This is a genomic window from Pantoea sp. DY-15 (genome assembly GCF_019795935.1).
GTDB lineage: Bacteria > Pseudomonadota > Gammaproteobacteria > Enterobacterales > Enterobacteriaceae > Pantoea > Pantoea leporis.
This window is the reverse complement of the sequence record NZ_JAIMIF010000004.1, coordinates 1-230,686: the sequence shown is the minus strand read 5'-3', so window position 1 is coordinate 230,686 and position 230,686 is coordinate 1. Positions and strand designations below refer to the sequence as shown.

Genomic DNA, 230,686 nt, shown 5'->3' with positions numbered 1-230,686 from the left:
CTGTATGATCCTGCCTGCATTGGGCCTCAATGATGGTAAAGCGATTTACCGCACAATTGGTTTACATCATTCAATAAACTATAAACTGGAACTTTCCGTTTAAGGTTTCCAAAACGTTTTGGATAAGCCGTCAGAAAACCTTACTTTATTCATCAATATCAGCATGTTAATCTAACTTAACTTCAATTTTTTGTCAGAATCATATTTTCCATGCTCGTGTCAGGCTTTTCCTGCTAACGACTGAAGCAAAACCAGGCAAAAAGCAGAACAATTGGTCAAAAAAGGTGCAATATGGCAAAGAAATTAATTCCTTGCTTGACTGTGTCAGCAAATTAATGTTTTCTGTATTTAATCGCTGCTCAACATCACACAATTTAATGAATCTTGTCGCAAGCATTGGCGAATTTGTTAAGGTGATTTGGAAGCGTTAACCAATACCGAACTGCTGCTTTCTTATTCGATTTCTAATAATAGCAGCAGTGCCCATTTCCCTGGTGTTGGCGCAGTATTCGCGCACCCCAGTTTCGACTGGGGTCATTTTTTTCTAACGTCCTGTAATTTTTCCCGCTCCGCTACCCATTCACGTAACACGTTCACGTCTTTCAGCCACTCTTGTTTTAACTCATCGACCCACTCTTGCACGTTGTCCCACCACGCTGGCAATTCCGGCGACTGAATCTGCTTCGCCAACTGCTGTATATGCAGTAAGCCAACCGAACCTGCCGCACCTTTGATCTTGTGCCCTTCTTCAGCAATGCCTTTTTGATCGCGCGCCATCATGTTGGAATCCAGCACCTCGAGGTAGCCCGGCATCATCTGCTCAAACATGGTCAGGCTTTGGGTAATCAAACCAGGGCCAACCAGTTCAATGTATTGCTCCAGCATCGCCACATCTAGCAGCGTGCGCGACTGCGCGTCTGATGATTCGGTGGCGATCTCTTCCAGCTCCGGCTGATAATCCCAGAACTTCTTGATCACCGCCGTAAGCGCTGGCACAGCAAGCGGTTTGCTCAACACATCATCCATGCCGGCATCGAGATACTCTTTTTTGTCTTTCAGCACATTGGCGGTCAATGCCACCAGCGGCGGCAGCGCCACATCTGCGTAACGCTGATGGATGGCACGTGACACGTCGAGGCCCGTCATATCCGGAAGCTGAATATCGAGCAGCACCAGATCGAACTCCTGCGGATCAAACATCGCCAGCGCATCCGTACCGGTCATCGCGACTTCGACGCTGCAACCCAGCTTCTCCAGTACCGAGCGCGCAACGATGACGTTGAGTTCAATATCTTCCACCAGCAACACATGCAGCGCCGGCAACGGCATACTGTCATCCAGATTGTCGTCTTCCACTTCCTCAGCGACGCGTGGCGCGTTGATCTCCACGGTGAAGCAGGAACCCTGCCCCGCGACGCTACTCACGCTGATATCGCCGCCCATCGCCTGGGCTAAACGACGCGAGACCGCTAAACCGATGCCGGTGCCCGTTGCCGGCTTGCCGCCGTGCTGATCTTTCACCTGGTAATACATGGCGAAGATCTTATCCTGCTCTTCCTGCGGAATGCCCATTCCGGAATCCTGCACTTCAAAGTGCAGCGTTTCATCCTGACGATAGGCAACGCGCACCACAATCTCGCCCTGCTGAGTAAATTTCACGGCATTGCCGATCAGGTTCCACAGAATCTGACGCAGACGCGTGCCATCCGCCGAAATTTTATGGGGCAGCGGCAGCTCCGGCGCCATGACAAATTTCAGCCCTTTTGGCTGCGCCAGCAGACCGGAGAGGTTTTCCAGATCGGCGAGGAAACCGGTGAAATCCAGCGGCTGATTATCCAGCTGCACTTTGCGGCGTTCGATTTTGTCCACTTCAATTACATCATTGAAGATGTTGCCCAGCGTGATGGCCGACACGTGGATGGTTTTGAGGTACTTCAGCTGCTCCTGATTGAGATCGGTATCCAGCAGGATGCGGCTCAGCCCGACGATGCCATTCAGCGGCGTACGCAGCTCATGGCTGATAGTCGAAATAAAGGTAGTCTTCTCACGGCTGGCGTTCTCCAGCGCGTCCTGATAGCGCTTACGCTCGGTAATGTCGCGGCCAAAGCCCATCAGGCCACTGCGTTTTCCGACACGGTCGTAATAGGGCACTTTACGGATTTCGAAACAGGCTTTGCGCCCGTCGGGATATTGCAGCCACTGTTCGTAGGTTAGCGACACATTGTGGCGGAACACCTTCTCATCGGTTTCCAGCACTTTGGTGGCGGCTTCATCATCGTAGATATCGCGTGGTGTCAGGCCAATCAGCTGCTTTTCACTCATGCCGGTTAGCAGTTCCATGGCGCGATTACAGCCGGAGAACTGCTTATCAATGTTGCGGTAGAACACCAAATCCGGTGACGCATCAAGGAAGGAGCGCAGGAAGGAGGATTGCTGTTCCAGCTCAATTTGCGCCTGCTCGCGTCGTGCCATCTCTTCGCGCAGCTTATCCATCACCTGCTCGCGCGCTTGCTCGGCTTTAATACGGTCGTTAATTTCCTGATTAAGCTGGGTGATGGTCTCTTTCATCTGCTGGTTCAGCTCGAGATCGCGCGTACGCATCTCTTCCAGCTTATCCACCAGTTTCGACAGGCGCTGGCGCGACTCTTCCAGCTGATCGACCACCACTGAGAGGAAATAGACGGCCCAGGGCGTAATCAACAGACCGAAGAAGATGGAGCGGACGACGTCGATGCTCTCCACATGCCCACGCAATACCATGGTGACGGCCATCTGTACCACCATCGCCAGCACCACCAGCGCTGAGGCTAACAGCAGCGAAAAGCGTACCAGGCCGAGTTTGACCATCAAATCAACGTAGTACTGCGCTAAAAGACGAATCTGTTTCATTACGAGCTCCCTGAACGAAATCTGGCTCATGATAGCGTAATTATCGCTGCGCTGCCCCGCTTCACCCGGCCATATCGCGCAGGTTATGCCCTGTAATGGTGCATCGCAGCGTGATTTCGCCGACGTTCCCTTCTATATGCGCAAAGCGCTTGACTAATTCTGCCAACTGAATAATCTGGAGGGCCGCACTTTTGCGGACCTTTCCTCAACATCCGGTGCTAATCAGCACCCTGGCAGCCATTCATCCTGATGGTTGCACCTCCTTATTGCATACCCATTCATCTTAAATGACTTTCTACGCACGCTTTGCGTGATTAATTTTACTAATGGCAGCGCCATTTTGATTCAAATATGACGCCATAAGAAAAACAGATACATGCTGTGTATCAACTGCCCCTAACAGCATTAAATGCTGTTATAACCCTTTCTGCCAGCATTGTTTGGATATTAGAGGGCTGGGTCACAGTGAGACGGCTCACACTTCCTGGGGGAATGCGCAGCGGGATATTGACATAAATTTACGCAATAAATTCTTATTAATCATTTAATTAAGTGACAAGAAAGCCTATTACCCGCATCAAAGCTGGCTATTTGACCTGAGTTCGCTTTCCCGATAAGTTGGAATTCCACTGGAAGCTTTCCTGGTGGGCCTGTGTCTCGGCATATCTATGCAGCAAGAAGCCTCCCTCTGGATGCAAGCTATCTCCCGAAAGAGACCGGAATAAAAAGAGCAGCTCATTAAGGACGTGACAACAGTGTCTTGAGAGCCCTTGCTCGGTGCTGCGACGCCTGCTCTTTACTGAGCGGCACAAGAATTGATACCGCCGCGCTGGCTTACATTGTCACGCTGCGGTACACGAAATAATGCAGGTAATGTCAAAAGAAGTTTAAGGAGACTCTCAATGTCCACGCAAAAACCGAATCCCTATGGTTTGTATGACCCATCAGCTGGCAGTGACAGCTGTGGTGTAGGTTTCATTACCCGTAAGGACGGCGAGCAGACTCATGAGATTCTGCGGATGGCCCATAGCGCGCTGTGCACGGTTCCGCATCGTGGCGGCATGTCTGCCGAAGGCGTGGGCGATGGCGCGGGTGTGAACGTCGATCTCTCCCTGAACTTCTTCCGCAAGGTCACCGGTCTGGCGCTGGAAGCCGGACGTTTTGGCGTCGGTAACTTCTTTGTGCCAAAAGACGCAGAGCTGCGTGCAAACGCTGAGCGTCTGGTTGAAGAAACGCTGGCGGCGCATAACTTCCCGGTATTAGTGAAACGCGATATGCCGCTGGACGGCAGCGTGACGCGCCCGGCCGCCCTGCAATTCCAGCTGCCGATTGTGCAGTGGATTTTTGCCGCGCCGCAGGAAGTGACTGAACAACTCGAATTCGAGCGCCAGATTTATCGCGCGCTGCTGGATATCGAAGCGCGCGCCTTTACCGAAAGCGAATTCGGCGGCCTCTATCCGCTGTCGCTCTCTTCGCGCACGCAGGTATTTAAAGCGCGTCTGAACTCCAACGAAGTGATTCCTTACTTCAAAGATTTGACCGATGCCGATCATCAGGTGCGCGGGCTGTTCTTCCACACCCGTTTCTCGACCAACACCGATCCGCATACCACCATGGCGCAGCCATTCCGCTTAATGGCGCACAACGGCGAGCTGAACACCGATCGTAAAAACCGCATTGCCGAAGCGGCACTGATGCTGGCGCGCGGTAAAAAAATCGTGCGTCCAAAAGGTCAGTCCGACAGTTCGCGTCTCGACCAGAGCATCCATAGCCGTTTGATGGAAGATAACCTCGACCTGATCAACGCCGTAGTTTCGATGATGCCGCCAGCGTGGGAGAACGATACCTCGCTCTCGAACGAAGTGCGCGCCATGCTCGAGTACTTCTCTTTATATGAAGAGAAGAACGATGGCCCAGCTGCGCTGATCTTCGGTAACGGTGAAGTTATCGGCGCGCGACTTGACCGCCTCGGTCTGCGTCCGCTGCGTTCCGTTGAAACCGCGGAGTACATCGGAGCGATGTCTGAAGCGGGCCAGATCGCCTTCCCACCGGAAAGCGTGCTGCGTCGTGGCCGTATCGAAGCGGGCGGCATGCTCTATTACGATCACAAAGAGAAACGCTCTTACACCACGGTTGAAGCGCTGGAAAAACTGGCCGCTGAAAAAGATTATCTGTCACTGCTGAGCAAAGCGCGTATCGATCTCGCCGACCTGCCAGAAATTCAGGCAGAGCAGCTCGGCTCGCCGCTGCGTTATCGTGGTGACCTCAAAACCTATCAACGTTTTGTCGCCTACTACTACAACCAGGAAAGCTTCAAATTTATGATGGATCCGATGCTGCAAACCGGCGCTGAGAAGATCTCAGCCATGGGGTATGGCAACGCCATCAACGGCCTGTCTGACCATGAAGGCGGCATGGCGCACTACTTCTCACAACGATTTGCCCAGGTTACCAACCCGCCGCTCGACTCCATTCGTGAAGCGGACGGCATGACGCTGCGTGTTGCGCTGGGTGCGAAGCCGCATCTCGGCCGCAGCAAAGGTCAGCAAATCATTGTTCCGACGCCAATCCTGACGCACCTCGACATGCTGCGCCTGCGCGAGCAAACCGTCGCTCCTTATGCGCGTTTCGAGATGCTGTATGAGCCGGTGGTCGGCAAAGATATCGTCAGCCGTGCGGCCAACGCCAACGCGCTGGAAAAAGCCATTGATGACTTAGCCCAGCAGGTTGTCGATTTCGCACGCCAGCAAGGCGGCATCGCGGTGATCACCGATCGTCATATCTCTTCAACTCACGCAGCGATCCCGATGCTGCTGATGGTGTCGGCGATCAACCAACGTCTGGTGCAGGAAGGTCTGCGTCTGGATGTTTCGCTGGTGGTCGAAAGTGGCCAAAGCATCTCTTCACACCATATCGCGGCGACGCTGGGCTTCGGTGCTTCTGCCGTTTACCCACTCGGCGTGCAGATGCGTGCGGAAGAGAAATTCGGTGAAGGCGAAGAAGGAAATAAAGCCTTTAAACGCTATGCCAAAGCAGCCGAAAAAGCGCTGATGAAAACCATGGGTAAAGTCGGCCTGTGTACCGTTGAGAGCTACAGCTGCGGCGAGTTCTTCGAGCCGAACTTCCTGAATACCGACGATCCGGTATTGAAAAAGTATTTCCCGAATATCAAAACGCCGGTCGGCGGCGCGGGCTTCCCGGCGATCGCCCAGATGGCGGTAGACTGGCATCAAAGCGCATTAAAAATTCAGGGCGAAGCGGAAGTGCCGTTGCTCGGCCTGTTCAAAGAGCGTGCTGAAGGCGCGGGCCACTCATACGGCACCATCGCGGTGCGTACCTTCATTGATATGACGGAACAACCCATTCGCTTTGCTAACAAAGAGCGCGAAGAGGACAACTTTATTCGTTTGATGACGCTGGCCAAACTGGATAACGCGTTCAACATCAAAGCCGAAGCCTTTACAGACAGCAGCTTTGAGCGCATCCCAAATGATGTGATCGACAGCTTTGCCATCACGCCAGATTATCGTCAGTTCTCCAGCCTGATGCATGCCGAACGTAAACGCCGTCCTGCGGCGCTACGTGACATCCTCGCGCTGCCGTGCGATCTGACCCACGTGGACAGTGAAGCCGAATTCGGCCGTAAACTGGGCCGCTACTCGCTGGTGAACAACGGTTTCGCTACGCGTGGCCTGAAATGTGAGGCAGTGAACGGCAGCCTGAACCAGTTCGAGCTGCGTCTGATCGATGCCATTGCTGGCCTGAAACCGGAAAGCGAGCGCCTGGAAGCGCTGGCACGGGCACTGAAAACCCGTTTCACCGACGATATCGAAAACAGCAACGTGGCGGATGGCGTGTTGCACATCACCGCTTACGGCAAAGCGGCCGATTATCTGTCGCTAATCTTCACTGCGCTGCCATCGCTGCCGCTGGAAGAGATTCAGCCAGCCCACGAAATCACGCGTACCTTTGCTTCCGGTGCGATGAGCCACGGAGCATTGGTTGCGCCGGCGCACGAAGCTGTCGCGCACGGTACCAACATGGTTGGCGGCATGAGTAACTGTGGTGAAGGTGGCGAGCACTATTCACGTCACGGCACCATCCGCGCGTCACGTATCAAACAGTTGGCATCCGGGCGTTTCGGCGTGTGGGCCGCTTATCTTGCTGATCCAATGCTGGAAGAGCTGGAAATCAAAATCGGTCAGGGCGCGAAGCCTGGTGAAGGCGGCCAGCTGCCGGCACCAAAAGTGACCGTTGAGATTGCCGCAGCGCGTGGCGGTACGCCGGGCGTTGAGCTGGTTTCACCGCCGCCGCACCACGACACTTACTCCATCGAGGATTTGGCTCAGCTGATCCACGACTGTAAAGCCGCGCGCGTGCGCGTCATCGTCAAACTGGTTTCCTCTGAAGGTATCGGCACCATCGCCGTTGGCGTGGCGAAAGCTGGCGCAGATGTCATCAACGTCGCGGGTAACACCGGCGGCACCGGCGCAGCGTCCGTTACCAGCCTGAAATATACCGGCCGCGTGGCGGAAATCGGCATCGCTGAAGTGCATCAGGCGCTGTGTGCCAACGGCCTGCGCGACAAAGTGCAGCTGCGCTGCTCCGGCGCGCAGCAAACCGGCAGCGATGTGATCAAATCTGCCCTGCTCGGCGGCGATAGCTTCGAGTTCGGCACCACCGCGCTGATGATGCTGAAATGCGTGATGGCGAAAAACTGTAACGTCAAATGCCCGGCCGGTTTAACCACTAACGCCGAAGCCTTTGATGGTGATCCGCGTCAGCTGGCGCAGTACTTCATCAACGTGGCGCAGGAAGTGCGTGAGTTCCTTGCCCGCCTCGGTCTGCGGTCTCTGCGTGAAGCGCGTGGCCGTTCGGATCTGCTGCACTTGATGGATCACCCGCTGGAAGTCGGCAAACTGGATCTGCGTGCGATGTTGACCGTGGTGCCAGAGCAGAAAATTGCCAAGCCGGTGTATCTGGAAAAAGACTTTGAGCTGGATGATGGCTGGGTCAGCGAGCTGAAAACGCAGCTGGTTGGCGCGGCAAGCCGTGAAATCGCGCTGGGCGCGGGCATCACGCTGAACAACCGTAACAAAAGCGTCGGTGGTCAGCTGGCGATCGATATCGAACGCATGCTGAACCATGGACTCTCGACAGAGCAGCTGGCTGCATTGCCAGCGGTGCTGAAAGACGATCGCGGTCGTCACTATCTGGCGCCAGCCACCGTGCTGATTAACACCAGCGGTTCTGCCGGCCAGTCGTTCGGCGCGTTCTGCAACGACGGCATGCAGATGAAGCATTACGGCACCTGTAACGACGGTGTCGGCAAAGGCCAGTGCGGCGGCGAGTTGGTGGTGATGTCACCAGGCGGCGGCGCACAGGATAGCGATGGCAACGTGTTGATCGGTAACTTCGCGCTGTTTGGCGCCACCGGCGGCCGTCTGTTCGTTCAGGGCCAGGCGGGTGACCGCTTCGCCGTGCGTAACTCCGGCGCAACCGCGGTAGTGGAAGGCGTTGGTGACTTCTGCTGCGAATACATGACCAACGGCGCCATCCTCAACCTTGGCACCTTTGGTAAAGGCTTTGGCAACGGCATGAGCGGCGGTTTCGCTTACCAGTACGATCCGTATGGATCGCTGGCAGCCCACGCAGCAGGTGATTCGGTGCTGTTTGGTTCTATCGCCGATGAAGATGAAATGGCGCAGGTGCACAAACAAGCGGTGCTGACCATGCTGAACTGGCATCTGGAAGCAACCCAATCGCCACGCGCGGCCTGGCTGCTGGATAACTGGGAAACCGAGTGCCACCACTTTGTTTATGTGATGCCGCGTTCGCTGCTGCTGTATCAGGATGGCACCGAAATCCTGAAAGCCAAATCACGTAAAGACCTGCTTGAAGAGCTGTCAACCTCGCTGGCTGCGCATCAGGTTGCGAAGTTCAAATCAGCGTGGCGTGATGGTAAAACCATTGCCAACGGCGCAGTTCCGGCTTATGGCGCGACCGATACGCTGGAGATGTTTGTTCTGCTGAACAACTACACCGTTCTCAGCCTCGCGCAGCAGCTGGCGCTGGGCAAGCTGCCGAAAGGCACGGCGGTGGAAGATCCAGCAGTAGAAAAAGCGGTACGTAATCTTCTGATGACCGAAGATTTCACGCTCATCAGCAAGCTGCAACGTCATGCACGCTCGGCGATTGAGAGTTACAGTGATGACGAGCTGGCAAGCCTGATCGCCGCGAAACGAATGTCAGATTACAAAGCGGCATTAACGCAGCGCAACATTCGCTCGATGGACAGCCTGGCGACTTACGGCTGGATCATCTATCAGGATGCCTGCAACCGTGAAGTGCTTGGTCATCTGCCTGATTTTGAAGAGCTGTTTGCGCGTGCTGCCTTGCCAGAAATCGCTGCTGCAGTCGGGAAACTTTCCTGATTACAGTGCTACTGAACATGTGTAATTTAGTTTTTATATTTTGATTGAACAGGATTGAGTGCCTTACCGATGAAAATTCCTTACATTCCTGAAGATGCACCGTTTAACGGTGAGCAGAAATACTGGCTGGCGGGCTTCCTCGCTGGCCTCCATTCGCGCCTGCTGGTATTAGAAGACAAGCAGAGCGCACCGGCTGCAGGTGCCAGCACCAATACGCAGCTGCACATCCTGTTCGGTTCACAGACCGGCAACGCTGAAGCGCTGTCGCAAACGGCCGCTAAAGCCGCACGCGCCAAAGGTTTGGTGCCGGTGGTTCAAGCGCTGGGCGAAGTGGATCTGGATGTGTTCGCTACCATGCGTCACGTGCTGATCGTCACCTCCACTTACGGCGAAGGCGAAATGCCGGACAACGCCCAGCTGTTCTGGAACGCGATTTCAGCCAGCACCGCGCCGCGTCTGGAGCAGATGCACTTTGCGGTATTGGCGATTGGCGACACCGGCTACGACGGTTTCTGCCAGGCAGGAAAATTCATCGATATGCGTCTTGAGCAGCTCGGTGCAAAACGCGTCGCCGATCGTATCGACTGCGATATCGACTTCGAAGAGCCATCCAGCGCGTGGATTGGTACGGCGATGCCGCAATTCGCCGCCAGTGCAGGCAGCAGCGGTACAGCATTAGAAAGCGCGCCAGAAGCGCCCGTCATTCCGGGCAGCAATAAGCAAAACCCATATGCGGCTGCGTTGGTGACTAACAAGCGTCTTTCGGCAGAAGAGTCGGCGAAAGATATTCGTCACTTCGAGTTTGATCTCACCGACAGCGGTTTGAAATATGAAGCGGGCGATGCGCTGGGTGTGATCCCGGTGAACGACGCAGCACTGGTTTCACTGCTGCTGACCCAGCTGAAAGCTGACTACGAAACGCCAGTTCCCAGCTTTGATCGCAACCTCGGCGATCTGCTGACTTATCAGTTCGAAATTTCCGAGCCGTCACGCAAACTGATTGAGTGGGTTGGCCAGCACACCACCAACCAGGAACTGCGTCACGTCTTGCAGCACGACGATAAAGATACCCTTGCCGTTTGGCTGTGGGGCAAAGACACGCTGGATCTGCTGCAGCTTGAGCTGACCCGCAGCCTGTCGGTACCGGAATTTGTTGCCATGCTGCGTCCGTTACAGCATCGCGCCTACTCCATCTCGTCGAGCTCGAAAGCCTATCCAAATCAGGTCCATCTGACCATCGCTTCCGTGCGCTATCACAGCGGCGGCCGCGAGCGTAAAGGTGTGTGCTCAACCTATCTGGCTGAACGTGTACGTCGCGGCGAAAAGCCGGCGATCTTCATCTCGCCAAACAAAGCGTTCCGTGTGCCGTCAAACGGCAATGCGCCGCTGATCATGGTTGGTCCAGGCACCGGTATCGCACCGTTCCGCGCCTTCCTGCAGGAACGTCAGGCAACCGGCGCAGAAGGTAAAAACTGGCTGTTCTTCGGTGACCAGCATCAGGCACATGATTACATCTACGAAGAAGAGTTGCAGGCATGGCAGGAGAAAGGTCTGCTGACTCATCTGGATCTGGCCTTCTCGCGCGATCAGGAAGAGAAGATCTACGTGCAGAACCGCATGCTGGAGAAAGGCGCTGAGCTTTACGCCTGGCTGCAGGATGGCGCTTACTTCTACGTGTGTGGCGACGCATCTCGCATGGCAAAAGACGTTGATGCGGCGCTGTATGAAGTGGTTCGTCAGTTCGGTGGCTTGTCCAGCGAGCGCGCGGCGGCTTACGTTGATCAGCTGAAGAAAGATAAACGCTACCTGCGCGACGTCTACTAAGGCGCGCAGACATAAAAAAACGGGCCAATCGGCCCGTTTTTTATTGCACGTTTTACTTCACCACACGCAGTGAAGGTCGTCCGCCACGCGGCGGCGGCTCATCATCTGGAGAGTGGTCGTCGTCAGTCGCATCATCCGGACGATCGCCATCAATCACAGACATCATCGTCTCTTCCTGACCGCTACCATCCTGCTCGTCCGTCGCCAGCTCATAAGCCGGTTCCGGCTCGAACATGGTGCCAGCGCCGTTTTCACGGGCATAAATCGCCAGAACCGCAGCCATCGGCACAGAAACCTGACGCGGTACGCCACCGAAACGCGCGTTGAAACGCACTTCATCATTGGCGAGGTCAAGATTGCCTACCGCACGCGGCGCGATGTTCAGAACGATCTGCCCATCACGCGCATATTCCAGCGGCACCTGCACACCAGGCAGATTGATGTCGACCACCAGATGCGGCGTCAACTGATTATCCAGCAACCAGTCGTAGAACGCCCGCAACAGGTAAGGACGACGCGCCGTTAGTTGCGACATTTCCATACATTAGCCCCGAGCTTGCAGGCGCATTTCACGTTCTGCTTCCGTCAGTGACGCGAGGAAAGAGTCACGTTCAAACACGCGCGTCATATAGCCTTTCAGCTCTTTAGAACCCGCGCCAGACAGGTCAACACCCATCTGCGGCAGACGCCACAGCAGCGGCGCCAGATAGCAATCCACCAGGCTGAACTCTTCGCTCATGAAGAAAGGCGTACGTGCGAACAGTGGCGCAATCGCCAGCAGCTCTTCACGCAGTTGCTTGCGCGCTGCATCGGCTTCGGCACCGTTGGCGGTTTCTATGGTGCGCATCAGGCTGTACCAATCCTGCTCGATGCGGTGCATCATCAGACGGCTTTCACCGCGCGCGACCGGGTAAACCGGCATCAGCGGTGGATGCGGGAAACGCTCATCGAGGTATTCCATGATGATGCGTGATTCATACAGCGTCAGTTCACGGTCGACCAGCGTCGGTACGGTGCGATACGGGTTGAGGTCAATCAGATCCTGCGGCAGGTTATCCGTTTCAACCTGCTCGATCTCCACGCTGACGCCCTTCTCAGCCAGTACAATACGTACCTGATGGCTGAAAATGTCAGTCGGACCAGAAAACAGCGTCATTACCGAACGTTTGTTGGCAGCGACAGCCATGAAAACCTCCAAGTTTGTTCACAAAAAGATACTGCGAATAGCCAACCACGCGGCGACTCACCGGCTCATCAGATTCGCCTACCGTCAGCGTCAGGAGCATCGACCGGTCTTCCGGACAGGAACGACATGCACAACGCTGCGTCTTGCAGGCGCAAAGTGACAGTGAGTTTACCAGATTTTAAGCAGCTTGTGGGGCGGGCGTGATGATTTGCGGGCAAAATGCGGGTAAAGCTCGCGTTTTTCGTGGGAAAAAATCATAAATGCAGGCAATAAAAAACCCGCCGAAGCGGGTTTTTTGAGCCAACTGCCGCTGCCGAAGCAGCAAACAATTAACGCTTGGAGAACTGCGGACGACGACGTGCTTTACGCAGGCCGACTTTCTTACGTTCAACTTCACGCGCATCACGGGTAACGAAGCCCGCTTTACGCAGTTCAGAACGCAGAGACTCGTCGTACTCCATCAGAGCGCGTGTGATACCGTGACGGATCGCACCAGCCTGACCAGAAATACCACCACCTTTAACGGTGATGTACAGGTCAAATTTACCAACCATATCAACCAGCTCCAGCGGCTGACGCACGACCATGCGTGCAGTCTCGCGACCGAAGTACTGCTCCAAAGAGCGCTGGTTAATTACGATGTTACCGCTACCCGGCTTGATGAAGACGCGAGCGGCAGAGCTTTTGCGGCGACCAGTGCCGTAGTTTTGAGTTTCAGCCATTGCCTATAATCCCGATTAAATGTCAAGAACTTGCGGTTGCTGCGCCGCGTGGTTGTGCTCGTTGCCTGCGTAAACTTTCAGTTTACGGTACATAGCACGACCCAGTGGGCCTTTCGGCAGCATGCCTTTAACCGCGATTTCAATCACACGCTCAGGACGGCGCTCGATCATCTCTGCAAAGGTCGCTTGCTTGATACCACCGATGTGGCCAGTGTGGTGATAGTAAATCTTGTCAGTACGCTTGTTGCCGGTTACAGCAACTTTTTCTGCGTTCAGAACGATGATGTAATCACCGGTATCAACGTGCGGAGTGTATTCCGCTTTGTGCTTACCACGCAGACGGCGCGCCAGTTCAGTCGCCAGGCGACCCAAGGTTTTGCCCGTTGCGTCAACAACATACCAGTCACGCTGTACGGTTTCTGGTTTAGCTGTAAAAGTTTTCATTGAAAAGCTTACCCAAATAAAAAGTTACACGTTGGTGAAATCCCAAACGCTAAGTAAACGATTGAGGCTCACACGACCATTTTGCCCAGCAAGCCACCCCTTCAAGTGAGTTACCGGATCACATCGAGCTCTTGGGAAAGAAAACCGATGCTGTAACGTGGGGTCGCAAGATTATAGAGAAGTCGAACTCAAAGATCGAACCTTTTTGCATCTAAAACCTACGATTTATGCCACGTCATCAGGGCAGATGCGGCAGACGCAAATACTCTTCGCTCTGCATCTCCTGCAAACGCGACAAGCAGCGCTGATACTCAAACTTCAAGCGTGTGCCCTGATAAATTTCAAACAGTGATGTTTCAGCCGCGACAACCAGTTTCACGTGGCGTTCGTAGAACTCATCGACCAACGCAAGGAAGCGGCGCGCCTGATCTTCGGTCTTATAAATCATCACCGGCACATCATACAGCAAGACGCTGTGAAAACGGCGCGAGAGCTCAATATAGTCGTGCTGACTGCGCCCTTCGCCGCACAGCGTCAGGAAATTGATCGCCAGCACGCCTTCATGCACGCCCAGCGTGGGCATCTGGCGATGGTTGATTTCCAGCACCGGCGCGTCTTCACGCGCTTTGCCGGACAGCGCGCGGAACATGCGCTCCATTTCGCTATGCGTGGCCTCGTTGAGCGGGAAGTTCCACAAATGCGCCGAGGTTAAGGTGCGCAAACGGTAATCGATACCGGCGTCCACGTTCATCACTTCACAATGACGTTTGATTTGTTCGATGGCAGGCAGGAAACGCGGGCGCTGCAGGCCGTTGCGATAGAGCTCATCCGGCGGAATGTTCGAGGTGGCTACCAGCGAGATGCCGCGCGCGAACAGCGCTTCCATCAGCGTGCCCAGCAGCATGGCGTCGGTGATATCCGAGACAAAAAACTCATCGAAACAGAGAATGTCAGTTTCCGCTTTAAAGCGATCGGCGACAATCAGCAGCGGATCGCTGTGGCCTTGCAGCTGCGTCAGCTCCTGATGGACACGCAGCATAAAGCGGTGGAAATGCAGGCGCAGCTTACGATCACCAGGAATTGACTGAAAAAACAGATCCATCACCCAGGTTTTACCGCGTCCCACACCGCCCCACATATACAGGCCGCGCACTGGCGCTTCGCGGGTGCTTTTCTCTTTATTGATCATCTTAGACAAGCGGCCAAACAGACCTTTGGCAGCCGGTTCAACCTGTTGCTGGCGGGCAATCAATCCTTGCTGGATGGTATCTAAGCGGGTAATCGCTTCTCGTTGTACGTCATCCGGGCGAAATTCGCCCTGCGACAGCGCCTGCTCGTAGCGTGCAAGCGGAGATGAGGTTTGCATGGTTCTCTCAGAATCCCTGAAAAAGTCCGATTCACGGGTCGGTTGACGAAAATTAGGCCGCTCTACACTAAGCGATGCAGCCCGATAGTTCCACTTCCAATAGATTATTGGGTATAGTGGCTGCTATTGAAGTTGATGTTGCAACAGAAGCAATGCCCTACGAAACAACGGAAATTACACGGGAGTCATTATGACCTGGGAATACGGGCTGATTGGTTTAGTGATTGGCATTATTGTCGGCGCAGTCGTCATGCGTTTTGGCAACAAGAAGCTGCGCGAGCAGCGTAGCATGCAGTATGAACTGGAAAAATCGAAGGCCGAGCTGGCGGATTACCGCGAGGAGCTCACCAACCACTTCGCCCGCAGCGCCGAGCTGCTGGACAACATGGCGCATGATTATCGCCAGCTGTATCAGCACATGGCGAAAGGGTCTAACGACCTGCTGCCAAATCTGCCCGGCGAGAAAAATCCGTTTGCCTACCAGTTAACGGAAGCCGAAGCGGATAACGACCAGGCGCCGGTGCAGATGCCGCGTGATTACTCTGAAGGCGCATCCGGCCTGTTACGTGGCAGTGACCGCGCTCCGCGTAATTAATCCTTTTGGGGCACAGCTTAGCTGTGCCCTTTTTGTTTTCGAACACAAACCACAAACTACTGTCACACTTCTTTTATCCCTTTCGCAGCGAGAGCGTTGTAGCAATGAAAAAACAAGCACGTCTGTTAAGCGCATTAGCCTTAGGTATCGGGATGAGTTTGGCTGCGGCGCCGAGTGCGCTGGCAACTCTTCCCGCCCAGATTCAGGGACAAGCATTGCCAAGCCTGGCACCGATGCTGGAAAAAGTTCTGCCCGCAGTAGTGAGCGTGCGTGTTGAAGGTACCGACAGCGGTCAGCAGGCGCAGGATATTCCTGAACCGCTGAAGCGTTTTTTTGGTCAGGCACCGGGACAATCGCAGCCGCAGCCTTTTGAAGGTCTGGGTTCTGGCGTGATTATTGATGCCGCTAAAGGCTATATCCTCACCAATAACCATGTGGTCAGCAACGCCGATAAAATCAGCGTGCAACTGGGTGACGGCAACGAATATGACGCTAAGTTAATTGGTCACGATGAACAAACCGACATCGCCTTGATCCAGGTTGAAGGCGCGAAAAATCTGACACAGGTGAAAATTGCCGACTCTGATTCGCTGAAGGTGGGTGATTTTGCCGTGGCCATCGGTAACCCGTTTGGTCTGGGTCAAACCGCCACGTCGGGCATCATCTCTGCGCTCGGTCGTAGCGGCCTGAACCTGGAAGGACTGGAAAACTTCATTCAGACCGATGCCGCGATTAACCGCGGTAACTCCGGCGGTGCGCTGGTGAACCTGAATGGTGAGTTGATTGGTATCAACACCGCGATTCTGGCGTCAAGCGGCGGCAACATCGGCATTGGCTTCGCCATTCCCGCCAATATGGCGATGAACCTGGCGCAGCAGCTGATTCAGTTCGGCGAAGTGAAGCGCGGTCAGCTTGGTATCAAAGGTACGGAAATGACCGCCGATATCGCCAAAGCGTTTAACGTTGATGCGCAGCGCGGTGCCTTTGTTTCGGAAGTGCTGCCGAAGTCAGCCGCCGAGAAAGCGGGCATCAAAGCTGGCGATATCATCACCTCCATCAATGATAAGCCAATCACCAGCTTTGCTGAGCTGCGTGTGAAAGTCGGCACCACACCGCCGGGCCAGGACGTAAAAATCGGCCTGCTACGTGAAGGCAAACCGGTCAACGTCACCGTCACGCTGGAACAAAGCGCGCAAACCACCGCCAGCGCGCAGCTGATGTCGCCTGCACTGCAAGGCGCAACGCTGAGCGACGGCGCGACTAAAACCGGTGATAAAGGCGTGAAAGTCGATGCCATTGAAAAAGGCACGCCAGCGGAGCAAGTCGGTTTGCAGAAAGATGATGTGATCATCGGCGTAAACCGCAATCGCGTCGCTTCTATTGCCGAAATGCGCAAAGTGCTGGAAGGCAAACCGCCGGTGCTGGCACTGAACGTGGTGCGCGGCGAAGAGACGATTTACCTGCTTCTGCGATAATCCTCGCAACAGGCGGACAAGCAGGTGTTTGTCCGCCTTTCTCATGCTATTCTGCCCTGCGATCTCACCTGGCTTGAAATAACACCATGTTTCTTAAACTTTTGCGTTCTGTGGTGATGGGCCTGATCGTGGCTGGCTTACTGCTCGTCGCGATCCCTGCGCTGCGTATGGGCAGCAACGTCACCTTTGATCATGACAACAGCGACGATGAAGCACCCGTTAGTTTTAATCAGGGTGTGCGACGTGCCGTGCCCGCGGTCGTTAACGTCTATAACCGCAGCGCCCACGGCAACAATAATCGCGGCATCACCACGCTGGGTTCCGGCGTGATCATGAACGGCAAAGGCTACATCCTCACTAACAAACACGTGATTAATAACGCCGACCAAATCATCGTCGCGCTGCAGGATGGACGCTTCTTCGAAGCCACCTTAGTGGGTTCCGATGCCATGACCGATTTAGCGGTGCTGAAAATCAGCGCCTCCAACTTGCCGGTTATCCCCATCAACGCCAAACGTATCGCGCACATCGGCGACGTCGTCATGGCGATCGGCAATCCGTACAACCTCGGCCAAACCGTGACGCAAGGCATCATCAGCGCCACCGGACGCGTGGGCCTGAGCTCATCCGGACGACAAAACTTCCTGCAGACCGATGCCTCGATCAATCAGGGCAACTCGGGCGGCGCATTGATTAACTCGCTGGGTGAACTGATGGGCATTAATACCCTGACGTTTGATAAAAGCAGCGATGGCGAAACGCCGGAAGGAATTGGTTTCGCCATTCCCACCGCGCTGGCGAGCAAAATCATGGATAAGCTGATTCGTGATGGTCGGGTGATTCGCGGCTACATCGGCATCACCGGGCGCGAACTGCCGCCGCTGCACGGCCAGGGCAGTAATCTTGATCGCGTGCAGGGCATTATCGTCAGTGACGTCACGCCTGGCGGCCCCGCCGATAGCGCCGGCATTCAGGCCAATGACGTGCTGCTGGAAGTGAATGGTAAACCGGCGCTCTCGGCGCAGGAAACCATGGATCAGGTGGCAGAAATTCGGCCGGGCTCGGTGATTGACGTGCAGATCTTGCGTAATGAAAAGAAAATGACCTTGCCGGTGACGATTCAGGAATTCCCGGAAGTGACCGCGCCCGCCACCACCACGCCATAAGGGCGCTTGCGCGCCCTGATGATTTAGCTGCGGTCGACCGGGAAGGCGATCACTTCACTTAGCGAGCTGGCTTTCAGCGCCAGCATGATCAAACGATCCACGCCCAACGCCACGCCAGAACAGGCAGGCATACCGTGCGCCAGCGCATCCAGCAGATAGGTATCGATAGGATGTTGCGGCAGGCCACGCGCAGCACGACGACGATTGTCCTGCTCAAAGCGCTGACGCTGCTCACGGCTGTCGGTTAACTCACGGAAACCGTTCGCCAGCTCAATCCCTTTGTAATAGACCTCAAAGCGCTCGGCGACACGGTGATCTTCCGTACTGATCTCCGCCAGTGCGGCCTGCGTCGCCGGGAAATGGTAGACGAAGCACGGCTTATCGTTACCAATCTTCGGCTCAACGCCCAGCATAAACAGCAGCTGCAGCAGCGTATCGCGGTCTTCTTCACGATTGGCCAACTCGCCCTCGCCCAGCTTCTCAGCCACTTCGCGTAGCTGCACTTTATCAGCCGATAACGGATCGACTTCCAGGTGGCGGATGAACGCCTGCTGATACGACAGGGATTCCGCGCTGTCGCACTCCAGCACCTGCTGCATCAAATCGTCCACCTCGTTCATCAGGCGGTACATGTCGTAGTGCGGACGATACCACTCCAGCATGGTGAACTCGGGATTGTGGTGACGCCCGGCCTCCTCATTACGGAAGCTGCGACCCATCTGGTAAATCGGACCACTTCCGGCCGCCAGCAGGCGCTTCATGTGATATTCCGGACTGGTCATCAGCCACAGATCGCGCCCTTCGGCTGCGCCTGGCCCAACAAAACGCGTCTGGAACGGCACCAGATGGATGTCAGTGATGGTCGCCTGGCTCATCGCCGGGGTATCGACCTCCAGCACGCCGCGATCGGCAAAGAAACGACGTATTTCCGCCATAATAGCGGCGCGTTTCAACAAATTGGCAATGGGTGCGCTCGGCTGCCAGCTTGCCGTTTCGCTCATGTTGATGACTCCTCATACAGATAAGGGGTGGAAGTCTACCCGCAATGCCGATGGCAAACAACGGCAGCGGGCCAAGGCAGCAATTTGCTATCGGGCAGCTATACTTAACCCATTAAAATTGTAAAGGAATCCCACAATGTCCCCATGGAAAACCCTGCTCGCCAGCCTGAGCGCTTTTCTCTCCGTTGCCTGCTCAACCGCGCCGCCCAAAGGCGTGACGGTGGTGGAAGGTTTCGACACTCAGCGCTATCTCGGCCAATGGTATGAAATCGCTCGCCTCGATCACCGCTTTGAGCGCGGATTACAACAGGTTACCGCTAATTATAGTCCGCGCGAGGATGGCGGTTTGAAGGTGATCAATCGCGGCTACAATCAGCAGAAACAGCGCTGGCAAGAGAGCGTTGGCAAAGCCTACTTCACCGGCGATAAACAGCGCGCCTCGCTGAAAGTGTCGTTCTTTGGCCCGTTCTATGGCGGCTACAACGTGATCGCACTGGATCCTGACTATCGCTATGCGCTGGTATGCGGACCGAATCGTAGCTACTTGTGGATTCTGTCACGTACGCCGCAGCTGGATGAAAGTGTTAAGCAACGCCTGGTTGAACAGGCCAGAAGTGCCGGATTCCCGGTGGATGAACTGATTTGGGTGGAGCAGAAATAAGGAGGACCGGTGCGAAAGCCGCTTTCGCACCGGAATAGCTTACTGTGCGCTGCGCTGAATCGCTTTGCCGCCCGCCTGAACGTCTTCGCCAACACCACGCGTGGTGTTACAAGCGGTCAGAACGGATGAGAGCACCAGCACGGAAAAAATCGCGACAATACTTTTCTTTAACATAGCCATATCCTTTTTGGTTGCAGTAAAAGTACAGCTCTTAAAGCATAGTCTTGATCTGTAAAACTGCGGATTAGGCGGATGAAAAAAGAGAAGGGAAACACACAGAGAGAAAAAAGGCGCATCGATGATGCGCCTGATTTGACGATTATTTTACGCGAGAAACGTATTCGCCAGAGCGGGTATCTACTTTTACCACTTCGCCAATCTGTACGAACAGTGGCACTTTGATCACCGCACCAGTCGACAATGTAGCTGGCTTACCGCCGGTACCTGCGGTATCACCCTTCAGGCCTGGATCGGTTTCGATAACTTCAGCTTCGATGAAGTTTGGTGGCTGAACAGCGATCGCTTTATCGTTCCACAGGGTAACGATACAATCCGCATTGTCCTGCAGCCACTTGGTCACGTCATCCAGCACTTTAGATTCGATCTGATACTGCTCGAAAGATTCCGGGTGCATGAAGTAGTAGAAGTCGCCGTCGTTGTAAGAGTATTGCAGCGTCATATCACGAACGTCTGCGCCTTCGGCAGAGTCAGTAGATTTGAAGGTCTTCTCAACGCGAGAACCGGTCAGCAGACGACGCATTTTAACGCGCGCAAATGCCTGGCCTTTACCCGGCTTAACGAACTCACTGGCTTCGATGGCATATGGCTCGCCTTCGAACATGATTTTAAGACCGGGACGGAAATCGTTGCTAAGATAAGTCGCCATAAAGGCCCTCTGTAAATATTGAACTGGTAAATAGCCAAAAAAATGGCACACATTGTAACCCTAAATCCCCCCGTCAGAGAAGATTGGTTGCAGCAACTAGCTGATGTTGTCACCGAACCTGCTGAATTACTGCAACTTTTATCTCTTGATCAGCATGCTGATCTGGCTGCAGGCGCTGATGCACGCAAGCTTTTCGCCCTGCGCGTACCGCGCGCCTTCATCGCACGCATGAAAAAAGGCGATGCGACGGACCCGCTGCTGCTGCAAGTGCTCACCAGCCGTCAGGAATTTATTGATGCGCCAGGTTATAGCACCGATCCGCTGGATGAACAAAGCAGCGTTGTGCCGGGTTTACTGCATAAGTATAGAAACCGTGCGCTGCTGCTGGTAAAAGGCGGCTGTGCGGTTAACTGCCGCTACTGTTTCCGCCGTCATTTCCCCTACCAGGATAATCAGGGCAACAAGCGTAACTGGCAGGCGGCGATCGATTACATCGCCACACATCCGGAACTGGATGAAATTATCTTCTCCGGCGGCGATCCGCTGATGGCGAAAGATCATGAGCTGGCATGGCTGGTGGATGCGCTGGAAAAAATCCCGCATCTTAAACGCCTGCGTATTCACAGCCGCTTGCCGGTGGTAATCCCGGCGCGTATCACCGAAGGCTTGTGTCAGATTCTGGCAGACACGCGCTTGCAGGTATTGATGGTGAGCCATATCAACCACGCGCAGGAAATTGATGACGAGCTGAGTTACGGCATGCAGATGCTAAAGCGTGCCGGCGTGACGCTGCTCAATCAAAGCGTGTTGCTGCGTGATGTGAATGATGATGCGCAGACGCTAGCGGATCTCAGTAATGCGCTGTTTGATGCCGGCATTCTGCCCTACTACCTGCACGTGCTGGATAAGGTGCAAGGCGCGGCGCACTTCTTTGTGTCAGATGAGGAAGCGCGGGGGTTGATGCGTCAGCTGCTGCCGATGGTGTCTGGTTATATGGTGCCGAAACTGGCGCGCGAGATTGGCGGCGAGCCAAGCAAGACGCCGCTGGATTTACAGCTGCGTCAGGAATAAAAAAAGCCGCATCAGCGGCTTTTTTTACGACTGCAACTTACGGGCACTTATACACCTGACCGGTCATTTTGCTATCGAGCGGCGCGAAAGCTGACAGCAGATTCTGCGTCGGGCTGGTGGCACCATAAATCACGTTGCCGCCCATTTCTGCCGCGCGGTTGCGCAGGTCGTTGGCTGCGCCACGCAGTGAACTGCCTTCACCGCCTGAACCGCTCAGCCAGTTGCTCTGAGAGCCGGTAAGCGTTCCCAGCAGCTGACATTGACTTGCGGGTTGTTGGTCGACGAAGGTCACACGTTCGCCGCCAGCACTCAGTTGATTGGAGCTGCTACAGCCCGCCAGCAGTAAAGTTCCGACTGCCAGACCGAGCAAGAGGTTAATCCGCATTGTAATCCCCATTTATTATCATCAGTGTCGGGCGGCAGCGTAGCAGAAAAGCGCACTTTTTTTCTGAACATTCATTGCCCTAAACCCGTAAAGCCGAAGTATTGCGCCCTTACTTATACCTTGTTCCCCAGCAAAAGAAAAACCCCCGACCGTTTCCGATCGGGGGTTTTCCAGATGACTTAAGCAGTCAGGGGCAATTACATCATGCCGCCCATTCCGCCCATGCCACCCATACCGCCAGCGCCGCCTAAATCAGGTGCGTCGCTTTTTGGCAGGTCAGTCACCATCGCTTCGGTGGTGATCATCAGGCCCGCTACCGATGAAGCGTACTGCAGCGCAGAACGGGTCACTTTGGTTGGGTCCAGGATACCGAAGTCGATCATGTTGCCGTACTCTTCAGTCTGCGCGTTGTAACCGTAGTTACCGTCGCCTGCTTTCACGTTGTTAGCAACAACTGAAGGCTCTTCGCCGGCGTTGGAAACGATCTGACGCAGTGGTGCTTCCATTGCGCGCAGCGCAACTTTGATACCCACGTTCTGATCTTCGTTATCGCCTTTCAGGCCAGATGCGGCGATTTTCGCTGCAACGCGAACCAGCGCCACACCACCACCGGCAACCACGCCTTCTTCAACCGCAGCACGGGTCGCGTGCAGGGCATCTTCAACGCGTGCTTTCTTCTCTTTCATTTCAACTTCAGTTGCTGCGCCCACTTTCAGCACGGCTACGCCGCCTGCCAGTTTCGCTACGCGCTCCTGCAGTTTCTCTTTGTCGTAATCAGAGGTTGCTTCTTCGATCTGCTGACGAATCTGCGTTACGCGGCCAGAGATAGCACCTTGATCACCCACGCCATCGATGATGGTGGTGGTGTCTTTGTTGATCACAACGCGTTTTGCCTGACCCAGATCTTCCAGGGTGGCTTTCTCCAGCTCCATACCGATCTCTTCAGAGATCACGGTACCGCCGGTCAGGATAGCGATATCCTGCAGCATCGCTTTACGACGGTCGCCGAAGCCAGGTGCTTTAACCGCAGCCACTTTGACGATACCGCGCATGGTGTTCACCACCAGCGTTGCCAGGGCTTCACCTTCCACGTCTTCTGCAATGATCAGCAGTGGCTTACCGGCTTTCGCAACGGCTTCCAGCACTGGCAGCATTTCGCGGATGTTAGAGATTTTCTTGTCAGCCAGCAGGATGAACGGGGTTTCCAGCTCAACTGCGCCTGTTTCTGGCTTATTGATGAAGTACGGAGACAGGTAGCCGCGGTCAAACTGCATACCTTCAACCACGTCCAGCTCGTCTTGCAGGCCGGTGCCTTCTTCAACGGTGATAACGCCTTCTTTGCCCACTTTGTCCATCGCGTCGGCAATCAGTTTGCCCACGGTTTCATCGGAGTTAGCAGAGATGGTACCAACCTGTGCAATTGCGCGTGAATCCTGGCAAGGCACAGACAGGGTTTTCAGTTCTTCAACGGCGGCGATAACGGCTTTATCGATACCGCGCTTCAGATCCATCGGGTTCATGCCCGCAGCGACGGCTTTCAGGCCTTCGGTGATGATGGCCTGAGCCAGTACAGTTGCGGTGGTGGTGCCGTCGCCTGCTGCGTCGTTCGCTTTAGAGGCCACTTCTTTCACCATCTGTGCGCCCATGTTTTCGAACTTGTCTTCCAGCTCGATTTCACGCGCAACAGAAACACCATCTTTGGTGATGGTCGGTGCACCAAAAGATTTATCCAGAACCACGTTACGGCCTTTTGGGCCCAGGGTAACTTTTACTGCATCTGCCAGTACGTTTACGCCACGCAGCATTTTTACGCGTGCGTCATTACCGAATTTTACGTCTTTAGCTGCCATTTCAAATATCCCTTAAATTCGTTTCGTTCAGTGAATTACGCGTAAATTACGCTTCAACAACTGCCAGGATGTCACTTTCGGAGATGATCAGAACTTCTTCGTTGTCGATTTTCTCGGTTTTAGCACCGTAGCCTTCGCTGAAAATCACCAGATCACCCACTTTTACGTCCAGTGGCTTAACTTCACCGTTTTCCAGGATGCGGCCTTTGCCAACAGCCAGGATTTCACCGCGGGTAGATTTACCGGCAGCTGAACCGGTCAGCACGATGCCGCCCGCTGATTTAGCTTCGACTTCTTTACGCTTGACGATAACGCGATCGTGCAATGGACGAATTTTCATTTGATAGCTCTCCTTTAGAAAGTCCAATCATTCATTTTTGGGGTTGAGCCGGACAGCAGGGCTTCCAGCCTCGTGCTGGAAGAGATAGGGGCAATAAGTGGGCTTTCAAGGGCAAAAAATATAAATATTTTCGTTTCTGCAACAGACGGCGAAAAAAGCAACAAAAAGGCGGCTTGCGCCGCCTTGATTATCTAATGGTCTTTGTCATGACCTATTTGGTCCTGATCTTTGCGCTCATATTCACCGTCCACGGTGAAACCCGCATCCGGACCGGCGCCCGGTCCGCGCCATACGCGCAAGTGCGGCATCAGCTTCAAAGTCAGATGCTTCTGCACCGGCGGCAACAGCAGCAGTAAACCGAGGAAGTCGGTGAAGAAACCGGGCAACAGCAGCAGGAAGCCGGAGATAATCAGCGAAACGCTTTTGGTCATCTCAGCCGCCGGGCTTTCGTTACGCGCCAGCTTCTCCTGCATCAAACGGAAGTTCTTCATGCCCTGATTTTTCACCAGCGACACACCAATACACGAGGTGAAGATCACCAATAGCATGGTGAGCAGCACGCCCAGCGCATGCGCGACCTGAATGAAGATTGAGATCTCAATCCAGGCTAAAACAAAAAAAATCACGAACGGTAACCAGCGCACCGAGTTCTCCTGTGAGTTGGAGCTGCCCCGCAAATTGCCAGGCAGCAGAAAGGGAGGGTCTGTATGACCGTATTGATAGAGATGGGCATTTGAACCGGCATTTTCAACCGATCCTGCCATTTTTTTCCCACTGACTTAAAATTGCGAAGTACATCACATATCGTTATTACCGCTGGGCCTGTAAAAGCCCGTAAAGTGATCTGTGCACAAACAATTCTGTAACATCAGAATATGATCGTGCCCGTCAGTGCGAAGATGGATAATATGTCGGCGCTGACATTCCACGACAATATAATCGCTTCACCTGCACGTTGTTTGCCGCCCGTCCATCCCGACGCCCGGCAGTAACCAGGCAGCAATAACAAGAAGGTAATCATGGCGAATAACATTCGTATCGAAGAAGACCTGTTAGGCATGCGCGAAGTTCCGGCAGACGCTTACTACGGTGTTCATACTCTGCGTGCGATTGAAAACTTCTATATTAGTAATAACAAAATCAGCGACATACCGGAGTTTGTCCGCGGTATGGTGATGGTGAAGAAAGCAGCCGCGCTCGCCAACAAAGAGTTGCAGACCATTCCCCGCAATATCGCCAACACCATTATTCAGGCCTGTGATGAAGTGCTGAATAACGGTAAATGCATGGATCAGTTCCCGGTTGACGTCTATCAGGGGGGCGCGGGCACCTCGGTCAACATGAACACTAATGAAGTGCTGGCCAACATCGGCCTGGAGCTTATGGGCCACCAGAAAGGTGAATATCAGTACCTCAATCCCAACGATCACGTGAACAAGTGTCAGTCCACCAACGATGCTTATCCAACCGGTTTTCGTATCGCGGTGTACGCTTCGATCCTGAAACTGCTCGACGGCATCAATCAGCTGAGCGAAGGTTTCCAGCGAAAAGCGGTTGAATTCGAAAGCATTCTGAAAATGGGCCGTACTCAGCTGCAGGATGCGGTGCCGATGACGCTTGGCCAGGAGTTCCACGCGTTTAACGTGCTGCTGAATGAAGAGACTCGCAGCATTCTGCGCACCGCTGAACTGCTGCTGGAAGTGAACCTCGGCGCCACCGCCATCGGCACACGTCTCAATACGCCGGATGGCTATCAGCAGCTGGCGGTACAGCGTTTGGCGGAAGTGAGTAATCTGCCGGTGGTGCCTGCAGAAGATTTGATTGAAGCCACCTCCGACTGCGGCGCGTACGTGATGGTGCACTCGGCGCTGAAACGCCTGGCCGTGAAACTGTCGAAAATCTGTAACGACCTGCGCCTGCTCTCCTCCGGTCCGCGCGCCGGCCTGAATGAGATCAACCTGCCTGAACTGCAGGCCGGTTCATCAATCATGCCCGCCAAAGTCAATCCGGTGGTGCCAGAAGTGGTGAATCAGGTGTGCTTCAAAGTGATCGGCAATGACATCACCGTCACCATGGCGTCAGAAGCGGGTCAGCTGCAGCTCAACGTGATGGAGCCAGTGATTGGCCAGGCGCTGTTTGAATCGATCAGCATCCTGACTAACGCCTGCTTCAACCTGCTGGAAAAATGCGTCAACGGCATCACCGCCAACAAAGCGGTGTGTGAAGCTTACGTGTTCAACTCGATTGGTATCGTCACTTACCTCAACCCGTACATCGGCCATCACAACGGCGATATCGTCGGTAAGATTTGCGCCGAAACCGGTAAAAGCGTGCGTGAAGTGGTGCTGGAGCGTGGCCTGCTAACGGAAACCGAACTGGATGACATTTTCTCCATTCAGAACCTGATGCATCCGGCGTACAAAGCCAAACGTTACACCGACGAAAACGAACAGTAATCCGTTCCGGATCAAGTTGCCAACAGCACGCCCATATACAATGCGGCGTGCTTTTTTCATTTTGGCGGCTACAACTTTAAGAGTCGGGATTTCTCCGCGGCTCAGGGAGTGGAACGAATGGTAGTAGTGGAGTTGGTTATTGTCCTGCTGGCAATCTGGCTCGGTGCGCGTCTGGGCGGCATCGGTATTGGTTTCGCGGGCGGTTTAGGTGTGCTGGCGTTGACGCTGATGTGCGGCTTAAAACCCGGCGCGATTCCCTTTGATGTAATCGAAATTATCATGGCGGTGATTGCCGCAATTGCCGCGATGCAAATCGCCGGCGGTCTCGATTATCTGGTGGGATTGGCGGAACGCCTGCTGCGCCGCCATCCACGCTATGTCACTTTCCTTGCGCCGCTGGTCACCTATGTCATGACGCTGCTAGCCGGCACCGGTCACACCGCGTTCTCCACCTTGCCGGTGATTGCCGAAGTGGCGAAAGAGCAAGGCGTGCGTCCGTCGCGTCCGTTGTCGATTGCGGTCGTCGCCTCGCAGATTGCCATTACCGCCTCGCCGCTCTCGGCGGCGGTGGTATTCTTCGCTTCAATCCTGGAACCGCATGGCGTGAGTTATCTGGCGCTGCTGGGTGTGGCGATTCCCTCTACCATGGCAGCGATCTTCTGCGCCGCCATCATCACCAGTTTTCTCGGCAAGGAGCTCAGGGATGATGAAAAATATCAGGCGCGTTTAGCGAAAGGTGAAGTGAAACTGCGCGGTGAGCAGGTTTATGACATCAAACCGGGCGCGAAGCGTGCCGTGTTGCTGTTCCTGATCGGCATCGCCGCCGTGGTGCTCTACGCCACCGCAATTAGCGACAGCGTTGGCCTGATCAGCAATCCCGTGCTGCCACGCAACGAAGCCATCGTGGTGTTTATGCTGACCGTTGCCACGCTGATCTGCCTGACCTGTAAAGTCGATACCGGTGAAATCCTCAGCGCCAGCACCTTTAAATCGGGCATGAGCGCCTGTATCTGCGTTATGGGCGTAGCATGGCTGGGCGATACCTTCGTTAAAGCACACCTCAACGACATTCAGGCGTTAGCCGGTGACATGCTGCAAGGTTATCCGTGGATGCTGGCGCTGGTGCTGTTCTTCGCCTCCACGCTGCTCTATTCGCAAGCCGCCACCACTAAAGCGTTGATGCCTGCCGCGTTGATGCTTGGCGTCTCGCCGCTGGCCGCCGTCGCGTCCTTTGCGGCGGTTTCCGCCCTGTTCGTGCTGCCGACCTATCCTACGCTGCTGGCCGCGGTGGAAATGGATGACACCGGTTCAACCCGTATCGGCAAGTTTGTGTTTAACCACTCCTTTATTATTCCCGGCGTGATGGCGATTGCCTTCTCGGTGGCGTTTGGCTTCCTGTTTGGCAGCCTGATTCTGTAGCGCCGTTACATCCTGAAAACCTCGTAGCGAAGCGGTCGTGCTATTATCGCGGCCTATTCGCCACCGGAGCTCATTCATTCGCTATGGCTGCACGACTCTTTCGCCTTGCCGGCTTTTGCCTGGCGCTGGTTTTCTGCCTTTCGGCACAGGCCTCACTCTTCTCCCCGAACAACAACAGCCGCTTTGTGCCGGTTGATCAGGCGTTTGGCTTCGATTTCACTCAGCATGGCAATCAGCTGACGCTCAGCTGGAAAGTGAAGGATGGCTACTATCTCTATCGCCAGCAAATCCACGTCACGCCGCAAAAAGCGCAAATTGCTCCACTCACGCTGCCGCCGGGCCAGCCGCACGAAGATGAGTTCTACGGCAAAAGTGAAATCTATCCGCAGGATCTGCAACTGCCGATCACGCTGCGCCAGGCCGCTGCCGGCGCGACCGTCACCGTGACCTATCAGGGCTGTGCGGCTGCGGGCTTCTGTTATCCGCCGGAAACCCGCGCGGTGCCGCTGAGCGCGGTTGCCGCCAATCAGGCTGCGCCTGCGGTCAGTGCGCAGCCCGCCAATCACAGCACGCCGCTGCCGTTTTCACCGCTTTGGGCGCTGCTGATTGGTATTGGCGTCGCTTTCACGCCGTGTGTGCTGCCGATGTATCCACTGATCTCCAGCATCATTTTAGGAGGCCCGCGCCGCTATTCGATGGGGCGATTGTTCGCGCTGGCGATGGTGTATGTGCAAGGTATGGCGCTGACGTACACCGTGCTCGGCATGGTTGTGGCAGCGGCCGGATTACGCTTCCAGGCGGCGCTGCAACATCCTTACGTGCTGATTGGCTTATCGGCGCTGTTTATCGTGCTGGCGCTGTCGATGTTTGGCCTGTTCTCGCTGCAATTGCCTGCCAGCCTGCAAACGCGCCTCACGCTATGGAGTAATCGCCAGCAAGGTGGCTCGCTGCCGGGCGTATTTATGATGGGCGCACTGGCCGGATTAATCTGCTCGCCCTGCACCACCGCACCGCTCAGCGCCATTCTGCTGTACATCGCGCAGAGCGGTAATCTGTGGGCCGGAGCCGGCACGCTGTGGCTGTATGCCTTCGGCATGGGCCTGCCGCTAATTGCCGTGACGATGTTTGGCAACAAGCTGCTGCCAAAAAGTGGACCCTGGATGCAAACCGTCAAAGAGGGTTTTGGCTTTGTGATTCTGGCGCTGCCGGTATTCCTGCTGGAACGCGTGATTGGCGATCTGTGGGGCATCCGTCTGTGGAGCCTGCTCGGCGTGGCATTTTTTGCCTGGGCATTCAGCCTCAGCCTGCGCGCCAGCGGCAAATGGCGCGTGCTGCAAGTCATCATGCTTGCCGCCGCGCTGGTCAGTGCGCGCCCGCTACAGGATTGGGCGTTTGGCAGCAGCAACAGTGCGCAAGCCGTGGCGCATCTGCCGTTCCACACCATCAATAGCAGCGAGCAGCTCGACAGCGCGCTACAGCAGGCGCAAGGCCGCATCACCATGGTTGATCTCTACGCCGACTGGTGTGTGGCCTGCAAAGAGTTCGAAAAATACACCTTCAGCGATGAGGGCGTGCGTAACGCGCTAAGTCAGGTACAACTGCTGCAAGCCAATGTCACCGCCAATAACGCGCAGGACAACGCGCTGTTGCAGCATCTGCAGGTTTTAGGTTTGCCCACCATTCTGTTCTTCGATGCGCAAGGCAAAGAGATCCCCGATTCGCGCGTCACCGGCTTCCTCAACGCCGCCGATTTCCGCGCACATTTGCAGAATGTGTCACGTTAAACGACACTGTCAGCAGGACACTGCCCGTTCGTCCGCGAGCGGGCCCGCATTCCAGAGGAGAGTCACTTGCAACGTGAACAAATACTCGAGCATGCGTTGAATGTGCTCGAACAAAGCGGCCTGGCCGCCACCACTTCCCTAACTCAGCTGGCTGGCGCAACCGGTCTTGAAGCGGAACATCTGACGCGTTTCTGGCCCGATCGTGATGCCTTGCTGTATGACGCGCTGCGCTATCACGGCCAGCAGATTGACAGCTGGCGTCGTCAGGTGCAGCTCGATGAACACCTCAGCGCCGAACAAAAGCTGTTAGCCCGCTACGAAGTGCTGAGTGAACACGTCAGCAAAGGACGCTTTCCCGGCTGCCTGTTTATCGCCGCTTGCAGCTTCTATCCGCAACCCGATCAGCCAGTGCATCAGTTAGCCGAACAGCAAAAGCGCAGTTCCTGGCAATTTACCCATGAAATTCTGGTCGATTTAGCGCTGGATAATCCCGCCATGGTGGCCGATCAGCTGGAGCTGATTCTGGAAGGTTGCCTGAGCAAACTGCTGGTGAAACGCAACGTGCAGGATGTCGCGACTGCGCGCCGTCTGGCGGAAGATGTACTCGGCATCGCGCTGTGCCGCAAAAATGGTGCGCTGGCGTAGCCTTTTTATCCATCTTGTCTGAAAAGCAAGCAATCAATCACGATTGCACCGCTTTTTTGACGAAAGCCGTTGACGGCTGTAAGCCATTAGGGTTTAATGCGCCCCGTTGCCCGGATAGCTCAGTCGGTAGAGCAGGGGATTGAAAATCCCCGTGTCCGTGGTTCGATTCCGCGTCCGGGCACCAACATTCTGAAAACCCAGCTTATGGCTGGGTTTTTGCTTTTCTGCGTTTGCTGATTTCTGCACATACCTCCGCCCTTGTTATCTTTGAAAATAGCGCTTTGTTACTTCATGGTTTAATCCAAGGCTACAACTGAACGGATTCCATTTTTTCGCCATATGGCTCTTAGAGTAGTGCGAATTTTCGCATCTCAGCGCAGGTGTTACGCCATATATCACCACCGCTGGCAACTAGTCGCTGGCAGCTTATCCTAGATTAATTCACATCTTGCTGTATTACCCTTCTCGTTAATTATGTCCCCCCTCCTTCACTATTGAGATTGAGACTGGTCTCACCTAGCTTTTCCTGCCACTTACGTGAAAATCCCCCCCTCACCGCCCTGGCACCGTAGTACCGGATCAAATTCCCTGTACCGCGTCCTGTTTTCCCGCACCTTTCAAGTTTTTGCGGACGGTGAAAAAAACCCCTTTCCACATCCGCGCTAAAAGGCGTAATTCACGAGAAGACTTATGGACCACATTACCTGCCGTTCAGCCACGCGCGCTGAAGGCCCCTCGCGCTGGACCCGGCGTTTCGTCTTTGCACAGATTGCCGTTCAGGTGGGCATGGCGCTCACCCCCTTCTGGGCCCTCACCGTCGAAGCTGCAACTCGCTCCGATGAAGACGCAGCGCTCAGCACCACCGCCCAGCAGGCCAGCAGCCTCGCCCAGGCACAGCAGTCAAGCAGCCTCGGTGGCTACCTCAGCCAGCAGGCGACCAGCGCCGCGGCTGGCCAGGCTCAGCAGTGGCTGGAGCAGTTCGGCACCGCCCGCGTCGAGTTCGGCGTCGATGAACATTTTAAACCGCAGACCGGCTCGCTCGACCTGCTGCTGCCCCTCAGCCAGTCTCCTGAGCGCCTGTTCTTCACCCAGCAGGGCCTGCGCAACAAAGACGGGCAGATCACCGGTAACCTCGGCCTCGGCCAGCGCCACTTCACCGATCGCTGGATGTTCGGCTATAACGCTTTCTACGATCAGAACTTCAGCCGCGGCCACAAACGTATGGGCGTTGGTGCCGAAGCGTGGCGCGACTACCTGAAGCTCTCCGGCAACGGTTATTATGGCCTCTCTGACTGGCGCGATTCGGGCGACGTGGAGGATTACGACGCTCGCCCAGCCCACGGTTTTGACCTGCGTGCCGAGAGCTGGCTGCCAGCCTATCCGGCCATCGGCGGTCGCTTTATGTATGAAAAATATTACGGTAACGAAGTGGCACTGTTCAGTAAGGATAAGCGCCAGAGCAACCCGGCCGCCTTCACCGCCGGCCTGAGCTACACCCCGGTGCCGCTGGTTTCCCTCACCCTTGACCACAAAAAAGGGGGCAGCCAGAGCGAATCCCAGATTGGTCTGCAGCTCAACTACCAGCTCGGTCAGCCCCTCGCCGCCCAGCTTGACCCGAACGCTGTTAAACTCGGCCGCACCCTCGCGGCCAATCGCATGGCCCTCGTTGAGCGCAACAACAATATCGTGCTGGAATACCGCAAGCAGGAAGTTATTCAGCTCGGTCTGCCCGCAGAGATCAGCGGACGCAGCGGCAAAACGGTGGAGCTGAACTATAAGGTCATCAGCAAACATGGGCTGGCCGCTATCATCTGGAACGATGCCGAACTGCTCGCCGCCGGCGGACGCATCAACGACCTCGGCAACAACCAGTACCAGATCGTGCTGCCGCGCTTCGTGGCGGGCGGCAAAAACAGCTACACCCTGAGTGGCGTGGCGGTGGATACGCGTAAAAACCGCTCGAAGGTCTCCTCGACCCTCATCAATGTCGACTCCCCGGCAGTCAGTACCGATGCCAGCACCATCAGCGCTTCGCCGGATGTTCTTCTCGCCGACGGCAAATCTACCTCGCAGGTCAGCATCGTGCTGCGCGACGAGAGCGGCCAGCCGATCACCGACCTTGCTTCAGCTATCCAGCTTACCGCCACCACGGCAGACACCGCAGTGAAAAGCAAGGCCCGCGCAAATGTCGCGGCCGCACCGGCACAGCCGCCGGTCCTGAGCGCCGTCACGGAAAAAGGCAACGGCGAGTATCAGGCCACGCTGACGGCCGGAACGCGCGTGGCGAACATCACGCTCAGCGCCAGCATTGATGCGCAGCAGATTAATACTCTGACGATTAAGCAAATCAGCGACGCCGCCAGCGCCGTGGTCGCCGACGGCGATCTGCGTATGCTGCTCGACAGCATGGTAGCTAACGGCAACGCGTCCGCACGCGCTCAGGCTCGCGTCACCGACGCCACTGGCAACCCGGTCGCGGGCGTAACCGTCACCTTTGCACTCAGCGGCAGCGCGCAGGTCGCGGCCGGCAGCGCCCTGACCGCCGTGAGCGATGAAAACGGCTACGTCGCCGTGGCCTTCACTGACACCGTCGCCGAAGCGATCACCGTCACTGCCACAACCGCCAACGGCGGCAGTGCGAAGGTCGAGGCAAACTTCATCGCTGACGCGGCCACCGCCACGTTGGACAAAGGCAGCCTGACCGCCGATCGTACCACCGCTGTCGCCGACGGCGGCGACAAAGTGACCTTCAACGCGCTCATCAAAGACGCCAACGGCAACGCCGTATCCGGCGTGAAGCTGAACTGGCACAGTAACGGCGGTACACTGAGCGCAGCCAGCAGCCAGAGCGGCAAAGACGGCATCGCCGCCATAACCCTGAGCGATACCGTTGCGCATGAAGTGCAGGTGCAGGCTCAGCTCGGCACGCAGGCGGCGCTGGACGCGCCCAAGGTCAACTTTACCGCCGATGTTTCCAGCGCGGGAATCGACTCGCGTGACTTTATCGCCGATAAAACCCACGCCGTCGCCGATGGCAGCGACACCGTCACCTATACCTTAACGGTGAAAGATAAGAACGGTAACTTGCTGGCCGGGCAGAGCGTGAACTGGCAAGCGACGCTCGGTACGCTGAGCGGCGTGACGAGTATCACTGGCGCGGACGGCAAAGCGCAGGTCAAACTGACTTCCACCCAGATGGGTCAGGCTGGCGTCACGGCAACCCTGCCGAATAAGCCAGCCGTCAGCGCTGTGGCGGTGACCTTCGCCGCTGACGCCAGCAGCGCACGCATCGACAGCGGCAGCCTCACCGTCGACAAAACCAGCATCACCGCCGGTACCACCGATGCAGCGACCTTCCGCGCCGTAGTAAAAGACGCCAACGACAACCCGGTGGCGAACCTGCCGGTCAACTGGGCGACCAACAGCGGTACGCTGAGCGGCATCATCTCCACCACCAATGCCGCCGGTGAAGCCACCATCACGCTCACCGCCACCCAGGCCGGATCGGTGCAGGTAACCGCCCGAGTGAACAGCAGTGCGCCAGTGAACGCACCGCCGGTGACGGTCATGGCAGATGTGTCGGGTGCGCAAATTGGCAGCGGTGATATCACCGCAGATAAGGCCAGCGCTATTGCTAACAGCGGTGAGAAGATCACATACAGCGCCACCGTGAAGGATGCCTACGGCAACCTGTTGCAGAATGTGCAAGTTAACTGGACCACCGACCGTGGTGATCTAGTAAAAACCACCAGCATGACCAATGCATCAGGCATCGCCAGGGCAGAGCTGAGCTCGAAGGTACTGAGCAGCGCCATCGTCAGCGCGCAGCCCGGCAGCGGCAGCGCCGTTGCAGCCAACACGGTAGAGTTTATTGCCGACGTCAGCAGCGCGGCATTGGCCGCCGGTGATCTGACCGTGGATACAGTACAGCTCCTGGCCGATGACAGCACACCAGCGAACTATACCGCAATGGTGAAAGATCAGTACGGTAACGTGGTGAAAGGCGTCAGCATCCGTTGGGGCGCTAATTTTGGTAAGTTAGCGGTAACGAACTCGATAACCGATCAGGACGGCAAAGCCACTGCTGCATTAAGAAGTAACGCGGCGGGCAAAGCGGTTGTCACCGCGACGTTAAATGGCACGACCGTTAATGCGTCAGAGGTTGAGTTTGTTCTGGATACCGTAGCGGCCACCATCACCGTCATGAACTCATCCAAGGACACTGTTTATGGCTTTGGCACCCAAAACCCAATTATTACCGTCGAGGTATACAACCCGGCAAATCAGCCTATCCCGAATTATAAAGTGAACTGGTCGACGACTCTCGGCACCATTGGCGGTGAATCCATCACAAACGATAAAGGTAAAGCCACCATTACTCTGAACAGCCTGCTTGAGAATCAGGATGGCGGAATTGCAACGATTGAGGCTACCCTGCCTAATGGCAACAAAAAAACGTTAATACAGAGAATTTACCCTGTGTATAAAGTGGGTAACAGCCAATATGTTAGCCAATCGATTGGAGGAAATACCACCAGGGCAGATGCAAGCGCCCAGTGTGCGAGTATCGGGGCCAAGCTGGCAGGTTCAGCGCAATTAGCCGAGTTTGCCAGCGCAGGTGGCGACTTTGCTGAGGCTAGGATGCTTATGCCAAACGGGCGTTTTTCATACTTGTGGCATCATTTAAGTAGCAGTTGGGATGGGGCTAAAGGCAACTTCGATTCTACATCTGGAACGGTTGGTGATAAAGCTGATAAAAATACCGGCATTGACGCAGTTTTTGTATGTTACAATTGACCTGATCTAACCGGGTTACTCGCGGGTCGGCAGCAATGCCGACCCGTTTTTTTTGCATCAAACCTGGTCATGACTGAACCAACCGCACACTTTCGCCATAAAGATCGTCAGCCTGATAGGGAAATGCGCGGCAGGTCACGCGCTAGCGCCTGACGCAATGTTAGTAGGATGTTACTTTGAGTGCCGGATAACAGCGCTCACCGGCCTTTTACTCGTTCCCATCATCGCCAACTCGAATGAGTGAATCACACCCTATTTGCCTGATATCCGGTATGCGTTCTATTGGAGAAAGAGTTGATGAATCTTCGTCGCCTAAAGTACTTTGTTAAAATTGTTGATGTCGGCAGCCTGACTCAGGCCGCCGATATTTTGCATATTGCCCAACCCGCACTGAGCCAGCAGTTGGCTACGCTGGAAGGGGAAATGAATCAGCAACTGCTCATTCGTACCAAGCGCGGCGTGACGCCAACCGAAGCCGGTAAAACGCTCTATTCACACGCGCAGGCGATTTTGCGCCAGTGCGAGCAGGCACAGAGCGCCATTGAGCTAATGGGTACTTCACTCAGCGGCAGCGTCTCGGTTGGCTTAGCGCCGGGCAGCGCGGCGCAAAATCTTGCTTTGCCGCTGATGATGGAAGTGCAGCAGCAGCATCCCGGCATTGTGCTCTCCTTCAATGAACACTTCGGCACCACGTTGACCGAACTGATCGTCAATGGCCGCATGGATATGGCGGTGATTTACAAACACCCCCCCCTTCACGGCCTGCGCTTTATGCCGCTGATGAAAGAGGATCTCTACTTCGTCTGCCCGCTCAGCCTCGCGCAACCGCGGAAAGAGATCCCGCTGACGCAGGTGGCGCAATACGATCTGTTCCTGCCGCGCGTCTACAACATCATGCGCAAAGTGCTCGATGATGCCTTCGTACACAACAATCTGCAGTACCGCGTGAAATGCGAGATCGAGTCGCAAACCACGCTGAATGCCGCACTGAGCGCCGGGCTCGGTACCACCATCATGCCGGAATCCGCTGGGCGCGCGATGCTGAAAAGCGGCGAGGCATGGATGGCGAAGATCGTCGATCCGGATGTGCAGGTGTCGCTGTCGTTCTGCATGTCGGATCACCTGCCGCTGTCGCAACCGGCCGAAGCGGTGAAATCGATCCTGCTATCGCTGATGTCGCGCCGCAACGTTGAGAATCATCCTCTGACGTTGGTGGGATAAATCCCGCTTATTGCCGCAAAGCGAAACCCTCTTACTGCCCGTATTGCAAACGCACTTGATTACGATTTTGCCCGCTCCGGCGGGCGTGTTTCGCTTTGACGGGAATTCCATGGATAAAACCGCAACAGAGCTTCAACCTGTTCCCGCATGTTTCGGTGGCCGAGAACATCATGATGTCGTCACAGATTCTGGAGAAATCAAAGCCGGAACATTTTCCACCCAGCCGCAGCACCCGCGCGTGCAGCGCTTTTTAAGCGATTTGCGATCGCACTGAGGAGCTTTTTTTCGGTATCGCTATTTTTTAATTAAAGTTTGGCACTATTTTGTCGTTTTAAATTATGCCAACACCAGGAGAATACCGATGAAAACAGCATTCGTATTATTTTCTGGCTTGCTGTTTGCCCAAGCCGTTCTGGCAGAAGGCGGCACCGTTTCTTTTACCGGTGCGATAGTTGAGCCTGCTTGTACGACGATGACCAATAGCCAGCATGCCGCAGTGCAATGCAGTCAGCATGGCGTCGATAAAGTGCGTCAGATTAGATTCAATAAGCAACAGCAGACGCTACCGTTTCAACTCGGCGATGTCAGCGTGCAATCATCGGGTAATATTAAAGCGGTTCAAGTGATTTATCGTTGAGTCATAACGCATAATCTTCCCCCGCAAGGGGGGAAGATTATTTATTGATATGTCAGAGTGAAAGTGGCTGAGCTGTTAGCTGTCCCAGGAGTAATCGTTGACGTCGTTTGATAATAACGTGCCTTAAGCGGAATGTTATAACTTCCCGCACTGGCCGACGTCCCCGCAAAAATCGTAGCCCCCAGCTGTAAAGGTGCATTGTTAAACAGCAACTGTACACCCACTCCCATCGCCGTATTGGCGCCAGATGTCAGGTTTAATACGCCTTGAGCGGCATTTTGCGCATTACCTTCAATCCTCACGTTAATACGGGTTCCCGCATTACAGTTAAGCGGAATAGTAAAATCGCGCGTAAAACTGGCATCAGGTGTACTGCCTGTTCCACTGAATGCACGCTTATTTACGCTGCCCATATTCACGGCGATGGCAGTATTGCTTACTGAACAAGCCAGCGTTGTGACACTAAAACCGTTCATAAGAATAGTCGATTCCGGTGTATGCCAGAGCGCCTGATCGTTGCGCAAAATAAACTGTCCTGCTTGCTGCGCGGTCACCATCCCCGATCCGGTTGGTCCCGTTTTATAGAACTGTAGCAACGCTTGCTCGCGCAAAGGTTGTCCCCCCAGTAACCCATTGGTCGAACAAAGCAGCCTATTGTTCGCATTGCCATCTCCCGTGTTGGTTCCATCAACCCAGCCACTGAAGTTACTACAGTTGTTCACTGTGATGGCACCGATAGCAAAACCAATTCCCGCAATATTGGTACTGTAAATTCGTCTGCCACCAATGGTCGTGACATAGTTACCGGAGCCTTTCACGCCCACACTTTGGTAAGTTAATGACGGTGCCGTGTTGTTAGCACAGTTAAACGTGTTCACCGCAGCCGAGGTAATCTGGCTGCCAATTAACGATCCCACCGGCAAATCGCGTTGAATCACTATCGCAGGTGGAGAAACTGTCGTCGCTGCTGTGGTGGTAGTACAGGTATAAGCCTGCGCAAAATTAGCGTAAAAACCAATAAAAAAGATGCCAGGTAATAAAAGAAATAAACGCATTAACGCTTCCTTTAGCGGCATTGAGCCGTCACTGAATTTACACCGACTGTAGCCTTCTCTAATGTGAATGGAGCCTGACATTCGCCGCCCTTCCAGTTCACTTTTATTACACCTGTCGCAGGCGCTCCGCTGAGATAAACCCGCTGTCTGTCATCAACAATGCCTTGAGAAATCGCCTCGCCGTTGATGACCTCAGCCCGCGCACCAAAGGGCACCTCGCGTCCACGTAAGGAGACAAATATTTTTGATCCCGACACGGTTGGATAGTGCGCTAATGCTAATGCACTCTGCGTAGGCACGATCGTCTGGCTATCACTCAACAGATCAACGTTATCACCCAGTGAATTTGCATCTAGCGAAAGCGACGTACGGCGATAAGGTGTCACGTTCGGTACAACGGCATATCCTCTGCTATCAGTCAGCACACCGGTTTGGTTGAGCACGCGAACCTCACCCGCGTCTTCTGCACGGACTAACGCCATCGTGTCACCCAGCGATTGGCTCAAGGTCACACCATAGGGATGCACCACAATGCCGCCTGTCGCGCCATAATTCAGCTGTCGAGAATTACGCGTGTAGTTGTAGCCAGCCTGATACTCACCAAAGCGCGCTTTATAGTTCACTGACGCATTGCCATTTGCGCCACCCCCCTGATTGGTATAGCCCTGCTGCACGCTATAGCTCAGGTTATTATCTGCCAAGGCGGTACCTGACAAACCCAACGCGCTGGTAGTTTTGTCGTGATTGTCGGTACTGGCAGAGAAATTAAGCCAGCTTTTTGGCACAAACCTTTCAAAGGGAATCTGCACCGCCAAAGAAAATACTTGGTCGGCGCTGGTGTAGAACGGTGTCTGTGAATAGCTGTAGTTCAAGGAGTAATTGATCGCGTTAAAGCTGGTGTTATAACCCACCGTCAAACTGCGCTCTTTCTCTGATACGCCCCAATATTGTTGCTGATACGCGGAGAGAAAAAGGCTGCCATAATCGCCCAACGATTGATTAACATTGAGCTGGGATTTACTGCGTTTGTTATGGCTGTAACGCCAGCTTTGCCAATCGCGTCGAGCTTGCTCAACTTCATCCCGATTATTGGGATCTCCACGAAAACCCGGCGGCAGCGTATTGGCGTAATAACCATTAGCTTCATTGAAGTCGTAATATCCGGATGTGGAGTAGCGGTAACCTGCCAGAGTAAAAGTGGTGCCGCTCATGGCGACATCTTTTGCATACTGGAAACGAAAAGAGCCTCCCCGATAGGTCTCCTCCATCACACGGGTATTAGCGAAGGTGCCATCCAGCGAGATGGAACCCAATGTGCCGAGACCTTTTCCCATCCCAATCGATGCAGACGTATAGTCACCCGATAAAATAGAGCCGCCATAAATGGTTGAACTATATGGTAAACCATAAATTCCCGTGCCTTGTAAAAAGCCTGGTTTTTTTGCCGAGCCACCCGTTGAACGATATTGACCGGCAGTAAAAGCATATTTGAAACGCCCTTCACGCTGCATGATAGGCACCGCTGAAAAAGGCTGAACGAACTGCCGGATACTGCCATTCGCTTCTTTAATTACCACCTCGAGATCACCGCTGGCGGAGGTGGGATAAAGATCGTTTATGGAGAAGGGTCCGGGTGGCACATAGGATTGCCAAATGATGTTACCGTCCTGACGAATGGTAACTTGCGCATTGCTCTGCGCAATACCACGTACAACTGGTGCGAATCCTCGTAGGCTTTCGGGCTGCATGTTGTCATCTGAGTAGAGTTGGGCTCCGCTAAAGGCGAAGCTATCAAACACCTCTGATGGCGTGTAGCTCTCTCCCAGCACAAGCTGGCTTTTCCAGGGCTTGATATCACGCTGTACATAGGTGTTGATGCTGTTCCACTTATCTCCCCCCTTACTGTGGCTATAGGTGGTGTAATTGCGTAGGCGCCAGGCACCAAGATTGAGGCCGCTACGTAGGTTGAGATAGGTATTGTTAGTACTGCCTTGCCCATAGTCGCTCCAGTTGTTAGCACCTGAATAGCCATAACTTAAAAAGAGCGCGTTAACACCGTCATCCCACTCCTCCGGGGCCACATACCCCTGAGCATTTTGGCGAACATACTCCTGCGGAATAGAGACATTCAAGCGCTGCTGGCTTAAATCGAAACTTGTCCGAGCCTGCGGAATGGCACTGGCGATATTGGTTATCGTCTGGGCTGGCGCGATTTTCATAAAATCTGTCGTGGCATTATCTTTAACACCCCAACGCACAAAATCGGCTTTCATTAATTGGGGCTGCAGACCATTTGCCCCGGGTTCAAAACGAATGTTTTTGGTGCCGACAAAATTTTCGTTCAGGTATACGTCCGCGTTGTATACCCCTGCTGCCTGCCCGCCATTGTGGTTAAAACTGGAAAGATCAAGATTGGAACGTTGGCCACCGGGCTGTTCCACCGTGTCAGGGTCAAAGTAATCCTCTGCGGCCACATCACTGATTGGCATCGCGGCCAGTATTACCATGCTAAGTAAGGAGCGCTGAAAAGCAGGACTCAGCGTTAAAGGTCTATTTTGTCCAGTCGTCATGGTCTTCTCCTTCAATCGGTGACCACTTTTAATTTTTGTTCTGCGGTAATGCCGCCAAAATCGTTAATCGCACGCCAGGTAACCTGGCTGCCCACTTGCACCTTCTGGCCCAGTACTACTTCTTGCGAAGGAAGTACCATTGGCGGTTTGGTCATGTTGGAACCGTTTACGGTTAGGTCGTAGAGCGAAACGCTGTACGGTGTAGGATTGAACACCGCAAGCTTGCCATCACGCTGGCGGAATTTGAGTTGGGTAAATGCCAGTGCCGGGTCGCCGGTTAACTCTGCGGGCCGGTAAAATAGCTTCATCTTATTTTTTATGGTGATGACCAGATCATTACTGGCTTGGCGATTGGCGGTAGGAATGATCTTGATATTCAACCAGTAAACTGATTCCTGATCGGTGGCCAATGAATTACCGCTGTAGACGACGCGCACAGAATTCTGGCTGTTAGGCTCAAGGCGAAATAGAGGGGGCGTGGTGATAAAGGTGTCATCAGCGTTATCACTCTCTTCCTGATTGCTAACCCAGGATTGAATCAAATAGGGACGATCGTCTGGATTCGTCACACTGATTGTGGCCAGCTTGTTTTTGCCGTCATACACCAGGCGTGTACCGCCAATTTGCACCCCCGCCAGAGCCATGGGTGACAGGCACAAAAGTGCCAAGGCCAGAGGCCAAAGAGCTTTCTTAGACATTCATCTCTCTCCGTGACGAAAGAAAGAGCCGCAAAGCGCGGCTCTGAGACTACTTAGTTGTAAGCAATGGTGAAGGTCGCCGTGGAGTTTGCTGTACCCGCAGTCACTGGCGTGGCTGTAGCGTAATATTTCGCTATGTAAGTCAGTACATTAGGGCCGGTTGCCGTGATTGGACGATCGGCCGATTTGCTGGCGATAGGGATGAGAGTAGAACTGTCTTGCTCATAGAGCGCGACACCCACATTGGTAGCGGTTTGCCCTGAGTTCAGAGCGAGGATTTGGTTATTTGCCGCAGACGTAACGCCATCGAAACGCACGTTTGCCGACGTGACTGCAGCAGGACAACTGGTCAGATTAATGTTGAAGCGAGTCGGCGCGGCGGTGACGCCTGCGCCGGTGAAGGTTTTACTTGAAACGGTTCCCAGATTCACTGTTTGGTTAGAAGATCCGGCATCTACCGTGCAAGCATTATCGGTAATTGTACCCGTGAAGTTAATCGTGCCATCAGCAGCAGTTGTTGTACCAATAAATCCAAGAGACGCCGTAATTGCAACCAGTACCGCGAACTTACTTTTCATGATTAAGCCTCAAAAATCGTCATAAAAATGTTTCTGCTAGTGCCATGAAAATTCATATTCACAGCAGAAAAAACATTAGCCGAAGTGATACAGCCTCCCCTCGACCGTTTTAAGTAAATGACAATTTTTAACCTAATGAAAGTTTTTTTGATTATTCGTGCTTAATTTGAAATATAACCCTAAAAAATTTAACACAACCGACAATTCACAGATCTTTGATCTTTTTTAAGGTTATTTATTAGAATAAAAAACTTAACATTTGCTATTTGTCGATCTAAAGATCTAAAAAATCACATAAGACAGTATTTTGTTCGATCAAGACAAGGTCCGGCATCATCAGGACCTGTCTGTATTTACAAGCGATAAAGCTAAAAAGAGTAATTGGATTTTACGTTATCAAAATAAATTTGGTTTTTATTTGTACAGTTCTTATAACGAACACTTAACTGTTTCAGAAATAAAACTGTTATATTACGCTGCGTTAATTGAACGTTTAGTGATTATTTAGTTTGGTGGGATAAATTCGCGCTCTAAATAAAGAGCGCGAAAAGGGGTTAAAAATCACTCATAAACTCGAGTGAACTCTCTTTTAAAGTGGTAGTGAAATCTGCAGTCGAGAGGGGCGTAAAGTGACAGGGGGAAGATTGAGTAAATAACGCTTTCTTGCTCCGCACAATAGCAAGGCCCATTCAATACGCTATCCATGTGGCTCCAGCATCTGCAGACTTCACGCACTGCTCTACCCAACGCACGCCCATCAAACCGGCATGCGCGTCCGGATACCAGAAGTCCTTGAGGAACGCCTGATCGTCACGATCGGTGGCATCCATTGCCAGCGCAAAACGGCGATAAAGATTGGACCAGGCTTCAAACAATCCTTCCGGATGCCCGCCGCCAATACGATCGTCCGCCAGCGCACTCTGATGCAGATACCCCATGCCGCGCTCGAGAATCTTCACCGGCTCGCCCTGCACTTCATAGCGCAGCTGATTTGGCTGCTCATCCCACCACTCCAGACTGGCTTTCTCGCCGATCACCCGCACCTTCTGGCCGTGCATCGAACCGCAGTTCACCGCCGATGCCCACATGGTGCCTACCGCACCGTTGTCGTACTCCATCATCACGAAGGCGTTATCCTCCAGCGGCGCACGGGTTTTGACAAAGCTCTGGCGGCTGCACAGCAGGCGCTTGACCTGCAGATGCGGCACCATGGTTTCGGCAATGAACAGCGGATGTGTCGCCAAATCGCCCAGCACATAGCTCGGCCCGACGAAGCGCGGATCGACGCGCCACTTGGTGCTTTCGTTCTGCAATTCAACCGCTTCGTTATGGAAGCCGTGCGCGAACTGCATGTTGATGATGCGGATCTCACCCAGCAAACCTGCGGCGATCATCTCGCGCGCTTGATGAATCAGCTGATGCCCGGCGTAGCCGTAGGTCACGCCGATGATTTTTTTCTTCTCCGCACACAGCTGTTCCAGCTCATCGGCTTCTGCCGCGGTAAAGCACAGCGGCTTCTCGCACACCACATGCAAACCCGCATTGAGCGCGGCGCGGCAGATGGTGAAGTGCGTGTTATTTGGCGTGGCGATCGACACCGCTTCGATGCCGTCAGCGCGCGCCGCTTCTGCCGCAAACATCGTTTCGTAATCTGCGTAGCAGCGATCGGCATCGATACCCAGCGACGTGCCAAAAGCGCGGCCGCGTTCGGCGTTGATATCGAATGCGCCCGCCAGCAGCGTGAAGTTGTTATCACGCGTGGCCGCCGAACGGTGAATGTAACCAATCTGGCTGGTGCCGCCGCCGCCGACCATGCCCCAGCGCAGCGAGCGATCGAGAGCTTTAATACCGTTGATCATACTGTTCTCCTCAGAATCCGACCGATTGCAAATAGTGCAGGCTGGCGGTGACGTCACGCAGGCTGGTGTCGGCATCGCGCGGATCGCGCTCCTGCTCGACGGTGATCCAGCCCTGATAATTGCGCTCCGCCAGGAAGGCGCGCACCGCTGAATAATCAATTGCCCCTTTGCCAATCGGGCACATCACGCCTTCTGCGCAGGCGGCAAAGAAATCGACGCCGCGCGCAATCACGTCGCGCCATACCGCATCGTTAACGTCTTTGAAGTGCAGATAATCGATGCGATCCCAGTAGCGGCTGAGGTAAGGAATTGGATCCATGCCGGAGTAGTACAGATGGCCGGTGTCGAGGCACAAACCAGCGACTTCATGCGGAATGTCTTCCACCAGCTGTTGCAACTCGTCGGCAAACTCAATGCAGCCGCCGGCATGCGGATGGATCACCGCACGCACGCCGTATTCGTTCCAGGCAATCTGGCTCAGCGTGGTGATGTGCTGCATCATGCGCTGCCACGCTTCAGCTGACAGGCGCGGCGCCTTGGCGGATTGACCGGCGTATTTGGCGCGTTCTGGATTACCGAAGTCGATAATCACCAGATAAGGTGCGGGTTTGTTGTCCGCATGGGTTTTGGTCGCGGTCGGTACCAGAGACAGGTTGCGACAGATGTTGTGCGTCAGCTCAACCATCGCCGGGAAATTAGCTTCACTCACCAAATCATCAAAAATGGTGCCCGCCACCAGCGACAAATCGTGCGCTTCAAGCTGCTGACGCAGTTCGGCAGGCTCAACCGGCAGATAGCTCCATGGGCCCAGCTCAATGCTTTTATAACCGGCCTGCGACGCTTCACTCAGGACTTTCTGCCACGGCGGCAGGAAGGGATTTTTCGGGTCATCAACGCCCCAGCTACAGGGCGCGTTAGCAATATGGATAGTCATGATCGTTCCTTGCGGTAGTGGATGCCGCAAGTATCAAATAAATATTTCATAACCAACAACCATGAAACATTCATTTTTTGATAGCGATCATAGTATTTCGCATCATTAAAATGATAGAAAATATATCAAATACAGCAACGACGCGGCCTACAGGTTTTCACGCGTGACGATATCAAACGGCAGGATGATCTGGGAGAAATGATCGCCCGGCTGCGCATGATGCTGCTGCACCATCTGCGCCAGACGCATGGCCATTTCGTCGATGCGGTTGCGGATCATCACCGTAATGGTGCCATCAATCAGCGCCAGCTCGCCCTCTTTCACCGGACCATGACATATCAACGCCACCTTACGCTGCGGCTGCTGGCGCAACGCATGAATCACACCCTCAATGCCGCCGCAAGGCGCGAAGATCAGCGCCAAATCGGCATGTTCTTCCAGTAACTGACGCGTGGAACGGTAGCCGCCATCAATCGATTCGTTGGTCTTCAGCGGCTCCAGCACGCGTCGCGCGCTGTCCTGTTCACGCAGATAGGAGCGGAAACTGATCTCATTGCTCTCCTGACAGATAAAGCGATGGTCGCCCACCAGCACGCCGACCGAACCCGGCTGATGCAACAGGTGCGTGGCAATCCACGCGGCGGTGCGTCCGGCTTTCTGGTTATCCAAACCGACATAACCGGCGTGACCGCACGGCGAAAAGTTGGAAAACAGCGCATAAACCCGCACGCCATGACGCGATATGTTTTCTATCGCGTGACGAATCAGCGGGTGGTCCAGCGCAACTAAGCCAATCGCATCCACCTGCCCGGCCAGCGCATACAGCGAGGCCACCACCGCTTCCACATCATCAATGTCGTGCCAGGTAAAAAGCGGTTCGCTGCCTGCCGGATGAAAAGGCTGCGTATGCTGGCGTAGCGCATCAGTGAGGGAATGATAGAACGAGTAGGATTTTGACAGCAGGATAAAGCCCATGCGCAGCGTCACGCTGGCGGCTGGCACGGTGCCGCTCAGCAGCGGCACATTGCCGATGCGATAACCGAGGCGATTAGCAGCTTCCAGCACCTTTTGCTCCGTTGCGGCGCGCACCGGTGCACGACGGTTTAACACGCGATCGACGGTCGCCACGCCAACACCGGCGGCGGCGGCAATCGCGGTCATGGTGATTTTACTCATGCGCTACTTCCCTGAATGAAATGATAATAAATTATCAAAAATAATGCCTTAACCTGCGGTAAATCACCAATCATCCCGCACAGAAATCATCAGTAATTGGCTTCGAGTGATAGAGAATCTCTCATTATTTTGATCGCTCTCGCAAAAATGAAATAAATCATTTCATCTTAATACCATTCAGAATAAATGTTTGATATTCATGTGCGTATTCAAAGCGGTCTGGCTGATGGTTTCACATCAGAATACGTGATGAAGCGCGTAAAAAGATCAGTATGGTCATCATCAAAGTCTGCACCGCTTAACGCTCAGGAGAAAACAATGAAAATCGCTTTTGATGTGGATGTAATCAGGGATCTCGGCATCACGCGCATGGTGCATCAGGTGGCGGAATGGGGCTACAAGTACATCGAGCAGTCGCCGCACCCGCAGATCAACCCGTTTTATAAACATCCGAAAGCCAGCCGTGAAATCATGCGCGAATACAAAAACGCGCTGAATGCCACCGGGCTGGAGATCTCCTCGTTCATTACCGTATATCGCTGGTCTGGCCCGGATGAACTGCGTCGTCAGGCGGCGGTGAAGAACTGGAAACGCATGATCGAGATTGCCGTCGAAATGGGTGTGCAGGTGATCAACACCGAGCTGTCGGGCAATCCCAACGAGCCAGAAATTTGTGAAGAGATGTTCTATCGTTCGATGGAAGAGCTGCTGCCGATCATCGAACGTGAAGGCATCCGCGTCGAGATTCAGGCGCATCCGTGGGATTTCTGCGAGCAGAGCAACGAAACTGCAGACATTGTGAAGTCATTCCGCAGCGAAAACGTGAAGTACATCTACAGCGCACCGCACACCTTCTATTACGACAAAGGTGTGGGCGATGTGGAGAACATGCTGCATTACGCCGGCGATGATCTTTCACATATGCTGATCGCCGATACCATGAACCACACCAAACACTGCCGTTATATCGTCAACCCGCCAGGCGTGGATGCCACCATCCACCAGCACGTGGCGGTCGGTGAAGGCGAAGTGAATTTCGATGCGCTGTTTGAAGCACTGCGCGAGATGAATTTTGCCAACCGCACCTTTAAGGTTGGCGGCGAGTCGATTATCTCGGCGGCGCTGTTCGGTTATCCGGAGAAGATGAAGTATCAGGCGGTGGAAACCCGCGAGCTGATTGAGCGTGAGCTGTTGGGATAGTTGAGTGCGCGCTGATGCCCTCACCCTAACCCTCTCCCACCGGGAGAGGGAACGGGATGGTGCGGCTTGCTCGATCGGTCCCTTCTCCCGCTGGCGGGAGAAGGTTAGGATGAGGGCCCGCTCTATTGGAATGCACGCAACATGAAAGCAGTGACGCTGGCCGAGCTGGCGAAACAACTGGGCGTCGGTGTCGCCACGGTTGACCGGGTACTCAACGATCGCGGTGGCGTATCGCCCGCCATGAGCAAAAAAATCCTGCAGGCAGCGCGTGACGCCGGTTTAAAACGCATTCTGCCCGAGGAGCATCGCCATGCGTGGCAGATCGAAGTGCTGCTCAGCGGCAACGCCTCCTTCTTCTTTCAGCAATTAGCGCAAGACTTTGCCAAACTCGCCGACCAGCTCGGTTATCGCCGCCTGCGTCTGCATCGCACGCTGATCCCGGAAAATGCACCGGAAAAACTCGCCGCACACATCACCGCCAGCAGTAAAAAGATGGATGCGCTGATCGTCTTCGCCCATCAAAACCCGCTGATCTACGATGCGCTCGCCGCCTGTAAAGCGCGCGGCGTGCCGGTGATCACGCTGGTCGCCGATCTGCCCGATGCCGCGCGGCTGTGCCACGTCGGTATCGATCAATACAAAGCCGGGCGCACCGCCGGTTTGATGCTCGGCAGCATGCTGCCGCAGCCGGGTGAAGTGGTGTTGATGAGCGGACGCGCGGATTACGCTGCCCACCGCCTGCGCATTGAGGGCTTTCAGGCGGTGCTGGCCGAACGCTTTCCGCAGCTGCGCCTGCGCGAGATTCTTGCCGGTCAGGATGAGCGCGAACGCATTAGCCGCCTGTTAGAAAAAACGCTGGCCGCCTCGCCGCCGATTGTCGGGCTGTATAACACCGGCATTGGCAACACACAGGTGCACGAAGCGCTGGCGCGTCATCGTCTCGACGGTAAAGTGCTGTACGTCACGCACGAGTTGTACAGCACTACACGCCGACTGTTGCAGGATCGCGTGCTGAACCTCACCCTCGATCAAAACACTCTGCGCCATGCTCAGCTCGCCTTAACGCTGATGCTGCGGCATCTGGAAGAGGGCGACATTCTCGACACCTATCAGCCTGGTAGAGTGGACTTTATGCTGTTTACGCAAGAGAACTTTACATAATCGGACTTTGCGTCGCACCGCCAGCGCGGTTAAATCGCCTGTATCACGCGCTGCTACACTCAGTAGCAGCAAAAATACAACCACAACAAGGCGAAACCACTATGTCGGAACATCAGTATCAGCCCGCGAAAGTCTGGACCTGGGACCCGGAAGCCAAAGGTAACGGCGCGAAAACCAACCGTCCAACCGCCGGGCCGACGCATGAGAAAACTCTGCCGGTCGGCAAACATCCGCTGCAGCTTTACTCGCTCGGCACGCCAAACGGCCAGAAAATTACCATCCTGCTGGAAGAGTTGCTGGCGGTCGGCGCCAAAGACGCCGAATACGATGCCTGGCTGATCCGTATCGGCGATGGCGATCAGTTCTCCAACGGTTTTGTCGATGTAAACCCGAACTCGAAAATCCCGGCGCTGAGCGACCATTCCGTCACGCCACCGCAGCGCGTGTTTGAATCCGGCAATATCCTGCTCTATCTGGCCGAGAAGTTCGGTCACTTCCTGCCGACCTCGCTGGCAGGCCGCACCGAAACCCTGAACTGGTTGTTCTGGCTGCAAGGTTCTGCGCCGTACCTCGGCGGCGGCTTTGGCCACTTCTATCACTACGCGCCAGAAAAAATCGAATACGCCATCAACCGCTTCACGCTGGAAGCTAAACGTCAGCTGGACGTGCTGGATCGTCAACTGGCCGACCATCGCTTCCTCGCCGGTGACGAATACACCATCGCCGATATCGCCACCTGGCCGTGGTACGGCAATCTGGTGCTGAACAACCAATATGGCGGCAGCGAATTCCTTGATGCGCAGTCGTACAAAAATGTGGTGCGCTGGGCAAAAGAGATTGCCGAGCGTCCGGCGGTGATTCGCGGGCGTAAAGTGAATCGCGCTTTTGGTGCCGAGCCGCAGGATCAGCTGCTGGAGCGCCATGATGCCGCCGATTTCGATAACAACACTGAAGACAAACGCCAGGCGCGAGGAGAGAAATAATGGCTGCATATGTGGTGTTTATTAAGGACGAAACCTTAGACCAGGACGAGATGGCGACGTATGCCGAGAAAGCCGGACAGGCGCGCGGCGACCATCCCATCACCCCGTTGGCGTTTTATGGCGCCCTGGAAACGCTGGAAGGCCCGGAAGCAGAAGGCGTGGTGGTGCTCGAATTCCCGGATGCTGAGGCGGCGAAAGGCTGGTATTTCAGCCCGGCGTATCAGGAAGCCAAAGCGCATCGCCTGAAAGGCGCGAAATACCGCGTGCTGCTGGTGAACGGCGTAGAGTAATTGACGTAGGGTCGCCATTCATGGCGACCTTCTTAATGGCCGCACTTACCCCAACTTAAACAACGAAATCGCCTGCTTCAGCGCATTGGCCTGCTGCTGTTGCTGCTGCGCCACTTGCAGCGTTTCGGCCACGTGCTGCACGTTATGATGCACGCTGTGATCAATGCTATTGATGCTCTGCTGAATCTGCTCAATGCTCAAATTCTGCTGCTCACTCATCGCCGACAGTTCCGTCACCAGCTGCGATAACCCGCTAATACTGCTGTGAATCTCGCGCATGGTTTGCGCCGCATGCTCCACCTGCACGGTGCCGTGTTCGGTGCTGGTGGAACTGGCATCCATCAGTTGACGGATTTCGCGTGCCGCACTTTCGCTGCGCATCGCCAGATTACGCACTTCGCTGGCGACCACGGCAAAACCGCGTCCCTGATTACCAGCACGCGCCGCTTCCACAGAGGCGTTCAGCGACAGAATGTTGGTCTGAAACGCAATGCCGTCGATCAGCTCCAGGATGATCTTCACCCTTCTCGACTCTTCGCTGATTTTCTCCATCGAGCGAATCGCCGACTGGATATTCTCTTCACCACGCGTCGCCACCGCGCGGGTTTCACTCGCCAGCTCGCACGCGCTTTGCGCTTTGTCCCGGGTTAAGCTGGCAGCGATACTGATTTCGCTCATAGCGCTGGCCGCCACTTCCAGCGCTTGCGCCTGCTCGTCGGTACGCGTCGAGAGCGCGGCGTTGCGCTCCAGAATGCTGTCGGATTCCGCCAGCAGTTGACCGACGCCGTCGCTGACCTGATGCAAAGTGCCGTGTAGGGTCCCAAGCGTAGTACTGAAGGTGCGCGCGAACGGCGTTTCACTCCGCTGAGTATCGGCACGCAGCGTGAGATAACCGGCTTGCTGATTAATGTGTGCCGCCAGTTGCGCCACTTCGCTGGCGGAACGTGCATCCGCAGCCATCTGGCGCGCGATTATCAGCAGCATCGCCGTTTGCACCACCACAAACAGCGCATGGAAAAACACCATGTCCCAGCCGGGATGATGAAACACCACCACGCCAAACAGATCATTTTCCTGCAGATAATTGAATAACACATGATGCGTGGCTGCCGCCGCAGCGCCCATCACTAACGGGCGCACATCTCGCCACGCCAGCAGCGCCGACATCAACACAAACACTGAGAAGTGGTACTCGGTTGCGCCACCGCCAACCTGAATCAGCAAACCGGCCCAGCCGATTAACAGCGCGGGTAAGACCAGCCGCGACGTGAGCGTACCGCGCAGCGCGGTGCCGAAAAACGTCGCCAGCAGCGCCAATACCAAACCCGCAATTAGCGCCACCAGCACGCTGTCATTAAACCAGCCAACGCCAAGTGCAATCGGCAACAGCGCCCAACTGAGGATCACCGCCAGGCTATCCGCGCGCTGTGCGATACGTTTGAGCGAAACCATCTCCACCGGCGAAGCCGCCGGGCCTGACAAGGGCGTTGCGATCATGACATTTTTCCACACCAGAAGTTGATCGTAGAGCCCCAAAATCGTGGGGCGAAGCGCACGGACTCAGTGGTGAAAAATATCGGCGCAGCGGCGAGAAAGTTTAGTTACGGTAATTAATGATGCGTGGAGTTGTGAGGAGGATCACCGAGGTCGTGCAACACAATTTCATTCCCTTCAGCACAGAAAACGATAGACTTGTTCGCCACACAGGCTGTTAACGGATAGAGGCTAATGATGGATTCCCCCTGCACACTCAGCGTCCTTCTCACGGCTCACAATTGCGAAAAGTATATTGTCGAGACATTAACCAGCCTCAAAAAGGCCTGCACGGGCGTTGAGGATGCTGTCGAGATTATTTTGGTGAATGACGCATCCACGGACAATACCGGCGAGTTGCTGCATACCTTTGCCGCCTCATTCAGCCATGTGAAAATCTTTGACGTGATGTTCCGCAACATCGGCAAAGTGAGAAATTTTGGCGTCAGCAAATGTAGCGGCCACTTCGTCACGATGCTGGATGGTGACGATCAGCTTCTCCCGAACTCTTTTGCTGACATCGTGCTTTTTTTACAGGCACAGCAACCCGATATTCTGCTGGCGCCGCTGAATGAGGTGTATGAAGGTAAGGCGCAGCCACAACAGTGGAAAGGTTTGCAGGTTACCGCCTTGTCGCAGCATCAGGTGATTGAAAAGTTTCTTATCCATCGCGATATTCAGGCGCATTTTATTGGCCAGTTTATTAAACGAACGCTGCTGGTAGATAACCATTTCCCTGACTTCAGCTGCTACGAGGATGCGTATTTATTCCCCTCGATACTGAAAGCCAGTGAGAAAATCTCTTTTGCTAAGCAAAGCCCGTATCTCTATTTCAAAAGAGGGCAAAGCCTCTCCAGCTCGCTGGATGCCGAAAAAATATCGATGCTGATTAAAACCACGCAACAGATGGATGTGGTGCTCGGCGAAACCTACCGCAACCTGCTTGCTTGTCATTGGATCAATCTGGCGCATAAGTTTTATCCACTGATTAACGATGAACATGAGAAACAGGTGGTGAAGCAGGCGATAAAAAACGTGCCTTTGGTTTCATTCCTGATGGATAGCAAAGTCCGATTTAGTTTGAAGAAAAAATATCTAAGAATGAAACTCACGGGGCTTTTTAGTGAAAATTAAAGCTCCTTAGCGGAGCTTTTCATTCTTCTCTATCAATGTTAACAACGTAACCAGCACACTAAACATTGCAATAAACTCAATGGAAGTCAGTACCACATCGGTCATGCCATATAAAAGAGTAGCAATACTAGCAGCAGCAATTGGAGTTAATTTTTTCTTCACTCTCAACTCAGCAATGATAAAAATGTAGAAAAAATAAAATAATACTAAAACACCTTGCACACCAAACAAAGAAGCATACTGAATAAATTCATTGTGGAGATGTACATTAATATAAATAAGTGCCCAGGAATCTTTTTGGTTATGTGCATCGAGATAAGTTGTTATATAATTATTACGTTCAACTTGTGACTGCCCAAAAGGAGATTTTTCAAATGTTAAAACACCCATCTTCCACATGGTAAAACGCGACCCCAATGAGGTTTTATCATTACCATGTTCATAGTCTCTATACTCTTGCACTGTAGTATCGAAGCGCGTTTCAATAACTTTATAACTCAGGCCGACGGCAATAAGCATCAGTACTGATACAAGACTGATAAACTTAATATTCCGCGTTACAGCGAAAAGTCGAAATGTCATATACAATAAAAATAGTGTATGAATTACCATTGCCGAGCGTGTTTGCGTCAGCATAATCACATAAAGTGAGATAATTGATATTGATAAGAAGTAGAATTTTTTATACTTATTTTCCAGCGAGTGTAAAATAAGTGCAATTAACGCTAATGTTACCGCAGAATAAGCATAGGCCGTAAGTGTTGCACGATTGATTCCGAGCACAACTCTTTCGTCAGAAGTGAGCGCCTGTATGAAAGCAAAGGAGCTTGATGTAAGAAAGGCTAAAGCAAGAGATAAGATACAACTCTTAATTAAAAAAGATTGACCAAGGTATTTTTCACGATAGACATGAAAAATATAGGTCATAATAATGAAAGCCAGAACACACCTTTTCCCAGCAGTGAAGTAAAGCTCGCCTTTTTCCCCATGTAAATATTTTGCATATAAAGACCAGCCAATAAATATCGCGCCCAGCATGAGCATGGCCAGTGCTTTTAGATCAGTTAACAATATTTTTTTCTTTCTAAAAAAATCGACAACCAAGCCCGTTAAGCTAAAATAAGCACAATAATAAAAGATTACGCGCCCACCTTTTTCATAAAGAAAGGCTAACGGCAAAATTGAGATAAGTGAAGTAAATGCCAGCCACGGAAGCAGCATAATAAGATTATTTCTATTTAAAACTGACATTGACATCCTTTAGCTCTGTTTAACTTCAAAAAATGGACGAATAAAAATTCGCCATAAGGCGTTTTTCAGTTTAATATTCATAGCACGATTTTTTCTAATCTTACTCACTGCGATTTTGCGTAGTTCTCTGACGATTTTTTTTCTTTCAAGTTCGGCTTCGCAATGCCAAATCGTTGATTCATGACTCAACTCGGATAAATGACCGACTGCAGGAATAACGGCTTTGATATTTACCACATCACATTCAATCAGGAAAGTCCAGCGATCGGCTTCCAGCCAAACTGGGTACATAAAAGCATGCATTTTTTTTGCAGCAGCCAGATTAATAATATACGCATGAGCAAGTGCAGCCTGACTAACACTGACCAATTTATGTTCAGAATGAGGTATATTGTTACCATCACGTATATATTTACGCACATCACTCAACAAATATACTGTAGGCTGTTGCGGGATATGTTCTTTTAGATAATTGATGACATTCCTTGAATGAGGATCAAATTGCACATCATCCTCTAATATTAATGCAACCTCGATATTATCTTTTATCATCCGCTGATAAACACCGAGATGGCTAAGTGCGCATCCGATTTCACTTTCAGTTAACCCTGCGGAGAGCTCTGGATGAGTTTTATCAGCAATCTCCTGAGATGAGAGTGAACGTCCATCAATTGCATTAAAAATCTCCGCGCTTAAACCAATGTTCTGGCATTGAGTCAACGCGTGATTTTTTCGTGCCACATATTTTTCCAAATTGATGACAAAAACCTTCATCTACGCCTCAGCATTAAGCTAAAAAAAAGACAAAATCATGCAAAAACTTAATCGTTTTTAACGGAGGAATTTTACACGAACATCCACGATTTTCAGCTCTTTTTGCTAAATTGGCTCGTTGAATGTTGTAAGCAAAGTGAAGAATTGATTCTGGGGATTAACAAAAGGAAAGGAACGTTGATGGCACATGTTCAGCCTAAACTGTTCCCTCTCCCGCCTGCGGGAGAGGGTTAGAGTGAGGGAGCAAACTATTTCACCACAAACTGCGCATAGTTCTCAGGCGTGATGGTTTGATACGGGATCCAGTTAAATTCCTGCACTTTCTGCTTCTCCAGCAGCGCTTTGGTCACTTGCACCGCGCCGGTCGCCTGCCCTTTTGCATCCTGGAAAATGGTCAGCGTCATTTTGCCGTTCTTCACGAACTGTTGACCATCCGGCGTGCCGTCGATACCGGCGACCAAAATCTTCTCATTCTTCGCCTGATTGAGCGCCATGATAGCGCCAATCGCCATCTCATCATTATTCGCTGCGATAGCGTCAATCGGGCGCTGATTCAGCAGCCAGCTCGATACCACATCCACCGCTTCGTTGCGCTGCCATTTGGCGCTCTGCTTCTCAATCACCTTCATATCTTTGTATTTAGCGATCACCGCTTCCACCGCGCGGGTGCGTTCGCGCGCTTCCTCGTTCGATAGCGCGCCCATCAGAATCGCCACGTTGCCTTTGTAGTTCATCTTCTTCGCCAGCGCTTCCATCTGCATTTCACCGCCCAACGCCGAATCTGAGCCGACATACGCCATGTCGGTTGGCAGCTTCACTTCGGGCTTACGATTGACGAAGATCAGCGGAATGCCAGCCTTTTTCGCCGCGGTAATCATCGGCAATACGCCTTGGGTATCCACCGGATTGAGGATGATGGCATCGACGCCCTGATTAACAAAATCATCCACCTGCTGCACTTGCAGCGCGACATCGCCTTTGGCATCGACAAACTGGCTGTTGAGTTGGTTAGCTTTCAGCTCTGCCTGCATCTGGGTACGCAGAATCGAAACGAAGTTGAGATCGAAGTTAGCCAGCGCGACGCCGACGGTGAAGGTTTTAGCGCTCGCGCTCAGGCTGAGCAGCAGCGCGCAGAGACACAGCATCACATTTCTGATGTTCATGGCTTAATCCTGTAGGGTTGAGATATTATTATTTATTTCATGCAGTTAACGCCGGGCAACAGGCAAATACCCGGCGGCAGAACAGCTAAAGGGTGAAATGATCGCGGAACTGCTGCAGCGCGGCATTGCTTTCACCGCTGGCCCAGCCTTCCAGCGCCACGGTGCCCTGATAGCCGACATCGTGTAGCGCACGGGCGATGGCGCGATAGTTAATCTCGCCGGTGCCCGGCTGCTGACGCCCCGGCACATCGGCCACCTGAATCTCACCAATCGCCGAATCACAGCGGCGAATAAGTTCGATCAAATTGCCTTCGCCAATCTGCGCGTGATACAGGTCGAGGTTCATCTTCAGCGCCGGACTGTTAACCGCTTCCACCAGCGCCAGCGTGTCGGCGGCCAAGGCGAACGGCGTGCCGGGATGATCAATCGGCAAGTTAAGGTTCTCCAGCGTGAAGACGCGTCCGGCGCGCTCGCCGAGCTGCGCCACTTTGCGCAGCGTGTCGGCCGCTTTCAGCCACATCGCGCCGGTAACCACTTCTACCGGTTTAACCGGCAAACCTTTGTCGTCCAGCCCGGTGCCATGCAGGTTTAACGCCGGACAGTTGAGCCGCTCGGCCACCGCCAGCGACGCTTCGGCACTTTGCAGCAGCTGCTGAATCTCGTCATCATCAGTCAGGTTGCCGCTGAGGTAGCCGGTCATCGAGGTGAAACGCGCGCCGGTCGCCGCCAGCGCATCGATATCTTTGTTGGCCCAGCCCCAGATTTCGACGCCAAAGCCCAGTTCATGAATGCGTTTCACGCGCTCGACAAAAGGCAGATCGAGAAACACCATTTCGGCACATACCGAAAGCTGATAACCGGCCATTAGCGACCTCCCAATTTGATGGGTTGCTGCTGCTGCACCGAATCAATACAGGCCAGCGCGATTTCCAGCGCGTTACGCGCATCCTCACCGGTGGCGCGCGGCATTTCGCCACTGCGAATGCAGCGGGCAAACTCGGCCATCTCCGCCACATAGGCTTCGCGCAGCAGGTCTGAATCCATGCGTGAGGTTTCAATCGCGATGCCATTCTGGTGATAGCGCACGCAGTGATTGGCGTTGATGTGGCCCGCCTGCAACATGCCTTTGCTGCCGAACACTTCGCCGCGCACATCGTAGCCGTATACCGCCTGGAAGTTGGCTTCAGCGGTGGCGATCGCGCCGTTATCAAAGCGGATGGTAACCACCGAGGTGTCGAGCAAGCCTTTGTCTTTGAAATCCGGACGCACCAGCGCATCGGCCAGCGCATAGACTTCCACCGGCTTCGCGCCAGGGTTGAAGTGCAGCAGCGTGTCGAAATCGTGGATCAGCGTTTCAAGGAAGATCGTCCACTGCGGGATACGCGAAGGATCGTGCAGGCCCGGATCGCGCGTCAGCGATCGGCTCAGCTGCGTGGTGCCATTTTCACCCGCTTTCACCGCCGCGATCGCTGCAGCAAAGCCGGAATCAAAGCGGCGGTTAAAACCGACCTGCAACACCACGCCAGCCGCTTTCGCGGCGGCAATAGCGCGATCCGCCTCATCCAGCGTCACCGCCATCGGCTTCTCGCAGAACACATGCTTGCCCGCCTTCGCGGCAGCGATCACCCATTCGGCGTGGGTACGCGCCGGTGCGGCAATCGCCACCGCCTCAATTTCGGGATCCTGCAGCAGCGCATGCAGATCGCTATAGGCTTTAGCGACGCCGAGCTTATTGGTCAGCGCGTCGGCCGCGCCCGGTTGCGGATCGGCCACCGCTGCGAGGATCGCACCCGGCACGCGCCAGGCCAGGTTTTCCGCGTGGAAGCTGCCCATGCGTCCGGCGCCAATCAGGCCGACGCGTACTGGCTTAAGATGAAATGTCATGACCTAGTCCTTATTGTTTTGGATATGCTCATTCGAGCGCAGGGATGTGCAATCGGTAGTGCAAAGGCGATGCCAACTGCAATTCGCCGCTTTATGTGAGGCATGACACAGATATTGCTCACAATTTGGCAACAAAATTTACATGTCAACTTCACATGTCAATAAAATGGACATTCCATCTTGTTCAGGAGTGTCACATGCGTGCCAGTGAGCGTTTGCCGTTTAAAGATGAAAGCGATCCGATCTTCAGCTTGCCGGACAGCGCGGAGGTGGGCGAATGGGACACGTTGTTGTGGCAGGGCTGGCACAGCTTCGAACGCGGTGAACAGCCCGGCTGGATGCGGCACAGCATTTTGCAGTCGTGGCAACGATCGCAGCAGCGCGCGATCGATCCCGCCACCTTTACCTATGTCTCGCCGCCCGCCGCAGAACTGGCGGCGATCCTTGAGCATAACGCCGAGTTGATCCTCGTGGCGCGCAGCATCATGGAAAACCTGCTGGCGTATAACCCGGATGGCCACATCAATCTGACCGATGCGCAAGGCGTGACGCTGCACTTCTGCGGCGCGGATCTGACGCCGGTCGGCAGCATCCTGCGCGAAGAGGTGCTCGGCACCAACTGCACCGCGCGCTGCCTGATTGAACAGCGGCTGGTGTATGTGCTGAGCGGCGAAAACTGGAAGCTCGATCTGCGCAAACGCCATCGCCAATGTGCTGCCGCACCGGTGCGCGATGCCAGCGGCCAGCTGCTGGGCGTGCTAACGCTGACCGCAACGCCCGACAACTTTAATGCGCATACGCTCGGCACGGTGCAGGCGGCAGCCGAAGCGGTTGGTCAGCAGCTGATGCTGCGCCGTTTGCTGGCCGAGCAGCAGTCGATCCTCGAAACCCTGAACGAAGGCGTGATCGTCTGCGATCGTCACGGCCGCATCAAAACGCTGAACCGCTATGCGCGCCAGATCTTTAGCGGCCTCGATCCCAGCGCCGGGCCGATCGACGTGCTGCTGCAACCGCAAGGCGGATCGCTGCTCACCATGCCGTTTTGCAATGACCGCGAGCTGCAATTTATGCCGGATGGCGTGAATCCGCTTTCCTGCCTGATTTCGCTGATGCCCGCACCCGACGGTGGCCGCGTGCTATCGCTGCGCGAGAATCAACGTATCCGCGCCATTACGCGCCGCGTGATGGGCGTGGGCGCCAGCTACACCTTTGAGATGATTCGCGGGCACGCGCCGCGCGTGCTGCAAGCGATTCAGAAAGCGCGCGCCAGCAGCCGCAGCGACAGCACGGTGTTATTAACCGGCGAAAGCGGCACCGGCAAAGAGCTGTTTGCGCAGGCGATTCACAACGCCAGTCCGCGCCAGCAGGAAGCGTTTATCGCGCTGAACTGCGGCGCGCTGCCGCGTGATTTGGTGCAGAGCGAACTGTTTGGCTATGTCGACGGCGCTTTTACCGGATCGCGGCGCGGTGGCTCGGCGGGCAAATTTGAGCTGGCGGATGGCGGTACCTTGTTCCTTGATGAGATTGGCGAGATGCCGCTCGAGGCGCAAACCAGCCTGCTGCGCGTGCTGCAGGAGGGCGAAGTGGTGCGAATCGGCGCGGCCCATCCCATCAAGGTCAACGTGCGCATCATCGCCGCTACCCACTGCAATCTGCTGGATGCGGTGGAAAAAGGCGCGTTCCGCCGCGATCTCTACTATCGCCTGAATGTGATTTCGCTGGAGATCCCGCCGCTGCGCGAGCGTCAGGAGGATATTCCCGGCCTGGTGAATACCTTTATTCAGGCGCTCTGCACCCGGCTGAAGCGCATCGCGCCGCAGCTCTCCACCGAGGCGATGAGCTTTTTACAGGCGTGGCATTGGCCCGGTAACGTGCGCGAGCTGGAAAATCTGGTCGAGCGCATGGTGAATTTGTGTGAAGGGCTGGAGATTGATCGCCACGATCTGCCGGAAGAGATGGTGCAGCGTAGCGCGCCTGTCGCCAGCGAACTGACCTCGCTGCAGGAGAATGAGCGTCAGCATGTGATGCAGGTGGTGCGCGAGCAAAAAGGCAACCTGCGCCAGTCCGCGCAGCTGCTGGGGATTTCACGCACCGCGCTGTATAACAAGCTGAATCAGTGGCAGGTGGATGTGGCGGGATTGCGGCGTGGGTAGGTGCGGCTTGCTTACCCTCGCCCATCTACAACGCCACCTGCAAAAAATCCACAAACGCACTAATCCGCGCCGGCAGCTGACGCTGCGGCTGCCAAACGGCAAAAATATCGCCATCGGCGGCGCTCCACGCTGGCAGCACGTGCAACAATTCACCGCGCTTGATGCTGTGCTGCGCATCCCACCACGAACGCAACAGAATGCCGTGCCCATCCAACGCCATTTGCATCGCCACTTCGCCATCGTTGGTGATTAAGCTGCCGCGCACCTTCTGCGTCAGCTGCTGGGTGCCATCGCCTAAACGCCACAGCGCGAAATCACTGTCAAACTGGCGCAGCAAAATGCAGTTGTGCTGCGCCAACGCGGCGATGCTGGCAGGCATGCCGTGGCGCGCGGCATACGCTGGCGAGCAGCACAGCACGCGCGGATTGGTGCGCAGCTTACGGGCGATAAGTCGCGCATCGGGCGGCTCGCCGACGCGGATATCAATGTCCACGCGCGCATCAAGAAAATTGAGCGGCTGGCTGCTGAGCTGCAAACTCATCGCCAATTCCGGATGCAGCGCGGCAAAACGTGACACGCAAGGTGCGACGTGACGTCGACCAAAGCCGAAAGAGGCGTTGATGTTGAGCGAGCCGCGCAGCACCGACGTTTGGCTGCTCACCGACTCTTCCAGCTCCGCTAGCTGATCGAGCAGCGGACGCGCACCCTCCAGATAGCGTTTGCCCTCCGCCGTCAGCTCCAGCCGCCGCGTGGTGCGCTTAAGCAGCTGCACGCCCAGCCGCTGCTCAAGCTGGCTCAGCCGCTTACTCACCGCCGGTAACGATAAGCCGAGTTCGCGTGCGGCGGCGGTTAAGCTGTCCAGCGCCGCCACGCGCACGAAGAAGGCCAGATCGTCGGTTGAAGTGCGCGATTCTCTACTTTTATTCAACATTGGCTTATCGCTCAGGCTAATTATTTCCCACAGATGCAGGGTTATACTGCGTACAGAACATCAACAGCAACCTGCGAGAACCTCTATGAGCGGCAAAACCTATAAAATCGCCGTCATCCCTGGCGATGGCATTGGCAAAGAAGTAATGCCGGAAGGCATCCGCGTGATGGATGCAGCGGCAAAGAAATTTGATATTGCGCTGGAGTGGCAATGGTTTGATTTCGCCAGCGCCGAATATTGGCAGCAGCACGGCAAAATGCTGCCCGATGACTGGTTCGCCACGCTCAGCCAGTTCGATGCCATCTACTTTGGCGCGGTGGGCTGGCCGGATGTGGTGCCGGATCACGTGTCGCTGTGGGGATCGCTGCTGCAGTTCCGTCGCGAGTTTGATCAGTACGTCAACCTGCGCCCGGTGCGCCTGATGCCGGGCGTCAAAGCGCCGCTGGCCAATCGTCAGCCGGGCGATATCGATTTCTACGTGGTGCGTGAAAACACCGAGGGCGAATACTCGTCGGTGGGCGGCACCATGTTCCCCGACACCGATCGTGAAGTGGTGATTCAGGAAACGGTGATGACGCGCATTGGCGTCGATCGCATCCTGAAATTTGCCTACGAACTGGCGCAAAAGCGCCCGAAAAAGCATCTTACTTCTGCTACGAAATCCAACGGCATCGCCATTACCATGCCGTATTGGGACAGCCGCGTGGAAGCGATGGCACCGAGCTATCCTGAAGTGAAAGTCGATAAATATCATATTGATATTCTTACCGCCAACTTCGTGCTGCACCCGGATTGGTTCGACGTGGTGGTGGCAAGCAACCTGTTTGGCGACATCCTGTCGGATCTCGGCCCGGCTTGTACCGGCACCATTGGCATTGCGCCCTCGGCCAACATCAACCCGGAAGGTAAATTCCCCAGCCTGTTCGAGCCGGTGCATGGATCGGCGCCCGATATCGCCGGTAAAGGCGTTGCCAACCCGATTGGCCAGATTTGGTGCGGCGCGATGATGCTGGAGCATCTCGGTTACGCCGAAGCGGGCGCGGCGGTGTTGGATGCCATCGAGCGCACGCTGGCAACGGGCAACAGCCTGACGCGCGACCTTGGCGGCAGCGCGTCAACCGAGGAGCTGGGCGCGGCTATCGCACAGGCGCTGTAATATCCAGGTGCGCATAAATGCCCGCCATGCCGTTGTAGGGTCGCCATTTATGGCGACCTCACTACAGGTGCGCACCCTACGAAATCTGCACCGTTTCCGCATGCCAGCCGGGCGGCAACGGCTGCGGACGCGTAATCGCCACGTTATTTAACTGCAGATTCTCCACGCCGCGCGCAAACAAGCCCGGCAAGCCATCCGGATAAGCGGCGACGCCGTACGCTAAACCGGATGCGCTATCCAACTTGTACGCATTGTCGAGGCCCATGCCGGTCGGCGATTCCGGATTACACGGCGGGCGCACATCGTAATGCCCTTGATCCGCACCTGTCGCCACCACTTGCCGCAGCTGCACATTCGTCAGCATCACATCACGAATCTGTCCCGGCTGTTCCGCATGCAGGTTAATTGCCCCTTCCATCACACCGCTGACGTTGCTGAATTGCAGTTGCTCAATGCTGCCCGGCGCTATCGCTGGATCACGCGCGCGCACTGAAACAAACAGCGCATCAGCCTTCCCCCAATGGCACGGCGGCGCGTGACGGCAGGCCAGCGTGATATTGCTGAACAGCAACCGGCGGAACTGGCCGCCATCGCGCGACAGCAAGCCAATCGCGCGGTTGGAATCAAAGATGGTGCAGCCGGAGACGGTGACATCTTCCACGTCGTCGAAGGTTTCGGTGCCGATTTTGAACGCGCAGCTGTAGGAACGCAGCAGGCAGTTGCTGATCATGATTTGTCGCGCGGCACGTCGCAGATGCGCGGGTTTTTGGCTGGTTTTGATGCAGATGGCATCATCGGCCGCGCTCAGGTAGCTGTTGCTGACAAACACCGCTTCACAGCTGTCGATATCCAGCGCATCGGTGTTCGGCATGCTCATGCTGTTATCAATGGTGAGATGATCGACGTGCACATGGCGGCAACTCACCAGATGTACCGTCCACATCGGCGCCTGAATAATGGTGAAATCTTCCAGCGTCACCTGCTCGCAATCCTCAAACACCACGATGCGCGGGCGCTGCGCACGCGGCAGGCGATAACCCTGATCGTCCTTTTCTGCGGCAACCCACGCATCGCCGTTACCGTCGATCACCCCTTTGCCACTGATGCTGATATTGCGCTGCCCGACGGCGTACAGCAGCACATGCTGCGACAGTTCAGCCTGGCTCTGTGCCAGCTGCTGCTGATAATCCTCAACGCGTGAGCTGGCGAGCAACGTGGCGCCCGCTTCGAGATGCAGATTAATGTTGGAACCCAGCGTTAGCGTGCCGAGATGATAGCGGCCAGGCGGCACTGATAAGGTGCCGCCGCCGCGCGTTGCCAGATGATTGAGTGCGCGCTGGAAGCAGTGTGTATCCAGCGTTTCGCCATCGGCGATGGGATAGAAATCAGCCAGTGAAACGTGCATGCGGTTCTCCTGAATAGCGGCGATGCGCTATTGCAGCACGCGCCGCATGACCAAAACCTTTTGCTGGTGGACAAGATGGTTATTTCACCGCGCCTTCGGTGACGCCGCTGATAAATTTGCGCTGGAACACCAGGAACACCGCCACCAGCGGCAGGATGACAATCATCGCGCCCGCCATCAGCACCGGAATATCGATGGTGTTTTTGTTCTGGAAAAACATCATGCCGATCGGCAAGGTGCGCAGCTCATCTTTATTCACCAGAATCAGCGGGATAAGGAACTCGTTCCACGTCCAGATGAACAGCAGCAGCGCCAGCGTGGACAGCGTCGGCCAAATCGCCGGCACCAGTAGGCCCCAGAGAATTTTGCGGCGTGAGGCACCATCCATCACTGCCGCTTCCACCAGCTCGCGCGGCACCTGCTGCAACGCGGTGGCAATCATCAGCGTGGTAAACGGCAGCGACAGGGCGATTTGCGGCAGTATCAGCGCCAAATAGGTATTGGTGAGGCCCATCCAGCGCAGCTCGTGATAGAGCGGAATAATAAAGGCCTCACTCGGCAGCACCATGCCAAGGCCCAGCAGCGCGGCAACCATCGTTTTGCCGGGGATCTTCAGCCAGGCGAAACCGAATCCCGCCAGAATGCCGAGCAGAATGCTGCAGATCACCACCGGAATCACCACCAGCACCGAGTTCATGAAGTAGACGTTGAAATGTCCCTGCTGCCACGCGGTGACATAGTTTTTAAAATTGATTGATGAGGGCAAAGTGAACACGCCCTGAAACAGCTCCATCTGGGTTTTGAACGAGGTCATCAGCGCCATTAAAAACGGCAGAATGGTCATCAGCGCGACAATCCAGATCAGCGCGCGTGAGACAGTTGGCGTGCCGCGCATCAGTGACGCTCCCGTAAACAAAGATGAATTAAGCCGTTGATCATCAACACAATCAGCATACTGAACACCGCCACGGCGGAGGCATAGCCGAAGTAGTGCAGGTCAAAGCCCTGCTTATACATAAAGATGTTGGTTACCATGGTGGACGTGCCCGGTCCGCCTTGCGTCATCACGTAAACCAGATCAAAGGCTTTCAGGCTGGCGATCACCGTCAGCAGCAGCGCGATACGCAGTTCGGGACGCAGCGACGGCAGCGTAATGCGCATAAATTTCTGCCGGCGTGATGAACCATCGAGATCGGCCGCTTCCAGCAGCGACGGATCCATGCGTTGCAAGCCCGCCATAAACAGCACCAGGCAGAAACCGAAGAAGTACCAGGTGGCGACAAAGCCGACCGCGGGTAGCGCCCAGGTAAAATCACCCAGCCACGACTTCGCCAGATGCGGCAAACCCAGGGCGCGCAGGAACTGATCGATAGGGCCAAACGCCGGGTTATACAGCCAGCGCCACACCACGCCGAGCACCGCCATCGGCATGATGTACGGCAGGAAGAAGAGAATACGCAGCACGCTGCGCTCTTTATTATTACGCGTCTCATACAGGAAGCTGCACAGCAGCAGTCCAACGCCAATCGGAAAGAGTGTGTAGAACAGCATCAGCAAGGCGTTATTGCCGAGCGCCACCCAGAACACCGGATCCTGGAACATGCGCAGATAGTTGCCCATGCCGATGAAAATCGGCCACGAGGTACCGTCCCATTCGGTGAAGCTGATTCCTAATGAGGCCAACAGCGGCATCAGCAGAAACACCGCATACACCAGCACCGCGGGCAGAAGATAGAGCGCATTGCGCCAGGCAGATTTATTCAGCATAACCGTACTCGCTTGCGGGCCTGTTCGCGGCCCGGCCACTTACGCCGGGCCGTACGTCATCAGTGCTTGAGGGTTTTCAGGTAACGTTGATAGTTGTTATCGAAGTTGATCACCATCTGGTCGGCGGTTTGACGTCCCGCCAGCAGCAGCTGCACATTCTGATTCAGCTCGGCGTTCATGGTTGGCGTGGCCCAGTCGAGATAATGGCCGAGACCATCGTTGTCATTCAGCGTCACCCACACCTGATACGATTCTGCCAGCAGCGGGTTATCCGCCGGAATCTGCGCATTTTTGCTGGTGCCGGCCGGCAGGAAGCCCACTTTCAGCCAGCGGTTCGCCATCTCATCTGAGACGATGTAATCGATGAACTTCGCTGCGGCATCCTGCTGCGCTTTGTCTTTGGCGGTGCTGGTGATGGAGAACGCCAGATCGGTGCCACCCACCATCAGCGGATGCTGCACGCCCTCGCCCGCTGGCATCGCAGCGAAGTGCAGATCTTTGTTGTCTTTAAACTGGCCGAGATACCAGGTTCCGCTCACCAGGAACGCTGCCTGACCATTCTGGAACAGGGTCGCCGCATCGTCATGCCCAATGCCCTGGAAGCCGGGGAACAGATAGCCTTTGTCGTTCCAGCCCTTCATCATATTGGCGGCTTTCACCAGCTTGTCGTCTTTGAACGTGCCGCCCACGTCGTAAATCAGATCGTCGAGTTTTTTCCGGTCGCTGCTCTCAATCTGCGCTTCCCACAAGGTGCTAAGCAGCTGCTGGCCCATGTTGCCGTCGAGCAGGCCGAGCATCATCGGCGGTGTGCCGGCGGCTTTGAGTTTCTCCATCGCCTGTTCGAGTTCCGGCAAGGTTTTAGGCACCGCAACACCGGCTTTATCCAGCAGCGCTTTGTTGTAATACAAACCCACCATCTCGCCGAGGCTCGCCACGCCGTAGAGTTTGCCGCTACCGAAATCTTGTTTATCTGACCAGCGGTTACGTTTCAAAATCGAATCCGGGAAGCGCGTGGTCCAGCCGTAGGTTTTGGCGTAATCATCCAGCGGCCACAGCAGCTTGTCTTTCACCAGCGAGCCCATATCGCCGCCGCCCTGATTCACTTGGGCAATCTGCGGGCCGTCACCGGCGGTCAGCGCTAGCTTGAGCGGAATGCGCGTGTCTTCGAAGGAGTGCACCGAACGCTGAATCACAATGCCCGGATTCTTTTGCTGGAACGCTTTTACCGCTTCATCCACCGCTTCGGTCTGCTGCGGATAGTTGTAAATGTCCCACTCATTCAGGGTAACGGCCTGCGCGGCTGCCATAGTCGCACCGAGCAGAATCCCGGCGGAGACCAGACGCGACACGGTGCGCAGTGAGCTTTGCAAACGGGAAGGACGATTGGTTGAATCACACATCATGCTCGGTTTCTCCAACAGATGACTGGCATCCCTTCATCTCGACACCTGCGATTCCCGGCAGGTTGATTCAGCAGCAACAACGCACATAATTCATACTTACTTTATGCACAAAAGAAAGTCAAACATCGCCACTGCGGAATTTTTGCTCTGTGATACAGTGCAAAGAGTAAGAAGAAAAGCCGCCAGAACAGCAGAGGATGCTGCGATTCAGCGCGCAAACCGGACAGCGCTGCAGAGTAAAGCCTGAGCATCAGTATAAATCACTCAGGCAAGCTAGCCGCTTTAACTCACTGATAGAGCATACGAAAATCCTATAGTTATCATCACAGCAATAGGTGAGCGAAAGGCAATGTGCTTTCAACCAGCGCTCATACCGGCGTTGCGCGTGAGTTTGTCAGCCGCCCAGTCATGCTTTGTGGTTATAGTTCGCATCAGCTTTGTGCGCCAGCGCAATTATTACACCTTGAAAACTAAGTCGGCTTTCTTTACCGTAAAATCTGTTCATCTCCTGACCACAGAGGCTCCACCATGACGGCTGAAGGTGTTATTCGTCGCGCCAGCGAGGCAGATTTTCCCGCCTTGTCGCGCATCTGCTTAGAGACCGCCAATGCCGGCACCGATGCCAGCGCGCTCTACTCCGATCCCGCGCTGCCCGGCCTGCGCTTTGTCATTCCCTACGCGCGCTTTGCGCCCGAATTTGCTTATGTGCTGGAACAGCACGGCGAGGTAGTCGGCTACGCGGTCGCCGCGCCCGATACGCGCGCCTTCGAAGCAAAGTTGAATACTGATTGGTGGCCACAGCTGCAACAGCAGTATCGCGATTACGCGCCGCAGGCGCCGCTCGACAGCAAAGTGCTGGAAGCGATTCATCAGCCCGATGCGGCAGCGGATCAGCTGGTGACGCAGTGGCCTGCGCATCTGCACATCAATCTGTTACCCGCCGCGCAGCAAGGTGGCTGGGGCCGCAAGCTGATTGAACAGCTGCTACACGATCTGCGTGCTGCGGGCGTGCCGGGCGTTTATCTCGGCGTCAGCCTGCAGAACGAGCAGGTGTGCGGCTTTTATCAGCGCCTTGGCTTCACGCCGATTGTGCGCAGCAACGCCATTTATATGGGCCAACTTCTCTGAGTCGAGGCATCGCATGACCAGCCTGCATCTGCAAAACGTTAAGAAGTCCTACGAAAATGTGAACGTGATTCACGGCATCGATCTCACCATTAACAGCGGCGAATTCGTGGTGTTTGTCGGCCCTTCCGGCTGCGGGAAATCCACGCTGCTGCGCATGATTGCCGGGCTGGAGGAGATCACCGACGGTAAGTTGCTGATTGAAGGTGCCGACATGACCGATCAGCACGCCACCGAGCGCGGTATCGCCATGGTGTTTCAGTCCTATGCGCTCTACCCGAACATGACGGTGCGCGGCAATCTGGCCTATCCGCTGGAAGTGATGAAGCGCCCGAAAGCGGAAATTGAGCAGGCGATCAAACAGACTGCGGCGCGCCTGCATCTGACAGAATTTCTTGATCGTTTACCGCGCGCGCTGTCCGGCGGACAGCGGCAACGCGTGGCGATTGGCCGCGCGATAATCCGCCATCCGCGCATTTTTCTGTTTGATGAACCGCTGTCGAACCTTGATGCCGAGCTGCGTTTGCAGATGCGCATCGAGATTGCTCGCCTGCACGCTTCGCTGGGCAACACCATGATCTACGTGACGCACGATCAACTGGAGGCGATGACGCTGGCGGATCGCATTGTGGTGCTGCGTCAGGGCCGCATTGAGCAGGTCGGCGCGCCGATGGCGCTGTATCGCGATCCCGATAACCTGTTTGTCGCCGGGTTTATTGGCTCGCCGAAGATGAATTTCCTCACTGCCGAAGTGGCAGCGATCACACCGGGCGCGGTGCAGTTACGCGTGCCGGCGCTGGGCATTAATCAGCTCAGGCTACCGATCGTCGCGTCGTGCCGCGAAGGGCAGAAAATCACGCTGGGCGTGCGCCCGGAGCATTTCCAGCCAGTGAGCAGCAACGAGGATGCCCTGAGTTTCAGCGGCGAGTTGTCGTTTAGCGAGATGCTGGGACACACCAATTATCTCTATCTCGATATCGGCGAAGAGAAGCTGCTGGTGATTGAGGAGCGTAACGTGGCGGAACACGCGATTGGCGAGAGGCTGAGTTATCAGCTGTGCGCCGGGAATTGTTTGTTGTTTGATGAGCAGGGTTTGCGGTTACGTTGAGGACGGCGGTGCGTTGGTGAGGACGGTCGCCATGAATGGCGACCCTACGTTATTCGCCGAGTTTTTGTGCGGGCGCACATTCATGGCGAACGTACGATTATTCGGCGGGTTTTTTGTAGGGGCGCCATTCATGGCGACCGTCTCAACGCGCGCACAAAACTACAATGCGATCTCTTCATCGGCCTGCGCGGCCAACAAATCCAGCAGCTTATTCACCGCAAACCCGGCAGCGCCCTGCGCCCACATGCGATTGGATTCGGTGAGGAACTGCAGCGGCGTAATGTGCGGCGTCAGCTTCAAACGGTAGGTCTGGAAGCTCTGCGTAATGTGGTCGAGCAGAATGCGCGAAGCCATTTGCGGCTCCATCGCCAGATACACCACGTCCGGATCGTAAGCCACCGACAGATTCGCCAGCGACATTCCCAAATGCTGCCCGGCCTCGGCCAGCGCGCTCAGCACCTCCGGCGTTGGACGCACATCGAGATCGCGCAGCGTGTGCGGCACCTCTTCTTTGCTGGTGGACGCCACGCGCTGCAGAATCGCCTGTGACGACGCCACATCCTCCAGCAGACGCTCAGAACCATCGCCCAGCAGCGAAACGCCAATCTCTCCGGCTTTGCCGTGACGACCGCGATAGAGCTGGCGATCAAGCAGAATTCCCGCGCCGATGCCTTTGCCAAAGGTGGCAATCACCGCCGACTGCGCATGGCCGAGCTGACCAAACACCAGCGCCGCCATTGCCAGCGCGTTCGCGTCATTTTCAATAAATACCGGCAGCGAGAAGCGCTCTTCCAGCAGATGGGCAATCGGCACGTTATCCCAGCCCAGCGCGCGTGACAGCACGCAAACACCGTTGCTGGCATCGACTAAGCCCGACAGCGCCAGACCAATCGCCCCAACCTTTTTGCCCTCAACGCCGCGCAAAAACTTCGCCAGCGCATCGCCGAGCTGCTTGGGCGTCATCGCGCCGGAAGGAATTTGCTGCTCGCCGATGATGTTGCCGCTGAGATCGGTCAGCACCATCAGATTGCGTTCGGCGTTGAGCTGAATCCCCACCACGCTGGCGTGATCCGGATTGAGGCCGAGCAGCGTTTTGGGACGCCCCATCGAGACGCGACGCAGCCCTAACTCCTGCACGATGCCGCCGGTCAGCAGACGATTGGTGGCTTGCGACACCGTCGACATGCTCAGGCCGCTGCGCACTTTGAGATCGGATTGACTAATAGGCGCATTTTCGACAATCAGCCGCAGAATGCGCGCGGTTACGTTGGGAGCGCTCATGAGCCTCTTTATCTGAAGTTAAGCGGGAAGTGTCAGGCTGAACTGCATGGCCAGGCGAAGCGCACCGCTCAGCGCATCGCCCTGCGGCGGCACCAGCAGCGCGGCGATATCCGCCGGTAGCCACGCCTGAATGGGCGCGGCTAATCCGCCCATCAAAGCCAGCTTGCCGTGGCTGCGCGCCAGCAGCGGCTGCACCATCTGCACGATATCCGCGGCGGATTGCTGCACCAGCGCTGTGCCGTTCACATCGCCCTGCTGCGCGGCAGCGAACACCTCAGGCACCACGCGGCCCCAATCAGCGGGTGTCGCCTGTTTCGACCACATCAGCAGCTGTTCCGGGCTGTTTTGATAGCTTGCCATGATGCGCTGCGTTAACGCCGAGGCGGGCACAATCTCTTCGTGCGCCAGTAGCGCCAGCCGCAGCGCGCGTTGGCCGAGAATCGCACCCGAACCGGCATCTGACAGGGCAAAACCCCAGCCGCCGAGCAGCGTGAAGTGCGTGCCATCCCAGGCCGCGCCCTGGCTGCCGGTGCCAATAATAAACACCGCGCCTGGCGCACCGGCGTGCGCACCGGCACAGGCGATTTCGACATCGGTAAACAGATAGCGCGCCTGACAGCGTGGCTGCCAGCTGGCGAGACGGCTTTGCACCGAGGCGACGTTCGCGCCCGCCAAACCGGCGACGATCACCGTGCGGTCGCGCGCTTCAACGGGTAAATTCGCCTGCGTAAATAGATCGTCAATGACCTGATCAATGGCCACGATGGCGGCATCAAACTGCGACCAGACGTTAGCGGGACCGCCTTTGGCTTCCGCCAGCAGGCGTCCGGCGCTGTCGGTCAGGCGTCCACGACAGTGCGTACCACCGCCATCAATACCCAGCATTAGTGATTGCACGCGCTTCCTCCTGCCAGTCCGAAACGGTATGACGCTTATAGATGTGCGAAAGATAGGGGAAAAAAACTTAAATCGCAATAATAAATAAATAGGCAATCCGTATAGTTAATTAAAATTTATATAAATCAAATGAATAACAATTTTTCACCATTTGAGATCCGCCACACGGATTGACATTAGTTTTTCTGTCGTAATAAGTTAGCGGTCAGATTATCAGCAGCCTGACAGGTCGGGCGGCTTAAAGGCAACGGGCTTCAGGGGTACAACATGAAAGTGGGCATTATTGGTCTGGGCTTTCGTCTTTCCCATGTGGTGAAAGAGTTCAACAAAGCCGACACAGCGTTTTCCGTGGTGGGTTATGTCGATCCCGCTCCGGCGGGATTACCGAATCTGCACAGCTTTGGCATCGACGCGGGCACCGCGTTTGCTAGCGTGGATGCGCTGCTGCAACACGGCGGCTTTGATCTGCTGCTGGTGGGTTCGCCGAACTTTATGCACCTTGAACACATTCGTCAGGGCTTAGCGGCGGGCTACACGGTGTTCACCGAGAAGCCGGTGGTGATCAACGAAGAGCAGACCATGGCGATGGCGCAGCTGGTGCAGCAATATGGTCACGAGCGCATTCTGGTCGGTTTGGTGTTGCGCTACTCGCCGCTCTATCGCGACCTGCTCACCGCGCGTGATGAAAATCGCCTCGGCGAAATCACCTCAATTGAAGCCACCGAACACATCAAGCCGTATCACGGTGCGTTCTTCCAGCGCGACTGGCGTCGTCTGGAGAAGTACGCCGGCCCGTATATTCTGGAAAAATGCTGCCACGATATCGATCTTTACCAGGGTTTGGTCGGCGAGCGTCCGGTTCGTGTTGCCAGCTTTGGCGGACGCAAAAACTTCACCCCACAGCACGCGCCTAAAGGTGCGGTAACAGCACAGTCAGAGGTGTATCACGTTAAACCGAGCGGCTGGTCGAGTACCGATGCGGTGTTTGACGGCGATGCCGACATCGTCGATTACCAAACCGCGCTGATTGAGTATGCCGGTGGCGCGACCCTCGCCTTCCACGCCAACCTTAATGTACCGGATGAGTTCCGCCGCTTCTGCGTGATGGGCACCGATGGCATGGCCGAAGGTGACTTCGTGCGTAACTACTTCCGCGTGCACAACGCGCGCACCGGTGCACGCGAAGTGGATACCGAGTATGACGGCAACGCCTATGACGGCCATTACGGCGCGGATGCGCTGATGGCAGAAGAGATAGTGAAACACATTACACAGGGAACGCCGCTGAAGGTTTCAGTGGTGGACGCACTGGAAGCGGGCCTCACTGCGATCAAAATCGATGAAGCGCGTAAATCGAAAACCGTGGTGGATATGACGGAGAGTTGGAAAAAATTTGACGCCAACCTGGGGAAAGCAGCAACCGCGTAAGACACGCGCAATAAATTGCGCCGCTACAATCCGTAGCGGCGCGATTCATCGCGCGATGTTGAAGTTAGGTAACGGTTTCGTTTTCCAGCTTCTGCCGCTTACGCAGATGCGGGAAAATCGTCATCCACACGCCCACCACGATCAGCGTGCCGATGCCGCCAATCGCCGCCGCGGGCACTGCGCCCATCCATGCCGCCAGTAAACCTGACTCAAACTCGCCGAGCTGATTCGAGGTATTAATGAAGATGGCGTTGACCGCATTGACGCGGCCGCGCATCTCATCCGGCGTATCCAACTGCACCAGCGCGCCGCGAATCACCATGCTGACCATATCGAAGCCGCCCAGCGCCGCTAGCGCAATCACCGACAGCCACAGCTGGGTGGAGAGCGCGAACACCAGCGTCGCCACGCCAAAACCCGCCACCGAACCGAACATGATCATACCGACGTTCTTTTCCAGCTTGTGACGACTCAGCCACACGCCAACCAGCAGCGCACCGACCGACGGCGCGCCGCGCAGGATGCCCAAGCCCCACGGCCCGGTATGCAGGATATCTTGCGCGAAGATCGGCAGCAGCGCGGTGGCGCCGCCCAGCAGCACGGCAAACAGATCGAGTGAAATCACGCCGAGCACATCTTTGCGATCGCGGATAAAGCGCACGCCAGCAAACAGGTTCGGCAGATTCATCGGCAAGCGCGCCTGCGGCGGCCGCTCGTAGCGCAGTCGGCTCACCAGCACGATGGAGAACAGGTAGAATAGCGCCGAGACGCCATACACCACTTCCGGACCGGCGACATAAAGAAAGCCACCGAGCGTTGGGCCGATAATCACCGCCGCCTGTCCGCCCACCGAACTGGCGGCCATGGCGCGCGCCAGAATCGGCGGCGGCACCAGCGCCGGCAGCATCGAGGTAATCGCTGGCCACTCAAGCGCCTTGGCGACGGAGATCAGAAACACCAATCCCCAAATCTCGATCTTGCCCGCCCAGTTCATCAGCGTGAGCGCAACCAGCCCCAGCAGCGCCAGCCACTCAATAAATTGTCCGAGCAATACGATACGACGACGGTCAAGCTGATCGGCCAGATGCCCGGCGGGCAGCGCCAGCAGTACAGAAGGCAGAAACTGCATCAGACCAATCATGCCGAGCGCCATCGCGCTGTGGGTCAGCGCGTAGATTTGCCAGCTGACCGCGACCGAAAACATTTGAAAACCAAACGATGAACAGGTGCGCGCCAGCCAAAAGGCGACAAACGACCTGTGCCGCAGCAATGAATCCTCTGCTGCGGAGACTGGAGAACCCATAGTTTTATCCCATCCTAAACAATTACATCGGTTAGCGTCGTTGCACTAACCTGGTGAAAAGCCACGTTGCGGCTTCCGCTTTATTTTTTCAGGCCACAGAGTGCGACATCTTACTGAGCCAGGCAATGGCTAGCCGTGCTGTTTAAAAACAGAAGCTTATCCAAAAATTAGCTAAGCATGGAGCTCTTAATATTAGCAGGCTGATGGTTATGAGATGAAAATATCCAAAAGTTTCCCAATATGGCAATAGCCGATTAATTCATCCTGCGTGGCGCCTAATATCTCTCTATCAGTGACAGTTAAAAAAAGGTGATCTTGATAAACAAAACGATCTATATTGACTGTGTTTAGATTTCATTATCCCGCCGTCCTTATAATAATTAAGACGCTCCAGTTAATTAATTTATTCACAGAGATAAATGGAAAACAGTTCTTATAATCCTTATGTTACTGAGCGCATCCATCGCTTCGACGGGGCGCTAGCTGGCGTGTGTTATTCAGCCCCCTTTATGCATTGCGAACAGGAAAACACAGCAATACTTAATGGACGCAACATAATTTCGCTGCATAATCAGTTGCCGGATACACCCGAATTAATAATCATCCCGTTAACGGGAAATAACCTTATGCGTTTTTTACAGGATCCGGAAATTTATTCCAGCCTGCAGGATGAGAATGTACAGCTGGCAATCAATTATGCCGATTTAGTTCAGCAAGATAGTGCTTTACGTAGGGCCGCAGAGCGTTTCTCATTTTGGCTCTATGATTTGGCACCGCCCGGCACCTGCTGGAAGAATATCGCAACGTTTCCATTTAGCGGTATTGCGCTGACCGACGAGTTTTTTCACGATAATTATCTCAAGTTCAGCTTTCCTTTTCTGCTGGAATCCTGTCGTGAAAGAGAAGTGGAAGTAATATTACGCACGCCACAGTTAACGTTGCCCGCTGAGCACTATGCGCAACTTAGTTTGAGCGGCTGGCAGGAACAACGCACCAGCAGCACGCTGTTTGAAGGGTAAACGTTTACACAATGTGTTGCTCTTAGGTGTTGTGGCCCGATCTAACCGGGCATAACACCTTTATTCCCTCATAAAATGTCGCAGTACTTCCCTTCAACGAGTGCAAAGCACTAAAAATATCAAACCCTTTAACGTTTTTAAGATAAAATTTAACGCAAAGGGAACATCTCGCCGCACGGAAAGCGTCGCTCGAATCGTTTCGTTATTTCGTACTCTATGTCGGGAAGCAACCCAACGCGTTGTTTCCTTTTTAGTTTTTAATGGCAAAGAAAGAGGTCAATATTATGGGGAAAGCTTCCTCATCTTTTGGCGTAATCCGTTTTCTCACAGTGCTTTTTGCACTGCTGACGGGCGCGTTTATGCTGGTTGGTGGCGTTTGGTTAGCCGCCATTGGTGGTTCCTGGTACTACGTTATTGGCGGTGTGGTCATGTTGATCACCGCTATTCTGCTGTGGCGCCGTAGCGGCTCAGCATTACTGCTGTACGCATTGCTGCTGTTGGCAACGCTGGTGTGGGGCGTGTGGGAAGTCGGTTTCGACTTCTGGGCGCTGGCACCGCGTACCGATGTGCTGGTGATCTTCGGCATCTGGCTGATTCTGCCGTTTGTGTATCGCGGTCTGAATAATGCCGGCAAAGGCGCTCTGGCGCTGCTGTCAGTGGCGCTGCTTGCCAGCGTGCTGGTGCTGGCGTGGGCGGTATTCCACGATCCGCAAGAGCTGAATGGTGAAATTCCAGCGGCAGCAGCCAATGCTCCGCAGGCACAGCCACTGAGCAACATCGCTGATGCTGACTGGCCGGCGTATGCGCGTGACCAGCAAGGCACCCGCTTCTCCCCGCTGAAGCAGATCAACACCGGTAACGTTAAAGAGCTGCAGGTTGCCTGGCAGTTCCAGACCGGCGATTTGAAGACGCCAAACGATCCGGGCGAAATCACCGATGAAGTCACGCCAATCAAAATCCGTGACACCCTGTATCTCTGCTCACCGCACCAGATTCTGTTTGCGCTGGATGCCAAAACCGGTAAGCAGAAGTGGAAATTTGATCCGGGCCTCAAGCCGAATCCAACCTTCCAGCACGTGACCTGCCGTGGCGTTTCTTACCACGAAGTGCCTGCTGCGGCCGATGCGGCCAATACCCAACCTGCGCTGTGCTCACGCCGCATTTACCTGCCGGTGAATGATGGCCGCATGTTCGCGCTGGATGCGGAAACCGGTGAACGTTGTGCTGCCTTTGGCAACAACGGTGAACTGGATCTGCAGCACAAGCAGCCGGTATTGACGCCAGGCCAGTATGAGCCGACGTCGCCGCCTGTCATCACCGACACCACCATTGTGGTAGCGGGTGCGGTCACCGATAACTACTCTACCCGTGAGCCGTCAGGCGCCATCCGTGGCTTCGACGTCAACACCGGTAAATTGCTGTGGGTGTTCGATCCGGGCGCGAAAGATCCAAACGCGATTCCAGCGGATGAACACACCTTCACCATGAATTCACCGAACTCATGGGCACCGGCGGTGTACGATCCGAAACTGGATATCGTTTACCTGCCAATGGGTGTGTCAACGCCAGATATCTGGGGCGGCAACCGCACACCAGAGCAGGAGCGTTATGCGAGCAGCGTACTGGCGCTGAACGCCACCACCGGTAAGTTGGTGTGGTCGTATCAGACCGTGCATCATGATCTGTGGGATATGGACCTGCCGTCACAGCCGACGCTGGCCGATATCACGACTAAAGATGGCAAAACCGTACCGGTGATTTATGCACCGGCGAAAACCGGTAACATCTTTGTCCTGGATCGTCGTACCGGCGAGCCGGTTGTCCCTGCGCCGGAAACCCCGGTTCCACAGGGCGCCGCCAAAGGTGACCACGTTTCCCCTACTCAGCCGTACTCCGAACTGACCTTCCGTCCGAAACAGAATCTGACGGACAAGGACATGTGGGGCGCGACGATGTACGACCAGCTGGTGTGCCGCGTGATCTTCAAGCGTCTGCGCTATGAAGGTCCGTTCACCCCGCCGTCTGAGCAAGGAACGCTGGTGTTCCCAGGCAACCTTGGCATGTTCGAATGGGGCGGTATCGCAGTTGACCCACATCGTCAGATTGCGATTGCTAACCCAATGGCGCTGCCGTTTGTGTCCAAGCTGGTTCCGCGCGGTCCGGGCAACCCGATCGAGCCACCGGCTGACGACAAAGGCGGTTCAGGCACCGAAACCGGCATCCAGCCACAGTACGGCGTACCGTACGGTGTGGAGCTGAATCCGTTCCTGTCACCGTTTGGTCTGCCATGTAAACAACCGGCTTGGGGCTATGTCTCAGCGGTTGATCTGAAGACCAACGAAACCGTGTGGAAAAAACGCATTGGTACGGTTCGCGATAGCGCGCCAGTTCCACTGCCGTTCAAAATGGGTATGCCAATGCTGGGCGGCCCAATCACCACCGCAGGTAACGTGTTCTTCATTGGTGCTACTGCAGATAACTATCTGCGTGCGTTCGACACCAATACCGGTGAAATGTTGTGGCAGGCACGTCTGCCAGCAGGCGGCCAGGCAACGCCGATGACCTATGAAGTGGATGGCAAGCAGTACGTTGTTATCGCTGCCGGTGGTCACGGTTCGTTTGGCACCAAGCTGGGCGATTATGTGATTGCTTATGCACTGCCTGATGCGAAGTAAGTTTTCGCGTTAAGGTAAAAAAGCGGGCTTAGGCCCGCTTTTTTGTAGGGTCGCCATTTATGGCGACCTTTGCATTAACCGCACAATATTATCTCGTGCGTTCATCATGAAGGTCGCCATAAATGGCGACCCTACGGGCCCGAGTGGTCATCATGTCGAACGGTTAGCGGTTACGCAGCACCCGCGCGTTTAACAGCGCGCACAGCGCCATAATCACGCAGGTCGCCAGAAACACCGGGCGCATGCCAAACGCGCCGCCGATAAAGCCGCCAAACAGCGGACCTGAAACCTGGCCGACATACTGCGCCGAAGTGGAATAACCCAGCATCTTACCCACCTGCGACTGCGGCACGCTGTGGCGAATCAGCGCCGTAACGCACGGCATCAAGCCACCCAGCGCCATGCCCATCAGAAAACGCAGCACCACCAATTGCCACGCTTCGCGGATAAACGCCTGCGGGATCAGCAGCAGCGCGCAGGCTATCAGCCCATACACCAGCACGCGACCATGCCCGACGCGATCGGCCAGCCGTCCCAGACGTGGCGCGGAAATAATGCTGCCGAGCGCGGCGGCTGCCATCACCAATCCGGCGGTGACGGTGATGGCGTGATCGCCACTGACAAACTGGCCGATATACAGCGTGATGATTGGCTCAATCGACATATTGGCGAAAATCAGCAGCATGCCCGACAGCCACATCAGGCGCACCACCGGCAGATTCGGCGGTGCCTCATCGGCTGCACTGCTTTGCACGGTTTTCTTACCGGAGGAGCGCGGCACCTCTTTCAGCAAAAAGGTGGTGGCGAGGAAGGCGAGGAAAATCACCGCGCCGGTCAGCCAGAAGGTGTGACGAATGCCAATCAGCGGCGGCAACACGCCGCCCAGCAGCGGCCCCACCACGTTGCCCGCCATAATACCGGACGACAGCACGCCGAGCGCCCAACCGGTTTGCTCTTTTGGCGTTTGCGCCGCCACCAGAATGGTCGATCCCGAGGCGTAGCCGCCAAGCAAACCCGCCAGTAAGCGAAGCGCCACCAGCTGCCACGGCGCGGTGGCCATGCCAATCAGCGACATCGCAATCGCCATGCCAAGGCTGGCGCGGATCAGCATCAGTTTGCGGCCATAGCGATCGGCCAGTTTGCCCCACAATGGCGCGGTTAAGGCGGCACTGAGGAAGGTGGCGCCATAAGCTGCGCCCGACCAGCGCGCAATTGCCGCCGGTTCCTGCACGCCGAGTTGCTGCACGTATAGCGGCAGAAACGGCAACAGTAGCGTCATCGCCACGATGGTGCTGAACGAACCCAGCACGCAGACACATAAATTTCGCTTCCAGTATTGCTGTTCGGGCGCTAACGCGAGTGGAGGTTGCTGCATGGTGATATCCCTGTTTTTTGCTTTTTTAGCAGGCTAACAGTGACGCTTCGCAGAAAACAGAGTAGCGCGGATAATTGCCAGGCGGCGCAGCATTGTTGCCAGATAACAACAATCACGCCGTGCTGAGGGTGTTGATTAACGCATCGCACAGCAAGGTGACCGGCGAAGAGGGTTGCGGCTGCTCTTTCAGCAACAGATAGCTGTGCAGGCGATCCATTTGCCACTCCGGCAGCACCTGCTGGATTTCGCCGCGCGCTAAGGCATCCTGCGTCATATAAGCGGGCAGATAAGCAATGCCGGTGCCCGCCAGCGCGGCATTGAGCAGCGCCATGCTGTTGTTGGCGCGAAAACGGCTGTGCACATCCAGCGCCAGGCGCTGTTTATCACGGCGAAACGGCAGCGCGGCAGTGTGCGCCGGACCGTGAAACAGCAGTAAGTCGTGGCGCGTCAGGCGATCGGGATGATCGATAGGCGCATGCGCCGCCAGATAATCTGGCGTGGCGTATAAGCCCCAGTCAATGCTGGCGAGCTCACGATAATTGGCCGCATCGGGCGCACGCGCGCGGATGACAATCGCCACGTCGGCGCTGGGTTGCGGGTCATCGCTGGTGGTGAGTTCGAGATCGACGTTGATGTGAATATGGCGGCGAATAAAGTCATTCAGCGTCGGCACCACGCACTGACAGCCGTAAGTGATCGGCGCCTGCAAGCGCACGTTGCCCGCCGGCAGTTGATGCACCTGCTGCACAAAGGCGTCGGCGCGATGCATCTCTTCCAGCATGCGCACACAGAACGGATAGTAAGCCTGGCCGAGCTCGGTCAGCACCACTTTGCGCGTGGTGCGCTGTAGCAGCTTGATGCCAAGACGCACTTCCAGCCGCGCCACTTCACGGCTGACGTGGGATTTGGAGACGCCTAAGGTGCGGGCGGCTTCGCTAAAGCTTTGCCGTTCCACTACGCGTGCAAACAGCATCATGGCGGAGAGATTGTCGCTGCTATCCATGTTCTCAAGCAGTTAAGAGAGTGAGAACAGCAGATTACAACAAATCTCCGAGCCCGGTCGCCATTGGGTTTGTGCGGTGGGTGAAACGGTCGCCATAAATGGCGACCCTACGCGACCGCCAATGGGAACAATAAACGATCCGGCTCAACGCGACGCTGGCGGCGCAGCTGGCCTGGAGTCACCATGAAGTAGTTTTTGAAGGTGCGAGTATAAGCCTGCTGCGTATCGAAGCCGTAACTCATCGCCACCTGCAAAATCGCCTCATCGCTGTTAATCAGCGTCAGCGCAGATTCGGTTAACCGGCGCTGGCGAATGTACTCGGCCAGTGAAAAGCCGGTGTGCTGACGGAACAGACGTTGCAGATGCCAGCGGGAGTATCCCGAGCGGCGTGCTACTTCATCCAGATGAAGATCGTGCCCTAAGTTATTCTCTATCCAGTCCAGCAAACTACGGATAAATTCGCGCTGATTCATGGGATTCTCCTGCGTTGGCAATATGTCCAGTGCCGCCACAATAGCGCGTTAAATTTATCCCTTAATTAGCAGAAAATTAGCGCAGAATTAGCAAGCGGGAAAACGGATATAATTCTGGCCTAATTATCTGTCGCTACACTGCGTTCAGTTAAGTTGGAGGGCATCATGCGTGTGCTGCTGGTAGAAGATGACGAAATGATTGGCGCGAATCTGCAGCAAGCGCTGGAAGCGGCAGGTTGGTCGGTGGATTGGGTACGCGACGGCGTGTATGCCAGCAATGCCTGGGCCGAAGGCGGCTATACCTGCGTGTTACTGGATCTGGGCTTACCGCGTGAAGATGGCCTGCAGGTGCTGCGTCGTGCGCGCACGCGTGGCGACATGACGCCGGTGCTGGTGCTCACCGCCCGCGATACCGTGCAGCAACGTATTCAGGGATTGGACAGCGGCGCCGACGACTATTTGCTGAAACCCTTTGATCTGCAAGAAGTGCTGGCGCGTATGCGCGCCATTACCCGCCGTCGCCACGGTGCAGCAGATTCTCTGCTCGGCAGCGGCGATGTGCAGATCGACATCATGACGCGCGAAGTGCTGTACAAAGGCCAGCGCGAACAACTTACCGCACGCGAATATGCCCTGCTCTACGCCTTGCTGGAGCGGCCGGGCGCCATTCTTTCGCGCGAACAGTTAGAAAACCGCATTTACGGCTGGGGCGAAGAGGTCAGCAGCAACGCGGTGGATGTGCTGATCCACGGAATGCGTCGCAAACTGGATAACGAAGTGATCCGCAACGTACGCGGACTTGGCTGGCGGGTACCGGCAATATGAAACCTTTCACCTTTATGCGCTCGCTGCGTAACAAGCTGCTCGCCACGCTGGTGATTCTGCATCTGGCGATGATTGGCGGCGTCACTTGGTATTTCTATCACTGCTACGGCGACATGATGGGCACCATGAAAGACGACCAGCTCGCCAAGATCGCCGATGCGTGGGCCAGCAGCCAACGTATGCCGGCCCTAATGCCGATGGTGATGCATGAAGAGAAACTGAAAAGCACCTATATCGTTCAGCTGTGGGACGAAAGCAATCATCTGCGCGCCAGCTCCTGGCCGGGCCTGCATGCGCCATTGCAGCTGAAAAAAGGCTGGACCGATCTGAAAGTCGGAGACTGTGGCGACGACTGCGAATGGCGTGTTTACACGCGGCCCGGCGAGCTGGGCAGTGAAATTGGCAACATTCAGGTACTACACAATATCGGCTACATGAAAAGTATCATGGTCAAGCGAGCGCTCTCCGCCATCATTCCGCTGGTGCTGATGATGCCGCTCTCACTGATTGTGATATGGCTGGTGGTGCGCGCTATTACGCGCGATTTACGCGTGGCGTCGCGCCATATCGCAGCGCAGGAAACCCTGCATCCGCATAGCGTTTCACCTGATGGTTTACCGGATGAAGTGCTGCCGCTGGTGGCAGCTTACAACGCCTTGCTGGATCGACTGCGCGCGGCATGGTCATCGCAGCGCCAGTTCCTTGAAGATGCGGCGCATGAGCTGCGCACGCCGGTCACCGCCGTGACTTTGCAACTGGAGAATCTGCGGCAACATATTCAACCCGGTGAAGCCAGCCGTCAGTTTGACCAGCTGGAAGCGGGCGTGACGCGCACGCGCCATCTGGTGACGCAGCTGCTGAATATCTCGCGTCAGGAAGATCAATCGGTGGTCGCCACAGTGGAAAGCATCGAACTGGACGACCTGCTGAAAGAGAGCATTGAGCAGCTGATGGTGGTGGCGGATAAGCGCGGCATCGATATCGGCTTCAACGGCACCACACACTATCGGCTGCACGCCAGCCGCTCCGATCTGCGCAGCCTGTTCGATAACCTGATTGGCAATGCGATGCTGCATACGCCAGAAGGCAGTTTGGTCGATGTGCTGCTGCATCGCGTCGGCAATCACACCGTGGTGGATATCGTCGATAACGGTCCCGGCATGGCGGAATCCTTTATCGAGCGTGCCTTTGACCGCTTCACCCGTTCGCCGGATGTGCAGGCGCAAGGCAGCGGACTGGGCTTGTCGATTGTGCGCAGCGTAGCGCAGAAACATCAGATGCAGGTTGCGCTGTCGAACCGCCACGATCCGCAGGGGCAGATTGCCGGCCTGCAGGTGCGCGTGACATTGCCATAAACTTCACCGTGCCGTAGCGGCGCAATTTATTGCGCAAAGTTGCTGTGGGCACGGTGCGACATCAAAACAACGCGATAAATCGCGCCGCGACATCCCTTTCCTATATCAAACACGTTTCCTGCTGTACGCGACACGTAAACGGTTGCGGGGTTCCGTTCGCTACACGGGTTTAATGTGATGGCGATCACATTTCCAGTGAATCAAACTGCAACACTTTTTGACAAACGTGACCAAAATCTATTTTCTATGCCTCTGTTACAGGCACATTACGCAAGCTTGAAAATCTGGCGATGCAGACCGGATACGACAACTCACTGCCCATCCCCTGGGATCAATTTCACCCGATCGCGGCGACGGCTCGGCGATCAAAAGCATGTGGTTAACAATAATGAAATATAAAGCGTTGATAGCAGGGGCCTTATTGGCCAGCAGCTGGACTGGTGCGGCACAAGCGGCAGACAGCGATCCGCAGTACGTTTCTGACTGGTGGCATCAGAGCGTGAACGTGGTGGGCAGCTACCACACCCGTTTTGGACCCCAGTTCAACAACGACGTGTACCTGGAATATGAAGCCTTTGCCAAAAAGGATTGGTTCGATTTCTATGGCTACCTCGATCTGACCAACTTCTTCGGCGTGGGCAACAGCAACGCTAACGGCGTGTTCGACCACGGTTCGCCGATGTTCATGGAAATTGAGCCACGTTTCTCCATCGATAAGCTGACCGGCACCGATCTCTCTTTTGGTCCGTTTAAAGAGTGGTACTTCGCCAACAACTACATCTATGACATGGGTCGCAACAGCGATAACCGTCAGAACACCTGGTACATGGGTCTTGGCACCGACATCGATACGCACAGCGATATCGGCCTGTCGCTGAACGTTTACGCTAAATACCAGTGGGAAAACTACGGTGCGGCGAACGAAAACAGCTGGGATGGTTATCGCTTTAAGGTGAAATACTTTGTGCCGATTACCGATCTGTGGGGCGGCAAGCTGAGCTATATCGGCTTCACCAACTTCGACTGGGGTTCAGATCTGCGTGATAAGTCCGATCGTTCGCGCACCAGCAACTCGATTGCGTCGAGCCACATTCTGTCGCTGAACTACGATCACTGGCATGTTTCAACCGTGGCGCGTTACTTCCACAACGGCGGCCAGTGGGCTGATGGACAGGAGCTGAACTTCGGTAACGGTCCATTTGAAGTGAAATCGACTGGTTTTGGCTATTACCTGGTAGTGGGTTATAACTTCTAATTGAGTGTAACGGTCGTCATGAGATGGGTGCGGTTGGTGAAACGGTCGCCATGAGATGGTGCGGTTGGTGGAACGGTCGCCATGAATGGCGACCCTACACGTAGGGTGCGCATTTATGCGCACCTGGTTGAACACCGCACCCACCTAAATCTGCGGCTTATACGCATTCACCATCCACGGCACGCCGAACTTATCGGTCAACATGCCAAAGCCATTGGCCCAAAACGTCGGTGCCCAGCTTTTCGTCACCTCACCGCCCGCTGACAACGCATCAAACCAACGCTTGCCCTGCGCCTCATCCGGCGTGGATAAACTCACAGCAAAACCGCCATACGCCGCCTGCGGTGCGCCGTCACTCATCATTAATTCGCCCTGCCCGATACGCAGATGGGCATGCATGATCTGCTCCGGCGAAAAGCTCACGCCCGAGATGCAACCTTCATCCTCTACCGGCGTTTCATCCGGCATATCGCCATAGGTCATCTTGAACAGCAGCTCGCCATCGGTGGCGTCGAGGTAGAAGGCAATCGCCTCTTCGCAGCGACCGCTGTAAAACACATACGGGGTAACTTGCATGGTCTGTACTCCATAAGGGAACGTCCACTGCAAGTGTAGTGCGCATTATTTATACAGTTGCGAGCCGGGCCGCACTCTTACCTTTGCTGACAGTAGCGCCGGAACAGCTGCGCCATGTAGGCGCTCATCGGCGTCAACGCGGTGTCTTTGCGCTGGATAAGATAGAAAGTGGCTTTCGGTAAGGGTTCGTCGAGATCGAGGGAAATCAGCTGGCCGCCATGTGTAGGATCTTCAATCACATCGCGCGAAATAATGCTGACGAAATCACTCTGCGCCACCAGGCTGGTGCATGCCATAAAGGTCTCGCAGGTGACGACGATTTTCGGCGCCATGCCGCGCTCGCCAAACAGATCGTGCAGCAGCCGATAATAGCTTCCCTGCGGCGTCGGCATGGTCCAGTCGCAGTGCTGCAGCTCGGCCAGCGTGCGCGCGTGCGCCATCGGATGCCCTTTGCGCATCACCACTTGATAGTCGCGCTCCATCAGCCGTTCAAAAATTAACTCCTGATCGAGATGATTTTTATCGTAGGTATTGATGGTGAAATCCAGCTCGCCCTGACGCAGTTCATGCACCATCGAAACCAGCTGGCCTTCAACAATTCGCACCTTTACCAGCGGATACTCGCGATGAAACTGATTGATCACCTGCGGCATAACCGTGCGCGCAATACTGCCGCCCACGCCGATGTTGACGCGCCCGCCGGCTAATCCCAGCCGCTGCTGAATATCCTCCTGCGCCACCCGCAGCTCTTCCAGCACCAGGCTGGCATGCTTAAAAAAGTTATCACCGATATCGGTCAGCGTAACGCCCTGCTGTCGCCGCTCGAACAGGCGCGCGCCCAGCGCCAGCTCCAGTTCCTGAATCGCTTTGGTCAGCGCAGGCTGTGAAAGCCCGGACAAGCGGCTGGCGGCGCGGATGCTGCCCTGACGCGCCACGTCAACAAAAGCGCGCAGCTGATGAAGTTTGAGATTCGCAGACATAGTTTGGTGATAACCGTTGTTTATCAGTAGCAAGATATTCGCATCTTATGCGCGGCAAAACCAATGTGTAGATTCGGATGAATGCATAAAAAACCAACACAAAGGAAATGCCGATGAAAACCCTTTCTGAGCTCGTCAACGCGCGCATCCCGCAGATGCAGACCTGGCGACGCGATCTGCACCACTTTGCCGAATCGGGCTGGCTGGAGTTCCGCACCGCCACGTTGGTGGCTGAAGAGCTGCATCGTCTTGGTTATCAACTCAAGCTGGGCCGCGAGGTGATCGATGCCGACTCGCGCATGGGATTGCCCTCTGATGAAGTGCTGGCGCAACAGGAAGCGCGCGCGCTGGAGCAAGGCGCGCTGCCGCAGTGGATTAAACACTTCTCCGGCGGATTTTGTGGCGTGGTCGCTACACTGGAAACCGGTCGTCCCGGCCCGGTGATGGGTTTCCGCGTGGATATGGATGCGCTCGATCAGAACGAAAGCCACGCCGCCGATCATCTGCCAACGCGCGAAGGCTTTGCCTCCTGCAATCCCGGCATGATGCACGCCTGCGGTCACGACGGCCACACCACCATCGGCCTGGCGCTGGCAGGCGTATTGATGGAGATGAAAGCGCAGCTGAGCGGCACCATCAAAATCATTTTCCAGCCAGCGGAAGAAGGCGTGCGCGGTGCGAAAGCGATGGTAGCGGCCGGCGTGGTGGATGATGTCGATCTGTTCACCGCCATTCATCTTGGTACCGGCGTGCCCGCCGGCGAAATCGTTTGTGGCAGCGACAGCTTCCTCGCCACCACCAAACTCGACGTCAGTTTCACCGGCGTCGGCGCGCACGCCGGCGGCAAACCCGAAGAGGGCCGTAACGCCCTGCTGGCGGCGGCGCAGGCCACGCTGGCGCTGCACAACCTGCCGCAGCACAGCGGCGGAGTGGCGCGCGTCAACGTCGGCGTATTGCAGGCGGGCAGCGGGCGCAACGTGGTGCCCGATTGCGCGCTGATGAAGGTGGAAACGCGCGGCGTCAGCAATCAGGTCAACGATGATATCTATCAGCAGGCGCTGCGCGTGATCGCCGGTGCGGCAGCGATGTACGGCGTGGAATATGAGGTCAAACTGATGGGCGGCGCGCGCAGCTGCACGCCGAGCCCGCCGTGGGTGGCGTTCATCCACCAGCAGGCCGAGGCGCTGGGCATTTTCACCTCAGTGGTCGATACGAAACAGCAGGCGGCGGGCTCGGAAGATGCCACTTACATGCTGGAACGCGTGCAGCAGCGCGGCGGCCAATCCTCCTACGTGATTTTCGGCTGCGATCTGGCGGCGGGCCATCACAACGCGAAGTTTGATTTTGACGAAGCGATCATGGCGACCGCGGTGCAAACGCTGGCGACGCTGGCCCTCAATCACGCACAGTTTGGAGGCCAGCGATGAGCCACAGCGAATTTATTGATCGCTACATCAACCAAAATCAGCCACGTTTTGCCGCCCTCAGCGATGCCATCTGGGACGTACCGGAAACCCGTTTTGAAGAGACAAAGTCCTCCGCACTGCTGGCCGATGCGCTGGAGCAAGAAGGTTTTCGCGTGGAGCGCGGCGTCGGCAACATCGACACCGCGTTTATCGCCAGCATTGGCAGCGGCAAACCGGTGATCGCCATTCTCGGCGAGTTCGATGCGCTCGCCGGTTTAAGCCAGCAATCGGGGTGCGCCACGCCACAGCCGCTGGTGGAAAACGGCAACGGCCACGGCTGCGGACACAATCTCCTCGGCACCGCCGGTTTGGCCGCCGCTTTCGCCATCAAAGCCTGGTGGGCGCAACACGGCCAGCGCGGCACGCTGCGCTTTTACGGCTGCCCGGGCGAAGAAGGCGGCTCCGGCAAAACCTTTATGGTGCGCGAAGGCTTGTTCGACGATGTCGACGCGGCGGTGACCTGGCATCCTGAAGGTTTCAGCGGCATGTTCAACCTCAGCACGCTGGCCAATATTCAGGCCGCCTTCCGCTTCAAAGGCGTGGCGGCGCATGCGGCCAACTCACCGCATTTAGGGCGCAGCGCGCTGGATGCGGTGACGCTGATGAACACCGGCGCCAACTTCCTGCGCGAGCACATCGTGCAGGAAGCGCGTCTGCACTACGCGGTGACCAATGCCGGCGGCGTCTCCCCCAATGTGGTGCAAGCCGACGCCGAAGTGCTGTACCTGATTCGCGCGCCGCAGCTCGATCAGGCGCAGGATATCTATCAGCGCGTCATCAACATCGCCAAAGGCGCGGCCCTGATGACCGACACGCAGATGACGGTGCGCTTCGATAAAGCCTGCTCCAATTACGTGCCGAATCGCGCGCTGGAAAGCGTGATGGAGCGCTATTTGCATCAGTTTGGTTTGCCTGACTACAGTGAAGCGGAGCAGGCGTTTGCCGCCGAGATACGATCCACGCTAAGCAAAGACGATCTGCGCAACGCGCGTCTCAATGCGGCGCGCACCGGCGGTGAAGCGGGCGTTGCCTGGACAGAGGCGCTGGGCGACAAGATTTTGATGGATGAAGTGGCGCCCTATGCGGTGACGCGCGAGATCCTTTACGGCTCAACCGACGTCGGCGATGTGAGTTGGGTGACGCCCACTGCGCAGTGTTTTGCGCCCTGCTTCGCCTTTGGCACGCCGCTCCACACCTGGCAGTTGGTGGCGCAGGGCCGCACGTCCATTGCGCACAAAGGCATGTGTCTGGCCGCCAAAGTGATGGCCGCCACCGCGCTGACCTTGCTGCAGGATGATGAGGCGCTGGCGCGCTGCCGCGACGAGTTCCAGCGCGTGCGCCGCGAGCAGCCTTACGCCTGCCCGATTCCAGCGGATGTCACACCGTCGAAGTTGAAATAACCATGCGTTTTCCCGGCGCACACCTTGCGTCGTAGGGTCGCCATTTATGGCGACCGTCACCATGAACGCACGAAACAAATCGCCATTCCTGGCGACCACTGAAATACCAAAAAAATACAAAAAATATAGCCCCCAGCGGGCATGCAAACACAATAAGACGACATATGAGGACCTGCCATGGAAATAACAACGGAGAACCGCAGCCCCGGAAAGCTGTTTAGCTGGATTGAACGCGTTGGCAACAAAGTGCCGAACCCGTTTTTACTGTTCGTCTATTTGATTGTGGTGCTGATGGTCGCCACCGCCGTGCTCAGCAGCCTTGACGTAGCGGTGAAAAACCCGGCCAACGGCGAGCTGGTGCGGGTCAACAACCTGCTGAGCGTTGCCGGGATTCAGTGGATCCTGCCCAACATCATCAAAAACTTCAGCGGCTTCACGCCGTTGGGATCGATTCTGGCGCTGGTGATTGGTGCCGGCCTGGCAGAAAAAGTCGGCCTGCTGCAGTCGCTGATGGTGAAGATGGCTTCGCGCGTGAGCCGTCGCTACGCCAGCTACATGGTGCTGTTTATCGCCTTCTTCAGCCACATTTCCTCCGATGCCGCACTGGTGGTGATGCCGCCGCTCGGCGCGCTGATCTTCCTCGCGGTGGGACGTCATCCGGTGGCGGGATTGATGGCGGCGATCGCGGGCGTGGCCTCCGGTTTTACCGCCAACCTTTTGATTGTCACCACCGATGTGCTGCTGTCCGGCATCAGTAGCGAAGCCGCCAAAGCGGTGAGCGATACCGTACACGTTAGCGTGATCGACAACTGGTACTTTATGGCCAGTTCGGTGATTGTGCTGACCATCGCCGGTGCGCTGCTAACCGATAAGTTTGTCGAGCCGCGCCTGCCCGCGTGGAACGGCGGCAATAGCGATCGTCTGCCGCCGCTCACCGCGCTAGAGAATCGCGGCCTAAAAGCCGCCGGTATCGCCGCGCTGGTGTTTATCGCGCTGATGGTGCTGCTGGTGGTGCCGGAACACGCGCCGCTGCGCAATCCAAAAACCGGCGGCATTATTCCCTCGCCGTTTATTCAGGGCATCGTGCCAATCATCATCCTGTTCTTCTTTGTGGTGGCGATTGCCTATGGCGCGGTAACCAAACAGATTCGCCGCGCGGATGATATCCCGCAGCTGCTGGTGGATCCGATGAAGAGCATGGCGGGCTTTATTGTGATGGTGTTTCCGCTGTCGCAGTTCGTGGCCTTCTTCAACTGGAGCAACATGGGCAAGTTCATGGCCATTGGCCTGACCGATGTGCTGGAGAGCGCGGGCATCAGCGGCGCACCGGCGTTTATGGGCTTGATGTTCCTGTCGGCGTTTCTGTGCATGTTTATCGCCAGCGGATCGGCCATCTGGTCGATTCTGGCGCCGGTGTTTGTGCCGATGTTTATGCTGCTTGGCTTCCATCCCGCCTTTGCGCAGATGATCTTCCGCATCGCCGATTCTGCGGTGTTGCCGCTGGCACCGATGTCGCCATTCCTGCCGCTGTTCCTCGGCTTCCTGCAGCGCTATCAAAAAGATGCGCAACTGGGCACCTATTACGTGCTGATCTTCCCCTATCCGCTGGTGTTCTTCACCACCTGGATTGTGCTGCTGCTGGCGTGGTACGCGCTGGGTTTACCGATCGGTCCCGGCGTCTACCCAAGCCTGCACTAAGCCTGCGCCACGGATGGCGATCACTTTTCTGTGAACTGCAACGTATGTTGCCAAAATGTCACCGTCCCGCCTCTCGGCAACTCTCAGCGAATTTATTATCCTGCTATTCCTTCGCTTGCTAACGGTTAATTATTTTTAAAACCCATCTCAGCCGTCAGCGGGTTCTGCAAACACCGAGGTATACATAATAATGACAACCATCACGTCGACAGGGATGGCGAACGATCACATGAGCGCGGATCGCCGCACCTTAGCCGGGCGCATTGATGCGCTACCCTCGTCCGCCGGTCTGTGGCGCTTTATCACGCTGCTGGCGCTGGGCGGCTTCTTTGAGCTCTACGATCTGTTTGAAACCGGCTATATCAACTCCGGCCTGGTGGCGGCGGGCGTGTTTCATACCGGTTCTGCGGGCGTGTTCGGCATCGCCGACCAGGCCGCATTTGCCTCCGCTACTTTCCTCGGTTTGTTTGTCGGCGCGAGTTTGCTTGCGCCCTACGCCGACCGTTTTGGTCGCCGCCTGACCTTTATGTGCGCGCTGGCGTGGTACGGCGCGTTTTCGCTGCTGATGGCGTTCCAGCAGAGCGCAGAGATGATTATCCTGTTCCGCTTCCTGGTCGGCATTGGCCTCGGCGTTGAGCTGGTGACCATCGATACCTATCTTTCCGAATGGGTGCCAGCGCATCTGCGCAGCCGCGCGTTCGCTTTCTCCTTCTTTATCCAGTTCCTGTCGGTGCCGACGGTGGCGCTGATGTCGTGGTGGCTGGTGCCGCAAACCATTCTCAGCCTTGAAGGCTGGCGCTGGGTGGTGATTGCCGGTGCGGTCTGCTCGCTGGTGATCTGGCTGATTCGAAAAAACCTGCCCGAATCGGCGCGCTGGCTGGCGCAACAAGGACGACATCAGGAAGCGCATCAGGTGCTGAGTGCGATGGAAAAGCGCTGTGGTATCGCTTCTCCCCTTCCCCCACTTGTGGGGGAAGGCCGGGATGGGGGACAGTTCGCACCAGAGCAACCTAAGCAAGGGCGTTTCAGCGAGATTTGGGCACCGGCCTATCGCCAGCGCACGCTGATGCTGGTGGTGATGAACTTCTTCCAGGCGATTGGCTTTTTTGGCTTCGGCAACTGGCTGCCGGCGCTGCTGTCGGGCAAAGGCGCAACCGTCACGCACAGCCTGCTGTATGCGTTTTTCATTACGCTGGCCTACCCGCTCGGCTCGCTGATTTGCAGCCGCTACGCCGATAAGCTCGAGAATAAATGGCAGATCGTGTTTTCATCGCTGATGACGGTGGTGTTCGGCACGCTGTTTGCGTTTATGACTAATCCGGTGCTGATGATCATCTGCGGCTTCCTGATCACCTACAGCAACGCATGGCTAACCTTCAGCTATCACGCTTATCAGACCGAGATTTTCCCGACGCACATTCGCGCCCGCGCGGTGGGTTTCTGCTACTCGTTTAGCCGCCTGTCGACGGTGTTCAGCAGTATTTTGATTGGCCTTATTTTGCAGTATGCCGGCAGCCAGGGCGTGATCGCCTTTATCGTGCTAAGCATGCTGATTGTGATGCTGTCGGTGGGGATTTACGGGCCGAAAACCCGTGGGATGGATTTGGAGAATATTTGAGGGTTGAGCGTGCTGGCTGTTCCGGATCGTGCTGGCTGTCCCCCATCCCGGCCTTCCCCCGCTAGCGGGGGAAGGAGACGCTGCCACATGCAGCTTCAACACTGACATGTGGCAGCATCTTCCTCCCCCATTAATGGGGGAGGACCGAGGAGGGGGACAGCGAGCACGTGATAGGGGACAGCGAGCACACAACAGGTTACTGCCCTTCCAACACCTTAATATCCGCATTACCCTGCTTCGGCTGCACGGTTTCGTCTTTACGCAACTCGGCCACATCTTTCGCCGACACGCTCGACTTCACGCCATTGCCCCAGCTGCCACGGATAAAGTTCACCACATCCGCCACCTGCTGATCGTTCAGACGCCAGCCGAACGCTGGCATGGTGATCGCCGTAGGTGCGCCTTTCACGCCCGGCAAAGTGCCGCCGACCAATACGATGTGAATCAGCGAGGTCGGATCGTCTGCCATCACCACCGGATTGCCGCGCAGCGCCGGATAAAAGCGCTGATAGCCGCTGCCGTCGGTTTTGTGGCACGCCGCGCAGCTATCGACATAAGTCGATGCGCCCGGCTGGCTGTCGTCACCTTTCCACAACGCCTGAGACACCGCATCATCCTGCTTAAACACCGCCTGATTCGGATCTTTCGCGCCTAGGGATTTCAGATACTTAGCAATCGCGCTGATATCGTCATCGCTCAGATACTGCAGGCTGTGCTGCACCACATCGGTCATGCCACCGAATACGGCGGTGTGATCGTTGCGGCCTAAGCGCAGGAACTGCCTGAGATCCTCTTCGCTCCAGCGGCCTAAGCCATCGCGGTTATCGCCACGCAGGTTGCTGGCGGTCCAGCCATCAATTGGCGCGCTGCTGCCGGCGAGATAGTTATTGCCTTCGCCGTTGTTGAGCGCTTTTTCCTGCATGGTGATGCTACGCGGCGTATGGCAAGCGCCACAGTGACCGAGACCCTCCACTAAGTAGCGACCACGTGCCAGTTGCGGATCTTCCTGTGCCGCCGGCTGGAACGCTTTTACGTCCGGCGCGAAGATGCCGCGCCAGATGGACAACGGCCAGCGCATCGACAGCGGCCACGGAATGTCGCTCTCTTTGTTGGCCTGCGCCACCGGCTGCACGCCGTGCATGAAGTAGGCGTAGAGCGCCTTCATGTCTTCATCGCTGACCACCGCGTAAGACGGATACGGCATCGCTGGATAGAGCGTATCGCCGTTTTTCGCTACGCCGTGACGCACCGCTTTCTGGAAGTCGTCGTAGCTGTAGTCACCAATCCCGGTGGCTTTATCCGGCGTGATGTTGGTGGAGTAAATGGTGCCGATCGGCGTCGCCATCGGCAGTCCACCGGCAAACGGCTGGCCGCCCTGCGCGCTGTGACACGCCACGCAGTCGCCCGCGCGCGCCAGATACTCACCGCGCTTCACCAACGCGTCCGAACCTGCTTCGTCCGCCACTGCGGCGAACGTCATGGTGCCCAGAAACAGGGCTAAAATGCTTTTGATCATCGCCGTGTTCCTTATGCCTGTACCAGCGGGCCGGGATTTTTCAGATACTGTTCACGAATCGCTTTGGCTGACCAATAGGTCAACGCGGCGACCATGCCCGTTGGGTTGTAGCCGAGTCCCTGCGGGAACGCCGACGCACCTGGCACAAACACGTTTGGCACATCCCAGCTCTGCAGGTAACGGTTCACCGCGCTGGTTTTCGGATCTTCACCCATGATCGCGCCGCCGCTCATGTGCGTGGTTTGATACACGGTGGTGTCGAAGTGCGTGCCCGGCCCTTTCGCGCCGCCGATGATCATTTTCGGGTTCATCGCTTCGGTGATTTTGCGCATCTTACCGATCATGAACTGCGCCATCTTGATATCGTTATCCTGCCAGTCAAAGGTCATACGCAGCAGCGGCTGGCCATAGGCATCTTTGTAGTTCGGATCGAGATCGAGATAGTTGGCGCGATACGACTGGTGCGCGCCGTGCGCATCCATCGAGATGTGATGGTTGTAAGTATCCGCGACCGCAGATTTCCACTGGCTGCCCCAGTTTGGCGTGCCTTTCGGCGTCGGCAAACCGGAAATCGGCTTGGTACCGGCTTGATTCACCCAGAATGGCGAACCGCCCACGAAGCCGTGCGGACCGTGATCGAAGTTGTCGGCATTGAAATCATCCACCGCCACACCTGCGCCACCGGCACCGATAAACGGGTTGGTGGTGGTGTTTTTGTCGAACAGCGCTTTCAGCGTCGAAATGTTCTGATAGGCGAAGTTACGGCCCACCACACCTTCGTTGGAAATCGGGTTATACGGCTTGCCGATACCGGAGAGCAGCATCAGGTGCACGTTGTGGAACTGGAACGCCGACAGGATCACCAGATCCGCAGGCTGCACCACTTCGCGGCCCTGACCATCGAGATAGGTCACGCCGGTGGCGCGCTTTTTATCGTCGGTCAGATTAACGCGCAGCACGTAAGAGTTGTTGCGCAGTTCGAACTTCGGTTCCTGACGCAGCGCGGGCAGGATGTTGACGTTCGGCGAGGCTTTGGAATACATGTAGCAGGCGTAACCGCTGCAGAAACCGCAGAAGTTGCACGGGCCCATCTGTGCGCCGTAGGTGTTGGTGTAGGGGCCTGAGGTGTTGGCCGACGGCATATCATAAGGGTGATAACCCACTGATTCCGCCGCTTGCGCGAACAGCTGCGCCGAGTAGGTGCGCTTCTGCGCCGGCAGCGGGAAGTCGCTGGAACGATCTGGCGCGTACGGGTTGCCGCCCTTCTCTTTGCCCAGCAGTTTGCCTTTGATTGACCAGGCGCTGCCCGAGGTGCCGAACACTTTCTCGGCCTGATCGAAGAAGGGTTCCAGCTCGTCATAGTTGACGCCGAAATCCTGGATCGTCATGCCTTCCGGGATGAAGTTTTTACCGTAACGCTGCTCGTAATGGCTGCGCAGGTTCAGTTCTACCGGGTCAACACGGAAATGCACGCCTGACCAGTGCAGACCCGCGCCGCCGGTGCCAGTGCCGGGCAGAAACGCTGCCAGCTGGCGATAAGGTACGGCGGTTTGCGAGGCATCGTGACGAATCGTTACGGTGCTTTTCGACAGATCCTGGAACAGCTTTTTGCGGATGTTATAGGTCAGTTCGTCAATCGACTGCGGATAAGATCCATCCGGGTAGGTATCGCGATGCGGACCGCGCTCCAGCGCCACCACATTCAGGCCCGCTTCGGTCAGCTCTTTCGCCATGATGGCACCCGCCCAGCCGAAACCGACGACGACCGCATCCACTTTTTTCAATTCATTTGCCACGCTTACGTCCTCTCCCCGCGAATATCCACTGACGGGAACGGATAACGTTCGCCGCGTTCTACCCAATCCATAAAGTCAGCGCGTGCGCCTGGGAAGCCAATCAGCTTCCAGCCCACCATGCCCTGGTTGCCGCCGTGAATCGGATCGCTGAAATAGCCCTCGCGGGTGTTTTGCAGCAGGAAGGAGAAGAAGGTTTTCGCCGGCAGCTGCGGGAACTCGGCGCTGCCGCTTTCAAACGCGGTGAGCAGCGCATCCTGCTGTTCGCCCGTCAGCTCGGCAAACACTTTGCCATGCTGTTTTTTGCTCCAGCCATCGGCATCGGCGAGGCCGAGACGGTAGATCTGCTGCGGCACCAGCGGCAGCTGATAACCTAACTCTTTTGGCAGATCGGGATTGAACGGGCCTTGCATGTACCAGTTGTTACCGGTGGCATACGGCGTGTTCATTTGACGATCGATAAATTCCGGCACGCCAGCTTCAAGTGCGCCAGGACCGCGTTCGTCGTTGGGGATCAGGCGCGCCACGGCCGCAGTGATAAAGGCAAACTCTTCGGCGGTGAACCAGGTGGGCTGGTAGCTACGCGCCTGTTGTGGTGATGCGTTTTGTTCTGCTGCCCCAGCGGCCATTGGTGCCACCAGTGCGCCCATCGCCGTACTGCCCACCGCCATTGCCGGCGCCAGGGTGATGGTTCTCAGCAGAAAATCCCTGCGAGTGTGACCATTTTTTTGTTCTGACATGACATTGCCTCAGTACCACATATAATGCGGCATGAAAGTTAAGTAGTTGCGTTGTATTGTTTTTTTATTGATAGCTTAAGGGATACAGCAGCACTGTTACCGGTAACAGTGCAAATATTGTAACACCATTGCTGTGGATAATTTAGTTGTTAGAAACAAATTCGCACTAATTACTTAACAATTGCCGCTGTCGTTTTACATCGCAGCGGCGAAACTGACATCGTCTGATACAACCCACAACAGACAGATAGAGGTCTGAAGCGGTATAAAAGCGTACACACAACAGCGGAGTGCCTATGTTTAAGTCCTTTTTTCCGCGGCCAACGCTGTTTTTCAGCTCAGCTGCGATTTGGAGTTTGCTGGCGATTTTTGCCTGGTTTGGCTTTTTCAGTGATTTCCCGGCGCGCTGGCCTGCACTCCAGGCGGCGATGCACCAACCTTTGCCAACCAATGCCAGCCGTTTTATTCACATCAGCCAACTGTGGTTTTACGCCTATTACTGGATCGTTGCCGGCCTCTTTGCGCTGGCGTGGCGCGTGATTGATAACCATCCATGGCAGCGCTGGTCGGTTTGGGGGGCTGCGTTAATCATCTTCATTACCTGGTTTAGCGTGCAGGTGAGCGTAGCGATCAATGCCTGGTATAATCCGTTTGGCAATATGATCCAAAAAGCGCTGAGCAAGGCGAATGCCGTCACTATTGAGGAATTTTACCATCAGCTCACCGCTTTCCTCGGTATCGCGCTGATCGCGGTAGTGATTGGCGTAATAAGCTCCTTCTTTATTAGCCACTGGATATTCCGCTGGCGTACTGCGATGAACAACTACTACATGCATAACTGGCAACGCTTACGTCACGTGGAAGGTGCCGCGCAGCGTGTCCAGGAAGATACCATGCGCTTCGCCGGCACACTGGAAGATTGGGGAGTGAATTTTATTCAGGCGATCATGACGCTGGTGGCATTTCTGCCGGTGTTGGTCGCACTGTCACCCAACGTTAAAGAGGTGCCAATTCTTGGCAATCTTCCTTACGCGCTGGTCATCGCCGCCCTGCTGTGGTCAATTTTTGGTACGGGTTTACTGGCGCTGGTGGGTATCAAGCTACCCGGACTGGAATTCCGCAATCAACGGGTTGAAGCGGCCTATCGTAAAGAGCTGGTGTACGGGGAGGATCATGCCGATCGGGCGGCTCCGCCAACGGTGGCAGAGTTATTTAGCCGCGTACGCCATAACTATTTCCGCCTCTATTTCCACTATCTGTACTTTAATATCACCCGCATTCTTTATCTGCAGGTCGATAATCTGTTTGGACTGTTTTTACTATTACCGTCGATTGTGACCGCATCCATTACGTTGGGCATGATGAACCAAATTACTAACGTGTTTGATCAGGTGCGTTCGTCATTCCAGTATCTCATTACCTCTTGGTCGACGCTGGTTGAGCTGATGTCGATCTATAAACGTCTGCGCAGTTTCGAGCAGATTTTGCAGGATATTCCGCACGAAGAGATGATGCGCGAAGCCGCGGAGTAAGGTGCGGTTTTTGAAACGGTGCGCATAAATGCGCACCCTACGGCGTAGGGTCGCCATTAATGGCGACCTTGCTACATCAACCCGCCAACACCGCAAACACCTTCTCAATCGCATACGCGCCCGGATCTTTCACGCCATCCAGACTCTGCTGATTCAGATATGCAGAACGCCCCGCTTTGGCGCTCTGCATCTGCGCGGTGGCGTCGGCGCCTTTCTGGGCCGCTTCTGCCGCCGCAGCCAGCGACTCGCCCGCCACTAACGCTTCCAGCGCTGGTTGCAGCGCATCCACCAACGTACGATGGCCCGGCTGTGCGCCGCCGTAATGCTTCATGCGTTCCAGCCCGTGCATCAACGCCTGCGGCAGTGCGCTGCCCTCTTCCAGCTGCTGACCGGCGCTGGTAAACAGAATCGACATCAACACGCCGCTCGATCCACCCATCACCGTGGCCAGCTGCTCGCCAATCAACGCCAGCAAGGTTGGCAGTTCATCCAGCGGCAGCTGTTTTTCCTGCAGGCCACGCTGAATTTTCTTCGCCCCGGCGGCAAAAGTTGAGCCGGTATCGCCATCGCCCACTTTGGCATCCAGCGCGTTCAGCTCGCTTTCCAGATCGATCAGCGTCTGCGTGACGCTGGCGACGATGCGTGCCACCTCCGCATTCTCAGAGGCATCAAAATCCAGTACGCTGCCGATTTTCTCTGCACGTTGCAGGCTGATCGGCGCAAAGTCATACACCGGCACCCAACCCAGCACCTGAACCGGCGCGTTTAACGCTTCAAGGAACGACTCCTCCAGCGCCAGCAGCGTCAGCGAGAAACCTTTCATATCCAGCGCGCTGACCAGTGTTGCCGGCCCCAGCAGATGCGTAATGCGCGCCGCCAGCGGCGACTGCAACACTTCACGCGTTAGCAGCGCCAGCTCCAGCTGCGAGAAGCCGCCGAGATTGTTGATCAGCAGCAGCGCCTGCTTGCCGTCCGGCAGCGCCTGCGCCAGTTTATCGGTCATGATGCTGGTGATTTGGCGGCTGTCCTGCGTATCCAGCGTGATCACGCCCGGCTCGCCGTGAATGCCCATGCCGAGCTCGCTGTGCCCAGGCTCGACGCGCTCATCGCGTTTTTCGCCCGGCACATGGCAAGTGGCAAAAGCCAAACCAATGGACGATGTGGCATCAATCGTGCGTTGCGCCAGCGCTTTGACTTCATCCAGCGATTGTCCCTGCTCCGCCGCAAAGCCAGCAATTTTGTGCACCAGCACAGTACCGGCGATGCCGCGCGGCTGCGGGTTTTCCGGCAGCGCGATATCATCCTGCACCATAACCAACTCAACTTTGTAGCCGAGGTTTTTGGCTTTCTCTGCCGCCAGACCAAAGTTGAGGCGGTCGCCGGTATAGTTCTTCACAATCAGCAGGCAACCGGCATCGCCGGTGACGTTAACAATGGCGTTCAACACCGCATCGACGCTCGGCGAGGCGAAGATATCGCCGCACACCGCCGCCGTCAGCATGCCTTTGCCGACAAATCCGGCATGCGCCGGTTCATGGCCGGAACCGCCGCCCGAGATCAGCGCCACTTTGCTTTTATCCCAGTCCGAACGCACCACCACGCGAATCTCATCACCGAGATCGAGGCGACTAAGGTTGTGCCACGGCGTGCTCAGCAAAACCCCTTCGATGGCTTCGTTAACCAGATCGTTTTTCTCATGCATAAAAAACTGGCTCATTGCATCCTCTCCATTGGTGTTGTCGTCCTACAAGGTAGCGTATGTGCGCACAGAAGAGGCGCAGCGAAGTGCGGAAATGCAAAGGGCGGCACAAGCCGCCCTTTAATTCAGACTATTACCGCTTATAAAGCGATACGCAGAACGCTGTCTGGATTCTTCGGTGGTTCTTTGCGAGAACCCGGCTGCTTGATGCTGACAAACAGGGTTTTGCCATCGGCGGAAACTGCCAGGCTGTTTGGCAGGCCCGGCGCTTTCACCGTGCGTTTCACTTTGTAGCTATTAGCGTCGATGATGCTGATTTCGCCCGCTTTACGGTGCGTAACGTACAGTTCATCACGATCGGCATTGAACAATACCGCCAGCGATTCCGGCACATCGATCTTGTGGATCACCTGCTGGGTGCGGGTATCCAGCACCAGCACCTGCGACTGTTTGGAGTCGCTGAGGAAGGCGCGATGGCCTTTGGTATCCAGCGAGATATTGAGGAAGAAGTGATCTTTGTCGCCATCGATTTTCTGACGCTTTTCAATCGCGTTCAGGCGCGTATTGATGGTCACCAGTTCGCCATCGGAGTTGGTGACGTAGAGTTTCTGCGCCGCAGAATCGATCGCCAAACCGGTGCCCATTTTGCCGGTGTTCGGCACGGTGCTGATCAGTTGCAGGGTTTTGCCATCCACCACCCACACCACGCTCTGCTCACCGAGGCCGGTGATGTAGACGCGATCGGTAGCCGGATCAACCGCCAATTGACGCGGCTGCAGCGGACGCACAGTTTCACTGCGCTTACGACCATCCAGCACCAGCGTGTTGATCACTTTGCCACTGGTGGCATCCACTGCAGTCAGTGCAGCATCGCGCGTGTTACCGAAATAGAGAATGTTGGTTTTCTGGTTGATCGCCGCGCCAAAGGTCGGCAGATCGGTGTTGATGGTTTGTTTTACCGCCAGATCCTGCGGATCGAGACGATAAACGGTGCCGCCTTTTTTGTCGGTGGTGCTCTGCGCGGTCGCTAGGAACAGCGCGTTATCGCTGTTGCTGAACGCCAGTTCGTATGCGCCTTTTGAGATCACCTGGTTGAACGGCTGAGACTCCGCCGCCATCACCGCAGAGGTTGAGAACAGCGCCGTTGCCAGCAGCAGTGGACGCAGCGCCCACGATTTTTTATTCGCCTTCATAACTTCTCCATAGCAAAAAACACCGCCTGATGGCAGTGAAGTGAAAGCCCGACATTACAACCAATGTTAAAAAGACAGCCCGAGGCGAGCCGACGAAGGATGCTACTTTTTGAGAATAGTAATCATTTCGAGGGGAAAGTGACAGGATTTTATCCGCTTACAAACGCCGCCAGGGCGCCCGAAGGCACCCTGTCAGCACAGAACGTTAACGCAACTTATTTGGTCAGTTCGGCAGTCATGTGCACGCCGTTGTTGAAGTTGGCTTCGGTCACTTTATAGGAAGCACCAGCTTCGTGCGCCTGAGCAGCGATTTGCGCTTCTGCACCATCCAGCGTTGAAGCGGTTGCAGTGATGCTTTGCGCAAAGCTAGCGAATGGCAGAACGGTCAGAGCAACAACAGCAGCAAAAGTTTTGATAGTTTTCATGGTCAATTCCTTAATGTACGTTTGATTGAGTAAGGCGTCATCGCCTTGTTGAGAGATATAATAGGCGCAGAATTGATCAGTAAAAAGCGGAGAGATTTGCCGTTGTTGTTCGAATATTTTGAACTTAAAAAGCACGTTTGGGTTAACCTTTGTGCAAAGGGTTAAAAATCTGACATTTAATAAAAAGGCAGGATTTATGGCTGCGATAGGTGAGCTTTCGTAGGGTCACCATTCATGGCGACCGATTTAAGCGTATCTGACAAAGATGACGCCATTCATGGCGACCTTGGCATTGGTGCGGTTGATGACAAGGTCGCCATAAATGGCGACCCTACGGGTTATCCGTGATGACGGACGCGGGTGAAGATGGTGATGGCGGCGAGCAGCATCAGCACGCCGCTGGCGAGGAATACGCCGCCTGCGCCTTGCAGATCAAACATCCAGCCGCCGGCTGCCGCACCGGCGGTAATCGCCAGCTGAATGGTGGCAACCAGCAAGCCCCCGCCCGATTCCGCATCGTCCGGCACCGCGCGGGAAATCCACGTTGACCAGCCGGTTGGCATCGAACCAAACGCCAGGCCCCACAGCGCCACGCCCGCCGCGACCAGCCACGACACATCGCCGAAACTCACCAGCAGCAGCGCGGTCACGCTCATCACCAGCGCCATCGCGGTTAACGTCAGCGATACGCTGCGCGTCACCAGATATCCCGCCAGCGAAGTGCCGAAGAAGTTCGCCACGCCAAACGCCAGCAGCACCAGCGACAGCTGATTGACGTTCAGCTGCGCGCTGCCTTCGAGGAACGGACGCAGATAAGTAAAGAAGGCGAAGTGGCCGGTAAACATCATGATCACCGCCAGCATGCCCCAGCGCATCACGCTTTTACGCAGCAGATCCAGCACGCCACCGCTGCGCGCTTTATTCACCGGCGGCATCGCCGGCAAGGTGAAGAACTGCCACAGCAGCGCCAACACGCCCAATGCGGCGGTCAGAATAAAGATGTTACGCCAGCCAATAATGCCGCCCAGATAGCTGCCAAGCGGCGCAGCAATAATGGTCGCCAGCGAAATACCGCTGAACACGATGGAAAGCGCGCGCGGCACCTGATCGCTCGGCACCAGACGCATGGTAATCGCCGTCGAGAGCGTCCAGAAACCCCCAATCGCCACGCCAAGCAAGACGCGGGCCAGCAGAATCATCGGCAGATTCTCGGCAAAGGCCACCAGCAGCGCGGAGGCAATCAGCAGTAGCGTAAAGGCCAGCATCACCACGCGACGATCGAGCTGACGCGTCACGTTGCCAATCACCAGACTGGTGAGCAGCGCCACCAGCGCCGTGACAGTAACGGTTTGTCCCGCCTGCCCTTCGCTGATGTGCAGCGTATCAGCAATTGGCGTCAGCAAACTCACCGGCAGAAACTCTGCGGTAATCAGGCCGAACACACCAAAGGCCATGGCAAACACCGCGCCCCACGCCGGTTTCTCGACTTCTAAAGGTGTTTCAGCTATTTCAGTATCCAGGCTCATCTGTGATCCCCATCACAAAATATTTAGCGTTAAGCATAGTGACTGATCATCAGACGATCTATGATGCAGAAACTTTGTTTTTTGATTATTCGTCTGGGATTGGTATGAGCCGCTATGAAGATCTGACCAGTGAATTGCTGATGGGCATGCGCCTATATGGCGTCAAATACCAGCGTATTGCGCTGCACGCGCCTTTTGGCCTGCAATATGACGACGCGCCCGGTCGCGCGCAGCTGCATTTTGTTGGGCGCGGATCGTTAATGATCCGTTCGGCGTCGGGCGTGATCTATCCGCTACAGGCCGGCGATGCGCTGCTGATCCCGCACGGCAAACCGCATGCACTGATCTCCAGCGAAGAAGCCATTTGCGAACCCATTTCGACATTTAATAGCCGCCCGATTTGCGCCAGCGTCTGCGCCATCGACGACAGCACCGAACTCTGCCCGGATAACAGCGATGTGATTCTATTCAGCGCCTGCATGGCGTTTGAGTTGGGCGGCATGCAGCCGCTAGTGCATACCATGCCAGATGTGATGCTGGTGAGTACGCTGCTGGCGCAATACCCGGAAATCCAGCCGATTCTCGATGCGATGGAGCGCGAAACGCGGCAGCGCAAAGCCGGTTTCGCCGGAATTTTATCGCGGCTGGCGGATGTGGTGGCGGCGCAGATTGTACGTGGCTGGGTAGAGAATGGCTGCGGCAAAGGCAGCGGACTGGTGCAGGCGCTGCGCGATCCGCGTCTTAGCCTGGCGATGGCAGCGATGCATCGCGCACCCGGCGAAAACTGGACGGTGGAACGGCTGGCGCGCGAATCCGGCAGCTCACGCTCGGTGTTTGCCGCGCGCTTCCAGACGGCAACCGGCATGACGCCGCTGCGCTATCTTACCGAGCTGCGCATGCGGCTGGCGGTGGAACGCATCGTGAATGAGGGCGAAGCGGTGGAAAGCGTCGCCTTCCACCTTGGTTACGGTTCACTGGCGGCGTTTAGCCGCGCGTTTAAACGCATTGTCGGCACGCCACCCGGCGCACTGCGCGCCGAACGCGAAATGCGTTAGCGGAACACGCTGATCGCTTCCACCAGACGATTGGCCTGATGCTTCATACGGCCCGACGCTTCGGCGCTTTCCGCCACGCGCGCGGCGTTTTGATGGGTGATATCGTCGAGATCTTCCACCGCGGTGCTGACCTGTGTTAGGGCGATGGCCTGCTCGGCGGTCGCGCCGCTGATTTGCGCGATCAGCGCAGTGACATTCTGCACCTGATCGACAATCTCCTGCATGGTATGCCCGGCTGCATCGGCGTGATCGCTGCCCGATTGCACGCGGCTGGCGCTGGTTTCCACCAGATGTTTGATTTCGCTGGCGGCTTTGGCGCTGCGTTGCGCGAGATTGCGCACTTCACCGGCCACCACCGCAAAGCCTTTGCCCTGCTCACCGGCGCGCGCGGCTTCCACTGCGGCGTTGAGCGCCAGAATATTGGTCTGAAAAGCGATACCGTCAATCACGCTGGTGATGTTGGCGATGCGCTTCGAGCTGTCGGCGATCTCCGCCATCATGCCCACCATCTCCTGCATCACTTCGCCGCCTTTGATCGCCGCATGACTGGTGTTTTCCGACAACCCATTCACCTCTTTGGCGGTGTCGGTGTTGCTCTTTACCGTGGCGGTCATTTCGTTCATGGTGGCGGCGGTTTGCTGCACGTTGGCGGCAGCTTGTTCAGTGCGGCGGCTCAGTTCGTCGTTGCTACGCGCAATGGCATCGCTGGCGCTGAGTACGTTAATTGCCTGGCCGCTGACATCATCCACCAGCCAGCGGAACATCAGGCCGAGCTGGCCGATGGCGCGCAGCGTGACGCCGATCTCATCGACGCGATCGATCTGCTCCACTTTATGGCTGGCGCCGGTCGCCACGCTTAATGCCTGACGGCACATGCGCTCCATCGGACGTGAAATTTGCTGCTCCAGCCACAGGCTCGCCAGCAGTAAAAGGCCCGCCATGCCGCCGGCAAAGCAGCCTATCGCCAGCGGTGCCAGGCCCAGCAGCCAGACGCCGATTACCGAGAGCGGCAGTAGCGTTAATAAGGTTGAGCGAATGCGCCAGCGCAGCGGCAGAGTTTTCAGGATCGATCCCAGGCGACGCCAGCCAGTGCCGATCATCAAGCCTTTATGGAAGCGACGACCTTTGGCGCGGCCTTCGCGGAAGTCGCGGTATAGCGCTTCAGTCTGGCGCACCTCCTCCGCTGACGGTTTGGTGCGCACCGACATAAAGCCCTGCACTTTGCCCTCACGCACCACCGGAATGGCGTTGGCGCGCACCCAATAATGATCGCCATTCTTACGCCGGTTTTTTACCAGCGCCGTCCACGGCTCGCCCTGTTTGAGGGTCGTCCACATATCGGCAAAGGCTTCCGGCGGCATATCCGGGTGGCGCACCATGTTGTGTGGCTGGCCATTCACCTCTTCTGGACTGAAGCCACTGACTTCAATAAAGGCGTCGTTGGCATAGGTGATGTAGCTGTTGAGATCTGTAGTCGACATCAATGTGGCGTCATCGTCAAAAGCGAATTCACGCTGAGAGACGGGCTGGTTGTTACGCATGTGTGTGTCCTTGCAATACGCAGGCGAAAAGAAACAATCGATAATACTTTTTTATCTTTTCGGCATCGTACGGCTTGAGCTTTAGCACCAGTTTCAAATTCAGGCCAATAAAAAAGCCGCTTTGCAGCGGCTTTCACACTTTTTCACTTAGCTCATCGATTAACCGGGTTTTACAGTAAACCAAATCAATCTTTAATTTAAACGCATTCATCAGACCTACAGGGCGAAGGGCAATAGAGTGTCCCAAAGCCATTTGTGTTGCAGGAAGGCGGCAAGCTCGCTCATCCCCGGGAGCAGAGTGAACTCTGTGACCGGGATGAGCGAGCGCAGCCAACGCACCTGCAGCGCAAAGGGCGCAGGGAGATGGGATTTCCCAAAGCCATTTGTGTTGCAGGAAGGCGGCAAGCTCGCTCATCCCCGGGAGCAGAGTGAACTCTGTGACCGGGGTGAGCGAGCGCAGCCAACGCACCTGCAGCGCAAAGGGCGCAGGGAAATCAGAATTGCCAGCGAACCCCCACGTTATACCGCCACCCTTTAGCACCATTGCCAGCGATCTCTTTGCGATAATCCGCTTCCGCATACAACGAAACATCCTTCTGCAGGGTTGCGGTGCCGCCTGCGCCCAGTTCCCACATTTGACCAAACTTCCCGCTGCTGTAGGTTGCGCCAAACGCTGGATTATCCACCGATGACACCGAGGTATCCGCGCTGCCGCCCCAACCTTTGTAGTAGTTCGCGCGCAGATAAGGCGTGTACTGGCGATTGCTGTCGTCGATCCAGGTGCGATCGAGGCGTGCGCCGACACGACCAATGGTTTGGTTATAGTCGCCGTAACGCACTTTGTTGCCGTCTTCATCGGTGAAGTCATTCATATTCAGCTTCATGTACATCAGCTGCGCCTGCGGCTCCAGCTTGTAGCCATCGCCCAACTCAAACGGATAGCCGCTCTCCAGCGATGCCGTCCAGCCGTTGCCTTTCAGCTTCGCCACCTTTTGCGTGCGGGCAATGTCGGTTTCGCCGCGATGCCAGTCAAATGACAACACGCCGTCCAGATAGAAACCGCTTTGACGCTGCCAGGTGCCGTAGAACGCCAGGCTGTCGCTGTCGAAGGTGGTGCTGCTGTAGCCGTCGGCCGCATGCGGACGAATGCGCGTGTTGCCGCGCGTATAAGCTACACCGCCGCGCAGGCTATCCTGCTCGCCGTCAAGTCGCAGCAGATTGCCGCCCACCTGCACCGCGCTGTAATCGAGGTCAAAGTCATAACCGAAGTCGCGGAAACTCTTATCGCTCTTGTACTTCAGATTTGAGCCGATATAGCGCAGGAACATCTCGCCGCCGTTGCCTTGCGGACGCGTCTGCTCGTGGCGCAATTCACCGAGACGTTTATGCAGATCATCGATAATCGCCGAGGTGTAATAGGCTAAACCGACCGGCGCAGAGACATACGATGGTACTTGCGGCACCACCGCTGGACGCGAATCATAGCTTTGCGGCGTACCAAAGGCATCGGTGACAAAGGTCGGCTGACAGCTGGCGCTGTCTTCGCACACGTAGTAATTCGCCAAGCGGTAATCCCAATAGTTATTACCGCTGCCGCTGACTAAACGTTGATTGGGATCACTGCTGCCCGGCGCAAAGGTGTAGAGCCGATATTGCCACGGCCCGGCGCCGAGATAGCCATCTTTCAGCGCGAAGCTGTTGGCGCTGGCATTGCCGCCGACCTGCGCCAGCGAGATCCCTTCGTTGCCCTCAACGCCACCGTTTTGATTGAGATCGGTTAGCGCGCCGGTGCTGGCATCCGCCAGTTTCACATTCACCAGCGTGGTGCCGCTGGCATTACCGGTGACGTTGAGATGGTCGGTGAACTGATTGCTCAGCGCGCCACCTTGGTTGAGGTTAGTGACCAGATTGAGCTGGCCGCCGCTCGATGCCAGCGAGCCAGCAATATCCAGCGTGTTGCCCGGTGAACCCGCGCCGTTGGTGAGATCCAGCGTACCGGCGTTGTTCACCAGCAGCGAATCGGCGGTGCCGCCGGATAGCGTTGGATGCACGTTATCGCCGGCATACAGCGTGGAATCCGCATCGACATTGATGGTGCTGTGCGCCAGCTGCAGGTTATCGGTTAGTGTCCATTGGGTATTGGCGAAGTTGATGGTGCTCCAGCCGCTGCCAAGATTAACGCCTTTGCTGAGATCGTCGGCGCTGAAGCTGCCGCCGCGCGAGTCGATCTGGTTGAAGGTCAAGGTGTTGCCGGTGCCATTACCACTGGTGAGATGGTAGGTGGTGCCGAGATCGACATTGCTCACTTCAGCGGTGTTGTTGTTGTCGTTGCCCATGGTCAGGCTGCCGTTGAGCGTTCCGCCCGTCCAGCGGAACCGATCCGATCCGCCGCCCGGATTGATATCGCCCTGCACCGCGCCTTCGGTCAGCAGAATTTCGTCATCGGCGTTGCTGCCCGCTACCGCCACGGTTTGTGGATTGGCGGTGATGATGTTGCCGAGGTTCTCGAAGATGGTTTTACCGCCGCGCAGATCCACCACCGGCGCCGTCAGGCTGTTGGAGGTGAAGTTGCCGGTATTGACGATGGTGCCCGCTGTGCTGGAGACCAGCGCCGATCCGCCCGCCGCATTGTCGATATTGACGTTGGCGGCGGTGGTGACATTGCCGGTGGTATTGGCGCGAATACCGGTGCCGCCTGCGCCGGTAACATTAAATTGATAGCCCGACCCCAACGTCAGATCGCCGCGGGTGGTGGAGCCATCGGCATTGGCGATATTCAGGCCGCTGCCGCTGCCGGAGACGTTGGTGGTCACCGTCGAAGCCGGATCAAATGGTACGGCGGTGCGAATCCCGTTGCCGTCGCTGACGTTAATGGTGAGATTGCTAAGACCAACGTTGCTCAGTTCGGCGCGGTTTTCGATGCCGTTGCCGCTTCCCACCACGTTCACCGTGGCGTCGCTGGCGCTGAGAGCGGTCGCACCGCTGTCCAGCAGGATGCCGTGCGCATTGCCGCGCGTGGTAATCACCGTGTCGCTGCCGGTAAGCGCCAGCTGCGCGCCTTCGCTGATGCGCACGCCCGCGATACCGTTATCGACATTGATGGTGCCGCCTTTCGCCAGCGTGCTGCCGCTGCCGGAGACATCCAGCCCGGTGCCGTTGGCTACGTTGACCACGCCGTTGTTGGTCAGCGTGCTGCCGGCGCGCGAACGGATCCCAATATTGTTGCTGCCGGTGAGGTTCACATTGCCGTTGTTGACCAGCTCTGCGCCGTTAGTGACATCAAAACCCATCGCGCCATTGCCCGCGCCGCTCACATTGCCGTTGCTGGTAACGCGGGTGGCCGCTGACGTGCCATCCAGCGCGTTGCTCAAATCGGTACGCAGATTATTAATCAGCACGCCGACCGCATTGCTGCCGCTGAGATTGATGCTGCTGCCGCTATCGAGCGTGGCGTTCGCACCGCCCTCAGCACGGATCGCCGTACTGCCCTGGCCGCTGGCGGTGAAGTTGGCGTTGCTGCTATTCAGGCTGCTGCCGCTGCCGGAGATAATCGCGCCGGTGCTGTTGCTGGCGCTGGCGGTGAGGGTGGTCGGCGTGGTGAAACTCAGCGCCGCGCCGTCATCAATGCGATAGCCGGTTGAGCCGCTACTGTTAATATTTAACGCGTTGGTGGCGGAGCTAATGCGCGATCCGCTGCCCGCCGCGTGATAGGCAATTTGGTCACTGTTGTTGAATACCGGCGCTGAACCGGCGGCGATATTCACCAGCGCACCGTTGAGCGCTTCCGCCCCAATCGCGCCGGTGCCGTTGAGATTCAGCGTGCCGCCATTCAGGTTGGCTATCGCGCGATTGCCGCTGGCGCTGACGCCGCGGCTGCGATTAGTGGTGCTGCCGCCGTTAACGTTAATGGTGCCGGTGTTATTGGCGGTGGTGGCAAAGGTGCTGCTGCCGCTGTTCACCGCGATGCCGGTGCCGCCATCGTTGATATTGATATTGCCGCTGTTGGTGCCGGTTGCGCCGCTCTCGACGCGAATGCCGGTGGAGTTGGCACCGCTGAAGGTGATATCGCCGGTGTTGGTCAACTGCGCGCGATTGCGTGCCACATAACCGGTCAATCCACTCTGCGACGCATTTAGTGACGCCGCTGAGTTCAGGCTGGTGCTGGTCACTGGCGAGCCGCTGTTTCTACCAAAGATATCGTGTTTTTGTCCGTCAACAATCGCGCCAATCGCGTTGCTGCCGGTGAGATTCATAGTGGTTGCCGCATTAATGACGCCATTTGCGCCGCCTTCCACCGTGATGCCATTGGCACCGCTGCCGCTGACGTTGATCACTGCCGCGCCACTGTTGACATCAGTGCCTGCGCCGCTGCCGAGCACGGCGGTAGAACCCGCGCCCGACGCGGTGAGCGACAAGGCGTTACCGTTAAAATCTGCACCCTGCTCAACGCGGAACAGCGTGGAGTTCTGCGTAGTGACATCAAATGGATTATTGCCCAACACGTTGATCAGCGCATTCGGGCCGTAAGCAAAGAAGGCAATCTGATTGGTGCCGTTAGAGAAAGTGGGCACTGCAGCCGGATCCACCGTAACCGTGGAATTCCCGCGCGCATGCACGCCAATTGCGCCATTGCCGCTGAGATTGATCGGGCCATCGACGGTGGCCTGCGCCGTGCCCGTTCCTTGCCCTTCTACCCACACGCCATAGTTGCGCGTGCCGCTGGCCGGATCGGCCCCGCCTGCCACGTTGATGGTGCCGGTTGAGGTGGCGCTGGCGGCGTTGCCGTTGGTGGCCAGCACTTTCAGGCCGGTGCCATTCACGCCATTCAGGTTGATGGTGCCGGCGTTATTGATGTTGCCAGCACTGTTGGTCACCAGCATGCCGACGTTTTCACGCGGAATGGTGGCAGCCGTACCGTTCACATTGATGGTGCCGTTGTTGATCATGGTGGCGTTATTGGCGCCGGTCGCCGACATCCCCGCCGCGTTTTGCGTTTTAGTGCCAATGGTAATGTTGCCGTTGTTTACCGCGTTGCCGTTGGCGACCAGAGCGATACCGCTGGTTAAACCGCTCTGGTTCATCGCGGTATCCGCCGTCGCCTCACCCAGGCTATTCTGCGGTCCTCGACCAATGTAGATATTGCCGCTGGCGTTATTGGTGAAGCTGGAAGTGGCATCGGTCAGTAACACACCAGACGCGGTGCCGCGGGCGCTGGAACCGTTGACGCCGACGTTAATATTGCCGCTGTTGTTGGCGGTGGAGGACACACCAAGATTGATGCCCGCCACGCCATACTGTGAATTGCTGCCGGTGGTGGCGAAGTTAAGGATGCCGTTGTTGTTGAAGGTACTGCCGGTTTGCACGGCTACGCCGTTAGCACCATAGCCGGTTGAGCCAATGCCGGTGCCATCCTGACGATTGAGGAATCCGCCATTAATCACACCGTTGTTAATCCCGCTGCTGTTGTCGGTTAGCACCAGCGCCGTGCCGTTATTGGTGATGCTGCCGCGGCTCGCCAGCTTGCCATCAATCACTGCTTGCGCGCCGTTCGAGGCTTTGATTGCGCCGCCCGTCGCGCCGACCACTTCCAGCGTTTTACCCGCAGCCAGATTGACTCTCGCGCCCGCGCCATTGGCATTAATCACAATGCGATTGCCAATAGCTTGCGTCACCTCGTCAGGCGGCGTGGCGCTGACGTTGTAGACGATGTTGGCATTGGTGAAGGTGACGGCTTTGTTGAATTCGGGCAGGTAGCGGGTTTTATCAAGATTGCCCGCCTGCAGCTGACTGATCAGCCAGTTGTTGTAGCTTTGCAGCTGGCTGGCGTTGGTGACGGTAAAACTGGTGCTTTTGCCATCCAGCGTCTGCACGCTGAAAGCGCCGTTATAGGTGGCGAGGTTTTGTACCTGATAGCTGCTGGTGGCCGATCCCGCGCCGTCCGGCGTGGCGGTGGCACCGAAAAAGCTGATGCGGTTATTGCTGTTCCAGTTCACCGTGCCGCTGCCGCTCACATCAAACAGCTGTGTCTGTTTGGCGGCCATGGTCCAGCTATTGGTGCTGGCGCTGCTGAGCGCATTCGCCTGGCCGATATTCACATCCAGCGTGCCGCCGGTGACATCGGCAATACGCGCATCGATGTACTGCGCATCATTGACATTTTGCACATCCGGCACTCTGGTGGCGCTGGTGACAGGCGCTAATGCGACCAGACTGGCAGAGTTATAAACCTGGAAAGTGCTGTTGGTACCGGTTGCGGGATCAGGCGTGGTGATGGCGAAGTTTTGCGGGCCGGGATCAAGGCGCTCCTGATTGAGATACTGCGATCCCGAGGTGATCGCCACTTGCCCGAGCGTGGTGGTGACCGCGCCATCCGTTCCTGCCGTGAATGCCTGATTGCCGGTCAGCGTTTCATTGCCGCTGCTGACGGTAATCTTGCCGGTTTGGTTGTCATTATTTTCTGGTGTGTAGCTCCCCAAGGTTACAGCCTGACTTTGCATTGCTGGATAGATCAGCAATTGCGCTGCCAACATCCCTAATGCGATAGGATTTAATTTAAACCTCATACTTCCTCCAGTGGGCGTGCAGCGTCCGCGCTGTTTTTGCAACAGCGTTAAATTCATCGCGAGGGGATAAAACGGCAGGTTAATACCAATCCCGTGTAGCAATCTAATTTGAGAACAACTGTGTGAAGAAATACGTTGCAGCGAAAAAAGGGATAGAATTGTTGTTATAGATTAATTGGCTTTAGGTATAGACTTTTTTACTGTCAGGTGCAAAAGGCAATTGTGGGTAACTTATTGTGTTATTGGGCAAATAATTGCGAGGCAGGTTAAATATTATAAATAAATTGAGGCCATTTTAAATTTAAGGTCTAGCTTTCTATCTCCTTAATAAATCCTTTATTTTCTGCTGACGCTTTACTTACAAACGGTACTTAATGAGTTATCGGCACAGTGCCAGGGTAAGCGATACGAGAGAGTTTAAAAGTGTGAACGGTGTCACGGTTAGAGCAGGTCGCCATGAATGGCGACCCTACGGGGAGTTGGTTTGTAGGGGCGCCATTTATGGCGACCGGGTCGATATCCGCACTGCACTCAACTCAAATCCACATTGCGGGTGCCGCCCCACCAGGTAAAGGCGAACCCGCCAATCCCCGCCACGATCAGCCCGGCGAGATACACCGCCATGCCGGCAAAAATGCCCTGCGATGAGGTCATTAGCGGCAGCGTGACTAAACCTGACGGGCCAAACACGGTGTTCATTCCTACTGGCAATCCCAGCCACGCCACCAGTCCGATAAAGAAGCCGCCCAGCGCGCCGCCAAAACAGGCGGTGATAAAGGGCTTCAGGCGCGGCAGCGTCACGCCATAAATCAGCGGTTCGCCGACACCGAGCAAGCCCGGCACAATGGCGCCTTTGATCTGTTTACGCAGCAGTGAGTCTTTATCCGCTTTGCACCATAACGCCAGCGACGCGCCGACCTGCCCGGCGCCGGCCATCGCCAGAATTGGGAAGAGCGAGTTAAAGCCCTGGGTTTCCATTAGCGCGAAATAGACCGGAATAAAGCCCTGATGAATGCCAAACATCACCGCGATCAAAAACAGTCCGGCCAGAATAGCGCAACCAAACGGATTGTTATTTAGATGAATGAACAACCACGACATGCCTTTAAATAATTCGCCGCCGATTGGCATAATCACCAGGAAAGTCACCGCGCCGGTAATTAATAACGTCAGCAACGATGTCAGGATCATATCGAGATTATCGGGAATGATTTTTCGCAGTTGTTTCTCAACCCAGGCACCAAATATTGCCGCCAGCAGCACGCCAATAATATTGCCGCGCGGATCGATCACCATGCCGAAGAAATCCTGCATCCCGCTGTAATAACCGACCTTCGCGTCAGGGATATAACCGAGCACAAACAGCGAGGCGATAATGGCCCCGTTGACGCCGGTACCGCCAAAGGCTTTCTGCGCGTTATAGCCGATCAAAATACTCAGGAAGGTGAACAACCCTTTGCCAAACACCTTCATGTACGCCACGGTATCCACCAGCCAGCGTGCATGATCGCCAGGCTGATTAAGGTGGAAGATCTGCTCAATCAGCGTGGCGAAACCCAGCAGCAAGCCGGCACCGATAAAACCGGGGATCAGCGGCGTAAAGATGGTGGCGAAGCAGGAGAGAAAACGGTGCAATGCGCTGGTCTGCTTTGCCTTCATCTGCTGTTTTTGCGCGCTGGCGATGGCCTGCAGATCGCCCGGCTCCTGCTGATTAAGCAGCGCCTGCATCTTCTCCGCTGCGGTTTGCGCTTTGCCGGGACCGAGCACGATCTGCAGCTGTGCATCGCTGTCAATCACGCCCAGCACGCCCGGCAGTGTTTTGAGTGTGGCACTATCCACTCGCGCGGCATCGTTGAGTGTCAGACGCAGGCGCGTCATGCAGTTGCCGCACTGCACCACATTATTGGCGCCGCCCACCGCCAGCAAAATGTCGCGTACCAGATCTTCGGTAATGGCCGCCATTATTGCGCTCCTGCGTCACGCAAAGCGTTGCGAATGAAGCCCTGATTCTGACTCAGCAGCGATTTTGCTTCATCGGCCGTTAATCCCGCCAGCACCATGACAATCGCGGTTTTACAGTGCCCATTACTCGCCGCCAACGCCTGCTGCGCGGTAGCATCGTCACAGTCGGAGGCTTGTTTGACGATGTTCACCTGGCGCTGCACCAGCTTCTGGTTGGTGGCTTCCACATCGACCATCAGATTGCCGTACACCTTGCCGCTGCGAATCATCGCGCCGGTGGTGAGCATATTCAGCACCAGTTTCTGCGCCGTGCCGGCTTTCATGCGCGAAGAACCGGTGATCACTTCCGGGCCCACCACCGGGGTCAACGCCACATCCGCGGCCTGCGACATTGGGCTGTTGGGATTACAGGTTAACGCTGCGGTAAATGCGGCTTGCTGACGCGCATACGCCAGCGCGCCCAGCACATAGGGCGTGCGGCCGCTGGCGGCAATCCCGACCAGCACATCGTTAGCGTTGAGATTGATATCACGCAGATCCTGCGCGCCCTGCTCCACGTTGTCTTCGGCGTTTTCTACCGCCTGCAGAATTGCGGTGTGGCCGCCAGCAATTAGCCCAACCACCTGGCTGCGCGGCGTGCCGAAGGTCGGCGGACATTCGCTAGCATCCAGAATCCCCAGACGACCCGACGTGCCTGCGCCGCAATAGATCAGGCGACCGCCTTTGCTGAAGGCGCGGGTGATGGCATCCACCACCTGCGCAATCTGCGGCACGATTGCTTCCACCGCCAGCGCCACTTTTTTGTCTTCATCATTGATCACCCGCAGCATCGCTTCGGTGGTCAGCTCATCGATGTTGTGGCTGGCGGGATTACGACCTTCAGTGATCATCTGGCTCAGATCGATCTGCATGAGACACTCCTGTGTGAGAATAATTTATTCGTAAAACTATATATCACACAGAATTGTTAATTCCTCTGCTGAGCGGGATTTTTTTGCTTTTTGCCGCAGCGGACATAAAAAAACCCGCCGAAGCGGGTTTCTGTGCGTAGCGGTCGCCATGAATGGCGAGGTTTTCGTAGGGTGCGCATTCATGCGCACCTGGAAGATTAGCTGGCGCTTTGCGTGCGCAGCTGTTGCTCGTAGGCGGCAGCTTGTTTGGTGTCGAACTGGTCTTCCCAGCGCGCAATCACCAGCACCGCCAGCGCGTTACCGATCACGTTCAACGCGGTACGCGCCATGTCCATGATGCGATCGACACCAGCGATAAATGCCAGGCCTTCCAGCGGAATGCCCACGCTGCCCAGCGTTGCCAGCAGCACCACGAAGGAGACGCCCGGCACGCCAGCGATGCCTTTCGAGGTCACCATCAGCGTCAGCACCAGAATGATCTCGTCGGTCAGCGACAGATCGATGCCATACAGCTGGGCGATAAAGATCGCCGCGATGCTCTGATACAGCGTTGAACCATCGAGGTTGAACGAGTAACCGGTCGGCACCACGAAGCTGGTGATGGCTTTCGGCGCACCGTAGGCTTCCATCTTCTGCATGATGCGCGGCAGCACGGTTTCTGAGCTGGAGGTGGAATAGGCAAGAATCAGCTCGTCTTTGAGAATGCGCATTAGCGTGGTAATGCGCAGCTTACAGAAGCGCGCCACCGTGCCGAGCACCACGAAAGCAAAGAACAGAATCGCCACGTACACCAGCAGTACCAGCTTGGCGAGTGGATAGAGCGACGCAAAACCGAAGTTAGCAATGGTGACCGCAATCAGCGCAAACACGCCGACTGGCGCATAACGCATGATCATGTGCGTCACTTTAAACATGGTTTCGGAAATCGAACGGAATACCGTGACCAGCGGATCGCGATGTTCCGATGGCAGCGCCGACAGGCCCATACCAAACAGCACCGAGAAGAAGATAATCGGCAGCATGTCGCCCTTCACCAGCGAGGCGAAGATGTTCTGTGGGATCAGCGACAGAATGGTGGTGACCAGACCGTGCGGTGCACCCTGAACCGCTTCGGTGGTGGCTTCGTATTTAGAGATGTCCACCGTTGCCAGCGTTGACATATCAATGCCGCTGCCGGGTTGGAATACGTTGGCCAGCGTGATGCCGACCACAATGGCAAGGGTGGTGATCACTTCAAAATAGATAATGGTTTTGACACCAATACGTCCGAGCTTTTTCGCATCACCCACGCCAGCAATGCCGACAATCAGTGAGGAGATAACAATCGGTACCACAATCATCTTGATCAGATGAATAAAGATGTCACCCGCTGGCGTCAGAATGTTAGTGATTAACCATTCACGATCGTCGGGCTGATTATGCAGCACGGTTCCCACAATCACGCCCAGAATCAGCGCGACTAAAATCTGCCATGCAAGGGTGAACTTAAAACCTTTCATAACGCGTTATTTCCTCAGTTAAAAACCCCTTTGCTCTGCTGCGAAGGTGCAGGAGAAATGTCACACAGGGAAGTGAGCAAAAGCCCGATAAAATAGAGGGTTATTTATGACTACGTCGGTTACAGCTGTGCAGGCATTTTGCGCCTGCGGGGTGATGCAGTCTGAGTTGATACCTGCTGAACAGGGCCGAGATAAGTACCATTTTCACTACGGTAAATGCAACCCCCGGCGCGATAGCGCAAATCTTATTCAGGTTAGTAGCATAAAATGCTGACAAAGGTTAACAGTCATAACTCGCTGTTATGAAAAGTGTTAATTCGATAAGTTTCAGCATAGCTATGCAATATTGCGCAAAAAGCGGCCCGGCGCGTTTGCTGATTATTTGCACAGCAGAGGCTGAGATCTCTTAGGCTTAAAGCAGAAGATCGCGCTACTGGCGCGGCGTTTTTACCCGCCGATCGCCGGGGATTTGCTGGTGATAAAAGGTCGTGATCCAGACTACAAAACAGAAACAAAGCCCTGTCGTGGTCTTCAATTAACCATTGATTGACATATGATTAACATCTTCAAGGAGGTCAGCCATGAGCCAAATACACAAGCATCCCGTACCCGCTGCCATTGCAGCGAATGCTCTCATTAATGCCGATCAGTATGCGGCGCTGTATCAACAATCGGTTGACGATCCCGACACCTTTTGGGGTGAGCAAGGCAAAATCCTCGACTGGATTAAGCCTTACAGCAAAGTGAAAAATACCTCCTTTGCCCCCGGCAATATTTCAATTCGCTGGTATGAAGATGGCGCACTGAACCTCGCCGCGAACTGCCTTGATCGCCATCTCGCCACGCGTGGCGACCATCCCGCCATTATCTGGGAAGGCGACGACGCCAGCGAAAGCAAAACCATTACTTTCCGCGAATTGCATGCGGACGTCTGCCGCTTTGCCAATGCGCTCGATAGCCTGGGCGTGAAGAAAGGCGACGTGGTGGCGATTTACATGCCGATGGTGCCTGAAGCCGCCGTTGCCATGCTGGCCTGTGCGCGCATTGGCGCGGTGCATTCGGTGATCTTCGGTGGCTTCTCACCGGAAGCTGTCGCCGGGCGCGTGGTCGATTCCAACGCCAAACTGATCATCACCGCCGATGAAGGCGTGCGCGCCGGACGCAGCATTCCGCTGAAGAAAAACGTCGATGATGCCCTGAACAATCCAAACGTCACCACGGTGAAAAATGTGGTGGTGTTTAAACGCACCGGTAAAGACACCGGCTGGCGCGAAGGCCGCGATCTGTGGTGGCACGATCTGGTGGCGAAGGCCAGCGATCAGCATGAACCGGTTGCCGTCGATGCCGAACATCCGCTGTTTATCCTTTATACCTCCGGTTCCACCGGCAAGCCGAAAGGCGTGCTGCACACCACCGGCGGTTATCTGGTTTATGCCGCCAGCACCTTTAAGTATGTGTTTGATTATCATCCTGATGATGTTTACTGGTGTACCGCCGATGTCGGCTGGATCACCGGCCACAGCTATCTGATTTACGGCCCGCTGGCGTGCGGCGCGACCACGCTGATGTTTGAAGGCGTACCGAACTGGCCAAAACCAAGCCGCATGGCGGAAGTGGTGGATAAACATAAGGTGACGCTGCTGTATACCGCGCCAACCGCGATTCGCGCACTGATGGCCGAAGGCGATAAAGCGATTGAAGGCACCGATCGCAGCAGCCTGCGCATCATGGGTTCGGTGGGTGAACCGATCAACCCGGAAGCCTGGGAGTGGTATTACAAAAAGATTGGCGACAGTCGTTGCCCGATCGTCGATACCTGGTGGCAAACCGAAACCGGCGGCTTCATGATCACGCCATTGCCGGGTGCGACTGAGCTGAAAGCCGGTTCCGCCACCAAACCGTTCTTCGGCGTGCAGCCAGCGCTGGTGGATAACGAAGGCAATCCGCTCGAGGGAGCCACCGAAGGAAACCTGGTGATTGTCGATTCCTGGCCGGGCCAGGCGCGTACGCTGTATGGCGATCACGATCGTTTCGAACAGACCTACTTCTCCACCTTCAAAAATCGCTACTTCAGCGGTGACGGCGCGCGCCGTGATGAAGAGGGTTATTACTGGATCACCGGCCGCGTCGATGACGTGCTCAACGTCTCCGGCCACCGTCTCGGCACCGCCGAGATTGAATCGGCGCTGGTGTCGCATCCGAAGATTGCCGAAGCCGCGGTGGTGGGCATTCCGCACAGCATCAAAGGCCAGGCGATCTACGCTTATATCACGCTCAACCACGGCGAAGAGCCGTCGCCAGAGCTGTATACCGAAGTGCGTAACTGGGTGCGTAAAGAGATTGGCCCGATTGCCACGCCTGATGTGCTGCACTGGACCGACTCGCTGCCAAAAACCCGCTCCGGCAAGATTATGCGTCGCATTCTGCGCAAAATCGCTACGGGCGATACCAGCAATCTCGGCGATACCTCTACGCTGGCCGATCCGGGCGTGGTAGAGAAATTGCTGGAGGAGAAACAGTCCATCACCATGCCGTAAGCGGCTTCTGTTGTAGGGGCGACCATTTGGCCGCCCTTATATGCCACGTATTTCTGAGTTCGCACAACTTATAAAACTAGAATATTCAGCCAGTTAAATCACTTTATCGTGAGATATCTGTCTGCCTTGCCTCTGGAGAAAATGTGATGAACGAAACCCCTGAACAGGAAGCAGTCTGGCAACAAGTCGAGAATAATCCGCGCTTCCATGAACTGGTGCACAAGCGCCAGGCGTTTGCGCTGCTGCTCAGCGTGATCATGCTGGTGCTCTATATCGGCTTTATTCTGTTGATCGCCTTTGCGCCCGCCTGGCTTGGTACGCCGCTGCACGCGGGCACTAACGTCACGCGCGGCATTCCGATTGGTGTCGGTTTAATCGTGATGTCATTCGTGCTGACCGGCGTCTACGTGTGGCGCGCCAACGGCGAGTTTGATCGTCTGACCAAACAGATCCTGAGCGAGGTGAAATCATGAAGCGCCTGCTTTCGGTATTTTTAGCCATCGTGCCCGCCAGCGTGTTTGCCGCCGATGCCATTACCGGCGCGGTGCAACGGCAAGCCACCAACTATGAAGCCATCATCATGTTCGTGGTGTTTGTCGCGGCGACGCTCGGCATCACCTATTGGGCCTCGAAACGCACCCGTTCGCGCAGCGATTACTACACCGCAGGCGGCAACATCACCGGTTTCCAGAATGGCCTCGCCATCGCCGGTGACTTTATGTCTGCCGCCTCCTTCCTCGGTATTTCTGCTCTGGTTTACACCTCCGGTTACGACGGGTTGATCTACTCGCTCGGCTTCCTCGTCGGCTGGCCGATGATCCTGTTTTTGATTGCCGAACGTCTGCGTAACCTCGGACGCTATACCTTCGCCGATGTCGCCTCCTATCGCCTCGCGCAGAAACCGATTCGAACGCTGTCGGCCTGCGGCTCGCTGGTGGTGGTGGCGCTTTATCTCATCGCGCAGATGGTGGGTGCCGGTAAGCTGATCCAGCTGCTGTTCGGCCTCGATTACCATATCGCGGTGGTGATGGTCGGCATTCTGATGGTGCTGTACGTGCTGTTTGGCGGCATGCTGGCGACCACCTGGGTGCAGATCATCAAAGCGGTGCTGCTGCTGTTTGGTGCCAGCTTTATGGCGATTATGGTGATGAAAGCCACCGGCTTCAGTTTTAACACGCTGTTCACCGAAGCGATGGCGGTGCACCCGAAAGGCGCGGCGATTATGCAACCGGGCGGGCTGGTGAAAGATCCGATCTCGGCGCTGTCGCTGGGGCTAGGTTTAATGTTCGGTACCGCCGGTTTGCCGCATATTCTGATGCGCTTCTTCACCGTGGCCGATGCGCGTGAAGCGCGTAAAAGCGTGTTCTGGGCCACCGGCTTTATGGGCTACTTCTACTTCCTGACCTTTATCATCGGCTTCGGCGCGATTTTGCTGGTGGGATCGAATCCGGCCTTTAAAGACGCCAGCGGCGCGCTGCTCGGCGGCACCAACATGGCAGCGGTGCATCTGGCGAACGCGGTCGGCGGCAGCCTGTTCCTCGGCTTTATCTCGGCCGTGGCCTTCGCCACCATTCTGGCGGTGGTCGCAGGTCTGACACTGGCGGGGGCCTCGGCGGTTTCACACGATCTCTATGCCAGCGTGATCCGCGAAGGTAAGGCGACGGAACGCGATGAGTTGCGCATCTCGAAGATCACCGTGCTGGTGTTAGGTGTGGTGGCGATTGCGCTGGGGATTTTGTTTGAGAAACAGAATATTGCCTTTATGGTCGGCCTGGCGTTCTCAATTGCCGCCAGCTGTAACTTCCCGATTATTTTGCTGTCGATGTACTGGTCGAAACTCACCACGCGCGGCGCAATGGTGGGCGGTTGGCTGGGACTCATTACTGCGGTACTGCTGATGATTCTTGGCCCAACGATTTGGGTTCAGGTGCTCGGGCATGAGAAACCGATCTATCCGTATGAGTATCCGGCGCTGTTCTCAATGCTGGCGGCGTTTATCGGTATCTGGCTGTTCTCGATTACCGACCATTCTGCTCGCGGTGCGCAGGAACGTGCCCGCTTCCGTGGGCAGTTTATTCGCTCACAGACGGGGATTGGGATTTCGCAGGGTAAGTCGCATTAATTCCGTGCTGGCTTCCCCTCACCCTAACCCTCTCCCATAAATGTGAGAGGGAACAGACCGGCGCGATTTTCTCCTTCTCCCGCTTGCGGGAGAAGGCCGGGATGAGGGGCAGACCGCACCCAAACAAAAATGGCGACCCATTGGGCCGCCATTTTTCATTCTAATTTAAACAATTAGAAACGCAGTGACGCGCCAACATACGGGCCGTCGACCAGTACGTTATCTTTGCGGCTGCCTTTGTTGTTCAGCTCGATGTACTGATAACCCACACGCAGGTTCAGCAGCGAAATCGGCGTAAAGCTCAGGCCGCCTGAGGCTTCCTGATAGCTATCCAGACGATCGGAGAAAGCTTCTGGCGCATAGTAATATTCGCCGTACAGGCCCCACATGCTGTTGAAGCTGTACTGCGCTGCGCCACCGACTGCCACGGTGAAGCCATCACGACCATCTTCCGGATGGGTGAACAGCGCTTTCGCGGTCGGTGCGATGCGGAAATCGCCCACGTCGATGTTATAGCCGAGGCCCGCACCGTAAGTGCTGCCATCGTGATCGCTGCGCAGCCAGTTGCCTTTCAGGAACAGGCCTGGTGAAGTGGTGCCGAGGCCAAGGTTCAGGTTGGTGCTATGCTCACCCACGTCAACACTGCCCTCAATTGCCTGTGCGCCGCTGCTCAGCAGGGCCAGACCCAATACGCTTCCAGTAACAAGTTGCTTTAACATGTGATTCCACTCCATGAAGGACAATTAATTCGGCGGCAAGGGTACCAGCCTGGTGACGAGAGACAACATTATTTGGAAAGCTTTACGTAAAAATGGATTACCGCGGAGAAAAAAGTGGCCCCGCAAGGCCACTTTTCAGACTAGAAACGCCAGGCTGCGCCCATAAACAATCCATCGATCAAACGCTGGTCATTTTCACCATATTTTCCATCACTCGACAGGTAACGATAACCCGAACTGAGCGTTAGCCAGTTAGCTGGTTGGAAATAGATACCTACCTCTAACTGATGCAGATGGTGCAGATGATAGGTCGCAAAGTCTGGCGCCATGCTGTAATCGAGATACAGCCAGGTTTGGCCCGCTTTGGGTAACGGGGCCATCAAGCGAATGCCCGCATTCGCGCCCTGACTTTTGGATTTATCGTTATCGAGATCAGCCCAGAAAAGCCCTACACGTGGCGCCACATGCAATGCTCCGAGCGTAAAGCCATAACCCAAATTGGCTTCCACCAGTTGCGTTTGATGTTCGCCCTTCACATATTCTGCGCCGTATTGTAGGCCTGCCGCGTTTTTTTCACTATTAATCGCTGCAGCAAAAAAATCGCTGCTCCCTTTGATGCCGGTTTCAGTCGCGCCGATTCCGGTAGAGGCCAGCATCAGGCCCAATGCTAAAAAGTGCTGTTTCATTGTCGCTTCCTTGTTATTTGCGCAGGCAAACACTACGCAAAGCGACAAAATACGAATACGAGTCCTGACTCAAAAACGCACGATTACGTGGCCCACAGTAAGTGGCTTAACAGCGGCGCGAGAATCACCGTCACCACGCCAGACAGCATCATCACCAGGCTGGATACCACGCCTTCCTGCTGGCCGAGTTGATACGCGCGCGCGGTGCCTGCGCCGTGCGATGCCGCACCAAAACCCGCGCCTTTGGCCACGCCCTGCTTGATGGCGAGACGCAGAAACAGCACGTCTCCTACCGCCATGCCGAACACGCCGGTGATCACCACAAACAGCGCCACCAGATCCGGCTGGCCACCAATTGGTTGAGCGGCTGCAAGCGCAAACGGTGTGGTAATCGAGCGTACCGCCAGGCTGCGCTGGATGGTTTCTGGCAGCGTCAGCAAGCGCGCCAGCCACACCGAACTGCATACCGCCACCAGCGTGGCCGTCAGCACGCCTACGCTCAGCGACAGCCAGTGTCGCTTGATGATGTCGAGGTTCTCATACACCGGCACGGCAAATGCCAGCGTCGCCGGGCCAAGCAGCCAAATCAGCCAGTGGCTTTCAGCGATGTAATTTTTCCAGCTAACGTGAGTGAGCAGCAACAGCGCCACCAGCACCAGCGGCGTCAATACCAGCGGCATCAACAGCAGCGTGCGCCAGCGGCGATAAAGAATTTTGTTGAGGTAGTAGACCAGCAGCGTGAACGCCAGACACAGCAGACTAATCAGCAGATCATTCATGATGCGCCTGCTTGCGTGCGGCGCGCGCCAATTCGAAGCGATACAAACGATCGACCACCAGTGAAGTCGAAGCCAGCACCAGCAAGGTACTGACGCCAATCACCACGCAGATGCGCCAGCCTTCGCTGCGCAGCAAATCGCTGTAGTTCACCACCGCCACCACTGCCGGAATAAAGAACAGCAGCATTTCCGCCAGCAGCCAGTTGGCGCCGGCTTTCACCCAGCGCAGCGGCACGATGCGCGTCATGATCAACACCAGCAGCAGCACCATGCCCACCACGTTGGCGGGCAGCGGCAGATGCAGCCAGCTCACCAGCCTGTCGCTGAAAATAAACAAACCGACATACAGCACCAGCTGCAGCGGAACAAACGTACGTTGCAGGAGATCCGTTCTGCGCGGGCTTAATGCCATCATAGCCTTGCACCCTGATGAAGAATTGAGGTGCCCAGTATAAATCCGCCACAAACTGTGAAAGAAATGAATTAAAATTATTCAAACTATGCCAAAAAGGAATGTTTATGGATGTGCGCGCCCTGCGCTACTTCACTGAAGTGGTGCGCCAGCAAAGCTTCACCCGCGCCGCTGAGAAGCTGTTCGTGACGCAGCCTACTATCAGCAAAATGCTGCGCCAGCTGGAAGAGGAGCTCGGCTGCACCTTGCTGCTGCGTGAAGGCCGCAAACTGCATCTTACCGATAGCGGTCAGGCGGTTTATCAGCGCGGATTGGTGATTCTGCAGGAGTTCCACCAGCTTGAAGCGCAGTTAGGCGACATCAACCAGCTGAAAACCGGCGAGCTGCGGCTGGGTATTCCGCCGATGGTCGGCATGCAGATGGCCGGATCGATTTCCGCCTTTCGCCGCCGTTATCCCGGCGTACACCTGAAAATATCAGAGTTCGGCGGACTGACGGCGCAGCAAGCGGTGCTGAGTGGCGCGCTGGATATCGCTCTCACCGCGCTACCGATTGAGTCAGAACTGCCGCTCAATACGCTGGAGCTGATGCACCATCCGCTGTGCGTGCTGCTGCCGCGCAGCGAAAAATGGCGCGATCACCATAAAGTCGGATTGGCAGAGTTAGCCGAACATCCGCTGCTGATCCTCAATGAAGAGTTCGCGCTGAATCGCCAGATCCGCAAAGCGTTTCAACGCCAGAACCTGACGCCGACAATTGCGTTGCGCAGCGCGCAGTGGGATTTCCTTGCCGCGATGGTACAGGCGGGCATGGGATTGGCGATTCTGCCGGAGCCCATTTGTCAGCGGCTGGATAAGCAGTCGCTGCTATGGCTGCCGCTGGAATCGGAGCTGCAGTGGAGTTTGGGGTTGATTTGGCGGGAAGGCAGTTATCTGTCGCGCAGCGCCGAGGCGTGGATTGCGTGCTGCCGTGAACACTGGCCGGATAGTGCGCCGCGGCTGTCGGTGTAAAAACAACCGCAGCACATTAGCGTAGCGGCGCAATGTTTTGCGCCGCTACCGATGAACAATATGGCTTACTGCTATTCCTCTTTCTCAATCAGCAACGCTTCCAGCAGATCAAGATCGTGCAGCAGTTTCTGCATTGTCTCGTTGGAGATCTCCTGCGTGGCGCGCAGATGATAGACCTCGGCGCGCTCGGCGCGCAGCGCATTGAGGCGGAAACGACGCTCAAGATTTTCGGCAAATTGCGCCTGCTCGATATCGTTTTTCCCCTCCGCACGACGACGCAGATTACCAATCACGCGCAGGCTGACCTCTTTCAGCAGCTCAGGATCGATGTTCTCTTCGGTGTCGCTCTCAAGACGCTGCTCCATTTTATGCAGGCTCTCAATCGCCACACCCGCCATCGCGGCACGCGCAAACTGAATCTCACGACGATGGCCGACCTTATCGATGCTTTCTACGTCGCGCAGCAGAATCGGCAGCAGCACCACGCCAACTAGCAGCGACACCAGAATCACGCCGGTAGCGATGAACACCAACTCATAGCGCGCCGGGAACGGATCGCCGTTGCTCAGGAACAGCGGAATCGACAGCACACCGGCCAACGTAATGGCACCGCGCACGCCGGCAAAAGAGGCAATCAGCAATTCACGCAGCGAGTAATTGGTAAACTCTAGCGGCTTCTTCTTCAGCAGACGCATGCTGGTTCGCTTCATGATCCACAACCACCCGAAACGCACCACCATCAGCGCGGCGTACACCAACAGAACGTCGGTAAACAGCATCCACAGTTCCACGTTAGGATCGGCTTGCGCCTGCGCAATCGAGGTGGAAAGGATGTCGGGCAGCTGCAGGCCGAGCATCAGGAACACCATGCCGTTGAACACGAATTCCAGCATCTGCCACACGCTGTTCGCACGCAGACGCATCGCCAGCGGTGCCTGGCGGATAATGCCGGAACGCGTAATGGTCATACCGGCGGCGACGGCGGCGAGAATGCCCGACACGCCAAGGTGTTCCGCAATCAGGTACGAGGCGAACGGTAACAGCAGCAGCAGCACGGTCTGTGTTGCCGGGTCATCCCCGCTCCAGCGGCTCAGCAGACGCAGCGAGCGGCCATACAGCCAGCATATCGCCACACCAGCGACCAAACCGCCGACCGCCACTTTGAGAAACTCAACGCTGGCGCCGCCCCACGTAAACACCATGGTGCCCATCGCCACCGCGACGGCAAACTTCAGCGATACCAGGCCCGACGCGTCGTTCATCAGGGCTTCGCCCTGCACAATCGACATGATTTTTTTCGGGATGCGTCCTTCACCGACAATGCCGGACAGCGCCACGGCATCGGTTGGCGAGAGTACCGCCGCCAGCGCAAAGGCGGGAATCAACGGAATTCCCGGCACCAGCCAGTAGATCAGGTAGCCAATCCCGACCACGGTGATCAGCACCAGAACCAGCGCCAGCCCCATGATTTCGCGACCGTGATGGAGGAACTCGTTGATCGGCGTTTTCCAGCCATCCGCAAACAGCAGCGGCGGAATGAACAGCACGAGGAACAGTTCCGGATCAAAATCGACATGCAGGCCGAAGACGGGAAATGCGAGTAAAGCACCGGCGGCAATTTGCACCAGCGGCAGGGGAATTTGAAACGGCAGAATACGTGCCGCCACGCTGGAGAGTGAAACCACCAGCGTCATGATGAGAATAGTAAAGAAGATTTCCATGCTTTCCTTAGGCGAATCAATTTCATTAAAGCGATGTTGTTGCGTGGGAAAGTGTAAAACAAAACGCCGCACAGCGGGGCAACCCGATGTGCGGCGTGGGGCAGAAAGAGAATAATCTCGAAATTTATACGCTTTAAAGTCAGATGGCCCAGCCACCGGCATAGAACGCGACCAGCGCGACAGCAATCACCACGGTGCCCACGTTCAGCTTGCGCCACTCACCGGCAAACAGGCGACCAATCACCAGGGAAGCGAAGCCGAGCATGATGCCGGTTACGATGTTGCAGGTCAGCACGATGAACACTGCAGTCAGCAGGCCGGACATCGCATCAACGAAATCGTTGAAGTCGATTTTTGCCACGTTGCTCAGCATCAGCAAGCCCACATACATCAGCGCCGGTGCGGTCGCGTAAGCCGGAACCAGATAGGCCAGCGGCGACATAAACAGAATCACCAGGAACAGCAAACCGACCACAATCGCCGTCAGACCGGTTTTTCCGCCCGCCGCCGTGCCCGCCGCCGATTCGATATAGACCGCAGCCGGCGAAGCGCCGACTAAACCGGCAAACAGGCTGCTGACGGAATCGGTGGTTAACGCACGACCGCCGTTAATGATCTGCCCCTCTTTATCCAGCAGATTCGCCTGCCCTGCTACCGCGCGGATGGTGCCGGTGGCATCAAAGACCGCGGTCATCACCAGCGCCAGCACGCTTGGCAGCACCACCGGTTGCAGCGCGCCCATGATATCGAGGCTAAACATCGCTGATTGCCCGTTGGCATCCTTCAGGCTCGGCATCGCGAACAGACCTTGATAGGTCACTGCCGGATCGAAAATCAGGCCGAGAATCGAGATGGCGATGATGGTCAGCAGAATGCCGCCCGGCACGCGGCGTTTTTCCAGACCAAAAATCGCCGCCAGTCCCACCAGCGACATGATCACCGGGAACGAAGCGAATTGACCCAACGCCACTGGTAAGCCCGGAGCCGGATTTTTCACCACTAAACCAATACCGTCAGCGGCGATCAGCAGCAGGAACAGGCCAATACCTACGCCGGTTCCGTGCGCCACGCCCATCGGTAAGTTCCGCAGAATCCATGCGCGGATGCCGGTGACCGAAATCAACGTGAACAGCAAGCCCATCAGGAACACCGCACCAAGCGCCACCGGCACGCTGATGTGCTGGCCGAGCACCAGACTGAAGGCGGTGAAGGCGGTCAGCGAGATGGCGCACCCAATCGCCATCGGCAGATTGGCCCACAAACCCATGATGATCGAACCAAAACTGGCGACCAGACAGGTGGCAACGAACACCGCCGTTGGCGAGAAGCCCGCTTTGCCCAGCATGCCGGGCACCACGATGACGGAGTACACCATCGCCAGAAACGTTGTCAGACCCGCCAATACTTCCTGACGCACGCTGCTGCCGCGTGCAGAGATATTGAACCAGGCGTCCAGTTTTCCACTGGCCGGGCGCGATTCGCCAGACATAATTCTTCCTCAATATTTTTGTGATGTGAGTCGCCGCGCGGCGCACGTTTGCCGTTCCCTGATGGCGGTTTTTCATGATGAAAATCCAGGCAAACGTTTACGTCGCCGCGTATTCCAGGCCGTAAAGGGGGACGTGGAAAAAAGGCAAACGATTATCTGGCGTTTGCCTTGGGGTTTTCAACTACTAATCGCGGGCATGACAGGATAAATTCAGGCATCCGCTCCGTAGGGTCGCCATTCATGGCGACCTGGCTGAACTTAGCGGCTTAACTCAATCGCGCCGCCCTGCTGGATCGCGCGTTGCCAGGCAGCGCGCTGCTGCATGGTTTCCAGCCAGCGGGCGGTGGCGGGCGTATCGCGTAGCGAGCCACGCAACTGCAGCGCCAGCAGCGGAAAGCTCATCTGCACATCGGCGATGCTAAAACGTGAACCGGCAAAAAATGCATGCTGCGTGAGATGCTCTTCGATTACGCGGCCGTGCAAAGCCAGCTGCTTGTTCAGCCAGGCTTTCTGAATCCCTTTGCTCAGTGCGATGCCGGCCGGGCGCAGCAGCCACGGCACCGGCTTCTTGCCCAACTGCGCAAACACCAGTTTCATCACCAGCAATGGCATCAGCGAACCTTCGGCATAGTGCAGCCAGTAGCGCGCCTGAATCTGCTCATCTTCATGACTCAACGTCAGCTGATGCTCGCTGTCGTACTTCAGTTGCAGGTATTCGAGAATCGCGCCTGACTCGGCAATCACGCGATTACCGTCGGTGATCACCGGGGATTTGCCCAGCGGATGCACTTTCTTTAAGGAATCGGGTGCCAGCAGGCTGTTTTCACGCTGATAGCGTTTGATTTGGTAAGGCACCGCAAGCTCTTCCAGAAGCCATAACACGCGATGCGAGCGGGAATTTTCCAGATGGTGAACGGTGATCATACGGTTTCCTTGCCGGTAAAAGTGTTCCGCCAAGTATAGTCGATCAGCGTTTTTGCTCGTCCTGTTCCGGATCGAGTAACACCGCGCCCGAACCTTGCTCGCCCAACCGGTCACCGGGATTACGCAGCGGGCAATCGCGCATCGATAAACAGCCGCAGCCAATGCAGCCATCAAGATCGTTACGCAAGCGCGTGAGGGTTTCGATGCGTTTATCCAGCTCCTCGCGCCAGTGCTGCGTCAGCGCGTCCCACTCTTGTGTCGACATCCGTTTATTAGCCGGCACATGCGTCAGGCTGTCGCTCACCGTCGCCAGCGGAATGCCAATGCGTTGTGCAATTTTGATGATGGCAACGCGACGCAGCACGTCACGGCTGTAGCGACGTTGGTTGCCGCCGTTGCGCGAGCTACAGATCAATCCTTTGGTCTCATAGAAGTGCAGCGCCGACACCGCCACGCCGCTGCGCTTCGCCACTTCGCCCGGCGTCAAAACCGGCTTCGGGTAATTGCGTTCTTTTTTCATTTAGGGCCTTTACCTCAAGTTAACTTGAGGAATTATACTCGCACCCCAGCAAAACTTCGAATTTCTCACCAGGCAAAAAACATCAGAAGGATGAGGCTATGATGCAACAGGAAATCATTCATTCGCTGTCCAACTGGATCGATCAGAATCTGGATAAAGCGCTGTCTATTGATGAAGTCGCGGCAAAATCAGGTTACTCAAAATGGCATCTGCAGCGTATGTTCCGTGCCGTCACGAAACAAACGCTGGGTGGCTATATTCGCGAACGTCGTCTGACGCTGGCCGCGGAAGCGCTGCGTCAAACCCAGCGTCCGGTGTTCGATATCGCGATGCAATACGGTTACGATTCGCAGCAGACCTTCTCGCGCGTGTTCCGCCGTCAGTTCTCGCAAACGCCAACCGCTTATCGTCATACCATGCGTCGTCAGGCGATGATTCAGCGTCCGCGCTTGCTCAGTTTTGACTGTGCAGACAACAACATGACCAGTTTTGCCCAGCGTACAACCGGCGAGTGCTGCCCGGTTAGCTAACCTTTTCTGCGCGCCCTTTGCGGGCGCACCTTCCTTTTTCCCGCCAGCCTTCAATCCCTTTCGATAAAAATCTTTCTACCTGACCCGGTATAAATTTTGTTCAAAATTTAAAATCGAGTGATATAATGTGAGCCAAGTCACACTTTCCTGTATTCAGTAAGACGGCCAGAAGGACTTCCCTGACCTTCCTTCTCAGCCGCCAGTGATGTCGATTGAATGTCGGGGATATCACTGATTCTAAGAGGTTTTTGCAGATGGCCACCCTAACCACCAGTTTGATTGTAATGCGCTGGGAACTCCTGAGTGCGGTAATGATGTTTTTCGCCAGCACCATGAAAATTCGACTGCGTCAGAACAGTCACCACGTGATGGCGCTGCTGTGCGGTGGCATCGGCGTTGGCATGTCATGCTGGTTTGTTACTGGCCTACTCGGTATCACGCTGAGCATGGAGAATCTGCATAACTTTATGGAAATCTCCAAAAACGCCTTTATCGAAGTGATGAGCCAGACGCCAACCGATTGGCCAATGCCTTAATCGCCGCCAATAAAAAACCCCGCCGAAGCGGGGTTTTTTATTTTGCTGTGTGATTCTAAATTTTCTTCAATACGGCCGGAATGGTCACTTCCGCCACCGTGATGCCCGGTATCTTCGTACCGCGGCGATCCTGAATCCACATATCACCCATCATCTGATTTAACCCGCGATCCAAACCGGTCACCAAACCGGCGCCCGGCGTGAAGGTTAATTCGCCGAAGTAGATCTGCTCGTTATCGATGTACCAATCCACGCGCACATAATCGAAATCGCTCGCCAGCTTTTTACTCAACGCCAACGCGTGCTGCAACGAGGCCATTTGCGGCGTCACGTCCAGGCCGGTATCACGAATTTTGTGATACGCCTCGTTGAGGTTGTTGACGTAGAAGTTCATCGACAACAGCGGATTGCAGCGGTTGTAGATCACCTGCAGCACATACTCAAAGCTACCGTCGCGCTTGTTGAACATATGGAACTTGTAGTCAATCGGTGCCGATTTACCATCGCCAATGTACTGCTCCACCAGAATGCGTGGCTTGATGTAGCGATAGTGAATCTCGCGCGCTTCGTTGGCGAAATCGGTCTTCAGCCAGCGATGGCAATCGTTGATAATCTGCTGCTTCTTCAACGCATCCGGCTCTTCCAGCAGGATCTCCACCATGTTGGAGGCGTGATTCGGCTTGATAACGGTATTTTTCCAGCTCGGCAGCGTGTGCAATGAGCTGGGATCGCTGGTCTCGTAAACCAGCGGGATCAGGTATTCGCTGCCCACTTTCTCGGCGATATATTCACGCACCGAATATTTGTCCGACAGACGACCATAAATCTGATAATCGCCATGGATGAATTTGCGATACAGCACCTTCTCGTTAAACACTTTCGGCTCGCGCAGATTAGGCAATTTGCGGAACTTGTGAAAATAGTAGATACGATCCTGGTATGCCCAGGGCATCTTCTTGATGAAGTACTGAACGCTTCTTCTGAGTTCATCTTTCAACTTGAGCATATCTGACCTCATTTGTAGGTTTTGTAGTTGAGTGAGGAAACCTGGATTTTTTGGATGACGCCGTTTTTGAAGAAGTAATTCATTACGGTAAGAGACAGCAATTCTGAGATGAAAACGCTCCATGCGGCACCCATGATGCCGTAGCTCTGGATCAGCCACCACGACAGCGGCAAGCTGATGACCATCAGGCAAACGATTTTCTTCAACAGATAATTAAACCCGCCTTCTTTGACCATGTAGCGATACGCTACGGTCCCCATCGCCGAAAAGCAGGTTGCTAACGACAACAACGTAATGAGACTTCCTGACTGTGTGTACTCGTGACCATATAAAGCGATGATGATTTTTTCGCCGTACATCGCGATCACCGCTAACAACAACAATGAAACACCCATGACATAACCATTAAGCCGTGCTGTCAGCTTGATGGCGGTTTCTCCACGCTCACGGAAGATTTCCGAAAAGCAGGAAGTGATGATGGCGACCGGGATAAAAATCCAGGAGGCCGAAATGGTATTGGCGGCGGCAAACAGCCCGAGATCGCGCGCCGAGGCGATGCCCGCCAGGAACATCTGTGCCGCTTTCACCTGCACCGAGATAAAGATGCTGGAGATGGCCAGCGGTAATCCGGCATACAGCAAATAGCGCAGATAGGTGTTGCGCTTATCCTGCGGCGGCGCCACGTCCTGATTTTCGCGGTAAAAGTTAAAACGCTTAATCACATACGGCACCAGCGTGACGGCGACAATCGATACGGTCAGCCACAGCGGATTGAGGTGCAGCCAGGCAATGGTGAAACTTAAGCTGAAGCCCAGCAGCAAACCGACAGAGTTGGCGAGGGTGTTCAGTCGCGAGGCTAAGCGCGCATTGTTGTAGACGCTGAAGGTGTCCTGCGTTACGAAAACCGAAGAGATAAACGAGGCCAGTGCAAAAGCGAGGAAGTTTTCCTGCATGTTGTACCAGACCCAAATCAAGACGGGCAGCGATGTGAGCAACAGCAAAACCATGCGCATGTTGCGCGCTACGGTCATCAGGCGCAGCCCTTTCGGCGCACTCTTACTGATACGTTTAAACAGAATGGTTTCCGTACCGAAAATCGCCACGGTCTGCACCATGGAAAACAGCGAGGTCGAAAACGCCATTTGGCCAAAGATGGTTGGACCAAAGGATTTTGCCACGTAGGAGGTCACAAATATGACGCCGAACACGGAGACGATCTTTTCAGACATCATCCAGGCGGCATTAGACATTACGCTCAATTTCATTGACTGATCCTTAGTATTACGAACTACAACAACTTTCGGTACAACGTCCTTGAAATGAATTAACAAGCGCTCAGTGGGCCTGACTTAAATTATTAACTTCAAACCAAACTGGTCCGAAAAATGAGACTCGCGTCAGCAATTAGGAATTATATTCAGGAAAATTCCGATTATATCCGGTGCGAAACTCGGTGGATGTAAACGATTTCAGCTTAAATTCTAAGCAAAGGTTTACTGGCACACCCTGACATTTCTGCAAGTGGTTTATGCCGATTTTCCAATGAATGTAGTATTTTTCTGCATTTGGGATGGAGAGAATTTATATCAAAAACCTAAAGCCAGGAAGGCGTTCAATGCCATTCGGAATAAAATAAGATTTATCCCATGATGATATTTCTTCTAAATATCTTAATTTAACCCTCGCAATTCAAATCGCGCACTTTAATACTGAATTAATAGTGTTTTTGCAGTGCCAGATATTAATACAGTAATTCTCATCCACTAATTGATAAGAAAGGTAATAGCATTTATGAGAAAGTCACGATATAGCGAAGAGCAAATCACAAATGCCATTAAAGCTTCTGAAACGGGAGTGAAAGTCAGGGAGATTTGTGAGGAGCTTGGCATTTCCGAGGCCACTTTCTATAGCTGGAAGAAGAAGTTTTCTGGGCTCTCTTCCGAGGAAGGTCGCAAAATCAAGGAGTTGGAAGATCAGCTTCTTAACCTCACGCGTGAACTGCAATCTCTGAGTTCCGATAAAGAGATGCTGCAAAGCGTATTGAAAAACTTCTTTACCACGAATGAAAAGCGTCAGGCGGTTAACTTTCTGCAAACGACATTCGACATAGGTACCCGTCGTAGCTGTCGTTTACTGGATATTAGCCGTAGCGTTTATCATTATCCTGCAGGTACAGATAATCGCTAACACCATTAAGGCCGATGTTATTTGACTTAATGCTGAGATTTGTTCTTACCAGAAGATATGAAGATCATTTAATACGGCGTTCACAACATAACAATTCGCTCCAATTTTTCCTGATGAATACCATCGCGGAATTGCTTCCTTTTTTGCGGTAAAATAGATTCACATCAGCAAAAGTCTCTCTATTCAAGCCATTCAAACGAAGTCCAATCTCATTTCGGTGAGATTGGCGCTTCAATTATTACTTTACCAACATTAATCATCAGCCCTGAATGCAGACAATTCTGTTAAGCATTAATGAACAACGTCGTGTAACCGCTCACACATAACCTCTGTTTTTAACTGGATCTATTCTGAGATTCATTGGTCAGCTGGTTGACGCGCGTAGACCATAATTCCCTATCCTGTTGCCAGGAATAATCCTGATAAGAAAGGTTATCTACCCTAAACAATAACAGCCAAAAAGCAGGAGATAAGTTAAATTCCTGCACCCTATTCATTGTTACGCTTAATGGTTTTTTGCCAACGGTTAATGGAATCTTTCTTAACATCGCCCGATTCCCTTAAGCAAAAAGTGGCTTTCGAGTGCCAATCTTCAGTGCCAAACGGCAATAAACGGTAGGTTAGATGCATGTTTTTCCGCCTTAACGCGCCGCTTTTTTCCGCTTTAGGGCCTGCGATAGCCAGGAAGATCGGAGATTAGTGAAGGTTTAAGGAGGTTTATTACCCTTAAACGCTCAGGCACCGGACGTAACGGTATGACTTGTTATGATAAATCAGGGCTAAAAAGGCGGCTGAAATTAGCCGAAATGTTATATCGACGGCAAGGCGAGCGTAGGAATGGGCCTTGAGGCGTGTGAAAGGGGTTGGTCAAATTCTTAAAATACAGCGTAGTACGCTGCCGAAATGATTATTCAGCAGCGCTATTTTGATGATTTATACCGCAGTGATGTGCGGCTGGGGTTTAATACGCATTGCGTAGATGACGCCAATAATCAGACAACCAATGCCGACAGCGGTTAACAGCGGCGGCCAACTTTGTCGCCACAGGAATGTCCACAGCAAACCGGCTAAGGTTTCGAACACAATCAGCGGCCCCATGATCACCGTCGGCACGCGTTGGCTGGCCGCATTCCAGCACAGTGTGCCCAGCCATGAGCAAATCAGCCCGATACCTAACATCAATAATAGAAAGCGTTGCGGCTGCGGCCCGAATGGCAGCGCAAACGCAGGTTGCTGCCAGTGGAGTTGCACGCAGACTAATAGATAGAACACCAACGCCTGCGGCAGCGTCACCAAACCTTGTGCCGTCGCCCAGCTGGATGGCTTGTGCTGGGGATGCGCGCGTAACCATAAACCATTACGCAGCGGATACCATGTCCAGCATGCCACCGCCAGAATCGCTAACCCTAAACCGGTGAGATAGCGCGACCAATCAAAATCGGGACCTTTCGTCTGGAGTTCGGCGGCATTCACGCAAGCCAGGCCGGCAGCAATAATCAGCAACGCCGGCGTCAGCTTGCGCCACGGCAAGCGCCCTTCAAGATGGCCATAACAGAGATTGGCCGTCACGGTAATCACCACCGGCAAGGTGCCGATAATCATGGTGGAGATGGGCGCGCCGGTACGTTGAATCGCGCTGGCGAGAAACGCGTAATAGAGCAAATTGCCAATCAGCGACAGCTTCAGCGCTTCAATCCAGTCTTTGCGCGTCAGCTGACGCAAACGACGGCGATCCAGCCAGGCGAGCGGCAACACCACCAAACCAAAGGCGACGTAGCGTCCGGCCGATTGTAAGGTGCCGGGATAATCCGGTATCAGCAGCGGGCCGACAAAGATCAATCCCCACATCAGTCCCGCCGCCAGCGCAAACAGTATTCCAGCAAACATAAACTCTTCCTTTATATGCATTCCGCTGCAGTGTGACGCAGGCGCAGGCTAAAGGCTTGTAGCAGATTGCGGTTAGCGTGAAGGGAACACCTGTTTTTGATAGCGGCCCGGCGTGATGCCGTAGCGATGCGCGAAGGCGCGGGTAAGATGTGCCTGATCGGTAAGACCAACCGATGCAGCGACGGTTGCGGCACTGTCGCCGCGTGCCAACTGCTGCTTTGCGGCGAACAGGCGAAAAGCCATCAGCATTTGATGCGGCGTGACGTGGAAGTGTTGTTTAAAACTGCGCAGGAAATGCCACGGCGACAGTGATGCCAGCGCAGCCAGTTCTTCGAGGCGCACCGGTTCGGCGAGATTTTCACGCAAATAGTCTCTTACCGCATCAAAGCGATGTGCGCCTTCGACAGGTCGTTGCTGTCCCTGACGCGCCAGCGGACGCATTAACTCCAGCAGTTCGAGCAAAATGCTTTCACGCTCCAGCGTGGTTTCCGCCTGCCACATCTGCGCCAGCAATTGAGAAAACGGCTGCGCCAGACGCGCATCGGTGCGCAGAGCGTCGGTGAACCACCAATGACGATCGCCGGTCAGACGATCCATCTCCTGCGGATCGATATAGATCATGCGATAACGCCAGCCTTCGTCGCAGGCAGATTCACCGGTGTGCAGCTCGTCAGGATTCATCATCACCAGCGAATGCTGCGGCGCGGTGTAACTGGCGCCGCGATAGCGAAAGCGCTGGGCGCCGGATTCGATAGTGCCGATACCAAAGGCTTCATGAGTATGCGGTTCAAAAGCGTAGCGGGAGATGTGCGCCTGATACAGCTCGATGCCCGGCAGCTCAGCGAAATGCTGAAACTGCGCACGATCTTGCTCACAAGGAAAGATTTCAGGAACCACCTTCACGACACACCTCCGGAATAAATCGCTTATAAGCATGCGCGGCAGTGGCGATAAATGCAAAGCGGATTTGCTTTACCTCGTTGCGAGTTAACCGGACACTGACAAGACTTAACAGGAGATAAAAATGGCTAATCGTGTGGTTGTGGTAGTGGATATGCAAAACGGCGTGCTGGCATCGCCGCGTTTTGATCGTGCCGGACGCTGCGAGCGGATCAATCAGTTAACCGCTGCGGCCGATCAGGTGATCTTCATCCAGCACGTTGGGCCAGGTTTAGAGGTCAATTCAGCAGGCTGGGCCATCGTCCCCGAGTTGAATCAGCCGGCCAACGCCATCTTTGTCAATAAAACCGCCTGCGACAGTTTCTGGCAAACCGATCTCGCCGCTCAGCTCGACCAACGCGGTATTAAAAGCTTCGTTATTTGCGGCTGCGCGACTGATTACTGTGTCGATACCACCATCAAAGTCGGCGCCAGTCTTGGCTATCACATCACCGTCGCCGCCGATGCGCACACCACCGCCGACCGCACCTATGTTTCCGCACAACAGCAAATTAATCAGCACAACGAAGTGTGGGCCGATTTGATTATGCCGGGCAACCCGGTGCTGGTACGTGAGACGGAAGCGTTATTGCGGGAATGGCGACCGCATTAAGGCTGCACCTTGTTTGGCTTGAGATAAAAAATGCCACTCCTCGTGGAATGGCATTTCTGGATTCGATAACGTCCGGCCTGAGATAGCTCAGGCGGATTATCAGAACGGAATATCGTCGTCAAAATCCATTGGCGGTTCGTTGTTAGCAGGCGCGCTCTGCTGCTGTGGACGCTGCTGCGCACCGCCGCTGAACTGGTTGCCACCGCCCTGCGGCTGCTGTTGTGGCTGCTGTGGCTGGCCCCAACCATTGTTATTGCCGCCGCCCTGGCCGCCCGCCGGTGCGCCACCTGCGTTCGCGCCCTGCTGACGTCCGCCCAGCATCTGCATGGTGCCGCCAACGTTAACCACCACTTCAGTGGTGTATTTTTCCTGGCCGGCCTGATCGGTCCATTTGCGGGTACGCAGCTGACCTTCGATGTAAACCTGAGAACCTTTACGCAGGTATTCGCCAGCCACTTCCGCCAGCTTGCCGAACAGCACAACACGGTGCCATTCCGTGATCTCTTTGTTTTCACCGGTTGTCTTATCGCGCCAGCTTTCTGACGTGGCCAGCGTAATGTTGGCTACCGCGCCACCATTTGGCATGTAGCGCACTTCCGGATCCTGACCCAGATTCCCGACTAGAATCACTTTGTTTACGCCACGACTGGCCATGTTGCTGTCTCCCGATGAGTTGATGCTAAAAGTCTAAGCGAAAAATTCTATCACGTCACATTGGCGTGTGCCCACTTTAGAGCGGGATTCCAAAATTTATCGGCGGACAGAATAGCAAAAACACTGGATATTTATTCAGTTTATTTTTTGTGCCATAATGGACCGTTTCTGCTGGTCGTGCTGGCAAGGCATGGCGAGTGTTGTTCAATCCGGGAAAGGTGAATGGATAAGATCGAAGTCCGCGGTGCTCGCACCCATAATTTGAAGAACATCAACCTGATCATCCCTCGCGATAAGCTCATTGTGGTCACCGGTCTGTCAGGTTCCGGTAAGTCTTCGCTGGCGTTTGATACGCTGTATGCGGAAGGCCAGCGTCGCTATGTTGAATCGCTTTCGGCCTATGCGCGCCAGTTTCTTTCATTAATGGAGAAACCGGACGTTGACCATATTGAAGGTCTTTCGCCCGCCATCTCCATTGAGCAGAAATCGACTTCGCATAACCCGCGTTCCACCGTCGGCACCATTACCGAAATTCATGACTATCTGCGCCTGCTGTTTGCACGCGTGGGTGAACCGCGCTGTCCGGATCATGACGTTCCACTGGCGGCGCAAACCGTGAGTCAAATGGTCGATCAGGTGCTGTCGCAGGAAGAAGGCCGTCGTCTGATGCTGCTGGCGCCGGTGGTGAAAGATCGCAAAGGCGAACACACCAAAACGCTGGAAAACCTCGCCGCGCAGGGCTATATCCGTGCGCGTATCGATGGCGAAGTGTGCGATCTGTCGGATCCGCCGAAGCTGGAGTTGCAGAAGAAGCACACCATCGAAGTGGTGATTGACCGTTTCCGCGTGCGCGAGGATCTTGCAACGCGTCTGGCCGAATCCTTCGAGACCACGCTGGAACTGAGCGGTGGTACCGCGATCGTCGCCGATATGGACGATACCAACGCCGAAGAGATGCTGTTCTCGGCTAACTTTGCCTGCCCGATTTGTGGCTACAGCATGCGCGAACTCGAACCGCGCCTGTTCTCGTTTAACAACCCGGCTGGCGCCTGCCCGACTTGCGATGGCCTGGGCGTGCAGCAATATTTCGATCCCGATCGAGTGGTTCAGAACCCCGAGCTGTCACTGGCGGGCGGCGCCATTCGCGGCTGGGATCGCCGTAACTTCTACTACTTCCAGATGCTGCGCTCGCTGGCAGAGCATCTGCAATTCGATGTCGAAGCTCCGTTTAACAGCCTAAGCGACAAAGCGCGCGAAGTGATTCTGTACGGTTCCGGCAAAGAGAATATCGAATTCAAATACATCAACGATCGCGGTGACACCTCAGTGCGCCGCCATCCGTTTGAAGGCGTGCTGCACAACATGGAGCGCCGTTATAAAGAGACGGAATCCAATGCGGTGCGCGAAGAGCTGGCGAAATTTATCAGCAACCGTGCCTGCGCCAGCTGTGAAGGTACGCGTCTGCGTCGTGAAGCGCGCCATGTTTTTGTTGAAGACACCAACCTGCCGACCATCTCAGAAATGAGCATCGGTCATGCGATGGATTTCTTCGCCAACATGAAGCTGAGCGGCCAGCGTGCGCAGATTGCGGAAAAAATCCTGAAGGAGATTGGCGATCGCCTGAGCTTCCTGGTGAACGTCGGCCTGAATTACCTGTCGATGTCACGTTCGGCGGAAACGCTCTCCGGCGGTGAAGCGCAGCGTATTCGTCTGGCCAGCCAGATTGGTGCCGGTTTGGTCGGCGTGATGTACGTGCTGGATGAACCCTCAATCGGCCTTCACCAGCGCGACAACGAACGCCTGCTTGGCACGCTGATTCACCTGCGCGATCTCGGTAACACGGTGATTGTGGTGGAGCACGATGAGGATGCAATTCGTGCCGCTGACCATGTGATCGATATCGGTCCGGGCGCGGGCGTGCACGGTGGTCAGGTGGTTGCCGAAGGTGATGTGCACGCGATTATGGCGAATGAAAATTCCCTGACCGGCCAGTTCCTCAGCGGCAAACGTGAGATTGCGATCCCTCAAGAGCGCGTCAAAGGCGATCCGGCCAAAGTGCTGAAACTCACCGGTGCGCGCGGTAACAACCTCAAAGATGTCACGCTGACGATTCCGGTCGGCTTATTTACCTGCATCACCGGCGTGTCCGGATCGGGTAAATCGACGCTGATCAACGATACGCTGTTCCCGATTGCGCAGCGCCAGCTCAACGGCGCGACCACCATCGAAGCCGCGCCTTATCGTGAGATTGCCGGTCTGGAGCATTTCGATAAAGTGATCGATATCGATCAGAGCCCGATTGGTCGTACACCGCGTTCGAATCCCGCGACCTATACCGGCATTTTCACGCCGGTGCGTGAGCTGTTCGCTGGCGTGCCGGAAGCGCGTTCACGCGGCTACAATCCAGGTCGCTTCAGCTTCAACGTGCGCGGCGGACGCTGCGAAGCCTGTCAGGGCGACGGCGTGATCAAGGTAGAGATGCACTTTCTGCCCGACATCTATGTGCCGTGCGACCAATGCAAAGGCAAACGCTATAACCGCGAAACGCTGGAGATTAAATACAAAGGCAAGAGCATCCACGAAGTGCTGGATATGACTATCGAAGAAGCCCGCGAGTTCTTTGATGCGGTGCCGGCGCTGGCGCGTAAGCTGCAAACGCTGATCGATGTCGGCCTGTCGTATATCCGCCTGGGTCAGTCGGCTACCACGCTGTCTGGTGGTGAAGCGCAGCGCGTCAAGCTGGCGCGTGAGCTGTCAAAACGCGGCACTGGCCAGACGCTCTATATCCTCGATGAGCCGACCACCGGCCTGCACTTTGCGGATATTCAGCAGCTGCTGGAAGTGCTGCATCAGCTGCGCGATCAGGGCAACACCATCGTGGTGATTGAGCACAACCTCGACGTGGTGAAAACTGCAGACTGGATTGTCGATCTCGGCCCGGAAGGCGGCAGCGGCGGCGGTGAAATTCTGGTGTCCGGCACGCCAGAAACGGTGGCGGAGTGTGAAAAATCACACACGGCGCGTTTCCTTAAGCCAATGTTGAAGAAGTAATTCTCTCTCAGGCCCGCCATTGCGGGCCTGTTTTTTTTCTGTCGAATTCCGCAACGAAATGCAGGAACAGGCAAGAATCAGACAACTTCAGGCATATACGCATTCCCCCCTGCTGACTATCCTTACAACGTTCCTTTTGGCGTCCCTTACGCCCTTTATCCCTTCAGTGCGCTGAACGGGATCCTGCATAGAAATCACGACACATCCTACTGGAGACACCATGAATATTACGCATGCCTATGCCGCACAGGACGCGAAAGCAAAACTCGCCCCGTTCGATTTTAAGCCACGCGAACTGCGCGCTCATGATGTGCAGATTGAAGTGTTGTACTGCGGCGTCTGCCACTCTGACCTGCATACCGCGCGCAACGAATGGCGCAATACCATTTTCCCTGTGGTGCCTGGCCATGAAATTGTCGGTCGCGTGACGGCCGTTGGCGCTCACACCCACAACTACAAAGTGGGTGATTTGGTCGGTGTTGGTTGTATGGTTGATTCCTGCCGCAGCTGTCCAAGCTGTCAGGAAGGGCTGGAGCAGTATTGCGAAAATGGCTTCGTTGGCACCTACAACGGCGAAGATCGCGAAACCAAAGCCATCACCTACGGCGGTTACTCCACCAGCATGGTAGTAGATGAAAGCTTCGTGCTGCGCGTACCAGAAAATCTCGATCTGGCGGGCGTTGCGCCGCTGCTGTGTGCCGGTATCACCACTTACTCACCGCTGCGCCACTGGAATGTCGGTCCGGGTAAAAAAGTCGGTATCGTCGGTTTGGGCGGCCTTGGTCACATGGGCGTGAAACTGGCGCATGCGATGGGCGCACATGTGGTGCTGTTCACCACGTCACCGTCAAAAATTGAAGATGGTAAACGCCTGGGTGCAGATGAAGTGGTGATCTCGAAAGATGCCGATCAAATGGCCGCGCACACCAACAGCTTCGACTTCATCCTGAACACCGTTGCGGCACAGCACGATCTCAACCCGTTCATCGCCCTGCTGAAGCGTGATGGCAATATGACGCTGGTCGGCGCGCCGGAGCACGATCACCCGGCACCGCAGGTCTTCAACCTGATCTTCAAACGTCGCAGCATTGCCGGTTCACTGATTGGCGGCATCGCGGAAACCCAGGAAATGCTGGATTTCTGCGGTAAGCACGGTATCACTTCAGATATCGAACTGATCGCGATGAATCAAATCAACGAAGCCTACGAACGTATGCTGAAAAGCGACGTGAAATACCGCTTCGTGATTGATATCAATACCCTGCGCGAGGAATCTGCGGCTTAATTCGCCTCAGTGTTCATCATGGTTGACGCCCGCCGCGCGCGTGGCGTCAGCCTGTTGCCAGGATGCATCCACCAGATAGTAAATCTGCGAATCTTTCAGCGAACCATCCAGCCACAGCGTGCTCCAGTGCGACTTGTTTAAATGTTCGCTGGGAAACACATCGTTGTGCTCCTCCCGTAATAACTCCGCCAGCGCAGGCGTAGCTTTCAGCGACAAGGCCGGACGCCCTTTTACCTCATAAAGCATGGCAAACAGCACACCTTCACTTTTAATCTGCGTCGCCTGCCAGCACTCTTTAAAGCTTTGCTCCGCGCCCGGCTTGCTCATGCAGTACGTCAGTAAATCCGAAGTATTCATCTTTTATTCCCCTTGTAAGGTCGCCACGATACGCCGCACACCGCCCTGCACCCGATGTTCACCCAACCAGATTCCCTGCCATGTGCCTAACATCAGGCGACCACGGTTGACCGGAATCAGGAGCGAAACGCCGAGTAGCGACGATTTGATGTGTGCGGGCATGTCGTCAGCCCCTTCGTAGTCGTGCTGATAAGGCGCACTTTCCGGAACATGGCGTAAGAAATGCTGCTCCATATCGCTGCGCACGGTGGGATCGCAATTCTCATTGAGCGTTAACGACGCCGATGTGTGTTGCAGCAGGAGATGCAGCTGGCCGACGCGCACATCGGATAAGCCGTGAAGCTGGCCGACAATCTCGTCGGTGATCAGATGAAAGCCGCGCGCTTTAGCGCCAAGCGTAAGCGTTTGTTGATGCCACATGCCAGAATCCTAAAAGTAATCACACCGTTTAAGTGTGCAGCATGTCGGCGAAAGGTAAACCCTGAAGAGAGGAAAAAGCGGCAGAGCGTGAACTCTGCCGCCTGAAGGTTAGTCGCTCAGCTTAGCGGCCATGGTTTTGATGCTGCCCACATCATCTTTAGTGATCGCAGCCAGACGCTCGCCGTAATCTTTGTCAGCCTTGTAGAAGTACGACAGCATAATGGCGCGGCTCTGCACATCCACACCTTTCAGCGCGCCGCCCAGAGAATTGATCAGATCGGTTTTCTCTTTGTCGTTAAAGGAACGATACAGATCGCCCGCCTGCTTAAAGTTCTGCGTTTTAGCAATCATCGCCTGCTGCGTGATGCCGCTCAGCGGGCTGTGGCTGTAACGGGCGCTCTGCAGCTCTTCGCGCGGATAGATACGGCTTGGCTGATAGTTCACGCCATGATCGTCAGCTTTGCCGCTGTTCATCGCGCCATCCTGATTACCGTTGCTCACCGGCACGCGCGGCGCGTTGACCGGCAACGTCAGGCCATTGGCGCCCAAACGGTGCATCTGGGTATCGGCGTAAGAGAACAAACGACCTTGCAGCAAGCGATCTTCCGATGGCTCAATGCCCGGAACCAGATTCGATGGCGCCATCGCCACCTGCTCGGTTTCCTGGAAGAAATTATCCACGTTGCGGTTCAATTCCATCTGGCCGACTTTCACTTCTGCGATACCCGGCCAGATTTTAGTGGCGTCCAGCGGGTTGAAGTCGAACTTATCCAGATCGCTGGCTTTAATGGTTTGAATATAGAGATCCCATTTCGGGAAGTCTTTGTTGTTGATCGATGCCACTAAATCTTCTGTCATGTGGCTGAAAGTGCTGCTCTGAATAGCCGCCACTTCGCCCGGATCGAGATTTTTCTCGCCCTGCAGGGTTTTCCAGTGGAATTTCACGTAGTGCACTTCACCTTTGGCGTTGACGAACTTATAGGCGTGCACGCTGTTGCCATCCATCTGGCGATAGTTTGCTGGCGTCCCCATGTTGGAGAACAGCATGGTCAGGCCATGCGTGGCTTCCGGTACGTGAGAGAAGAAATCAAAGGTGCGCGCATCGTTGCCAAGGTTGGTACGTGGATCAGGCTTAAACGCATGCACCATGTCCGGAAATTTAATCGCGTCGCGGATAAAGAACACCGGCAGGTTGTTACCCACTAAATCCCAGTTGCCCTGGCTGGTGTAAAACTTGGTGGCAAAACCGCGTGGATCGCGCAGCGTTTCCGGTGAATGTTTGCTGTGCACCACGGACGAGAAGCGCACAAATACCGGCGTCACGCTGCCTGGTTTAAAGACTTCGGCGATGGTTAAGTCGCTGATATCTTTACTGGCGCGGAACTCGCCGTGCGCGCCGGTACCGCGTGCATGTACCACGCGCTCTGGAATGCGTTCTCGGTCAAAGCGTTGCAGCTTTTGGATCAGCTGCACATCTTGCAGTAACACTGCGCCATTTTCGCCTGCGGTTTGTGAGTTCTGGTTATCGCCGACGGGTGCGCCGTTATCACGCGTCAGTTCGGCGCTGTAAGCCGGAACGGTGAAGGCTAACGCAAGCGCAATAGCCATAGGTTTGAGTAAATAAGAACGGGTTGTCAGGGTCATGGGCATGCTTCCTTATACATAAAGATTCGCGATTAAGTCGTCGCGCTCGGCCATTTTTTGGCTGGAGAATCTTTACATTCAAGGAGTTAAGCCCTAACAAGACCAGTCTCGTTTATCCTTACCAAATAAGTTAAAAAAAAACCGCCAGCCTGCGCCGACGGTTTTTTAATCATCAAATCCTGGCTTACATCACCGCAGCAAACGCCTCAGCAACCTGGTTGACGTTACGGCTGTTCAGGCCGGCAACGCACATGCGGCCGCTGGCGATCAGATACACGCCAAACTCATCACGCAGACGGTCAACCTGCTGCGCGCTCAAGCCGGTATAGCTGAACATGCCACGCTGTTTCAGCAGGTAATCAAAGTTTTGTCCCGGCAGTTTGGTACTCAACACGTCAACCAATGCCTGACGCATGTCGATGATGCGCAGACGCATCGCTTCGACTTCTGCCAGCCAGTTGTTGAGCAGCGCTTCGTCGTTCAGCACGCAGGAAACCACCTGCGCACCGAAGTTTGGCGGGCTGGAGTAATTGCGGCGCACGGTGGCTTTCAGCTGGCCCAGCACACGAGCGGACTCTTCTGCGCTATCGCAGACTATAGACAGGCCGCCAACGCGCTCACCGTATAGCGAGAAAATCTTGGAGAACGAGTTGCTGACCAGCGCAGGCAGACCCGCGGCCGCAATCGCGCGAATCGCATAAGCATCCGCTTCCATGCCCGCGCCAAAGCCCTGATAAGCGATATCGAGGAACGGAATCAGCTCCTGCGCTTTCAATACTTCGGTGGTTTCATCCCACTGTGCGTTGGTGAGATCGGCGCCGGTTGGGTTATGGCAGCACGGGTGCAGCAGCACGATGGATTGCTTCGGCAAGGTTTTCAGTTTGGCGATGAACGCATCAAACTTCACGCCGTTGGTTTCCGCGTCATACCACGGATAGGTATTCACCTCGAAACCGGCACCGTTGAAGATTGCGACGTGGTTTTCCCACGTCGGATCGCTCACCCACACATTGGACGCCGGGAAGTAACGCTTGAGGAAATCAGCACCGACTTTCAGCGCGCCTGAGCCGCCCAACGTCTGGATGGACGCAATGCGGCCCGCTTGCAGCATCGGATGTTGTTTACCGAACAGCAGCGGTGCAATGGCGTTACGGTAAGCGTTCAGACCTTCCATCGGCAGATACAGCGACGCCTGATGCGGCTGCGCCTGCAGGCGCTCTTCTGCTGCGGCAACCGCCTGCAGCTGAGGAATGATGCCCGCTTCGTTGTAATAGAGACCAATGCTCAGGTTTACTTTGTTATCGCGCGGATCTTGTTTGAAGGTTTCCATCAACGACAGAATCGGATCGCCGGCATAGGCATCAACGTTTTGAAACACGGTGCAGATCTCCATGATTGGTCATAAATAAGAGGTAAAGATGCGTCATCAAACCATGTAACGGCCGGGACGATGATTCATTGCGATGATGAGATTGAGGATCACCGCGCCCGCGATTGAAGCAAACAGCATCGGTAACGACACCACAAACAGCGACGCTAATACCACGCAGGTATCGACCGCCATTTGCAATTTTCCGGCACGCAGACCGATGCGGTCCTGCAGCCAGAGCGCCAAAATATTAATACCGCCGAGGCTGGCTTTGTGACGGAACAACACTATAAACCCAATGCCCATCACCACGTTACCGAACAGTGTCGCATAAAACGGATTTAGCGCAGAAAAATGCACAAACAGCGGATGCAGATGGGTGAACAGCGACACCAGGCCAACCGCGCAGAAGGTTTTCAGGGTAAATTCCCAGCCCATGCGCCGCACGGCCAGCCAGTAAAATGGCAGGTTGATCAGGAAGAAGGCGCTACCGAAGGAGAGCGGTGACAAATAGCTGATTAAGAAAGCAATACCGGCAGAACTGCCAGTGAGTGCGCCCGCCTGTTTCAACATAATGACGCCGAAAGAGACCATTAGCGTGCCGAGGACTATCGCCAGCGCATCTTCAATCAGCGAATGCGGAACTTTAGTGGGTTGAACAACGTTATCCATGGGTTAATCTCATTGCAAATGATGCGGTTCAAATGCAAAAAACGCACCACATCGGCGGCGTATGCTCGCCGCCGATGGGTGCCAGTGATTATCCAATTGATAACTAAGGCGCTTTATTGCAGGTTTTTGTGCATCAGTTACGACTTAAACCATCAACCCATGCACAAATCTGTTTTCTGGTGCGCGTTTTTTGCATTATTAAGGCAATAATTGCACCAGATTAGCACGTCACGCACTTTTTTGGCGCGTTTTGTGCTGCGGGATGATCATCAAACCGTTCTCTTTCAAACGGCTCAATACCACGGAAGTTTTCACGTGCGCCACGCTTTGATGGCCAGCCACTAACTGGCTGATCAGCGCGCTCAGTGAAGCCAGATCGGCCACCGCCACTTTCAGCAGATAATCGGCATCGCCGGTGGTTTTGAACGCATCAACAATCGCGGCTTCTTCTTCCACCATGCGATGGAAACTCTCTTCATAATCCGGCGTATGGTTTTTCAATCGCACTTCAATCAATCCCACCATGCCAAGGCCCACCGCGTCGGGCGAGAGGCGTGCGTGATAGCCGAGAATGAGATTGGCCTGCTCAAGATTGATGCGGCGGCGTGAACATTGCGACGCCGAAAGTCCGACTAAATCACTGAGTTCCTGGTTGGTGAGGCGTCCGTTAGATTGTAATAATGTCAATATCTTAAGGTCGTGATCGTCTACCTGAGTCATTCTGTTTCCACAGCGTAATAAGGGGCGCTTTGCTACAGATAACCTGATTAAAGCCGGGGTTGTCCAACACTATTTTCTGATGACGTGAAATGCATGCACAAAACGTGCATGCATCCGGTTTGGAAGGGTTATTCGTCGTCGTATTGCGGGCCAGCATAGTTATCAAAGCGCGACCATTGGCCATTAAAGGTCAAGCGTACCGTACCGATCGGGCCGTTACGCTGCTTACCCAGGATGATCTCGGCGATGCCTTTAAGATCGCTGTTTTCGTGATACACCTCGTCACGGTAGATGAACATGATCAAGTCGGCATCCTGCTCGATCGAACCTGATTCACGCAGATCCGAGTTCACTGGGCGCTTATCCGCACGTTGTTCCAGTGAGCGGTTTAGCTGCGACAGCGCCACCACCGGCACATTCAGCTCTTTCGCCAGCGCTTTAAGTGAGCGCGAGATTTCAGCGATCTCCAGCGTACGATTGTCCGACAGCGCAGGCACGCGCATCAGCTGCAGGTAGTCGATCATGATCAGGCTCAACCCGCCGTTTTCGCGGAAGATGCGGCGCGCGCGTGAGCGCACTTCGGTGGGCGTCAGGCCAGAAGAGTCATCGATAAACATGTTCTTCTTCTCAAGCAAAATCCCCATAGTGGCGGAAATGCGCGCCCAATCTTCATCTTCCAGCTGACCGGTACGAATGCGCGTCTGATCCACGCGCGACAGCGACGCCAGCATACGCATCATCAGCTGCTCGCTGGGCATCTCCAGGCTGAAAATCAACACCGGCTTGTCCTGCAACATCGCGGCGTTTTCGCACAAATTCATGGCGAAGGTGGTTTTACCCATCGAAGGACGCGCCGCGACGATGATCAGATCCGAGCCCTGTAAACCGGCGGTTTTTTTGTTCAAATCCTGATAGCCGGTATCGACGCCGGTGACGCCGTCGTGCGGCGTTGAGACCAGCGACTCAATGCGCGATACCGTGGCTTCCAGAATCTGCTCGATATTCTGCGGGCCCTGATCTTTATTAGCGCGCTGTTCAGCAATTTTGAAAACATTCGATTCAGCAAAGTCGAGCAGATCTTCACTGCTCCGTCCTTGCGGATCGTACCCGGCATCGGCGATTTGGTTCGCCACAGAAATCATTTCGCGCACTACCGCACGTTCACGCACGATATCGGCATAAGCACCAATGTTCGCGGCACTTGGCGTATTTTTTGCCAGTTCGGCCAGATAGGCGAAGCCGCCGGCCATCTCTAATTCACCCAGCGTTTCCAGCGATTCAGAGAGCGTAATCAGGTCGATCGGCTGGCCAGCTTCCAGCAAACGCTGCATTTCCGTGAAAATCAGACGGTGCGAGCGGTTGAAGAAATCACTGGCGACGACGCGTTCAGAAACGTTGTCCCAGCGCTGGTTATCCAGCATCAACCCACCGAGCACCGACTGCTCCGCTTCTATGGAATGCGGCGGCATTTTCACGCCTTCCAGCTGCCGATCGCGGGGTTCGTTCGATTTGTTGGTGGGTTTATTTCCTGCCATAGTGAATGCATTACCGATCGTGAAAGGGACGCGCAAGTATACCGTCCCAGGATGAACAATCACAGGAGTCAGAATGGCAAAGCGTATTCAGTTCAACCAACACGGCGGCCCAGATGTACTGCAATGGGTCGATTTCGAACTGGCCGATCCCGCCGAACATGAAGTGCAGGTGGAAAACAAGGCGATTGGCATTAACTACATTGATACCTACGTGCGCAGCGGCTTGTATCCGCAAAGCAGCTTCCCTTCCGGCCTGGGTACCGAAGCCGCCGGCGTGGTGAAACGCGTCGGATCGGCGGTGACGCGGTTTAAGGCGGGCGATCGCGTGGTCTATTGCCAAGCCGCGCTGGGCGCCTACAGCGAAGTGCACAATGTGGCGGAAGATCGTCTGGTGATCCTGCCGGACAGCATCTCCTTTGAGCAAGGTGCGGCCTCTTTCCTCAAAGGTTTAACCGTGCAGTATCTGCTGCGCCAAACCTATAAAGTGAAAGCTGATGAAATCTTCCTGTTCCATGCCGCTGCGGGTGGCGTGGGATTGATCGCCTGCCAATGGGCCAAAGCGCTCGGCGCACATCTGATTGGCACGGTGGGTTCCGCAGAGAAAGCGAAGATAGCTAAAGATGCCGGTGCCTGGGCGACAATTAACTATCGTGAAGAGGATATCGCGAAGCGCGTCAGCGAGTTGACCCATGGCGAGAAAGTGGCCGTGGTGTATGACTCAGTGGGGAAAGATACCTGGGAACCATCGCTGGATAGCCTACGTCGCCACGGATTAATGGTCAGCTTTGGTAATGCGTCGGGTCCGGTTACCGGCATTGATCTCGGCATTCTCAACAAGAAAGGCTCGCTGTTCGTCACCCGACCTTCGCTGTTCGGTTACATCACCAACCGTGAAGAACTGGATGCCGCCAGCAATGAGTTGTTCTCACTGATCGCCAGCCGCGCGATTCAGCTTAACGTGCCCGAGCAGCAGAAATTTGCCTTGAGTGACGCGGTGCGCGCGCATCAGGTGCTGGAGAGTCGCGCGACTCAGGGTTCCAGCCTGCTGATTCCCTGATCGCTAAATGCAAACGGGGCTTCCCGTAGGAAGCCCCTTTTTTTTCTTTCTTTTTATAGTTCGCGCTGGTGTAGGGACAGCGGCGATGAATTCGTTTGAAACAACGCCAATCATCCTGACAGAAAACATAAGTAAAAAATATGTTTAAATGCGGAATAATGCTAAGCAATATCCGAGTCTGTGATCGTCACCGCAATTAGCGCCAGTCCCTTCTATCTAAGTCGCTGATTTTTCTTTTCAGCCTGCGCAATTTTGCCTCACCTGAAGGCGTGGTAAATGCCCGATAAAGCCAGACAGCGACAACCGCCAACACCAGCCATGGCAACACTTTAATAACAATTGCCAGCAATCCGCCAAAGAACATCAAAGCGGTCGCCACCACCAATGCCGCAATAACGCCCAGCAACGAAACGCCGGTGAACAGCAGCATCAGAAAAAAGCCGATAACAAATAGAATTTCCACGAAGGCTCTCCTGTGTAAGTAACATCAGGAACATTACAAGATACGTGCCAGGTTATAAAAATAGCTAAATGCTTGAAAGCAATGGAAAATGGTTGAAAAAAGAATCAATGAGGTGATGAAAAAAACTAATTCAAGGCGTAGAAATAACCATCTATAAAATTATGGTACTGGCTTTACGGTGCGCATGAAGGCGCACCGTATCAAACCGGAAGGTTCCGGCATGCTAAATAGTGATTACATCACTTCCTGGGGGATCTTATCCGCTACCAGCGCTAACGCCGCTTCCAGCACGCGCACATCGGCGCCGGGTTTGTGGGCGTTTTCACTTAAATAGCGACGCCACTGGCGCGCACCCGGAATGCCCTGGAACAGGCCAAGCATATGGCGCGTCACATGGCCGAGGTACATGCCTTTGGATAGTTCAGCTTCAATGTAAGGATACATCGAGCGCACCACCGCTACCGGATCGACGCGCGGCATATCGCGACCGAACAGCTCGCGGTCAACCTGCGCCAGAATGCCCGGATTCTGATAGGCTTCGCGCCCCATCATCACGCCATCCATATGCTGCAGATGCAGTTTGGCCTCTTCCAGCGTTTTGATGCCGCCATTAATCGCCATGGTCAGCGCCGGGAAATCGCGCTTCAGCTGGTAAACGCGGGGATAATCGAGCGGCGGAATCTCGCGATTCTCTTTCGGACTTAAACCCGATAGCCACGCTTTGCGCGCGTGGATAATAAAAGTATCGCAGCCGCCCTGTTGCGCCACGGTGCCAATAAAATCACACAGGAATTCGTAGCTGTCCTGCTCATCAATACCGATGCGGGTTTTAACCGTCACCGGAATGCTCACCACATCGCGCATCGCTTTAATGCAGTCGGCAACCAGCGCCGCATCGCCCATCAGGCAGGCGCCAAAACGGCCGTTCTGGACGCGATCGGATGGACAACCCACGTTGAGGTTGATCTCATCGTAGCCACGCTCTTCTGCCAGCTTAGAGCACTGCGCCAGCGCGGCGGGATCGCTGCCACCCAGCTGCAGCGCCAGCGGATGCTCTTCCTCGCTGTAGGCCAGATAGTCGCCTTTACCGTGAATGATCGCGCCGGTCGTAACCATTTCGGTGTACAGCAGCGTATCACCGCTCAGCTTACGGTGAAAATAACGACAGTGACGATCGGTCCAGTCGAGCATTGGGGCGATGGAAAAACGTTGCGAGGAGAAAGTATTGGTCATGAAACGCAGTAAATCCGCAGTAAGTAAGTGATGAGAAACTGCGCAATCATATCACAGCAAAACGGGCGGCACAGCCGCCCGTTATCAGACGGGTAATTAGAAGTTGAATCCGAGCTGCAGCATGGCACCTACGGTGTTGTCTTTACCTACAGAACCGGCCAGGTCCAGATGGACAGCATTGTTGAACGGTGACACACCCAAACCGGCGGTGAACACGTCAGTATCGGTCGACTTCAGATCGGCGCGATAGCCGGCACGCAGCGCCAGCCAATCCAGCACACGATATTCCGCACCTACGCCAGCATATTGGCTGGTGTCTTCCGACTTGAAGCGCTTGGTTTCAGTCAGATCAACATCCCCAGCCAGCGTGAATGGCCCGTTATTCCAGGAAAGCCCTGTAGTGACCAGCGGACGAATTTGATAAGTATCGCGGTAACCGTTTACCTCTTTAGTATCGAGATCGCGCGAGATCAGGTTTTGTCCGGTCACGCCAAAGGTCCAGTTCTCACCGAAATCTGTTGCGACACCCGCATCCATGTTGAAACCGGTATCGCTGCTACGGTAGCGGCTGCTGTTGATGTCGCTCTTGTCGTAGTTGTAGATACTCGCGGTGTAGTTATACAGCCAGGTTTTCTGCAGCTTTGGCGTCACGCCGACAGAAACCGGATGGCCGGCAATCGAGAACTCATGCGCGACTGACACACCATAATCGGTGACTAATGCCGCCAGGCCATTGGCGCTGGAGCGCAAATTATTTTCATCACCCGGCACAGGCACTCTCGTGCCATTGGCAACCGCGCGCAGGTAGGCAATATCGCTATCAGCCACGTTGGCGCGCACAATCGCAGTGCCGTAAGCCTTGGTGATAAAGGCAAAAGGTAAGGTTTCATTCGGAACGGTGACGGCCACGGCCACACCGGCTGTCGCGTGAGCTTTATTACCACGCAGATCGCTGAGCTGGTTTGCCATATCGCCTGCGGCGGCCTTCAGCTGCGGGTAACCATTGAGGTAATCCTGAAAGGTTAGGTCATCGATCACGTCCTGATAACGATCAACGGTATCGGTAATGTCGTCAACGCGATCAATCAATTTGTCTTTATCGGTAACCTGTGCGCCGGCTGAGGGCAGAATGATGCTGACGTTATCTTCAGGCTGCGCCTTGGTCATCAATGCTGGGTTAGCCAGCACCGCTGAACTCCAGGTGGAAGAGGCTACGCCGGTACCGCCCATTGCGTCGTTACGCGCGTCGTACCATGTACCTGCTGCCAGAGCTGAGGAAGAGAGAAATACTGCATTCAAACCAACAAGATAAGCTACTTTTTTGTGCCTGAATAATGTCTTCGCCATGAGCCTGCCATCACCTTTGAAATGTCGCTGAATCACTCACCGACTGAAAGTTTAGTTAGCCGCTATTCTGAACCCTGGCTAACGCTTCATTGCTGTGAATTAAAAGGAAATAGCACTGCTATTCGCAGAATTGGACGCTTCCACGCCATTCCGCTGTGTTTTTATGCAGAAAAATTAACAGTGGGTTAATTGATACCAGAAATTACTTAAGACCTTTTGAACCATAGCCGCTAACCCGGTGAGTTGCAAAGCAAAATCCGTGCAGGCGTTGCGCTGCCTGGTCGGACGCATTTTACAGACATAAGGGTTGCAGCAATATTGACGGGAAAATGGCGATGGTAATCTATTGATTGAGGAGAATTTTCTTAGGGATTTTAAGGACAATAAGCAATCACAGCAGCGTTAAATTTTGTGTGATAAAATAACATCACCTGCAACCCGGAGAATGCGTATGTCAAACCTCACGCCAGAACAACTTCTTACCCAGGCCGAATCACTTTGCCTTGATCGCGGCGTGCGCCTGACCACTCAACGCGCCGAAGTGTTGCGCTTAATGGCAGAGCAGAATGGTTCGATAAGCGCTTACGATTTGCTGGATCAACTGCGTGTCAGTGAACCGCAAGCAAAACCGCCCACCATCTATCGCGCGCTGGATTTCCTGCTGGAACAGGGATTTATTCATCGCGTAGAGTCAAATAATAGTTACGTGGTTTGCCATCATTTTGATGAGCCAGCACATACTTCGGTGATGTTGGTGTGTGACGGTTGTGCGGCAGTAAGCGAAAAACATGCTCATGGCGTGGAAAAAACCATCGCTGCATTAGCGGATCAGGCGGGATTTTCTCTGCGACATACCGTAATTGAGGCACATGGCCTGTGCGAAAATTGCGCAGAAGTGGCGGCTTGTACGCACCACGAAAGCTGCGAGCATGACCATCAGATCGAGGGTAAAAAGCGGATAAGAAAATAGGGAGGCACATCCTTGTGCCGGGCCAATCACTACGCTAAATGATTGGCGGGTAGGAGCATCATCCGTGAAGTGAGATTACCAGCGGTAATCTTTGTTGGTTGTTTCCCAGTCTTTCACTTCTTTCTCGGCCTGGTCTTTACCATAACCGTAGCGTTCCTGGATTTTACCAACCAGCTGATCGCGTTTACCTTCGATCACAGTGAAGTCGTCATCGGTCAGCTTGCCCCACTTCTCTTTAAACTTGCCTTTGAACTGCTTCCAGTTTCCGCTCGCTTCGTCTTTGTTCATAATATTCCTCCACTACATCCTGAGTGAGATAGATATATTGCCTGCTTAGCTGGCGATATACCCAGACAACGCGCTACTCATATGCGCCGTATGAGGTAATTGTAGTAGCCGCTTCGCAGTTTGCAGAGAAATACAGATTAATCTGTAGGTTACGCTTCGCTTATTCAGGCGTTAAACCAGCTATCGCGCCGCCAGTGACCACGCCAAATGAGCCACAGCGTGAGTCCGCGTAACGCGAGGAATACCGTCACCGCCAGCCATAAACCGTGATTACCGAGCCACGGCAGCGTGAGCAGCGAGACACCGTAGCCGATCGCCGCCATCACCATGCTGTTGCGCATCTCACGCCCGCGCGTCGCGCCGATAAACATGCCGTCCAGCAGATAGCACCAGACGCCAACCAGCGGCAGAATCACTTGCCAAATCAGATAGCGGTCGGCCATCTCTCGTAGCGCTTCCAGTGACGTCAGCATCGCCACAATCTCCGGACCGGTGAATGCATAAATCAGCGCAAAGATCGCGGCGACGAAGCATGCCTGGCGACAAGCCGCATGCCAAATCAGCAATAGTCGGCTGCGATCTTTGGCCCCAACCGCTTCACCCGAACAGGCTTCAACCGCGTAGGCAAATCCATCAAGCGCGTATGCGGTGAAAGTGAGGAACATCAGCAGCACCGCATTGACTGCCACTACATCCGGCCCAATGCGTGCGCCAAGGATGGTGAGCGACGCGAAGCAGATTTGCAGCATCAAAGACCGCAGCATAATGTCGCGATTGAGGCGGAATAGCCGCGCCGCATCGCCGCGCCAGCTGCTTTTGAGTAAAGCAAAATGGATACCGCGCATCTTCAGCACCCGCGCCACCATCCACAGACCCACGCCCAGCGTGACATATTCTGCCAGCGCGGTAGCCGCCGCCGCTCCGGCGACACCCCAATGCAGTTTGAGCACGAACAGCAGATCCAGCAGGATATTCACCAGATTGCCGATGATTAGCAGCACCATCGGTGCCCGCGCATACTGCACGCCCAGCAGCCAGCCAAGAATCACCAAATTGGCCAAGGTTGCGGGCGCACTTAGCCAGCGAATCTCAATAAATATTTTCGCCTGTTGCTGCACTTCCGGGCTGCCCCCCATTAACGCTGCCGCCAGGCTGCTGACCGGCGTTCGCAGCACCATAAACAGCGCACCAAAAACCAGCGCAATCAGTAGCGGCTGTGTTAAGGCGCGCGCCAGCGCCGTTTTGTCATTGGCGCCAAATGCCTGAGCGGTGAGTCCGGTGGTGCTCATGCGCAGGAACAGCAGGAGCATAAAGATGAAGCTGGTGGCGGTTGTGCCCACGGCGACGCCACCGAGGTAGATCGGGCTATCGAGATGACCAATAACGGCGGTATCCACCACACCCAGTAATGGGACGGTGATATTTGACAGGATCATCGGCAGCGCTAGCCGCCAGAGTGTTTTATCTGAAGAGGAAAACAGCTGCATCAGCCCATTCCGATGTGTGCGGTAATCAGCGTAATGGCGCCAGAATGAGCCGCAGAAAGAGTCACTGAGAAGTAAAACAGCAGACTGCGGTCAGCGCAAACACGCACCGCCGCAGTTAAGGAGCATCAGAAACTGATCAGAGCCACTCGCCGTTGCGCACAATTCCGACAGCTAAACCTTCAACGGTTAGCGACTGCTCACGGGTATCCACGACAATCGGCTGAAAATCGGTGTTTTCAGGTAGCAGATGGACAATCGCACCCTGCTTTTTCCAGCGTTTCACTGTGACTTCATCATCAATGCGCGCCACGACAACCTGGCCGTTACGCACTTCCTGCGTTTTGTGTACCGCTAACAGATCGCCATCCATAATGCCGATATCTTTCATCGACATACCGCTCACGCGCAGCAGGAAATCGGCGCTCGGTTTAAAGAGGTTAGCATCCACCTGATAGTGGGCTTCGATGTGTTCTTGTGCCAGCAAAGGTTCACCGGCAGCGACGCGGCCAATCAGCGGCAGCCCTTCGCTCGGTTCTTCTTCCATCAGCAAACGAATCCCGCGCGATGCGCCGGAAACAATTTCAATTACGCCTTTACGCGCCAGCGCTTTCAGATGCTCTTCGGCAGCATTGGGCGAGCGGAAACCCAGTTGCGCAGCAATTTCCGCACGCGTTGGCGGCATGCCCGTCTGGTTAATATGGTCGCGAATCAGGTCATAGACCTGTTGCTGCCGTGCAGTTAACGCTTTCATCCCGCCCCCTGGTTGTTTATACAGTCGCTGTGAGTATATACAGGTATTCGCAAAATGAAAACCGTAACAGAGGGAAAAATCAGCGGTTTGATGAATCTGGAATCCCTATCTCAAATGCGTCCAGAGCAGCGCGATCCAGACGAACAGAGCCAGTAAGATAGTCAGCAATACGGCAGCCGATCCCATATCTTTAGCGCGGCCCGCGAGCGGATGTTGCTCCTGCCCGATGCGGTCGACCACCGCTTCGATAGCACTATTAAGGATCTCAACGATGATAACCAGCACTACCGAGCCAATCATCAGGATGCGGGAAAGGGTATCTACATCCAGCCAGCAAGCCACGAGAATGGCCACCAGCGCGGCAATGGCTTCCTGCCGAAAAGCGGCTTCGTGCTGCCATGCGGCACGCAGGCCCTGCCAGGAATAACCGGCGGCTTTCACTATTCTTACTATACCGGTGACGTTATTTGCCATGTCTATGGAACCCTTGAACTATTTTGACGTCAATGTGTGGGCAGTATGAGGCGGCAGAGCCACAGACCTTCGCTGCGCTTTCTGGTATGCTTGCCGCGCTTTGCTAACAAGAGGCTTAAAGTTGTCTATGTCAGGTTGGCGTAAACTCTATTACAAATTATTGAATTTACCACTCTCTATTTTGGTAAAAAGTAAGGTCATTCCGACCGATCCTATCTCTGAACATGGGATCGATCCGACACGTCCGGTGATGTATGTTTTGCCTTATGATTCAAAGGCTGACCTGCTCACACTGCGTGCTCAATGCCTGAAACATGATCTGCCCGATCCGCTGGCTCCGCTGGAGATCGATGGCACCCTGCTGCCGCGCCACGTGTTTATTCACGATGGCCCACGCGTAATTCCCTATTTCGTGGCCAATCCCGAATCGGTAAAGCTGTTCCACGATTATCTGGATTTGCACCGCAGCAACCCGCAACTCGATGTGCAAATGCTGCCGGTCGCGGTGATGTTTGGTCGTGCGCCGGGACGTGAAACCTCCGGTGAATCCACGCCGCATCTGCGCGTGCTCAATGGCGTGCAGAAGTTCTTCGCCATTTTGTGGCACGGCCGCGACAGTTTTGTACGCTTCTCGCAAACCGTTTCGTTGCGCCAGATGGCGACCGAGCACGGCACCGATAAGTCGATTGCCCAAAAGCTGGCTCGCGTGGCGCGCATTCATTTTGCCCGCCAACGTCTGGCCGCGGTCGGCCCGCGTCTGCCTGCACGTCAGGATCTCTTCAACAAGCTGTTACAATCCAAAGCGATCGAAAAAGCAGTAGAAGATGAAGCGCGCAGCAAAAAGATTTCGCATGAGAAAGCCCAGCAGAACGCCATCGAAATGATGGAAGAAGTGGCGGCGGACTTCTCTTATGAAGCGATTAAAGTCACTGACCGCGTGATGGGCTGGCTGTGGAGCCGCCTGTATCAGGGCATCAACGTGCATGGCGGTGAGCGCGTGCGTCAGCTGGCGCAGGATGGTCATGAGATTGTCTATGTGCCCTGCCACCGCAGCCACATGGATTACCTGCTGCTCTCCTACGTGCTTTATCATCAAGGCCTGGTGCCGCCGCACATTGCTGCCGGTATTAACCTGAACTTCTGGCCAGCCGGCCCGATTTTCCGTCGTCTGGGCGCCTTCTTTATTCGTCGTACCTTTAAGGGCAACAAACTCTATTCCACCGTGTTCCGTGAATATCTTGGCGAGCTGTTTAGCCGGGGTTACTCCGTTGAATACTTTGTGGAGGGCGGACGTTCACGTACCGGTCGTTTGCTGGATCCAAAAACCGGCACCCTATCAATGACGCTGCAGGCGATGCTGCGCGGCGGCAGTCGTCCAATCACCTTCGTGCCGATTTACATCGGCTACGAGCATGTGATGGAAGTGGGCACGTACGCCAAAGAGCTGCGGGGTGCGGCCAAAGAGAAAGAGAGTTTCCTGCAGATGGTGCGCGGTTTACGTAAGCTGCGCAATCTCGGCCAGGGCTACGTTAACTTCGGTGAACCCCTGCCGTTGATGAACTATCTGAACAAAAACGTGCCCGAATGGCGAGATGCGATTGATCCTATCGAACCGCAACGCCCAGCCTGGATGACGCCCGCCGTGAATGACATTGCGGCGAAGCTGATGGTGCGCATCAATGAAGCCGGTGCAGCCAACGCCATGAACCTGTGCGTCACCGCCCTACTGGCGTCACGTCAGCGTTCACTGACCCGCGAACAGCTGATTGAGCAGTTAGAGTGCTACACCCAGCTGCTGCGCAATGTGCCCTATTCGCCAGAAGCCACGGTGCCTGACATGAGCGCCGAAGCGCTGCTTGATCACGCCATGGGCATGAACAAGTTCGAGACCGAGCAAGACAGCATTGGCGACATCATCATCCTGCCGCGCGAGCAGGCGGTGCTGATGACCTACTATCGCAACAACATTCATCACATGTTGGTGATGCCATCGTTGATTGCCGCCATCGTGCAACAACATCGGGAAATCAGCGAAGCAGAGCTGCTGCGTCAGGTTAGCCTGGTATATCCGATGCTAAAGAGCGAGTTGTTCTTGCGCTGGGACAAGGCGGAGTTGCCTGCGCTACTTAACGCACTCTGTGCAGAGATGGCGCGTCAGGGCCTGATCACCTTGCAGGATGGTCAACTAAGAATGACGCCGGCACGTCACCGTTCGCTGCAACTGCTGGCGGCGGGTATTCGTGAGACGCTGCAGCGCTTCGCGATTACCTTCGCTATCCTCAGCGCGAAACCGGCCATCAACCGTGGCACGCTGGAAAAAGAGAGCCGCACGCTGGCTCAACGCCTGTCTGTGCTGCACGGTATCAACGCACCAGAGTTCTTTGATAAAGCAGTGTTTACTGCGCTGGTCCTCACGCTGCGTGATGAAGGATATATCAGTGACAAAGGCGATGCCGATGCCGAACGCAGTCATATGATGTGGCAGATGCTGGCGGAACTGGTGACCAGCGACGTGCGTCTGACGATTGAAAGCGCGGTCACCCACGATTAACGCGGCGACAAGCTAATAAAAAGGCGCACTTCACTGCGCCTTTTTTGTTTATAACAGATCCGCGAACGGCACGGTGCTGAGCAGAATGCCGAGAAACAGCACCATGCCCACATAGTTGTTATTCAGAAACGCCTGGAAGCAGGGATCGCGCTCGCGCTGGGCAATTAGCTTCTGCTGATGCACAAACAAGCCTGCTGCCAGCAGCAGCGACCAGTAAAACGCCCCATTCAGATGAAGCATCATGCCCACCAGCGCCATCAAACCGAGCGTTGCCAGCTGCAGTAAACCGATAATCAGTTTGTCGTAACGGCCAAACAGAATCGCCGTCGATTTTACGCCAATCTTCAAATCGTCATCGCGATCGACCATCGCGTACTGCGTGTCATAGGCCACCGTCCAGCAGATGTTCGCCAGGAAAACCAGCCAGCAGACTAAAGGTAAGGACTCACTAACTGCTGCCCATCCCATCGGAATCGCCCAACCAAACGCTGCGCCGAGCACCACCTGCGGCAGATGCGTGTAGCGCTTCATAAACGGATAAACCCACGCCAGCGCCAGGCCACCAAACGACAGCAAAATGGTCATGGTGTTCATGGTCAACACCAGCATAAACGCCAGCAAACCGAGACCGGCAAACAGCAACTTCGCCTCTTTCCCGGACACCGCGCCGCTGGCCAGCGGACGTGACGCCGTGCGCTTGACGTGACCATCGATTTTGCGGTCTGCGTAATCGTTGATCACGCAGCCAGCAGCACGCATCACGATAACGCCGAGCACAAACACCAGCAGCACCGGCAGCGGTGGAATCGCCATGCCGGAGAGCCACAGTGCCCACAGAGTTGGCCACAGCAGTAACACAGTGCCGATGGGTTTATCGATACGCATCAGGCGGCAGTAAGCCTGCCATTTGGTCATGGGTAAGGTGTTTTGCACAGTGGTTTTATCCTTGATCCAGCGCGCGATAGAGCGGCGACGCCGGTAAAAACAGTTCAGTTAACAGCAGCGGCTTGCCCGACAAACGCAGGCGGGAACGGCGTCCCCATAAATCGCCAACCTGACCGGGATCGATAAAATCGCGGCTCAGGGTAGATGAAGAGAACAGATAGCGGCCAAGCGGGCGCGTACCGAGCTGTTGCAGCATCTGCTCGGGGCCGTTCAGCGTGCTTTCTGGCACCACGGTGCGGCCAATCAGCCAAGGCTCGCCATCACCGCACAGCACAATTTCACGTAACCAGAAGCGCGGGTCGGCGGGCAAAAATTCCGCTTCCTCCGAGATCTCTTCAGCGCCAATAAACGCTTCGCGGATCAGTTTTACGGTCACTTGCTGGCAATGCTGCTCGAAGCGACGCGTCATGGAGTCTTCTTCCATTAACCAGTCAAGTAGCGGGGCAGAAAGCTGCGGTGAAGAGGCTGGCAGCCAGTGCAGTGCGCGTAACTGGCGCAGCGCGTCATGCGACATCAGGACATCTCCGGGAAAAAAGTTGCCCTAGTTTAGCGCAGAGGAGAATGCGTGGCACGGCTCGTTGTGCCACGCGATATTATTACTCGCGTTTCAGGCGGTTACTGTTCGCTAGCCACAGCGTCACCACCAGAATCAAAATCGCCGCCGAGTAGTAGAGCGTATCGAACGGATTTTTATGGTCGACGATGATCAGGCGGATAATCGCCGTGATGCCAATGTAGATGAAGTAGCGCAGCGGGAAGTGATAGCCAGACTGAAAGTACTTCACAATCAACGCGATAAATTCGAAGTAGAGGAAATAGATAACGATGCCTTCAATTAGCAGATAGGAAGACGTCTGCTCACCGGTGCTCAACAGCACGTTGGCCAGATGAATGGTTTCTTTACCGAGGAACACCACCAGAATAATGGCCAGAATGATCAGACCAATATTCAGCACCCACTGCAATGCTAAAGAGATGTACTGCCCAACCCCTGTTTTTATTGTCATTTTTGCGCCTCACGCTCTCAATTACTTACTGGCGCTATCATGCTGTAGTGTGATCAAAATCACAATATTTATACTTCGACATCCACGCACAGCGCGTCATAGCGCCAGAACTCGCAGTCGCAATCAATCACGCGCTTGTGCTGATCGCGATTGATGCGGGTAATCAACAATCCGGGCGTGCCGCTCGCCACGTTGAGCGCGGGCGCAGCGCGCACCGGCAGCGGTCCCGGCAAAATGGTAAAACGCGCGCCGCCGTAGCGAATGCCATAGCGCTGGTCATACAGATCGGTGAGTGAACGCGTCAGGTCTTCATCCAGCAATCCCGGAAAGAAGGCGGGATTGAGGTAATGCTCGACATACAACACGGCGCGGCCATCAATACGGCGCAAACGGCGAATGCGGTAAACCCGATCGCCCTCCAGCAGTTGCAGATGACGCGCGATGGCTAATTGCGCTGGCACTTCGCGCGCCTCCAGCACTTCAGTGCTGGCAATACGGCCTTGCTCAGCGGCCATGGCGTGAAAATGGCTATGATGAGAGGGGTTGTAGACCAGCCGAGGCGGTGCGAGAAACCAGCCACGACGCAATTCACGATAGATGATGCCCTGCGCTTCCAGCAAACCCAGCGCCTCACGCAGCGTAATGCGCGTGGTGGAATAGTGTTCGCTTAAGCTACGTTCGGCGGGCAAACGACCACCGGCAAATTCACCGCTTTCAATGCGTTCCCGCAGCCCTGCTGCAATCACATCCGCCGTTTTCGACATCATTTTTCAGCCTCATTTTGGGGCAAATCTGCACTATGACAGTTCGATGACTACAATGTGACAGAGAACAACCCACGCTTTAGCGCGCTGTAACCGCATGTGGATCGTCGCGCCACACCCCGTTTCACCACCATGGTCATAAAACCTTCATCTTTTCGGGCTACATTGGCTCGGTTCTTGCTGGACTAGACCAAGAAGTCCCACAACATATACCGGGAGCAATCGAGATGAAAGCGTTTATCGCCTCTGTAGTAGCCAGTGCCGTACTGCTTGCGCTGCCCGCCGCGCAAGCCGCAGATAATGACCTCGCCGCGTTAGAAAAAGCCGCGCGCGCCGAAGGTCAGGTCAACAGCGTCGGCATGCCAGATAGCTGGGCCAACTGGAAAGATACCTGGAGTGGCCTCAACAGCAAATATGGCCTGAAGCACAGCGACACCGACATGTCCTCGGCGCAGGAACTGGCAAAATTTGCTGCAGAGAAAGAGAACGCCAGCGCCGATATCGGTGATGTGGGCGCTGCTTTCGGTCCGATTGCCGTCGCTAAAGGCGTGGCGCAACCGTATAAGCCAACGCATTGGGAGCAAATCCCGAGCTGGGCGAAAGATCAGGATGGCAACTGGATGCTGGCGTATACCGGCACCATCGCGTTCCTGGTGGATAAGCAGCAGGTCAAAGATGTGCCGCACAGCTGGGCCGATCTGAAGAAAGGTAAGTATGTGGTCACTATCGGTGACGTCGGCACTGCGGCTCAGGCAGCGAACGGCGTGTTGGCGGCCAGCTATGCATTAGGCGGTGACGAGAAGAATGTGAAACCGGCGTTGAGCTTCTTCGGCGATCTGGCGAAAGAAGGCCGTCTTGGCGTGACCGATCCGGTGATTGCCAACATTGAAAAAGGCGAAATTCAGGTGGCGGTGGTGTGGGACTTTAACGGTCTGAACTACCGCGATCAGATCGACAAAAACCGCTACGAAGTGGTGATCCCTTCCGACGGTTCCGTCACTTCTGGCTACAGCACCATCATCAACAAATACGCCAAACATCCGAACGCCGCCAAACTGGCGCGTGAATACATCTTGTCTGATGAAGGCCAGATCAACCTGGCGAAAGGCTATGCGCGCCCGATTCGTGCCGAGCATTTAACTCTGCCCGCCGACGTGCAGGCCAAGCTGCTGCCGCAGTCTGAGTATAAGAATGCCCGTCCAATCAAAGACCAGGCCGCGTGGGATAAAACCTCGAAAATGCTGCCGCGCCTGTGGCAAGAGAACGTCATCATTAATATGAAGCAGTAAGGAGCGAGGGATGAAAACGATCCTGGTGGTATTGGATGGGCTGAGTAATCAGGTAGCGCAGCACGCAATGGGCTATCTGTTTGCTGAATGCGCGCAGGGCAACGGCCAATATTATACGCTGACTTGCGAACTGCCTTCGCTGTCGCGCCCGCTGTACGAATGCATTCTCACCGGCATTCCACCGGTGCGCAGCGGTATTATTCACAACGGCGTCAGTCGCATGAGTAATCAGCGCAGCATCTTCCATTACGCACGTGCCGCCGGTCTCACCACCGCGGCAGCCGCCTACCACTGGGTGAGTGAGCTCTACAATCAATCCCCGTTCAACGCGGCGCGCGACCGCCACACGGTCGCGCCCGATCTGCCGATTCAGTATGGCCACTTTTACTGGGACGACGGTTATCCGGATTCCCACCTGTTTGAAGATGCAGAAAGCCTGCGTTTGCGGCACGATCCCGACTTCCTGCTGATCCACCCGATGAACATTGACGATGCCGGACACAAGCACAGCCTGTCATCGCCGCAGTATCGCAACCGCGCGCGCATGGCCGATGGTTATCTGTCGCAGTGGATGCCGGACTGGCTGGCGGCCGGTTATCAGGTGATTGTCACCGCCGATCACGGCATGAACGATGACCGCTCGCACGGCGGCATTTTGCCGGAAGAGACGCAGGTGCCGCTGTTCGTGTTTGGCAAAGGTTTCTCGCTGCTGCCGGATCTCCAGCCGCAGCAGACCGAACTGTGCGGCATCGTGTGCACCTTGCTCGGCGTCGAACATGACAAACCGCTATGTCGTGCGTTACTGGCGGAGCCGCAGTAATGAAAGGCAAAACGCTCGCCGCGCTATTGCTGCTGCCGTTTGCGCTGTTCTGGGTGGCATTCCAGCTCGCGCCGCTGCTGTGGATTGCCATCAACAGCTTCTGGAGCGACATCAATGAGCGTTGGGGCTTCGACAACTACAGCGATATCCTCACCTCGCCGTTCTATTTGCAGGCGTTTCGCCTGTCGCTCGACATCTCCATCTGGTCGAGCATTTACGGCCTGCTGATCTCACTGGTTGCCGGATATTCGCTGCATCAGCTCGGCAGCGGCCGCTTTCAGCGTTTTTTGATGTCATTTACCAACATGACCAGCAACTTCGCCGGCGTACCGCTGGCGTTTGCCTTCGTCATTCTGCTCGGCCTGAACGGTTGTCTGACGCTGCTGCTGCGCCATTACGGCGTGCTGGAAGGCTTCAAGCTGTTCTCGCGTGACGGCATGGTGCTGGTGTACACCTGGTTCCAAATCCCGCTCGGCATTTTGCTGCTCTATCCCGCGTTTGATGGCTTGCGACAGGATTGGCAAGAGTCCGCCGCGCTGCTGGGTGCAGGTCGCTGGCGCTATTGGTGGCACATCGGTTTGCCGATTCTGTTCCCGGCGCTGCTCGGTACTTTCGTGATTTTGCTGGCGAACGCGCTCGGCGCTTACGCCACTATTTACGCGCTCACTACCGGCAACTTTAACGTGGTGCCGGTACGTATTGCCGCGCTGGTTTCTGGCGATATCTCGCTTGATCCCAACACCGGCGGCGCGCTGGCGATGTTGCTGGTGCTGATTATGGCGCTGATTACCGTGGTGCAGCAGTATCTGGTGCGCCGCAGCTATCTCAACGCCAAACCTTCCTGAGGAGCTACACGTGTCGCGCGCGGAAAAATTTTATCATCGCCTGATTGTCTGGCTGCTGCTGGCCATTTTAGCCGCGCCGCTGCTGGCGACGTTACTGTACGGCATTTCCACCAGCTGGAGCGACACCATCCTGCCGCAGGGCTTTACGCTGAAGTGGCTCAGCGCGCTGTGGAGCGATGCGCGTTTCCTGACCGCGCTCGGTCATTCGCTACTGGTTTGCTGCGGTGCGCTGCTGTTCTCACTGATGCTGGTGCTACCTGCCATGTTTGTAATCGCTTACTACTATCCGAAACTGGATGCGGTGATGAACGTGCTGATCCTGATGCCCTTCGCCGTGCCGCCAGTGGTGTCGTCGGTCGGGCTGCTGCAACTCTATTCGTCGTCGCCGCTGATGCTGACCGGCACGCCGTGGATTTTGATCGGCTGCTACTTCACCATCGCCTTGCCGTTTATCTATCGCGCCATCTCCAACAATATGCAGGCCATCAACCTGAAAGAGCTGATTGATGCCGCGCAGCTGCTCGGTGCCAGCACCTGGCAGGCGGCGCTGTTTGTGGTGTTGCCGAACCTGCGCAAAGGGGTATTTATCGCGGTGCTGCTCTCCTTCTCCTTCCTGATTGGTGAGTTTGTCTTCGCCAATATGCTGGTCGGCACCCGTTATGAAACCTTGCAGGTTTATCTGTTTAACATGCGCAACGGCAGCGGCCACTTCACCAGCGCGCTGGTGATCTCCTATTTTGCCGTCGTCCTGCTGGTTACCTGGCTGGCGAATGCCCTCAATCCTGAACGAGGCTGACCATGAGTTATCTGAGCGTCACCCAGCTGAACAAAAGCTACGGCCCGACCACCATTTTTGAAAACATCGATTTCAGTGCCGAAGAAGGCGAGTTTGTTACGCTGCTCGGTCCCAGCGGCTGCGGCAAATCGACGCTGCTGCGCTGTATCGCCGGATTGACCGAAGTGGATAGCGGCAACGTGTTGCTGCAAGGACAGGATATCGTGCCGCTGCCGCCGCAAAAGCGCACCATCGGCATGGTGTTTCAGAGCTACGCGCTGTTCCCCAATATGACGGTTGAGAAGAACGTGGCGTTTGGCCTGAAGATGCAGAAACTGGCGAGCAGCGAGATTCAGAAACGCGTGATGGAGGTACTGGCGCTGGTGGAACTCACCGACTTCGCGCGGCGTTATCCGCATCAGCTCTCTGGCGGACAGTGTCAGCGCGTGGCGCTGGCGCGTTCGCTGGTGACGCGTCCACGCTTGCTGTTGCTGGATGAACCGCTGTCGGCGCTGGATGCGCGCATTCGTCGCCATCTGCGTGAACAGATCCGCAATATTCAGCGCGAGCTGAAACTCACTACCTTGTTTGTTACCCACGATCAGGAAGAGGCGCTGACCATGTCCGATCGCATCGTGCTGATGAATCGGGGAAAGATCGTGCAGAACGGCAACGCGGAAATGCTCTACACCCAACCGGCCGATCTATTTGCCGCCGGTTTTATCGGCAACTACAACCTGCTGAGCGCCGAACAGGCAACGCAGCTGACCGGACAGGCGTTTAGCGGCCAGGTAGCGATTCGCCCGGAGTCGATCCAGCTGTGTGCACCGCAGGCGGGCATTCCTGCCACCATCCTCAGCCACAGCTTGCTTGGCAACGTGATTCGCTATCGGGTGTGCGCACAAAACGTGGAGCTCTCGATAGATGTCCTCAACCGCAGCGTGGCAGATTTGCATCCCGCTGGTATGCAGATTGGGCTACAGTTAGAGATGTCGACGTTGCGCCAGGTTGCTTAATTTAAACGAAAAAAGGCGACACAACGCGGCGAAGGTTTTACCGGTTGTGCTCACCGTCAGGCTGGCAATCGGTGTGGTTTGAGCCTGACGGATGAGGAGCCTCTATACGTGTTAACTCTGCTTAATTTACTTTCTGCCGTTGCGCTGCTGGTGTGGGGCACACACATTGTGCGCACCGGCATCATGCGCGTTTACGGTGCCGATCTGCGTCGCGTACTCAGCCGCAGCGTCGAAAAAAAACCGATGGCGTTTCTTGCCGGTATTGGCGTCACGGCGCTGGTGCAGAGCAGTAACGCCACCACGCTGCTGGTTACCTCCTTTGTTGCACAGAATCTGGTGAGCCTGACGCCTGCGCTGGTGGTGGTGCTGGGCGCGGATGTCGGGACCGCGATCATGGCGCGCATCCTGACCTTCGATTTGTCGTGGCTGTCGCCGCTGTTTATCTTCTTTGGCGTGGTGTTCTTCCTCAGCCGCAAGCAAACGCGCATTGGGCAGTTAGGCCGCGCCAGTATTGGGCTTGGCCTGATTCTGCTGGCGCTGCAGCTGATTGTCGCGGCCGCCAAACCGATCACTCAGGCGTCGGGCGTTCAGGTACTGTTCTCAACGCTGACCGGCGATGTGATGCTCGATGCACTGATTGGCGCGGTGTTCGCCATCATCAGTTACTCCAGCCTCGCGGCGGTCCTGATTACCGCCACGCTGACCGCTACCGGTGTCATCTCCTTCAAGGTCGCACTCTGTCTGGTGATTGGTGCCAACCTCGGCAGCGGCTTGCTGGCAATGATCAACGCCAGCGGCTCCAACGCAGCGGGCAAACGCGTCGCGCTCGGCAGCCTGCTGTTTAAGCTGATTGGCAGCATCGCCATTTTGCCGTTCGTCAATGTGGTCGCCGATGTGCTGGATAAGCTGCCGGTCAATGATGAAGAGCTGGTAATCTTCTTCCACGTCTTCTACAACCTGATTCGCTGCTTAGTCATGGTGCCGTTTGCCGATCCAATGGCGCGCCTGTGCCGCCGTATGATTGCCGATGATCCCGAAAACGAAGCCCATCTCAAACCCAAACACCTCGACAGCAGCGCGCTGGATACGCCGGCGTTAGCGCTGGCTAATGCCTCACGCGAAACGCTGCGCATCGGCGATGTGGTCGAGCAGATGATTGAGTCATTCAATAAAGTGGTGCACGGCGACCTGCGCGAAGAGCGCGCGGTGCGGCGGCTGGATGATGATGTTGATGTGCTTTACACCGCGATCAAACTCTATCTGGCGCGTATGCCGAAAGAGGATTTGCCGGAGGATGATTCGCGCCGCTGGGCGGAGATCATTGAGATGGCGCTCAACCTGGAGCAGGCGGGCGACATTATCGAACGCATGTGCGCCGACGTAGCGGATAAGTCACTGACCGCGCGCCGCGCCTTCTCTGCCGAAGGACTGGAGGAGCTGCAAACCTTGCAGGAACAGGTGCTGTATAACCTGCGTCTGAGTTTGTCGGTGTTTTTGTCGCACGATGTCACCAGCGCCAAACGCCTGCGCCGCTCCAAGCATCGCTTCCGCATCCTGATTCGCCGTTTCTCCCACGCGCACGTCGAGCGCTTGCATCTGCAGAATGTGCAAAGCATTGAGACAAGCTCGCTGCACCTTGGCTTGCTGGGCGATATGAAGCGTTTGAATTCGCTGTTCTGCGCCGTGGCGTACACGGTTTTGGATCAGCCAGATGATGAGCGGGAAGAGGATTGAGTGTCGGTAGACCGGTTTCGTAGGGTCGCCATTTATGGCGACCACACAAAATCTACGACAGCAAACTGAACGCAATCATGCCAACAATCGCGCCGGTGGTGCCCAAAATGGTTTCCATCAGCGTCCATGTCTTCAGCGTTTCGGCTTCGGTGGCGCCGGTGAAGCGGCCAAACAGCCAGAAACCCGCATCATTCACATGACTGATAATGATCGAGCCGCCGCCGATACAGATCGACAGCGCGGCCAGCTGCGCGCCGCTGTAGTGCAGCGGTTCAATCACCGGCATCACTAAACCGACGGTGGTTAAACAGGCCACGGTGGCCGAACCCTGAATCACGCGAATCGCGCCAGAAAGGATGAAGCACGCCAGCGCAATCGGCATACCTGCGCCGGTCAACGCATGCCCTAAAACCGGGCCAACGCCCGAATCCACCAGCACCTGCTTGAACACGCCGCCCGCACCAATCACCAGCAGGATAATGCCCGCCGGTTGCAGCGCGCTGCCGCATACCTGCATCACCTTCTCTTTATCCATGCCTTGACGATAAGCCAGGCCATAAATCGCCACCAGACAGGCCAGCAAAATCGCGGTGAACGGATGGCCGATAAACTCCAGCCACTCATACAGATGGGAACCCGGCGTTGTGAAGCGTGCGCCGATGGTTTTCAGGCCAACCAGCAGCAGCGGGAACAGAATCAGCGCCAGACTAAAGCCAAACGACGGCAGTTTGCCCTCTTCCACTTCCGGCTGATGATCTTCCGGCGGTGCGCTAAAGCTAACGTGACGTGCGATAAAATTACCAAACAGCGGACCGGCAATCAGCATGCCCGGAATCGCCGCGCACAGGCCCAGCAGAATCATCCAGCCAAAGTCGGCGTGCATCTGCGCAGCCAGCAGCATTGGCGCGGGACCCGGCAGCAGAAACGCGGCGGACGCCGCAACGCCGGCAAACAGCGGGATCACCAGTTTAACTAAATTGCCTTGGGTGCGACGCGCCACGGCGAACGCAATGCTGATCAGCAACACCACCGCCACTTCGAAGAACAGCGGCAACGCACAGATTAACCCGGCGACGCCCATCGCATAGTGCGCGCGGCTTTCCCCAAAAGTTTTCAACATGCGGATGGCGATCTGATCGACGGCGCCGGTTTCATGCAGGATCTTGCCGAACATCGCGCCCAATGCCACCACAATGGCGAGAAAGCCGAGCGTTCCGCCCATGCCTTTTTCCATGGTTTCAGCGATTTTATCGAGCGGCATGCCGGAAAACAGACCGGCACCAATGGAGACTAACATCAGGGCAACAAAGGCGTGCATACGCGCTTTCATCACCAAAAACAGCAACAGCAGGACAGAGCCTGCTGCGGTTAACACTAGCGTTGCGGTACTCATGACTAACCCTTGTTGATTGCACCCTCAATGGTCGCAACCGTGGCCGCAACTACCTCATCCAGTGAATGATTGATATCAACCACCAGTACATCGGGCTCATCCGCGCCGGGTTCCTGCAGCGTGGCGAACTGCGTCACCAGCATCTGCGGTTTGAAGAAGTGACCTTTACGCGCTTTCAGGCGGGATTCGATGGTTTCGAAGTCGCCCTGCAGATAGATGAATTTCAGGTTCTCGTTGCCCTGACGCAGGATGTCGCGATAGGACTTTTTCAGCGCCGAACAGACGATGATGGAGATCTCCTGCGTGCGCTGCATGGCAAATGCCGCATCATTCAGCGCCTGCAGCCACGGCTGGCGATCGTTGTCGTCCAGCGGATGGCCATCGGCCATTTTCATGATGTTGCTGCGCGGATGGAGGAAGTCCCCATCGAGGAACGCAGTGTTTAACTGATGAGAGACCTGATTGGCGACGGCAGATTTTCCGCTGCCGGAAACGCCCATCAGGATAAAGACGTGGTGCGATGGAGATGGCGTTGTCATTGTTTTGCGCTCCGGCAGTGAATTCTGCCCAATGTTACCGATAACAAATTGAGCTGCCATTGTCAGAGGCCACTGAAAGGCTGGCAACCCTTCTCAGGTGGAAAAGCACGAAAGTGTGAACTGACTCAAATAATCGCCAAAATCAGATGCTGTCACCTTCGGAGATTTCAAAGCCAACATCCAGCGGTTGCGTTAGCGTGCGATCGCCGCCAATGCGCGCCAGCAGCATCGCTGCCGATTCCCGTCCCATACGCTCGCGCGGCGTTAACACCGTGGCGAGGCGCGGATTCACCACTTGCGTAATGTCGTGGCCGTGGAAACCGGCAATCGCCATCTGCTGCGGCACGCGTAATCCCTGACGCTGGCACTCAAACATCGCGCCCACCGCGAGGTCATCGTTGGTACAAAACAGGCTGTCAGTTTCCGGATAACGCTTTTGCGCCTCGCACAGTAGTTGCGCGCCGGCGCTGAAAGAGGAGGCATCTTCCATCATCACGCTGTGTGGCGTGAGCCCCGCTTCGCGCATCGCTTTTTCGTAGCCCTGTTGCTTCTGCAAGGTACGTTCATCAAGGCGCGCGCCGAGGTAAACCGTATGGCGATGGCCTTTTTTCAGAATAGCATGCGTCATCTGCCGCGCGGCTTCGACGTTATCAAAGCCCACCGCCATATCGAGGCACGGCGTGACCGAATCCATCATTTCAATCACTGGAATGCCCGCGACTTCCAGCATGCGCAGCGTGCCCGGCGTATGGGTACGCTCGGTGAGGATCACGCCGTCAATGTTCCAGCCGAGCAGCGATCGCAGCTGTAACTCCTCTTTCTGCGCGTTGTAGCCAAAATGCGCCACCAGCGTTTGGTAACCCGCTTCGTCGGTGACGGCCTCAATGCCGCGCAATACGTCGGCGAAAACCTGGTTGGTTAAGGAAGGCAGCAGCACGCCGATAGCGCGGCTGGTGGCGTTGGAGAGCATATCGGGGGCGCGATTGGGGATGTAACCGAGTTCGTCCAGCGCCACGGCGATCTTATCGCGCAGCGCCGCAGAAACCTGATTGGGATTGCGCAGGTAGCGACTGACGGTCATTTTTGTGATGCCGACACGATCGGCAACGTCCTGTAATACCGGTCTTTTCTTCTTCATCGTATGCGCCTGAAATCAGAGATACGACGAGTTTATCATTTTTTTGTCATGCACTGCCTTTGAGGAAAACCTGCGCGATCAATCGCGCCGCTACAAATACGTGCAGATATTGCAGCGGCGCCGTTCATTGCGCGACCTTTAAACCGGTGGCAAATCAAACAGCAGAATCTCTGCATCGCTGTCAGCTTTGATGCTCAGCGCGCTTTCATCCCAAATCGCCAGCGCATCGCTGCTGCCAACCTGTTCGCCATTCACGCTCACCAGCCCTTTCACCACCTGAATCCACACGCGACGACCGGCTTCAACTGTCACTTCATCGCTTTCGCCCTCAGCAAAGACCCAGCGCGACAACGTCATGTCCTGAAACACCTTGAGCGATCCGTCACGTTCATCCGGCGTCAGCACAAACTGGCGGCCTTTAACATCATCGAAACGGCGCTGCGCGTAACGCGGCTCAATGCCTTTGCGCTCTGGAATGATCCAGATCTGATACAGGTGCAGCGGATCGGTGGCGCTGGCGTTGTACTCCGAATGTCGCACGCCGGTACCGGCGCTCATGATTTGGAACTCACCGCTCGGAATCTGCTCTTTATTGCCCATGCTGTCTTGATGTTCAACGGTGCCAGACAGCACATAGGTCAGGATTTCCATGTCTTTATGCGGATGGGTGCCGAAGCCCTGACCACCATCGATAACATCTTCGTTAATCACGCGCAGTGCCGAGAAGCCCATAAAGTTGGCATCGTGATAATCGGCGAAAGAAAAGGTGTGCCAGCTATCCAGCCAACCGTGATTAGCGTGACCGCGTTCTTCAGCTTTACGTACATAAATCATGTTCAATTCTCCTCAATGTTTTTTACAGTTTGGTACTGCGAAGGATTGATTGATAGCTGAAAAACTTCATCCCTCTGTTCAAAAAAAGTGAATGAAAACGAAAAAACGACCCAGGTTTTACTGATGAGGAAGTGCGAACGAGATGGGTCTTGTAGATAACCCACTACATAACAATGAGCATCACGGACCCTGCAAGCAGGAATAACAAGGAAAAATTATGTCAGAACACATCACTCCACCCGCTAAGCGCCCGATTGAGCGCTTTTTGAATACCGTTGAATGGCTGGGTAATTTATTACCGCATCCGATTACTCTATTTGCCCTGTTTTCACTGTTTATCATTGTTGCGTCTGCCGTTGCCGCAGCGTTTGGCGTCAACGTGATCGATCCCCGCCCAGTTGGCGCGGCAGGACGCGCACCAGACGGTGTGATTCACGTGGTTAGCCTGATGAGTGCCGAAGGTTTGCAACGCATCGTCAGCCATCTGGTCACCAACTTTACCGGCTTTGCGCCGCTCGGCACCGTATTGGTTGCGCTGCTCGGTGTGGGGATTGCCGAACATTCAGGGCTGCTCTCGGCGGCGATGCGCGCGCTGGTGTTTAACGCACCGAAAAAGCTCATCACCTTCACCATCGTCTTCGCTGGCATTATCTCCAACACCGCTTCTGAGCTGGGCTATGTGGTGCTGATTCCGCTGGCCGCGATGATTTTCCACTCATTGGGCCGTCATCCCCTGGCGGGCTTGGCCGCGGCGTTTGCCGGGGTTTCTGGCGGCTACAGCGCCAACTTACTGCTTGGCACCATCGATCCGCTGCTCTCGGGCATTACCCAAAGCGCCGCGCAGATTATCGATCCTGACTACCATGTTGGCCCGGAAGTGAACTGGTACTTTATGTTTGTCAGTACCTTCGTGATTGCCATTCTTGGCACCTGGATCACCAACAGCATCGTCGAACCTAAACTGGGCAAATATCACGACAGCGAAGGTGATGCGGTGCGAGGCGATATGGGCGCGCTGACGACGCAAGAACGTCGGGCGTTGAAAGGCGCGGGCTGGGCGGTTCTTGGCGTTACGCTGCTGCTGATCCTGACCGTGATTCCGGGCTACGGCGTGTTACTCAACCCGAAAACCGGCACGCTGGCGGGTTCACCGTTCCTGAAGGGCATCGTGGTGTTTATCTTTGTCTTCTTCGCCATTCCCGGCATGGTGTATGGCCGCCTGATCGGCAATATGCGCAGCGATCGCGATGTCATTAACGCCATGTCCGCCAGTATGAGCAGCATGGGCATGTATATCGTGCTGGTGTTCTTTGCTGCGCAGTTCGTGGCGTTTTTTAACTGGAGCAATTTCGGCACCGTGGTGGCAGTGAAAGGCGCTAATCTGCTGGCATCAATCGATATGGGCGCGCCGCTGCTGTTTGTCTGCTTCATCATGATCTGCGGCTTTATCAACCTGATGATTGGCTCCGCCTCCGCGCAATGGGCGGTGACCGCACCGATTTTTGTCCCGATGCTGATGCTGGTCGGCTTTGCGCCCGAAGTGATTCAGGCGGCATATCGCATCGGTGATTCGGTGACCAACGTGATTACACCCATGATGAGTTACTTTGGCCTGATTATGGCGGTGGCGGCGCGTTATCGACGCGATATGGGCATCGGTACGCTGGTGGCGATGATGTTGCCGTATTCGGTGGTGTTTATGATTGGCTGGACGCTGCTGTTTGTACTTTGGGTGTTTGTCTTCAATCTGCCGGTCGGGCCCGGTGCGGCAACCTGGTACACGCTGTAAAGGCAAAAAAAAAGCCAGCACCCGAGCTGGCTAAATAATACCTGGAAGCAATGTGAGCAATGTCGTGCTTACCCGGTTGTCAGGAGACGTTTCCGAGCTCGCATGGCAATAATAATCATTATCATTCGCGTCTGTAAAGCCCTTTTGCGAATTATTTTGCATTGACGAAGAGCGAGAATTCCTTGATGTTAAAGGGGATTTTATCCATTTTGCACAAGGAGTCGCTCATGAGTCAGATCGTTGTTCGTCACGCTATTCCCGAAGATGCTGCTGCTTTAACGCGCATGTACAGTCAGCCTGAACCGCAGGCCAACACGCTGCATCTGCCGTATCAATCGCCGACGCTGTGGCAGGACCGCCTCAGTAATCTGCGTCCGGGTGTGCATATGCTAGTGGCGTGCATTGACGATCAGATTGCCGGGCAACTCACGGTGGCAGTGCTGTCGGTGGCGCGCCGTCGCCATACCGCGACATTTGGCATGGGCGTCGATTCTGCTTTTCATCGGCGCGGCGTCGGTAAAGCGCTGATGTCAGCGATGATTGATTTGTGCGACAACTGGCTGCAGGTGACGCGCATTGAGCTGACGGTGTTCGCCGATAATCATAAAGCGCTTGGCTTGTATCGGCAGTTTGGCTTTGAGATCGAAGGCACCGCACGTCGCCACGCCATGCGCAACGGCGAAATGGTGGATACGCACTATATGGCGCGCTTGAAATAACCTGTTAATCGCGCCGCTACAAAGACGTGCACATACCGTAGCGGCGCAATTTATTGCGCATTAGCGATCAATAACCTGCGCTTAAATCATCCACTGAACGCGGATCCGATGCGCCATAACGCGTGCCGTCCGGCCCAATCATAATGCTCTGCGTGCTGCCCATCGCAGGCATCACTTTCACATGCTGGCCTTTGGCTTCCAGCAGGCGCAACGTATCCGGGCTGAAGCCTTTTTCCACGCGCAGCTGATCGGGCAACCATTGATGATGGAAGCGCGGTGCGTTGGTCGCTTCCGCTACGTTCATGCCGAAATCGATGCTGTTCACCACCATTTGCAGCACGGTGGTGATAATACGGCTGCCGCCTGGGCTACCGGTAACCAGCCAGGTTTTACCGTCTTTTGCCACAATAGTAGGCGACATCGATGACAGCGGACGTTTAGCCGGTTGCACCGCGTTCGCCTCGCCGCCGACTAAGCCGTAGACGTTTGGCGTACCCGGTTTGGCCGAAAAATCATCCATTTCATTGTTCATCAAGATGCCGCTTTGTCCGGCGACAATGCCGCTGCCGAAGTAAGTATTCAGCGTGTAAGTCACCGCGACCGCGTTGCCATCTTTATCCACCACCGAGAAATGCGTGGTTTGATTGCTTTCATACGGCGCCAGTTTACCGGGTTTGATCTCGCTGGATGGACGCGCTTTATTGACGTCAATCTGCTGCGCCAGGGTTTTGGCGTAGGCTTTGCTGGTTAGCGCCTGCTGCGGCACTTTAACGAAGTCAGGATCGCCAAGGTATTCTGAACGGTCGGCGTAAGCGTATTTTTCCGCTTCCGCCATCACCTGCATCGCATCCGCGCTGCCAAAACCAAACTTCGCGAGGTCGAAGTTTTCCAGGATATTGAGGATCTGCACGATGTGAATCCCGCCGGAGGATGGCGGCGGCATGGAGAACACTTCGTAGCCGCGATAGGTGCCGCTCACCGGTTTGCGTTCTACCGCGCGATAAGCCGCCAGATCCGGCTTGCCGATCAGGCCGCCGTGCTGCGCCATTTCACCGGCAATTTCATCGGCGATTTTGCCCTTATAGAACGCATCCGGCCCTTGCTGAGCAATCAATTGCAGGCTACGCGCGAGGTTTTTCTGCACCAGACGTTCGCCCTTCTGGTACGGCTTGCCGTCGGCTTTGTAGAAAATCGCGCGGCTGTTGTCGTGATTGATCAACGTCTCTTTACCATAAGTGGCGAGATCGTCGGCCAGCGCATCGTTCACTACGATGCCGTCACGCGCAAGTTTAATGGCGGGCGCCAGTAATTTGCTCAGCGGCAAGGTGCCGTATTTCTGCGCCGCCAGCGCAAAACCGGCCACGGTGCCCGGCGTACCTGAGGCTAAATGTGAAGTGAGTGACAACTTACTATCAGCGTTGCCCTGCTTATCAAGGAACATATCGCGTGACGCGCGCGCCGGTGCCATTTCGCGGAAGTCGATGGCGGTGGTGCGGCCCGATGCGGTGCGTAGCAGCATAAAGCCCCCGCCGCCGAGATTACCGGCCTGCGGATGCGTCACCGCCAGCGCGAAACCCACCGCAACCGCCGCATCCACCGCGTTACCGCCCTGCTTAAGAATATCGACGCCGACTTCTGTCGCCATCGCATCCACCGATGCCACCATGCCATGTTTGGCTTTTACCGGGTGAAAGGTATCACTATCAACGCCATACGAAACCGGCGGCGCGTTAGCGGGCGCAGCGTGTGCGCCTTGCACCACGGTAAAACTCATCAATAATGCCCAGCCGAACTGACGCACGTTGCCCTGTATCCTCATCTGCCACCATCCTTTTAAAGTTATTTATACCCTTCATACTTCAAGGTGCAGATGCGTTGGCTGCTCTCGTTCACCCGAATCACTTACTTATGTAAGCTCATCGAACTCTCTCGTTTGCCGCCTTCCTGCGCCTCGAATTATTTTGGGTATCCATTTGTTATTTATTGATGCAAGTGTTTGCAAACACAGTAAAAAGCGTAGCAGTAAGCTAAATTCGGCGCACTCCTGGATCATAGGTTTGTGATATCGCATAAACTTATGGCTGCAGCGCGTGTTGCCACTTTGGCAGCATCAGCACACAGCAGGCTGCATGAATGGAGGAAGACCATGAACAAATGGCTAATTGTGATCGCAGCATTGCTGCCGTTAAGCAGCATGGCAAATACGTTGAACAGCACCAACGATCCGAACAAACCCGGCTTCAACCCGAGCCAGCAGCGGATGCAGTCGCAGATGCAGAATCAGCAGCAACAGCAGAAACTCAGGTTGCAGCAGAATCAGCAGCAGCAAAGTCAGGATGTCCAGCGCAAGGTGCAGGAACAGCGGGATAGCGCCCAGCAGCGGGTGATTCAGTCGCAACCGGGCCAGAAACAGCAGCAGAACTAGCGGAAGTCGGGACCGATAATATCGATGCGGTCGGTGCAGATAGCATCGACGCCCCAACTCAACAGCTCGCGCGCCCGCGCGGGCTGATTCACGGTATACACCAGAATATGCAGACCGGCCGCTTTCAGCTGCGCGGTGCGTTTGGCGTCGAGTAATTTGTGGTTGAGATGGATCGACACGCAATCCAGACGCGCCGTCAGCGCCTGCCAATCGTCGTGCCACTCATCCAGCAGCAACCCGCGCGGCAGTTCAGGTGCTGCCTCCATCGCCGCCTCCAGCGCTGCGTAAGAGAAGGAGGAGAGCAGCGGCGCGGTTTGTCCTTGCCACAGTTCGCGTGCGGCCAGCGCCACATTGCGGCCAGTTTCCACCTCCTGCCCGGTGGTGGGTTTGATCTCGATGTTCGCCATCATCTGATGCTGGCGACAACGCTCGGCCACTTCGCTCAGCAGCGCCAGCGGTTCGCCTTCGTAATCGCGGCTAAACCAGCCGCCGGCATCCAGCTGTGACAGCTTATGCCACGACAGCGCGCCCGCCACGCCCCAACCGTTGCTGGTGCGATCCAGCGTATCGTCGTGCAGCAGGAAAATTTGCTTATCTTGCGACAGCTTGGCATCAAACTCGATCATGGTGTGACCGTGCTGCGCGCCGACATCAATCGCCGCGAGGGTATTTTCCGGGGCCAGTTTGCCGCCGCCGCGATGCGCGACAATGTGCGGATAAGGCCAGTTATGTTGACTCATTCCAGACGCTTTCCATAGGTTGAATCGAAGAAGTGTAACGCATCTGACGGCAGATGCAGCCACAAGGTGCTGCCCGCCAGCGGGCGCTCGCTGTGTGGCAAACGGACCACCATGCGTGCGTTACCGATGCGGCCGTGCGCCAGATTGTCCGCGCCGAGCATCTCCAGCGTTTCAACCACCAGCGGAATGCCGCCCGCATCGCGGCTGCTGAGTTTGATGTGTTCGGGACGAATGCCGAGCGTCAGCGGACGATTGGCCCATTTGGCTCTGCTCTCGCCCAGCAGCAAGCTGTTAAGCGCATCCAGCGTGAAACGCGTGCCGTCGCTGCTGATTTGCCCTGGCAGCAAATTCATGGCGGGCGCGCCGATAAACGAGGCAACAAACTGGCTGGCTGGACGCTCGTAGACTTCCACCGGCGTGCCCACCTGCTCCACCACGCCTTTGTTCATGACCATCACGCGTTGCGCCAGCGTCATCGCTTCTACCTGGTCGTGCGTCACGTAGATGCTGGTGGTTTTCAGGCGGCGATGCAGCTGTTGCAGCTCAAGACGCATCTGCACGCGCAGGCGCGCATCCAGATTCGACAGCGGCTCATCAAACAGGAAAACAGCCGGTTCACGCACGATAGCGCGCCCCATCGCCACGCGCTGACGCTGTCCGCCCGACAGCTCACGCGGGCGGCGATGCAGCAGATGATCCAGCTCAAGGCTGCGCGCGGCTTCCATCACGCGCTGATCAATCTGCACTTTGCCCATGCCGCGAATTTTCAGGCCATACGCCATGTTTTCGCCCACCGTCATGTGCGGATAGAGCGCGTAGTTCTGAAACACCATGGCGATGCCGCGATCTTTCGGCTCCATGTGGGTGACACGTTTATCGTCGATATAAATATCGCCCGACGATACGCGCTCAAGGCCCGCCACCATGCGCAGCAGCGTCGATTTACCGCAGCCGGAAGGGCCGACCATCACCATAAATTCGCCATCGTTAATGGTGATATTCAGGGGTTGAATGATCTGATTTTTACCGTCGTACGATTTGGTAACGGTCTGAAGGGTTACGCCTGCCATTTATTTATCACTCTCTACCAGGCCACGCACAAACGCACGTTGCATCACGAGTACCACCACCACCGGTGGAATCAGGGTTAATAACATTGCCGCCATCACTTCATTCCACTGCGTCGGCCCGCCGCTGCTGTTGATCATGCTTTTCACTCCGGCGACGGCGGTGCTGAGGCTGGCATCGTTGATGATCAGCAGCGGCCACAGATATTGGTTCCAGCCGTAGATAAAGGTGATCACGAAGAGCGCGGCGAGATTGGTTTTGGACAGCGGTAACACAATGTCCCAGAAGAAGCGCATCGGGCTGGCACCGTCGATACGCGCCGCCTCAATCAGCTCGTCCGGCAGTGACATAAAGAACTGACGGAACAGGAAAGTGGCCGTCGCCGATGCCATCAGCGGCAGCGTTAGGCCGCTGTAGCTGTCGAGCATATTCAGCGTCGAAATCACTTCCACCGTCGGAAAAATACGCACTTCCACCGGCAGCATCAGGGTGATGAAAATCAGCCAGAAAAACAGCGAGCGCAGCGGGAAACGGAACCACACCAGCGCGAAGGCGGAGAGCATCGAGACACTGATTTTGCCAATGGTGATGCCGAGCGCCATCAGCAGGCTGTTGAGCATCATCATGCCAAACGCCGGACCGTTGCCATTCACGCCATGTGTCCAGATGCGCGCGATGTTATCCCACAAATGCGTGCCCGGCAGCAGCGTCATCGGCACCTGATACACCGCCTCGTTATCCAGCGTCGCCGCGACAAAAGCGATGTAAAGCGGGAACAGAATGGTCAGCACGCCCAGCACCAGCAAGGTATGGCTGAAGATGTCCAACCCGCGTCGATTCTCAATCATTGGTATTGCACCTTACGCTCGACAAAGCGGAATTGCAGAATAGTCAGGCCAATCACCAGCAGCATCAGCACCACCGATTGCGCGGCGGAGGAAGAGAGATCCAGCCCGGTGAAGCCTTCGCGATAGATTTTGTAGATCAGCGTGGTGGTGGCCTGCACCGGCCCGCCGCCGGTGGCGGCATCGATCACCGGGAAGGTATCGAAGAAGGCATACACCAGATTGACCACCAGCAGGAAAAAGCTCACCGGCGTAATCAGCGGCAGGGATAAATTGAAGAAGCGACGCACCGGACCGGCGCCATCGATCGCCGCCGCTTCCACCAGCGATTTGGGAATCGACTGCAGCGCGGCAAAGAAAAACAGGAAGTTGTAGCTCATTTGCTGCCAGATCGACGCCAGCACAATCAGGAACATCGCCTGACCGCTGTTTTGCGCGTAGTTCCAGTTGTAGCCCATTTGGTTCAGCAGGTGGCTGAACAAACCGAGGCCCGGATTGAACAGGAACATCCACAGCACCGCCGCTACCACCGGCGCCACCGCGTACGGCAGCAGCAGCAAGGTTTGGTAGAGCTTGCGCAGGCGAATCACGTAATCCACCAGCGCCGCCAGCAGCAGGGAAAAGGTCATGCCGCAAATGGTGACCAGCGCACTGAACTCAATGGTGGTCCAGAATGACGCCAGATAGTACTCGTCGCTGAACAGGCGTTTAAAGTTCGCCATTCCGACGAAGGTGCTGGAGATGCCAAAAGGATCAATGCTTTGCAGTGAATACCACAAGGCTTCACCGGCTGGCCACAGAAAGAAGATGGCCGTGATCACCAGTTGCGGCAGCAGCAGCAAATAGGGCAGAAAACGGGAGCGAAATACGGGGCGCGATGAGGACATAGCAGGCTCAATCCAAGAGAAAAATCGGGGCGAACGCCAGGCGTCGGCCCCGAGATAACAGCGTTACTTCACTTGCTGCTCAAAACGGCGCAGCAGTTCGTTACCGCGTTTTACAGCGTTATCCAGCGCGGCTTGCGGCGCCTGTTTGCCGGTCCACACACCTTCCAGCTCTTCATCCACGATGGTACGAATCTGCGGCATGTTGCCCAGACGCATACCTTTGGTGAACGGCAGCGGATCTTTGTTCAGCATCTGACGCGTAGCGATGTCTGCGCCTGGGTTCTTGTCATAGAAGCCCTGTTGCTTGGTCAGCTCGTACGCGGCGGTGGTGATCGGCAGATAACCGGTTTTCTGGTGCCATTCGGCAGCGATTTCCGGCTGTGCGAGGAACTTCATGAACTCCGCCGCGCCTTTGTAGGTGTTGGCATCTTTGCCTTTCATCACCCACAGGCTCGCGCCGCCAATGATGGCGTTTTGCGGTGCGTTCGGAACGGTCTCATCGTACGGCATCATGCCAACGCCGAAGTTAAATTTGGCGTAGTGTTTGATGTCGGCCAGCGAACCGGACGACGCGGTGGTGATGCCGCAATCGCCGTTGTAGAACTTGGCGGTGGATTCATCTTTGCGACCGAAGTAGGTGAAATCCCCCTTCTTGTTCATCGCTTCCAGCATTTCGATATGGCGCACCTGCACCGGCTTGTTGAACTCCAGCACCGCATCGGTACCGTCAAAGCCGTTGTTTTTGGTGGCGACCGGCAACGCGTGCCAGGCGCTGAAGTTTTCAATCTGAATCCAGCCCTGCCAGCCACTGGCGTAACCGCAGGTCAGGCCCGCTTTGCGCAGCGCTTCGGCGTCTTTCGCCAGCTCCTGCCAGGTTTTTGGTGGCTGATCCGGGTTCAGACCGGCTTTTTTGAACGCATCTTTGTTGTAATACAGTACCGGCGTGGAGCTGTTGAACGGCTGCGAGATCAGCTGGCCTTTGCTGTCGCTGTAGTAACCGGCAACGGCTGGCACGAACTGTTTCGGATCCATCTGCACGCCAGCGTCTTTAAACACCTGGTTGACCGGGACGATAGCTTTTGACGCCATCATGGTCGCCGTACCGACTTCGTATACCTGCAGCAGCGCAGGCGCTTTACCGGAGCGCACCGCCGCGATACCCGCCGCTAAGCTCTGCTCGTAGTTGCCTTTGTAAGTCGGAACGATTTTGTAATCGGGATGAGCCTGGTTAAAACGTTGTGCCAGAGAATCAACTTCTTTGCCTAACTCGCCTTCCATTGAGTGCCAGAAAGGGATCTCAGTTGCAGCCAGCGCATTACCGCTGAGCGCCAGGCCGAGCACGACACTCATCAGGCGGGGACGAAGCGTAAAAGCGGACATAAGGTTTTTCCTGTGCTGTTAAGTACGCGCGAATGCGCGCATTTTTTAGTTCGCGACGTAACATGACACGGGGAAATGACGGATTAATAACAGGTTTATGACGGGGATGTGACAGGTGGGTTAGGAGTGCTGGCTGGTACGTGCTGGCTGTCCCCCTCCTCGGTCCTCCCCCATTAATGGGGGAGGAAGATGCTGCTATATGTGAGTTGGGAGTGGCATGTGGCAGCATCTCCTTCCCCCGCTTGCGGGGGAAGGCCGGGATGGGGGACAGCGAGCACCAACTTACGCGCCTAAATACGCACTCCGCACCGCTTCGTTGGACAGCAGCGCTTCGCCGCTATCCTCCAGCACCACGTGGCCGTTCTCCAGCACATAGCCGCGATCTGCCAGCTTCAGCGCCTGGTTGGCGTTCTGCTCGACGAGGAAGATGGTCATGCCCTCTTTGCGCAGCTGCTCAATGGTGTCGAAGATCTGCTGAATGATAATCGGCGCCAAACCCAACGACGGCTCATCCAGCAGCAGCAAACGCGGCTGGCTCATCAACGCGCGACCAATCGCCAGCATCTGCTGCTCACCGCCAGACATGGTACCCGCGCGCTGTGCTTTACGTTCTGCCAGCCGTGAAAACAGCTGATAAACGCGATCGATACGCTCCAGATACTGCTGACGCGTGGCGAAAAAACCGCCCATCGCCAGGTTCTCTTCCACCGTCATGCGCGAAAACACCCGACGGCCTTCCGGCACGATGGCAATCGCTTCACGCATGATTTTCGCGGTTTGCCAGTCGGTGATCGTTTTACCATCAAAGGTGATGGTGCCGCTGGTGGCGCGTGGTTCGCCACACAAGGTGCCGAGCAGGGTGGTTTTACCCGCGCCGTTGGCACCGATCAGCGTGACGATTTCACCCTGATTGATGTGCAGATTAATGTTATGCAGCGCCTGAATCGGACCGTAATGGGCGCTGACATTCTGCAAAGTTAAAATCGGGTTTGCCATGTTACGCCTCACCTAAATAAGCACGGATCACATCCGGATTTTTACGCACCTGTTCCGGCGTGCCGTTAGCCAGCGGCGTTCCCTGATTCACCACGTAAATGCGGTCAGAAATGCCCATCACCAACTTCATATCGTGCTCAATCAGCAGCACGGAAACCTTGTGCTCACCGCGCAGTTCGGCGATCAGCTCATCGAGTTCGTGCGTTTCACGCGGGTTAAGACCGGCCGCCGGTTCATCCAGCATCAGGATTTCCGGACGCGTCACCATGCAGCGCGCAATCTCCAGACGACGCTGCTGACCGTAAGCAAGGTTACCCGCCTGACGGTTAGCCAGATCCAGCAAACCGATGCGTTCAAGCCAGGTTGCCGCGCGATCCAGTGCTTCGCTCTCACCGCGACGGAAAGCCGGGGTTTTGAACAGGCCGGAGAACACGCCGCTTTTCAAGTGCTGATGTTGTGCCACCAGCAGGTTCTCAATCACTGTCATTTCACGGAACAGACGCACATGCTGGAAGGTACGCACAATGCCCATGCGCGCAATCTTCTGGCCCGGCAAACCTTGCAGCTGCTGATCGCGCAGTTTGATGGTGCCGCCGGTCGGTTTGTAGAAACCGGTCAGGCAGTTGAACACCGTGGTTTTACCGGCACCGTTCGGGCCGATCAGCGAAACAATTTCCTGTGGATGCAGCTCAAGCGCCACGTTGTTGACGGCTAACAGGCCGCCGAAGCGCATCATCAGGCCTTCAACGGCTAATAAAGGCTGACTCATGCCTGCTCTCCTTGTTTACTGCTTTTCATCTTCAGATGCGGACGTTTCATCGGCAGCAGACCTTGTGGACGCCAGATCATCATTAGCACCATCAAACCGCCGAGCACCAGCATGCTGTACTCGTTCAAATCACGCATCAGCTCGCGCGATACCACCAGCAGAATCGCTGCAAGGATCACTGCCAGCTGCGAACCCATGCCGCCCAACACCACAATCGCCAGCACAAAGGCCGATTCGACGAAGGTGAAGGATTCCGGGCTGACGAAGCCCTGACGAGCGGCGAACAGCGTCCCCGCGAAGCCGGCGAACACGGCGCTGATGGTGAAAGCCGTCAGCTTGATGCGCGTTGGGCTCAGGCCGAGCGAACGGCAGGCGATCTCATCTTCACGCAGCGCTTCCCACGCGCGGCCCAGCGGCATACGCAGCAAACGGTTGATCACAAACAGCGTCAGCACCACCAGCAGCAGCGCCACCAGATAGAGGAAAATCACGCGGTCGCTGGGATCGTATTTCAGGCCAAAGAAATCATGGAAAGTGCTCCAGCCGCCTTCACTGACGCGGCGGCCAAACTCCAGACCAAACAGACTTGGCTTGGGAATCTGCGCGATGCCGTTCGGGCCGCCAGTGATCGCGGTGTTATTCAGCAGCAGAATACGCACGATTTCACCGAAGCCGAGCGTAACGATCGCCAGATAGTCACCGCGCAGGCGCAGCACCGGGAAGCCGAGCATCAGGCCAAACGCACCGGCGACTAAACCGGCCAGCGGCAGACTTTCCCAGAAACCAAAACCGTAATAGTGATTAAGCAACGCGAAGGTGTAAGCGCCGATGGCGTAGAAACCGCCGTAGCCCAGCACCAGCAAACCAGATAAACCCACCACCACGTTCAACCCGAGCCCGAGCATTACGTAGATCAGCGTCAGCGTGGCGATATCGACGCTGCCGCGCGAGACCAGAAACGGCCAGATAACGGCGGCGGCAATCACCAGCGCCATCAACAGCTTCTGCTTTGGCGTTGATCCATCAAAACCCGGCAGGACAAAACCTTTGCCGCTGCGTTTGAATTTGCCCTGCACCAGCGGACGCAGCAGCTGGAAGACAAACACCACCGCACAACCCATGAAGATCCAGTTCCAGCGCACCGCGCCCGCATTGGCGACCACCAGTTTGGTGCCGTCCAGATCGAGGCGCACGCCCATAAAGAAGGTAGCGAGAATCAGCAACATCACCGTGGAGATCACGGCGTTGACCAAACCGAGGCGTTTCATACTTTCTCCACCTCCGGACGGCCAAGAATCCCGGTTGGCATTACCAGCAGCACCACAATCAGCAGCGCGAAGGAGACCACATCTTTATATTCGGTCGACAGATACGCCGAGGTCAGCGCTTCTGCAATGCCCAGCACCAGGCCGCCAATCATCGCGCCTGGAATACTGCCGATACCGCCTAATACCGCGGCGGTGAAGGCTTTCATCCCGGCCATAAAGCCAATGAATGGGTTAATGGAGCCGTAGAATTGACCGAGCAATACGCCCGCCACTGCGGCCATCGCCGCACCAATGATAAAGGTGAGAGAGATAACGCGATCGGTGTTGATACCCAGCAGGCTGGCCATTTTCAGGTCTTCTGCACAGGCGCGGCAGGCGCGGCCCATGCGTGAATAACGGATGAACAGCGTCAGCGCCAGCATCGACAGGAAGGTCACCACCCAAATCACCAGTTGCATGGTGGAGAGCGTGGCCGCAAAGCCGTTGCTCTCGCCCAACGTCCACTGGCCGGTGATCAGGCTTGGCAGCGCAAGATCGCGCGAGCCTTGCGTCAGGCTGACGTAGTTTTGCAGGAAGATCGACATCCCGATGGCGGAGATCAACGCGATCAGGCGCTTGGACGATCGCACTGGCCGGTACGCCACGCGCTCGATGCTCCAGCCATAGGCGCTGGAGATGATCACCGCCATCACGAAACCAGCGGCGATCATCAGCCACGAGGTATCGATACCCATCATCATCAGGGCGGCAATCACGATAAAGGAGACATAGCTACCGATCATGTACACCTCGCCGTGGGCGAAGTTGATCATGCCGATAATGCCGTAAACCATGGTGTAACCGATGGCGATCAGCGCGTAGGTGCTCCCGAGGGTCACCCCGTTGAACATCTGCTGAATAAAATAGAGAAACTGCTCGGACATAGTGAGGACCTGCTCTGGAGCTGAATAATTCCCTCTCCCGCGTGCGGGAAAGGGAATTTTGGGGGATTACTTAACTGCGGTAGAAGAGCCGTCTTTGTGCCATTTGAAGACACCAAATTCGAAGCCCTTCAGGTCACCTTTCTCATCCCAGTTCAGGTTGCCCATCACGGTTGGAACGGCAGCGCCCTCTTTCAGGTTCTTCGCAATCGCATCGGGTTCATCGCTCTTGCTGCGTTCGATTCCGGCCACCAGCGACTGAATCGCCGCGTAGGTGGTCCAGACGAACGGACCGGTTGGATCTTTGCGGTTAGACGAGGTGTTGGCTTTAATCGCATCAACAATCGCCTTGTTCTCTGGCAGCTGGTCATAACGTTTCGGCAGGGTCACGAACAGGCCTTCAGACGCATCGCCAGCGATGTTAGACAGGGAAGCATTGCCCACGCCTTCCGGACCCATGAAACCGGCATTGAGGCCAGCGGATTTTGCCTGGCGCAGAATCTGGCCCAGCTCCGGGTAATAGCCACCGTAATAAACGAAATCGACGTTCTCTTTCTTCAGACGCGCAATCAGCGTGGAGAAGTCTTTATCACCGGCGGTGATACCTTCAAACAGCACCACGTTGCCGCCTTTGGCTTTCAGGGTTTTCTGCACCGATTCCGCCAGACCCTGACCGTATTGCTGTTTGTCATGCACCACAGCGATACGTTTTGGTTTGATGTGGTCGAGGATGTAGGTCGCCGCCGTTGGGCCCTGATCGGAATCCAAGCCGGTAGTACGCAGCACGTCAGCATAGCCACGTGCCGTCAGTTCAGGCGCGGTAGCGGCTGGGGTGATCATCAGCACGCCTTCGTCGTTATAGATGTCTGAAGCTGGCTGAGTAGAGGAGGAGCACAGATGACCGATAACGTATTTGATGCCGTCGTTAACCACTTTGTTGGCAACCGCAACCGCTTGTTTCGGGTCACAGGCATCGTCATATTCCACGCCAACCAGTTTGTCACCGTTAACGCCGCCCTTGGCGTTGATGTCCTTAATCGCCTGCGCGGCACCGGTAAACTGCATGTCACCGTACTGCGCGACCGGACCGGTTGATGCGCCTACGATGGCAATTTTGATGTCTTTAGCCAGCGCCGCATGGCTCATCGCCAGGGCAACGCAGCCCGCCAGTAATGCGCGTCCTTTACTCATTTTCATGCGAACTTCCCCATCTGTTGTGTCGTGTTTGTTGTGATTGTTTATTTTCTGCCAGTCAAAGAGGAAAACTCATTCTGCAATAATGGGTTAGCACGCTTTTCTGGCATTTATAGGTAATAAGGCTTTATTTTTCAGGTTATTAAACAGGAACTTTCTTCTGTAAATCAACTGACATATTCAGAATTGACTGAGTGGATCAGCAGAATCGTCTGGTTGTTATGGCCGATTTTTCAGCAGGATACCAGCGCGTTATGCTGGCTTTTTCAACTATCGTTGATGGCTTACTCCACAATCCTGGCAAACTGACTGGCATTTGACCTATTTTCATCAGAAAAAAGTGACAGCGCTCTGACTGTCTAAATTCGCTACACTATTGCCTTTGCACTAGTACAGGTATTAGGTATGAAGCTGACAATCCAGCGCTTAGCATCGTTAACCGCTCAGGATCGTATCGATTTAGCTAAAGTCTGGCCGGAAATCGATATTGTGCAACTGGAAGCACAACTCAGCGACACGCAGCGTTTGTATGCGGCGCGTTTTAACGACCGATTACTGGCGGCGCTGCAGCTGACCCTCAGCGGCACGCAGGGGAAAATCACCCACCTCAACGTTCGCGAAGTCACGCGTAGACGTGGCGTGGGGCAATACTTGCTGGAAGAGACAATCGCGCAGAATAGCGCGTTAGCAGATTGGTGGATTGCCGATGACGGCGACGCCGATCAGGGGGTGCGTGCGGCGTTTATGCAGGCTTGTGGTTTTCGTGCGCAGGCTGATGGTTGGGTACGTTGAAAGGATGTCGCGCGGAATGTCTGAACATGATGCGTAGCGACCAGGTAATAAAAAGGGCGACTTAAAAGTCGCCCCGTTTTTCCACCCGATCACTATCAGGCTTCAATCGCCACACGCAGTTTCTTCATGGCGTTCTTTTCCAGCTGACGCACGCGCTCCGCAGAGACGCCGTATTTGTCGGCCAACTCCTGCAGCGTGGTTTTGTTGTCATCGTCCAGCCAGCGGGCACGGATAATGTCCTGACTACGCTCGTCGAGGCTCAGCATCGCATCGCTCAGCTTATCAGCCGCATGTGCATCCCAGTTGTCCTCTTCGATGCCATCGGCAAAGTCAGAGGTTTTATCCTGCAGATACAGCACCGGCGCCATCGCTTTGCCTTCGCCTGCTTCGTCATCAGACGACATGTCGAAAGTCATATCCTGCGCAGCCATGCGCGATTCCATTTCCAGCACGTCTTTACTGCTCACGCCCAGCTCGCGTGCGACCATTTCCACTTCGTCCTGATTAAACCAACCGAGACGCTGTTTGCTTTTACGCAGGTTAAAGAACAGCTTGCGCTGCGCTTTGGTGGTCGCGACTTTCACGATACGCCAGTTACGCAGCACGTATTCGTGAATCTCTGCTTTAATCCAGTGTACGGCAAACGACACCAGGCGCACGCCGACTTCAGGGTTGAAGCGACGCACCGCCTTCATCAGGCCGATGTTGCCTTCCTGAATCAGGTCCGCCTGCGGCAAGCCGTAACCGGAGTAGTTACGAGCAATATGAACAACAAAGCGCAGGTGAGACAGGATCAGCGTCTTTGCTGCATCCAGATCGCCCTGGTAATGCAGCCGCTCAGCCAATGCTTTTTCCTCTTCTGCCGTCAGCACCGGCCAGTTGTTGGCAGCCCGAACGTAAGATTCCAGGTTACCCAGAGGAGCAATCGCTAAAGTTTGCATTTCTTTGGTCATTCAAACCCTCACAAATTCAATGGACTTGCTGCACAGTTCCTTGCGCAAACGCTACATTATGTCAACGTCGCGAAAAAACCAGAAGCAATCTGTGCTACTTGGACGACAAAGTTATCCACAAGTTCAATTATAGCAGTGAATATTTTACACACAGATGACGGCGGGGGATATAGGAGAATTCCTCTGCTCCCAGGTCGTCGGCAGCAGAGGAAGAGTATAGCAAAAAACGTTGCTTTTGGTTACTGCGGCGTAAAACGGCGTAAATGTTGCACTGTTGCCAGCCAGGCGGCAATCCAGCCGATGATGGCGGCGATCAGCAGTAACAGCAACCCTTCATCCCAGGAGAAACCTTCCAGCACAAAGGTGGTACCGAATACGGTTGCTACTTGCGCCACCACCGATTGCAGGCGCAACACCAGCACTTCCGAGAGTAGCAGCGACAGCACCGCGCCGCCCAAACCTAACAGCGCACCGCCGTACAGGAATGGACGCAGGATAAAGCCGTCAGTGGCACCAATCAGCTTCTGCACGTTAATAGTATCGCGCCGCGCAAAGATGCTGAGCCGCACGCTGTTGCCGATCACCAGGAACACCGCAACCACCATCAGCAGGCCAATCATTGAGGCAATCTGCCCCACCAGCCCGGTTAGCGCCGCTAAACGCGCGAACCAGCTGTCATCCATACGCACTTCATCAACGCCCTGCACTTTAGATACGCGATCGCGCAGATTCGCCATGGTGTCCGAATTCTGGAAATTGAGTTTTGGCGTGATGATGGCCACCGCTGGCAACGGATTCTGCTCCAGCATGTCCATCGAACCACCAAAACCAGACCAGTTGCGGAATTCATTCAGCGCTTCTTCACGCGTCAGATAGTTGACGTTGTCCACGCCATCGAGCTGCTTGAGCTGCGCGGTGACGTTCTCCGCCGCGGTGTCATCCAGCGCTTTATCCAGATAAACCGTTAGCTGCGGCGCGGGATACCACTGCGTCGCCGCCTGGCTGACGTTCTTCCACACCATGTAGCACACGCTCGGCAGCGTCAGGGAAATGGCGATCACCATCACCGTCAGCAGCGTCGCCAGCGGCTGACGCCACATATCCGACAGCGTGCCGCGCAGCGCATAGCGCCACTGTTCCTGCCAGCCGCCTTTCAGCGCCTTGCTTTTAGAGGGTTGTTTCGCCTTCGGCGCTGGTGCGCGCTTGTTGCGTTTATTGACCATCGTGGCCTCCGTGCAGACGTCCCTGATTAAGCGTCATCACGCGGTAATTCCGGCGTGCAATCAGCCCGACATCGTGCGTTGCCATCAACACCGTGACACCAACGCGGTTGAACTCTTCGAACAGGCGCAGGATATCTTCCGACAGCGCATTGTCGAGGTTACCGGTGGGTTCATCCGCCAGCAGCACCGCAGGCTTGTTCACCACCGCGCGGGCAATGCCGACGCGCTGCTGTTCACCGCCAGAGAGCTGAATCGGATAGCTTTTCGCTTTGTCGAGCAGGCCGACTTTATCCAGCGCGGCCGACACGCGCCGACGAATATCTTCGCCGCTGGCACCGGAAATGATCAGCGGGATCGCCACGTTGTCGTAGACCGAACGATCCATCAACAAATGGTGATCCTGGAAAATCATGCCGATTTGACGTCGCAGGAAAGGCACTTCGCTGTGACGCAGACGCGAAATATCGTGGCCGCTAAACCAGATCTGCCCAGCGCTCGGGCGCTCAATGCCACAAATCAGCTTTAGTAAGGTACTTTTCCCCGCACCGGAATGGCCGGTCAGGAACGCCATTTCGCCGGGACGCAGATGGAAATCCACTCCCTGCAGCGCCTGACGTCCTCCCAGGTAAGCTTTACTGACCTCTTCAAAGCGAATCATCCCAATCATTCCTCTCGGGCAAACAGTGCCTCAATAAAGTCTGCGGCCTTAAACGGCCGTAAATCCTCGATGCCTTCCCCAACACCGATATAACGAATCGGAATGCCGAACTGATCGGCAACCGAGAAGATCACGCCACCTTTGGCGGTTCCATCCAGTTTCGTCAGGGTGATGCCGGTCAGGCCCACCGCTTCATGGAACAGTTTGGCCTGGCTGATAGCGTTTTGCCCGGTGCTGGCGTCGAGCGTCAGCATCACTTCATGCGGCGCATCTTCGTCCAGCTTCTTCATCACGCGGGTAATTTTCTTCAGCTCTTCCATCAGGTGCGATTTGTTCTGCAGACGACCCGCGGTATCGGCGATCAGTACATCCACATTGCGCGACTTGGCCGCCTGGATGGCGTCAAAAATCACCGAGGCAGAATCTGCGCCGGTATGCTGCGCCACCACAGGAATGTTGTTGCGCTGGCCCCAAACCTGCAGCTGCTCAACGGCGGCGGCACGGAAGGTATCGCCCGCTGCCAGCATCACCGATTTGCCCTGCGCCTGATACTGACGCGCCAGCTTACCGATGGTGGTGGTTTTACCCACGCCGTTGACGCCCACCATCAGGATGACGAATGGCGTTTTGCCACCCACTTCCAGCGGCTGATCCACTTTTTCCAGAATACCGGACATTTCCGCTTTCAGCAGGCCATACAGCGCTTCCGCATCGCGTAGCTGCTTGCGGTTGGCCTGTTGTGTCAGATTGGTGATGATGCGGCGGGTGGTTTCGACGCCAACGTCGGCAATCAGTAGCTGCTCTTCCAGCTCTTCAAACAGATCGTCATCGATTTTCTTGCCGCGGAACAGGCTGATAAAGCCCGAACCGAGGTTTTCGCGGGTTTTTACCAGGCTGCGTTTCAGTCGGGCGAAGAAGCCCTCTTTGGTTGGACGCTCCTGCTCCTGCGCGATGATTGGCGCAGCGGCCAGCGGCAGATCGCTCACGGTATCCTGCGTGGCTTCGGCTAGCTCAGCATCTTCCGCATAGGTTTCCGCTAACGCCAGCGCTTCCAGTTCTTCGTCAGTTAATGGCGCTTCTTCGTGCAGTTCAGGCTCATCAATCGCCAGTTCTTCCAGCTGCGGCTCTTCTTCGATCGGTGCCACATCCGGCGCTGCTATCTCTTCTGGCAGCACCTCTTCAATGATTGCGGTAACCGGCTCAGGTTCCTGCGGCTCAATAACCGGCTCTTCAATCAGTTCCGGTTCAACCTGCTGCTGTTCCGCCACCTGTTCGGTGACGGCGACGGTTTCAACAGCCTGCGCTTCGGCGCGATCGAGCGCACTCTCTTCAACGGCAGGCTCAGCGACCACCTCGGCAATTTGCTGCTGCTCTTCAGCAGGTTGTTGCGTCTCTTCTTCTTTGCCAAAGCCTAACCAGGAAAAAAAGCCGCGTTTTTTCTCTTTTGCCATTGTGTGACCCTACTCCTCGATGGCTTATTCCCGGTAGCACGCTTGTTCCCAGGGGATAAAATATTCAATTTTAAGCGGGTGAGCGGCGTAAAAATCAGGTAATTACGCGCGCTATACCAACTCAGTAGTCTAACACTTTCCAGCCAGCGCACCACAGCACCCTTTTTTAACGTTTCTTCTGCCCGCTACGCCCGTTAAACTACGCAACAAAATATGACGAGTTGTGAGCGAAATGAGTAAATCCCCCCGCAGCAGCAGCGCTGGCCAGATCCGCATCATTGGCGGTCAGTGGCGCGGCCGTAAATTACCGGTGCCGGATAGCGCAGGTTTGCGCCCGACCACCGACCGTGTACGTGAAACCCTGTTTAACTGGCTGGCGCCGGATATTCAGGAAGCGCGCTGCCTCGATTGCTTCGCCGGCAGCGGGGCGCTAGGGCTGGAAGCGCTGTCTCGTTATGCGGCTTCGGCTACGCTGCTGGAGCTGGAGCGTCCGGTGGCGCAACAGCTGTCACAGAATCTGCAAACGCTGCGTGCTACGCAGGCAAAAGTGGTGCAAACCAACACGCTGCAGTGGTTAAGCCAGCCGGGCGAACCGTTTGACGTGGTGTTTGTTGACCCGCCTTTCCGTAAAGGGCTGTTACAGGAAACATTGTCGCTGCTGGAGCAAAATGGCTGGTTAGCGGCTGAAGCGTTGATCTATGTCGAGAGCGAAGTGGAAAACGGCGCGCCTTTCGCACCCGCAAATTGGGATTTGTACCGCGAGAAGATTGCCGGTCAGGTGGCTTATCGCTTATATCAACGCCAACAGGAGACGCACGATGTGGCTTAATTTGGGACGTTTGCTGATGATTTGCGTCTGGGCCTTTTTATTGCTCAATCTGGTGCAACCTTTCCCAACGCCGCTGCGCTATTTCGTGCACGTGGCGCTGTTCTTTATGGTGATTATGCACGGCCTGCAGCTGGTGTTGCTGCGCGCCACCCAGCCAAAAGACGCCCCAAAACTGAGCGGCGTAACCCAGGCGAAGATATTCTTTTTTGGCGTGTTTGAGCTGCTGGCGTGGCAGAAAAAGCATTATCCGAAGATGTAGTTTCGTGCGGTTTATAGTCAGGTCGCAATGAATGGCGACCCTACGGGGCCGGAGTAAAACTTACAAAACGCGTGCCTTTCATCTTCAACTCGCCCTTCGCGCCTTTATCGATCTGGTGATACTGGCTCGCATTCACCGTCACTTTAATATCGCTGGCACCGTTCAGCGGATGGAACCAGGCTTCATATTTCATCTCTTCCGCCACAATCTCTTCGCGCTGACGTGAACGGCGATTGGGCGACGGAAATTCGCGTTTGGTTTTCACTTCCACGCTCAGCGAGCGCACCGGCGAGGCATCGTTCACCGCCGTTTCGCGGCGCTGTTTAATAAACTGACGGGTCGCCAAAACGGCAATAATGGCCAGTACGATGAAAAAGATTAGCGGTGGTTTGCTCATGATTTATCTCGTGCTTTGCGTTAATTCGGAACGGGTAAAGACGACAAAGCATACAACCAGAGTCGGCTGATTGTCACATTTGGCGCCGGTAACTTACACTGAGAGGGTGATTTTGGGAAAATTCATCAAACTGGCGGACATTTCGTCCAGAAAAGGGAGAAAACATGCTTTGGTCTTTCCTTGCCGTACTTTTTTCCGGCTGGCTTTACGTCGATGCTTCATATCGCGGTCCGCAATGGCAACGCTGGCTATTTAAACCTGTCACCTTGCTGTTACTCGTTGCCTGGGCGTGGCAAGCGCCAACCTTCAACACTACCGATTATTTGATTCTGGCCGGGCTGGTTGCCACGCTGGTGGGTGACGCGTTAATGCTGTTACCGCGTCAGCAAATGCTCTATGCGCTGGGCGCATTCTTCCTGTCGCATCTGCTATACACCATCAGTTTTGCCGCACACATGACCATGAGTTTCTTCTGGCCGATTCCCCTCACCTTCCTGATTATTGGCGTGATCGTTATCGGGATTCTATGGAGCAAACTGGAAGATCTGCGCTGGCCTATCTGCACCTTGATCGGCATGACGCTAGTAATGAATTGGATGGCGGCGGAGAACTACTTCTTCCGTCCAACTGACTTCAGTTTCTCGCTGCTGGTGGGTGCCGCGTTGCTGCTTTTAGCCAATATTGTCTGGTTTATCTCGCATTATCGCCGCCGTTTCAGCGCCGATAGCGCCATCGTCGCCGCTTGCTACTTCGCCGGTCACTTCATGATTGTGCGTTCACTGTGGCTCTACTGAAGATAACCTTACCTTCCGCTTGACTCTGGAGTCCACTCCAGAGTGTAGCATTAGGGTGCGGGCAACAGCCCGCCCTGATTCCGGAGGTTACATGCATCAACATGCTCACCCTTGCCGCTGTGGCAAATCACACCGTCAGCCACAGCCGCTATGCTCAATTCGCAGCGTAAAACCCGCAACATTGAACATCTCCGCGGCGCAGCCCATCACGTCAGACAGCGATTGCGGCTGCTGTGACAGCGACAGCGGCTCGCCAGGCGGCGAAAGCGACGCCGAAAGCGACAGGCCCGCCCTCTCTTCACATCAATTCCGCTGGCAGATTGCGGGCATGGATTGCCCCAGCTGCGCGCGTAAAATCGAAACCGCCGTGCAACGTGTACCGCAGGTTCAGCAAGCACGCGTGATTTTTGCCAGTGAAAAACTGGTGGTCGATGCCGACCAGGATATCCGCGCCATCATTGAACAGGTGGTGAAAAATGCCGGCTTCGCGCTGAGCGCCAGTGATTCCCCATCGCCTCCACAACCCGAAAGCCGCTGGCAGGAAAACGCCGGTTTGCTGCTGCTTGGCGGATTGATGCTCGCCAGTTGGCTGCTGAGCCAGCTTTCGCCGGTTTGGGGCGATCGCCTGTTTATCGCCACCACGTTGTTAGGTTTAGCGCCGATCGCGCGCAGCGCCTGGAAACTGCTGCGTAGCGGTTCGCCGTTCAGCATTGAGATGCTGATGACCATTGCCGCCGCTGGTGCGCTGGTGATTGGCGCGCACGCCGAAGCCGCGATGGTGCTGCTGCTGTTTCAACTGGGTGAACGCCTTGAAGCGTACGCCGCCACACGCGCACGCCGTGGCGTCACCGCGCTGATGGCGCTACGTCCTGATACCGCCACGCGCATCAACGGCACACTGCGGGAAAACGTCCGCTTAGAAGCACTGCAGCCCGGCGATGTGATTGAAGTGGCTGCCGGCGGACGTTTACCGGCCGATGGCGAACTGCTGCACGCCAGCGCCAGCTTTGATGAAAGCGCGTTGACCGGCGAATCGCTGCCGGTAGCGCGTGAGCCAGGCGAACAGATCATGGCCGGTGCCACCAGCCTTGATCGTCTGGTGACGCTGAAAGTCATTTCCCAGCCGGGCCAAAGTGCCATTGACCGCATCCTGCAACTGATTGAGGAAGCCGAAACCCATCGTGCGCCGGTTGAGCGCTTTATCGATCGCTTCAGCCGCATCTATACGCCCGCCATTATGCTGCTGGCGCTGCTGGTGATGGTGCTGCCGCCGCTGCTGGGCTTTGGCGCGTGGTTACCGTGGATTTATAAGGGGCTGACGCTGTTGCTGATTGGTTGCCCCTGTGCGCTGGTGATCTCCACGCCCGCTGCCATCACTTCCGGCCTGGCTGCTGCCGCGCGTCAGGGCGCACTGATCAAAGGCGGTGCGGCGCTGGAGCGCCTCAGTCGCGTAAGTATGATGGCGTTCGACAAAACCGGCACGCTGACCGCCGGTAAACCGCAGATCAGCCACATCCAGCCATTTGGCGTGATGGCGGAAAACAACTTGCTCACCATCGCCGCCGCCGTTGAACAAGGTTCCACCCATCCGCTGGCGCGGGCGATTGTTAGCGAGGCCGAGCGGCGCGCGCTCAGGCTTCCGCAAGCTGCACAGCAGCAAACGCTGGCCGGCAGTGGCATTCGCGCTGCGATAGATGGCGTGACCTATCAACTGCTGACGCCGCGCGAAGTCAGCCATCCTGATAATGCACAACAGCAGCAGATTGCTCAGCTGGAAGCGCAAGGCCAAACCGTGGTGCTGCTGTTGCAGGAGCAGCAGGTTCTCGGCGCGTTAGCCTTGCAGGACCAGTTGCGCCCTGAAGCCCTCAGTGCGCTGTCTGAACTGAAGAAGCTTGGTGTTAACAGCATGATGCTGACCGGCGACAATCCACGCGCGGCTGCGGCCATTGCCGCTAAGCTCAACATCGATTATCGCGCAGGTTTACTGCCCGCCGATAAAGTTGCGGCGGTGAGGACGTTAGGCACACAGCACGCATTGGCAATGGTCGGCGATGGCATTAACGATGCGCCCGCCATGAAAGCCGCCACCATCGGCATTGCGATGGGCAGCGGCACCGATGTGGCGCTGGAAGCCGCAGATGTGGCATTAACGCAAAATCAGCTGGCGATTCTGCCGCGCACCATTGTGCTGGCACGGCGCACGCGTGCCATCATTCGTCAGAACGTGGCGCTGGCGTTGGGATTAAAGGCGATTTTTCTGGTCACCACGCTGCTCGGCTTCACCGGTTTGTGGCTGGCGGTATTAGCGGATTCCGGTGCCACCGCACTGGTGACAGCCAACGCGCTGCGCTTGCTGCGTCAGCGTTAGGCGCCTTTTTTAATCAGAAACTGGTACGGCAAGCTTTCGGTCTGCTGTGCCAGTAACTCATGCTCCATAAAGCGGCAGAAACCGGGGATATCGCGCGTGGTGGCGGGATCGTCAGCAATGATCAGCAAGGTTTCACCGGCCTGCATGCTGCGCACGGTTTTACGCACCATCATTACCGGCTCCGGGCAGCGCAGGCCAAGGGCATCAAGCTGATGGTCAGGCGCAGAAAAGGGATCGCTCATGATTCTCTGTCAGTTGTTAGGGATGGCGCTCATTCTAGCGCGCGAATAAGCCAACGCAAGGCGATAACGATTGCGTTAAAATTAACCATTGCATAAATTGCGCAACGCGTTAAGATGCCGCCGATTTTTTATTTACCACCGTGCCAATGCACGAACCTGGGTTCCCTCACCCCATCACTAAAAAGGCTTACAATGATTAACTTCTCTGCACGTCAGCGCATGCATGCGCTGTTTTGGCTATCGCTATTCCATCTGCTGGTGATCACCTCCAGTAACTATCTGGTACAGCTGCCGGTTTCCATCTTCGGCTTCCACACCACATGGGGCGCGTTTAGCTTTCCGTTTATTTTCCTCGCCACCGATCTGACCGTGCGCATCTTTGGCGCGCCGCTGGCACGTCGCATTATTCTGGCGGTGATGATTCCCGCGCTAGTGATCTCCTACATTGTTTCCTGCGTGTTCTATCAGGGCGAATGGCAAGGTTGGGCGTCACTGGAAGAGGTGAATCTGTTTGTTGCCCGTATCGCCTGCGCCAGCTTTATGGCTTATGCGCTGGGACAAATCCTCGATGTGCACGTTTTTAACCGTTTGCGCCGTTTATCGCAGTGGTGGATTGCGCCAGCGGCAGCGATGTTCCTCGGTAATATCAGCGATACGCTGGCCTTCTTTTTCATCGCCTTCTACAAGAGCCCAGATCCGTTTATGGCCACGCATTGGGTCGAAATCGCACTGGTGGATTACAGCTTCAAGGTTCTGATCTGCATGATCTTCTTCCTGCCCGCTTACGGCGTGCTGCTAAATGCCATGCTGAAGCGCTTAGCCGAACGTTCCGCGCAGCAGCAGATCAATTTCGGCTGATTGTACATACACTAAATGCCGCATTACGCTAAGATTTCCTGACACTCCGGCGGTTGCTTTTGCTAACTAAATCCGCTTGTATAACGGCTGACTGGAATCATGTAAAAGGGAAAAGAATGCGTAACGTAGTGAAATATGTGGGTATTGGCCTGTTGGTTATCGGCCTGGCGGCATGTGACCAGAAGAAAGATGATGCGGCAGCGAACAGCAACGGTGCGAGCGCCAGCCAGTCGGCCCAGACGGTTAACCTGATGGACGGCAAACTGAGTTTCTCTTTGCCGGCGGGCATGTCTGACAAGAGCGGCAAGCTCGGCTCTGAATCCACCAACATGCACGTCTATGCCGACGAAACCGGTCAGCGCGCGATTATCGTGATTGCCGGCGATCCCACCAACGAAGCGCTTGATGCGCTGGCACAGCGTCTGGAACAGCAGCAGCGCGGTCGCGACCCACAGCTGCAGGTGGTGTCTAATAAAGCGGTGACGCTGAAAGACCAGCCGGCACAGCAGCTGGATACGGTGATTTCTGCCAACAATCAGACCTCATGGTCTTCGGTGATTCTGGCGAAAGTGGATGGCAAACTGCTGACGCTGCAAATTACCTTGCCAGCCGACAACCAGCAGCAAGCGCAAAGCGATGCAGATAGCATCGTCAAAAGCATCACGTTGAAGTAAGCCTTAAAACGGTCGCCATGAATGGCGACCCTACAAATGGCTCAAAGCGGTTTTCGCAGGGTCGCCATTCATGGCGACCTGGTTCAACGCTCCCCGCCTTACAATCTCACTGGCGAAATGTGCCAGATCTCATCCGCATATTCCTGGATGGTGCGGTCCGACGAGAAATAACCCATATTGGCGATATTCAGCGCCGCGCTGCGCTGCCACTTATCCGGCTGGCGATACAGCTTGTCCACCTTATCCTGCGTATCCACATAGCTGCGGTAATCCGCCAGCAGCTGATAGTGATCGCCGAAGTTCACCAGCGCATCAAACAGATTACGGTAGCGCCCTGGCTCCTGCGGGCTGAACACCCCGCTGGCGATTTGCGTCAGCGCCTGATGCAGCTCGGGATCGTCCTCATAATACTTACGCGGGTTGTAGCCGTCGGTGCGCAGCTTCTCGACCTGCGGCGTAGTGTTGCCGAAGATAAAGATATTCTCCTTGCCGACATGCTCCAGCATCTCAACGTTGGCACCATCCAGCGTACCGATGGTTAACGCGCCGTTCAGCGCAAACTTCATGTTACTGGTACCAGAGGCTTCGGTACCGGCAGTGGAGATCTGCTCGGAGAGATCCGCCGCCGGAATGATGATCTGCGCCAGGCTCACGCCATAGTTTGGAATGAACACCACCTTCAGCTTGTTCTTCACCTGCGGATCGTTGTTGATCACATTGGCGACGTCGTTGATCAGGTGAATGATGTGTTTCGCCACGTAATAGGCCGACGCCGCTTTGCCGGCGAAGATATTGACGCGCGGCACCCATTCGGCGCTGGGGTCGGCCTTGATACGGTTGTAGCGCGTGATGACGTGCAGCACGTTAAGCAGCTGGCGTTTGTATTCGTGGATGCGCTTGATCTGCACATCAAACAGCGCATGCGGATCGAGCACGATATCCATGTTCTTCGCCACCCAATCCGCCAGGCGTTTCTTGTTGGCGAACTTGGCATCGGCGATCTGCTCGATAAAGGCCGGATAATCGACCTGCGTGGTCAGTTCGTTGAGCTGGCCGAGATCGGTGCGCCAGTTGCGGCCAATCGCTTTATCCAGAACGTCCGAGAGCGCCGGATTCGCCAGCGCCAACCAGCGACGTGGCGTCACGCCGTTGGTTTTATTGCAGAAACGGCCCGGGAACAGACGCGCGAAGTCAGCGAACAGCGATTGCACCATCAAGTTGGAGTGCAACTCTGACACACCGTTAACTTTGTGGCTCACCACCACCGCCAGCCACGCCATGCGAATGCGGCGGCCGTCGTTCTCATCGATGATCGAGATGCGCGCTAACAGCTCCCAATCATCCGGGTAATATTCCTGAATGGTTTTCAGGAAGTAGTCGTTAATTTCAAAAATAATGCTGAGATGACGCGGCAGGATCTTGCCAATCATATCCACTGGCCAGGTTTCCAGCGCTTCCGTCATCAGCGTGTGGTTGGTGTAGGAGAACACCTGACAGGTCACTTCAAAGGCATCGTCCCAGCTGAATTTCTGCTCGTCGATCAGTATGCGCATCAGTTCCGGGATCGCCAGCACCGGATGCGTATCGTTGAGGTGGATGGCAATTTTGTCCGGCAAATTGTCCCAGGTTTCATGCATCTGCCAGTGACGATTGAGAATATCCTGCACCGTCGAGGAGACGAGGAAATACTCCTGACGCAGACGCAGCTCGCGCCCCGAATAGGTGGAATCATCGGGATAGAGCACGCGCGACACGTTTTCCGAGTGGTTTTTATCTTCTACCGCGGCGAAGTAATCACCCTGGTTGAACTTACCGAGGTTGATTTCGTTACTGGCCTGCGCACCCCACAAGCGCAGCGTATTGGTGGCATCGGTATCAAAACCGGGAATGATTTGATCGTAAGCCATCGCCACGATCTCCTCGGTTTCCACCCAGCGCACCCGCGCGCCTTCATGCTGCAGACGGCCACCGAAGCGCACTTTGTAGCGCGTGTTAAAGCGCTGGAATTCCCACGGATTGCCGTACTCCAGCCAGTAATCCGGCGATTCGCGCTGCTGCCCGTCGACGATATTCTGCTTAAACATGCCGTAGTCATAACGAATGCCGTAGCCGCGCCCCGGTAAACCGAGCGTGGCGAGCGAATCCAGGAAGCAGGCCGCCAAACGCCCTAAACCGCCATTACCGAGGCCGGGATCGTTCTCCTCTTCCATCAGTTCGCTGAGGTCGAGGCCCATCTCTTCCAGCGCCTGATTAAGATCCTCATAAATGCCCATCGCCAGCAACGCGTTGCCGAGCGTGCGCCCCATCAGGAACTCCATCGACAGATAATAAACCTGCCGCACATCCTGCGAGAGCTGCGCGCGGCTGGAGCGCAGCCAGCGTTCCACCATGCGATCACGCACCGCCAGCAGCGCGGCGTTGAGCCACTCATGCTTATTCGCGATCGATGGATCTTTACCAATAGTAAACATCAGCTTATAGGCGATTGAGTGCTTCAGTGCATCAACCGTCAGCGTGGGTGAGGCATAGGTGAAAGGTGCATTCATATCAAGTATCCCAATCTCTCATTACAGCAAACGTTGATAAAGATCGCGGTAGGCTTGTGCTGCCACCTGCCAACTAAAATCCATCCCCATCGCCTGCCGCTGAACGTAACGCCAGAGTGCAGGACGAGACCACAGAACAAATGCGCGCCGAATCGCCCGCAGCAGCGACCAGGCATTACTGTCTTCAAAGGTGAAACCGCTGGCGACGCCATCCGCCAGATTCTCAAGCGAGCTGTCTTGCACTGTATCCGCCAGTCCGCCAGTGCGACGCACCAGCGGCAGCGTACCGTATTTCAAACCATACAGCTGGGTTAAGCCGCACGGCTCAAAACGGCTCGGCACCATAATCACATCCGCGCCGCCAACAATGCGGTGCGAGAAGGCTTCGTGATAACCAATCTGCACGCCAACGCGGCCCGGATGCTCCGCCGCCGCCGCAAGGAAACCTTGCTGCAGCTCCGCATCGCCCTGGCCGAGCAGCACCAACTGTCCGCCCTGCGCCAGTAATCCCGGTAGCGCTTCCAGCACCAGATCCAGCCCTTTCTGTTTGGTCAGACGGCTGATGACGCAGAACACCGGTGCTTTGTCATCCACCTTCAGGCCCATGGCAATTTGCAGCTGGCGCTTGTTCTCCGCTTTGCTCTCCAGCGTTTCGCTGTCGTAGCGCGCGGTGAGCAGCAGGTCGTGCGCCGGGTCCCAGATGCCCGGATCGACGCCGTTCAAAATCCCGCTCAGGCGCCCTTCACGCAGTCGCTGTTCGAGCAGTGATTCCATGCCGTAACCAAATTCCGGTCGGGTAATCTCCAGCGCGTAAGTCGGGCTGACCGCCGTAATGTGATCGGCAAAGAACAGCCCCGCCTTGAGGTAGGAAATTTGCCCGAAGAACTCCAGTCCATGCATGTCGAAGAACGCGCGCGGGATCTGGATCTCATCCAGATGACGCGCCGAAAACAGCCCTTGATACGCCAGATTATGCACGGTGAACACCGTTTTCGCCGGACGCCCGCGCGCCGCAATATAGGCGCAGGTTAAGCCTGCATGCCAGTCATGCGCATGCACAATATCTGGCTGCCAGTCGGTATCCAGCCCGCTGGCAATCTCGGCGCCCATCCAGCCCAGCAGCGCAAAACGCAGGTAGTTATCGACGTAAGCAAACTGCGACGTATCGTGATACGGGCTGCCGGGACGTTCATACAATCCCGGCGCATCGATTAAATAAATACCAACGCCGTTAAATTGTCCAAAAAGTAAGCGTACCGGTCCCGCAAAAGTTTGCAACTCCGCCAGGACCTCTGTATCAGGAATCCCTTTACGCAGATCCGGAAAGGCGGGAATCAACACCCGCGCATCCGTACCATCGGCTATTTGCGCCTGTGGTAATGCACCGACGACATCAGCCAGTCCGCCGGTTTTCAACAGCGGGAAAAGCTCTGAACAGACATGTAAAACCTGCATCCTGAACCCCTATTGTTATCGCACACGTTCCACGCGGCAATTTTCTCTATATTCTTTCGTCACTTACTGACCGCCTCCGGCCAATTTGGCCAGCATGGCGCGCGTCACCAGTACGATGCCCTCTTCAGAACGGTAAAAACGACGGCTGTCTTCGTCGGGGTTTTCGCCAATGACCATGCCTTCTGGCAGTTCGCAGGCGCGATCGATCACGCAGCGACGCAGACGACACGATCGGCCAACCACCACATCAGGCAGCAGCACTGCGGAATCAATATTGCAAAACGAGTTGATGCGAATACGCGGGAACAGCACCGAGTTCACCACCACCGAACCGGAGATGATGCAGCCGCCCGAGACCAGCGAATTCATTGTCATGCCGTGGCTGCCGGATCGATCCTGAACAAATTTCGCCGGCGGCAGCGGCTCCATGTGAGTACGAATCGGCCAGCTGTGATCGTACATATCCAGCTCAGGCGTGACCGACGCTAAATCGAGATTGGCGCGCCAGTAAGCTTCCAGCGTTCCGACGTCGCGCCAGTACGGCTCAGCGTTTTCATCAACCTGCACGCAGGAGAGCGTGAAGGAGTGCGCATACGCCTCGCCGCTGGCGACAATTTTCGGCAGCAGATCTTTGCCGAAATCATGGCTGGAATCGGCTACAAGCAGATCCTCTTCCAGCAGCTGATAAAGGTAATCGGCGTTGAACACGTAAATGCCCATGCTGGCCAGCGCGCGGGTATCGTCACCCGGCATTGACGGCGGCTTCGGCGGTTTTTCGACAAAATCGATTACGTTGTTTTCGGCATCCACCGCCATCACCCCAAACGCCGTGGCTTCAGCTAACGGCACTGGCAAGCAGGCGATGGTGCATTTGGCACCGCGATCGACGTGGTCGAGCAGCATGCGCGAGTAATCCATTTTGTAGATGTGATCCCCGGCGAGGATCACGATGTATTGCGCGTTGTAGCGGCGAATAATGTCGAGGTTTTGCGTCACCGCATCCGCAGTCCCGCGATACCAGTGTTCGGTAGCGGCACGCTGCTGCGCCGGCAGCAGATCGACAAACTCGTTCATCTCTTCGTTGAACAGCGACCAGCCGCGCTGGATATGCTGCACCAGCGTATGGGACTGATATTGGGTGATCACGCCGATGCGCCTTATGCCCGAGTTGATGCAGTTGGACAGCGCAAAGTCGATGATGCGGAACTTGCCACCGAAGTGCACGGCAGGTTTAGCGCGTTTCGCGGTGAGATCTTTCAGGCGCGTACCGCGCCCGCCAGCAAGGATCAGGGCGACCGTTTGTGTAGGGAGCTGGCGCGCCAGCATCAGATGATCTGTTCTATCTAATTTCACCATGTCTGACTCCTTATGATTGCTTTAGGAACACACACACACCGTGTGCGGGACCGTGCCAGACAGTTGTCAGGATGGGGTTATCTTCCCCGGCGAAAGGAGGAATGGCACGCCACTCTCCGTCTGGTAAGGCGATATCACTCACCGATTCCGTGGCGTTTATTGTTATTAACCAGCGGCCGGAGAGCAGGATCTGCATTCGGTGCGTCCCCTGTTCCCACTGCTCGGTTTCCAGTGGTGTGCCGCTGGCATTGCACCACTGCACGCTGCCATCGCCCTCCTGCCACCAGCGATCCTGCGTCAATGCGGGAATGCGCTGGCGCAAGCGGATTAACGCAGCAGTGAAGTCGACCAGGCCAAAATCATCCTGTTGCCAGTTCAACCAGGTCAGCGGATTGTCCTGGCAATAGGCGTTGTTGTTACCGTGCTGGCTGTGACCGCGTTCGTCACCCGCCAGCAGCATCGGCGTGCCCTGCGCCAGCAGCAGCGTGGTCAGTAAGCCATGCACGCTGCGCCGCCGCCGTTCGACAATATCGAAATTGACCTGCAGTCCCTCTTTGCCGTGGTTATGGCTGAAGTTACTGCTGCTGCCGTCGCGATTGTCTTCGCCGTTAGCCTGATTGTGTTTGTTGTTAAAACTCACCACATCGCGCAGCGTGAAGCCGTCGTGAGCGGTAATGAGATTGATGCTGGCGTGCGGCAGCCGCGCCTCACGCTGGAAAACGTCGCTGGATGCGGCAAAACGGCGGGCGAAATCGCCATTATTCAGTTGACCATGCAGCCAGTAACGGCGCGCCGCATCGCGAAAATGGTCGTTCCACTCGGCGAAGTCTGGCGGAAAGTTGCCGACCTGATAACCGCCGGGGCCGATGTCCCACGGCTCGGCAATCAGCTTCACCTGCGACAGCAGCGGACAGGCTTTGATGGCGGCAAACAGCGGCGCATCCTGATGAAACTCCGGTGTGCGTCCCAACACGCTGGCGAGGTCAAAACGGAACCCATCAACATGGCAAACACGCACCCAGTAGCGCAGCGCTTCCAGCGCCCACGTCATCACCTGCGGATGACTGAGATTTAGCGTGTTGCCGCAGCCGGTCCAGTTTTGATATTCGCCGTTGCCATCCAGCCAGTAATAGCTGGCGTTATCCACGCCGCGCAGGGAAATCGTTGGCCCGATCTCTTCCAGCTCGGCGGTGTGGTTGAACACCACGTCCAGAATCACTTCGATGCCCGCGGCATGCAGTGCTTTAACCGCCTGCTGAAACTCCTGCAGCGGCGTTAAACCGTTTTCGCCCGAGGCGTAACGCGCATCCACCGCCCACAAGGCAAAGGGGTTGTAGCCCCAGTAATTACTCAATCCCAAACGGCGCAGGCGCGGCTCGCTGGTGAATTGGGCAATCGGCAACAGTTCCAGCGCGGTGATGCCGAGGTGGCGCAGGTACTTCACCATAGCAGGATGACCCAGCGCCGCATAAGTGCCACGCAATCTTTCCGGAATTTCCGGATGCTGCTGGGTTAAGCCGCGTACGTGCGCTTCATAGATCACCGTGTTGCCCCACGGCGTGCGCGGCGCGTGATCGTCCTCCCAGTCAAAATCTTCGGCAGTCACCAACGATTTCGGCGCGATGGCGGCGTTATCCAAACCATTTAGCTCACGTTCGCCGCCGTTGAAACGCGCGTCGTCCGCCACTTCACCCGCCACCGCTTTGGCGCAGGGATCGACCAACAGCTTAGCCGGATTGAAGCGATGTCCCTGCAGCGGCGCCCATGGACCGTGTACGCGATAGCCGTAGCGCTGGCCGGGCTTCAGCGCGGGAAAATAGCCGTGCCAGATATCACCGCTGCGCGCGGGCAGTGCGAAACGGCGCTCAGCACCGTGCGCGTCGAACAGGCAGAGTTCAACGCGTTCGGCATGCTGGGAGAACAGCGTAAAATTAACGCCGTGCCCATCATAGTGCGCACCTAACGGTTCCGGCTGCCCCTGCTCCAGCATCAGTCGCTCTCCCGCACCAGCCAAAGCGTTGCCAGCGGCGGTAAGGTCAAACTCAGCGACTGCGGCCGACCGTGACTCTCCATCTCATCGGTGTGTACCACGCCGTGATTGCGCGTGTCGCTGCCGTGATAATCGTGCTGATCGGTATTCATGATCTCGCGCCAGCCGCCACGCTGGTTGACGCCAAAGCGATAGTTGTGACGCGCCACTGGCGTAAAGTTGCTGGCTACGATGATTTCATTACCGTCGCGATCGCGGCGCACAAATACAAACACGGAGTTTTCGTAGTCATCGACCACCAGCCACTCAAAACCTTGCCCATCAAAGTCGAGTTGATGCAGCGGCGCGTAATGGCGATAGGTGTGATTGAGATCGCGCACCAGACGATGCACGCCGTTGTGCCAGTTATCCTCACCTTCCAGCAGATGCCAGTCGAGGCTGGTGTCGTGGTTCCATTCGCGACCCTGCGCAAATTCATTGCCCATAAATTGCAGCTTCTTACCGGGGAAACCCCACATCCAGCCGTAATAGGCGCGCAGGTTAGCGAACTTCTGCCAGGCATCGCCCGGCATGCGATCGAGAATCGAACGTTTGCCGTGCACCACTTCGTCATGCGACAGCGGCAGCACGAAGTTTTCGGTGTAGTTGTAAATCATGCCAAAGGTCATCAGCTGATGATGATAACGGCGATGCACCGGGTCGAGCTTCATATAGTCCAGTGTGTCGTGCATCCAGCCAAGGTTCCATTTGAACCAGAAGCCGAGGCCGCCATCTTCTGAAGGGCGCGTAACGCCGGGATAATCGGTGGACTCTTCCGCCACCGTGACGCTGCCCGGTGCGGCGCGACCCAAAACGCGGTTAGTGTGACGCAGGAACGAAATCGCTTCGAGGTTCTCGCGTCCACCAAACTGGTTCGGCACCCATTCGCCTTCGGCGCGGCTGTAATCACGGTAGATCATTGATGCCACCGCATCGACGCGCAGCCCATCAATGCCGAAACGCTCCATCCAGTACAAGGCGTTGCCGGAGAGATAATTGCTCACTTCACGGCGACCAAAGTTGTAGATCAGCGTGTTCCAGTCCTGATGAAAACCTTCGCGCGGATCGCTGTGTTCGTAGAGTTCGGTGCCATCGAACTTCGCCAGGCCGAAATCATCGCTTGGGAAGTGGCCTGGCACCCAATCGAGCAGCACGTTAATGCCAGCATCATGCGCGGCGGCCACGAAGTGGCGGAACTCATCGCGCGTACCGAAACGGCGCGTCGGCGCATACATACCGAGCGGCTGATAGCCCCAGCTGCCGTCGAAGGGGTGTTCGTTAATCGGCATCAGTTCGATGTGGGTGAAGCCCATCTCTTTAACGTAAGGAATGAGCTGTTCCGCCAGCTCTTTGTAGCTGAGCCAGAAGTTGTTATCGGTGTGACGTCGCCATGAACCGAGGTGCACTTCATAAATCGAAATCGGCTGGTCAAAAGCATTGGCGGCCTTACGCTGCGGCTGCATCTCGGTTTTCGGCGGCAGCCCGCAGATCATCGAGGCGGTTTGCGGACGCATCTGCGCTTCAAAGGCGAAGGGATCGGCTTTGATGCGCATCTGGCCGGAATTATCCACGATTTCAAATTTATACAGCTGACCGTTTACCGCGCCCGGCACAAACAGTTCCCAGACGCCAAGTTCACGGCGAAAACGCATGGGATGACGTCGGCCATCCCAGAAGTTGAACTCGCCTACCACCGATACGCGACGCGCGTTAGGTGCCCAAACGGCGAACCGCGTGCCGTGCACGCCATCAATGGTGGTGCCGTGCGCGCCGAGGGTTTCGTAGGGACGCAGATGCGTGCCTTCACCCAATAACCATGCATCCATCTCCTCCAGCAGCGGGCCGAAGCGATAGGCATCATCAATCAGGTTTTGCTGGCCGTGCCAGTTCACTGCCAGCTGATAACCAAAGCGGTTTTTACGACGCGGAATCACGCCACTGAAGAAACCGCGTGAGTCGAGGCAGGTAAGCTGAGCACATTTGCGTCCGGTGTTGGTTTCAATGACCCAAACATCGGAGGCATCGGGCAGCAGCGCACGCACTTCAAGGCCTGCAGCCGTTTGGTGCATGCCCAGTAGTGAAAAGGGATCGGCATAATTCCCGGCAAAAAGGGCATTGATCGCCTGGCGATCGGGAAGCTCTGACATGACTTTCTTCCTATGATTTTGCGCAGGCGACCAGAGTCGGCAGGATTATCGCCTCGGGTGCGCTGCTTTTCATTGAGCCATAGGTACACCGTGAGGACACAACCGTCCGTGGGAAAGATCTTCACCGTGTACAACAACCATTCAGTTCGAAAAAACAAAAACAGTTAACAACCGGCACATCTCTGTTAAATCATAGCTTGGGGATAGCAGAAGCCAGGGAGGATCGTGAAAAATACTTATCGGGCAAGCAAAAAAGGGAAGCGGATCACTTGTCAGGCGCAATTTGCATGAATTTTTGCGGCCTGGATAATTAAAAAAAGGCCGGGAAACCCCGGCCTTTCTGGTTTGCCGCTGCGCTTAGTCGATCAGCAGACGCAGCATGCGGCGCAGCGGTTCAGCCGCGCCCCACAGTAACTGATCGCCCACCGTGAAGGCGGAAAGGTATTCCGGCCCCATGTTCAGTTTGCGCAGGCGGCCTACTGGCGTGGTCAGGGTGCCGGTGACGGCGGCTGGCGTCAGTTCGCGCATGGTGATGTCGCGGTCGTTTGGCACCACTTTCACCCATTCGTTATGCGAGGCCAGCAGCTGTTCGATTTCGCTCAGCGGCAGGTCTTTTTTAAGCTTCAGAGTGAATGCCTGGCTGTGGCAGCGCAGCGCGCCAACGCGCACGCACAGGCCATCAACCGGAATCACACTGCTGGTACGCAGGATTTTGTTGGTCTCCGCCTGGCCTTTCCACTCTTCGCGGCTCTGGCCGTTATCCAGCTGCTTGTCGATCCACGGAATCAGGCTGCCCGCCAGCGGTACGCCGAAATTGTCGGTTGGCAAAGTGCCAGAACGGGTGAAATCGGTCACGCTGCGTTCGATATCCAGAATTGCCGAAGCCGGATTTTGTAGCGATTTCGCCACGTGGTCATGCAGCATGCCCATCTGCGTCAGCAGTTCACGCATATGACGCGCGCCGCCGCCTGATGCCGCCTGATAAGTCGCCACCGAGGCCCATTCAACCAGATCGTTAGCAAACAGACCGCCCAGCGACATCAGCATCAGGCTGACGGTGCAGTTACCGCCGACAAAGGTTTTGATGCCGTTATCGAGGCCCTGACGAATCACATTATGGTTAACCGGATCGAGAATGATGATGGCGTCATCTTTCATGCGCAGCGTGGAAGCTGCATCAATCCAGTAACCCTGCCAGCCGCTTTCGCGCAGCTTCGGATAGACTTCACTGGTGTAATCACCGCCCTGGCAGGTGATAATAATATCCAGCGCCTTCAGCGCCTCGATATCAAAAGCATCCTGCAGCGCACCGGTCGACTTACCGCCGAATGTGGGTGCCGCCTGACCAAGCTGTGACGTGGAGAAGAAGACCGGATTGATGACATCAAAATCACGTTCTTCGCTCATGCGTGACATCAGCACTGAGCCGACCATGCCACGCCAACCAATAAAACCTACATTCTTCATTTTCTGTCCGTCTCGGGTGCTCTCGAAAGAGGCCGTGTGGTGCGAGGAAAAGACTGGCCGGATAATCGTGCCGGTCTGCGTAATAATCAGGTTTACCTATGACCGTCAACTCTACAAAATGCAGCACTTCTGGCAAGTGAATTAATTCGATTGCGTTAACTTTTTCAGCAGTACAACTAATAATGGCTAACCACACATGACTGAAATGATATCCGCGACCATATTGCTGCTGTTGATTATGGACCCGCTAGGCAACCTACCGATTTTTATGTCGGTATTGAAGCATCTGGAACCTAAACGCCGCCGCGTGGTGCTGATGCGCGAAATGCTGATCGCGCTGATTCTGATGCTGCTATTTTTATTCGCCGGTGAACGCATTCTGGCGTTTCTCAATCTGCGCACCGAAACCGTGTCGATCTCTGGCGGCATCATTCTTTTTCTGATCGCCATCCGCATGATTTTCCCGTCAGAGGAGAGCAGCTCGAGTGGCTTGCCGGCCGGTGAAGAACCGTTCCTCGTGCCGCTGGCAATTCCGCTGGTGGCCGGTCCGTCGCTGCTGGCGACGCTGATGCTGTTGTCGCATCAATATCCCAACCAAATGACGCATCTGGTCGGCGCGCTGCTGATCGCGTGGGGTTTGACGGTGGTGATTCTGCTGATGTCGGGGCTGTTTTTACGCCTGCTGGGCGACAAAGGCGTTAACGCGCTGGAGCGCCTGATGGGATTGATTTTGATTATGCTGGCGACGCAGATGTTCCTGGATGGGATTCGTACCTATCTGAAGCTGTAATACATTCAGAGCGCAGGCAGCGTAGCGGCGCAATTTATTGCGCCGCTACGCTATGTGCATGAATTAATTATGATGCTTTTTTGAATATTACTTCTGCTTCTTATCAATCGGTTTACCCGACCAGTAACCGGCCAGCAGCGAACCTGACAGGTTGTGCCACACCGAGAACAGCGCGCCCGGCAGTGCCGCCAACGGCGAGAAGTAGAGTTTGCCCAGCGTCGCCGCCAGACCTGAGTTCTGCATGCCCACTTCCAGCGCCAGCGTGCGGCAGGTCGATTCATCGAAGCCAAACAGCTTACCGCCCCAATAACCGCCCAACAGTCCGATCGCGTTGTGCAGGATCACCGCCACAATCACCATCAAGCCGACAGAACCGATAAAGCCCTGGCTGCCAGCCACCACCGCGCTAATGATCAGCAGAATGCACACCATCGAAAACGCCGGCAGATAAGGCTCAACGCGGCGCACCACGCTATTCATGGAGTGATGGATAATCAGACCCAGGCTAATCGGAATCACCACGATTTTCACGATGCTGAGCAGCATGCCGACCACATCCACCTGAATGTGGGTATCAACGTAGAAGCGTGTCAGCAGCGGTGTGGCGAATACACCTACCAGCGCCGACACGGATGAGATGGTCACCGACAGCGCCACATCGCCCTTCGCCAGATAAATCATCACGTTAGAAGCGGTGCCGCTGGCCACGCTGCCGACCAGAATCATGCCTGCCGCCAGATCCGGTGGCATCTGGAACAGCTTCGCCAGGCCCCACGCGGCCAGCGGCATCACCAGATAGTGCAGGAAAGTCCCGGCGATCACCGGCGCCGGACGCACCAGCACGCGTTTGAAATCATCAATGTTTAGCGTCACGCCCATGCCGAACATAATCAGCATCAGCAGATAAGTCACCCACGGCCCAATGCCGAGAAAGGTGCCAGGAGAATAATAAGCAGCGACCGAGAGCAGCACGGCCCAGAGCGGGAACAGGCGGGTAAGTTTGCCGAGCATAACCAGACTTCCTTAGGAATTTTTTTATATTGCCACAGATGAAATGTCGCGCAGGGAACGACCACAGCGACGGACGCGGGATCATAACATTTCATTATCTTGACGTAAGGCGGGAAGTCGCTTGCGGGGCAAAATGCGGATCGGCTGCTGCCGATCCGCTGAAATACGGCAAAGTTACTCTGCTTTTTCCAGTGCAAAGCGGTAGATCGCACCACCAATCGCGGCACCGATAATCGGTAACAACCAGAACATCCACAGCTGTTCCAATGCCCAGCCGCCCTGGAAGATCGCCACACCGCTACTGCGCGCCGGGTTGACTGAGGTATTGGTGACAGGAATGCTCACCAGATGGATCAGCGTCAGCGCCAGGCCGATGGCAATCGGCGCGAAGCCAGCCGGAGCACGTTTATCGGTCGCGCCCATGATCACAATCAGGAATACGGCGGTCAGCACCAGCTCGGCGATCATGCCCGCCTGCAGGCTAAAGCCCCCCGGCGAATGTTCACCGTAACCGTTCGACGCGAAGCCGCTGGCCACGGCATCGAAACCGGCTTTACCGCTGGCGATCAAATACAGCACGCCGGCAGCCGCAACCGCGCCGACCAGCTGCGCGATAATATAAGGCACAACCTGCGCCGCCGGGAAACGTCCGCCAACCGTCAGACCGATGGTGACCGCCGGGTTAAAATGGCCGCCCGAAATATGGCCGACGGCAAATGCCATTACCAACACCGTCAGACCAAACGCCAGCGCAACACCAGCAAAACCAATACCCAATTCTGGAAACGCCGCGGCCAAAACCGCACTACCACAACCGCCCAACACCAGCACGAAAGTGCCCAGCGTTTCAGCCACTAATCTTTTCATCTCTGTTCCCTCAAATAATTTAATGTTTTCGCGGCGGGATTATCGTTTTTGGCGATTGAAGCGCAACCTAAGAATAAGGGATTAGGGTGATTTTTAGGCGATAGCAGCGTATTTGAGACGGTTCTCGCGAGATATGACGGGGTTCATCAGAAATGTCTGGCGCGAAGCAGTGAATGTCGTTGGGCTTGAATTATTGTTTAAAAAATTTCACCAATAAAAAAGCCGGACCCGGTCCGGCTTGATTACGCATGCTAAAAACTGGCCTTAAGAACCAAAAAGATTCTTGTGCAGCGCACGTACCACTTCTTCCGCGTCTGGGGTGGGAACCAGGAAGCAAAGGTTATAACTGCTGGCACCGTAGCAAATCATGCGCAGGTTGAACGGCTCGAGTGCGCCAAACACTTCTTTGCCGACGCCGCACGCTTTTGACAGGTTGTTGCCAATGATCGCCACCAGCGCCAGATTCTCTTCCACTTCCACACGGCACAGTGAAGAGAGTTCGGTCAACAGCGCCTGGGTCAGCAAGCTGTCGCCGGTGGTGGTTGAACCGGTGCTGTCCAGCGTCAGCGCCACGCTCACTTCGGAAGTGGTCACCAGATCAACGGAGATGCTGTGGCGCGCCAGAATGTTAAACACTTCGGCGAGGAAGCCATGTGCATGCAGCATGTTCAGGCTGTGCAGCGTTACCAGCGTCTGCTTACGACGCAGCGCCAGCGCACGGAACAGCGGTGGATTTTTGGTTTCGTTGCACACGCGCGTACCGCCTGCAGCGGGATCTTTGCTCGAACCGACAAACACCGGAATATCGCTACGCACGGCCGGCAGCAAAGTGGCCGGATGTAGCACTTTGGCACCAAAGATCGCCATCTCCGCTGCTTCTTCGAAGGTAATCTCTTCGATGCGTTTAGCGGTGGACACCACGCGTGGATCGGTGGTGTAGATACCGGCCACATCGGTCCAGATATCAATGCGCGCGGCCTGCAGCGCTTCGCCCAGCAGCGCAGCGGTATAGTCGCTGCCGCCACGACCAAGCGTGGTGGTGCGCCCTTTGATTTCGCTACCGATAAAGCCCTGCGTCACCACCAGCGCTTCCGCAATGCGCGGCTGCAGCTGCGTTGCGGCCAGCTCTTTCAGCGTCGCCACTTCGGGTTCTGCGCGGCCAAAACGATCGCTGGTGCGCATCACTTTACGCACGTCAAACCATTCGCTGTTGACCTGACGCTCGCGCAGAATCTCCACGAACAGCAGCGTCGACATCAGCTCACCGTGGCTCACCAGCTCATCGGTCAGCGCATGTGAGGTCGCCAGCGAGGTGGCTTCAGACAGCATGGTGATGTTTTCCAGCATGCGATCAATCTCATCGCGGATCACATCCGGCGATTGCAGACGATCAATGATGGCATATTGAATACGGCGGATTTCATCCAGCAGGTAAGCGCGCTGCGCTTGTTCCTGGCCTTCAGCAAGGGCAACCAGCAGATTGGTCACGCCAGCGGAGGCAGAGAGCACCACTAAGCGGGTATTGGCGTCCGACAGCACAACATCTGCGCTGCGGTTCATAGCATCAAAATCGGCAACGCTGGTGCCGCCAAATTTAGCCACGATAAGATTTTGGGACATATTACGAACCCCGTGTCAGGTTATCTTTCTTCCGTTTTGGGGCGGAAGACATAGTAGCAGCCTAGGCACAAGAGAAGAGCAGAATTGGGCAGACAAGATCAGTAGTAGACAAGTCACCAAAAGCGCTTCACCTTGCGAACCGTCCGACTGTGGACGATTCTGGTGACAACCCAGAGGATTCAGCCCCTGCAGCCGACAGTGCAACACCCCGCGTGTTGCCCCACCTCGGCGTCACACCCCCTGATGTGTTCTCTGCGGATACGGATCCTCAAACACACTGCCTGGGCGACGCGCCTCTTCTGGCTTACACCCGGAGGTGTAAGTAGCGCGCATAAATTACTGATTATTTTCCCCCCTGTCCATCCCCGCACTTTGAGGATTTCTCACTTTTACACTTCGGTAAACGCATCGTTGAACAAACGCGCCCACCAACAGCGGCCTAAAGTAGTGTCCGAATCAGACAAAAGCGGCTTTTTTCTGATGCGGCACAGGGAATTCTGCTGGCGCAGCACCGACAATCGCTGCCGGATTTACCTGAAACAGTGCGGCCACGGTCACAAATTTTTTCCCTTAGCCAGTAACTGTGGTCATACTCATCCCCGTGCAAGAATGCTATGGATGCCGGGCCAGCAGGACGCCCCGGATGGAATGACGGTTCTTATATCAACTAGAGTGTTGCCATGAAAAATATCAATCCGACCCAAACCGCTGCCTGGAAAGCGCTGCAGCAGCATTTTGAGCAGATGAAATCGGTGCAAATCGCCGACCTGTTTGCGCAAGATGCCGATCGTTTTGCGAAATTCTCTGCCACTTTCGATGACCAGATGCTGGTGGATTTCTCAAAAAACCGCATCACCGAGGAAACCCTCGAAAAATTACAGGCGCTGGCTAAAGAGACCGATCTGGCAGGCGCCATCAAATCGATGTTCTCTGGCGAAAAGATCAACCGCACCGAAGAGCGTGCAGTTCTGCACGTTGCGCTGCGTAACCGCAGCAACACGCCCATTGTGGTGGACGGCAAAGATGTGATGCCGGAAGTCAACGCGGTGCTGGCGAAGATGAAAGGCTTCTCCGAGCGCATCATCAGCGGCGACTGGAAAGGCTATACCGGTAAAGCCATCACCGACGTGGTGAATATCGGGATTGGCGGTTCAGACCTCGGCCCGTTCATGGTGACCGAAGCGCTGCGTCCGTACAAAAACCACCTGAACATGCACTTTGTTTCTAACGTCGATGGCACCCACATCGCCGAAACGCTGAGAGATCTCAGCCCGGAAACCACGCTGTTCCTCGTGGCATCTAAAACCTTCACCACGCAAGAAACCATGACCAACGCCCACAGCGCGCGTGACTGGTTCCTGAAAACTGCAGGCGATCAGCAGCACGTGGCGAAGCACTTCGCTGCGCTGTCGACCAACGGTAAAGCGGTGGGTGAGTTCGGTATTGATACCGACAACATGTTTGAGTTCTGGGATTGGGTTGGCGGCCGCTATTCATTGTGGTCAGCTATCGGCTTGTCGATCATTCTCTCCATCGGCTTCGAGAACTTCGAGCAGCTGTTGAGCGGCGCGCACGCCATGGATAAGCACTTCGCCAACACGCCTGCCGAGCAGAACCTGCCGGTGCTGCTGGCGCTGATCGGTATCTGGTACAACAACTTCTTTGGTGCCGAAACCGAAGCGATTCTTCCGTACGATCAATACATGCATCGCTTTGCTGCTTACTTCCAGCAGGGCAACATGGAATCCAACGGTAAATACGTTGACCGTGAAGGCAATCCAGTGGATTACCAGACCGGCCCAATCATCTGGGGCGAGCCTGGCACCAACGGCCAGCATGCGTTCTATCAGCTGATTCATCAGGGCACCAAACTGATTCCGTGCGACTTTATCGCACCAGCACTGAGCCACAACGTGCTGACCGATCACCATCCAAAGCTGCTGTCGAACTTCTTCGCACAGACCGAAGCGCTGGCGTTTGGTAAGTCACGCGATGTGGTGGAGAAAGAGTTTACCGATGCGGGTAAATCTGCCGAATCTGTCGCGCACATCGTGCCGTTCAAAGTGTTCGAAGGTAACCGTCCAACCAACTCCATCCTGCTGCGTGAAATTACCCCGTTCAGCCTGGGTGCACTGATTGCGCTGTATGAGCACAAGATCTTCACTCAAGGCGCGATTCTCAACATCTTCACCTTTGACCAATGGGGTGTTGAGTTGGGTAAACAGCTGGCAAACCGTATTCTGCCAGAACTGGAAAATGACGCTGAAATTAGCAGCCACGATAGCTCCACTAATGGCTTAATTAATCGCTACAAATCCTGGCGTTAATTTTCCGGCTAATTTACACAAGGCGGCGTAATTGCCGCCTTTTCTTTGTCAACCATGCCATCTCACTCGCAATATTATTAATTACTGCATTAAACAGGGTTAGAAAATTCTTAAAGTGGCGTAAGGAAATTCGTAATTCATTTCAATTTACCGCACCTTACCTGGCTTAAAAATGGACCTAATTCAGCCCGATAAATAGTTTATCTAACTGATTGATCTATGATTTTAATTTAAGTCTTATAAGTAAATTCCGATTATTCCCATTCCGTACCAATAATTAGTGCAAAAGTGAAAAACTCTGCCGTGAAATGCGCAGGCATTCACTTATCCTATCAGCCTGAAAAAAGGCGTTAAAAAAAAGCAGCTAACGCCAATTCGCCGTATTTATCACCAGAAAAACCCCGACTTCCTGCCCTCTTTTACTCATGCTGAACTCTGGTAATTTGTTGCCCTATACTGAACGCGCCCGAAATCTGGGTAAATCCTACATTCATTGATTCATATAAATGCAGGAAACGTTGTTATGAAAAAACTGATGGTTGCCGGTGCAGCCTTACTTTACGTTGCCGTTTCTTCCGCTGCGATTGCCGCGCCGGAAGAAGCTGGTGCTGCAGCAGGCGCGCAGGCGGGAGCAATCTCTTCCGGCGCGTCTACCGCTGTGGGTATCGGCGCGCTCGGTGCGTTAGTGGGTCTCGGCATTGCTGCTTCTGGCGGCGGTGACGGTGCAAATACCGGTACAACAACAACCACCACAACGAGCACCACTCGTTGATGTAGCACCTTTAAGCATAACCACACACCCGTGTGGTTATTTTTTGCTTGGCTTATTTAGACAGGGATACACCGTGCGCCGACTCTCTTTGCTACTTCTTTGCCTGTTGTTGCAGGCCTGCACACAAACACAAAAAGGTCTCGAACAAACCGTGATGCTGGCCGTGAATGGCCCGGATGATGTCACGGTCACCAACGAGCAGGTTGCTAACCTGCCCTACGCCAGCCTCTATGCCCGCATCAATGAAGGACCGCGCATCTTCGTGGTGCTCGGTTACAACGAAAACGGCCAACAGAAGTGGATCACCCAGGATAAAGCGATGTTGGTGATGCAGCATGGCCGTCTGATCAAAACCCTGGGTTTACCGAGCAACCTCGCTGACGTCAGTAACCTGGCGCAGGATCCGCTCGCCGATGCGCTGCATCTGCAAAACGGTGCCAGCTGGACGCGCGTGGTGCAGTGGCGCGAGCAAGATAAAGTGCGTGCCGCCACAGCGGTTTCCCGCTTCGAGCGCGGTGACGATACGGTGCTGGACATCGCCGGTGAACGCGTACCGTGCCGCGTCTGGCATGAAACCGTGCGCATGGAGAACGTAGGCGCGGAGTGGCAGAACACCTTCTGGATCGATAACCGCGATGGCACGGTATTGCAGGCCAATCAGATGCTGGCCGCCGATGCCTTCCCCGTTGAAACCACAATTCTGAAGCCGGCGAAATCATGAAAAAAATAACTCCAATGCTGGCAGCATTGACGCTGCTCACGGCTGGCCACGCACTGGCGGCGGCGCAAGTCACCGTGCACGATCTGCCGGGAAAAAACACACTGCAAATTAACGATGCGCAGAATCTTAGTCAGTTGCTCACCCATCCTGAACTGCGCAGTTGGTGGCCGGGCACGGTGATTGCCGAACGCGGCGCAACGGCGGTAGCACAGCAGCAACAGAAGCAGCTGCTGGCCGATCTGCGCGCATGGCAAGCAGACAGCGGCGAGTCGTTGGCCGCAACCATCGGCTCGGTTATCCACCAGCTTGGCGCGCTGCAGGTAACGGGCCGCCAGTTCACCTCGCTCGATCCCGATGACGTGCGTCTGCGTCCACAGGATAACCGCACGCTGCAAGGCAGCTATGACCTCTATATGCTGGCGCAGCCGACGCAGGTACTGGTGCTGGGGGCGTTGAGCAATCCGGGTAAAGCGCGCTGGCAGCCTGGCCGCGAAGTGCGTGATTACCTCGAAGGCCACGATCGTCTGTCCGGCGCGGAACGCAGCTATGCCACGGTGATTGCGCCGTCCGGCAGCACCCAGCAAGTTCCGGTTGCCTACTGGAATCATCGCCATATCGAAGTGGAACCCGGCAGCATTATCTGGCTCGGTTTCACCTCATGGAGCTTGCCATGGGGCCAAAGCGATTTGAATGAGCGCATGCTTTCCGTTTTGACTCACCGGATACCAGACTGATGAAAAAACAATTACTTCTCAGCCTGTTGGCTGCTTCTGTTTCCGCCGCTTGCCAGGTGCATGCGGAAACCTGGCCTGAACCGGTCGGTCCTTCTCAATCAGATTTTGGTGGCGTTGGCCTGATGCAGACGCCCACCGCGCGTATGGCGAAAGAGGGCGAATTTAGCGTCAACTTCCGCGATAACGATCAATATCGCTACTATTCTGCCTCGCTGCAGCTGTTCCCGTGGCTGGAAACCACCGTACGCTATACCGATGTGCGTACCCGCCGTTACAGCGCAGTAGAAGGTTTCAGCGGCAACCAAAGCTATAAAGATAAAGCCTTCGATGTGAAGCTGCGCCTATGGCAAGAGAGCTATTGGCTGCCAGAAGTGGCGGTTGGCTCACGCGATTTAGGCGGTACCGGTCTGTTCGACAGCGAATATCTGGTGGCGAGCAAAGCATGGGGCCCGTTCGATTTCACCTTGGGTCTGGGCTGGGGTTATCTCGGCAACAGCGGCACCATTAAGAACCCGTTCTGCTCCTACAGCGACAGCTTCTGTAGCCGCACCGGCGGTGGCGAAGCGGGTTCAATTAATGGCTCGCAGATGTTCCACGGTCCAGCGGCGCTGTTTGGCGGCGTAGAGTATCAAACACCGTGGCAGCCGCTGCGCCTCAAGCTGGAGTACGAAGGCAACGATTATCAGGATGATTTCGCCGGTCGTTTGGATCAGCGCAGTAAGGTCAACGTCGGCGCGATTTATCGCCTCACCGACTGGGCGGACATCAACGCCAGCTACGAGCGCGGCAACACCTTTATGTTCGGCTTTACCCTGCGCACCAATTTCAACGATCTGCATCAGTCGCATATCGATAGCGAGAAGCCGGCCTACAACCCGCAGCCGCAGGGCGATCTGTTGCAGCCAACGGTGGTGGCAAACCAGCTGACCGATCTGAAGTACAACGCAGGACTAAATGGCCCGCATATTCAAACCAAAGGCAGCACGTTGTATGTGTCCGGCGAGCAGACCAAATATCGCGATACGCGCGAAGGGGTCGATCGCGCCAATCGCATTATCATGAACAACCTGCCGGCCGGCATCGATACCATCGACGTCACCGAGTCGCGCTTCAATATGCCGCAGGTGAGCACGCGCACCAACGTTGCCAGCCTGCATAACGAACTCGTGGGTTATCCGCTGGGGCATGAACAGCCGCTGCAGCAGACGCGTGAAAATCCGGTCGATCCCGGTGCCACCGAGCAAGGTTTCTTCATCCGCAAAGATCGTCTGAACTACAGCCTGTCGCCGGTGCTGAATCAGTCCGTCGGCGGACCGGAAAGCTTCTACATGTATCAGGTTGGCGTGATGGCCAACGCCGATTACTGGCTTACCGATCATCTGTTGGTCGGCGGCAGCCTGTTTGGCAACCTCGCCAATAACTACGATAAGTTCAACTACAACGGCGCACCGGCGGATTCCACGCTGCCGCGCGTACGTACGCATATTCGTGATTACGTTGAGAACAACGTTTACGTTAACGATCTGCAAGCCAACTACATGCAGGCGCTCGGCAACGGTTTCTACGGCCAGGTTTACGGCGGTTATCTGGAAACCATGTACGGCGGCGTCGGCGGCGAAGTGCTGTATCGTCCAATTGATAGCAACTGGGCATTCGGGGTTGATGCCAACTACGTGAAGCAGCGTGATTGGGACAACATGATGCAGTTCACCGATTACAAAGCGCCAACCGGACATTTCACCGCGTACTGGCGTCCGTGGTTTATGCAGGACGTATTGGTGAAAGCCAGCGTCGGTGAATATCTGGCGAAGGATAAAGGCGTCACCGTTGATGTGTCGAAGCGGTTTGACAGCGGCGTGATGGTAGGCTTCTACGCCACCAAAACCAACGTGTCGGCGGAAGCGTATGGCGAAGGCGACTTCACTAAAGGCTTCTACATTTCGGTGCCGATGGATCTGTTTACCGTGACGCCAACGCGAGGCCGCGCACAGGTAAACTGGGTGCCGTTGACGCGTGATGGTGGTCAGATGCTGGGTCGCAAATATCAGCTGTATGACCTGACGTCAGATCGTGATGCGCGGTTTAATTAACATCAGCGCGGGTGGTGTGAAACCCGCGCGATAAATCGCGCCGCTACGGAGAGGTGCATATACCGTAGCGGCGCCATTTATTGCGCGTTACCGACTATTAATCTGCGTCATAACCCAAATTGGGTGCTAGCCAGCGCTCAACTTCGCTCACGCTCATGCCTTTACGCGCGGCGTAATCTTCCACCTGATCGCGCTGAATCTGCGCCACGGCGAAGTACTTGCTGTCGGGATGGCTAAAGTACCAGCCGGAAACCGCTGCGCCTGGCCACATGGCGAAAGACTCGGTGAGCTTCATGCCGGTATGTTTTTCCACCTCCAGCAGCTGCCAGATCGGTGCTTTCTCAGTGTGTTCCGGACAAGCCGGATAACCTGGCGCGGGACGAATGCCCTGATAGTTCTCGCGAATCAGCTCTTCGTTGCTGAGATTTTCATGGGCGGCAAAGCCCCAAATCACCTTCCGCACGCGCTCGTGCAGATATTCAGCAAAGGCTTCTGCCAGGCGATCCGACACCGCTTTCACCATGATTTTGTTGTAATCATCGTGCTGCTTGTCATACGCCTCGGCCAGCGCATCTTCCTCAATTCCGGCGGTAACCGCAAACGCGCCGAGATAATCGGCTTTACCGCTGGATTTCGGTGCCACAAAGTCGGCTAAACAGTAGTTGGCGAAGTCGGTTTTCTCGGTCTGCTGACGCAAGTGATGACTGACGCACAGCACCTGATTGCGGTTCTCGTTGCTGTAGATTTCAATGTCATCGCCGACACGGTTAGCCGGGAAAATCCCCACCACGCCGCGTGGATTGAGCGTGCCGGTACTGCTCAGCATATCGAGCATGGCGTTGGCATCGGCAAACAGGCGCTTGGCCTCTTCGCCCACCACTTCATCTTCCAGAATGCGCGGATATTTGCCGGCCAGCGACCAGGTCATAAAGAACGGCGTCCAGTCGATGTAATTACGCAGCGTTTCAATGCTGGCTTCAACCGGACTCACACCGAGGCGGTGCGCCACCGGCGGCGTATAGCTTTCCCAATCGATGACATAATCATTATCGCGCGCAGTTTGCAGGCTCACCGGCGGCGTGCGCGGCTTTTTGCGCGCGTGCTGAATACGCACCGTGTCGTACTCTTTGCGCGTGCGCGCCACGAAATCTTCTTTCAGCGTCTCGGAGAGCAGCGATGACACCACGCCCACGGTGCGCGAGGCGTTCTGCACGTAGACCGTTGGTCCGCTATAATTCTGCTCGATTTTCACTGCGGTATGCGCTTTCGAGGTAGTCGCACCGCCAATCAGCAGCGGGATGGTGAATCCCTGGCGCTCCATCTCTTTGGCGACGTTGACCATCTCATCCAGCGACGGCGTGATCAGGCCGGAAAGCCCGATGATATCGGCGTTCTCGGCAATCGCGGTTTTGAGGATTTTGTCACTCGGCACCATAACGCCGAGGTCAATAATTTCGTAGTTGTTACATTGCAGCACTACGCCGACGATATTTTTGCCGATGTCATGCACATCGCCTTTTACCGTCGCCAGCACAATCTTGCCGTTGCTGCGTCCGGCCTCTTTGCTGGCCTGAATATAAGGTTCGAGGTAGGCCACCGCTTGCTTCATCACGCGCGCTGATTTTACCACCTGCGGCAGGAACATCTTGCCCTCGCCGAACAGATCGCCAACCACGTTCATGCCGGACATCAGCGGCCCTTCAATCACTTCAATCGGCCGCGCTGCTGCCTGGCGCGCCTCTTCGGTATCCAGCTCAATAAACTCGGTGATGCCTTTCACCAGCGAGTATTCCAGACGTTTTACCACGTCCCAGCTGCGCCATTCGGCCTGCTGTTTCTCCTGCTCGCCGTCGCTTTTGCTGCCGCGATACTTCTCCGCCAGTTCCAGCAAGCGCTCGGTGCCATCGTCACGACGATTCAGCACCACATCTTCCACCGCGTCGCGCAGTTCGGCAGGCAGATCGTCGTAAATCGCCAGCTGACCGGCGTTCACGATGCCCATGTCCATGCCGTTGCGGATGGCGTAATAGAGGAACACCGCGTGAATCGCTTCACGCACCGGTTCATTGCCACGGAACGAGAACGACACGTTGGAGACGCCACCGGAGATCATCGCGTGTGGCAGTTCGCGCTTGATGTCTTCGCAGGCACCGATAAAGTCCATCGCGTAGTTGTTGTGTTCTTCAATGCCGGTCGCTACGGCAAAAATATTCGGGTCGAAAATGATGTCTTCTGGCGGGAAACCGACCTCTTCGGTCAAAATCTTGTAGGCGCGACGACAGATCTCAATTTTGCGCGCCCGCGTATCCGCCTGACCCGCTTCGTCAAACGCCATCACCACCATCGCTGCGCCGTAGCGACGCACTTTGCGCGCGTGCGCGATAAACGGTTCCACGCCCTCTTTCATCGAAATAGAGTTCACAATGCCTTTGCCCTGAATGCACTGCAGGCCTTTCTCGATCACTTCCCATTTCGAGGAGTCGATCATAATTGGCACGCGGGCGATATCCGGCTCACCGGCAATTAGATTGAGGAAGCGCACCATCGCCGCTTCCGCATCCAGCATGCCTTCATCCATGTTGATGTCGATGATTTGCGCACCGTTCTCTACCTGCTGGCGCGCCACATCCAGCGCTTCGTTGTATTTCTCTTCTTTGATCAGACGCTTAAATTTGGCCGAGCCGGTGACGTTGGTGCGTTCACCGACGTTGACGAACAGCGAATCGGCCTGAATGTTCAGCGGTTCAAGCCCGGCTAAGCGACAGGCAACCGGAATCTCAGGCAGCTGGCGCGGCGCAACGCCGTCTACCGCTGCCGCCATCGCCGCGATGTGTTCCGGCGTGGTGCCGCAGCAGCCGCCGATAATATTGAGGAAACCGGCGCGCGCCCACTCACCAATTTGCTCAGCCATGATCGCCGCATCGAGATCGTATTCACCAAAGGCGTTGGGCAAACCGGCGTTCGGGTGCGCGGTGACGTAGCCTTCAGCAATGCGCGACAGCTCCGCCACATACTGACGCAGTTCATCCGGGCCCAGCGCACAATTGAGGCCGAACGACAGCGGTTCGGCGTGGCGCAGCGAGTTATAGAAACCTTCGGTGGTTTGGCCGGAGAGCGTACGACCGGACGCATCGGTGATGGTGCCGGAGATCATCAGCGGCAGCTTCACGCCCATCGCTTCCATCTCGGCCTGCACCGCGTAGATCGCCGCTTTGGCGTTCAGGGTATCGAACACCGTTTCGATCATGATGAGGTCGGAGCCACCGGCGATCAGCGCATGCGTCGATTCGCGGTAGGCTTCCACCAGCTGATTAAAGGTGACGTTACGATAGGCGGGATCGTTGACGTCCGGCGAGATAGAACAGGTGCGGTTGGTCGGGCCCAACACGCCCGCCACGTAGCGCGGACGATGCGGCGTTTTCGCCGTCCATGCATCGGCGCTGGCACGCGCCAGTTTGGCGGCTTCGAAGTTGATCTCCGCCGACAGCGCTTCCATCGCGTAATCGGCCATCGCAATGGTGGTGGAGTTGAAGGTGTTGGTCTCGAGAATATCCGCGCCGGCAGCGAGATAGGCATCGTGGATTTCGCGGATCACCTCTGGTTTGGTTAGCACCAACAGATCGTTGTTGCCCTTCAAATCAGATGGCCAGTCGGCAAAGCGGCTGCCACGGAAATCCTGCTCACTCAGTTTATAACTCTGGATCATGGTGCCCATGCCACCGTCCAGAATCATAATGCGTTGCGCCAGCTGCTGCTGCAGCATTTCTGTTTTGTTGCTCACTCTCGCCTCGTCCACGTCATTGCGTTGGCTAATATGCCAGCCAGTCATACTGGCACAACTTGCAGGTGATCAAAAGTCAGCTCAGATGAGACATTTTCAGCTATTGCCGATGACAGGTCTGACCAGAAAGTCAGCGTTTGCATTAATGCGGTTAAAAACGAAAATGGTTTCCAGCATTGATGCGAATTGGAGACGTTATGGCAACCCCTGCGCCCGTGAAACGCGGCAAGAAACCGCGTGCGACAACGGCTACCACCAGCGCGCCCGTCGGCGGGCAAGTACAATCTTTGACGCGTGGTCTGCGCCTGCTGGAGCTGATTGCCGAATCCCACGGCAGCGTGGCGCTGACCGAACTGGCACAACAGGCCGGTTTACCCAACTCCACCACTCATCGCCTGCTCTCCACCATGCAGCAGCAAGGTTTTGTGCATCAGGTGGGCGACTTAGGTTTGTGGACCATTGGTTCGCACGCGTTTGTGGTCGGCAGCAGCTTCCTTCAGAGCCGCAATCTGCTGGCGATTGTGCATCCGTTGCTGCGCAAGCTGATGGAAGATGCCGGCGAGACGGTGAATCTGGCGGTGCTGGATCTCAGCGATTATCAGGCGGTGATCATCGATCAGGTGCAGTGTACGCAACTGATGCGCATGTCCGCACCAATTGGCGGCAAGCTGCCGATGCATGCATCCGGCGCCGGCAAAGCGTTTCTGGCGCATCTGAGCGATGAGCAAGTTACCGCGCTGCTGCATCAAAAAGGGCTGCATCACTACACGCCGAAAACGCTGATGTCGCCGCACAGCCTGAAGGAGAATCTGGCGCTGATTCGTAAGATGGGCTTTTCGCACGATGATGAAGAGCACGCGCTGGGTCTGCGCTGCGTTGCGGCACCGATTTATGACGAACATGGCGAACCCTTCGCCGCCATCTCAATCTCCGGCCCGATTGCGCGCATGACCGACGACCGTATCACCGAGCTGGGTGCGCTGGTGATCCGCGCCGCGAAGCAGGTGACTCAAACCTATTCTGGCCGCTAAGCGGCCACCGACGCATAGCGCGCGCTGAAACGCTGGCTGGCGCGCCACGCAATTACCTCTTCAATATGCCCTTCACGGATGCGCGTTTGCAGCGCGCGCCACCAGTTGGGATCAAACAGTTGCGGATGCAGCGCCTGCAGCAGTTTGCCGGTCGACGGTTCGCTGCACAGCGCATAGCGGAAGGTTTCCGGGAACACGTCATCCGGCCCGACGCTGTACCACGGCTCGGCCTGCAGCTCATCTTCTTCATAGCGCGCCTGCGGCACATCGCGGAACACCAGTTCGGTCATCGGGCGGATTTCGTCGTAATCGTAAAACACCACGCGGCCGTGACGCGTCATGCCAAAGTTTTTGAACAGCATGTCGCCGGGGAAAATGTTCGCCGCCGCCAGCTGACGAATCGCATCACCGTATTCGCCAATCGCGTGCTGCCGCTGTTCCGGCGAAGCCTGAGCCAGCCACAGATTCAGCGGCTCCATGCGACGTTCCAGCCACAGATGGCGGATGATCACCACGTCGTCGCGCACCTCGATTTTTTCCGGGATATCGCGCTCAAACTCCGCCATCAGCTCGGCCGGAATACGCGCGCGCGGTAACGCAAAGTGCTCAAACTCCTGCGTATCCGCCATGCGACCCACACGATCGTGCTCTTTGACCATGCGATAGCAGTCGCGCACCTGCGCATCGGTGACCTCTTTTTGCGGTGCGAAGCGGTCTTTGATCACCTTAAATACGCGATCAAAACCCGGCAGCGTGAACACCATCATTACCATGCCGCGAATGCCGGGTGCGACGGTGAAATCTTCCTGACTGTGCGCCAGATAGTGCAGATATTCGCGGTAGCATTCGGTTTTACCGTGCTTCTGACAGCCAATCGCCATGTAGCGCTCCGCCACGGTTTTTCCCGGCAGAATCGGTTGCAGCCACGCCACCAGCGCGGCTGGCACCGGCGCGTAAACCATGAAATAGGCGCGGGCGAAGCCAAACACGATGCTGGCATCATCGCTGTCGGTGAGACAGGTATCGATCCATAAACGGCCGGCCTCATCGCGCTGAATCGGCAGTAAACAGGGCACCATGCCATCACTCAGCTGCAGGCGCGCCACGATCCACGCGGTTTTGTTGCGGTAAAACAGTTCGCTGGCGACATCCAGCGTCGCCGTTGCCAGTTGTGCGGCACCAAACTGCTCGTGCAGATGGCGCACAATCCAGCCGATATCGCGCGTTTGATCCTGCCACGTCAGACGCAGCGGAATGTCATTCAGCACCTGACGCAATGTTTCCTGCCAATTCTGCTGCGGACGATAGAGGCGCGACAACGGACGCGGCGCAACCGGTGCGGGCGCATAGGGCTGTGACGGCAAGATGAAGAGGCGTTCGGGCGACAGATGACTGTGGCCCTGCAGGCGACAATAGACCGAGTTGAAGAAGCTTTCGGCGATTTCATGGCGCGGATAGCCGGGCAGCAACGTTTCGTAATGGCTTTTCACCCGTAGCCAGAACGCGTCATCCCAATCCGAAGTGTCATTGAGAATGCGCAGCTGGTTGGTGACCAGGCCAACATGGTGATCGTAAAGATGGATACGCGCCTTCATTGCCTGCTGCACCGCGTGCCAGTCGGCCTGCTCGAAGCGCTGTTGCGCACCGGCGGTAATATCCAGAAAGCGGCCATACTGCGCGTCAAAACCTTGCAGAATGGTGTGGGCGATCAGCGATTCTCTCGGCGTCATCGGCAACGCTCCTTTAGCGGTAAGTGGTCGCCATTGAATGGCGACCTTACAACGGCTTCAGAATTGTGCGGCTTCGGTGGAGCCGGTCAGCGCGGTCACGGAGGATTGTCCGCCCTGGATGACGTTGGTGACGCGATCGAAATAGCCGGTGCCCACTTCCTGCTGATGCGATGAGAAGGTGTAACCCTTATCGCGCGCCGCAAACTCCGGCTGCTGCACTTTCTCCACGTAATGGCGCATGCCTTCGCCCTGTGCATAGGCGTGCGCCAGGTCAAACATGTTGAACCACATGCTGTGAATTCCGGCGAGCGTAATGAACTGGAAGCGGTAGCCCATTTCGCTCAGCGCCTGCTGGAAACGGGCGATAGTGCGATCGTCAAGGTTCTTCTTCCAGTTGAACGAAGGCGAGCAGTTGTAAGCCAGCAACTTGCCGGGATACTGCGCATGAATCGCGTCGGCAAAGCGCTGCGCCATCTCCAGATCTGGCGTTGAGGTTTCGCACCACAGCACATCGGCATAAGGCGCATACGCTAGCCCGCGGCTGATCGCCTGTTCAATCCCGGCACGCGTGCGGAAGAAGCCTTCCGAGGTGCGCTCGCCGGTGATAAACGCCGCATCGCGCGGGTCGCAATCTGAGGTGATCAGATCGGCGGCATCCGCATCGGTGCGCGCCAGCAACACCGTCGGTACGTTCATGACGTCCGCGGCCAGACGCGCCGCCACCAGTTTCTGAATCGCTTCCTGCGTTGGGACTAATACCTTGCCACCCATGTGGCCGCACTTCTTCACCGCCGCCAGTTGGTCTTCAAAATGCACCGCGCCGGCACCGGCCTGAATCATCGATTTCATCAGCTCGAACGCATTGAGCACGCCGCCAAAGCCCGCTTCCGCATCGGCGACAATCGGCAGGAAGTAATCAATAAAATCACTGTCTTCTGGCGATACGCCGCTGGCCCACTGAATTTGATCGGCTCGCTGGAAGCTCTGATTAATCCGCTCCACCATATTTGGCACCGAATTCACCGGATACAGCGATTGGTCGGGATACATCTGCCCGGCCAGGTTAGCATCTGCCGCCACCTGCCAGCCGGAGAGGTAAATCGCCTCTATGCCGGCTTTCGCCTGCTGCACCGCTTGTCCGCCGGTCAACGCGCCGAGGCTGTTGATGTAGCCTTTGCTCGATTCACCATTCAGCAGCGACCAGAGTTTGGTGGCACCGCGCTCCGCCAGCGTGCAGGCGGGATTGACCGAACCGCGCAGATGGACCACATCCTCCGCACTGTACGGACGAGTAATTCCCTGCCAGCGCGCATCATTCCAGCTCGATTCCAGTTGTTTGATCTGTTGCGTACGATTCATCGTCATATCTCCAGGTTCAAGGCAGCAGGCGGTAGCCCGGCAGAGTGAGGAAGGAAACCAGTTCGTCATCGGTGGTAATTTGCGCCATCAGCGCGGCGGCATCGTCGAAGCGTCCATTTTGAAAACGTTCTGCGCCAACGGTTTGCTGCAAGGTGTCCAGCTCTTCCTCCAGCAGCCGTTCAAACAACGCCACCGTCACCGGCTGGCCATCGCTGAGAATTTGTTTGTGATGAATCCATTGCCAGATGGAGGTGCGGGCGATTTCAGCGGTGGCGGCATCTTCCATCAACCCATCAATCGGAACGCAGCCGTTGCCGCTGATCCAGGCTTCCAGATATTGCAGCGCCACGCGGATATTGGCGCGCATGCCGGCTTCAGTACGCTTGCCGCGACAGGGCGCCAGCAGACGTTCGGCGGTGATTGGCGCATCCTGCTCACGCGTGATGTGCAGTTGGTTGGGCTGATCGCCCAGCCGACGGTCAAACTCCTCCATCGCGATATCAGCCAGGCCGGGATGCGCCACCCAGGTTCCGTCGTGACCGTTGCCCGCTTCTCGCGCTTTATCTTCCTGCACCTTTTGCGTCACCCATACATTGCGCTCCGCTTCTTTGCTCGGAATCAGCGCCGACATACCGCCCATCGCCAGCGCACCACGACGATGACAGGTTCGAATCAGCAGGCGTGAATAGGCATCGAGGAATGGCTGATCCATGCTGATTTGCTGGCGATCCGGCAGGATACGGTCGGGATGCTGGCCCAGCGTTTTGATGTAGCTGAAGATGTAATCCCAACGGCCACAGTTCAGGCCAACCACGTGATCACGCAGTTCCCATAGAATCTCATCCATCTGGAATACCGCCGGCAGCGTTTCGATCAACACCGTGGCTTTGATGGTGCCGCGCGGCAGATCGAAGCGATCTTCACTGAAGCGGAAGACCTCACGCCACCACGCCACTTCAGCGGCATGCTCGGTTTTCGGCAGATAGAACCACGGCGCGTGGCCCTTCTCCAGCAGCGCTTCAACGTTGTGGAAAAAGTAGAGCGCAAAGTCGAACAATCCGCCGGGAATGGCCCGATCGCGCCACTCCACATGCTTTTCATTCAGATGCAGGCCGCGCACCCGACACATCAGCAGCGCCGGATTGGCGCGCAGCTGGTAGATCTTGCCGGTTTCACTGGTGAAGCTCAGCGTGCCATTGACAGCATCGCGCAGTGTTAATTGTCCGTCGATCAGCTTCTGCCAGGTTGGCGCCAGTGAATCTTCAAAATCGGCCATGAAGACGTTGACGTTCGCGTTGAGCGCGTTGATCACCATTTTGCGATCCGGCGGCCCGGTGATCTCTACGCGACGATCCTGAAGCAGCTGCGGAATAGGACGAACTTGCCACGCATTTTCACGAATGGAAGCGGTTTCCGAATCAAAGCCGGGTAACTCACCCTGATCGTAACGCTTCTGTCGTTGCTGGCGTGCTTTCAGCAGGCGTTCGCGCTCTGGTGCAAAGCGCACCACTAATGCGTGTATAAAGTCGATTGCTTCTGGGGTAAGCAGCTGCTTTTCCGCGTGGGTAAAGGGCTGGCTGAAGGTTAGCGTATTGCTGATAACCGAGTCTGTCATGCGGGCTGCCTCCTGAGTTGATCCATCGTTTAACGATCGGATCCGGATGTAGTGTGTTTTATAACCTGCAAGATCAGAGCATAATGATTTTTATTTTAATTTCAAAAACTATTTCCATTTTAATGTTTATGTTAATTTATCAGATTGATATTTATGTAATTTAATCTCTCGAATTAAAGGCAATAACTTCCACTGGTGAATTGAAGGCAAAAAAAAGCCGCGATAGCTTTCGGCTAGCGCGGCAGGATCAAACGAGGTGTTTGATCTATTCGAGTGTTGGATTCATCCGGCGCAGATCGAACGGCGTGATCTGATAAACGTAGTAGTTCAGCCAGTTGGAGAACAGCAGGTTGCCGTGGCTGCGCCAGGTGGCGCGCGGTGGCAGCTCTGGGTTATCGTGCGGGAAGTAGTTGAACGGTACGTCCGGCTGCAGGCCAGCATCGTAATCGCGATGATATTCACCCGAGAGCGTCAGCGCATCGTACTCAGGATGGCCGGTGACAAACGCCAGGCGCTTGTCTTTGCTCGCCATCAGATATGCACCGGTGGATTCCGACTCGGCAAACAGCTCGAGATCGGTGTAATCGCGGATCAGCTGGCTCGGGAAATCAGCATAGCGTGAATGCGGGGCCAGGAAATTGTCGTCAAAACCGCGCGTTAGTAAGGCGTGGGGATGCAGGATTTGGTGCTCATAAACACCGGACAATTTGTTCTGCCGCGTCTGCTTAGGAATGCCATACAGAATGTTGAGTGCCGCCTGAACCGCCCAACAGACAAAGAGCGTGGAGGTGACGTGTTCATTCGCCCAATGCAGTACGCGTTGAATCTGCGGCCAGTAAGCGACATCATTGAAATCGACCAATCCCAGCGGCGCGCCGGTAACAATCAGTCCATCGAAGTTATCGTTTTGGATGTCTTCGAAGTTGCAGTAGAAGTTGTTCAGATGCTCCGTCGGCGTGTTGCGCGACTCGCGACTATCAATGCGCAGCAGCTGCACATCAATCTGCAACGGTGAGTTAGAGAGCAGACGCAGGAACTGATTTTCTGTCTCAATCTTCTTTGGCATCAGGTTAAGAATCAGCACTTTTAGCGGACGGATCTCCTGAACACTGGCGCGCGACGACGTCATGACAAAGACGTTTTCATCACGCAAAAAATTCACTGCCGGTAATTCGTCGGGAATCCTGATTGGCATAACCTACTCACCTCTTACTGATAACCGTATAAACGTTTAGACATCCAGATGCCCGACATTAGCTTGTTATGTCGGGAATGTCGAGTCTTCATGCGGTTTATGAAAATGTTTCAGCTTTAGGTGGGATTTGGGATAAGTCGTGGCATATTTATGCTGGATTAGCTTCTTGAAATGAAGGTTTTGCGGTGAGATTTGCGCGATTTTCATACACTAAATCGCTCTATTCTCTGCGATTTTAGTAAATTTTAGACGTAAAAAAGCCCCGAACTTTCGTTCGGGGCTTCTTCACTATCTGATGCCTGGCAGTTCCCTACTCTCGCATGGGGAGACCCCACACTACCATCGGCGCTACGGCGTTTCACTTCTGAGTTCGG

The 230,686-nt window shown here is 55.6% G+C and carries 189 protein-coding genes, 1 tRNA gene and 1 riboswitch; of the genes, 73 read left to right on the top strand and 117 right to left on the bottom strand.

Annotated features, from left to right (window positions below; all coding sequences use genetic code 11):
* Positions 1 to 534: 534 nt before the first annotated feature.
* On the bottom strand, positions 535 to 2,889 hold the full coding sequence (gene arcB / locus K5Y32_RS16170) for an aerobic respiration two-component sensor histidine kinase ArcB (RefSeq protein WP_222185109.1): 2,355 nt from the start codon (positions 2,887 to 2,889) through the stop codon (positions 535 to 537).
* A 902-nt stretch (positions 2,890 to 3,791) separates the two neighbouring features.
* Between arcB and K5Y32_RS16165 the strand changes: the two genes are divergently transcribed.
* Together K5Y32_RS16165 and K5Y32_RS16160 are read left to right on the top strand one after the other, a co-directional pair.
* Positions 3,792 to 9,323 (top strand): glutamate synthase-related protein, encoded by a 5,532-nt coding sequence (locus tag K5Y32_RS16165; RefSeq protein ID WP_222185107.1) that lies wholly within the window; start codon positions 3,792 to 3,794, stop codon positions 9,321 to 9,323.
* 69 nt (positions 9,324 to 9,392) lie between these two features.
* Entirely contained in the window at positions 9,393 to 11,147 is a 1,755-nt protein-coding gene (locus K5Y32_RS16160) for a sulfite reductase subunit alpha (RefSeq protein ID WP_222185105.1), read from the top strand.
* A gap of 52 nt (positions 11,148 to 11,199) precedes the next feature.
* Here the strand turns inward: K5Y32_RS16160 and sspB are convergent, their stop codons facing one another.
* From sspB to zapE, 5 genes are all read right to left on the bottom strand, one after another.
* Positions 11,200 to 11,688: a ClpXP protease specificity-enhancing factor gene (gene sspB / locus K5Y32_RS16155; RefSeq protein WP_176970156.1), complete on the bottom strand. Its 489-nt coding sequence runs from the start codon at positions 11,686 to 11,688 to the stop codon at positions 11,200 to 11,202.
* 3 nt (positions 11,689 to 11,691) lie between these two features.
* Positions 11,692 to 12,333 carry a stringent starvation protein SspA gene (sspA, locus tag K5Y32_RS16150; protein ID WP_008104394.1) on the bottom strand — a complete coding sequence of 214 codons (642 nt, stop codon included), beginning with the start codon at positions 12,331 to 12,333 and terminating at the stop codon, positions 11,692 to 11,694.
* 329 nt (positions 12,334 to 12,662) lie between these two features.
* The gene (gene rpsI, locus K5Y32_RS16145) at positions 12,663 to 13,055 is read right to left on the bottom strand and encodes a 30S ribosomal protein S9 (RefSeq protein ID WP_007886600.1); all 393 of its coding nucleotides are present in this window, start codon (positions 13,053 to 13,055) and stop codon (positions 12,663 to 12,665) included.
* A gap of 15 nt (positions 13,056 to 13,070) precedes the next feature.
* Positions 13,071 to 13,499 (bottom strand): 50S ribosomal protein L13, encoded by a 429-nt coding sequence (rplM, locus tag K5Y32_RS16140; RefSeq protein WP_007886599.1) that lies wholly within the window; start codon positions 13,497 to 13,499, stop codon positions 13,071 to 13,073.
* Between the two features lie 238 nt (positions 13,500 to 13,737).
* Complete coding sequence (zapE, locus tag K5Y32_RS16135; protein ID WP_222185103.1) at positions 13,738 to 14,865, bottom strand: cell division protein ZapE; 1,128 nt, start codon at positions 14,863 to 14,865, stop codon at positions 13,738 to 13,740.
* Positions 14,866 to 15,055: 190 nt separating this feature from the next.
* On the opposite strand from zapE, the gene zapG reads away from it, so the two are divergent.
* From zapG to degS, 3 genes are all read left to right on the top strand, one after another.
* Positions 15,056 to 15,460, top strand: coding sequence for a Z-ring associated protein ZapG (gene zapG, locus K5Y32_RS16130; RefSeq protein WP_064737767.1), 405 nt, complete (start codon positions 15,056 to 15,058; stop codon positions 15,458 to 15,460).
* 104 nt (positions 15,461 to 15,564) lie between these two features.
* Positions 15,565 to 16,935, top strand: a complete 1,371-nt coding sequence (degQ, locus tag K5Y32_RS16125) for a serine endoprotease DegQ (RefSeq protein WP_101762291.1) — start codon at positions 15,565 to 15,567, stop codon at positions 16,933 to 16,935.
* 86 nt (positions 16,936 to 17,021) lie between these two features.
* Positions 17,022 to 18,101 (top strand): outer membrane-stress sensor serine endopeptidase DegS, encoded by a 1,080-nt coding sequence (degS, locus tag K5Y32_RS16120; RefSeq protein WP_061718288.1) that lies wholly within the window; start codon positions 17,022 to 17,024, stop codon positions 18,099 to 18,101.
* Between the two features lie 23 nt (positions 18,102 to 18,124).
* Here degS and epmA read toward each other — a convergent pair whose 3' ends face one another.
* Positions 18,125 to 19,102, bottom strand: a complete 978-nt coding sequence (gene epmA / locus K5Y32_RS16115; protein WP_192412562.1) for an elongation factor P--(R)-beta-lysine ligase — start codon at positions 19,100 to 19,102, stop codon at positions 18,125 to 18,127.
* Between the two features lie 136 nt (positions 19,103 to 19,238).
* Between epmA and K5Y32_RS16110 the strand changes: the two genes are divergently transcribed.
* Positions 19,239 to 19,763, top strand: a complete 525-nt coding sequence (locus K5Y32_RS16110) for a lipocalin family protein (protein ID WP_222185101.1) — start codon at positions 19,239 to 19,241, stop codon at positions 19,761 to 19,763.
* Between the two features lie 39 nt (positions 19,764 to 19,802).
* Here K5Y32_RS16110 and K5Y32_RS16105 read toward each other — a convergent pair whose 3' ends face one another.
* Complete coding sequence (locus K5Y32_RS16105) at positions 19,803 to 19,937, bottom strand: entericidin A/B family lipoprotein (protein WP_008104408.1); 135 nt, start codon at positions 19,935 to 19,937, stop codon at positions 19,803 to 19,805.
* Positions 19,938 to 20,082: 145 nt separating this feature from the next.
* Positions 20,083 to 20,649 (bottom strand): elongation factor P, encoded by a 567-nt coding sequence (gene efp / locus K5Y32_RS16100; RefSeq protein WP_034826669.1) that lies wholly within the window; start codon positions 20,647 to 20,649, stop codon positions 20,083 to 20,085.
* 42 nt (positions 20,650 to 20,691) lie between these two features.
* Between efp and epmB the strand changes: the two genes are divergently transcribed.
* Entirely contained in the window at positions 20,692 to 21,720 is a 1,029-nt protein-coding gene (gene epmB / locus K5Y32_RS16095) for an EF-P beta-lysylation protein EpmB (protein ID WP_222185099.1), read from the top strand.
* A 37-nt stretch (positions 21,721 to 21,757) separates the two neighbouring features.
* On the opposite strand, the gene K5Y32_RS16090 is transcribed toward epmB, so the two are convergent.
* The 4 genes from K5Y32_RS16090 to K5Y32_RS16075 all read right to left on the bottom strand — a co-directional run bounded on the left by K5Y32_RS16090 (position 21,758) and on the right by K5Y32_RS16075 (position 24,939).
* On the bottom strand, positions 21,758 to 22,105 hold the full coding sequence (locus tag K5Y32_RS16090) for a DUF4156 domain-containing protein (protein ID WP_008104416.1): 348 nt from the start codon (positions 22,103 to 22,105) through the stop codon (positions 21,758 to 21,760).
* 197 nt (positions 22,106 to 22,302) lie between these two features.
* Positions 22,303 to 23,955 carry a chaperonin GroEL gene (groL, locus tag K5Y32_RS16085; RefSeq protein WP_101762297.1) on the bottom strand — a complete coding sequence of 551 codons (1,653 nt, stop codon included), beginning with the start codon at positions 23,953 to 23,955 and terminating at the stop codon, positions 22,303 to 22,305.
* Between the two features lie 46 nt (positions 23,956 to 24,001).
* A complete protein-coding gene (locus K5Y32_RS16080; RefSeq protein WP_101762298.1) occupies positions 24,002 to 24,295 on the bottom strand; it encodes a co-chaperone GroES in 294 nt (97 codons plus the stop codon).
* Positions 24,296 to 24,486: 191 nt separating this feature from the next.
* Complete coding sequence (locus K5Y32_RS16075) at positions 24,487 to 24,939, bottom strand: FxsA family protein (RefSeq protein ID WP_192236087.1); 453 nt, start codon at positions 24,937 to 24,939, stop codon at positions 24,487 to 24,489.
* Between the two features lie 375 nt (positions 24,940 to 25,314).
* Here K5Y32_RS16075 and aspA point away from each other — a divergent pair, with 375 nt between their 5' ends.
* The 9 genes from aspA to K5Y32_RS16030 all read left to right on the top strand — a co-directional run bounded on the left by aspA (position 25,315) and on the right by K5Y32_RS16030 (position 37,254).
* Positions 25,315 to 26,751: an aspartate ammonia-lyase gene (gene aspA / locus K5Y32_RS16070; RefSeq protein WP_101762300.1), complete on the top strand. Its 1,437-nt coding sequence runs from the start codon at positions 25,315 to 25,317 to the stop codon at positions 26,749 to 26,751.
* Positions 26,752 to 26,868: 117 nt separating this feature from the next.
* Positions 26,869 to 28,170, top strand: a complete 1,302-nt coding sequence (locus tag K5Y32_RS16065) for an anaerobic C4-dicarboxylate transporter (RefSeq protein ID WP_222185096.1) — start codon at positions 26,869 to 26,871, stop codon at positions 28,168 to 28,170.
* 83 nt (positions 28,171 to 28,253) lie between these two features.
* Complete coding sequence (locus K5Y32_RS16060; RefSeq protein WP_222185094.1) at positions 28,254 to 29,954, top strand: protein-disulfide reductase DsbD; 1,701 nt, start codon at positions 28,254 to 28,256, stop codon at positions 29,952 to 29,954.
* A 66-nt stretch (positions 29,955 to 30,020) separates the two neighbouring features.
* Positions 30,021 to 30,599 carry a transcriptional regulator gene (locus K5Y32_RS16055; protein ID WP_222185092.1) on the top strand — a complete coding sequence of 193 codons (579 nt, stop codon included), beginning with the start codon at positions 30,021 to 30,023 and terminating at the stop codon, positions 30,597 to 30,599.
* Positions 30,600 to 30,707: 108 nt separating this feature from the next.
* Positions 30,708 to 30,783: transfer RNA gene (locus K5Y32_RS16050), tRNA-Phe, on the top strand.
* A 506-nt stretch (positions 30,784 to 31,289) separates the two neighbouring features.
* On the top strand, positions 31,290 to 35,396 hold the full coding sequence (locus K5Y32_RS16045) for an Ig-like domain-containing protein (protein ID WP_222185090.1): 4,107 nt from the start codon (positions 31,290 to 31,292) through the stop codon (positions 35,394 to 35,396).
* 297 nt (positions 35,397 to 35,693) lie between these two features.
* Positions 35,694 to 36,617: a nitrogen assimilation transcriptional regulator NAC gene (nac, locus tag K5Y32_RS16040; protein ID WP_222185088.1), complete on the top strand. Its 924-nt coding sequence runs from the start codon at positions 35,694 to 35,696 to the stop codon at positions 36,615 to 36,617.
* Positions 36,618 to 36,726: 109 nt separating this feature from the next.
* Entirely contained in the window at positions 36,727 to 36,891 is a 165-nt protein-coding gene (locus tag K5Y32_RS16035) for a hypothetical protein (protein WP_222185086.1), read from the top strand.
* A gap of 87 nt (positions 36,892 to 36,978) precedes the next feature.
* Complete coding sequence (locus K5Y32_RS16030; RefSeq protein WP_222185084.1) at positions 36,979 to 37,254, top strand: hypothetical protein; 276 nt, start codon at positions 36,979 to 36,981, stop codon at positions 37,252 to 37,254.
* A 41-nt stretch (positions 37,255 to 37,295) separates the two neighbouring features.
* Here the strand turns inward: K5Y32_RS16030 and K5Y32_RS16025 are convergent, their stop codons facing one another.
* The 7 genes from K5Y32_RS16025 to K5Y32_RS15995 all read right to left on the bottom strand — a co-directional run bounded on the left by K5Y32_RS16025 (position 37,296) and on the right by K5Y32_RS15995 (position 46,124).
* Positions 37,296 to 38,309, bottom strand: coding sequence for a fimbrial protein (locus K5Y32_RS16025; RefSeq protein WP_222185082.1), 1,014 nt, complete (start codon positions 38,307 to 38,309; stop codon positions 37,296 to 37,298).
* An 11-nt stretch (positions 38,310 to 38,320) separates the two neighbouring features.
* A complete protein-coding gene (locus K5Y32_RS16020; RefSeq protein WP_222185080.1) occupies positions 38,321 to 40,879 on the bottom strand; it encodes a fimbria/pilus outer membrane usher protein in 2,559 nt (852 codons plus the stop codon).
* A gap of 11 nt (positions 40,880 to 40,890) precedes the next feature.
* Positions 40,891 to 41,577, bottom strand: coding sequence for a molecular chaperone (locus K5Y32_RS16015; protein WP_222185078.1), 687 nt, complete (start codon positions 41,575 to 41,577; stop codon positions 40,891 to 40,893).
* 53 nt (positions 41,578 to 41,630) lie between these two features.
* The gene (locus K5Y32_RS16010) at positions 41,631 to 42,155 is read right to left on the bottom strand and encodes a fimbrial protein (RefSeq protein WP_222185076.1); all 525 of its coding nucleotides are present in this window, start codon (positions 42,153 to 42,155) and stop codon (positions 41,631 to 41,633) included.
* Between the two features lie 689 nt (positions 42,156 to 42,844).
* On the bottom strand, positions 42,845 to 44,014 hold the full coding sequence (locus K5Y32_RS16005; protein WP_222185075.1) for a Gfo/Idh/MocA family protein: 1,170 nt from the start codon (positions 44,012 to 44,014) through the stop codon (positions 42,845 to 42,847).
* Between the two features lie 10 nt (positions 44,015 to 44,024).
* Complete coding sequence (locus K5Y32_RS16000; RefSeq protein ID WP_222185073.1) at positions 44,025 to 44,948, bottom strand: TIM barrel protein; 924 nt, start codon at positions 44,946 to 44,948, stop codon at positions 44,025 to 44,027.
* Positions 44,949 to 45,095: 147 nt separating this feature from the next.
* Positions 45,096 to 46,124, bottom strand: coding sequence for a LacI family DNA-binding transcriptional regulator (locus K5Y32_RS15995; protein ID WP_222185071.1), 1,029 nt, complete (start codon positions 46,122 to 46,124; stop codon positions 45,096 to 45,098).
* Between the two features lie 318 nt (positions 46,125 to 46,442).
* Between K5Y32_RS15995 and K5Y32_RS15990 the strand changes: the two genes are divergently transcribed.
* The 4 genes from K5Y32_RS15990 (at position 46,443) to K5Y32_RS15975 (ending at position 49,758) form a co-directional block, all read left to right on the top strand.
* Positions 46,443 to 47,324: a sugar phosphate isomerase/epimerase family protein gene (locus tag K5Y32_RS15990; RefSeq protein ID WP_222185069.1), complete on the top strand. Its 882-nt coding sequence runs from the start codon at positions 46,443 to 46,445 to the stop codon at positions 47,322 to 47,324.
* Positions 47,325 to 47,465: 141 nt separating this feature from the next.
* A complete protein-coding gene (locus tag K5Y32_RS15985) occupies positions 47,466 to 48,485 on the top strand; it encodes a LacI family DNA-binding transcriptional regulator (RefSeq protein ID WP_222185067.1) in 1,020 nt (339 codons plus the stop codon).
* Positions 48,486 to 48,586: 101 nt separating this feature from the next.
* On the top strand, positions 48,587 to 49,468 hold the full coding sequence (yghU, locus tag K5Y32_RS15980) for a glutathione-dependent disulfide-bond oxidoreductase (RefSeq protein ID WP_222185065.1): 882 nt from the start codon (positions 48,587 to 48,589) through the stop codon (positions 49,466 to 49,468).
* Positions 49,468 to 49,758 (top strand): DUF1330 domain-containing protein, encoded by a 291-nt coding sequence (locus K5Y32_RS15975; RefSeq protein WP_110868107.1) that lies wholly within the window; start codon positions 49,468 to 49,470, stop codon positions 49,756 to 49,758. The genes yghU and K5Y32_RS15975 overlap by 1 nt, the downstream gene beginning before the upstream one ends.
* A 45-nt stretch (positions 49,759 to 49,803) precedes the next feature.
* Here the strand turns inward: K5Y32_RS15975 and K5Y32_RS15970 are convergent, their stop codons facing one another.
* A complete protein-coding gene (locus K5Y32_RS15970; protein WP_222185063.1) occupies positions 49,804 to 51,255 on the bottom strand; it encodes a methyl-accepting chemotaxis protein in 1,452 nt (483 codons plus the stop codon).
* Positions 51,256 to 51,486: 231 nt separating this feature from the next.
* Between K5Y32_RS15970 and K5Y32_RS15965 the strand changes: the two genes are divergently transcribed.
* Positions 51,487 to 52,425 carry a glycosyltransferase family 2 protein gene (locus K5Y32_RS15965; protein WP_222185062.1) on the top strand — a complete coding sequence of 313 codons (939 nt, stop codon included), beginning with the start codon at positions 51,487 to 51,489 and terminating at the stop codon, positions 52,423 to 52,425.
* Between the two features lie 6 nt (positions 52,426 to 52,431).
* On the opposite strand, the gene K5Y32_RS15960 is transcribed toward K5Y32_RS15965, so the two are convergent.
* The 5 genes from K5Y32_RS15960 to K5Y32_RS15940 form a co-directional block, all read right to left on the bottom strand.
* Positions 52,432 to 53,676, bottom strand: a complete 1,245-nt coding sequence (locus K5Y32_RS15960; protein WP_222185060.1) for an O-antigen ligase — start codon at positions 53,674 to 53,676, stop codon at positions 52,432 to 52,434.
* A gap of 9 nt (positions 53,677 to 53,685) precedes the next feature.
* Entirely contained in the window at positions 53,686 to 54,450 is a 765-nt protein-coding gene (locus K5Y32_RS15955) for a glycosyltransferase family 25 protein (RefSeq protein ID WP_222185058.1), read from the bottom strand.
* 248 nt (positions 54,451 to 54,698) lie between these two features.
* Complete coding sequence (locus K5Y32_RS15950; RefSeq protein ID WP_222185056.1) at positions 54,699 to 55,613, bottom strand: substrate-binding domain-containing protein; 915 nt, start codon at positions 55,611 to 55,613, stop codon at positions 54,699 to 54,701.
* Between the two features lie 85 nt (positions 55,614 to 55,698).
* The gene (locus K5Y32_RS15945; protein WP_222185054.1) at positions 55,699 to 56,478 is read right to left on the bottom strand and encodes a TIM barrel protein; all 780 of its coding nucleotides are present in this window, start codon (positions 56,476 to 56,478) and stop codon (positions 55,699 to 55,701) included.
* Positions 56,478 to 57,497, bottom strand: coding sequence for a Gfo/Idh/MocA family oxidoreductase (locus K5Y32_RS15940; RefSeq protein ID WP_222185052.1), 1,020 nt, complete (start codon positions 57,495 to 57,497; stop codon positions 56,478 to 56,480). Before K5Y32_RS15940 ends, K5Y32_RS15945 begins: the two co-directional genes overlap by 1 nt.
* Positions 57,498 to 57,694: 197 nt before the next feature.
* On the opposite strand from K5Y32_RS15940, the gene K5Y32_RS15935 reads away from it, so the two are divergent.
* Positions 57,695 to 59,650: a sigma-54-dependent Fis family transcriptional regulator gene (locus tag K5Y32_RS15935; RefSeq protein ID WP_222185050.1), complete on the top strand. Its 1,956-nt coding sequence runs from the start codon at positions 57,695 to 57,697 to the stop codon at positions 59,648 to 59,650.
* A gap of 25 nt (positions 59,651 to 59,675) precedes the next feature.
* Here K5Y32_RS15935 and K5Y32_RS15930 read toward each other — a convergent pair whose 3' ends face one another.
* Positions 59,676 to 60,581 (bottom strand): LysR family transcriptional regulator, encoded by a 906-nt coding sequence (locus K5Y32_RS15930; protein ID WP_222185048.1) that lies wholly within the window; start codon positions 60,579 to 60,581, stop codon positions 59,676 to 59,678.
* A gap of 85 nt (positions 60,582 to 60,666) precedes the next feature.
* Between K5Y32_RS15930 and K5Y32_RS15925 the strand changes: the two genes are divergently transcribed.
* Positions 60,667 to 61,737, top strand: a complete 1,071-nt coding sequence (locus K5Y32_RS15925) for a tartrate dehydrogenase (RefSeq protein ID WP_222185046.1) — start codon at positions 60,667 to 60,669, stop codon at positions 61,735 to 61,737.
* 76 nt (positions 61,738 to 61,813) lie between these two features.
* Here the strand turns inward: K5Y32_RS15925 and K5Y32_RS15920 are convergent, their stop codons facing one another.
* The 4 genes from K5Y32_RS15920 to K5Y32_RS15905 all read right to left on the bottom strand — a co-directional run bounded on the left by K5Y32_RS15920 (position 61,814) and on the right by K5Y32_RS15905 (position 66,312).
* Positions 61,814 to 63,142, bottom strand: coding sequence for a glycoside hydrolase family 28 protein (locus tag K5Y32_RS15920; protein ID WP_222185044.1), 1,329 nt, complete (start codon positions 63,140 to 63,142; stop codon positions 61,814 to 61,816).
* Between the two features lie 79 nt (positions 63,143 to 63,221).
* Complete coding sequence (locus K5Y32_RS15915; RefSeq protein WP_222185042.1) at positions 63,222 to 64,037, bottom strand: carbohydrate ABC transporter permease; 816 nt, start codon at positions 64,035 to 64,037, stop codon at positions 63,222 to 63,224.
* Entirely contained in the window at positions 64,037 to 64,909 is an 873-nt protein-coding gene (locus tag K5Y32_RS15910) for a carbohydrate ABC transporter permease (RefSeq protein WP_222185040.1), read from the bottom strand. The genes K5Y32_RS15915 and K5Y32_RS15910 overlap by 1 nt, the downstream gene beginning before the upstream one ends.
* Before the next feature lie 59 nt (positions 64,910 to 64,968).
* Positions 64,969 to 66,312, bottom strand: coding sequence for an extracellular solute-binding protein (locus tag K5Y32_RS15905; protein ID WP_222185038.1), 1,344 nt, complete (start codon positions 66,310 to 66,312; stop codon positions 64,969 to 64,971).
* Between the two features lie 528 nt (positions 66,313 to 66,840).
* Here K5Y32_RS15905 and K5Y32_RS15900 point away from each other — a divergent pair.
* Together K5Y32_RS15900 and K5Y32_RS15895 are read left to right on the top strand one after the other, a co-directional pair.
* Positions 66,841 to 67,440 carry a GNAT family N-acetyltransferase gene (locus K5Y32_RS15900; protein ID WP_222185036.1) on the top strand — a complete coding sequence of 200 codons (600 nt, stop codon included), beginning with the start codon at positions 66,841 to 66,843 and terminating at the stop codon, positions 67,438 to 67,440.
* Between the two features lie 13 nt (positions 67,441 to 67,453).
* Complete coding sequence (locus tag K5Y32_RS15895) at positions 67,454 to 68,545, top strand: ABC transporter ATP-binding protein (protein WP_222185034.1); 1,092 nt, start codon at positions 67,454 to 67,456, stop codon at positions 68,543 to 68,545.
* A 159-nt stretch (positions 68,546 to 68,704) separates the two neighbouring features.
* Here K5Y32_RS15895 and K5Y32_RS15890 read toward each other — a convergent pair whose 3' ends face one another.
* Both K5Y32_RS15890 and K5Y32_RS15885 read right to left on the bottom strand, forming a co-directional pair.
* A complete protein-coding gene (locus tag K5Y32_RS15890) occupies positions 68,705 to 69,826 on the bottom strand; it encodes an ROK family transcriptional regulator (RefSeq protein WP_222185032.1) in 1,122 nt (373 codons plus the stop codon).
* A gap of 18 nt (positions 69,827 to 69,844) precedes the next feature.
* Entirely contained in the window at positions 69,845 to 70,723 is an 879-nt protein-coding gene (locus K5Y32_RS15885) for a BadF/BadG/BcrA/BcrD ATPase family protein (RefSeq protein WP_222185030.1), read from the bottom strand.
* A 267-nt stretch (positions 70,724 to 70,990) separates the two neighbouring features.
* Between K5Y32_RS15885 and K5Y32_RS15880 the strand changes: the two genes are divergently transcribed.
* Positions 70,991 to 72,151 carry a Gfo/Idh/MocA family protein gene (locus K5Y32_RS15880; RefSeq protein ID WP_192412630.1) on the top strand — a complete coding sequence of 387 codons (1,161 nt, stop codon included), beginning with the start codon at positions 70,991 to 70,993 and terminating at the stop codon, positions 72,149 to 72,151.
* A gap of 64 nt (positions 72,152 to 72,215) precedes the next feature.
* Here the strand turns inward: K5Y32_RS15880 and K5Y32_RS15875 are convergent, their stop codons facing one another.
* On the bottom strand, positions 72,216 to 73,454 hold the full coding sequence (locus K5Y32_RS15875) for an MFS transporter (protein WP_222185028.1): 1,239 nt from the start codon (positions 73,452 to 73,454) through the stop codon (positions 72,216 to 72,218).
* Positions 73,455 to 73,873: 419 nt separating this feature from the next.
* On the opposite strand from K5Y32_RS15875, the gene K5Y32_RS15870 reads away from it, so the two are divergent.
* Both K5Y32_RS15870 and K5Y32_RS15865 read left to right on the top strand, forming a co-directional pair.
* A complete protein-coding gene (locus K5Y32_RS15870; protein ID WP_222185019.1) occupies positions 73,874 to 74,473 on the top strand; it encodes a hypothetical protein in 600 nt (199 codons plus the stop codon).
* Between the two features lie 284 nt (positions 74,474 to 74,757).
* Positions 74,758 to 77,148 (top strand): glucose/quinate/shikimate family membrane-bound PQQ-dependent dehydrogenase, encoded by a 2,391-nt coding sequence (locus tag K5Y32_RS15865; protein WP_222185017.1) that lies wholly within the window; start codon positions 74,758 to 74,760, stop codon positions 77,146 to 77,148.
* A 163-nt stretch (positions 77,149 to 77,311) separates the two neighbouring features.
* On the opposite strand, the gene K5Y32_RS15860 is transcribed toward K5Y32_RS15865, so the two are convergent.
* The 3 genes from K5Y32_RS15860 to K5Y32_RS15850 all read right to left on the bottom strand — a co-directional run bounded on the left by K5Y32_RS15860 (position 77,312) and on the right by K5Y32_RS15850 (position 79,999).
* Positions 77,312 to 78,523, bottom strand: coding sequence for an MFS transporter (locus tag K5Y32_RS15860; protein WP_222185015.1), 1,212 nt, complete (start codon positions 78,521 to 78,523; stop codon positions 77,312 to 77,314).
* A gap of 112 nt (positions 78,524 to 78,635) precedes the next feature.
* Positions 78,636 to 79,526 carry a LysR family transcriptional regulator gene (locus K5Y32_RS15855; protein ID WP_222185013.1) on the bottom strand — a complete coding sequence of 297 codons (891 nt, stop codon included), beginning with the start codon at positions 79,524 to 79,526 and terminating at the stop codon, positions 78,636 to 78,638.
* A 107-nt stretch (positions 79,527 to 79,633) separates the two neighbouring features.
* Positions 79,634 to 79,999 (bottom strand): helix-turn-helix domain-containing protein, encoded by a 366-nt coding sequence (locus K5Y32_RS15850; protein WP_008105596.1) that lies wholly within the window; start codon positions 79,997 to 79,999, stop codon positions 79,634 to 79,636.
* Between the two features lie 165 nt (positions 80,000 to 80,164).
* Here K5Y32_RS15850 and K5Y32_RS15845 point away from each other — a divergent pair, with 165 nt between their 5' ends.
* The 3 genes from K5Y32_RS15845 (at position 80,165) to K5Y32_RS15835 (ending at position 83,434) form a co-directional block, all read left to right on the top strand.
* A complete protein-coding gene (locus K5Y32_RS15845; RefSeq protein ID WP_008105599.1) occupies positions 80,165 to 80,824 on the top strand; it encodes a response regulator transcription factor in 660 nt (219 codons plus the stop codon).
* Complete coding sequence (locus tag K5Y32_RS15840; RefSeq protein WP_137384992.1) at positions 80,821 to 82,179, top strand: HAMP domain-containing sensor histidine kinase; 1,359 nt, start codon at positions 80,821 to 80,823, stop codon at positions 82,177 to 82,179. Before K5Y32_RS15845 ends, K5Y32_RS15840 begins: the two co-directional genes overlap by 4 nt.
* 388 nt (positions 82,180 to 82,567) lie before the next feature.
* On the top strand, positions 82,568 to 83,434 hold the full coding sequence (locus K5Y32_RS15835) for a nucleoside-specific channel-forming protein Tsx (RefSeq protein ID WP_176970110.1): 867 nt from the start codon (positions 82,568 to 82,570) through the stop codon (positions 83,432 to 83,434).
* 144 nt (positions 83,435 to 83,578) lie between these two features.
* Here the strand turns inward: K5Y32_RS15835 and yjdN are convergent, their stop codons facing one another.
* Both yjdN and K5Y32_RS15825 read right to left on the bottom strand, forming a co-directional pair.
* The gene (gene yjdN, locus K5Y32_RS15830) at positions 83,579 to 84,010 is read right to left on the bottom strand and encodes a VOC family metalloprotein YjdN (RefSeq protein WP_101762355.1); all 432 of its coding nucleotides are present in this window, start codon (positions 84,008 to 84,010) and stop codon (positions 83,579 to 83,581) included.
* Positions 84,011 to 84,087: 77 nt separating this feature from the next.
* A complete protein-coding gene (locus tag K5Y32_RS15825) occupies positions 84,088 to 84,990 on the bottom strand; it encodes a LysR family transcriptional regulator (protein WP_176970108.1) in 903 nt (300 codons plus the stop codon).
* Between the two features lie 113 nt (positions 84,991 to 85,103).
* On the opposite strand from K5Y32_RS15825, the gene K5Y32_RS15820 reads away from it, so the two are divergent.
* The 4 genes from K5Y32_RS15820 to K5Y32_RS15805 all read left to right on the top strand — a co-directional run bounded on the left by K5Y32_RS15820 (position 85,104) and on the right by K5Y32_RS15805 (position 91,172).
* Entirely contained in the window at positions 85,104 to 86,417 is a 1,314-nt protein-coding gene (locus K5Y32_RS15820) for an amidohydrolase (protein WP_222185012.1), read from the top strand.
* A complete protein-coding gene (locus K5Y32_RS15815) occupies positions 86,414 to 87,856 on the top strand; it encodes a M20 family metallopeptidase (RefSeq protein WP_222185010.1) in 1,443 nt (480 codons plus the stop codon). The genes K5Y32_RS15820 and K5Y32_RS15815 overlap by 4 nt, the downstream gene beginning before the upstream one ends.
* Before the next feature lie 177 nt (positions 87,857 to 88,033).
* Complete coding sequence (abgT, locus tag K5Y32_RS15810; protein WP_222185008.1) at positions 88,034 to 89,554, top strand: p-aminobenzoyl-glutamate transporter; 1,521 nt, start codon at positions 88,034 to 88,036, stop codon at positions 89,552 to 89,554.
* A 190-nt stretch (positions 89,555 to 89,744) separates the two neighbouring features.
* Complete coding sequence (locus K5Y32_RS15805; protein ID WP_222185006.1) at positions 89,745 to 91,172, top strand: MFS transporter; 1,428 nt, start codon at positions 89,745 to 89,747, stop codon at positions 91,170 to 91,172.
* 196 nt (positions 91,173 to 91,368) lie between these two features.
* On the opposite strand, the gene K5Y32_RS15800 is transcribed toward K5Y32_RS15805, so the two are convergent.
* The 3 genes from K5Y32_RS15800 to K5Y32_RS15790 are packed head-to-tail and all read right to left on the bottom strand — an operon-like array spanning position 91,369 to position 95,221.
* Positions 91,369 to 92,688: a cytochrome c gene (locus K5Y32_RS15800; RefSeq protein WP_222185004.1), complete on the bottom strand. Its 1,320-nt coding sequence runs from the start codon at positions 92,686 to 92,688 to the stop codon at positions 91,369 to 91,371.
* 11 nt (positions 92,689 to 92,699) lie between these two features.
* On the bottom strand, positions 92,700 to 94,484 hold the full coding sequence (locus K5Y32_RS15795; protein ID WP_176970103.1) for a GMC family oxidoreductase: 1,785 nt from the start codon (positions 94,482 to 94,484) through the stop codon (positions 92,700 to 92,702).
* A 2-nt stretch (positions 94,485 to 94,486) separates the two neighbouring features.
* Positions 94,487 to 95,221: a gluconate 2-dehydrogenase subunit 3 family protein gene (locus K5Y32_RS15790; RefSeq protein WP_217550034.1), complete on the bottom strand. Its 735-nt coding sequence runs from the start codon at positions 95,219 to 95,221 to the stop codon at positions 94,487 to 94,489.
* Positions 95,222 to 95,517: 296 nt separating this feature from the next.
* On the opposite strand from K5Y32_RS15790, the gene sbmA reads away from it, so the two are divergent.
* Positions 95,518 to 96,753 (top strand): peptide antibiotic transporter SbmA, encoded by a 1,236-nt coding sequence (gene sbmA, locus K5Y32_RS15785; RefSeq protein ID WP_222185002.1) that lies wholly within the window; start codon positions 95,518 to 95,520, stop codon positions 96,751 to 96,753.
* A gap of 76 nt (positions 96,754 to 96,829) precedes the next feature.
* Here sbmA and K5Y32_RS15780 read toward each other — a convergent pair whose 3' ends face one another.
* The 4 genes from K5Y32_RS15780 to K5Y32_RS15765 form a co-directional block, all read right to left on the bottom strand.
* A complete protein-coding gene (locus tag K5Y32_RS15780; RefSeq protein WP_222185000.1) occupies positions 96,830 to 98,470 on the bottom strand; it encodes a dihydroxyacetone kinase subunit DhaK in 1,641 nt (546 codons plus the stop codon).
* Positions 98,471 to 98,592: 122 nt separating this feature from the next.
* Positions 98,593 to 99,645 carry a YncE family protein gene (locus K5Y32_RS15775; RefSeq protein WP_222184998.1) on the bottom strand — a complete coding sequence of 351 codons (1,053 nt, stop codon included), beginning with the start codon at positions 99,643 to 99,645 and terminating at the stop codon, positions 98,593 to 98,595.
* A gap of 215 nt (positions 99,646 to 99,860) precedes the next feature.
* A complete protein-coding gene (locus tag K5Y32_RS15770; protein ID WP_192412651.1) occupies positions 99,861 to 100,070 on the bottom strand; it encodes a DUF1471 domain-containing protein in 210 nt (69 codons plus the stop codon).
* 338 nt (positions 100,071 to 100,408) lie between these two features.
* A complete protein-coding gene (locus K5Y32_RS15765) occupies positions 100,409 to 101,596 on the bottom strand; it encodes an MFS transporter (protein WP_222184996.1) in 1,188 nt (395 codons plus the stop codon).
* A 104-nt stretch (positions 101,597 to 101,700) separates the two neighbouring features.
* Between K5Y32_RS15765 and K5Y32_RS15760 the strand changes: the two genes are divergently transcribed.
* A complete protein-coding gene (locus tag K5Y32_RS15760; protein WP_222184994.1) occupies positions 101,701 to 102,651 on the top strand; it encodes an AraC family transcriptional regulator in 951 nt (316 codons plus the stop codon).
* Here the strand turns inward: K5Y32_RS15760 and K5Y32_RS15755 are convergent.
* The 5 genes from K5Y32_RS15755 to gltP form a co-directional block, all read right to left on the bottom strand.
* Positions 102,648 to 104,192: a PAS domain-containing methyl-accepting chemotaxis protein gene (locus K5Y32_RS15755; RefSeq protein ID WP_222184992.1), complete on the bottom strand. Its 1,545-nt coding sequence runs from the start codon at positions 104,190 to 104,192 to the stop codon at positions 102,648 to 102,650. The genes K5Y32_RS15760 and K5Y32_RS15755 overlap by 4 nt on opposite strands.
* Before the next feature lie 494 nt (positions 104,193 to 104,686).
* Positions 104,687 to 110,755 (bottom strand): autotransporter outer membrane beta-barrel domain-containing protein, encoded by a 6,069-nt coding sequence (locus tag K5Y32_RS15750; RefSeq protein ID WP_222184990.1) that lies wholly within the window; start codon positions 110,753 to 110,755, stop codon positions 104,687 to 104,689.
* A gap of 531 nt (positions 110,756 to 111,286) precedes the next feature.
* Complete coding sequence (murP, locus tag K5Y32_RS15745) at positions 111,287 to 112,717, bottom strand: PTS N-acetylmuramic acid transporter subunit IIBC (protein WP_222184988.1); 1,431 nt, start codon at positions 112,715 to 112,717, stop codon at positions 111,287 to 111,289.
* Positions 112,717 to 113,628 (bottom strand): N-acetylmuramic acid 6-phosphate etherase, encoded by a 912-nt coding sequence (gene murQ / locus K5Y32_RS15740; RefSeq protein ID WP_222184986.1) that lies wholly within the window; start codon positions 113,626 to 113,628, stop codon positions 112,717 to 112,719. Before murQ ends, murP begins: the two co-directional genes overlap by 1 nt.
* Positions 113,629 to 113,825: 197 nt before the next feature.
* A complete protein-coding gene (gene gltP, locus K5Y32_RS15735; RefSeq protein ID WP_007888562.1) occupies positions 113,826 to 115,127 on the bottom strand; it encodes a glutamate/aspartate:proton symporter GltP in 1,302 nt (433 codons plus the stop codon).
* A gap of 581 nt (positions 115,128 to 115,708) precedes the next feature.
* Between gltP and acs the strand changes: the two genes are divergently transcribed.
* The 3 genes from acs to actP all read left to right on the top strand — a co-directional run bounded on the left by acs (position 115,709) and on the right by actP (position 119,786).
* Positions 115,709 to 117,664: an acetate--CoA ligase gene (gene acs / locus K5Y32_RS15730; protein WP_222184984.1), complete on the top strand. Its 1,956-nt coding sequence runs from the start codon at positions 115,709 to 115,711 to the stop codon at positions 117,662 to 117,664.
* A gap of 146 nt (positions 117,665 to 117,810) precedes the next feature.
* The gene (locus tag K5Y32_RS15725; RefSeq protein ID WP_008109989.1) at positions 117,811 to 118,137 is read left to right on the top strand and encodes a DUF485 domain-containing protein; all 327 of its coding nucleotides are present in this window, start codon (positions 117,811 to 117,813) and stop codon (positions 118,135 to 118,137) included.
* Positions 118,134 to 119,786, top strand: a complete 1,653-nt coding sequence (gene actP / locus K5Y32_RS15720; RefSeq protein ID WP_222184983.1) for a cation/acetate symporter ActP — start codon at positions 118,134 to 118,136, stop codon at positions 119,784 to 119,786. The genes K5Y32_RS15725 and actP overlap by 4 nt, the downstream gene beginning before the upstream one ends.
* Positions 119,787 to 119,959: 173 nt before the next feature.
* Here actP and K5Y32_RS15715 read toward each other — a convergent pair whose 3' ends face one another.
* The 4 genes from K5Y32_RS15715 to K5Y32_RS15700 form a co-directional block, all read right to left on the bottom strand.
* Positions 119,960 to 120,505, bottom strand: coding sequence for a YfaZ family outer membrane protein (locus tag K5Y32_RS15715; protein WP_008109987.1), 546 nt, complete (start codon positions 120,503 to 120,505; stop codon positions 119,960 to 119,962).
* A gap of 140 nt (positions 120,506 to 120,645) precedes the next feature.
* Complete coding sequence (locus K5Y32_RS15710) at positions 120,646 to 121,191, bottom strand: YfaZ family outer membrane protein (RefSeq protein ID WP_222184981.1); 546 nt, start codon at positions 121,189 to 121,191, stop codon at positions 120,646 to 120,648.
* Positions 121,192 to 121,274: 83 nt separating this feature from the next.
* Positions 121,275 to 121,970, bottom strand: a complete 696-nt coding sequence (locus K5Y32_RS15705) for an LrgB family protein (protein WP_222184979.1) — start codon at positions 121,968 to 121,970, stop codon at positions 121,275 to 121,277.
* A complete protein-coding gene (locus tag K5Y32_RS15700) occupies positions 121,963 to 122,385 on the bottom strand; it encodes a CidA/LrgA family protein (RefSeq protein WP_008109984.1) in 423 nt (140 codons plus the stop codon). The genes K5Y32_RS15705 and K5Y32_RS15700 overlap by 8 nt, the downstream gene beginning before the upstream one ends.
* A 104-nt stretch (positions 122,386 to 122,489) precedes the next feature.
* Here K5Y32_RS15700 and K5Y32_RS15695 point away from each other — a divergent pair, with 104 nt between their 5' ends.
* Positions 122,490 to 123,392: a LysR family transcriptional regulator gene (locus tag K5Y32_RS15695; protein ID WP_222184977.1), complete on the top strand. Its 903-nt coding sequence runs from the start codon at positions 122,490 to 122,492 to the stop codon at positions 123,390 to 123,392.
* 71 nt (positions 123,393 to 123,463) lie between these two features.
* Here the strand turns inward: K5Y32_RS15695 and K5Y32_RS15690 are convergent, their stop codons facing one another.
* The 4 genes from K5Y32_RS15690 to soxR all read right to left on the bottom strand — a co-directional run bounded on the left by K5Y32_RS15690 (position 123,464) and on the right by soxR (position 128,046).
* A complete protein-coding gene (locus K5Y32_RS15690; protein ID WP_101763047.1) occupies positions 123,464 to 125,113 on the bottom strand; it encodes a Na+/H+ antiporter in 1,650 nt (549 codons plus the stop codon).
* 139 nt (positions 125,114 to 125,252) lie between these two features.
* Complete coding sequence (locus K5Y32_RS15685; protein ID WP_101763048.1) at positions 125,253 to 126,602, bottom strand: NCS2 family permease; 1,350 nt, start codon at positions 126,600 to 126,602, stop codon at positions 125,253 to 125,255.
* Between the two features lie 258 nt (positions 126,603 to 126,860).
* Positions 126,861 to 127,526, bottom strand: a complete 666-nt coding sequence (locus K5Y32_RS15680) for a glutathione S-transferase family protein (RefSeq protein WP_222184975.1) — start codon at positions 127,524 to 127,526, stop codon at positions 126,861 to 126,863.
* Positions 127,527 to 127,569: 43 nt separating this feature from the next.
* A complete protein-coding gene (gene soxR, locus K5Y32_RS15675; protein WP_101763050.1) occupies positions 127,570 to 128,046 on the bottom strand; it encodes a redox-sensitive transcriptional activator SoxR in 477 nt (158 codons plus the stop codon).
* 98 nt (positions 128,047 to 128,144) lie between these two features.
* Between soxR and soxS the strand changes: the two genes are divergently transcribed.
* Positions 128,145 to 128,576 (top strand): superoxide response transcriptional regulator SoxS, encoded by a 432-nt coding sequence (gene soxS, locus K5Y32_RS15670; RefSeq protein WP_036649992.1) that lies wholly within the window; start codon positions 128,145 to 128,147, stop codon positions 128,574 to 128,576.
* A 254-nt stretch (positions 128,577 to 128,830) separates the two neighbouring features.
* The gene (locus K5Y32_RS15665) at positions 128,831 to 129,112 is read left to right on the top strand and encodes a YjcB family protein (protein ID WP_008109973.1); all 282 of its coding nucleotides are present in this window, start codon (positions 128,831 to 128,833) and stop codon (positions 129,110 to 129,112) included.
* 55 nt (positions 129,113 to 129,167) lie between these two features.
* On the opposite strand, the gene K5Y32_RS15660 is transcribed toward K5Y32_RS15665, so the two are convergent.
* Together K5Y32_RS15660 and K5Y32_RS15655 are read right to left on the bottom strand one after the other, a co-directional pair.
* Positions 129,168 to 130,118 (bottom strand): ATP-grasp fold amidoligase family protein, encoded by a 951-nt coding sequence (locus K5Y32_RS15660; protein WP_101763051.1) that lies wholly within the window; start codon positions 130,116 to 130,118, stop codon positions 129,168 to 129,170.
* An 8-nt stretch (positions 130,119 to 130,126) separates the two neighbouring features.
* On the bottom strand, positions 130,127 to 131,383 hold the full coding sequence (locus K5Y32_RS15655) for a polysaccharide biosynthesis C-terminal domain-containing protein (protein WP_222184973.1): 1,257 nt from the start codon (positions 131,381 to 131,383) through the stop codon (positions 130,127 to 130,129).
* Positions 131,384 to 131,909: 526 nt separating this feature from the next.
* Here K5Y32_RS15655 and K5Y32_RS15650 point away from each other — a divergent pair.
* Entirely contained in the window at positions 131,910 to 132,305 is a 396-nt protein-coding gene (locus tag K5Y32_RS15650) for an IS3 family transposase (protein WP_008109970.1), read from the top strand.
* Between the two features lie 933 nt (positions 132,306 to 133,238).
* Here K5Y32_RS15650 and K5Y32_RS15645 read toward each other — a convergent pair.
* On the bottom strand, positions 133,239 to 134,192 hold the full coding sequence (locus K5Y32_RS15645; protein WP_222184971.1) for a DMT family transporter: 954 nt from the start codon (positions 134,190 to 134,192) through the stop codon (positions 133,239 to 133,241).
* A gap of 72 nt (positions 134,193 to 134,264) precedes the next feature.
* Positions 134,265 to 135,095, bottom strand: coding sequence for an AraC family transcriptional regulator (locus K5Y32_RS15640; RefSeq protein ID WP_222184969.1), 831 nt, complete (start codon positions 135,093 to 135,095; stop codon positions 134,265 to 134,267).
* A 121-nt stretch (positions 135,096 to 135,216) separates the two neighbouring features.
* Between K5Y32_RS15640 and K5Y32_RS15635 the strand changes: the two genes are divergently transcribed.
* Positions 135,217 to 135,744: an isochorismatase family protein gene (locus K5Y32_RS15635; protein ID WP_210081825.1), complete on the top strand. Its 528-nt coding sequence runs from the start codon at positions 135,217 to 135,219 to the stop codon at positions 135,742 to 135,744.
* 99 nt (positions 135,745 to 135,843) lie between these two features.
* Here K5Y32_RS15635 and ssb1 read toward each other — a convergent pair whose 3' ends face one another.
* Positions 135,844 to 136,398 carry a single-stranded DNA-binding protein SSB1 gene (ssb1, locus tag K5Y32_RS15630; protein ID WP_061718369.1) on the bottom strand — a complete coding sequence of 185 codons (555 nt, stop codon included), beginning with the start codon at positions 136,396 to 136,398 and terminating at the stop codon, positions 135,844 to 135,846.
* 222 nt (positions 136,399 to 136,620) lie between these two features.
* Between ssb1 and uvrA the strand changes: the two genes are divergently transcribed.
* Together uvrA and K5Y32_RS15620 are read left to right on the top strand one after the other, a co-directional pair.
* Positions 136,621 to 139,449 (top strand): excinuclease ABC subunit UvrA, encoded by a 2,829-nt coding sequence (uvrA, locus tag K5Y32_RS15625; protein ID WP_222184966.1) that lies wholly within the window; start codon positions 136,621 to 136,623, stop codon positions 139,447 to 139,449.
* Between the two features lie 220 nt (positions 139,450 to 139,669).
* On the top strand, positions 139,670 to 140,734 hold the full coding sequence (locus tag K5Y32_RS15620; protein ID WP_008109962.1) for an NAD(P)-dependent alcohol dehydrogenase: 1,065 nt from the start codon (positions 139,670 to 139,672) through the stop codon (positions 140,732 to 140,734).
* 6 nt (positions 140,735 to 140,740) lie between these two features.
* On the opposite strand, the gene K5Y32_RS15615 is transcribed toward K5Y32_RS15620, so the two are convergent.
* The 7 genes from K5Y32_RS15615 to dnaB all read right to left on the bottom strand — a co-directional run bounded on the left by K5Y32_RS15615 (position 140,741) and on the right by dnaB (position 147,451).
* Positions 140,741 to 141,091: an MmcQ/YjbR family DNA-binding protein gene (locus K5Y32_RS15615; RefSeq protein ID WP_101763060.1), complete on the bottom strand. Its 351-nt coding sequence runs from the start codon at positions 141,089 to 141,091 to the stop codon at positions 140,741 to 140,743.
* A gap of 3 nt (positions 141,092 to 141,094) precedes the next feature.
* Positions 141,095 to 141,511 (bottom strand): secondary thiamine-phosphate synthase enzyme YjbQ, encoded by a 417-nt coding sequence (locus K5Y32_RS15610; RefSeq protein WP_222184964.1) that lies wholly within the window; start codon positions 141,509 to 141,511, stop codon positions 141,095 to 141,097.
* 108 nt (positions 141,512 to 141,619) lie between these two features.
* The gene (locus tag K5Y32_RS15605) at positions 141,620 to 143,119 is read right to left on the bottom strand and encodes a catalase (protein WP_222185309.1); all 1,500 of its coding nucleotides are present in this window, start codon (positions 143,117 to 143,119) and stop codon (positions 141,620 to 141,622) included.
* 220 nt (positions 143,120 to 143,339) lie between these two features.
* Positions 143,340 to 144,533, bottom strand: a complete 1,194-nt coding sequence (locus tag K5Y32_RS15600; protein ID WP_217550062.1) for an amino acid aminotransferase — start codon at positions 144,531 to 144,533, stop codon at positions 143,340 to 143,342.
* Positions 144,534 to 144,581: 48 nt separating this feature from the next.
* The gene (locus tag K5Y32_RS15595) at positions 144,582 to 145,196 is read right to left on the bottom strand and encodes a YitT family protein (protein ID WP_008109953.1); all 615 of its coding nucleotides are present in this window, start codon (positions 145,194 to 145,196) and stop codon (positions 144,582 to 144,584) included.
* 228 nt (positions 145,197 to 145,424) lie between these two features.
* Positions 145,425 to 145,916: an Lrp/AsnC family transcriptional regulator gene (locus tag K5Y32_RS15590; RefSeq protein WP_097095220.1), complete on the bottom strand. Its 492-nt coding sequence runs from the start codon at positions 145,914 to 145,916 to the stop codon at positions 145,425 to 145,427.
* A 128-nt stretch (positions 145,917 to 146,044) separates the two neighbouring features.
* Positions 146,045 to 147,451 carry a replicative DNA helicase gene (gene dnaB, locus K5Y32_RS15585; protein ID WP_101763062.1) on the bottom strand — a complete coding sequence of 469 codons (1,407 nt, stop codon included), beginning with the start codon at positions 147,449 to 147,451 and terminating at the stop codon, positions 146,045 to 146,047.
* A 73-nt stretch (positions 147,452 to 147,524) separates the two neighbouring features.
* Between dnaB and K5Y32_RS15580 the strand changes: the two genes are divergently transcribed.
* On the top strand, positions 147,525 to 148,508 hold the full coding sequence (locus K5Y32_RS15580; protein ID WP_210081830.1) for a quinone oxidoreductase: 984 nt from the start codon (positions 147,525 to 147,527) through the stop codon (positions 148,506 to 148,508).
* A gap of 196 nt (positions 148,509 to 148,704) precedes the next feature.
* Here K5Y32_RS15580 and pspG read toward each other — a convergent pair whose 3' ends face one another.
* From pspG to traF, 3 genes are all read right to left on the bottom strand, one after another.
* Entirely contained in the window at positions 148,705 to 148,971 is a 267-nt protein-coding gene (gene pspG / locus K5Y32_RS15575; RefSeq protein ID WP_061718375.1) for an envelope stress response protein PspG, read from the bottom strand.
* A gap of 234 nt (positions 148,972 to 149,205) precedes the next feature.
* Entirely contained in the window at positions 149,206 to 150,204 is a 999-nt protein-coding gene (dusA, locus tag K5Y32_RS15570) for a tRNA dihydrouridine(20/20a) synthase DusA (RefSeq protein WP_222184962.1), read from the bottom strand.
* A 96-nt stretch (positions 150,205 to 150,300) separates the two neighbouring features.
* Positions 150,301 to 151,551 carry a conjugal transfer protein TraF gene (gene traF, locus K5Y32_RS15565; RefSeq protein WP_101763066.1) on the bottom strand — a complete coding sequence of 417 codons (1,251 nt, stop codon included), beginning with the start codon at positions 151,549 to 151,551 and terminating at the stop codon, positions 150,301 to 150,303.
* A gap of 451 nt (positions 151,552 to 152,002) precedes the next feature.
* Here traF and zur point away from each other — a divergent pair, with 451 nt between their 5' ends.
* Positions 152,003 to 152,521: a zinc uptake transcriptional repressor Zur gene (zur, locus tag K5Y32_RS15560; protein ID WP_222184960.1), complete on the top strand. Its 519-nt coding sequence runs from the start codon at positions 152,003 to 152,005 to the stop codon at positions 152,519 to 152,521.
* Between the two features lie 75 nt (positions 152,522 to 152,596).
* Here the strand turns inward: zur and K5Y32_RS15555 are convergent, their stop codons facing one another.
* The 4 genes from K5Y32_RS15555 to K5Y32_RS15540 form a co-directional block, all read right to left on the bottom strand.
* Positions 152,597 to 152,809 carry a CsbD family protein gene (locus K5Y32_RS15555; protein ID WP_110868149.1) on the bottom strand — a complete coding sequence of 71 codons (213 nt, stop codon included), beginning with the start codon at positions 152,807 to 152,809 and terminating at the stop codon, positions 152,597 to 152,599.
* A 164-nt stretch (positions 152,810 to 152,973) separates the two neighbouring features.
* Positions 152,974 to 154,296 carry an MATE family efflux transporter DinF gene (gene dinF / locus K5Y32_RS15550; protein WP_110868148.1) on the bottom strand — a complete coding sequence of 441 codons (1,323 nt, stop codon included), beginning with the start codon at positions 154,294 to 154,296 and terminating at the stop codon, positions 152,974 to 152,976.
* A 136-nt stretch (positions 154,297 to 154,432) separates the two neighbouring features.
* On the bottom strand, positions 154,433 to 155,047 hold the full coding sequence (lexA, locus tag K5Y32_RS15545) for a transcriptional repressor LexA (protein WP_008109941.1): 615 nt from the start codon (positions 155,045 to 155,047) through the stop codon (positions 154,433 to 154,435).
* A gap of 105 nt (positions 155,048 to 155,152) precedes the next feature.
* The gene (locus tag K5Y32_RS15540) at positions 155,153 to 155,521 is read right to left on the bottom strand and encodes a diacylglycerol kinase (RefSeq protein WP_222184959.1); all 369 of its coding nucleotides are present in this window, start codon (positions 155,519 to 155,521) and stop codon (positions 155,153 to 155,155) included.
* A 127-nt stretch (positions 155,522 to 155,648) separates the two neighbouring features.
* Here K5Y32_RS15540 and plsB point away from each other — a divergent pair, with 127 nt between their 5' ends.
* Complete coding sequence (gene plsB / locus K5Y32_RS15535; protein ID WP_110868147.1) at positions 155,649 to 158,072, top strand: glycerol-3-phosphate 1-O-acyltransferase PlsB; 2,424 nt, start codon at positions 155,649 to 155,651, stop codon at positions 158,070 to 158,072.
* 48 nt (positions 158,073 to 158,120) lie between these two features.
* On the opposite strand, the gene ubiA is transcribed toward plsB, so the two are convergent.
* The 4 genes from ubiA to K5Y32_RS15515 all read right to left on the bottom strand — a co-directional run bounded on the left by ubiA (position 158,121) and on the right by K5Y32_RS15515 (position 160,791).
* A complete protein-coding gene (gene ubiA, locus K5Y32_RS15530; protein WP_110868146.1) occupies positions 158,121 to 159,005 on the bottom strand; it encodes a 4-hydroxybenzoate octaprenyltransferase in 885 nt (294 codons plus the stop codon).
* Between the two features lie 7 nt (positions 159,006 to 159,012).
* Positions 159,013 to 159,531 (bottom strand): chorismate lyase, encoded by a 519-nt coding sequence (ubiC, locus tag K5Y32_RS15525; protein ID WP_137384959.1) that lies wholly within the window; start codon positions 159,529 to 159,531, stop codon positions 159,013 to 159,015.
* An 82-nt stretch (positions 159,532 to 159,613) separates the two neighbouring features.
* The gene (gene psiE / locus K5Y32_RS15520) at positions 159,614 to 160,024 is read right to left on the bottom strand and encodes a phosphate-starvation-inducible protein PsiE (protein ID WP_061718383.1); all 411 of its coding nucleotides are present in this window, start codon (positions 160,022 to 160,024) and stop codon (positions 159,614 to 159,616) included.
* 68 nt (positions 160,025 to 160,092) lie between these two features.
* The gene (locus K5Y32_RS15515; protein WP_101763074.1) at positions 160,093 to 160,791 is read right to left on the bottom strand and encodes a UTRA domain-containing protein; all 699 of its coding nucleotides are present in this window, start codon (positions 160,789 to 160,791) and stop codon (positions 160,093 to 160,095) included.
* 224 nt (positions 160,792 to 161,015) lie between these two features.
* Here K5Y32_RS15515 and K5Y32_RS15510 point away from each other — a divergent pair, with 224 nt between their 5' ends.
* The 6 genes from K5Y32_RS15510 to K5Y32_RS15485 all read left to right on the top strand — a co-directional run bounded on the left by K5Y32_RS15510 (position 161,016) and on the right by K5Y32_RS15485 (position 167,267).
* Positions 161,016 to 162,077, top strand: coding sequence for an ABC transporter substrate-binding protein (locus K5Y32_RS15510; RefSeq protein ID WP_222184957.1), 1,062 nt, complete (start codon positions 161,016 to 161,018; stop codon positions 162,075 to 162,077).
* Between the two features lie 10 nt (positions 162,078 to 162,087).
* The gene (locus K5Y32_RS15505; RefSeq protein ID WP_222184955.1) at positions 162,088 to 162,897 is read left to right on the top strand and encodes an alkaline phosphatase family protein; all 810 of its coding nucleotides are present in this window, start codon (positions 162,088 to 162,090) and stop codon (positions 162,895 to 162,897) included.
* Entirely contained in the window at positions 162,897 to 163,742 is an 846-nt protein-coding gene (locus tag K5Y32_RS15500; RefSeq protein WP_101763077.1) for an ABC transporter permease subunit, read from the top strand. Before K5Y32_RS15505 ends, K5Y32_RS15500 begins: the two co-directional genes overlap by 1 nt.
* 10 nt (positions 163,743 to 163,752) lie before the next feature.
* Positions 163,753 to 164,538 carry an ABC transporter permease gene (locus K5Y32_RS15495; RefSeq protein ID WP_222184953.1) on the top strand — a complete coding sequence of 262 codons (786 nt, stop codon included), beginning with the start codon at positions 163,753 to 163,755 and terminating at the stop codon, positions 164,536 to 164,538.
* A gap of 2 nt (positions 164,539 to 164,540) precedes the next feature.
* Positions 164,541 to 165,533: an ABC transporter ATP-binding protein gene (locus K5Y32_RS15490; RefSeq protein ID WP_222184951.1), complete on the top strand. Its 993-nt coding sequence runs from the start codon at positions 164,541 to 164,543 to the stop codon at positions 165,531 to 165,533.
* 108 nt (positions 165,534 to 165,641) lie between these two features.
* A complete protein-coding gene (locus tag K5Y32_RS15485; protein WP_222184950.1) occupies positions 165,642 to 167,267 on the top strand; it encodes a Na/Pi cotransporter family protein in 1,626 nt (541 codons plus the stop codon).
* A gap of 52 nt (positions 167,268 to 167,319) precedes the next feature.
* On the opposite strand, the gene gntU is transcribed toward K5Y32_RS15485, so the two are convergent.
* From gntU to K5Y32_RS15465, 4 genes are all read right to left on the bottom strand, one after another.
* The gene (gene gntU / locus K5Y32_RS15480) at positions 167,320 to 168,660 is read right to left on the bottom strand and encodes a gluconate transporter (protein WP_176970051.1); all 1,341 of its coding nucleotides are present in this window, start codon (positions 168,658 to 168,660) and stop codon (positions 167,320 to 167,322) included.
* A 2-nt stretch (positions 168,661 to 168,662) separates the two neighbouring features.
* Positions 168,663 to 169,199 carry a gluconokinase gene (gntK, locus tag K5Y32_RS15475; RefSeq protein WP_036621490.1) on the bottom strand — a complete coding sequence of 179 codons (537 nt, stop codon included), beginning with the start codon at positions 169,197 to 169,199 and terminating at the stop codon, positions 168,663 to 168,665.
* Between the two features lie 142 nt (positions 169,200 to 169,341).
* The gene (gene gntR / locus K5Y32_RS15470; protein ID WP_222184948.1) at positions 169,342 to 170,337 is read right to left on the bottom strand and encodes a gluconate operon transcriptional repressor GntR; all 996 of its coding nucleotides are present in this window, start codon (positions 170,335 to 170,337) and stop codon (positions 169,342 to 169,344) included.
* Positions 170,338 to 170,475: 138 nt separating this feature from the next.
* On the bottom strand, positions 170,476 to 171,171 hold the full coding sequence (locus K5Y32_RS15465; RefSeq protein ID WP_110868138.1) for a pirin family protein: 696 nt from the start codon (positions 171,169 to 171,171) through the stop codon (positions 170,476 to 170,478).
* A 217-nt stretch (positions 171,172 to 171,388) separates the two neighbouring features.
* On the opposite strand from K5Y32_RS15465, the gene K5Y32_RS15460 reads away from it, so the two are divergent.
* The gene (locus K5Y32_RS15460; RefSeq protein WP_222184946.1) at positions 171,389 to 172,960 is read left to right on the top strand and encodes an AbgT family transporter; all 1,572 of its coding nucleotides are present in this window, start codon (positions 171,389 to 171,391) and stop codon (positions 172,958 to 172,960) included.
* Between the two features lie 227 nt (positions 172,961 to 173,187).
* The gene (locus K5Y32_RS15455; RefSeq protein ID WP_222184944.1) at positions 173,188 to 173,679 is read left to right on the top strand and encodes a GNAT family N-acetyltransferase; all 492 of its coding nucleotides are present in this window, start codon (positions 173,188 to 173,190) and stop codon (positions 173,677 to 173,679) included.
* Between the two features lie 67 nt (positions 173,680 to 173,746).
* Here the strand turns inward: K5Y32_RS15455 and ggt are convergent, their stop codons facing one another.
* On the bottom strand, positions 173,747 to 175,498 hold the full coding sequence (gene ggt / locus K5Y32_RS15450) for a gamma-glutamyltransferase (protein WP_222184942.1): 1,752 nt from the start codon (positions 175,496 to 175,498) through the stop codon (positions 173,747 to 173,749).
* Between the two features lie 327 nt (positions 175,499 to 175,825).
* Between ggt and K5Y32_RS15445 the strand changes: the two genes are divergently transcribed.
* Positions 175,826 to 176,104: a DUF2756 domain-containing protein gene (locus K5Y32_RS15445; RefSeq protein ID WP_101763088.1), complete on the top strand. Its 279-nt coding sequence runs from the start codon at positions 175,826 to 175,828 to the stop codon at positions 176,102 to 176,104.
* Here K5Y32_RS15445 and ugpQ read toward each other — a convergent pair.
* From ugpQ to K5Y32_RS15395, 10 genes are all read right to left on the bottom strand, one after another.
* Positions 176,101 to 176,844 carry a glycerophosphodiester phosphodiesterase gene (gene ugpQ, locus K5Y32_RS15440; protein ID WP_110868135.1) on the bottom strand — a complete coding sequence of 248 codons (744 nt, stop codon included), beginning with the start codon at positions 176,842 to 176,844 and terminating at the stop codon, positions 176,101 to 176,103. The genes K5Y32_RS15445 and ugpQ overlap by 4 nt on opposite strands.
* Positions 176,841 to 177,914: a sn-glycerol-3-phosphate import ATP-binding protein UgpC gene (locus K5Y32_RS15435; protein ID WP_192236025.1), complete on the bottom strand. Its 1,074-nt coding sequence runs from the start codon at positions 177,912 to 177,914 to the stop codon at positions 176,841 to 176,843. The genes ugpQ and K5Y32_RS15435 overlap by 4 nt, the downstream gene beginning before the upstream one ends.
* On the bottom strand, positions 177,915 to 178,760 hold the full coding sequence (gene ugpE, locus K5Y32_RS15430) for a sn-glycerol-3-phosphate ABC transporter permease UgpE (protein WP_222184940.1): 846 nt from the start codon (positions 178,758 to 178,760) through the stop codon (positions 177,915 to 177,917).
* Positions 178,757 to 179,644 (bottom strand): sn-glycerol-3-phosphate ABC transporter permease UgpA, encoded by an 888-nt coding sequence (gene ugpA / locus K5Y32_RS15425; RefSeq protein WP_101763092.1) that lies wholly within the window; start codon positions 179,642 to 179,644, stop codon positions 178,757 to 178,759. The genes ugpE and ugpA overlap by 4 nt, the downstream gene beginning before the upstream one ends.
* Positions 179,645 to 179,707: 63 nt before the next feature.
* Complete coding sequence (ugpB, locus tag K5Y32_RS15420; RefSeq protein ID WP_008109903.1) at positions 179,708 to 181,024, bottom strand: sn-glycerol-3-phosphate ABC transporter substrate-binding protein UgpB; 1,317 nt, start codon at positions 181,022 to 181,024, stop codon at positions 179,708 to 179,710.
* A 282-nt stretch (positions 181,025 to 181,306) separates the two neighbouring features.
* Positions 181,307 to 182,020: a high-affinity branched-chain amino acid ABC transporter ATP-binding protein LivF gene (gene livF / locus K5Y32_RS15415; RefSeq protein ID WP_101763094.1), complete on the bottom strand. Its 714-nt coding sequence runs from the start codon at positions 182,018 to 182,020 to the stop codon at positions 181,307 to 181,309.
* A 1-nt stretch (position 182,021) separates the two neighbouring features.
* Positions 182,022 to 182,789: a high-affinity branched-chain amino acid ABC transporter ATP-binding protein LivG gene (gene livG, locus K5Y32_RS15410; RefSeq protein WP_222184938.1), complete on the bottom strand. Its 768-nt coding sequence runs from the start codon at positions 182,787 to 182,789 to the stop codon at positions 182,022 to 182,024.
* Positions 182,786 to 184,057 (bottom strand): high-affinity branched-chain amino acid ABC transporter permease LivM, encoded by a 1,272-nt coding sequence (locus K5Y32_RS15405; RefSeq protein ID WP_110868130.1) that lies wholly within the window; start codon positions 184,055 to 184,057, stop codon positions 182,786 to 182,788. Before K5Y32_RS15405 ends, livG begins: the two co-directional genes overlap by 4 nt.
* Positions 184,054 to 184,980, bottom strand: coding sequence for a high-affinity branched-chain amino acid ABC transporter permease LivH (gene livH / locus K5Y32_RS15400; protein WP_101763097.1), 927 nt, complete (start codon positions 184,978 to 184,980; stop codon positions 184,054 to 184,056). The genes K5Y32_RS15405 and livH overlap by 4 nt, the downstream gene beginning before the upstream one ends.
* Before the next feature lie 66 nt (positions 184,981 to 185,046).
* Positions 185,047 to 186,174 carry a branched-chain amino acid ABC transporter substrate-binding protein gene (locus tag K5Y32_RS15395; protein WP_222184936.1) on the bottom strand — a complete coding sequence of 376 codons (1,128 nt, stop codon included), beginning with the start codon at positions 186,172 to 186,174 and terminating at the stop codon, positions 185,047 to 185,049.
* Positions 186,175 to 186,576: 402 nt separating this feature from the next.
* Here K5Y32_RS15395 and panM point away from each other — a divergent pair, with 402 nt between their 5' ends.
* Positions 186,577 to 186,963 carry an aspartate 1-decarboxylase autocleavage activator PanM gene (gene panM, locus K5Y32_RS15390; protein ID WP_192236041.1) on the top strand — a complete coding sequence of 129 codons (387 nt, stop codon included), beginning with the start codon at positions 186,577 to 186,579 and terminating at the stop codon, positions 186,961 to 186,963.
* A gap of 95 nt (positions 186,964 to 187,058) precedes the next feature.
* Here panM and rpoH read toward each other — a convergent pair whose 3' ends face one another.
* From rpoH to ftsY, 4 genes are all read right to left on the bottom strand, one after another.
* Positions 187,059 to 187,916 (bottom strand): RNA polymerase sigma factor RpoH, encoded by an 858-nt coding sequence (gene rpoH / locus K5Y32_RS15385; RefSeq protein ID WP_064737937.1) that lies wholly within the window; start codon positions 187,914 to 187,916, stop codon positions 187,059 to 187,061.
* Positions 187,917 to 188,155: 239 nt separating this feature from the next.
* Complete coding sequence (gene ftsX, locus K5Y32_RS15380) at positions 188,156 to 189,139, bottom strand: permease-like cell division protein FtsX (RefSeq protein WP_101763100.1); 984 nt, start codon at positions 189,137 to 189,139, stop codon at positions 188,156 to 188,158.
* Positions 189,129 to 189,797, bottom strand: coding sequence for a cell division ATP-binding protein FtsE (gene ftsE / locus K5Y32_RS15375; RefSeq protein WP_008109888.1), 669 nt, complete (start codon positions 189,795 to 189,797; stop codon positions 189,129 to 189,131). Before ftsE ends, ftsX begins: the two co-directional genes overlap by 11 nt.
* A gap of 5 nt (positions 189,798 to 189,802) precedes the next feature.
* A complete protein-coding gene (gene ftsY / locus K5Y32_RS15370; protein WP_222184934.1) occupies positions 189,803 to 191,248 on the bottom strand; it encodes a signal recognition particle-docking protein FtsY in 1,446 nt (481 codons plus the stop codon).
* Between the two features lie 232 nt (positions 191,249 to 191,480).
* Here ftsY and rsmD point away from each other — a divergent pair, with 232 nt between their 5' ends.
* Together rsmD and K5Y32_RS15360 are read left to right on the top strand one after the other, a co-directional pair.
* Positions 191,481 to 192,077, top strand: a complete 597-nt coding sequence (gene rsmD, locus K5Y32_RS15365) for a 16S rRNA (guanine(966)-N(2))-methyltransferase (RefSeq protein WP_222184933.1) — start codon at positions 191,481 to 191,483, stop codon at positions 192,075 to 192,077.
* Positions 192,067 to 192,336: a DUF1145 family protein gene (locus tag K5Y32_RS15360; RefSeq protein ID WP_008109883.1), complete on the top strand. Its 270-nt coding sequence runs from the start codon at positions 192,067 to 192,069 to the stop codon at positions 192,334 to 192,336. The genes rsmD and K5Y32_RS15360 overlap by 11 nt, the downstream gene beginning before the upstream one ends.
* A 40-nt stretch (positions 192,337 to 192,376) precedes the next feature.
* On the opposite strand, the gene K5Y32_RS15355 is transcribed toward K5Y32_RS15360, so the two are convergent.
* On the bottom strand, positions 192,377 to 192,733 hold the full coding sequence (locus K5Y32_RS15355) for a DUF2500 domain-containing protein (RefSeq protein WP_222184931.1): 357 nt from the start codon (positions 192,731 to 192,733) through the stop codon (positions 192,377 to 192,379).
* A 164-nt stretch (positions 192,734 to 192,897) separates the two neighbouring features.
* Between K5Y32_RS15355 and K5Y32_RS15350 the strand changes: the two genes are divergently transcribed.
* Positions 192,898 to 193,527, top strand: coding sequence for a lysoplasmalogenase (locus K5Y32_RS15350; RefSeq protein ID WP_101763104.1), 630 nt, complete (start codon positions 192,898 to 192,900; stop codon positions 193,525 to 193,527).
* A gap of 91 nt (positions 193,528 to 193,618) precedes the next feature.
* On the top strand, positions 193,619 to 195,895 hold the full coding sequence (locus tag K5Y32_RS15345) for a zinc/cadmium/mercury/lead-transporting ATPase (protein ID WP_222184929.1): 2,277 nt from the start codon (positions 193,619 to 193,621) through the stop codon (positions 195,893 to 195,895).
* Here K5Y32_RS15345 and tusA read toward each other — a convergent pair.
* The gene (gene tusA, locus K5Y32_RS15340) at positions 195,892 to 196,137 is read right to left on the bottom strand and encodes a sulfurtransferase TusA (RefSeq protein WP_036649974.1); all 246 of its coding nucleotides are present in this window, start codon (positions 196,135 to 196,137) and stop codon (positions 195,892 to 195,894) included. The genes K5Y32_RS15345 and tusA overlap by 4 nt on opposite strands.
* Before the next feature lie 192 nt (positions 196,138 to 196,329).
* Between tusA and K5Y32_RS15335 the strand changes: the two genes are divergently transcribed.
* Positions 196,330 to 196,995 (top strand): 7-cyano-7-deazaguanine/7-aminomethyl-7-deazaguanine transporter, encoded by a 666-nt coding sequence (locus K5Y32_RS15335; protein ID WP_137384947.1) that lies wholly within the window; start codon positions 196,330 to 196,332, stop codon positions 196,993 to 196,995.
* Positions 196,996 to 197,111: 116 nt separating this feature from the next.
* Positions 197,112 to 197,669: a DcrB family lipoprotein gene (locus K5Y32_RS15330; protein ID WP_137384946.1), complete on the top strand. Its 558-nt coding sequence runs from the start codon at positions 197,112 to 197,114 to the stop codon at positions 197,667 to 197,669.
* Positions 197,670 to 197,767: 98 nt separating this feature from the next.
* On the opposite strand, the gene glgP is transcribed toward K5Y32_RS15330, so the two are convergent.
* The 6 genes from glgP to asd all read right to left on the bottom strand — a co-directional run bounded on the left by glgP (position 197,768) and on the right by asd (position 208,669).
* A complete protein-coding gene (gene glgP, locus K5Y32_RS15325; protein WP_222184927.1) occupies positions 197,768 to 200,215 on the bottom strand; it encodes a glycogen phosphorylase in 2,448 nt (815 codons plus the stop codon).
* A 21-nt stretch (positions 200,216 to 200,236) separates the two neighbouring features.
* Entirely contained in the window at positions 200,237 to 201,670 is a 1,434-nt protein-coding gene (gene glgA / locus K5Y32_RS15320) for a glycogen synthase GlgA (protein WP_101763108.1), read from the bottom strand.
* 63 nt (positions 201,671 to 201,733) lie between these two features.
* Positions 201,734 to 203,026 (bottom strand): glucose-1-phosphate adenylyltransferase, encoded by a 1,293-nt coding sequence (glgC, locus tag K5Y32_RS15315; RefSeq protein WP_192236049.1) that lies wholly within the window; start codon positions 203,024 to 203,026, stop codon positions 201,734 to 201,736.
* A 10-nt stretch (positions 203,027 to 203,036) separates the two neighbouring features.
* Complete coding sequence (gene glgX / locus K5Y32_RS15310; protein ID WP_222184925.1) at positions 203,037 to 205,016, bottom strand: glycogen debranching protein GlgX; 1,980 nt, start codon at positions 205,014 to 205,016, stop codon at positions 203,037 to 203,039.
* Positions 205,016 to 207,202 carry a 1,4-alpha-glucan branching enzyme gene (gene glgB / locus K5Y32_RS15305; RefSeq protein WP_101763111.1) on the bottom strand — a complete coding sequence of 729 codons (2,187 nt, stop codon included), beginning with the start codon at positions 207,200 to 207,202 and terminating at the stop codon, positions 205,016 to 205,018. Before glgB ends, glgX begins: the two co-directional genes overlap by 1 nt.
* 357 nt (positions 207,203 to 207,559) lie before the next feature.
* A complete protein-coding gene (gene asd / locus K5Y32_RS15300) occupies positions 207,560 to 208,669 on the bottom strand; it encodes an aspartate-semialdehyde dehydrogenase (RefSeq protein WP_222184923.1) in 1,110 nt (369 codons plus the stop codon).
* A 196-nt stretch (positions 208,670 to 208,865) separates the two neighbouring features.
* Between asd and K5Y32_RS15295 the strand changes: the two genes are divergently transcribed.
* Positions 208,866 to 209,459, top strand: coding sequence for a YhgN family NAAT transporter (locus tag K5Y32_RS15295; protein ID WP_110868123.1), 594 nt, complete (start codon positions 208,866 to 208,868; stop codon positions 209,457 to 209,459).
* A gap of 87 nt (positions 209,460 to 209,546) precedes the next feature.
* Here the strand turns inward: K5Y32_RS15295 and panS are convergent, their stop codons facing one another.
* The 3 genes from panS to lysC all read right to left on the bottom strand — a co-directional run bounded on the left by panS (position 209,547) and on the right by lysC (position 212,957).
* Positions 209,547 to 210,470, bottom strand: coding sequence for a ketopantoate/pantoate/pantothenate transporter PanS (panS, locus tag K5Y32_RS15290; protein ID WP_101763113.1), 924 nt, complete (start codon positions 210,468 to 210,470; stop codon positions 209,547 to 209,549).
* A gap of 174 nt (positions 210,471 to 210,644) precedes the next feature.
* Entirely contained in the window at positions 210,645 to 211,337 is a 693-nt protein-coding gene (gene aqpZ, locus K5Y32_RS15285; protein WP_192236055.1) for an aquaporin Z, read from the bottom strand.
* 264 nt (positions 211,338 to 211,601) lie between these two features.
* Positions 211,602 to 212,957, bottom strand: coding sequence for a lysine-sensitive aspartokinase 3 (gene lysC / locus K5Y32_RS15280; protein WP_110868121.1), 1,356 nt, complete (start codon positions 212,955 to 212,957; stop codon positions 211,602 to 211,604).
* Between the two features lie 112 nt (positions 212,958 to 213,069).
* Positions 213,070 to 213,264, bottom strand: a riboswitch (Lysine riboswitch).
* A 373-nt stretch (positions 213,265 to 213,637) separates the two neighbouring features.
* Here lysC and pgi point away from each other — a divergent pair.
* From pgi to K5Y32_RS15255, 5 genes are all read left to right on the top strand, one after another.
* Positions 213,638 to 215,284, top strand: coding sequence for a glucose-6-phosphate isomerase (gene pgi, locus K5Y32_RS15275; RefSeq protein ID WP_222184921.1), 1,647 nt, complete (start codon positions 213,638 to 213,640; stop codon positions 215,282 to 215,284).
* 523 nt (positions 215,285 to 215,807) lie between these two features.
* Complete coding sequence (yjbE, locus tag K5Y32_RS15270) at positions 215,808 to 216,056, top strand: exopolysaccharide production protein YjbE (RefSeq protein ID WP_101763117.1); 249 nt, start codon at positions 215,808 to 215,810, stop codon at positions 216,054 to 216,056.
* Positions 216,057 to 216,129: 73 nt separating this feature from the next.
* The gene (locus K5Y32_RS15265; protein ID WP_110868119.1) at positions 216,130 to 216,777 is read left to right on the top strand and encodes a YjbF family lipoprotein; all 648 of its coding nucleotides are present in this window, start codon (positions 216,130 to 216,132) and stop codon (positions 216,775 to 216,777) included.
* The gene (locus K5Y32_RS15260; protein WP_137384939.1) at positions 216,774 to 217,511 is read left to right on the top strand and encodes a capsule biosynthesis GfcC family protein; all 738 of its coding nucleotides are present in this window, start codon (positions 216,774 to 216,776) and stop codon (positions 217,509 to 217,511) included. Before K5Y32_RS15265 ends, K5Y32_RS15260 begins: the two co-directional genes overlap by 4 nt.
* The gene (locus K5Y32_RS15255; RefSeq protein WP_110868117.1) at positions 217,511 to 219,601 is read left to right on the top strand and encodes a YjbH domain-containing protein; all 2,091 of its coding nucleotides are present in this window, start codon (positions 217,511 to 217,513) and stop codon (positions 219,599 to 219,601) included. Before K5Y32_RS15260 ends, K5Y32_RS15255 begins: the two co-directional genes overlap by 1 nt.
* 97 nt (positions 219,602 to 219,698) lie before the next feature.
* Here the strand turns inward: K5Y32_RS15255 and metH are convergent, their stop codons facing one another.
* The gene (gene metH / locus K5Y32_RS15250; RefSeq protein WP_222184919.1) at positions 219,699 to 223,382 is read right to left on the bottom strand and encodes a methionine synthase; all 3,684 of its coding nucleotides are present in this window, start codon (positions 223,380 to 223,382) and stop codon (positions 219,699 to 219,701) included.
* Between the two features lie 197 nt (positions 223,383 to 223,579).
* On the opposite strand from metH, the gene iclR reads away from it, so the two are divergent.
* Positions 223,580 to 224,413, top strand: a complete 834-nt coding sequence (iclR, locus tag K5Y32_RS15245) for a glyoxylate bypass operon transcriptional repressor IclR (protein ID WP_101763122.1) — start codon at positions 223,580 to 223,582, stop codon at positions 224,411 to 224,413.
* Here iclR and aceK read toward each other — a convergent pair.
* From aceK to metA, 4 genes are all read right to left on the bottom strand, one after another.
* A complete protein-coding gene (aceK, locus tag K5Y32_RS15240) occupies positions 224,410 to 226,143 on the bottom strand; it encodes a bifunctional isocitrate dehydrogenase kinase/phosphatase (protein ID WP_222184917.1) in 1,734 nt (577 codons plus the stop codon). The genes iclR and aceK overlap by 4 nt on opposite strands.
* A 57-nt stretch (positions 226,144 to 226,200) precedes the next feature.
* A complete protein-coding gene (gene aceA, locus K5Y32_RS15235; protein WP_222184915.1) occupies positions 226,201 to 227,502 on the bottom strand; it encodes an isocitrate lyase in 1,302 nt (433 codons plus the stop codon).
* A 16-nt stretch (positions 227,503 to 227,518) separates the two neighbouring features.
* A complete protein-coding gene (aceB, locus tag K5Y32_RS15230) occupies positions 227,519 to 229,117 on the bottom strand; it encodes a malate synthase A (protein ID WP_222184913.1) in 1,599 nt (532 codons plus the stop codon).
* Between the two features lie 265 nt (positions 229,118 to 229,382).
* Positions 229,383 to 230,312, bottom strand: a complete 930-nt coding sequence (metA, locus tag K5Y32_RS15225) for a homoserine O-succinyltransferase (protein ID WP_101763126.1) — start codon at positions 230,310 to 230,312, stop codon at positions 229,383 to 229,385.
* Positions 230,313 to 230,686: the final 374 nt, after the last annotated feature.

What these genes read in the sequence shown, in the direction of transcription:
- K5Y32_RS16020 (WP_222185080.1), bottom strand. Translation starts at nt 40,879, where the DNA reads ATGACGACTGGACAAAATAGACCTTTAACGCTGAGTCCTGCTTTTCAG.
- ssb1 (WP_061718369.1), bottom strand. Translation starts at nt 136,398, where the DNA reads ATGGCCAGTCGTGGCGTAAACAAAGTGATTCTAGTCGGGAATCTGGGT.
- gntR (WP_222184948.1), bottom strand. Translation starts at nt 170,337, where the DNA reads ATGAAGAAGAAAAGACCGGTATTACAGGACGTTGCCGATCGTGTCGGC.
- zapE (WP_222185103.1), bottom strand. Translation starts at nt 14,865, where the DNA reads ATGCAAACCTCATCTCCGCTTGCACGCTACGAGCAGGCGCTGTCGCAG.
- K5Y32_RS16035 (WP_222185086.1), top strand. Translation starts at nt 36,727, where the DNA reads ATGGATAAAACCGCAACAGAGCTTCAACCTGTTCCCGCATGTTTCGGT.
- epmB (WP_222185099.1), top strand. Translation starts at nt 20,692, where the DNA reads ATGGCACACATTGTAACCCTAAATCCCCCCGTCAGAGAAGATTGGTTG.
- K5Y32_RS15775 (WP_222184998.1), bottom strand. Translation starts at nt 99,645, where the DNA reads ATGAAGGCGAATAAAAAATCGTGGGCGCTGCGTCCACTGCTGCTGGCA.
- K5Y32_RS15840 (WP_137384992.1), top strand. Translation starts at nt 80,821, where the DNA reads ATGAAACCTTTCACCTTTATGCGCTCGCTGCGTAACAAGCTGCTCGCC.
- acs (WP_222184984.1), top strand. Translation starts at nt 115,709, where the DNA reads ATGAGCCAAATACACAAGCATCCCGTACCCGCTGCCATTGCAGCGAAT.
- K5Y32_RS16165 (WP_222185107.1), top strand. Translation starts at nt 3,792, where the DNA reads ATGTCCACGCAAAAACCGAATCCCTATGGTTTGTATGACCCATCAGCT.
- K5Y32_RS15445 (WP_101763088.1), top strand. Translation starts at nt 175,826, where the DNA reads ATGAACAAATGGCTAATTGTGATCGCAGCATTGCTGCCGTTAAGCAGC.
- K5Y32_RS16060 (WP_222185094.1), top strand. Translation starts at nt 28,254, where the DNA reads ATGGCTGCACGACTCTTTCGCCTTGCCGGCTTTTGCCTGGCGCTGGTT.
- gltP (WP_007888562.1), bottom strand. Translation starts at nt 115,127, where the DNA reads ATGAAAGGTTTTAAGTTCACCCTTGCATGGCAGATTTTAGTCGCGCTG.
- livG (WP_222184938.1), bottom strand. Translation starts at nt 182,789, where the DNA reads ATGAGTCAGCCTTTATTAGCCGTTGAAGGCCTGATGATGCGCTTCGGC.
- K5Y32_RS15835 (WP_176970110.1), top strand. Translation starts at nt 82,568, where the DNA reads ATGAAATATAAAGCGTTGATAGCAGGGGCCTTATTGGCCAGCAGCTGG.
- zapG (WP_064737767.1), top strand. Translation starts at nt 15,056, where the DNA reads ATGACCTGGGAATACGGGCTGATTGGTTTAGTGATTGGCATTATTGTC.
- dnaB (WP_101763062.1), bottom strand. Translation starts at nt 147,451, where the DNA reads ATGGCAGGAAATAAACCCACCAACAAATCGAACGAACCCCGCGATCGG.
- K5Y32_RS15655 (WP_222184973.1), bottom strand. Translation starts at nt 131,383, where the DNA reads ATGAAATTGAGCGTAATGTCTAATGCCGCCTGGATGATGTCTGAAAAG.
- K5Y32_RS15555 (WP_110868149.1), bottom strand. Translation starts at nt 152,809, where the DNA reads ATGAACAAAGACGAAGCGAGCGGAAACTGGAAGCAGTTCAAAGGCAAG.
- K5Y32_RS15680 (WP_222184975.1), bottom strand. Translation starts at nt 127,526, where the DNA reads ATGATCACCGTTCACCATCTGGAAAATTCCCGCTCGCATCGCGTGTTA.
- K5Y32_RS15880 (WP_192412630.1), top strand. Translation starts at nt 70,991, where the DNA reads ATGAAAGTGGGCATTATTGGTCTGGGCTTTCGTCTTTCCCATGTGGTG.
- livH (WP_101763097.1), bottom strand. Translation starts at nt 184,980, where the DNA reads ATGTCCGAGCAGTTTCTCTATTTTATTCAGCAGATGTTCAACGGGGTG.
- K5Y32_RS15895 (WP_222185034.1), top strand. Translation starts at nt 67,454, where the DNA reads ATGACCAGCCTGCATCTGCAAAACGTTAAGAAGTCCTACGAAAATGTG.
- K5Y32_RS15580 (WP_210081830.1), top strand. Translation starts at nt 147,525, where the DNA reads ATGGCAAAGCGTATTCAGTTCAACCAACACGGCGGCCCAGATGTACTG.
- K5Y32_RS15660 (WP_101763051.1), bottom strand. Translation starts at nt 130,118, where the DNA reads ATGCTCAAGTTGAAAGATGAACTCAGAAGAAGCGTTCAGTACTTCATC.
- K5Y32_RS15825 (WP_176970108.1), bottom strand. Translation starts at nt 84,990, where the DNA reads ATGTCTGCGAATCTCAAACTTCATCAGCTGCGCGCTTTTGTTGACGTG.
- K5Y32_RS15490 (WP_222184951.1), top strand. Translation starts at nt 164,541, where the DNA reads ATGAGTTATCTGAGCGTCACCCAGCTGAACAAAAGCTACGGCCCGACC.
- K5Y32_RS15930 (WP_222185048.1), bottom strand. Translation starts at nt 60,581, where the DNA reads ATGTTGAATAAAAGTAGAGAATCGCGCACTTCAACCGACGATCTGGCC.
- ubiC (WP_137384959.1), bottom strand. Translation starts at nt 159,531, where the DNA reads ATGTCGCATGACGCGCTGCGCCAGTTACGCGCACTGCACTGGCTGCCA.
- K5Y32_RS15975 (WP_110868107.1), top strand. Translation starts at nt 49,468, where the DNA reads ATGGCTGCATATGTGGTGTTTATTAAGGACGAAACCTTAGACCAGGAC.
- K5Y32_RS16110 (WP_222185101.1), top strand. Translation starts at nt 19,239, where the DNA reads ATGTCCCCATGGAAAACCCTGCTCGCCAGCCTGAGCGCTTTTCTCTCC.
- degQ (WP_101762291.1), top strand. Translation starts at nt 15,565, where the DNA reads ATGAAAAAACAAGCACGTCTGTTAAGCGCATTAGCCTTAGGTATCGGG.
- traF (WP_101763066.1), bottom strand. Translation starts at nt 151,551, where the DNA reads ATGGCGAAGACATTATTCAGGCACAAAAAAGTAGCTTATCTTGTTGGT.
- K5Y32_RS15760 (WP_222184994.1), top strand. Translation starts at nt 101,701, where the DNA reads ATGAGCCGCTATGAAGATCTGACCAGTGAATTGCTGATGGGCATGCGC.
- K5Y32_RS15515 (WP_101763074.1), bottom strand. Translation starts at nt 160,791, where the DNA reads ATGATGTCGAAAACGGCGGATGTGATTGCAGCAGGGCTGCGGGAACGC.
- rpoH (WP_064737937.1), bottom strand. Translation starts at nt 187,916, where the DNA reads ATGACCAAAGAAATGCAAACTTTAGCGATTGCTCCTCTGGGTAACCTG.
- K5Y32_RS15995 (WP_222185071.1), bottom strand. Translation starts at nt 46,124, where the DNA reads ATGAGTAAAATCACCATGACCGCGATTGCCGCCGCCGCCGGTGTTGGC.
- murQ (WP_222184986.1), bottom strand. Translation starts at nt 113,628, where the DNA reads ATGCAGATCGATCTGAGCCAGATGATCACTGAAGGTCGTAATCCCGCC.
- K5Y32_RS15985 (WP_222185067.1), top strand. Translation starts at nt 47,466, where the DNA reads ATGAAAGCAGTGACGCTGGCCGAGCTGGCGAAACAACTGGGCGTCGGT.
- K5Y32_RS16015 (WP_222185078.1), bottom strand. Translation starts at nt 41,577, where the DNA reads ATGTCTAAGAAAGCTCTTTGGCCTCTGGCCTTGGCACTTTTGTGCCTG.
- K5Y32_RS15260 (WP_137384939.1), top strand. Translation starts at nt 216,774, where the DNA reads ATGAAAAAAATAACTCCAATGCTGGCAGCATTGACGCTGCTCACGGCT.
- K5Y32_RS15700 (WP_008109984.1), bottom strand. Translation starts at nt 122,385, where the DNA reads ATGATGGCATTAAGCCCGCGCAGAACGGATCTCCTGCAACGTACGTTT.
- sspA (WP_008104394.1), bottom strand. Translation starts at nt 12,333, where the DNA reads ATGGCTGTCGCTGCCAACAAACGTTCGGTAATGACGCTGTTTTCTGGT.
- ggt (WP_222184942.1), bottom strand. Translation starts at nt 175,498, where the DNA reads ATGAGGATACAGGGCAACGTGCGTCAGTTCGGCTGGGCATTATTGATG.
- K5Y32_RS15755 (WP_222184992.1), bottom strand. Translation starts at nt 104,192, where the DNA reads ATGCGTAACAACCAGCCCGTCTCTCAGCGTGAATTCGCTTTTGACGAT.
- K5Y32_RS15865 (WP_222185017.1), top strand. Translation starts at nt 74,758, where the DNA reads ATGGGGAAAGCTTCCTCATCTTTTGGCGTAATCCGTTTTCTCACAGTG.
- K5Y32_RS15750 (WP_222184990.1), bottom strand. Translation starts at nt 110,755, where the DNA reads ATGAGGTTTAAATTAAATCCTATCGCATTAGGGATGTTGGCAGCGCAA.
- soxR (WP_101763050.1), bottom strand. Translation starts at nt 128,046, where the DNA reads ATGAAAAAAGAACGCAATTACCCGAAGCCGGTTTTGACGCCGGGCGAA.
- K5Y32_RS16000 (WP_222185073.1), bottom strand. Translation starts at nt 44,948, where the DNA reads ATGACTATCCATATTGCTAACGCGCCCTGTAGCTGGGGCGTTGATGAC.
- K5Y32_RS15940 (WP_222185052.1), bottom strand. Translation starts at nt 57,497, where the DNA reads ATGACATTTCATCTTAAGCCAGTACGCGTCGGCCTGATTGGCGCCGGA.
- K5Y32_RS15945 (WP_222185054.1), bottom strand. Translation starts at nt 56,478, where the DNA reads ATGGCCGGTTATCAGCTTTCGGTATGTGCCGAAATGGTGTTTCTCGAT.
- glgA (WP_101763108.1), bottom strand. Translation starts at nt 201,670, where the DNA reads ATGCAGGTTTTACATGTCTGTTCAGAGCTTTTCCCGCTGTTGAAAACC.
- K5Y32_RS15650 (WP_008109970.1), top strand. Translation starts at nt 131,910, where the DNA reads ATGAGAAAGTCACGATATAGCGAAGAGCAAATCACAAATGCCATTAAA.
- K5Y32_RS15710 (WP_222184981.1), bottom strand. Translation starts at nt 121,191, where the DNA reads ATGAAACAGCACTTTTTAGCATTGGGCCTGATGCTGGCCTCTACCGGA.
- sbmA (WP_222185002.1), top strand. Translation starts at nt 95,518, where the DNA reads ATGTTTAAGTCCTTTTTTCCGCGGCCAACGCTGTTTTTCAGCTCAGCT.
- lexA (WP_008109941.1), bottom strand. Translation starts at nt 155,047, where the DNA reads ATGAAAGCGTTAACTGCACGGCAGCAACAGGTCTATGACCTGATTCGC.
- K5Y32_RS16010 (WP_222185076.1), bottom strand. Translation starts at nt 42,155, where the DNA reads ATGAAAAGTAAGTTCGCGGTACTGGTTGCAATTACGGCGTCTCTTGGA.
- K5Y32_RS15905 (WP_222185038.1), bottom strand. Translation starts at nt 66,312, where the DNA reads ATGATGTGTGATTCAACCAATCGTCCTTCCCGTTTGCAAAGCTCACTG.
- yjbE (WP_101763117.1), top strand. Translation starts at nt 215,808, where the DNA reads ATGAAAAAACTGATGGTTGCCGGTGCAGCCTTACTTTACGTTGCCGTT.
- K5Y32_RS15715 (WP_008109987.1), bottom strand. Translation starts at nt 120,505, where the DNA reads ATGTTAAAGCAACTTGTTACTGGAAGCGTATTGGGTCTGGCCCTGCTG.
- metA (WP_101763126.1), bottom strand. Translation starts at nt 230,312, where the DNA reads ATGCCAATCAGGATTCCCGACGAATTACCGGCAGTGAATTTTTTGCGT.
- ftsE (WP_008109888.1), bottom strand. Translation starts at nt 189,797, where the DNA reads ATGATTCGCTTTGAAGAGGTCAGTAAAGCTTACCTGGGAGGACGTCAG.
- K5Y32_RS15465 (WP_110868138.1), bottom strand. Translation starts at nt 171,171, where the DNA reads ATGATTTATGTACGTAAAGCTGAAGAACGCGGTCACGCTAATCACGGT.
- K5Y32_RS15690 (WP_101763047.1), bottom strand. Translation starts at nt 125,113, where the DNA reads ATGGAAATCTTCTTTACTATTCTCATCATGACGCTGGTGGTTTCACTC.
- K5Y32_RS15360 (WP_008109883.1), top strand. Translation starts at nt 192,067, where the DNA reads ATGTGGCTTAATTTGGGACGTTTGCTGATGATTTGCGTCTGGGCCTTT.
- K5Y32_RS15605 (WP_222185309.1), bottom strand. Translation starts at nt 143,119, where the DNA reads ATGGCTATTGCGCTTGCGTTAGCCTTCACCGTTCCGGCTTACAGCGCC.
- K5Y32_RS15335 (WP_137384947.1), top strand. Translation starts at nt 196,330, where the DNA reads ATGATTAACTTCTCTGCACGTCAGCGCATGCATGCGCTGTTTTGGCTA.
- K5Y32_RS15780 (WP_222185000.1), bottom strand. Translation starts at nt 98,470, where the DNA reads ATGAGCCAGTTTTTTATGCATGAGAAAAACGATCTGGTTAACGAAGCC.
- K5Y32_RS16045 (WP_222185090.1), top strand. Translation starts at nt 31,290, where the DNA reads ATGGACCACATTACCTGCCGTTCAGCCACGCGCGCTGAAGGCCCCTCG.
- K5Y32_RS15595 (WP_008109953.1), bottom strand. Translation starts at nt 145,196, where the DNA reads ATGGATAACGTTGTTCAACCCACTAAAGTTCCGCATTCGCTGATTGAA.
- K5Y32_RS15800 (WP_222185004.1), bottom strand. Translation starts at nt 92,688, where the DNA reads ATGATCAAAAGCATTTTAGCCCTGTTTCTGGGCACCATGACGTTCGCC.
- K5Y32_RS15615 (WP_101763060.1), bottom strand. Translation starts at nt 141,091, where the DNA reads ATGAATACTTCGGATTTACTGACGTACTGCATGAGCAAGCCGGGCGCG.
- plsB (WP_110868147.1), top strand. Translation starts at nt 155,649, where the DNA reads ATGTCAGGTTGGCGTAAACTCTATTACAAATTATTGAATTTACCACTC.
- K5Y32_RS16090 (WP_008104416.1), bottom strand. Translation starts at nt 22,105, where the DNA reads ATGCGGATTAACCTCTTGCTCGGTCTGGCAGTCGGAACTTTACTGCTG.
- K5Y32_RS15455 (WP_222184944.1), top strand. Translation starts at nt 173,188, where the DNA reads ATGAGTCAGATCGTTGTTCGTCACGCTATTCCCGAAGATGCTGCTGCT.
- K5Y32_RS15590 (WP_097095220.1), bottom strand. Translation starts at nt 145,916, where the DNA reads ATGACTCAGGTAGACGATCACGACCTTAAGATATTGACATTATTACAA.
- glgC (WP_192236049.1), bottom strand. Translation starts at nt 203,026, where the DNA reads ATGGTGAAATTAGATAGAACAGATCATCTGATGCTGGCGCGCCAGCTC.
- K5Y32_RS15950 (WP_222185056.1), bottom strand. Translation starts at nt 55,613, where the DNA reads ATGAACATCAGAAATGTGATGCTGTGTCTCTGCGCGCTGCTGCTCAGC.
- K5Y32_RS15405 (WP_110868130.1), bottom strand. Translation starts at nt 184,057, where the DNA reads ATGAAACGCCTCGGTTTGGTCAACGCCGTGATCTCCACGGTGATGTTG.
- K5Y32_RS15540 (WP_222184959.1), bottom strand. Translation starts at nt 155,521, where the DNA reads ATGGCAAATAACGTCACCGGTATAGTAAGAATAGTGAAAGCCGCCGGT.
- aspA (WP_101762300.1), top strand. Translation starts at nt 25,315, where the DNA reads ATGGCGAATAACATTCGTATCGAAGAAGACCTGTTAGGCATGCGCGAA.
- abgT (WP_222185008.1), top strand. Translation starts at nt 88,034, where the DNA reads ATGGAAATAACAACGGAGAACCGCAGCCCCGGAAAGCTGTTTAGCTGG.
- K5Y32_RS15850 (WP_008105596.1), bottom strand. Translation starts at nt 79,999, where the DNA reads ATGAATCAGCGCGAATTTATCCGTAGTTTGCTGGACTGGATAGAGAAT.
- K5Y32_RS15890 (WP_222185032.1), bottom strand. Translation starts at nt 69,826, where the DNA reads ATGAGCGCTCCCAACGTAACCGCGCGCATTCTGCGGCTGATTGTCGAA.
- K5Y32_RS16065 (WP_222185096.1), top strand. Translation starts at nt 26,869, where the DNA reads ATGGTAGTAGTGGAGTTGGTTATTGTCCTGCTGGCAATCTGGCTCGGT.
- K5Y32_RS15685 (WP_101763048.1), bottom strand. Translation starts at nt 126,602, where the DNA reads ATGTCTGGCGAATCGCGCCCGGCCAGTGGAAAACTGGACGCCTGGTTC.
- epmA (WP_192412562.1), bottom strand. Translation starts at nt 19,102, where the DNA reads ATGAGCGAAACGGCAAGCTGGCAGCCGAGCGCACCCATTGCCAATTTG.
- K5Y32_RS15725 (WP_008109989.1), top strand. Translation starts at nt 117,811, where the DNA reads ATGAACGAAACCCCTGAACAGGAAGCAGTCTGGCAACAAGTCGAGAAT.
- rplM (WP_007886599.1), bottom strand. Translation starts at nt 13,499, where the DNA reads ATGAAAACTTTTACAGCTAAACCAGAAACCGTACAGCGTGACTGGTAT.
- pgi (WP_222184921.1), top strand. Translation starts at nt 213,638, where the DNA reads ATGAAAAATATCAATCCGACCCAAACCGCTGCCTGGAAAGCGCTGCAG.
- ftsX (WP_101763100.1), bottom strand. Translation starts at nt 189,139, where the DNA reads ATGGTCAATAAACGCAACAAGCGCGCACCAGCGCCGAAGGCGAAACAA.
- K5Y32_RS15460 (WP_222184946.1), top strand. Translation starts at nt 171,389, where the DNA reads ATGTCAGAACACATCACTCCACCCGCTAAGCGCCCGATTGAGCGCTTT.
- groL (WP_101762297.1), bottom strand. Translation starts at nt 23,955, where the DNA reads ATGGCAGCTAAAGACGTAAAATTCGGTAATGACGCACGCGTAAAAATG.
- K5Y32_RS15330 (WP_137384946.1), top strand. Translation starts at nt 197,112, where the DNA reads ATGCGTAACGTAGTGAAATATGTGGGTATTGGCCTGTTGGTTATCGGC.
- aqpZ (WP_192236055.1), bottom strand. Translation starts at nt 211,337, where the DNA reads ATGAAAAGATTAGTGGCTGAAACGCTGGGCACTTTCGTGCTGGTGTTG.
- K5Y32_RS15845 (WP_008105599.1), top strand. Translation starts at nt 80,165, where the DNA reads ATGCGTGTGCTGCTGGTAGAAGATGACGAAATGATTGGCGCGAATCTG.
- K5Y32_RS15765 (WP_222184996.1), bottom strand. Translation starts at nt 101,596, where the DNA reads ATGAGCCTGGATACTGAAATAGCTGAAACACCTTTAGAAGTCGAGAAA.
- K5Y32_RS15805 (WP_222185006.1), top strand. Translation starts at nt 89,745, where the DNA reads ATGACAACCATCACGTCGACAGGGATGGCGAACGATCACATGAGCGCG.
- dusA (WP_222184962.1), bottom strand. Translation starts at nt 150,204, where the DNA reads ATGACCAATACTTTCTCCTCGCAACGTTTTTCCATCGCCCCAATGCTC.
- K5Y32_RS15350 (WP_101763104.1), top strand. Translation starts at nt 192,898, where the DNA reads ATGCTTTGGTCTTTCCTTGCCGTACTTTTTTCCGGCTGGCTTTACGTC.
- murP (WP_222184988.1), bottom strand. Translation starts at nt 112,717, where the DNA reads ATGGCGGCCATTACCGAAGATCTGGTACGCGACATTTTGCTGGCGGTG.
- K5Y32_RS16030 (WP_222185084.1), top strand. Translation starts at nt 36,979, where the DNA reads ATGAAAACAGCATTCGTATTATTTTCTGGCTTGCTGTTTGCCCAAGCC.
- K5Y32_RS15935 (WP_222185050.1), top strand. Translation starts at nt 57,695, where the DNA reads ATGCGTGCCAGTGAGCGTTTGCCGTTTAAAGATGAAAGCGATCCGATC.
- K5Y32_RS15815 (WP_222185010.1), top strand. Translation starts at nt 86,414, where the DNA reads ATGAGCCACAGCGAATTTATTGATCGCTACATCAACCAAAATCAGCCA.
- rsmD (WP_222184933.1), top strand. Translation starts at nt 191,481, where the DNA reads ATGAGTAAATCCCCCCGCAGCAGCAGCGCTGGCCAGATCCGCATCATT.
- actP (WP_222184983.1), top strand. Translation starts at nt 118,134, where the DNA reads ATGAAGCGCCTGCTTTCGGTATTTTTAGCCATCGTGCCCGCCAGCGTG.
- glgB (WP_101763111.1), bottom strand. Translation starts at nt 207,202, where the DNA reads ATGTCAGAGCTTCCCGATCGCCAGGCGATCAATGCCCTTTTTGCCGGG.
- ugpQ (WP_110868135.1), bottom strand. Translation starts at nt 176,844, where the DNA reads ATGAGTCAACATAACTGGCCTTATCCGCACATTGTCGCGCATCGCGGC.
- K5Y32_RS15990 (WP_222185069.1), top strand. Translation starts at nt 46,443, where the DNA reads ATGAAAATCGCTTTTGATGTGGATGTAATCAGGGATCTCGGCATCACG.
- K5Y32_RS15965 (WP_222185062.1), top strand. Translation starts at nt 51,487, where the DNA reads ATGATGGATTCCCCCTGCACACTCAGCGTCCTTCTCACGGCTCACAAT.
- K5Y32_RS15875 (WP_222185028.1), bottom strand. Translation starts at nt 73,454, where the DNA reads ATGGGTTCTCCAGTCTCCGCAGCAGAGGATTCATTGCTGCGGCACAGG.
- K5Y32_RS15665 (WP_008109973.1), top strand. Translation starts at nt 128,831, where the DNA reads ATGGCCACCCTAACCACCAGTTTGATTGTAATGCGCTGGGAACTCCTG.
- K5Y32_RS15500 (WP_101763077.1), top strand. Translation starts at nt 162,897, where the DNA reads ATGAAAGGCAAAACGCTCGCCGCGCTATTGCTGCTGCCGTTTGCGCTG.
- ftsY (WP_222184934.1), bottom strand. Translation starts at nt 191,248, where the DNA reads ATGGCAAAAGAGAAAAAACGCGGCTTTTTTTCCTGGTTAGGCTTTGGC.
- K5Y32_RS15510 (WP_222184957.1), top strand. Translation starts at nt 161,016, where the DNA reads ATGAAAGCGTTTATCGCCTCTGTAGTAGCCAGTGCCGTACTGCTTGCG.
- K5Y32_RS15295 (WP_110868123.1), top strand. Translation starts at nt 208,866, where the DNA reads ATGACTGAAATGATATCCGCGACCATATTGCTGCTGTTGATTATGGAC.
- K5Y32_RS15855 (WP_222185013.1), bottom strand. Translation starts at nt 79,526, where the DNA reads ATGGATAGCAGCGACAATCTCTCCGCCATGATGCTGTTTGCACGCGTA.
- nac (WP_222185088.1), top strand. Translation starts at nt 35,694, where the DNA reads ATGAATCTTCGTCGCCTAAAGTACTTTGTTAAAATTGTTGATGTCGGC.
- K5Y32_RS16005 (WP_222185075.1), bottom strand. Translation starts at nt 44,014, where the DNA reads ATGATCAACGGTATTAAAGCTCTCGATCGCTCGCTGCGCTGGGGCATG.
- psiE (WP_061718383.1), bottom strand. Translation starts at nt 160,024, where the DNA reads ATGACAATAAAAACAGGGGTTGGGCAGTACATCTCTTTAGCATTGCAG.
- arcB (WP_222185109.1), bottom strand. Translation starts at nt 2,889, where the DNA reads ATGAAACAGATTCGTCTTTTAGCGCAGTACTACGTTGATTTGATGGTC.
- tusA (WP_036649974.1), bottom strand. Translation starts at nt 196,137, where the DNA reads ATGAGCGATCCCTTTTCTGCGCCTGACCATCAGCTTGATGCCCTTGGC.
- K5Y32_RS15610 (WP_222184964.1), bottom strand. Translation starts at nt 141,511, where the DNA reads ATGTGGCATCAACAAACGCTTACGCTTGGCGCTAAAGCGCGCGGCTTT.
- K5Y32_RS15395 (WP_222184936.1), bottom strand. Translation starts at nt 186,174, where the DNA reads ATGAAAATGAGTAAAGGACGCGCATTACTGGCGGGCTGCGTTGCCCTG.
- efp (WP_034826669.1), bottom strand. Translation starts at nt 20,649, where the DNA reads ATGGCGACTTATCTTAGCAACGATTTCCGTCCCGGTCTTAAAATCATG.
- K5Y32_RS15900 (WP_222185036.1), top strand. Translation starts at nt 66,841, where the DNA reads ATGACGGCTGAAGGTGTTATTCGTCGCGCCAGCGAGGCAGATTTTCCC.
- uvrA (WP_222184966.1), top strand. Translation starts at nt 136,621, where the DNA reads ATGGATAAGATCGAAGTCCGCGGTGCTCGCACCCATAATTTGAAGAAC.
- soxS (WP_036649992.1), top strand. Translation starts at nt 128,145, where the DNA reads ATGATGCAACAGGAAATCATTCATTCGCTGTCCAACTGGATCGATCAG.
- K5Y32_RS15920 (WP_222185044.1), bottom strand. Translation starts at nt 63,142, where the DNA reads ATGCACGTTTCACTGGCTGATTTCTATCCCATCGCCGATGGCGAAACG.
- K5Y32_RS15695 (WP_222184977.1), top strand. Translation starts at nt 122,490, where the DNA reads ATGGATGTGCGCGCCCTGCGCTACTTCACTGAAGTGGTGCGCCAGCAA.
- K5Y32_RS15860 (WP_222185015.1), bottom strand. Translation starts at nt 78,523, where the DNA reads ATGCAGCAACCTCCACTCGCGTTAGCGCCCGAACAGCAATACTGGAAG.
- K5Y32_RS15915 (WP_222185042.1), bottom strand. Translation starts at nt 64,037, where the DNA reads ATGCGCGGCACGCCAACTGTCTCACGCGCGCTGATCTGGATTGTCGCG.
- K5Y32_RS15820 (WP_222185012.1), top strand. Translation starts at nt 85,104, where the DNA reads ATGAAAACCCTTTCTGAGCTCGTCAACGCGCGCATCCCGCAGATGCAG.
- panS (WP_101763113.1), bottom strand. Translation starts at nt 210,470, where the DNA reads ATGCTCGGCAAACTTACCCGCCTGTTCCCGCTCTGGGCCGTGCTGCTC.
- rpsI (WP_007886600.1), bottom strand. Translation starts at nt 13,055, where the DNA reads ATGGCTGAAACTCAAAACTACGGCACTGGTCGCCGCAAAAGCTCTGCC.
- ugpB (WP_008109903.1), bottom strand. Translation starts at nt 181,024, where the DNA reads ATGTCCGCTTTTACGCTTCGTCCCCGCCTGATGAGTGTCGTGCTCGGC.
- glgP (WP_222184927.1), bottom strand. Translation starts at nt 200,215, where the DNA reads ATGAATGCACCTTTCACCTATGCCTCACCCACGCTGACGGTTGATGCA.
- K5Y32_RS16080 (WP_101762298.1), bottom strand. Translation starts at nt 24,295, where the DNA reads ATGAAAATTCGTCCATTGCACGATCGCGTTATCGTCAAGCGTAAAGAA.
- K5Y32_RS15910 (WP_222185040.1), bottom strand. Translation starts at nt 64,909, where the DNA reads ATGCTGAATAAATCTGCCTGGCGCAATGCGCTCTATCTTCTGCCCGCG.
- degS (WP_061718288.1), top strand. Translation starts at nt 17,022, where the DNA reads ATGTTTCTTAAACTTTTGCGTTCTGTGGTGATGGGCCTGATCGTGGCT.
- gntU (WP_176970051.1), bottom strand. Translation starts at nt 168,660, where the DNA reads ATGAGTACCGCAACGCTAGTGTTAACCGCAGCAGGCTCTGTCCTGCTG.
- K5Y32_RS15435 (WP_192236025.1), bottom strand. Translation starts at nt 177,914, where the DNA reads ATGGCAGGCGTAACCCTTCAGACCGTTACCAAATCGTACGACGGTAAA.
- livF (WP_101763094.1), bottom strand. Translation starts at nt 182,020, where the DNA reads ATGGCAAACCCGATTTTAACTTTGCAGAATGTCAGCGCCCATTACGGT.
- K5Y32_RS15955 (WP_222185058.1), bottom strand. Translation starts at nt 54,450, where the DNA reads ATGAAGGTTTTTGTCATCAATTTGGAAAAATATGTGGCACGAAAAAAT.
- yjdN (WP_101762355.1), bottom strand. Translation starts at nt 84,010, where the DNA reads ATGCAAGTTACCCCGTATGTGTTTTACAGCGGTCGCTGCGAAGAGGCG.
- ugpA (WP_101763092.1), bottom strand. Translation starts at nt 179,644, where the DNA reads ATGTCCTCATCGCGCCCCGTATTTCGCTCCCGTTTTCTGCCCTATTTG.
- aceK (WP_222184917.1), bottom strand. Translation starts at nt 226,143, where the DNA reads ATGACGCCGAGAGAATCGCTGATCGCCCACACCATTCTGCAAGGTTTT.
- K5Y32_RS15645 (WP_222184971.1), bottom strand. Translation starts at nt 134,192, where the DNA reads ATGTTTGCTGGAATACTGTTTGCGCTGGCGGCGGGACTGATGTGGGGA.
- iclR (WP_101763122.1), top strand. Translation starts at nt 223,580, where the DNA reads ATGGCAACCCCTGCGCCCGTGAAACGCGGCAAGAAACCGCGTGCGACA.
- glgX (WP_222184925.1), bottom strand. Translation starts at nt 205,016, where the DNA reads ATGCTGGAGCAGGGGCAGCCGGAACCGTTAGGTGCGCACTATGATGGG.
- zur (WP_222184960.1), top strand. Translation starts at nt 152,003, where the DNA reads ATGTCAAACCTCACGCCAGAACAACTTCTTACCCAGGCCGAATCACTT.
- aceA (WP_222184915.1), bottom strand. Translation starts at nt 227,502, where the DNA reads ATGAATCGTACGCAACAGATCAAACAACTGGAATCGAGCTGGAATGAT.
- K5Y32_RS15790 (WP_217550034.1), bottom strand. Translation starts at nt 95,221, where the DNA reads ATGTCAGAACAAAAAAATGGTCACACTCGCAGGGATTTTCTGCTGAGA.
- K5Y32_RS15635 (WP_210081825.1), top strand. Translation starts at nt 135,217, where the DNA reads ATGGCTAATCGTGTGGTTGTGGTAGTGGATATGCAAAACGGCGTGCTG.
- yghU (WP_222185065.1), top strand. Translation starts at nt 48,587, where the DNA reads ATGTCGGAACATCAGTATCAGCCCGCGAAAGTCTGGACCTGGGACCCG.
- K5Y32_RS15925 (WP_222185046.1), top strand. Translation starts at nt 60,667, where the DNA reads ATGAGCGGCAAAACCTATAAAATCGCCGTCATCCCTGGCGATGGCATT.
- K5Y32_RS15255 (WP_110868117.1), top strand. Translation starts at nt 217,511, where the DNA reads ATGAAAAAACAATTACTTCTCAGCCTGTTGGCTGCTTCTGTTTCCGCC.
- K5Y32_RS15705 (WP_222184979.1), bottom strand. Translation starts at nt 121,970, where the DNA reads ATGAATGATCTGCTGATTAGTCTGCTGTGTCTGGCGTTCACGCTGCTG.
- K5Y32_RS16160 (WP_222185105.1), top strand. Translation starts at nt 9,393, where the DNA reads ATGAAAATTCCTTACATTCCTGAAGATGCACCGTTTAACGGTGAGCAG.
- dinF (WP_110868148.1), bottom strand. Translation starts at nt 154,296, where the DNA reads ATGCAGCTGTTTTCCTCTTCAGATAAAACACTCTGGCGGCTAGCGCTG.
- K5Y32_RS15960 (WP_222185060.1), bottom strand. Translation starts at nt 53,676, where the DNA reads ATGTCAGTTTTAAATAGAAATAATCTTATTATGCTGCTTCCGTGGCTG.
- sspB (WP_176970156.1), bottom strand. Translation starts at nt 11,688, where the DNA reads ATGGAAATGTCGCAACTAACGGCGCGTCGTCCTTACCTGTTGCGGGCG.
- K5Y32_RS15345 (WP_222184929.1), top strand. Translation starts at nt 193,619, where the DNA reads ATGCATCAACATGCTCACCCTTGCCGCTGTGGCAAATCACACCGTCAG.
- K5Y32_RS15970 (WP_222185063.1), bottom strand. Translation starts at nt 51,255, where the DNA reads ATGATCGCAACGCCCTTGTCAGGCCCGGCGGCTTCGCCGGTGGAGATG.
- gntK (WP_036621490.1), bottom strand. Translation starts at nt 169,199, where the DNA reads ATGACAACGCCATCTCCATCGCACCACGTCTTTATCCTGATGGGCGTT.
- K5Y32_RS16105 (WP_008104408.1), bottom strand. Translation starts at nt 19,937, where the DNA reads ATGTTAAAGAAAAGTATTGTCGCGATTTTTTCCGTGCTGGTGCTCTCA.
- K5Y32_RS15505 (WP_222184955.1), top strand. Translation starts at nt 162,088, where the DNA reads ATGAAAACGATCCTGGTGGTATTGGATGGGCTGAGTAATCAGGTAGCG.
- K5Y32_RS16025 (WP_222185082.1), bottom strand. Translation starts at nt 38,309, where the DNA reads ATGCGTTTATTTCTTTTATTACCTGGCATCTTTTTTATTGGTTTTTAC.
- panM (WP_192236041.1), top strand. Translation starts at nt 186,577, where the DNA reads ATGAAGCTGACAATCCAGCGCTTAGCATCGTTAACCGCTCAGGATCGT.
- K5Y32_RS15620 (WP_008109962.1), top strand. Translation starts at nt 139,670, where the DNA reads ATGAATATTACGCATGCCTATGCCGCACAGGACGCGAAAGCAAAACTC.
- K5Y32_RS15870 (WP_222185019.1), top strand. Translation starts at nt 73,874, where the DNA reads ATGGAAAACAGTTCTTATAATCCTTATGTTACTGAGCGCATCCATCGC.
- aceB (WP_222184913.1), bottom strand. Translation starts at nt 229,117, where the DNA reads ATGACAGACTCGGTTATCAGCAATACGCTAACCTTCAGCCAGCCCTTT.
- lysC (WP_110868121.1), bottom strand. Translation starts at nt 212,957, where the DNA reads ATGTCCCAAAATCTTATCGTGGCTAAATTTGGCGGCACCAGCGTTGCC.
- asd (WP_222184923.1), bottom strand. Translation starts at nt 208,669, where the DNA reads ATGAAGAATGTAGGTTTTATTGGTTGGCGTGGCATGGTCGGCTCAGTG.
- K5Y32_RS15770 (WP_192412651.1), bottom strand. Translation starts at nt 100,070, where the DNA reads ATGAAAACTATCAAAACTTTTGCTGCTGTTGTTGCTCTGACCGTTCTG.
- K5Y32_RS15355 (WP_222184931.1), bottom strand. Translation starts at nt 192,733, where the DNA reads ATGAGCAAACCACCGCTAATCTTTTTCATCGTACTGGCCATTATTGCC.
- ugpE (WP_222184940.1), bottom strand. Translation starts at nt 178,760, where the DNA reads ATGATTGAGAATCGACGCGGGTTGGACATCTTCAGCCATACCTTGCTG.